The sequence below is a fragment of the Streptomyces sp. NPDC057877 genome (assembly GCF_042796855.1).
GTDB lineage: Bacteria > Actinomycetota > Actinomycetes > Streptomycetales > Streptomycetaceae > Streptomyces.
Window position 1 is genome coordinate 12,276 of sequence record NZ_JBHVMS010000001.1, and the last position, 223,408, is coordinate 235,683.

General features: G+C 72.9%; 205 protein-coding genes, 8 pseudogenes and 1 riboswitch (1 of these 214 running past the window's edge). Of the genes and pseudogenes, 107 read left to right on the forward strand and 106 right to left on the reverse strand.

The genetic code is table 11. The features are described 5' to 3' along the window. Positions 1–130: 130 nt before the first annotated feature. Positions 131–976 carry an RNA polymerase sigma factor SigF gene (locus ACFVQG_RS00055; RefSeq protein WP_383374970.1) on the reverse strand — a complete coding sequence of 282 codons (846 nt, stop codon included), beginning with the start codon at positions 974–976 and terminating at the stop codon, positions 131–133. A 202-nt stretch (positions 977–1,178) separates the two neighbouring features. Beyond that, entirely contained in the window at positions 1,179–1,616 is a 438-nt protein-coding gene (locus ACFVQG_RS00060) for an ATP-binding protein (protein WP_383374972.1), read from the reverse strand. 136 nt (positions 1,617–1,752) lie between these two features. On the opposite strand from ACFVQG_RS00060, the gene ACFVQG_RS00065 reads away from it, so the two are divergent. Further along, positions 1,753–1,971, forward strand: coding sequence for a hypothetical protein (locus ACFVQG_RS00065; protein WP_383374974.1), 219 nt, complete (start codon positions 1,753–1,755; stop codon positions 1,969–1,971). Positions 1,972–2,238: 267 nt separating this feature from the next. Next, complete coding sequence (locus ACFVQG_RS00070) at positions 2,239–2,694, forward strand: cyclic nucleotide-binding domain-containing protein (RefSeq protein WP_383374976.1); 456 nt, start codon at positions 2,239–2,241, stop codon at positions 2,692–2,694. Positions 2,695–2,698: 4 nt separating this feature from the next. Here ACFVQG_RS00070 and ACFVQG_RS00075 read toward each other — a convergent pair whose 3' ends face one another. Further along, positions 2,699–3,310 carry a LysE/ArgO family amino acid transporter gene (locus ACFVQG_RS00075; protein ID WP_383374978.1) on the reverse strand — a complete coding sequence of 204 codons (612 nt, stop codon included), beginning with the start codon at positions 3,308–3,310 and terminating at the stop codon, positions 2,699–2,701. A 98-nt stretch (positions 3,311–3,408) separates the two neighbouring features. On the opposite strand from ACFVQG_RS00075, the gene ACFVQG_RS00080 reads away from it, so the two are divergent. Together ACFVQG_RS00080 and ACFVQG_RS00085 are read left to right on the forward strand one after the other, a co-directional pair. Beyond that, positions 3,409–4,311 carry a LysR family transcriptional regulator ArgP gene (locus tag ACFVQG_RS00080; RefSeq protein WP_383374980.1) on the forward strand — a complete coding sequence of 301 codons (903 nt, stop codon included), beginning with the start codon at positions 3,409–3,411 and terminating at the stop codon, positions 4,309–4,311. A 74-nt stretch (positions 4,312–4,385) separates the two neighbouring features. Beyond that, positions 4,386–6,449, forward strand: coding sequence for a hypothetical protein (locus ACFVQG_RS00085; protein WP_383374982.1), 2,064 nt, complete (start codon positions 4,386–4,388; stop codon positions 6,447–6,449). An 8-nt stretch (positions 6,450–6,457) separates the two neighbouring features. Here ACFVQG_RS00085 and ACFVQG_RS00090 read toward each other — a convergent pair whose 3' ends face one another. Next, positions 6,458–6,907 (reverse strand): DUF6098 family protein, encoded by a 450-nt coding sequence (locus tag ACFVQG_RS00090; RefSeq protein WP_383374984.1) that lies wholly within the window; start codon positions 6,905–6,907, stop codon positions 6,458–6,460. A 68-nt stretch (positions 6,908–6,975) separates the two neighbouring features. Between ACFVQG_RS00090 and ACFVQG_RS00095 the strand changes: the two genes are divergently transcribed. Then, positions 6,976–7,326: a DUF488 domain-containing protein gene (locus tag ACFVQG_RS00095; RefSeq protein WP_383374985.1), complete on the forward strand. Its 351-nt coding sequence runs from the start codon at positions 6,976–6,978 to the stop codon at positions 7,324–7,326. Between the two features lie 11 nt (positions 7,327–7,337). Here the strand turns inward: ACFVQG_RS00095 and ACFVQG_RS00100 are convergent, their stop codons facing one another. Continuing rightward, positions 7,338–9,011 (reverse strand): FAD-binding dehydrogenase, encoded by a 1,674-nt coding sequence (locus ACFVQG_RS00100; RefSeq protein WP_383374987.1) that lies wholly within the window; start codon positions 9,009–9,011, stop codon positions 7,338–7,340. Then, the gene (locus tag ACFVQG_RS00105) at positions 8,987–9,655 is read right to left on the reverse strand and encodes a TetR/AcrR family transcriptional regulator (RefSeq protein ID WP_383374989.1); all 669 of its coding nucleotides are present in this window, start codon (positions 9,653–9,655) and stop codon (positions 8,987–8,989) included. The genes ACFVQG_RS00100 and ACFVQG_RS00105 overlap by 25 nt, the downstream gene beginning before the upstream one ends. Before the next feature lie 148 nt (positions 9,656–9,803). Here ACFVQG_RS00105 and ACFVQG_RS00110 point away from each other — a divergent pair, with 148 nt between their 5' ends. The 3 genes from ACFVQG_RS00110 to ACFVQG_RS00120 all read left to right on the forward strand — a co-directional run bounded on the left by ACFVQG_RS00110 (position 9,804) and on the right by ACFVQG_RS00120 (position 12,652). Beyond that, on the forward strand, positions 9,804–10,430 hold the full coding sequence (locus ACFVQG_RS00110) for an alpha-ketoglutarate-dependent dioxygenase AlkB (RefSeq protein WP_383374991.1): 627 nt from the start codon (positions 9,804–9,806) through the stop codon (positions 10,428–10,430). A gap of 225 nt (positions 10,431–10,655) precedes the next feature. Further along, positions 10,656–11,402 (forward strand): MBL fold metallo-hydrolase, encoded by a 747-nt coding sequence (locus ACFVQG_RS00115; protein WP_383374993.1) that lies wholly within the window; start codon positions 10,656–10,658, stop codon positions 11,400–11,402. Positions 11,403–11,431: 29 nt separating this feature from the next. Further along, positions 11,432–12,652, forward strand: coding sequence for a DUF4032 domain-containing protein (locus ACFVQG_RS00120; RefSeq protein WP_383374995.1), 1,221 nt, complete (start codon positions 11,432–11,434; stop codon positions 12,650–12,652). A gap of 1 nt (position 12,653) precedes the next feature. On the opposite strand, the gene ACFVQG_RS00125 is transcribed toward ACFVQG_RS00120, so the two are convergent. Next, complete coding sequence (locus ACFVQG_RS00125) at positions 12,654–13,529, reverse strand: universal stress protein (RefSeq protein ID WP_383374997.1); 876 nt, start codon at positions 13,527–13,529, stop codon at positions 12,654–12,656. Between the two features lie 148 nt (positions 13,530–13,677). Here ACFVQG_RS00125 and ACFVQG_RS00130 point away from each other — a divergent pair, with 148 nt between their 5' ends. From ACFVQG_RS00130 to ACFVQG_RS00170, 9 genes and pseudogenes are all read left to right on the forward strand, one after another. Further along, positions 13,678–15,354: an FAD-dependent oxidoreductase gene (locus ACFVQG_RS00130; RefSeq protein ID WP_383374999.1), complete on the forward strand. Its 1,677-nt coding sequence runs from the start codon at positions 13,678–13,680 to the stop codon at positions 15,352–15,354. Then, positions 15,351–16,853, forward strand: coding sequence for an ATP-binding protein (locus ACFVQG_RS00135; RefSeq protein WP_383375000.1), 1,503 nt, complete (start codon positions 15,351–15,353; stop codon positions 16,851–16,853). The genes ACFVQG_RS00130 and ACFVQG_RS00135 overlap by 4 nt, the downstream gene beginning before the upstream one ends. Then, positions 16,850–17,209: a UBP-type zinc finger domain-containing protein gene (locus ACFVQG_RS00140; protein WP_383375002.1), complete on the forward strand. Its 360-nt coding sequence runs from the start codon at positions 16,850–16,852 to the stop codon at positions 17,207–17,209. The genes ACFVQG_RS00135 and ACFVQG_RS00140 overlap by 4 nt, the downstream gene beginning before the upstream one ends. A gap of 100 nt (positions 17,210–17,309) precedes the next feature. Next, positions 17,310–18,770 carry a CAP domain-containing protein gene (locus ACFVQG_RS00145; protein WP_383375004.1) on the forward strand — a complete coding sequence of 487 codons (1,461 nt, stop codon included), beginning with the start codon at positions 17,310–17,312 and terminating at the stop codon, positions 18,768–18,770. A gap of 38 nt (positions 18,771–18,808) precedes the next feature. Further along, positions 18,809–19,486 (forward strand): AIM24 family protein, encoded by a 678-nt coding sequence (locus ACFVQG_RS00150; protein WP_383375006.1) that lies wholly within the window; start codon positions 18,809–18,811, stop codon positions 19,484–19,486. A gap of 18 nt (positions 19,487–19,504) precedes the next feature. Continuing rightward, positions 19,505–20,464, forward strand: a complete 960-nt coding sequence (locus ACFVQG_RS00155) for a threonine/serine dehydratase (RefSeq protein ID WP_383375008.1) — start codon at positions 19,505–19,507, stop codon at positions 20,462–20,464. A gap of 151 nt (positions 20,465–20,615) precedes the next feature. Further along, a pseudogene (locus tag ACFVQG_RS00160) lies at positions 20,616–22,273 on the forward strand (serine/threonine-protein kinase). Positions 22,274–22,313: 40 nt separating this feature from the next. Next, the gene (locus ACFVQG_RS00165; protein ID WP_383375010.1) at positions 22,314–23,300 is read left to right on the forward strand and encodes an LLM class F420-dependent oxidoreductase; all 987 of its coding nucleotides are present in this window, start codon (positions 22,314–22,316) and stop codon (positions 23,298–23,300) included. A 107-nt stretch (positions 23,301–23,407) separates the two neighbouring features. After that, complete coding sequence (locus tag ACFVQG_RS00170) at positions 23,408–23,803, forward strand: SsgA family sporulation/cell division regulator (protein ID WP_383376474.1); 396 nt, start codon at positions 23,408–23,410, stop codon at positions 23,801–23,803. A 4-nt stretch (positions 23,804–23,807) separates the two neighbouring features. Here ACFVQG_RS00170 and ACFVQG_RS00175 read toward each other — a convergent pair whose 3' ends face one another. The 5 genes from ACFVQG_RS00175 to ACFVQG_RS00195 form a co-directional block, all read right to left on the reverse strand. Then, positions 23,808–24,305 (reverse strand): DUF6328 family protein, encoded by a 498-nt coding sequence (locus tag ACFVQG_RS00175; RefSeq protein WP_383375012.1) that lies wholly within the window; start codon positions 24,303–24,305, stop codon positions 23,808–23,810. 75 nt (positions 24,306–24,380) lie between these two features. After that, positions 24,381–25,364, reverse strand: a complete 984-nt coding sequence (locus tag ACFVQG_RS00180; RefSeq protein WP_383375015.1) for an aldo/keto reductase — start codon at positions 25,362–25,364, stop codon at positions 24,381–24,383. Between the two features lie 4 nt (positions 25,365–25,368). Then, positions 25,369–26,601, reverse strand: coding sequence for an FAD-dependent monooxygenase (locus tag ACFVQG_RS00185; RefSeq protein ID WP_383375017.1), 1,233 nt, complete (start codon positions 26,599–26,601; stop codon positions 25,369–25,371). A 49-nt stretch (positions 26,602–26,650) separates the two neighbouring features. Then, positions 26,651–27,364 carry a ribonuclease H gene (locus tag ACFVQG_RS00190; protein WP_383375019.1) on the reverse strand — a complete coding sequence of 238 codons (714 nt, stop codon included), beginning with the start codon at positions 27,362–27,364 and terminating at the stop codon, positions 26,651–26,653. 48 nt (positions 27,365–27,412) lie between these two features. Continuing rightward, positions 27,413–28,213, reverse strand: coding sequence for a VOC family protein (locus ACFVQG_RS00195; RefSeq protein WP_383375021.1), 801 nt, complete (start codon positions 28,211–28,213; stop codon positions 27,413–27,415). A 587-nt stretch (positions 28,214–28,800) separates the two neighbouring features. On the opposite strand from ACFVQG_RS00195, the gene ACFVQG_RS00200 reads away from it, so the two are divergent. The 3 genes from ACFVQG_RS00200 to ACFVQG_RS00210 are packed head-to-tail and all read left to right on the forward strand — an operon-like array spanning position 28,801 to position 32,207. Next, on the forward strand, positions 28,801–30,258 hold the full coding sequence (locus ACFVQG_RS00200) for a family 2B encapsulin nanocompartment shell protein (RefSeq protein WP_383375023.1): 1,458 nt from the start codon (positions 28,801–28,803) through the stop codon (positions 30,256–30,258). Then, complete coding sequence (locus ACFVQG_RS00205; RefSeq protein ID WP_383375025.1) at positions 30,255–31,310, forward strand: family 2 encapsulin nanocompartment cargo protein terpene cyclase; 1,056 nt, start codon at positions 30,255–30,257, stop codon at positions 31,308–31,310. The genes ACFVQG_RS00200 and ACFVQG_RS00205 overlap by 4 nt, the downstream gene beginning before the upstream one ends. Before the next feature lie 21 nt (positions 31,311–31,331). After that, complete coding sequence (locus ACFVQG_RS00210; protein WP_383375028.1) at positions 31,332–32,207, forward strand: geranyl diphosphate 2-C-methyltransferase; 876 nt, start codon at positions 31,332–31,334, stop codon at positions 32,205–32,207. 124 nt (positions 32,208–32,331) lie between these two features. Here the strand turns inward: ACFVQG_RS00210 and ACFVQG_RS00215 are convergent, their stop codons facing one another. Next, a complete protein-coding gene (locus tag ACFVQG_RS00215) occupies positions 32,332–32,814 on the reverse strand; it encodes a VOC family protein (RefSeq protein ID WP_383375030.1) in 483 nt (160 codons plus the stop codon). A 208-nt stretch (positions 32,815–33,022) separates the two neighbouring features. Between ACFVQG_RS00215 and ACFVQG_RS00220 the strand changes: the two genes are divergently transcribed. Together ACFVQG_RS00220 and ACFVQG_RS00225 are read left to right on the forward strand one after the other, a co-directional pair. Then, complete coding sequence (locus ACFVQG_RS00220; RefSeq protein ID WP_383375032.1) at positions 33,023–33,676, forward strand: ATP-dependent Clp protease proteolytic subunit; 654 nt, start codon at positions 33,023–33,025, stop codon at positions 33,674–33,676. 2 nt (positions 33,677–33,678) lie between these two features. After that, positions 33,679–34,281 carry a ClpP family protease gene (locus ACFVQG_RS00225; RefSeq protein ID WP_383375034.1) on the forward strand — a complete coding sequence of 201 codons (603 nt, stop codon included), beginning with the start codon at positions 33,679–33,681 and terminating at the stop codon, positions 34,279–34,281. Between the two features lie 37 nt (positions 34,282–34,318). Here ACFVQG_RS00225 and ACFVQG_RS00230 read toward each other — a convergent pair whose 3' ends face one another. Beyond that, entirely contained in the window at positions 34,319–34,816 is a 498-nt protein-coding gene (locus ACFVQG_RS00230) for a helix-turn-helix domain-containing protein (RefSeq protein WP_383376476.1), read from the reverse strand. 328 nt (positions 34,817–35,144) lie between these two features. Here ACFVQG_RS00230 and ACFVQG_RS00235 point away from each other — a divergent pair, with 328 nt between their 5' ends. Next, positions 35,145–36,032 carry an RNA polymerase sigma factor SigF gene (locus ACFVQG_RS00235; RefSeq protein WP_383375036.1) on the forward strand — a complete coding sequence of 296 codons (888 nt, stop codon included), beginning with the start codon at positions 35,145–35,147 and terminating at the stop codon, positions 36,030–36,032. Positions 36,033–36,079: 47 nt separating this feature from the next. Here ACFVQG_RS00235 and ACFVQG_RS00240 read toward each other — a convergent pair whose 3' ends face one another. Together ACFVQG_RS00240 and ACFVQG_RS00245 are read right to left on the reverse strand one after the other, a co-directional pair. Continuing rightward, complete coding sequence (locus ACFVQG_RS00240) at positions 36,080–36,535, reverse strand: ATP-binding protein (RefSeq protein ID WP_383375038.1); 456 nt, start codon at positions 36,533–36,535, stop codon at positions 36,080–36,082. Between the two features lie 98 nt (positions 36,536–36,633). Further along, on the reverse strand, positions 36,634–37,797 hold the full coding sequence (locus ACFVQG_RS00245) for a DUF6777 domain-containing protein (RefSeq protein ID WP_383375040.1): 1,164 nt from the start codon (positions 37,795–37,797) through the stop codon (positions 36,634–36,636). 169 nt (positions 37,798–37,966) lie between these two features. Between ACFVQG_RS00245 and ACFVQG_RS00250 the strand changes: the two genes are divergently transcribed. Next, positions 37,967–39,241 carry a streptophobe family protein gene (locus tag ACFVQG_RS00250; protein WP_383375042.1) on the forward strand — a complete coding sequence of 425 codons (1,275 nt, stop codon included), beginning with the start codon at positions 37,967–37,969 and terminating at the stop codon, positions 39,239–39,241. Here the strand turns inward: ACFVQG_RS00250 and ACFVQG_RS00255 are convergent. From ACFVQG_RS00255 to mgrA, 5 genes are all read right to left on the reverse strand, one after another. Then, positions 39,235–40,233 carry a serine/threonine-protein kinase gene (locus ACFVQG_RS00255; RefSeq protein WP_383375044.1) on the reverse strand — a complete coding sequence of 333 codons (999 nt, stop codon included), beginning with the start codon at positions 40,231–40,233 and terminating at the stop codon, positions 39,235–39,237. The genes ACFVQG_RS00250 and ACFVQG_RS00255 overlap by 7 nt on opposite strands. Beyond that, entirely contained in the window at positions 40,230–40,778 is a 549-nt protein-coding gene (locus tag ACFVQG_RS00260) for a hypothetical protein (RefSeq protein ID WP_383375046.1), read from the reverse strand. The genes ACFVQG_RS00255 and ACFVQG_RS00260 overlap by 4 nt, the downstream gene beginning before the upstream one ends. Before the next feature lie 3 nt (positions 40,779–40,781). After that, positions 40,782–43,118: an FHA domain-containing protein gene (locus ACFVQG_RS00265; RefSeq protein ID WP_383375048.1), complete on the reverse strand. Its 2,337-nt coding sequence runs from the start codon at positions 43,116–43,118 to the stop codon at positions 40,782–40,784. 75 nt (positions 43,119–43,193) lie between these two features. Beyond that, entirely contained in the window at positions 43,194–43,604 is a 411-nt protein-coding gene (locus ACFVQG_RS00270; protein ID WP_383375050.1) for a hypothetical protein, read from the reverse strand. A gap of 222 nt (positions 43,605–43,826) precedes the next feature. Continuing rightward, positions 43,827–44,819: an L-glyceraldehyde 3-phosphate reductase gene (mgrA, locus tag ACFVQG_RS00275; RefSeq protein WP_383375052.1), complete on the reverse strand. Its 993-nt coding sequence runs from the start codon at positions 44,817–44,819 to the stop codon at positions 43,827–43,829. Between the two features lie 106 nt (positions 44,820–44,925). On the opposite strand from mgrA, the gene ACFVQG_RS00280 reads away from it, so the two are divergent. Then, positions 44,926–45,816, forward strand: a complete 891-nt coding sequence (locus ACFVQG_RS00280; protein WP_383375054.1) for a LysR substrate-binding domain-containing protein — start codon at positions 44,926–44,928, stop codon at positions 45,814–45,816. A gap of 27 nt (positions 45,817–45,843) precedes the next feature. Further along, positions 45,844–46,359 (forward strand): DUF664 domain-containing protein, encoded by a 516-nt coding sequence (locus ACFVQG_RS00285; RefSeq protein WP_383375056.1) that lies wholly within the window; start codon positions 45,844–45,846, stop codon positions 46,357–46,359. Here ACFVQG_RS00285 and ACFVQG_RS00290 read toward each other — a convergent pair. Then, positions 46,323–47,420, reverse strand: a complete 1,098-nt coding sequence (locus tag ACFVQG_RS00290) for an adenosine deaminase (protein WP_383375058.1) — start codon at positions 47,418–47,420, stop codon at positions 46,323–46,325. The genes ACFVQG_RS00285 and ACFVQG_RS00290 overlap by 37 nt on opposite strands. A 38-nt stretch (positions 47,421–47,458) precedes the next feature. After that, on the reverse strand, positions 47,459–47,863 hold the full coding sequence (locus ACFVQG_RS00295; RefSeq protein ID WP_383375062.1) for a VOC family protein: 405 nt from the start codon (positions 47,861–47,863) through the stop codon (positions 47,459–47,461). Positions 47,864–48,039: 176 nt separating this feature from the next. Between ACFVQG_RS00295 and ACFVQG_RS00300 the strand changes: the two genes are divergently transcribed. Next, positions 48,040–48,498: a pyridoxamine 5'-phosphate oxidase family protein gene (locus ACFVQG_RS00300; protein WP_383375065.1), complete on the forward strand. Its 459-nt coding sequence runs from the start codon at positions 48,040–48,042 to the stop codon at positions 48,496–48,498. Between the two features lie 19 nt (positions 48,499–48,517). Here ACFVQG_RS00300 and ACFVQG_RS00305 read toward each other — a convergent pair whose 3' ends face one another. Next, complete coding sequence (locus ACFVQG_RS00305; protein ID WP_383375067.1) at positions 48,518–49,402, reverse strand: glycoside hydrolase family 19 protein; 885 nt, start codon at positions 49,400–49,402, stop codon at positions 48,518–48,520. A gap of 189 nt (positions 49,403–49,591) precedes the next feature. After that, positions 49,592–50,032, reverse strand: coding sequence for a MarR family winged helix-turn-helix transcriptional regulator (locus ACFVQG_RS00310; protein WP_383375069.1), 441 nt, complete (start codon positions 50,030–50,032; stop codon positions 49,592–49,594). A 193-nt stretch (positions 50,033–50,225) separates the two neighbouring features. On the opposite strand from ACFVQG_RS00310, the gene ACFVQG_RS00315 reads away from it, so the two are divergent. The 6 genes from ACFVQG_RS00315 (at position 50,226) to urtE (ending at position 56,347) form a co-directional block, all read left to right on the forward strand. Next, positions 50,226–51,338 carry a substrate-binding domain-containing protein gene (locus ACFVQG_RS00315; RefSeq protein WP_383375071.1) on the forward strand — a complete coding sequence of 371 codons (1,113 nt, stop codon included), beginning with the start codon at positions 50,226–50,228 and terminating at the stop codon, positions 51,336–51,338. Positions 51,339–51,549: 211 nt separating this feature from the next. Next, entirely contained in the window at positions 51,550–52,809 is a 1,260-nt protein-coding gene (urtA, locus tag ACFVQG_RS00320) for an urea ABC transporter substrate-binding protein (protein ID WP_383375073.1), read from the forward strand. Positions 52,810–52,873: 64 nt separating this feature from the next. Beyond that, positions 52,874–53,770, forward strand: a complete 897-nt coding sequence (gene urtB, locus ACFVQG_RS00325) for an urea ABC transporter permease subunit UrtB (protein WP_383375075.1) — start codon at positions 52,874–52,876, stop codon at positions 53,768–53,770. Then, positions 53,767–54,858: an urea ABC transporter permease subunit UrtC gene (urtC, locus tag ACFVQG_RS00330; protein WP_383375076.1), complete on the forward strand. Its 1,092-nt coding sequence runs from the start codon at positions 53,767–53,769 to the stop codon at positions 54,856–54,858. Before urtB ends, urtC begins: the two co-directional genes overlap by 4 nt. Next, positions 54,855–55,655: an urea ABC transporter ATP-binding protein UrtD gene (gene urtD / locus ACFVQG_RS00335; RefSeq protein ID WP_383375078.1), complete on the forward strand. Its 801-nt coding sequence runs from the start codon at positions 54,855–54,857 to the stop codon at positions 55,653–55,655. The genes urtC and urtD overlap by 4 nt, the downstream gene beginning before the upstream one ends. Beyond that, a complete protein-coding gene (gene urtE, locus ACFVQG_RS00340) occupies positions 55,655–56,347 on the forward strand; it encodes an urea ABC transporter ATP-binding subunit UrtE (protein ID WP_383375080.1) in 693 nt (230 codons plus the stop codon). Before urtD ends, urtE begins: the two co-directional genes overlap by 1 nt. 252 nt (positions 56,348–56,599) lie before the next feature. On the opposite strand, the gene ACFVQG_RS00345 is transcribed toward urtE, so the two are convergent. The 3 genes from ACFVQG_RS00345 to ACFVQG_RS00355 all read right to left on the reverse strand — a co-directional run bounded on the left by ACFVQG_RS00345 (position 56,600) and on the right by ACFVQG_RS00355 (position 59,608). Beyond that, on the reverse strand, positions 56,600–56,782 hold the full coding sequence (locus ACFVQG_RS00345) for a hypothetical protein (RefSeq protein WP_383376534.1): 183 nt from the start codon (positions 56,780–56,782) through the stop codon (positions 56,600–56,602). 56 nt (positions 56,783–56,838) lie between these two features. Continuing rightward, positions 56,839–58,935, reverse strand: coding sequence for an MMPL family transporter (locus tag ACFVQG_RS00350; protein WP_383375082.1), 2,097 nt, complete (start codon positions 58,933–58,935; stop codon positions 56,839–56,841). A gap of 169 nt (positions 58,936–59,104) precedes the next feature. Continuing rightward, on the reverse strand, positions 59,105–59,608 hold the full coding sequence (locus ACFVQG_RS00355; protein ID WP_383375085.1) for a MarR family winged helix-turn-helix transcriptional regulator: 504 nt from the start codon (positions 59,606–59,608) through the stop codon (positions 59,105–59,107). Positions 59,609–59,719: 111 nt separating this feature from the next. Between ACFVQG_RS00355 and ACFVQG_RS00360 the strand changes: the two genes are divergently transcribed. Together ACFVQG_RS00360 and ACFVQG_RS00365 are read left to right on the forward strand one after the other, a co-directional pair. Next, complete coding sequence (locus tag ACFVQG_RS00360) at positions 59,720–61,249, forward strand: SDR family oxidoreductase (protein WP_383375087.1); 1,530 nt, start codon at positions 59,720–59,722, stop codon at positions 61,247–61,249. Continuing rightward, a complete protein-coding gene (locus ACFVQG_RS00365) occupies positions 61,246–62,619 on the forward strand; it encodes a cryptochrome/photolyase family protein (protein WP_383375090.1) in 1,374 nt (457 codons plus the stop codon). Before ACFVQG_RS00360 ends, ACFVQG_RS00365 begins: the two co-directional genes overlap by 4 nt. On the opposite strand, the gene ACFVQG_RS00370 is transcribed toward ACFVQG_RS00365, so the two are convergent. Next, on the reverse strand, positions 62,620–63,591 hold the full coding sequence (locus ACFVQG_RS00370; protein ID WP_383375094.1) for a MerR family transcriptional regulator: 972 nt from the start codon (positions 63,589–63,591) through the stop codon (positions 62,620–62,622). 122 nt (positions 63,592–63,713) lie between these two features. On the opposite strand from ACFVQG_RS00370, the gene ACFVQG_RS00375 reads away from it, so the two are divergent. The 3 genes from ACFVQG_RS00375 (at position 63,714) to ACFVQG_RS00385 (ending at position 65,446) form a co-directional block, all read left to right on the forward strand. Beyond that, the gene (locus ACFVQG_RS00375; protein WP_383375098.1) at positions 63,714–64,445 is read left to right on the forward strand and encodes an RNA polymerase sigma factor; all 732 of its coding nucleotides are present in this window, start codon (positions 63,714–63,716) and stop codon (positions 64,443–64,445) included. 106 nt (positions 64,446–64,551) lie between these two features. Then, complete coding sequence (locus tag ACFVQG_RS00380) at positions 64,552–64,992, forward strand: SPW repeat protein (RefSeq protein ID WP_383375100.1); 441 nt, start codon at positions 64,552–64,554, stop codon at positions 64,990–64,992. A gap of 190 nt (positions 64,993–65,182) precedes the next feature. Continuing rightward, entirely contained in the window at positions 65,183–65,446 is a 264-nt protein-coding gene (locus ACFVQG_RS00385) for a GlsB/YeaQ/YmgE family stress response membrane protein (RefSeq protein ID WP_383375102.1), read from the forward strand. Positions 65,447–65,449: 3 nt separating this feature from the next. Here the strand turns inward: ACFVQG_RS00385 and ACFVQG_RS00390 are convergent, their stop codons facing one another. Further along, positions 65,450–66,244: a GNAT family N-acetyltransferase gene (locus ACFVQG_RS00390; RefSeq protein WP_383375104.1), complete on the reverse strand. Its 795-nt coding sequence runs from the start codon at positions 66,242–66,244 to the stop codon at positions 65,450–65,452. A 169-nt stretch (positions 66,245–66,413) separates the two neighbouring features. On the opposite strand from ACFVQG_RS00390, the gene ACFVQG_RS00395 reads away from it, so the two are divergent. Next, positions 66,414–70,736: an aminotransferase class I/II-fold pyridoxal phosphate-dependent enzyme gene (locus ACFVQG_RS00395; RefSeq protein WP_383376478.1), complete on the forward strand. Its 4,323-nt coding sequence runs from the start codon at positions 66,414–66,416 to the stop codon at positions 70,734–70,736. Positions 70,737–70,755: 19 nt separating this feature from the next. Next, positions 70,756–71,505 carry a class I SAM-dependent methyltransferase gene (locus tag ACFVQG_RS00400; RefSeq protein ID WP_383375106.1) on the forward strand — a complete coding sequence of 250 codons (750 nt, stop codon included), beginning with the start codon at positions 70,756–70,758 and terminating at the stop codon, positions 71,503–71,505. Positions 71,506–71,525: 20 nt separating this feature from the next. On the opposite strand, the gene ACFVQG_RS00405 is transcribed toward ACFVQG_RS00400, so the two are convergent. Then, the gene (locus ACFVQG_RS00405; RefSeq protein WP_383375108.1) at positions 71,526–72,212 is read right to left on the reverse strand and encodes a chaplin; all 687 of its coding nucleotides are present in this window, start codon (positions 72,210–72,212) and stop codon (positions 71,526–71,528) included. Positions 72,213–72,469: 257 nt separating this feature from the next. Between ACFVQG_RS00405 and ACFVQG_RS00410 the strand changes: the two genes are divergently transcribed. From ACFVQG_RS00410 to ACFVQG_RS00425, 4 genes are all read left to right on the forward strand, one after another. Then, complete coding sequence (locus ACFVQG_RS00410; RefSeq protein ID WP_383375110.1) at positions 72,470–74,056, forward strand: alpha/beta hydrolase; 1,587 nt, start codon at positions 72,470–72,472, stop codon at positions 74,054–74,056. An 86-nt stretch (positions 74,057–74,142) separates the two neighbouring features. Further along, on the forward strand, positions 74,143–75,237 hold the full coding sequence (locus ACFVQG_RS00415) for a chemotaxis protein (RefSeq protein ID WP_383375112.1): 1,095 nt from the start codon (positions 74,143–74,145) through the stop codon (positions 75,235–75,237). Between the two features lie 61 nt (positions 75,238–75,298). Next, entirely contained in the window at positions 75,299–76,315 is a 1,017-nt protein-coding gene (locus ACFVQG_RS00420) for a Gfo/Idh/MocA family protein (protein WP_383375114.1), read from the forward strand. A gap of 265 nt (positions 76,316–76,580) precedes the next feature. Continuing rightward, positions 76,581–77,996, forward strand: a complete 1,416-nt coding sequence (locus ACFVQG_RS00425; RefSeq protein WP_383375116.1) for a PP2C family protein-serine/threonine phosphatase — start codon at positions 76,581–76,583, stop codon at positions 77,994–77,996. 87 nt (positions 77,997–78,083) lie between these two features. Here the strand turns inward: ACFVQG_RS00425 and ACFVQG_RS00430 are convergent, their stop codons facing one another. Then, positions 78,084–79,577, reverse strand: a complete 1,494-nt coding sequence (locus tag ACFVQG_RS00430; protein ID WP_383375118.1) for a hypothetical protein — start codon at positions 79,575–79,577, stop codon at positions 78,084–78,086. Positions 79,578–79,821: 244 nt separating this feature from the next. Here ACFVQG_RS00430 and ACFVQG_RS00435 point away from each other — a divergent pair, with 244 nt between their 5' ends. Next, complete coding sequence (locus tag ACFVQG_RS00435) at positions 79,822–81,000, forward strand: aminoglycoside phosphotransferase family protein (protein WP_383375121.1); 1,179 nt, start codon at positions 79,822–79,824, stop codon at positions 80,998–81,000. Positions 81,001–81,310: 310 nt separating this feature from the next. Continuing rightward, positions 81,311–83,218, forward strand: coding sequence for an N-acetylmuramoyl-L-alanine amidase (locus ACFVQG_RS00440; RefSeq protein WP_383376480.1), 1,908 nt, complete (start codon positions 81,311–81,313; stop codon positions 83,216–83,218). 11 nt (positions 83,219–83,229) lie between these two features. Here the strand turns inward: ACFVQG_RS00440 and ACFVQG_RS00445 are convergent, their stop codons facing one another. The 7 genes from ACFVQG_RS00445 to ACFVQG_RS00475 form a co-directional block, all read right to left on the reverse strand. Beyond that, positions 83,230–83,727 carry a hypothetical protein gene (locus ACFVQG_RS00445; protein ID WP_383375123.1) on the reverse strand — a complete coding sequence of 166 codons (498 nt, stop codon included), beginning with the start codon at positions 83,725–83,727 and terminating at the stop codon, positions 83,230–83,232. 83 nt (positions 83,728–83,810) lie between these two features. Then, complete coding sequence (locus ACFVQG_RS00450) at positions 83,811–84,713, reverse strand: universal stress protein (RefSeq protein WP_383375125.1); 903 nt, start codon at positions 84,711–84,713, stop codon at positions 83,811–83,813. 117 nt (positions 84,714–84,830) lie between these two features. Next, entirely contained in the window at positions 84,831–85,073 is a 243-nt protein-coding gene (locus ACFVQG_RS00455; RefSeq protein WP_383375127.1) for a DUF397 domain-containing protein, read from the reverse strand. A gap of 84 nt (positions 85,074–85,157) precedes the next feature. Continuing rightward, complete coding sequence (locus ACFVQG_RS00460) at positions 85,158–86,324, reverse strand: thiolase domain-containing protein (protein ID WP_383375129.1); 1,167 nt, start codon at positions 86,322–86,324, stop codon at positions 85,158–85,160. Beyond that, a complete protein-coding gene (locus ACFVQG_RS00465) occupies positions 86,321–87,382 on the reverse strand; it encodes a thiolase domain-containing protein (protein ID WP_383375131.1) in 1,062 nt (353 codons plus the stop codon). The genes ACFVQG_RS00460 and ACFVQG_RS00465 overlap by 4 nt, the downstream gene beginning before the upstream one ends. After that, positions 87,379–88,320, reverse strand: coding sequence for a Zn-ribbon domain-containing OB-fold protein (locus tag ACFVQG_RS00470; protein ID WP_383375133.1), 942 nt, complete (start codon positions 88,318–88,320; stop codon positions 87,379–87,381). The genes ACFVQG_RS00465 and ACFVQG_RS00470 overlap by 4 nt, the downstream gene beginning before the upstream one ends. Before the next feature lie 42 nt (positions 88,321–88,362). Next, entirely contained in the window at positions 88,363–89,166 is an 804-nt protein-coding gene (locus ACFVQG_RS00475; RefSeq protein WP_383375135.1) for a crotonase/enoyl-CoA hydratase family protein, read from the reverse strand. Positions 89,167–89,350: 184 nt separating this feature from the next. Here ACFVQG_RS00475 and ACFVQG_RS00480 point away from each other — a divergent pair, with 184 nt between their 5' ends. Beyond that, entirely contained in the window at positions 89,351–90,958 is a 1,608-nt protein-coding gene (locus tag ACFVQG_RS00480; RefSeq protein ID WP_383375137.1) for an acyl-CoA synthetase, read from the forward strand. Between the two features lie 152 nt (positions 90,959–91,110). Here ACFVQG_RS00480 and ACFVQG_RS00485 read toward each other — a convergent pair whose 3' ends face one another. Then, positions 91,111–91,944: an alpha/beta fold hydrolase gene (locus ACFVQG_RS00485; RefSeq protein WP_383375140.1), complete on the reverse strand. Its 834-nt coding sequence runs from the start codon at positions 91,942–91,944 to the stop codon at positions 91,111–91,113. Between the two features lie 191 nt (positions 91,945–92,135). On the opposite strand from ACFVQG_RS00485, the gene paaK reads away from it, so the two are divergent. After that, the gene (gene paaK, locus ACFVQG_RS00490; RefSeq protein ID WP_383375142.1) at positions 92,136–93,410 is read left to right on the forward strand and encodes a phenylacetate--CoA ligase PaaK; all 1,275 of its coding nucleotides are present in this window, start codon (positions 92,136–92,138) and stop codon (positions 93,408–93,410) included. Positions 93,411–93,421: 11 nt separating this feature from the next. Here the strand turns inward: paaK and ACFVQG_RS00495 are convergent, their stop codons facing one another. The 4 genes and pseudogenes from ACFVQG_RS00495 to ACFVQG_RS00510 all read right to left on the reverse strand — a co-directional run. After that, the gene (locus ACFVQG_RS00495) at positions 93,422–94,672 is read right to left on the reverse strand and encodes a hypothetical protein (RefSeq protein WP_383375144.1); all 1,251 of its coding nucleotides are present in this window, start codon (positions 94,670–94,672) and stop codon (positions 93,422–93,424) included. A 346-nt stretch (positions 94,673–95,018) separates the two neighbouring features. Further along, entirely contained in the window at positions 95,019–95,342 is a 324-nt protein-coding gene (locus tag ACFVQG_RS00500; protein ID WP_383375146.1) for a DUF6000 family protein, read from the reverse strand. A 15-nt stretch (positions 95,343–95,357) separates the two neighbouring features. Continuing rightward, entirely contained in the window at positions 95,358–95,942 is a 585-nt protein-coding gene (locus ACFVQG_RS00505) for a YrhB domain-containing protein (RefSeq protein WP_383375148.1), read from the reverse strand. A gap of 58 nt (positions 95,943–96,000) precedes the next feature. Then, positions 96,001–96,093, reverse strand: a pseudogene (locus tag ACFVQG_RS00510) (IS5/IS1182 family transposase); the annotation flags it as partial. A gap of 279 nt (positions 96,094–96,372) precedes the next feature. On the opposite strand from ACFVQG_RS00510, the gene ACFVQG_RS00515 reads away from it, so the two are divergent. Next, positions 96,373–97,188 carry a class II aldolase/adducin family protein gene (locus ACFVQG_RS00515; RefSeq protein WP_383375150.1) on the forward strand — a complete coding sequence of 272 codons (816 nt, stop codon included), beginning with the start codon at positions 96,373–96,375 and terminating at the stop codon, positions 97,186–97,188. Positions 97,189–97,229: 41 nt separating this feature from the next. On the opposite strand, the gene ACFVQG_RS00520 is transcribed toward ACFVQG_RS00515, so the two are convergent. Continuing rightward, positions 97,230–98,732 (reverse strand): acyl-CoA synthetase, encoded by a 1,503-nt coding sequence (locus ACFVQG_RS00520; protein ID WP_383375151.1) that lies wholly within the window; start codon positions 98,730–98,732, stop codon positions 97,230–97,232. A 112-nt stretch (positions 98,733–98,844) separates the two neighbouring features. Here ACFVQG_RS00520 and ACFVQG_RS00525 point away from each other — a divergent pair, with 112 nt between their 5' ends. Continuing rightward, on the forward strand, positions 98,845–101,250 hold the full coding sequence (locus ACFVQG_RS00525; RefSeq protein ID WP_383375153.1) for a penicillin acylase family protein: 2,406 nt from the start codon (positions 98,845–98,847) through the stop codon (positions 101,248–101,250). Between the two features lie 115 nt (positions 101,251–101,365). On the opposite strand, the gene ACFVQG_RS00530 is transcribed toward ACFVQG_RS00525, so the two are convergent. Both ACFVQG_RS00530 and ACFVQG_RS00535 read right to left on the reverse strand, forming a co-directional pair. Continuing rightward, positions 101,366–102,916 carry an acyl-CoA synthetase gene (locus ACFVQG_RS00530; RefSeq protein WP_383375155.1) on the reverse strand — a complete coding sequence of 517 codons (1,551 nt, stop codon included), beginning with the start codon at positions 102,914–102,916 and terminating at the stop codon, positions 101,366–101,368. Continuing rightward, positions 102,913–104,025 (reverse strand): NAD(P)H-dependent flavin oxidoreductase, encoded by a 1,113-nt coding sequence (locus tag ACFVQG_RS00535; protein ID WP_383375157.1) that lies wholly within the window; start codon positions 104,023–104,025, stop codon positions 102,913–102,915. Before ACFVQG_RS00535 ends, ACFVQG_RS00530 begins: the two co-directional genes overlap by 4 nt. 169 nt (positions 104,026–104,194) lie before the next feature. On the opposite strand from ACFVQG_RS00535, the gene ACFVQG_RS00540 reads away from it, so the two are divergent. Beyond that, the gene (locus tag ACFVQG_RS00540) at positions 104,195–105,940 is read left to right on the forward strand and encodes a serine hydrolase (protein ID WP_383375159.1); all 1,746 of its coding nucleotides are present in this window, start codon (positions 104,195–104,197) and stop codon (positions 105,938–105,940) included. 7 nt (positions 105,941–105,947) lie between these two features. On the opposite strand, the gene ACFVQG_RS00545 is transcribed toward ACFVQG_RS00540, so the two are convergent. Continuing rightward, on the reverse strand, positions 105,948–106,802 hold the full coding sequence (locus tag ACFVQG_RS00545) for a helix-turn-helix transcriptional regulator (protein WP_383375161.1): 855 nt from the start codon (positions 106,800–106,802) through the stop codon (positions 105,948–105,950). A gap of 87 nt (positions 106,803–106,889) precedes the next feature. Here ACFVQG_RS00545 and ACFVQG_RS00550 point away from each other — a divergent pair, with 87 nt between their 5' ends. Continuing rightward, a complete protein-coding gene (locus ACFVQG_RS00550) occupies positions 106,890–107,681 on the forward strand; it encodes an SDR family NAD(P)-dependent oxidoreductase (RefSeq protein ID WP_383375163.1) in 792 nt (263 codons plus the stop codon). 49 nt (positions 107,682–107,730) lie between these two features. Here the strand turns inward: ACFVQG_RS00550 and ACFVQG_RS00555 are convergent, their stop codons facing one another. The 6 genes from ACFVQG_RS00555 to ACFVQG_RS00580 all read right to left on the reverse strand — a co-directional run bounded on the left by ACFVQG_RS00555 (position 107,731) and on the right by ACFVQG_RS00580 (position 114,441). Continuing rightward, positions 107,731–107,922, reverse strand: coding sequence for a DUF2795 domain-containing protein (locus ACFVQG_RS00555; RefSeq protein WP_383375165.1), 192 nt, complete (start codon positions 107,920–107,922; stop codon positions 107,731–107,733). A gap of 87 nt (positions 107,923–108,009) precedes the next feature. Beyond that, the gene (locus ACFVQG_RS00560; protein WP_383375167.1) at positions 108,010–109,578 is read right to left on the reverse strand and encodes a phytoene desaturase family protein; all 1,569 of its coding nucleotides are present in this window, start codon (positions 109,576–109,578) and stop codon (positions 108,010–108,012) included. A 54-nt stretch (positions 109,579–109,632) separates the two neighbouring features. Continuing rightward, complete coding sequence (locus ACFVQG_RS00565; RefSeq protein WP_383375169.1) at positions 109,633–111,849, reverse strand: tetratricopeptide repeat protein; 2,217 nt, start codon at positions 111,847–111,849, stop codon at positions 109,633–109,635. Beyond that, positions 111,831–112,769: an oxygenase MpaB family protein gene (locus ACFVQG_RS00570; RefSeq protein ID WP_383375171.1), complete on the reverse strand. Its 939-nt coding sequence runs from the start codon at positions 112,767–112,769 to the stop codon at positions 111,831–111,833. Before ACFVQG_RS00570 ends, ACFVQG_RS00565 begins: the two co-directional genes overlap by 19 nt. Before the next feature lie 9 nt (positions 112,770–112,778). Further along, positions 112,779–113,957, reverse strand: a complete 1,179-nt coding sequence (locus ACFVQG_RS00575) for an acyl-CoA dehydrogenase family protein (RefSeq protein WP_383375173.1) — start codon at positions 113,955–113,957, stop codon at positions 112,779–112,781. Between the two features lie 112 nt (positions 113,958–114,069). Then, complete coding sequence (locus tag ACFVQG_RS00580; RefSeq protein ID WP_383375175.1) at positions 114,070–114,441, reverse strand: ferredoxin; 372 nt, start codon at positions 114,439–114,441, stop codon at positions 114,070–114,072. Between the two features lie 170 nt (positions 114,442–114,611). On the opposite strand from ACFVQG_RS00580, the gene ACFVQG_RS00585 reads away from it, so the two are divergent. From ACFVQG_RS00585 to ACFVQG_RS00595, 3 genes and pseudogenes are all read left to right on the forward strand, one after another. Beyond that, positions 114,612–114,959, forward strand: coding sequence for a DUF6479 family protein (locus tag ACFVQG_RS00585; protein ID WP_383375177.1), 348 nt, complete (start codon positions 114,612–114,614; stop codon positions 114,957–114,959). Between the two features lie 194 nt (positions 114,960–115,153). Beyond that, positions 115,154–115,504 carry a hypothetical protein gene (locus ACFVQG_RS00590; RefSeq protein WP_383375179.1) on the forward strand — a complete coding sequence of 117 codons (351 nt, stop codon included), beginning with the start codon at positions 115,154–115,156 and terminating at the stop codon, positions 115,502–115,504. A 56-nt stretch (positions 115,505–115,560) separates the two neighbouring features. Then, a pseudogene (locus ACFVQG_RS00595) lies at positions 115,561–115,833 on the forward strand (ubiquinol-cytochrome c reductase cytochrome b subunit); the annotation flags it as partial. Here the strand turns inward: ACFVQG_RS00595 and ACFVQG_RS00600 are convergent. From ACFVQG_RS00600 to ACFVQG_RS00625, 6 genes and pseudogenes are all read right to left on the reverse strand, one after another. Further along, positions 115,824–116,048: pseudogene (locus tag ACFVQG_RS00600) on the reverse strand (cbb3-type cytochrome c oxidase subunit I); the annotation flags it as partial. The pseudogenes ACFVQG_RS00595 and ACFVQG_RS00600 overlap by 10 nt on opposite strands. A 51-nt stretch (positions 116,049–116,099) precedes the next feature. Further along, positions 116,100–116,522, reverse strand: a complete 423-nt coding sequence (locus tag ACFVQG_RS00605; RefSeq protein ID WP_383375181.1) for a PPOX class F420-dependent oxidoreductase — start codon at positions 116,520–116,522, stop codon at positions 116,100–116,102. A 67-nt stretch (positions 116,523–116,589) separates the two neighbouring features. Further along, on the reverse strand, positions 116,590–117,486 hold the full coding sequence (locus ACFVQG_RS00610) for an NAD(P)-dependent oxidoreductase (protein WP_383375183.1): 897 nt from the start codon (positions 117,484–117,486) through the stop codon (positions 116,590–116,592). A 48-nt stretch (positions 117,487–117,534) separates the two neighbouring features. Then, entirely contained in the window at positions 117,535–119,904 is a 2,370-nt protein-coding gene (locus ACFVQG_RS00615; protein WP_383375185.1) for a glycoside hydrolase family 65 protein, read from the reverse strand. 150 nt (positions 119,905–120,054) lie between these two features. Then, positions 120,055–120,459 carry a luciferase family protein gene (locus ACFVQG_RS00620; RefSeq protein ID WP_383375187.1) on the reverse strand — a complete coding sequence of 135 codons (405 nt, stop codon included), beginning with the start codon at positions 120,457–120,459 and terminating at the stop codon, positions 120,055–120,057. Between the two features lie 10 nt (positions 120,460–120,469). Then, positions 120,470–121,489 (reverse strand): RimK family alpha-L-glutamate ligase, encoded by a 1,020-nt coding sequence (locus ACFVQG_RS00625; RefSeq protein WP_383375189.1) that lies wholly within the window; start codon positions 121,487–121,489, stop codon positions 120,470–120,472. Between the two features lie 277 nt (positions 121,490–121,766). Here ACFVQG_RS00625 and ACFVQG_RS00630 point away from each other — a divergent pair, with 277 nt between their 5' ends. From ACFVQG_RS00630 to ACFVQG_RS00650, 5 genes are all read left to right on the forward strand, one after another. Then, on the forward strand, positions 121,767–122,897 hold the full coding sequence (locus ACFVQG_RS00630) for a CapA family protein (protein ID WP_383375191.1): 1,131 nt from the start codon (positions 121,767–121,769) through the stop codon (positions 122,895–122,897). A gap of 33 nt (positions 122,898–122,930) precedes the next feature. Then, on the forward strand, positions 122,931–123,383 hold the full coding sequence (locus ACFVQG_RS00635; RefSeq protein ID WP_383375193.1) for a YbhB/YbcL family Raf kinase inhibitor-like protein: 453 nt from the start codon (positions 122,931–122,933) through the stop codon (positions 123,381–123,383). An 89-nt stretch (positions 123,384–123,472) separates the two neighbouring features. After that, complete coding sequence (locus ACFVQG_RS00640; protein ID WP_383375195.1) at positions 123,473–124,726, forward strand: polysaccharide pyruvyl transferase family protein; 1,254 nt, start codon at positions 123,473–123,475, stop codon at positions 124,724–124,726. 52 nt (positions 124,727–124,778) lie between these two features. After that, a complete protein-coding gene (locus tag ACFVQG_RS00645; RefSeq protein ID WP_383375197.1) occupies positions 124,779–126,233 on the forward strand; it encodes an FAD-dependent oxidoreductase in 1,455 nt (484 codons plus the stop codon). A gap of 48 nt (positions 126,234–126,281) precedes the next feature. Then, positions 126,282–127,988, forward strand: a complete 1,707-nt coding sequence (locus tag ACFVQG_RS00650) for a glycosyltransferase (RefSeq protein ID WP_383375199.1) — start codon at positions 126,282–126,284, stop codon at positions 127,986–127,988. Here the strand turns inward: ACFVQG_RS00650 and ACFVQG_RS00655 are convergent. Further along, positions 127,949–128,611, reverse strand: a complete 663-nt coding sequence (locus tag ACFVQG_RS00655) for a dienelactone hydrolase family protein (RefSeq protein WP_383375201.1) — start codon at positions 128,609–128,611, stop codon at positions 127,949–127,951. The genes ACFVQG_RS00650 and ACFVQG_RS00655 overlap by 40 nt on opposite strands. 29 nt (positions 128,612–128,640) lie before the next feature. Further along, on the reverse strand, positions 128,641–130,257 hold the full coding sequence (locus ACFVQG_RS00660) for a right-handed parallel beta-helix repeat-containing protein (RefSeq protein ID WP_383375203.1): 1,617 nt from the start codon (positions 130,255–130,257) through the stop codon (positions 128,641–128,643). A gap of 265 nt (positions 130,258–130,522) precedes the next feature. Here ACFVQG_RS00660 and ACFVQG_RS00665 point away from each other — a divergent pair, with 265 nt between their 5' ends. Beyond that, positions 130,523–131,722: a globin domain-containing protein gene (locus tag ACFVQG_RS00665; RefSeq protein WP_383375205.1), complete on the forward strand. Its 1,200-nt coding sequence runs from the start codon at positions 130,523–130,525 to the stop codon at positions 131,720–131,722. A 127-nt stretch (positions 131,723–131,849) separates the two neighbouring features. On the opposite strand, the gene ACFVQG_RS00670 is transcribed toward ACFVQG_RS00665, so the two are convergent. From ACFVQG_RS00670 to ACFVQG_RS00685, 4 genes are all read right to left on the reverse strand, one after another. Then, positions 131,850–132,245, reverse strand: a complete 396-nt coding sequence (locus ACFVQG_RS00670; RefSeq protein ID WP_383375207.1) for a putative zinc-binding protein — start codon at positions 132,243–132,245, stop codon at positions 131,850–131,852. Positions 132,246–132,413: 168 nt separating this feature from the next. Then, a complete protein-coding gene (locus tag ACFVQG_RS00675) occupies positions 132,414–135,080 on the reverse strand; it encodes a multicopper oxidase domain-containing protein (protein ID WP_383375209.1) in 2,667 nt (888 codons plus the stop codon). Continuing rightward, complete coding sequence (locus ACFVQG_RS00680; protein WP_383375211.1) at positions 135,077–136,264, reverse strand: hypothetical protein; 1,188 nt, start codon at positions 136,262–136,264, stop codon at positions 135,077–135,079. The genes ACFVQG_RS00675 and ACFVQG_RS00680 overlap by 4 nt, the downstream gene beginning before the upstream one ends. Beyond that, positions 136,261–136,962: a helix-turn-helix transcriptional regulator gene (locus ACFVQG_RS00685; RefSeq protein WP_383375213.1), complete on the reverse strand. Its 702-nt coding sequence runs from the start codon at positions 136,960–136,962 to the stop codon at positions 136,261–136,263. Before ACFVQG_RS00685 ends, ACFVQG_RS00680 begins: the two co-directional genes overlap by 4 nt. A gap of 71 nt (positions 136,963–137,033) precedes the next feature. On the opposite strand from ACFVQG_RS00685, the gene ACFVQG_RS00690 reads away from it, so the two are divergent. Beyond that, positions 137,034–137,825, forward strand: coding sequence for a DUF2249 domain-containing protein (locus ACFVQG_RS00690; RefSeq protein WP_383375215.1), 792 nt, complete (start codon positions 137,034–137,036; stop codon positions 137,823–137,825). Positions 137,826–138,202: 377 nt separating this feature from the next. On the opposite strand, the pseudogene cobT reads toward ACFVQG_RS00690, so the two are convergent. The 6 genes and pseudogenes from cobT to ACFVQG_RS00720 form a co-directional block, all read right to left on the reverse strand. Then, positions 138,203–139,267 (reverse strand): annotated as a pseudogene (gene cobT, locus ACFVQG_RS00695) (nicotinate-nucleotide--dimethylbenzimidazole phosphoribosyltransferase); the annotation flags it as partial. A gap of 136 nt (positions 139,268–139,403) precedes the next feature. Further along, positions 139,404–139,592, reverse strand: a riboswitch (cobalamin riboswitch). Positions 139,593–139,652: 60 nt separating this feature from the next. Then, entirely contained in the window at positions 139,653–140,204 is a 552-nt protein-coding gene (locus ACFVQG_RS00700) for a NifU family protein (protein ID WP_383375217.1), read from the reverse strand. Between the two features lie 30 nt (positions 140,205–140,234). Then, complete coding sequence (locus ACFVQG_RS00705) at positions 140,235–142,184, reverse strand: ferrous iron transporter B (protein ID WP_383375219.1); 1,950 nt, start codon at positions 142,182–142,184, stop codon at positions 140,235–140,237. Then, positions 142,181–142,486: a ferrous iron transport protein A gene (locus ACFVQG_RS00710; RefSeq protein ID WP_383375221.1), complete on the reverse strand. Its 306-nt coding sequence runs from the start codon at positions 142,484–142,486 to the stop codon at positions 142,181–142,183. Before ACFVQG_RS00710 ends, ACFVQG_RS00705 begins: the two co-directional genes overlap by 4 nt. Before the next feature lie 170 nt (positions 142,487–142,656). Next, positions 142,657–143,925, reverse strand: a complete 1,269-nt coding sequence (locus ACFVQG_RS00715; RefSeq protein WP_383375223.1) for an MFS transporter — start codon at positions 143,923–143,925, stop codon at positions 142,657–142,659. After that, a complete protein-coding gene (locus ACFVQG_RS00720; protein WP_383375225.1) occupies positions 143,922–145,334 on the reverse strand; it encodes a rhodanese-like domain-containing protein in 1,413 nt (470 codons plus the stop codon). The genes ACFVQG_RS00715 and ACFVQG_RS00720 overlap by 4 nt, the downstream gene beginning before the upstream one ends. Before the next feature lie 68 nt (positions 145,335–145,402). On the opposite strand from ACFVQG_RS00720, the gene ACFVQG_RS00725 reads away from it, so the two are divergent. Further along, positions 145,403–146,086 carry an ArsR/SmtB family transcription factor gene (locus ACFVQG_RS00725; RefSeq protein ID WP_383375227.1) on the forward strand — a complete coding sequence of 228 codons (684 nt, stop codon included), beginning with the start codon at positions 145,403–145,405 and terminating at the stop codon, positions 146,084–146,086. Here ACFVQG_RS00725 and arsM read toward each other — a convergent pair. The 3 genes from arsM to ACFVQG_RS00740 form a co-directional block, all read right to left on the reverse strand. Beyond that, entirely contained in the window at positions 146,083–146,835 is a 753-nt protein-coding gene (gene arsM / locus ACFVQG_RS00730; protein ID WP_383375229.1) for an arsenite methyltransferase, read from the reverse strand. The genes ACFVQG_RS00725 and arsM overlap by 4 nt on opposite strands. Positions 146,836–146,969: 134 nt before the next feature. Then, the gene (locus ACFVQG_RS00735) at positions 146,970–147,908 is read right to left on the reverse strand and encodes a penicillin-insensitive murein endopeptidase (protein ID WP_383375231.1); all 939 of its coding nucleotides are present in this window, start codon (positions 147,906–147,908) and stop codon (positions 146,970–146,972) included. Between the two features lie 10 nt (positions 147,909–147,918). Further along, positions 147,919–149,658 carry a glycoside hydrolase domain-containing protein gene (locus ACFVQG_RS00740; RefSeq protein ID WP_383375233.1) on the reverse strand — a complete coding sequence of 580 codons (1,740 nt, stop codon included), beginning with the start codon at positions 149,656–149,658 and terminating at the stop codon, positions 147,919–147,921. 381 nt (positions 149,659–150,039) lie between these two features. On the opposite strand from ACFVQG_RS00740, the gene ACFVQG_RS00745 reads away from it, so the two are divergent. From ACFVQG_RS00745 to ACFVQG_RS00755, 3 genes are all read left to right on the forward strand, one after another. Further along, positions 150,040–150,513 (forward strand): DUF4334 domain-containing protein, encoded by a 474-nt coding sequence (locus ACFVQG_RS00745; RefSeq protein ID WP_383375235.1) that lies wholly within the window; start codon positions 150,040–150,042, stop codon positions 150,511–150,513. Beyond that, complete coding sequence (locus ACFVQG_RS00750; protein WP_383375237.1) at positions 150,510–151,601, forward strand: NAD(P)-dependent alcohol dehydrogenase; 1,092 nt, start codon at positions 150,510–150,512, stop codon at positions 151,599–151,601. Before ACFVQG_RS00745 ends, ACFVQG_RS00750 begins: the two co-directional genes overlap by 4 nt. Positions 151,602–151,676: 75 nt before the next feature. Continuing rightward, positions 151,677–152,873, forward strand: a complete 1,197-nt coding sequence (locus ACFVQG_RS00755) for a TetR/AcrR family transcriptional regulator (protein ID WP_383375239.1) — start codon at positions 151,677–151,679, stop codon at positions 152,871–152,873. A 52-nt stretch (positions 152,874–152,925) separates the two neighbouring features. Here ACFVQG_RS00755 and ACFVQG_RS00760 read toward each other — a convergent pair whose 3' ends face one another. Next, positions 152,926–154,122: an oxygenase MpaB family protein gene (locus ACFVQG_RS00760; RefSeq protein WP_383375241.1), complete on the reverse strand. Its 1,197-nt coding sequence runs from the start codon at positions 154,120–154,122 to the stop codon at positions 152,926–152,928. Positions 154,123–154,316: 194 nt separating this feature from the next. Beyond that, positions 154,317–155,234: a LysR family transcriptional regulator gene (locus tag ACFVQG_RS00765; RefSeq protein WP_383375243.1), complete on the reverse strand. Its 918-nt coding sequence runs from the start codon at positions 155,232–155,234 to the stop codon at positions 154,317–154,319. Positions 155,235–155,371: 137 nt separating this feature from the next. Between ACFVQG_RS00765 and ACFVQG_RS00770 the strand changes: the two genes are divergently transcribed. From ACFVQG_RS00770 to ACFVQG_RS00795, 6 genes are all read left to right on the forward strand, one after another. Next, positions 155,372–156,382, forward strand: a complete 1,011-nt coding sequence (locus ACFVQG_RS00770) for a fumarylacetoacetate hydrolase family protein (protein WP_383375245.1) — start codon at positions 155,372–155,374, stop codon at positions 156,380–156,382. Between the two features lie 104 nt (positions 156,383–156,486). After that, the gene (locus tag ACFVQG_RS00775; protein WP_383376482.1) at positions 156,487–157,443 is read left to right on the forward strand and encodes a cyclase family protein; all 957 of its coding nucleotides are present in this window, start codon (positions 156,487–156,489) and stop codon (positions 157,441–157,443) included. A 23-nt stretch (positions 157,444–157,466) separates the two neighbouring features. After that, positions 157,467–158,597 (forward strand): FAD-dependent oxidoreductase, encoded by a 1,131-nt coding sequence (locus ACFVQG_RS00780; protein ID WP_383375247.1) that lies wholly within the window; start codon positions 157,467–157,469, stop codon positions 158,595–158,597. Beyond that, positions 158,594–159,589 (forward strand): amidohydrolase family protein, encoded by a 996-nt coding sequence (locus ACFVQG_RS00785; RefSeq protein WP_383375249.1) that lies wholly within the window; start codon positions 158,594–158,596, stop codon positions 159,587–159,589. The genes ACFVQG_RS00780 and ACFVQG_RS00785 overlap by 4 nt, the downstream gene beginning before the upstream one ends. Before the next feature lie 4 nt (positions 159,590–159,593). Further along, positions 159,594–160,526 (forward strand): VOC family protein, encoded by a 933-nt coding sequence (locus ACFVQG_RS00790; protein WP_383375251.1) that lies wholly within the window; start codon positions 159,594–159,596, stop codon positions 160,524–160,526. A gap of 8 nt (positions 160,527–160,534) precedes the next feature. Beyond that, positions 160,535–161,506, forward strand: a complete 972-nt coding sequence (locus ACFVQG_RS00795) for a fumarylacetoacetate hydrolase family protein (protein WP_383375253.1) — start codon at positions 160,535–160,537, stop codon at positions 161,504–161,506. 29 nt (positions 161,507–161,535) lie between these two features. Here ACFVQG_RS00795 and ACFVQG_RS00800 read toward each other — a convergent pair whose 3' ends face one another. Next, entirely contained in the window at positions 161,536–162,375 is an 840-nt protein-coding gene (locus ACFVQG_RS00800; RefSeq protein WP_383375255.1) for a helix-turn-helix transcriptional regulator, read from the reverse strand. 233 nt (positions 162,376–162,608) lie between these two features. On the opposite strand from ACFVQG_RS00800, the gene ACFVQG_RS00805 reads away from it, so the two are divergent. Then, positions 162,609–163,553, forward strand: a complete 945-nt coding sequence (locus ACFVQG_RS00805; protein ID WP_383375257.1) for an SDR family oxidoreductase — start codon at positions 162,609–162,611, stop codon at positions 163,551–163,553. Between the two features lie 73 nt (positions 163,554–163,626). On the opposite strand, the gene ACFVQG_RS00810 is transcribed toward ACFVQG_RS00805, so the two are convergent. Next, positions 163,627–164,226, reverse strand: a complete 600-nt coding sequence (locus tag ACFVQG_RS00810) for a TetR/AcrR family transcriptional regulator (protein WP_383375259.1) — start codon at positions 164,224–164,226, stop codon at positions 163,627–163,629. Between the two features lie 117 nt (positions 164,227–164,343). On the opposite strand from ACFVQG_RS00810, the gene ACFVQG_RS00815 reads away from it, so the two are divergent. The 4 genes from ACFVQG_RS00815 to ACFVQG_RS00830 all read left to right on the forward strand — a co-directional run bounded on the left by ACFVQG_RS00815 (position 164,344) and on the right by ACFVQG_RS00830 (position 168,197). Further along, the gene (locus ACFVQG_RS00815) at positions 164,344–165,081 is read left to right on the forward strand and encodes an SDR family NAD(P)-dependent oxidoreductase (protein ID WP_383375260.1); all 738 of its coding nucleotides are present in this window, start codon (positions 164,344–164,346) and stop codon (positions 165,079–165,081) included. Between the two features lie 35 nt (positions 165,082–165,116). Continuing rightward, entirely contained in the window at positions 165,117–165,866 is a 750-nt protein-coding gene (locus ACFVQG_RS00820) for an SDR family oxidoreductase (protein ID WP_383375262.1), read from the forward strand. A 172-nt stretch (positions 165,867–166,038) separates the two neighbouring features. Then, on the forward strand, positions 166,039–167,049 hold the full coding sequence (locus ACFVQG_RS00825; protein ID WP_383375264.1) for a helix-turn-helix domain-containing protein: 1,011 nt from the start codon (positions 166,039–166,041) through the stop codon (positions 167,047–167,049). Positions 167,050–167,198: 149 nt separating this feature from the next. After that, entirely contained in the window at positions 167,199–168,197 is a 999-nt protein-coding gene (locus tag ACFVQG_RS00830; RefSeq protein ID WP_383375266.1) for a hypothetical protein, read from the forward strand. A 178-nt stretch (positions 168,198–168,375) separates the two neighbouring features. On the opposite strand, the gene ACFVQG_RS00835 is transcribed toward ACFVQG_RS00830, so the two are convergent. Then, a complete protein-coding gene (locus tag ACFVQG_RS00835) occupies positions 168,376–170,022 on the reverse strand; it encodes a glycoside hydrolase family 27 protein (RefSeq protein ID WP_383375268.1) in 1,647 nt (548 codons plus the stop codon). A gap of 349 nt (positions 170,023–170,371) precedes the next feature. On the opposite strand from ACFVQG_RS00835, the gene ACFVQG_RS00840 reads away from it, so the two are divergent. Beyond that, on the forward strand, positions 170,372–171,979 hold the full coding sequence (locus ACFVQG_RS00840; protein ID WP_383375270.1) for a glycoside hydrolase 43 family protein: 1,608 nt from the start codon (positions 170,372–170,374) through the stop codon (positions 171,977–171,979). A 117-nt stretch (positions 171,980–172,096) separates the two neighbouring features. Here ACFVQG_RS00840 and ACFVQG_RS00845 read toward each other — a convergent pair whose 3' ends face one another. Next, the gene (locus ACFVQG_RS00845; protein WP_383375272.1) at positions 172,097–173,110 is read right to left on the reverse strand and encodes a LacI family DNA-binding transcriptional regulator; all 1,014 of its coding nucleotides are present in this window, start codon (positions 173,108–173,110) and stop codon (positions 172,097–172,099) included. 209 nt (positions 173,111–173,319) lie between these two features. Here ACFVQG_RS00845 and ACFVQG_RS00850 point away from each other — a divergent pair, with 209 nt between their 5' ends. The 5 genes and pseudogenes from ACFVQG_RS00850 (at position 173,320) to ACFVQG_RS00870 (ending at position 177,549) form a co-directional block, all read left to right on the forward strand. Continuing rightward, complete coding sequence (locus ACFVQG_RS00850; protein WP_383375274.1) at positions 173,320–174,285, forward strand: glycoside hydrolase family 6 protein; 966 nt, start codon at positions 173,320–173,322, stop codon at positions 174,283–174,285. Positions 174,286–174,576: 291 nt separating this feature from the next. Next, a pseudogene (locus ACFVQG_RS00855) lies at positions 174,577–175,042 on the forward strand (transposase); the annotation flags it as partial. A 456-nt stretch (positions 175,043–175,498) separates the two neighbouring features. Further along, complete coding sequence (gene dhaK, locus ACFVQG_RS00860; protein ID WP_383375277.1) at positions 175,499–176,491, forward strand: dihydroxyacetone kinase subunit DhaK; 993 nt, start codon at positions 175,499–175,501, stop codon at positions 176,489–176,491. Positions 176,492–176,537: 46 nt separating this feature from the next. Further along, complete coding sequence (dhaL, locus tag ACFVQG_RS00865) at positions 176,538–177,146, forward strand: dihydroxyacetone kinase subunit DhaL (protein WP_383375279.1); 609 nt, start codon at positions 176,538–176,540, stop codon at positions 177,144–177,146. Continuing rightward, the gene (locus ACFVQG_RS00870; protein WP_383375281.1) at positions 177,139–177,549 is read left to right on the forward strand and encodes a PTS-dependent dihydroxyacetone kinase phosphotransferase subunit DhaM; all 411 of its coding nucleotides are present in this window, start codon (positions 177,139–177,141) and stop codon (positions 177,547–177,549) included. Before dhaL ends, ACFVQG_RS00870 begins: the two co-directional genes overlap by 8 nt. Positions 177,550–177,663: 114 nt before the next feature. On the opposite strand, the gene ACFVQG_RS00875 is transcribed toward ACFVQG_RS00870, so the two are convergent. Next, positions 177,664–178,350, reverse strand: a complete 687-nt coding sequence (locus ACFVQG_RS00875; protein ID WP_383375283.1) for a glycoside hydrolase family 75 protein — start codon at positions 178,348–178,350, stop codon at positions 177,664–177,666. A gap of 380 nt (positions 178,351–178,730) precedes the next feature. On the opposite strand from ACFVQG_RS00875, the gene ACFVQG_RS00880 reads away from it, so the two are divergent. Next, positions 178,731–179,711, forward strand: a complete 981-nt coding sequence (locus ACFVQG_RS00880; protein ID WP_383375285.1) for a fibronectin type III domain-containing protein — start codon at positions 178,731–178,733, stop codon at positions 179,709–179,711. Positions 179,712–179,911: 200 nt separating this feature from the next. Further along, a complete protein-coding gene (locus tag ACFVQG_RS00885; protein ID WP_383375287.1) occupies positions 179,912–180,454 on the forward strand; it encodes a hypothetical protein in 543 nt (180 codons plus the stop codon). A gap of 13 nt (positions 180,455–180,467) precedes the next feature. Here the strand turns inward: ACFVQG_RS00885 and ACFVQG_RS00890 are convergent, their stop codons facing one another. The 4 genes from ACFVQG_RS00890 to ACFVQG_RS00905 all read right to left on the reverse strand — a co-directional run bounded on the left by ACFVQG_RS00890 (position 180,468) and on the right by ACFVQG_RS00905 (position 184,558). Next, a complete protein-coding gene (locus ACFVQG_RS00890; RefSeq protein WP_383375289.1) occupies positions 180,468–181,013 on the reverse strand; it encodes a PadR family transcriptional regulator in 546 nt (181 codons plus the stop codon). 32 nt (positions 181,014–181,045) lie between these two features. Then, entirely contained in the window at positions 181,046–183,061 is a 2,016-nt protein-coding gene (locus ACFVQG_RS00895; RefSeq protein WP_383375291.1) for an FAD-dependent oxidoreductase, read from the reverse strand. A gap of 99 nt (positions 183,062–183,160) precedes the next feature. Further along, positions 183,161–183,556 (reverse strand): hypothetical protein, encoded by a 396-nt coding sequence (locus ACFVQG_RS00900; RefSeq protein ID WP_383375293.1) that lies wholly within the window; start codon positions 183,554–183,556, stop codon positions 183,161–183,163. A gap of 138 nt (positions 183,557–183,694) precedes the next feature. Beyond that, positions 183,695–184,558, reverse strand: a complete 864-nt coding sequence (locus ACFVQG_RS00905; RefSeq protein WP_383375295.1) for a hypothetical protein — start codon at positions 184,556–184,558, stop codon at positions 183,695–183,697. A 285-nt stretch (positions 184,559–184,843) separates the two neighbouring features. Between ACFVQG_RS00905 and ACFVQG_RS00910 the strand changes: the two genes are divergently transcribed. Next, a complete protein-coding gene (locus tag ACFVQG_RS00910) occupies positions 184,844–186,946 on the forward strand; it encodes a SpoIIE family protein phosphatase (RefSeq protein WP_383375297.1) in 2,103 nt (700 codons plus the stop codon). Here the strand turns inward: ACFVQG_RS00910 and ACFVQG_RS00915 are convergent. Then, positions 186,913–187,734 (reverse strand): putative protein N(5)-glutamine methyltransferase, encoded by an 822-nt coding sequence (locus ACFVQG_RS00915; RefSeq protein ID WP_383375299.1) that lies wholly within the window; start codon positions 187,732–187,734, stop codon positions 186,913–186,915. The genes ACFVQG_RS00910 and ACFVQG_RS00915 overlap by 34 nt on opposite strands. Positions 187,735–187,967: 233 nt before the next feature. On the opposite strand from ACFVQG_RS00915, the gene ACFVQG_RS00920 reads away from it, so the two are divergent. The 7 genes from ACFVQG_RS00920 to ACFVQG_RS00950 all read left to right on the forward strand — a co-directional run bounded on the left by ACFVQG_RS00920 (position 187,968) and on the right by ACFVQG_RS00950 (position 193,684). Further along, on the forward strand, positions 187,968–188,573 hold the full coding sequence (locus tag ACFVQG_RS00920) for a sulfite oxidase-like oxidoreductase (protein ID WP_383375301.1): 606 nt from the start codon (positions 187,968–187,970) through the stop codon (positions 188,571–188,573). After that, positions 188,560–189,324, forward strand: a complete 765-nt coding sequence (locus ACFVQG_RS00925) for a ferredoxin reductase (RefSeq protein ID WP_383375304.1) — start codon at positions 188,560–188,562, stop codon at positions 189,322–189,324. The genes ACFVQG_RS00920 and ACFVQG_RS00925 overlap by 14 nt, the downstream gene beginning before the upstream one ends. Positions 189,325–189,426: 102 nt before the next feature. Then, on the forward strand, positions 189,427–190,014 hold the full coding sequence (locus ACFVQG_RS00930) for a hypothetical protein (protein ID WP_383375306.1): 588 nt from the start codon (positions 189,427–189,429) through the stop codon (positions 190,012–190,014). A gap of 139 nt (positions 190,015–190,153) precedes the next feature. Next, on the forward strand, positions 190,154–190,444 hold the full coding sequence (locus tag ACFVQG_RS00935) for a DUF6010 family protein (protein ID WP_383375308.1): 291 nt from the start codon (positions 190,154–190,156) through the stop codon (positions 190,442–190,444). Positions 190,445–190,515: 71 nt separating this feature from the next. Further along, entirely contained in the window at positions 190,516–191,484 is a 969-nt protein-coding gene (locus tag ACFVQG_RS00940; RefSeq protein WP_383375310.1) for an acetylxylan esterase, read from the forward strand. Between the two features lie 110 nt (positions 191,485–191,594). Continuing rightward, positions 191,595–192,779, forward strand: a complete 1,185-nt coding sequence (locus tag ACFVQG_RS00945; RefSeq protein ID WP_383375312.1) for a serine hydrolase domain-containing protein — start codon at positions 191,595–191,597, stop codon at positions 192,777–192,779. Positions 192,780–192,928: 149 nt separating this feature from the next. Further along, positions 192,929–193,684 (forward strand): GntR family transcriptional regulator, encoded by a 756-nt coding sequence (locus ACFVQG_RS00950; RefSeq protein ID WP_383375314.1) that lies wholly within the window; start codon positions 192,929–192,931, stop codon positions 193,682–193,684. Here ACFVQG_RS00950 and ACFVQG_RS00955 read toward each other — a convergent pair. Together ACFVQG_RS00955 and ACFVQG_RS00960 are read right to left on the reverse strand one after the other, a co-directional pair. Continuing rightward, the gene (locus ACFVQG_RS00955) at positions 193,662–194,414 is read right to left on the reverse strand and encodes a class I SAM-dependent methyltransferase (RefSeq protein ID WP_383375316.1); all 753 of its coding nucleotides are present in this window, start codon (positions 194,412–194,414) and stop codon (positions 193,662–193,664) included. The genes ACFVQG_RS00950 and ACFVQG_RS00955 overlap by 23 nt on opposite strands. A 30-nt stretch (positions 194,415–194,444) precedes the next feature. Then, positions 194,445–194,978 (reverse strand): GNAT family N-acetyltransferase, encoded by a 534-nt coding sequence (locus tag ACFVQG_RS00960; RefSeq protein ID WP_383375318.1) that lies wholly within the window; start codon positions 194,976–194,978, stop codon positions 194,445–194,447. A 182-nt stretch (positions 194,979–195,160) separates the two neighbouring features. Between ACFVQG_RS00960 and ACFVQG_RS00965 the strand changes: the two genes are divergently transcribed. From ACFVQG_RS00965 to ACFVQG_RS00975, 3 genes and pseudogenes are all read left to right on the forward strand, one after another. Next, on the forward strand, positions 195,161–196,000 hold the full coding sequence (locus ACFVQG_RS00965) for a class I SAM-dependent methyltransferase (RefSeq protein WP_383375320.1): 840 nt from the start codon (positions 195,161–195,163) through the stop codon (positions 195,998–196,000). A 315-nt stretch (positions 196,001–196,315) separates the two neighbouring features. Further along, positions 196,316–197,458, forward strand: coding sequence for a transcription termination factor Rho (rho, locus tag ACFVQG_RS00970; RefSeq protein ID WP_383375322.1), 1,143 nt, complete (start codon positions 196,316–196,318; stop codon positions 197,456–197,458). Positions 197,459–197,563: 105 nt separating this feature from the next. Next, a pseudogene (locus ACFVQG_RS00975) lies at positions 197,564–198,445 on the forward strand (D-alanyl-D-alanine carboxypeptidase family protein); the annotation flags it as partial. Between the two features lie 35 nt (positions 198,446–198,480). On the opposite strand, the gene ACFVQG_RS00980 reads toward ACFVQG_RS00975, so the two are convergent. The 12 genes and pseudogenes from ACFVQG_RS00980 to ACFVQG_RS01035 all read right to left on the reverse strand — a co-directional run bounded on the left by ACFVQG_RS00980 (position 198,481) and on the right by ACFVQG_RS01035 (position 210,715). Further along, on the reverse strand, positions 198,481–199,854 hold the full coding sequence (locus ACFVQG_RS00980; RefSeq protein WP_383376484.1) for a glycosyltransferase 87 family protein: 1,374 nt from the start codon (positions 199,852–199,854) through the stop codon (positions 198,481–198,483). An 8-nt stretch (positions 199,855–199,862) separates the two neighbouring features. Continuing rightward, positions 199,863–201,350: pseudogene (gene mptB, locus ACFVQG_RS00985) on the reverse strand (polyprenol phosphomannose-dependent alpha 1,6 mannosyltransferase MptB); the annotation flags it as partial. A gap of 22 nt (positions 201,351–201,372) precedes the next feature. Then, positions 201,373–202,314, reverse strand: coding sequence for a glutaminase (locus tag ACFVQG_RS00990; RefSeq protein WP_383375324.1), 942 nt, complete (start codon positions 202,312–202,314; stop codon positions 201,373–201,375). 42 nt (positions 202,315–202,356) lie between these two features. Further along, positions 202,357–203,376 (reverse strand): asparaginase, encoded by a 1,020-nt coding sequence (locus ACFVQG_RS00995; RefSeq protein ID WP_383375326.1) that lies wholly within the window; start codon positions 203,374–203,376, stop codon positions 202,357–202,359. Between the two features lie 25 nt (positions 203,377–203,401). After that, complete coding sequence (locus ACFVQG_RS01000; RefSeq protein ID WP_383375328.1) at positions 203,402–204,109, reverse strand: FadR/GntR family transcriptional regulator; 708 nt, start codon at positions 204,107–204,109, stop codon at positions 203,402–203,404. Positions 204,110–204,178: 69 nt separating this feature from the next. After that, positions 204,179–204,553 (reverse strand): fluoride efflux transporter CrcB, encoded by a 375-nt coding sequence (gene crcB, locus ACFVQG_RS01005; protein ID WP_383375330.1) that lies wholly within the window; start codon positions 204,551–204,553, stop codon positions 204,179–204,181. After that, the gene (locus tag ACFVQG_RS01010; protein WP_383375332.1) at positions 204,550–204,933 is read right to left on the reverse strand and encodes a DUF190 domain-containing protein; all 384 of its coding nucleotides are present in this window, start codon (positions 204,931–204,933) and stop codon (positions 204,550–204,552) included. The genes crcB (ACFVQG_RS01005) and ACFVQG_RS01010 overlap by 4 nt, the downstream gene beginning before the upstream one ends. Continuing rightward, positions 204,930–205,391, reverse strand: coding sequence for a fluoride efflux transporter CrcB (crcB, locus tag ACFVQG_RS01015; RefSeq protein ID WP_383375334.1), 462 nt, complete (start codon positions 205,389–205,391; stop codon positions 204,930–204,932). The genes ACFVQG_RS01010 and crcB (ACFVQG_RS01015) overlap by 4 nt, the downstream gene beginning before the upstream one ends. Before the next feature lie 162 nt (positions 205,392–205,553). Beyond that, the gene (locus ACFVQG_RS01020; RefSeq protein WP_383375336.1) at positions 205,554–206,564 is read right to left on the reverse strand and encodes an SMP-30/gluconolactonase/LRE family protein; all 1,011 of its coding nucleotides are present in this window, start codon (positions 206,562–206,564) and stop codon (positions 205,554–205,556) included. Positions 206,565–206,581: 17 nt separating this feature from the next. Then, complete coding sequence (locus tag ACFVQG_RS01025; protein ID WP_383375338.1) at positions 206,582–206,869, reverse strand: ArsR family transcriptional regulator; 288 nt, start codon at positions 206,867–206,869, stop codon at positions 206,582–206,584. 152 nt (positions 206,870–207,021) lie between these two features. Further along, entirely contained in the window at positions 207,022–208,581 is a 1,560-nt protein-coding gene (locus ACFVQG_RS01030; protein WP_383375340.1) for an arabinogalactan endo-beta-1,4-galactanase, read from the reverse strand. Positions 208,582–208,693: 112 nt separating this feature from the next. Next, complete coding sequence (locus tag ACFVQG_RS01035) at positions 208,694–210,715, reverse strand: beta-galactosidase (RefSeq protein WP_383375342.1); 2,022 nt, start codon at positions 210,713–210,715, stop codon at positions 208,694–208,696. Between the two features lie 184 nt (positions 210,716–210,899). Between ACFVQG_RS01035 and ACFVQG_RS01040 the strand changes: the two genes are divergently transcribed. The 6 genes from ACFVQG_RS01040 (at position 210,900) to ACFVQG_RS01065 (ending at position 216,035) form a co-directional block, all read left to right on the forward strand. Further along, positions 210,900–212,231 (forward strand): ABC transporter substrate-binding protein, encoded by a 1,332-nt coding sequence (locus tag ACFVQG_RS01040; RefSeq protein ID WP_383375344.1) that lies wholly within the window; start codon positions 210,900–210,902, stop codon positions 212,229–212,231. Continuing rightward, positions 212,228–213,166, forward strand: a complete 939-nt coding sequence (locus ACFVQG_RS01045) for a carbohydrate ABC transporter permease (protein ID WP_383375346.1) — start codon at positions 212,228–212,230, stop codon at positions 213,164–213,166. Before ACFVQG_RS01040 ends, ACFVQG_RS01045 begins: the two co-directional genes overlap by 4 nt. Beyond that, positions 213,163–214,068, forward strand: a complete 906-nt coding sequence (locus ACFVQG_RS01050) for a carbohydrate ABC transporter permease (protein WP_383375348.1) — start codon at positions 213,163–213,165, stop codon at positions 214,066–214,068. Before ACFVQG_RS01045 ends, ACFVQG_RS01050 begins: the two co-directional genes overlap by 4 nt. Next, positions 214,065–215,099: a LacI family DNA-binding transcriptional regulator gene (locus tag ACFVQG_RS01055; protein WP_383375350.1), complete on the forward strand. Its 1,035-nt coding sequence runs from the start codon at positions 214,065–214,067 to the stop codon at positions 215,097–215,099. Before ACFVQG_RS01050 ends, ACFVQG_RS01055 begins: the two co-directional genes overlap by 4 nt. A 128-nt stretch (positions 215,100–215,227) precedes the next feature. After that, complete coding sequence (locus tag ACFVQG_RS01060; RefSeq protein WP_383375352.1) at positions 215,228–215,578, forward strand: VOC family protein; 351 nt, start codon at positions 215,228–215,230, stop codon at positions 215,576–215,578. A gap of 67 nt (positions 215,579–215,645) precedes the next feature. Beyond that, complete coding sequence (locus tag ACFVQG_RS01065; RefSeq protein WP_383375354.1) at positions 215,646–216,035, forward strand: MarR family winged helix-turn-helix transcriptional regulator; 390 nt, start codon at positions 215,646–215,648, stop codon at positions 216,033–216,035. A gap of 19 nt (positions 216,036–216,054) precedes the next feature. Here ACFVQG_RS01065 and ACFVQG_RS01070 read toward each other — a convergent pair whose 3' ends face one another. Beyond that, positions 216,055–216,456, reverse strand: coding sequence for an SseB family protein (locus tag ACFVQG_RS01070; protein WP_383375356.1), 402 nt, complete (start codon positions 216,454–216,456; stop codon positions 216,055–216,057). A gap of 545 nt (positions 216,457–217,001) precedes the next feature. Here ACFVQG_RS01070 and ACFVQG_RS01075 point away from each other — a divergent pair. Next, the gene (locus ACFVQG_RS01075) at positions 217,002–217,697 is read left to right on the forward strand and encodes a type 1 glutamine amidotransferase domain-containing protein (RefSeq protein ID WP_383375358.1); all 696 of its coding nucleotides are present in this window, start codon (positions 217,002–217,004) and stop codon (positions 217,695–217,697) included. Here the strand turns inward: ACFVQG_RS01075 and ACFVQG_RS01080 are convergent. From ACFVQG_RS01080 to ACFVQG_RS01095, 4 genes are all read right to left on the reverse strand, one after another. Further along, positions 217,633–218,772: a serine/threonine-protein kinase gene (locus ACFVQG_RS01080; protein ID WP_383375360.1), complete on the reverse strand. Its 1,140-nt coding sequence runs from the start codon at positions 218,770–218,772 to the stop codon at positions 217,633–217,635. The genes ACFVQG_RS01075 and ACFVQG_RS01080 overlap by 65 nt on opposite strands. Positions 218,773–219,044: 272 nt before the next feature. Beyond that, positions 219,045–219,917: a trypsin-like serine protease gene (locus ACFVQG_RS01085; protein ID WP_383375362.1), complete on the reverse strand. Its 873-nt coding sequence runs from the start codon at positions 219,915–219,917 to the stop codon at positions 219,045–219,047. Between the two features lie 191 nt (positions 219,918–220,108). Then, on the reverse strand, positions 220,109–220,891 hold the full coding sequence (locus ACFVQG_RS01090; RefSeq protein ID WP_383375364.1) for an aquaporin: 783 nt from the start codon (positions 220,889–220,891) through the stop codon (positions 220,109–220,111). Between the two features lie 37 nt (positions 220,892–220,928). Beyond that, entirely contained in the window at positions 220,929–221,237 is a 309-nt protein-coding gene (locus tag ACFVQG_RS01095; protein ID WP_383375366.1) for an ArsR/SmtB family transcription factor, read from the reverse strand. 88 nt (positions 221,238–221,325) lie between these two features. On the opposite strand from ACFVQG_RS01095, the gene ACFVQG_RS01100 reads away from it, so the two are divergent. The 4 genes in view from ACFVQG_RS01100 to ACFVQG_RS01115 are tightly spaced (at most 60 nt apart) and all read left to right on the forward strand, a layout consistent with a single transcriptional unit that may run on beyond the window. Beyond that, positions 221,326–221,733, forward strand: coding sequence for an arsenate reductase ArsC (locus tag ACFVQG_RS01100; RefSeq protein ID WP_383375368.1), 408 nt, complete (start codon positions 221,326–221,328; stop codon positions 221,731–221,733). 60 nt (positions 221,734–221,793) lie between these two features. After that, on the forward strand, positions 221,794–222,144 hold the full coding sequence (locus ACFVQG_RS01105) for an NADH-quinone oxidoreductase subunit A (protein WP_383375370.1): 351 nt from the start codon (positions 221,794–221,796) through the stop codon (positions 222,142–222,144). After that, a complete protein-coding gene (locus ACFVQG_RS01110) occupies positions 222,135–223,205 on the forward strand; it encodes a hypothetical protein (RefSeq protein ID WP_383375372.1) in 1,071 nt (356 codons plus the stop codon). Before ACFVQG_RS01105 ends, ACFVQG_RS01110 begins: the two co-directional genes overlap by 10 nt. Next, positions 223,198–223,408, forward strand: the 5' portion of a protein-coding gene (locus tag ACFVQG_RS01115) for an NADH-quinone oxidoreductase subunit H (protein WP_383375374.1). It continues 725 nt past the right edge of the window; 211 of the gene's 936 nt are visible here — the first part of the coding sequence; it begins with the start codon at positions 223,198–223,200; its stop codon lies beyond the right edge, outside the window. Before ACFVQG_RS01110 ends, ACFVQG_RS01115 begins: the two co-directional genes overlap by 8 nt.

The window sequence follows — 223,408 nt, forward strand, 5'->3', positions numbered from 1 at the left end:
CGTTCACACCGCGGCCTACTTGCCGCCGTACTATGGGGGGGCGCCGGTGGGGCGTCGGGCGGGGGGGGAGCCGTGCGGGGGCGGGGCGCCCCGCGGCCCGGGGGGCGCCGCGCCGGATGGCCCGGACGGCTCAGGCGACTGCCCGGGGACCAGGCCGGTTGCCCAAAGCCTCGGCGCGCACGCGGGCGCAGCTGCGGCTGATGAGCCGGGACACGTGCATCTGGGAGATGCCGAGTTGGTCGGCGATGCGGCTCTGCGTCATGTCCTCGAAGAACCGCATGTAGAGGATGGCCCGCTCCCGCTCGGGCAGTCGGCGCAGCCCTTCCTTGGCCGACTCGCGGTCCACGACGGTGTCGTAGGAGGAGTCGGGGCCGCCGAGGGTGTCGGCGAGGCTGTAGCCGTCGTCGTCGGTGGACAGCTCGGCGTCCAGGGACAGGGTGCTGAAGCTGTCCAGGGCCTCGAGACCGGCGGTGACCTCCTCTTCGGTCAGTCCGGTGTGCTCCGCGAGATCGGCCACGGTCGGCTCGGGGCTGCCGGGGTTCTGGGTGAGGTCGCGACGAGCGACGCGCACCTTGTTGCGCAGTTCCTGGATGCGGCGCGGCACCCTGAGGGCCCACATACGGTCCCTGAAGTGCCGCTTGACCTCGCCGGTGATGGTGGGCACGGCGTAGCTCTCGAAGGCGCCGCGGGAGGGGTCGTAGCGGTCGATCGCCTTCACCAGACCGAGCGCCGCCACCTGGCGCAGGTCCTCGACGGACTCGCCGCGGTCGCGGAAGCGCCCGGCGATGCGGTGGGCCATGGGCAGCCAGGCCTCCACGAGTTCGTCACGGAGCGCGTCCCGCTCCGGTCCGTCGGCCAGCGTGGCCAGCCTGCTGAACCGGGCCGCGGTGTCGGGGGCGTCGTCGTGCTGCCGTCGGGGGGCCGAAGCGGTCCGCCCGGGGGTGCCGGGTCGGCTTGTCGACATGTCGGTGAGCATGCGGTATCGCTCCTGAACGGTGGTTTCGTCTCAGGGAATGACCGCGGGGAGGGGGAACACCGTCCGGATCACCCGGAGGGCCGGAGCGGTCATACCGCTCCCCGCCGTCGCGCCTCCGGTCCGAAGCACGAAACTGCGTCTGCCCCTCCCCCGCCGGACCAAACACCGCGACCGGGCAAAGCCCAAGAAAACGGGTGCCGGATCAGAAGACGGGGACGACGGCGGTGATGCGCTTGCCGCCCGACGGCAGTTCCGAGACGCTCACGGCGCGCGCCAGGCGGCACACGATCGGCCAGCCGCGTCCGCCGGTGCGGCGCCGTCCGTGGGTGTCGAGGGCGGGCGTGAGTTCCGGGAGCCGGTCGCTGCGGTCGCTGACCGAGACCCGGACGTCGTGTTCGTCCACGTCGACGTCGACATCGGTGACGCCACCGCCGTGCAGGATGGCGTTGGTGGTCAGCTCCGAGGCCACGAGGAGCGCGTCGGAGAGGGCGTCCTCGTCACAGGGGGTGCCCGTGTCCCGGCACCGGCAGGCGACCGCGCACCGTACGGCGGTGCGGACGTCGGCCGGGCGGCATGAGTCCTGGGCGCCGGGCATCGGGTCCGGCTCGGCTCGGGACTCGGTCCAGTGCTGCGCTGACATCCTTTCGCTCCCTGACTCGCCCGGTGGGGGACCACGTCTCTCCTTGTTCGGCTGACCCTCCGCGGGCATGCCAAACATGTCCCGTCGACCGCGGGATGACCGCCATCGAAGCGCCCCTGAGGGGTACGCGGACGGCATGACCGATGTCGTGGACTCAGACGAACTGCTGCGGCGGCTCCAGCGCGCCCGGGCGTATGCCCGGGACGAGGAGCGGACCTGGCGGGACCGGCGCGACGCGCTGCGGCCGACCGATCCGGGCGAGTCCCGGGAGGCCGCGGTGCGGGTGCTGGCCTATGAGGCGGTGGTGCGGGTGCTGGACGAGATCCTGACGCCCGGGAAGCGGGCCGGGAAGTGAAACGGGTCACCTGGCCCGCTCCTGATTACATACAAGCGCGGATGATGGTTTACTGTTCACTCATAGCTGGTGACGGAGTCGATGGAACCCCTCCTCCGCGCCCTCTGTACTGCCCTGGCTGGCTTCCCCCGTCCAGCCAGGGCTTTTCCTTGCCCCGAGTCCCCCGGCCCGCGCCTGGTCCGCGGCCGGATGCGCGACGGGCCGCCGGGGGCTCCAATGGGGCGTAGGCAGAGCACGGAACCCGTCCCCGGTGAGGAGCCCCGCGCCATGACCAGAGCGACGAAACTGCTCACCGCCCTTCCCCCGCCGCAGCGTCAGCACCTGATGGCCCTGGGCCGTGAGGTCTCCTTCGCCGAGGACGCCCGCATCTTCGAGGCGGACGGCACGGCCGACCGCTTCTGGGTGGTCCGCTCGGGCGCGGTCTCGCTCGACCAGCGGCTGTCCCCGACCCAGCGGGTGACCGTCGCGAGCCTCGGTGCGGGCGATCTGCTCGGCTGGTCCTGGCTGTTCCCGCCGTACCGCTGGGACTTCGGCGCGGAGGCATTCAGCCCCGTACGCGCCTACGAGTTCGACGCGCAGGCGGTGCTGGAGCTGTGCGAGGAGGACCCCCGGCTGGGGTTCACGCTGGTGCGCACGGTCGCCGAGATCCTCGCCCACCGGCTGGAGATGACGCGCGGCCAGCTGATGGAGCAGTACGCGCTGCACCGGCGCGGCGTGCGATAGCGCCTCAGGCGCCCGCGATCAGCGTCCCGCCGAGGACGATCATCGTGACGGCGACCAGGCCGTCCAGCACCCGCCAGGCGGACGGCCGGGCCAGCCACCGTCCGAGCGCCCGGCCGCCGAAGCCCAGCGCGGCGAACCAGCACAGGCTGGCCAGCGCCGCCCCCATGCCGAAGGTCCAGCGCAGCGGGCCGCGGTCGGCGGCGACCGAGCCGAGCAGGAACACCGTGTCGAGGTAGACGTGCGGGTTGAGCCAGGTCAGCGCCAGACAGGTGAGCACCGCCCGGCGGGTGGAGAGGGCGGCGGCGCCGTCCGCCCGCAGCGCGCCGGGCCGGAACACCCGGCGGGCGGCCAGGGCGCCGTAGCAGAGCAGGAAGACGCCGCCGACCCAGGCGACCACCGTCAGCGCCGCGGGCCAGGCCACGACCACCGCGCCGACCCCGGCCACCCCGAGGGCGATGAGCAGCGCGTCGGACAGGGCGCAGATCGCGACGACCGGCAGGACGGCCTGGCGGCGTATCCCCTGCCGCAGGACGAAGGCGTTCTGCGCCCCGATGGCGACGATGAGGGAGAGTCCGGTACCGAACCCGGCGGTGGCGGCGGTCAGGGCGTTGGGCATGCCGTCGACGCTAAGGAAGCGGCGAGGGGAAGTACAGCTAAGGATTCTTACCTATCCTTAGCCCTTCTGAAGGGTGAGACCGGGAGGGCGGCGGACGCATGACCGAGGAGCTACCCCTGGACCAGGTGCGCACCCTGCTCGCGGTGGTCGACGAGGGCACCTTCGAGGCGGCCGCCGCGGCGTTGCACGTGACGCCCTCCGCGGTCAGCCAGCGGGTGAAGGCCCTGGAGCAGCGCGCCGGACGGGTGCTGCTGCTGCGCACCAAGCCGGTGCGCCCCACCGAGTCCGGCGAGGTACTGGTGCGGCTCGCCCGGCAGGTGGCCCGGCTGGAGCGCGACGCCCATGCCGAGCTGGGGCTGAGCGGCGCCGGGGAGCCCACCCGGCTGACGGTGGCGGTGAACGCCGACTCGCTGGCGACCTGGTTCCTCGCCGCCCTGCGCCGCGTTCCCGAGGAGCCGCCGCTCGGGTTCGAGCTGCGCCGCGAGGACGAGGACCACACGGCGGCCCTGCTGCGCGAGGGCGTGGTGATGGCGGCGGTGACCTCCTCGCCGCATCCGGTGCCGGGCTGCTCGGTGCGGTCGCTGGGCCGGATGCGCTACCTTCCCGTGGCCCACCCGGACTTCGCCGCCCGCCGTCTGGACGGCTCCCTCTCCGAGGTGCTCCCGGTCGCGCCCGTGGTCGTCTTCGACCGGCGGGACGACTTCCAGGACGGCTTCGTCCGCCGCCTGACCCACGGGCGGACCACCGCGAGCGCGCGACGGCACTACGTGCCGACGTCGGAGGGGTTCGTCGAAGCCGTGGCCACCGGCATGGGCTGGGGCATGGTCCCGGAGGCCCAGGCGGAACCGCTGCTGCGCGCCGGGCGGCTGGTGACCTTCGCGCCGGACCGGGCGGTCGACGTCCCGCTGTACTGGCAGCAGTGGCGACTGCACTCGCCCGCGCTGGCGCTGCTGGCCGAGGCGGTCACGGCGCAGGCGGCCGAGTCCCTGCGGACGCCGTGAAGGGCACGGAACGGACCGGTCGCATTATCTCCCAACACCCACCGATGTAGGGGCCGTTGGTGTATCCATGGCGGATGGCGACCGTCGACGAGGTCCGCGAGGACCTGCTGCTGCTCCTTGACCGCTCCCTGGGATGGCTGAACAGTCTGCCGGGGATAAGCGGGCTCCCGGTGGACGAGGCCGAGATAGGCGAGCAGGTGCGCGATCTGCGCGGCAAACGCGGTCGTGCCCGCTCGTCCCTGCTCAACGTCGGGCTGCTGGGCCGTCAGTCGTCCGGCAAGAGCTTCCTCATCAGCGGTCTTCAGAAGGGCCTGCGGTACGAGCGCTTCGAGCAGCCGGACGGCGGCTTCACCCAGCAGTACATCGGGATCCTCCCGTCCTCCCCCACCCCCACCACGGCGTGCCCGTCGACGGTGACACCGGTCCACCCGGATGCCGAGGTGCGCGCACCGGGGCGGGGGCTGCTGCGGGTGAAGTTCGCCGGTCACCCCGCGGACTGGGTGGAGATCGGGACCGATCTGGCGCCCGGGGTGGTCGCTGCCTACGGCGCCACCGACGGCGACCGGGCCAACCGCTTCCCGGACCACTACCACCTCGACGTCGTCCACCTCGAACTGCTCATCGAGAACGCGTCGCTGCCCGCCAAGTTCTTCGACCTGCCGGGCGCCGAGTCCCCGGACCCGGCGTACGAGGACATCATGTACGAGGCGTGGAAGGACGCGGACTGCTTCCTCTACGTCACCCAGGGCACCGCCACCCTCACCGCGAACGAGCTGGGGCTCATCACCGACCTGTACAACCACCACCTCCAGACCGGCAAGCCGGTGCTGTGGGTGCTGACCGGCATCGACCGCGCCGATCAGCTCGGCAACGACAACCGGCCCGCCTGGCAGTCGGCGCAGGAGACCAACAACTCCTATCTGCGCGAGCGGTTCCGGGATCCGGGCGGCGCGGGGGCCTCGTTCGTCGGCGAGGGATTCATCGGGGTGTCACCGGCGTGGGAGGCCCAGGCCGACCTCGACGAGGCCGAGGGCAACGCCCGCGCGGCGCAGCGGGGCCGCGTGAGCAGCCGTATGCAGGGGTTGCGCCGACGGCTCACCGAGATGATCGAGAGCGGGACGGGCCAGTTCCATCTCGGGAAGATCGCCGACGAGGCGCACCGGCTGGTCGACCGGAGGCACCGCATGGTCGCCGACGTGCTGGCCGCCCACCAGGTGTCCGTGGAACAGCTGACGGGGGAACGGGACGACCTGCGGCGCAGGCTGGCCGAGACGGAGGAGTCCGCGGAGCGTGTCCGCGGCGAACTGGCGGCCGAGCTGGACCGCCGGGTCCGGGACACCGAGCGGCGGTTCGGTGAACTCGCGGAGGTCTTCCACCGGGAGCTGGACGCGGTGATCGACGCCGGTGACCTGGGTCTGGAGCACCGGGCCGACATCAGACTGCGCCAGACGCGGCTGTTCACCGAGTGGATGACGGCGGAGCAGGGGCCCGCCGTGCTGTGGGCGGGGCACGTCGAGTCCCTCGACGCCCGGGCCCGTGCGCTGCTGTGCTCCGAACTGAGCGGTGAGGAGCACACCTCCCAGTTGGTCCAGGCGGCCCCGCTGAACCCCGGGGAGCTGTTCCCCGTCCTGGACGACCGCCGAAGACTCGACGTCTACGGCATGGTCCAGGCCGCCGGGGCCGCCGTCACCGTCGCCAGCGCCCTGGGCGGCGTGGTGACCTCGGTGCTGGCCAGCCTGTCGCTCACCGCGCTCACCGTCACCACCGGGGGGCTCGCGGCGGCGGGGGTGGCCGCCGTGGCGGGCGCCCAGGTGCTGAAGGCCCGTAGGTCGGTGCTCGAACAGGCCCGGGACGACCGCAGGAACCGGCTGACCGAGGAGGCGCAGAGGGCCCGCGGGGACTTCGCGACGGTCGCCCGGCACCAGGGCCAGCAACTCGCCGACGCCGTCGCCGACCACGTCACCGAGTACCGGGACCGCCTGCGCGCGGCCCTACGGCAGATCGAGGAGCGGATCGACGCCCCCGACATGGCCACCAGCCGCGACCTGGTCGCGGAACTGGAACCCGTGCACCGGGAAGGCCAGGCCGTCCTCGACGGCCTGGCGGGCCTGGCCCGCCTCGCCTCCGCCCCGAGGTGAGCGGCGCCTCACCGCCCGCCCCGCCGCAGTGGCCCCCAGTCGTGCTCCTGGCGGGTCACCTGGTCCCGGGCCTCGTCGATCACCCGGGGCTCCAGGCGGCACAGGGGGCGTACCTCCGCGACCAGGGGTTCGTTGTCGGGGCCGCGGCCGGTCTCGCGGCCCTGGAGGATCCAGGGGCGGACGTCGGGGCCCTTGTCCCGCGGCAGGTGGGAGTAGTCGTGCAGGCGGCGGGCCACCCACAGCTCCACGGGGCGGCCCCGCCACCACTCCTCGACGTCGAGGGGGTTGGCGGACAGGCCGGGCATGGGGACACCGGTCAGGTCGTCGGTGCTGGAGGCGGCGGACAGGTCGGCCTCGGGGCCGCGCGACCAGCGGACGTACAGGCGCCGGTGGCGCTCCACGAGCCGGGTCAGCTCGGCGAGCGTGCCGATGACCGGCAGATCCTCCCAGGCGCTCATGGGCATCGGGGTACCCATGAGGCGGGAAGGGAAGCCGGAGGAAACAGACCGCGACAGGAGGACCGACCGTGAGTGTCCGTGTACGCCGGATCTACGAACCGCCGGATCCCGACGACGGGACGCGCGTCCTGGTCGACCGGCTCTGGCCGCGCGGCCTGGCGAAGGACGCGGCCCGGGTGGACGAGTGGCCCAAGGCCGTCACCCCGTCCACCGGGCTGCGCCGCTGGTACCACGCGGGCGAGGGGTCGTACGAGGAGTTCAGCGGCCGTTACGAGGCGGAACTGGCCGATCCCGGGGCGGCCGAGGAGCTGGAGCGGCTGCGCGCCTCCGCCCGCGCGGGGACGGTCACCCTGCTGACCGCGTCGACGTCCCCGGAGCGCAGCCACGCCGCCGTGCTGGCGCGGCTGCTGCACGACTGAGCCCGCTCCCGTCAGCCGACCTGCTCCGCCGCCGCCCTCCCCGCCGCGCGGCCCGAGAAGAGGCAGCCGCCGAGGAAGGTGCCCTCCAGGGCGTTGTAGCCGTGCACTCCGCCGCCGCCGAACCCGGCGACCTCGCCCGCCGCGTACAGCCCGTCGACGGGGTTGCCGTCGGTGCCGAGCGCGCGGGAGTCCAGGTCGGTCTGGATGCCGCCGAGGGTCTTGCGGGTGAGGACGTGCAGCCGCACGCCGATCAGGGGTCCGGCCTCGGGGTCGAGGATCCGGTGCGGGGTGGCGACGCGGCCGAGGCGGTCGCCGATGTAGCGGCGGGCGTTGCGGATGCCCTGGACCTGGGAGTCCTTGGTGTAGGCGTTGGCCATCTGGAGGTCGCGGGCGGTCACCTGGCGGCGGATCTCGGTGGCGTCGAGGAGGGCCTTGTCGGTCAGCCCGTTCATCTTCTCGACCAGTTCCTCCAGGGTGTCGGCCACCACGAAGTCGGCGCCGTGCCGCACGAAGGCCTGCACGGGGGCGGGCGCGCCCTTGCCGAGCAGCCGGTCGCGCAGGACGGCCTTGCGGTCCTTGGAGGTGATGTCGGGGTTCTGCTCGGAGCCCGACAGCGCGAACTCCTTCTCGATCATCTTCCGGGTGAGGATGAACCAGGAGTGGTCGTACCCGGCGATGTCCTCGGTGGTGCGCAGGTACTTCAGCGTGCTGAGCGTGTCGTAGCCGGGCAGGCAGGGGTCGGGCAGCCGACGGCCGAGTGCGTCGAACCACAGCGGGGACGGGCCGGACAGGATGCGGATGCCGTGGCCGGGCCAGACCGGATCCCAGTTCTGCAGGCCCTCGGTGTAGTGCCACATGCGGTCGCGGTTGACCAGCCGCACGCCCGCCTCCGCGCTGATGTCGAGCATCCGCCCGTCGACATAGGCGGGGACGCCGGTGACCATCTCGGCGGGCGGGGTGCCGAGGCGTTCGGGCCAGTAGCGGCGGACGATGTCGTGGTTGGCGCCGATGCCGCCGGAGGTGACGATCACCGCCTGGGCGGTCAGTTCGAAGTCGCCGACCGGGTCGCGGTGGGACGCGACACCGCGCGGTGAGTCGTCCGGGGCCAGCAGGGTGCCGCGTACGCCGCGTGCCGCGCCGTCCGTGATCAGGAGTGCGTCGACGCGGTGCCGGTGGTGGAAGGTCAGCAGTCCGTCGCGGGCCGCCTGCTCGGCGTAGGCGGTGAACGGCTCGACCACCCCGGTGCCGGTGCCCCAGGCGATGTGGAAGCGCGGCACCGAGTTGCCGTGGCCGCCCGCGCGCAGGTCGCCGCGCTCGGCCCAGCCGACCTGAGGCAGCAGCTTGATGCCGTGCCCGTCGAGCCAGGACCGCTTCTCCCCGGCCGCGAACTCGACATAGGCCCGCGCCCAGCGCACCGCCCAGGAGTCCTCGTCGTCGACCCGGTCGAACCCGGCGCTGCCCTGCCAGTCGTTCCAGGCGAGGTCGAGGGAGTCCTTGATGCCGAGGCGCCGTTGTTCCGGCGAGTCGACGAGGAACAGCCCGCCGAAGGACCAGAAGGCCTGGCCGCCGAGGTTGGCGGCGTTCTCCTGGTCCACCAGGGCGACCTTCTTGCCGCGGCTGGTGAGTTCATGCGCCGCGACCAGCCCGGCGAGGCCCGCTCCTACGACGATGACGTCGGCGTCCATGGCGACCGTTCCCTTCCTTGTACGGAGGCGCCGCTGCCGTCGGTCAGCAGGGCGGTGAGCAGTTGCTTGAGCCAGGCACGGGCGTGCTCGACGTCCTTGTCCAGCAGCAGTTGGGTGGTGACTCCGTCGTAGGCGGCGACGACCGCCCAGGCCGCGCCGTCCGTGCCGCCGAGGACGGTGGGCAGCGCGCGGAACGCGGCGGCCCGCGCGAGCCGGTCGGCGACCGTCCGCCGCAGCCGCTCGCGGTGCTCCAGCAGGGTCCGGGCGACGGCCGGGTCACGGGCGGCGTGCACCAGGAAGTCCGTCTTGACCAGCAGCCAGTCCACGTCGAGCAGCAGCACCTCGGTGACCCGGTCGACGGAGGCCGTCACGTCCAGGTCGGGGCCGTCGAGCGCGAGCGCCCCGGAGACCTGCTCGGCGATCAGGTCGGCCCGCTGCTGGTAGAGCGCGAAGAACAGCTCGTCGAGGCTGGCGAAGTTGGAGTAGAAGGCGCCCCTGCTGTAGCCCGCCGCCTCGCAGACCTCCTCGATGGAGACGCGTCCGAACCCCTTGGCCGCGAAGACCGCGAACGCGGCGTCCAGGAGGTTGGCGCGCGTGCGGACCCGCCGCCTGGTCACCCGCCCGGTCGTGCGCTGCGCCGTCACGATGCCTCCGCTCCCCTGACTCGATACGTGAATGTATCCGATACATCAATGTATCCAAAGGGTCCGGACGCGAGCGTCGAAAGGCCAGCTATCCAGGACCAGCCCTCGCATGCGAACGCATTTTCGATTCAGGAGTTACGCTGGTCCCATGACCGTGCACCTCCAGGCCTCCCTCTTCGACCAGACCGACCAGCCCCGCCTCGGCCCCCTCCACGGGGTCCACCGGACCGAGCTGGACGCGGGCGCCTGGATCGACGTGCTGCCCGGCTGGCTGGGCGGCGCGGACGCCCTGTTCGGGCAGCTGGTGGCCGAGGTGCCCTGGCGTGCCGAGCGGCGCAAGATGTACGACCAGGTCGTCGACGTACCCAGGCTGCTGGCCTTCTACGGCGCGGGCGAGCCCCTGCCGCACCCGGTGCTGGCCGAGGCGCGCGACGCGCTGACGGCGTACTACGGGGAGGAGCTGGGCGAGCCGTTCACGACCGCGGGCCTGTGCTACTACCGCGACGGCCGGGACAGCGTCGCCTGGCACGGCGACCGCATCGGCCGGGGCGCCCGCGAGGACACCATGGTCGCCATCCTGTCCGTGGGCGCACCCCGCGATCTGCTGCTGCGTCCGCTGCGCGGCGGCGACACCGTCCGCCGCCCCCTGGGCCACGGCGACCTGATCGTGATGGGCGGCTCCTGCCAGCGGACCTGGGAGCACTGCGTCCCCAAGACGGCCCGGGCGGCGGGCGGACGCGTCAGCGTGCAGTTCCGCCCGCACGGCGTGCGCTGAGCGGAACCACACCGCACGGCGTGCGCTGAACGGAACCACACCGCACGGCGTGCGCTGAACGGAACCACACCGCACGGCGTGCGCTGAGCGGAAGCGCGCTGTCCGCGCCCGGCCCGGGACGGCGCGGTTCCCGCGCGGAACGCGGCCGGAGCCGGTCGTCACGGCGCGGCCCCGATCTGCTTTGCTGTCCACCGTCGGACGCGGAACTCACCGGGCGGGACCATCATGCGGGCAGCAGTACGGCAAGTCGCCGACGGCATCTACCTGGTGCACGGCTCCCACACCAACTGGGTCATCCTCACCGAGGGGGACGCGGTCACGCTGGTCGACACCGGGTATCCCGGGGACCGTGCGCTGCTACTCGACTCGCTGGCCCAGGTGGGCGGTTCGCCGGAGGCGGTCGCGGCGGTACTGATCACGCACGCCCACAACGACCACCTCGGGTCGGCGGAGTATCTGCACTCCGCGCACGGCACGCCGGTCTATCTGCACGAGGCCGAAGTGCCGCACGCCCGCCGGGAGTTCCTGCACCAGGTGTCCGTCGGGCGGGTGCTGCGCAACGGCTGGCGGCCGGGCGTGCTGCCGTGGGCCGTGCACGCGCTGCGGTCCGGCGGCACCCGGCATGTGCCGGTCACCGCTCCCGAGCCGTTCCCGGCCCCCGGCCCGCTCGACCTGCCCGGCCGCCCGGTGCCCGTACCGACGCCAGGGCACACGCTCGGACACTGCGCCTTCCAGGTGCCGGACGCCGGAGTGGTGATCTCCGGGGACGCCCTGGTCAGCGGGCACGCCACCGCCCGGATCAAGGGGCCGCAGCTGCTGCCGGACATGTTCCACCACGAGCGGACGCGGGCCGTGGCCTCCCTCGCGGCGCTCGAGGACCTGGACGGTGAGGTGCTGCTGCCGGGGCACGGACCCGTGCACCGGGGCCCGGTCCGCGAGGCCGCGCGCGCAGCACGGGAGCGGGCGGCCTGAAGTTCAGGAGATCGGCTTAAGGTCAGGCCATGGCTTTGCAGATCAGTGCCACCAACCCGGAGCACCCCGCGCTCCTGCTCGCCCTGCCCTGGCAGACGCCGCTCGAGGAGTGGCCCGAGGACTACCTCGTGCCGCTGCCGCGCGGCATCTCCCGGCACGTCGTGCGGTACGCCCGTGCCGGGGACGAGGTGATCGCCGTCAAGGAACTCGCCGAGCGCCCGGCGCTGCGCGAGTACGAGTTGCTGCGCGACCTGGACCGGCTCGGCATCCCCGCGGTGGACCCGCTCGCCGTGGTCACCGGGCGCTCCGACGCCGCCGGTGAGCCGCTGGAGCCGGTGCTGATCACCCGGCACCTGGGCGGTTCGATGCCGTACCGGTCGATGTTCGAGACGACGATGCGGCCCGCGACCATGCACCGGCTGATGGACGCCCTGGCGGTGCTGCTGGTCCGGCTGCACCTGACCGGGTTCGCCTGGGGCGACTGCTCGCTGTCCAACACGCTGTTCCGGCGGGACGCGGGCGCGTACGCCGCCTATCTCGTGGACGCCGAGACCGGCGAGCTGCACCCTCGCCTCAGCGACGGCCAGCGCGACTACGACCTGGACCTGGCCCGCGTCAACATCAGCGGTGAGCTGCTGGACCTGGAGGCGTCCGGCGCGCTGCACCCGTCGGTGGACCCGATCGAGTTCGGCCAGGAGATCTGCGCGCGCTACCACGGGCTGTGGCGGGAGCTGACCCGCACCTCCGTCTATCCGGCGGGCAAGTACCACTACATCGAACGCCGGATACGCAGGCTCAACGACCTCGGTTTCGACGTGGCCGAGATGCAGATCGAGCGCTCCTCCAACGGCGACACGGTCACCTTCGTGCCGAAGGTCGTCGACGCCGGGCACCACCAGCGGCAGTTGCTGCGGCTCACCGGCCTGGACACCGAGGAGAACCAGGCCCGGCGGCTGCTCAGCGACCTCGAGAGCTGGATGGCCACCCAGGAGGACTTCGCCGACGCCCGGCCGGAGGTCCTGGCGCACCGCTGGGTGCGCCAGGTGTTCCGGCCGACCGTGCGCGCCGTGCCCGTCGAGCTGCGCGGCGCCATGGACCAGGCCGAGATCTACCACCAGCTCCTCGAACACCGCTGGTACCTGTCGGAGCGCGCGCAGCACGACATCGGCCTCGACACGGCGGTGAAGGACTACATCGACAACATCCTGCCGCGCGCCCGCCAGACCATGGAGACCACCACCCCCGAGTGACTCACACCCGGTGCGGGACCACCGCCACCGGGCACTCCGCGTGGTGCAGCACGCCGTGCGCGACCGAGCCGATCCGGGCGCCCACGGCGGTGCGGTGGGCGCGGCGCCCGACCACCATCAGCTGGGCGCGGCCGGCGAGCGACAGCAGCACCTGCCCCGCGCTGCCCATCTCCACGTGCTCCCTCACGTGCACATCGGGGAAGCGCCCGCGCCATGGCTCCAGTGCCGCCGCGAGGGCCTTCCTCTCGTACGGCTCCGGGCCCCCGGCCTCGTCGAGGAGCTTGAGCGAGGCGGGGCTGTACGCGAACACCGGCGGCAGCGTCCAGGCCCGTACGGCGAGGACGGGGGCCTGGCGCGCGGCGGCCGTCTCGAAGGCGAACCGCAGCGCGTCGGCGCTGTCCTCGGGGCTGCCCTCCTGGCCGACGACGATCTCCCGCCCGGCCACCTCGCCGCTCGCCCGGTCCCCGGACCGCACCAGGACCACGGGCCGGGCCGCCTCGGCGATCACCTGCTGGCCGACGGAGCCGACCAGGAAGCCGACCAGCCGTCCGTGCCCGCGCGAGCCGAGGACCAGCATCTCGGCGTCGGCCGCCGCGGCGACCAGGGTGTCGACGGAGGCCCCTTCCTGTACGTCCGCGGAGACCTCCAGGCCGGGGTGCCGCTCACGGACCTCCCGCACGGCCTCGCCCACCGCGTCCCGCACCCACCCCTCCTGGGCGTCCCGGCCCCCGGCGTCGAGTCCCTCGCGCGGCTCGTACCGCCAGGAGTGCAGCACGCGCAGCGCCGTACCCCGGCGCACGGCCTCGCGCGCCGCCCAGGCGAGTGCCGCGTGGCTCTCCTCCGATCCGTCCACGCCTGCCGTGATCGGGCGCGTCATGCGGGTGCCTCCTCGTGTTCCGGTGCCGTACGCGGCCCAGTCTTCCCTACTCAGGGGCGCGGCGGCCCCCGGGACTTTTCCTGAGCGCGCGGGGGCGATCGAACATACGATGAGCGGGAGCATTCCGATCGCCCGGGGTGGGAGACGTATGGCACAGGCCGCCGACGCAGCGCGGACCGTCATCATGACCGTGGACGACGACCCGGGGGTCTCCCGCGCCGTCGCCCGGGACCTTCGGCGCCGCTACGGCGAGTCGTACCGCGTCGTCCGCGCGGAGTCCGGCGAGTCGGCGCTCGACGCGCTGCGCGAACTGAAGCTGCGCGGGGACCTGGTGGCGGTGATCCTGGCCGACTACCGCATGCCGCAGATGAACGGCATCGAGTTCCTGGAGCAGGCGCTGGACGTCTACCCGGGCGCCCGGCGGGTGCTGCTGACCGCGTACGCGGACACCAACGCCGCGATCGACGCGATCAACGTCGTCGATCTGGACCACTACCTGCTCAAGCCGTGGGACCCGCCCGAGGAGAAGCTCTACCCGGTCCTGGACGACCTGCTCCAGGCCTGGCGCAGCAGCGACTACCGGCCGGTTCCGGCCACCAAGGTGGTCGGGCACCGCTGGTCCGCGCGGTCCTCGGAGGTACGGGAGTTCCTGGCCCGCAACCAGGTGCCGTACCGCTGGTACTCCTCCGACGAGCCGGAGGGGCGGCGGCTGTTGGCCGCGGCGGGCGCGGACGGGCAGCGGCTGCCGCTGGTGATCACCCCCGAGGGGACGCCGCTGGTCGAGCCGGAGGCGCCCGAACTGGCCGCCCAGGTCGGCCTGGCGACCACCCCTACGGCCGACTTCTACGACCTGGTCGTCATCGGCGGCGGCCCGGCCGGGCTCGGCGCGGCGGTGTACGGCGCCTCGGAGGGGCTGCGCACGGTCCTGGTGGAGCGGTCGGCGACCGGCGGGCAGGCGGGCCAGAGTTCCCGTATCGAGAACTACCTCGGCTTCCCCGACGGTGTGTCCGGCGCGCAGCTCACCGACCGGGCGCGGCGGCAGGCGGCGAAGTTCGGCGCGGAGATCCTCACCGCGCGCGAGGTGACCGGGCTGGAGGTGAGCGGCTCCGCGCGGATCGTGCACTTCAGCGACGGCTCGGCGGTCGCCGCGCACAGCGTGATCCTCGCCACCGGCGTGTCCTACCGGCAGCTCGACGCCCCCGGCGCCACCGAACTCACCGGCTGCGGCGTCTACTACGGCTCCTCGCTGACCGAGGCACCCGCCTGCCAGGGCCAGGACGTGTACATCGTCGGCGGCGCCAACTCCGCGGGCCAGGCCGCGATGTACCTGTCCCGGGGCGCCAAGTCGGTGACCCTGCTGGTGCGCGGGGAGTCGCTCGCGGCGTCGATGTCGCACTACCTGATCCAGCAGATCGGCGAGGCACCGAACATCTCCGTGCGCTGCTCCACCGTCGTGGAGGCGGCGCACGGCTCGGACCACCTGGAGCAGCTGACCCTGCGCGACGCCGGGAGCGGGCACACCGAACTGGTCGACGCGCAGTGGTGCTTCATCTTCATCGGGGCGGCCCCGCTGACGGACTGGCTGGACGGCACGGTCCTGCGCGACGAGCGGGGTTTCATCCTGTCCGGGCCCGACCTGACCCCCGACGGACGGCCGCCCGCGGGCTGGGAGCTGGACCGGCCGCCCTACCACCTGGAGACCAACATTCCCGGCGTGTTCGTGGCGGGCGACGCGCGTGCCGAGTCCGCCAAGCGCGTCGCGTCCGCCGTCGGAGAGGGAGCCATGGCCGTGATGCTCGTCCACCGCTATCTGGAGCAGTCGTGAGCGGGCAGCCGCTGCCGTGCAGCCCGCAGGACATCGGCTCGCTGTTCCTGTTCGAGAAGCTCGACCCCGACCAGTTGGGACGGCTGTGCAGCGAGGGCCGCGTGGAGCGGTTCGAGCCGGGCCCGGTCTATGTCGAGGGCGACCCCGCGACCTGCTTCTACGTCATGCTCGAGGGCACCGTCGTGCTGTACCGCAAGGTCGGCGGCGACGACGTCGAGGTGAGCCGGACCTCGCAGCGCGGGGTCTACGGGGGCGCCATGCAGGCGTACATCGGCGACCGGGTGCGGCAGGTCTACAACGGCTCCATGCATGTCACGGAGCCGACGCGGTTCTTCGTGCTGCCCGCCGACACCTTCGCGGCGATCATGCAGGAGTGGTTCCCGATGGCGGTGCATCTGCTGGAGGGACTGTTCTTCGGCTCCAAGAGCACCCAGCGCGTCATCGGGCAGCGCGAGCGGCTGCTCGCGCTCGGCTCGCTGTCCGCGGGGCTCACCCATGAGCTGAACAACCCCGCCGCGGCGGCCGTACGCGCCACCGCGACGCTGCGGGAACGGGTCGCGAAGATGCGGCACAAGCTCAGTGTGATCTCCTCGGGCCCGTATCCGCCCGAGGCGCTGGCGACCCTGATCGAGATCCAGGAGCGCACCGCCGAACGCGTCGCCAAGGCGCCGGTGCTGAGTCCGCTGGAGGCCTCGGACCGGGAGGACGCCGTCAGCGACTGGCTGGAGGACCACGGCATCCCGGACGGCTGGCGGCTCGCGCCCACCTTCGTGCAGGCCGGGCTGGACCTCGACTGGCTGGACCAGGTGGCGGCGGCGGTGGACGCGGCGGTGCTGCCGGGGGCGATCGGCTGGCTCAACTACACGGTCGAGACCGAGCTGCTGATGGACGAGATCGCCGACTCCACCACCCGCATCTCCCAGCTCGTGGACGCCGCCAAGCAGTACTCCCAGCTCGACCGGGCGCCCTACCGGATGGCCGACGTCCATGAACTCCTCGACAGCACCCTGGTGATGCTGTCGGGCAAGATCGGCCCGCGCATCAAGGTCGTGAAGGAGTACGACCGTACGCTGCCGAAGGTGCCCGCGTACCCGGCGGAGCTGAACCAGGTGTGGACGAACCTGATCGACAACGCCGTCTCCGCCATCGAGAGCGTCGGCGGCGACGGCACGCTGACCGTGCGCACGGCGCTCGACCACGACCGGCTGCTGGTGGAGTTCCGGGACACCGGCTGCGGGGTGGCGCCGGAGATCCGCGGCCGTATCTTCGACCCGTTCTTCACCACCAAGCCGGTGGGGCAGGGCACGGGGCTCGGCCTGGACATCTCCTGGCGGATCGTGGTGAACAAGCACCACGGCACCCTCCAGGTGGAGTCCGAACCCGGCGACACGCGCTTCCAGGTGCTGCTTCCGCTCACCGCGGCGGAGGGCGACACGCCGGACGCGGGAGAAGACAGCGATGCCGAAGTGACCGATGACGAAAGGCGCGAGCCGGTATGACGACTGACCGTGGGACCGACGGGATCGACCCCAGCGTGCCGCCGAGCGGCAGCGGATGCGTCGAGTGCGACGCCGACGGCGGCTGGTGGTTCCACCTGCGCCGCTGCGCGGCCTGCGGCCACATCGGCTGCTGCGACTCCTCCCCCGCCCAGCACGCCACCGCCCACTTCCGGGCCACCGGCCATCCGCTGGTGCGCAGTTACGAGCCCGGCGAGGAATGGTTCTGGGACTACGCCAAGAACGAGCTGTACGAGTCCGGCCCCGAGCTGGCCCCGCCCGCGAACCACCCCGAGGACCAGCCCACGCCGGGCCCGGCCGACCGGGTGCCCGCCGACTGGGCGGAAACGCTGCGCTGAACGCCCCGGCGTGCCCCTGAGCGCCGGGAACCCTTGGGCCCTGATGGACGTTGTCCGGGCGAAACCCTGTGAAACCGGACGACGACACCAGGGCGGCGCGATGAGCGAGTTGGTTCCCGGCGGCAATCTGCCCCTGCCCGGTGGCGCCCTCACCGTGCGGGTGCCCGGCCCGTTCGACGTGTCCGCGCTGATCACGGACGACGACGGCAAGGTCCGCGGCGACGCCGACTTCGTGTTCTACAACCAGCCGACCGCGCCCGGCGCCCGGCTGGACGGCGGCACGCTCACCGTCGAGCCGTCCCGGCTGCGCCCCGGAGCCGCCCGGGTCACGGTCGCCGTCACCCCCGCCGACCCCGGCACTCCCCTGGGCACCCTGCCCGTCCCCGTCCTGCGGGTCACCGACGCGGGCGGCCGGGCCGTCGCCCACTTCACCCCGCCACGCCCGGAGCGGGAGACGGTCCTGCTCCTCGCGGAGATCTACCGACGCGCCGACCAGTGGAAACTGCGCGCCCTCGGCCAGGGGTACGCGGACGGACTGGCGGGGCTGGCGCGGGACTTCGGGGTGGATGTGGTGGACGACGGGGCCGCGGACGGCTCGGGGGAGGGTCCCCCCGGCACCTCCCGCCCTGGTGGCGGCCCCGCTACGCCCTCGATACCCGCGCCCCGTCGCGGCGGCGGGCCGGGCGCCACGTCCGCACCCACCGCCGGGCCCGGCTCCCGCCCCGGCCGCAGCCCCGCCACTCCCCCGGCACCCGCGCCCCACCGCGGCAGCGGGCCGGGCGCCGACCCCGACGGCTTCCTCCGTCTCGTCAACTCCGCCCGCGCACGCGCCGGTTCCCCGCCCGTCGTGCTCGACGCCCGGCTGGCCGCGGCGGCGCGGGAGCACGCCTCGGCCATGGCGGCGGCCGGACGGCTCGGCGTCGAGGGGCATGACGGTGTCTCCGTCTACCGGCGGGTGACCGCCGCCGGGTTCCTCTACCTCACCGTGGGCGAGCACCTGGTCTCCGGCCCGCGCACCCCCGCCGACCTCGTCGAGTACTGCCTGGGCACCGACCACCCCCGCCGCACGCTGCACGACCCGTCCTTCACCCACGCCGGTCTCGGCCGAGCCGCCGCGGGCCGCTCCGGCGACCTGTACTGGACCGCCCTGTGGGCACGCCCCCTGACCCCGGCCGACCTGGACCGTACGGCGGCCCGGGTCGTGGAGCTGACCAACGGCGAGCGTGTCCGGGCGGGGCTGCCACCGCTCACCGTGGATCCGCGGCTCACCGCCGCCGCGCAGGCGCACAGCGCGGACATGGTCGCCCGGGACTTCTACTCCCACACCTCCCCCGACGGCGGCCAGCCCTGGGACCGGGCCGCCGCCGCGGGCTCCACCCGGCGCACGATCGGCGAGAACATCGCGTGCGGCCAGCGCTCCCCGGGTGAGGTGGTGACGGGCTGGATGAACAGCCCCGGACACCGCGCCAACATCCTCAAGCCCGCCTTCACCCACATCGGCATAGGTTTCGCGGGCGGTGGCCGCGCGGGCACGTACTGGACACAACTGTTCGGTGCGTGATCTTGGCGGAAGGGAACCCTCCGCGACAGGATGCAGTCATGAAGGGTGACCTCTTTTCCAGTGAGCACATGGCCCAGTTCGCCACGGCGCCGGGCATGTCGGTCGAGAACTCCAAGTGCCTCAAGTACGCGGTGAACGGGGAGATGCTCGCCCGCCAGGGCGCCATGATCGCCTTCCGCGGCAATCTCCAGTTCGAGCGCAAGGGCCAGGGCGTGGGCGGCATGCTCAAGCGCGCGGTCACCGGTGAGGGTCTGCCGCTGATGGCGGTGCGCGGACAGGGCGAGGCCTGGTTCGCGCAGGAGGCCCAGAACGTGTTCGTCGTCGAGGTGGAACCGGGTGACGAGTTCACCGTGAACGGCCGCAACGTGCTGTGCTTCGACGCCTCGCTGTCGTACCGGATCACCACCGTGAAGGGCGCCGGGATCACCGGCGGGGGGCTGTTCAACAGCGTGTTCTCGGGACAGGGCAGACTGGGTCTGGTGTGCGACGGCAGCCCCCTGGTCATCCCGGTCTCGCCGCAGTACCCAGTGTACGTCGACACGGACGCCGTCGTCGGGTGGACCGCGGGGCTGCAGACCTCCCTGCACCGCTCGCAGTCCATCGGCTCGATGCTGCGCGGCGGCTCCGGGGAAGCCGTCCAGCTGATGCTCCAGGGCGAGGGCTATGTGGTCGTCCGGCCGAGCGAAGCCGCCCCGCACACCCCACAGCAGCGCTGAACGGAAAGTGAGCACGCCTTGATAGGCATCCCGGAGATCGAAGCCGCCGCCGAGCGGATCGCCGGACACGTCGTCCGTACTCCCACCCTGCCGAGCCCCGGTCTGTCCGGGCTGCTCGGTGTCCCGGTCACCACCAAGCTGGAGCTGCTCCAGCGCACCGGCTCCTTCAAGTCGCGCGGCGCGACGGCCAAGCTGCTGTCGCTGAGCGAGGCCGAGCGGGCCGCCGGGGTGGTGGCGGTCAGCGGCGGCAACCACGGCATCGCGCTGGCGGTCATGTCAGCCGCGCTGGATGTGAAGGCGACGGTGGTCATGCCGCGCTCCGCGCCCGCCCGGTCCGTGGAGATCGCCCGGGACGCGGGCGCGTCGGTGCGGCTGACGGACGGGATGGACGAGGCGTTCGCGCTGGTGGGACGGTTGCGCGACGAGGGGCTCACGCTCGTCCACCCCTTCGACGACCCGGTGGTGGTCGCCGGGCAGGGCACGGTGGGCCTGGAGTTCGCCGACGACGCCGACGAGGTGACCGACGTCCTGGTCAGCGTCGGGGGCGGCGGGCTGATCGCCGGGGTGGCGGCGGCGCTGCGGGCCCGGCGTCCGGGGGTGCGGGTCTGGGGCGTGGAGACCGAGGGCGCCGAGGCGATGTCCCGGGCGCTGGCGGCGGGCGGCCCGGTGCCGGTTCAGCTGTCGTCGGTCGTCACCACGCTCAGCGCCCCGACCGTCTCCCAGCTGACGTACGACCATGTGTCCGAGCTGGTCACCGAGGTGCTCGTGGTCCCGGACCGGGAAGCCGTGCGGGGCTGTCTCGACCTGGCCGAGCACGCCAAGGTGTGGGCGGAACCGGCCGCCGGGTGTCTGCTGCCCGCGGCGCGGCGGGTGCTGGAGCGGGTCGGTCCCGAGGCCCGGCTGGGTCTGGTGGTGTGCGGGGGCAATGTGACGACCGGCGATGTCAGGGGCTGGTCGGAGCGGTTCGGGCTGCGCTGAGCGGCCCGCCACGAGCGCGCCGCCGCCGTTGACGTTTCGTCAAGAGGGCGGTTTCTGAGGAAAGTTGAGCCCGAAAGGGCCGCCGCGTTGAACACCCGGCCGCACCGCCCCCGTACCACTGGGAAAGGGTGAGGCCGGCGTTCAGCGAGGGATGACCATGGGCGAGGCGCACGTCACCGCGGACGAGTCGGTCGCCGGGCGGTACCGGCTGCTGGAGGTCGTCCACGGCGAGACCAACCGCGTGTGCTGGTACGGCGAGGACACCCGGACCGGGCGCCCCTGTCAGGTGACCCGGATCGGGCTGCCGCCGGACACCGGCGGGGAGGTGGCGCGCCGGGCCGTCGGCCGGGTGATGCGCACCGCCGAGGCCATGGCGCTGAGCTGTCCCGGCCGGATCGCCAACGTCCTGGACGCCGTCGCGGAGCCGGAGGCGGAGGCGCTGTGGATCGTCACCGAGTGGGTCACCGGCGTCCCGCTCGGGGAACTCCTCGCGGAACAGGGCACCTTCCACTATGTGCGGGCGGCGCGGATCGGGCTCGAACTGCTCGACGTGCTGGAGGCCGCGCATGTCGCGGGCATCACCCACGGGGAACTCAGCCCCGGCCAGGTGCTGGTGCCCGAGCGGGGCCCGGTGGTCGTCGCCGGGTTCGGGCTGGCGGGCGCGACCCTCGCGCCCCGGCTCACGGCACCGTCGTACGCCTCCCCCGAGCAGGCCCGTGACGAGCGCGTCGGCCCCGCCGCCGATCTGTGGGCGCTGGGCGCGATCCTCTACACCATGGTCGAGGGACGGCCGCCGTTCCGGGAGCGGGGCCGGTTCGAGACCACGCTCAAGGGTGTGGACCGGCTGCCGCTGCGCACCCCGCTGCGGGCCGGGCCGGTCCGCTCACCCGGGCCGTGCAGGGGCTGCTGCGCAAGGACGGCCGGGAGCGGCTGACCCGGCCGGTGGTCCGCGAAGCGCTGACCCGGGCGCTGCGCGAGGACGCCGACGCCGCGCTGCCCGCCGCGCCCGTGCCCCGGCTGCGCCGCGCCTACACCGCCGCCCGGCACGCCGGGCGGGGCTGGAGCAGACGGTCCATGGTCGCCGGGACGACGCTGGCGGTGGTCACCGTCGCGGTCGCCGTCCTGGTCACCACCCACCAGCTGACCCGCACCGACAGTACCGCCGCCGGTACCCGGCCCCGGCCGTCCGCCACCCCGACCGACACCCCGTCGCGCCCGTCCCCCTCCCCCTCCCCCACCCCTTCGCCCACCGCCACCGCGTCCCGCCCGCCCGCGCCCGCCGCCCCGCCGACGCCGACGCCGTCCGCGCCCCCGCCGTCCGTCTCCCCGTCGCCGACCGCCCTGCCGCTCGGGTTCCGCCGCTACGACGCCCCCGAGGGGTTCTCCGTCGCCCTTCCCGAGGACTGGGAGCCGCTGCGCACCACCCGCGTGTCGGATGTCGCGTACCGCGTCGTGCTCGGCGCGCCGGACGATCCGCGCACCCTGACCGTGACCTACAGCGAGCGCCTGGGCCCGGACCCGGTGGCCGTCTGGCGCGACGACGTGCAGCCGGACCTCGCGCGGACCGGCGGCTTCCGGCGGATCGGCGACATCCGGGCGACCACGTACCAGGGCCGCCGGGCCGCCGACTTCGAGTGGCTCGCCCAGGCTCGCGGCACCGAGCTGCGCACCTTCGGCCGGGGCTTCCTGGTCGGGGAGGGCCGTGGTTTCTCGCTGCGCTGGACGACGCCCGCCGACGACTTCGGCGACACCGCGAACCGCCAGGCCCTGGAGGTCTTCCTGCGCACCTTCCGGGGTGTCTCGAGCTGATCCCGTTTCCCCTTCCGAACCCCTGGGGACTCGCGGACGTATGGTGCGAATCGGATACACGATGATGACCGAGCAGACCGGCCCCCGTGAGCTGGTCAACCATGTCGTGAAGGCCGAGGAGGCGGGTTTCGACTTCTCCGTGACCTCGGACCACTACTTTCCGTGGCTGCGCTCGCAGGGGCACTCGCCGTACGCGTGGAGCGTGCTCGGCGCCGCCGCGCAGGCGACCCGGGACATCCCGCTGATGACCTATGTGACCTGCCCGACCTTCCGCTACCACCCGGCGGTGGTGGCGCAGAAGGCGGCGACCATGCAGCTGTTGTCACAGGGCCGCTTCCGGCTCGGTCTCGGCTCCGGGGAGAACCTCAACGAGCACGTGATCGGCGGCGGCTGGCCGTCGGTCGACATCCGGCACGAGATGATGGAGGAGGCGGTCGGGATCATCCGGGACCTCTTCCAGGGCGGCCATGTGAACCACCGGGGCCCGCACTTCGACGTCGAGTCGGCCCGGCTGTGGGACCTGCCCGACGAGCCGCCGCCGATCGGCATCGCCGTCTCCGGGGAGAACTCCTGCGAACTCGCGGGCAGGCTGGCGGACCTGGTCATCGCCACCGAACCGAAGCCCGGCCTGCTCAGCTCCTTCGACCGGTACGGCGGCGCGGGCAAGCCGCGGGTGGGGCAGCTGCCGGTCTCCTACGACCCCGACCGCGACACGGCCGTCAAGCGGGCGCACGCCCAGTTCCGCTGGTTCGGCAACGGCTGGAAGGTGAACTCGGAGCTGCCGCACCCGGACTCCTTCGAGTCGGCCACCCAGTTCGTCACCACCGACGACGTCGCCGGTTCCATCCCGTGCGGCGACGACCCGGACGACTTCGTCGAGGCCGTACGGCCCTACGCCGAGGCCGGGTTCACCGAGATCGCCCTGGTGCAGATCGGTGGCGAGGTCCAGGAGCCGTTCCTGGACTGGTCGAAGAAGACGCTGCTGCCCGCGCTGCGGGAAGCCTTCGGCCATCACCCGGGCGGCTGAGCATCTTGTGCCTGAGGCGGGTTACCCGGAGTGCAGAGTCCCGCGCTTTCGCGTCCGCACTCAGAAAGGGCCCTGTCGTGAAACCCCTCGTGCACCAGACCCTGGTCATGCAGCTTCAGGCGGGCGACACCGATCGCTTCCCGGTGCTGACCCACCTCAGCTACGACGCCGACGATCCGTTCGCCGTCACCGCGGTGTTCAGTCACGACGGCCGGGTGCTCGCCCGCTGGCGGCTGGACCGGCAGATGCTCGCCGACGGGCTGCGCGGTCCCGTCGGAGTGGGCGACGTCCGGTTCAGCCCCACGGGCAGCAGCCGGTGGGAGGAGCTGCGGATGGAGTTCTTCGGGGACGCCCATCCGGACGGCGCCCGCCACCACGCGGTGGTGTACGCGTGGGCTCCGGCCGTGTCCGCCTTCCTGCGCAAGACGTACGACGTCGTCGCGCCGGGCGGCGAGGAGGTCCATGTCGACGACTTCCTCGCCGAGGTCATCACCGACGGCTGAGCGGTCAGCGGCTGGTGTGCCGGTGCCGGGTCCAGAACGGCAGCGCGTACCAGCACAGCAGGTACCAGAGCAGTATCCCGGTGACCAGCCACGGCACGTACGGGTCGTGGGTCGCCACCCGCAGGATGAGCAGCAGTGAGCAGGTCATGGTGGCGAGCAGCAGCACCAGGCCGACATGGGTGAGCCGGGACGCGAGCTGCACCGCCTGCGGCTTCACCCGGCGGCCGGAGACGATGCGGTGCAGCGACACGGGGCCTATCAGCGCCCCGGTCGCGGCGGCGCCCAGCACCACGGTGACGATGTAGATCGCCTGGTCGGAGTCGGCGAGCTGGCGGTAGATCGGTGTGAAGACGACGGTGAGGAGAAAGCCGAACAGGATCTGCACTCCCATCTGAGCGACCCGGACCTCCTGGATCAGCTCCTGCCACATCCGGTCCGCTCTCTCCTCCTCCGTCTCGTTGCGCCCCCTCGTCCTTGTGACGCTGTGGTCCGAGTCGGCCACGGTTTCCTCCCGGTGCGAGCGACCTCAGTTCCGTGTCACAACGGGTTCCCCGTGGGGGCGCTTTGTGTCAGCCCATCACCAGCGGTGTTCGACCTGCTCGCGGATGCGCCGGTCGTACAGGTCCCGGATCGCCTCCAACGTCTCCGGCGGCAGCGCGGGAACGGCCGCCGCGGCGGCGTTGGCGCGGGCCTGCTCGGGCGAGCGGGCACCGGGGATGACGGTGGTGACGCCGGGCTGCTGGATGATCCAGCGCAGCGCGAGCTGGGCCGGGGTGCAGCCCTCGGGGGCGAGGGCCGCGAACTCGGCGGCGGCCTCCACACCGGTGGCGAAGTCGACGCCGGAGAAGGTCTCGCCCTGGTCGAAGGCCTCGCCGTGCCGGTTGTAGGTGCGGTGGTCGTTGGCCGCGAAGACGGTGTCCCTGGTGTACTTGCCGGACAGCAGGCCGGAGGCGAGCGGCACCCGGGCGATGATCCCGACGCCCGCCTCGGCGGCGGCCGGGAGCACCTGGCGCAGCGGCTTCATACGGAACGGGTTGAGGATGATCTGCACGCTGGCCACGTGCGGCCGGGCGATCGCGGTCAGCGCCTCCTCGCAGGTCTCCACGCTGACGCCGTAGGCGGCGATGCGCTCCTCCGCGACCAGGGTGTCCAGGGCGTCGTACACCTCGTCGGAGGAGTAGACGGGGGTGGGCGGGCAGTGCAGCTGCACCAGGTCGACGCGGTCCACGCCGAGGTTGCGGCGGGAGCGGTCGTTCCAGGCGCGGAAGTTGTCGAGGACGTAGTTCTCGGGGATCTGGTCGACGCGGCGGCCCATCTTGGTGGCGACCAGCACGTCGAGGTCCGGCCTGCCGCGCAGGAACGTGGCGATGGTCTGTTCGCTGCGTCCGTCGCCGTAGACGTCGGCGGTGTCGAAGAAGGTGACTCCCGCCTCGGCCGCCGCGTCCAGCACCGCGAGGGCGTCCTTCTCGTCGACGTCGCCCCAGTCGGCGCCCAGCTGCCAGGTGCCGAGGCCGATGACGGACGCCTGCTGGCCCAGCCTTTTCATTGAACGTTCTTCCATGGCGTCAGTCTGTCATCCGCTGCTGGGAGCGTTCACGGGAGGAGAGCGTTCGGGTGTGGACGGTGCGGGCGAGCGCCGGGCCGAGGCGGCGCTTGAGGCGGCGCACGGCGGTGAGGCGTCCGGCGGCACGGTCCAGGCGGTGGTAGAGGCGGGGCGGGACGTGCGGCAGCAGGGGTGAGTGGCGCTGGCCGAGGAGCGCGAACATCTGGTCGGGCGGCAGGTCGACGTAGCGGGACAGGTTCTCGTACCACTGGGCGCTGTAGCGGGCGGCGCTCTGCGCGGGCAGGATGGCCGCCTTGCGCCGCCGCTCGTAGTGGGCGAGGGCGTCCGGGAGGGCGCGGTGCTCGCGCAGGGCGGCGGCCAGGGCCAGGGCGTCCTCCAGGGCGAGGGTGGTGCCCGCGCCGATGGAGTAGTGGGTGGTGTGGGCGGCGTCGCCGATCAGGACGAGGTTGTCGCGGTGCCAGGTGCGGTTGGTGAGGGTGCGGAAGGTCAGCCACCGGGTGGCGGGGCGGGCGATGAGGCGGTGGCCGTCGAGGGCGTCGGCGAAGAGGTCCTCCAGCAGGGCGAGTCCGTCGGCCTCATCGGCCCGGTCCAGGCCGAGGCCGGTGAGGGTCTCGGGGGCGCACTCGACGACGCACGTGCTGCGGTCGGGGCCGTAGCCGTAGCCGTAGCACCAGATCCAGCCGTGCGCGGTCTCGGTGAAGGCGAAGGTGAAGGCGTCGAAGACCTTGGTGGTGCCGAGCCAGATGTAGCGGTTGCGGCCCGCGGTGAGCCGGGTGCCGAAGTGGTCGGCGTGGCGGGTGCGCAGGGCGCTGCGGACGCCGTCGCCCGCCACCACCAGGTCGGCCCAGGCCGGTGGGTCGTCGGCGGTGATCTCGTGGCCGTGTTCGAGGCGTACGCCGAGGGAGCGGGCGCGGGCCGCGAGGATCTCCAGGAGCCGGTGGCGTCCGATGCCGAAGCCCTGGTCGCCGGGGTGCCGGGTGGTGGTGCCCCGGAGGTGCGCGACGCCCTCGGACCAGGTCAGCGAGGCGGCGGCGACGGCGCGCGCCGACTCGGGGTCATGGGCCTCGAGCCGGTCGAGGAGTCCGCGCCAGTAGGTGACGCCCCAGCCGTAGGTGGAGCCCTCCGGGTCGCGTTCGTGGACGGTGATGTCGTGGGACGGGTCCTGGAGCTTCAGCAGGATCGACAGATACAGTCCGGCGGGCCCGCCGCCGACGCAGGCGACCTTCACGCGCACCTCTCACCCGTCACTCGGTGAAGTCATCTCGCGACGGAAGGTAGCACTATTATCCGGCTGCGGCGGTACGGCACTCCGGGTGGCCCCAGCCCTGCGCGTTCTTGGCGATCTGCTCGCCCGCCGCATAGGAACGGCCGCAGACACAGCGGCCGGGGAACTTCGCCTTGATGGTGCGCGAGGAGCCCCCGCCCTTGGCCTTGGAACCGGCGGACCCACCTCCGGCGGGCTTGCGGCGCGGGCCCTTGGCGGGCGGGGTGTCCGGCGAGGGCGGCGGCTCCGGCGAGCCGAGGTCGCTGCCCGCGGCCTCCTGGGCGAGGGCGGCCTGGCTGGCGGCGCGGTCGGCGAAGTCGTTCAGCGGGTCACCGTCGACCTGGTGGGCGGGGACGTAGCGGAACTCGACGTCACGCCCGCCGAGCAGTTCGTCGATCCGGACGACGAGTTCCTGGTTGGCGACCGGCTTTCCGGCGGCGGTGCGCCAGCCGTTGCGCTTCCAGTTCGGCAGCCAGGTGGTGACCGCCTTCATCGCGTACTGGGAGTCCATCCGGACCTCCAGCGGTACGCCGGGGTCGGTGGCCACCAGCAGGCGTTCCAGGGCGGTCAGTTCCGCGATGTTGTTGGTGGACCTGCCGAGCGCGCCGGACTCCCAGCGCACCGGGGTCTCCTTCTCGTCCGCGACGACCCAGGCCCAGCCCGCCGGTCCGGGGTTTCCCTTCGCGGCCCCGTCGCACGCGGCCACCACACGTTCACGCATGCGTCCGATCATGCCACGGCGGGCGGGGCCGGTGGTCGCCGAGGGCCTGGGCCGGTCCGTTCAGGACACGTCGGTGGTCTGCGGGAACTCGCCCGCGGTGGTGGAGGTGTCGATCACCGAGAAGTTGGCGCCCTGCGGGTCGCTGAGCGCGGCGAACCGCCCGAAGGGGGTGTCCATCGGCCCGAACCGGAGGGTGCCGCCGAGCTGGGTGGCCTTCGAGACGGCGTCGTCGCAGTCGCTGACGCCGAAGTACACGTTGATGTACGGCGGCACCGTGGGCGGGAAGTCCTCGGTCATCTTCATCCGGCCCAGCACGCTCTGGTCCCCGAGGTCGAAGATCCGGAAGTCGACCGCGTCGTCCTGCATCTGCTTGGCGCGGTAGCCGAAGACGGCCGGGAAGAACGCGTCCGATTTCTCCGGTTCGCGGGTGAAGACCTCGGCCCAGGTGTACGCGCCGTGCTGGCCCATCGACGTGTCGAAGCCCTCGTGGGTGCCGGACTGCCAGACGCCGAAGACGACGCCGCCGGGGTCGCGGGCCAGGCACATGGTGCCGAACTCGGCGACCTGCATCGGCTCCATCAGCACCTCGCCGCCGTTGTCGCGGATCTTCCGCGCGATGGCGGCGGCGTCCTGGGCGGCGAAGTAGAGACACCACTGCGACTGGCCCTCCTGGCCGGGCATCGGCGGTACGACAGCGGCGGCGGCCTTCCCGTTCGCGTAGGCCTCGGTGTAGTTGCCGAACTCCGTCGACGCCTCGCCGAAGGTCCAGCCGAGGACCTCACCGTAGAAGGTCTTCGCCCCCTCCACGTCGGTGAACATCGCGTCGGCCCAGCAGGGGGTGCCCTCAGGTTGCACGGCCATGGCTGCGGTCCTCTTCCGTTCGGTGGTCTGTCCGCATCCTCACGCTAGCCACCCGCCGACCGGGCCGCGCGGCGAAACCGCGGGGCGCTCGTGCGCCCTGTGCGCCGGTGCCCCGGGGAGGGCCGACCGGCGCGCGGGCACGTCAGGGGGCGGGGTCCGCTCCACCCAGCGGCTTCGCACCTCCACGCGGCGAACCCGCCCCCTTCACGCGGTACCCGCCCAGCGCACCGCCTGTTTCCCTGGAACCTGCGCCCCATGCCCTCCGCATGCGTGGACGCCCCGCCGCCACCGCTGGCCCGAGCGCCCGTTGCCACGGCCCAGGTCAGGGCAGGCCAACCCCCCACCGCCGCTACGACCCACCCGCACACTCCCCCCACCGACGCCCACCGGGCGACCCCGCACGTCGTCTCGGCGGCCTCAGCCGTGACCGGTGACCGCGGGGGCCGCCGTAGGCACCGGCAACCGTGTCACGGCGCGGACCACCACATCACCCGCCCCGGCCGCCCACAGGCCTGCGCGGCCTCACCCCCTACCCCCCGACCGTTCCGTCACCCCGTACGCACCCCGTACCGCTCCCGGGAGGGAATGTGTCCGCACCCGATGGCGCCACCGGTCCGGCGACCGGCGACCCCGCGCCCGAGCCCGTCACCGAGACGACCACCGAGGCTCCGCCGCTGACCAGTCTCAGTACGCAGGCAGCCCGACAGCTCACGACGACCACCAAGTCCGTCCCCCAGATGCAGGCGATCAGCTCGCGGTGGCTGCTGAAGATGCTGCCGTGGGTGGACGTCAAGGGCGGCACCTACCGCGTCAACCGGCGGCTGCAACTGCGCGTCGGCCGCGGCCGGGTGCAGTTCGAGCAGAACGGGGCCGACGACATCCGTGTCATCCCCGAGACGCTGACCGAACTGCCGGTCCTGCGCGGCTACGCCGACCTCGACGTCCTCAAGGAGATCGCCACGCACTTCCAGATCCGGGAGGTGCGGTCCGGTGAGGTCCTCTTCGAGGCCGGGCAGCCCGTCACCGAGACGTATCTGGTGGCGCACGGCCGCTTCACCCGCTACGCCACCGGCAAGTACGGCGAGGAGGAGGTCGTCGGGGTCGTCAGCGACGGGGACCAGATGGGCGACGAGGCCATCGGCCAGGCCGACCCGCTGTGGCTGACGTCCGTGCGGGCGGAGACCGCGGGCGTGGTCCTGGCGCTGCCCTGGGAGGTCGTCACCGAGTTCACCGACCGGGTGCCGTCCTTCGCCGCGCACCTGGAGGCGTTCGTCGAACGGCACCGCAAGCCCATGAACCGCAAGGGCGAGGCCGATGTCCCGGTGCAGGCCGGGCATGTGGGCGAGCCGGTGCTGCCGGGCGGCTTCGTCGACTACGAACTCGCCCCGCGTGAGTACGAACTGTCCATCACCCAGGGCGTGCTGCGGGTGCACAGCCGGGTCGCCGACCTCTACAACCACCCGATGAACCAGACCGAGCAGCAACTGCGCCTCACCGTTGAGGAGATCCGCGAACGCCAGGAGTGGGAGCTGGTCAACAACCGGGAGTTCGGGCTGCTGCACAACGCCGACTACGGGCAGCGCATCAGCACCTTCACCGGACCGCCCACCCCGGACGACCTCGACGAGCTGCTGTCCATGCGCCGCAAGACCCGGCTCCTGCTCGCGCACCCGAAGGCGATCGCGGCCTTCTTCCGGCAGTGCAACCGGCGCGGCCTGGTGCCCGGCACGGTGAACGTCGACGGCCACGAGGTCCCGGCCTGGCGGGGCGTGCCGATGTTCCCCTGCAACAAGATCCCCGTCAGCGACCAGCACACCAGCAGCATCATCGCGCTGCGCACCGGGGAGGCCGACCAGGGCGTGGTGGGCCTGTACCAGACGGGCCTGCCCGAGGAGTTCCAGCCGGGGCTGAACGTGCGGTTCATGGGCATCGACACCACCGCGATCATCAGCTACCTCGTCACCGCCTACTACTCGATCGCCGTCCTGGTGCCGGACGCGGCCGGAATCCTGGAGAACGTCCAGATCGGGCGGATGCCGGAATGAGCGCGCCGCCGCCCGCGACCGGTCCGTCACCGTTCCGGCCGCCCGGCCCGCCGAGCCTGGTGGGGACCGTGCACGCCCGGCGGAGCGGGGCGGTCCCCGGGTTGCGGTACCGGCCCGCCGTACCCCCCGACCCCGTCAAGGTGGCGGAGGTCGACCGCAGGCTGGAGGCCTGGGCCCGCGATCTCGAACTGTTCCCCGAGGAGTGGTACGGGGACTTCGCGGGGTTCCAGTTCGGGCGCGCCGTGGTGCTCCAGCACCCCGGGGCGCTGGACCTGGACCGCCTCACCGTCGCCGGTGAGCTGCTGCTCGCCGAGAACATCGTCGACGACTGCTACTGCGAGGACCGCGGCGGTTCCCCGCGCGGCCTGGGCGGACGGCTGGTGCTGGCCCAGTCGGCGCTGGACCCGTTCCACGCCACGCCGGAGCTGGAGGAGCTGTGGCGGTCCGGAACGCGGGCGGACGGGCCCCTGAGGTCGTACCACTCGGCCCTGGAGGACTACGCGGGGTTCGCCACGCCCAGCCAGGTGGCGCGGTTCGTGCACGACGCCGCCCGGCTGCACCTCGGCTATCTCGGCGAGGCCGCGTGGGCGGAGGTCCGGTATGTGCCGCGGGTCTGGGAGTACCTGGTGATGCGGCAGTTCAACAACTTCCGCCCCTGTCTGTCGCTGGTGGACGCGGTGGACGGCTACGAACTGCCCGAGGCCCTCTACGCCCGGCCGGAGATCCAGCGGGTCACCGCGCTCGCCTGCAACGCCACCACCCTCGTCAACGACCTGTACTCCTTCACCAAGGAACTGGCCAACGACCCCGACCATCTGAACCTGCCGCAGGTGATCGCCGCCAACGAGCACTGCGGGCTGAAGTCCGCCTATCTGAAGGCCGTCGACATCCACAACGAGATCATGGACGCCTTCGAGGAGGAGTCCGCGGCGCTGTCCGCCACCTCGCCCCTGGTCGCCCGCTATCTCACGGGCCTGGCGGCCTGGGTGTCCGGCAACCACGAGTGGCACGCCACCAACTCCCACCGGTACCACCTGCCGAACTACTGGTAACACCAAGCACAAGGAGCGCCGTTGACCACCGCCGACCCAGGCACCGCGGCCGTACCGGTGCCGACCCAGTCGACGTACCAGACCCGTGTCGCGGACTACTGGAACGCCGAGGAGAACCCGGTCAACCTAGAACTCGGAAAGCTCGACGACCTGTACCACCACCACTACGGCATCGGGAACGCCGACCGGTCGGTGCTCGACGAACCCGACCCGGACCTGCGCCGGGAGCGGATCACCGCGGAACTGCACCGCCTCGAACACGCCCAGGCCGAGCTGCTCGCCTCCTGTCTGGGCCCGCTCACCCCCGCCGACCGGGTCTTCGACGCGGGCTGCGGACGCGGCGGCGGCAGCGTGGTGGCGCATCTGCGCTACGGCTGCCAGGCCGACGGCGTCACCATCTCCGCCAAGCAGGCCGACTTCGCGGGCGCGCAGGCCCGTAAGCGCGGCATCGACGACAAGGTGCGCTACCACCACCGCAACATGCTCGACACCGGCCTGCCCTCGGGCGCGTACGCGGCGTCGTGGAACAACGAGTCCACGATGTACGTCGAACTGGACCTGCTGTTCGCCGAGCACGCCCGGCTGCTGCGCCGGGGCGGACGGTACGTGGTGATCACCGGCTGCTACAACGACACCTACGGGCAGGCCTCGCGCGAGGTGTCCCTGATCAACGCCCACTACATCTGCGACATCCATCCGCGCTCGGCGTACTTCCGGGCGCTGGCCCGCAACCGGCTGGTGCCGGTGCACGTCCAGGACCTGACCGAGGCGACGCTGCCGTACTGGGAGCTGCGCAAGGAGGCGGACCATCTGGTCACCGGAATCGAGGAAACGTTCCTGGCGGCCTATCGCAACGGCAGCTTCCAGTATCTGCTGATCGCCGCCGACCGCGTCTGAGAGGGAGGGGGCCCGGGTGACGGGCCCCGTTCCCGTGTGTGTCAGCGCAGGGCGCGCGGGTCCGCGTGCAGCCGGGACCTTCCGGGACGCGGTGGGCGGACGACGGCGAGTGGGCGCGGGCGCCTCACCCGCCCGCGTGGGCCTTCTCCAGGGCGGCGATGTCGAGCTTGCCCATCGCCAGCATCGCCTGGGTGGCACGGGCGGCCTTCACCGGGTCGGAATCGCCGATCAGGGCGGGCAGCCGCTCCGGGATGACCTGCCAGGACACCCCGAACCGGTCCTTCAGCCAGCCGCACGGGCCGGGCTCGCCACCGCCCTCGACGAGCCGGGACCAGTAGTGGTCGATCTCCTCCTGGTCGTCGCAGAAGATCTGGAAGGAGATCGCCTCGTTGAACTTGAACTGCGGTCCGCCGTTGAGCGCGACGAACCGGTGGCCGTTGGCGGTGAACTCCACGGTCATGACGCCCCCGGCGGGACCCATCGCGCCCTCGGCGTAGCGGACGACCTCTCCGATGCTGGAGTCCTTGAAGACCGAGACGTAGAACTCGGCGGCCTCCTCGGCCTGCCCGTCGAACCAGAGACAGGTGGTGAATCCATCGCGGCTCATGTGCGGTACCTCCTGGGAGACAACGGTGTGGAACGCGGTCATCTGTATCGACCCCCGCCGTCCCCGAAACTCATCGCTCCCGTCGCGACCGCTCTGCCGTCGGCGAATCTGCCACGGGCCTAGAAAGCCCCGGCGGCCCCCCGCCCCGGCCCACAGTGGACCCCGACCGGTCACGACAGCGACGGCTACGACGACGAGGAGCGACTCGATGTCTCCACTCACCACGGGCCCGGCCCGGGGCCTGCTGCCCCGGGCCGAGGAGGGCGACACCCCTCCCAACCGGCTCGACGACCAGCTCGCCGCCCAACTCCTCGGCCAGCGGATCGTGCTGCTCGGCACCCAGGTCGACGAGGTCTCCGCGAACCGGGTCTGCAGCCAGCTGCTGATCCTCTCGGCGGAGGACCCGCGCACCGACATCAGCCTGTTCATCAACAGCCCCGGCGGCTCGGTCCACGCGGGCCTGGCCATCTACGACACCATGCGGCTGATCCCCAACGACGTCTCGACGCTCGCCATGGGGTTCGCCGCCAGCATGGGGCAGTTCCTGCTCAGCGTCGGCACGCACGGCAAGCGGTACGCGCTGCCCAACGCGCGGATCATGATGCACCAGCCGTCCGCGGGCATCGGCGGCACCACCGCGGACATCGAGATCCAGGCGGACAACCTCGAGTTCACCAAGCGGACCATCGAGCGGATCACCGCCGAGCACACCGGGCAGAGCCCGGAGACCATTTCCCGCGACGGTGACCGCGACCGCTGGTTCACCGCCGAGGAGGCCAGGGAGTACGGCATGGTGGACCGGGTCGTCGAGTCGTTCGCCGACGTCCGCCCGGCCGCCGCACGGCGACGGATGGGGCTGTAGGCATGGGGACGTACACGATTCCGAACGTGGTCGAGCGGACCCCGCAGGGCGAGCGGTCCTACGACGTGTTCTCCAGGCTCCTGTCGGAGCGGATCATCTTCCTCGGCACCGAGATCGACGACGGCGTGGCCAATGTCGTCATCGCCCAACTGCTCCATCTGGAGTCGTCGGCGCCCGAGCAGGAGATCGCGATCTACCTCAACTCACCCGGTGGATCGTTCACCTCACTGATGGCGATCTACGACACGATGACCTTCGTGCAGGCGCCGATCTCGACGTTCTGCGTCGGTCAGGCGGCCTCGACGGCGGCCGTGCTCCTGGCGGGCGGGGATGCCGGGCGGCGGTTCGTGCTGGAGCACTCGCGGGTGCTGCTGGGCCAGCCCGCGACGGGCGGGCAGCGCGGCATGATCTCCGATCTGGCGCTCCAGGCCAAGGAGATGGTGCGCATCCGCGGCCAGGTGGAGGAGGTGCTCGCCCGGCACACCCACCACGACATCGCGACCCTGCGCGCCGACATGGACCGCGACAAGGTGTTCACCGCGCACGAGGCGGTGGCGTACGGGCTGGCCGACGAGGTGCTGAGCAGGCGTCTCGCCCCGGTCTGAGACCGTCTCCGGCCGGGGCGGGACACCGCGGGTGGGTTCAGGCCACCAGGCACAGTCCGCCGTACGGCGTGCCGCCCGGGCCGCGGCCGCCGGTCGTCCGGGTCTGGCTGGTGACCCGGGTCAGCTCCTCGTGGGCCAGCGACAGCAGGTCGCCGAGGCCCAGGCCGAGGGCGTGGGCGGCGGCCGCGAGGACCTCCGAGGAGGCCTCCTTGCGGCCGCGCTCCACCTCCGACAGATACGGCATGGAGATCCGGGCGGCGTCGGCGACGTCCTTGAGCGTGCGCTCCTGCGCCAGCCTCTCCCGGCGCAGGACGTCTCCGACCAGGTCACGCCACAGGGGTTCGCGCACGGCCGGACCCCGGTGGGGCGGCGGCACGGCGTGCGGGCGTACCGGCGCTGGTCGTACCGGCTCGGGGCGTGCGGACTGCGGCCGTAGGGGCTCCGGCCGCACCGGCCGCGGGCGTGCGGACTCCGGTCGTACGGACTGCGGGCGCAGGGGAATGACGCGGGCTTCGTTCGGCGCTTGGCCGCTCACCTGGTTGCTCACCCCCTCAGCCTAGGAGTCCGTGGTGACACGGGAAGGGGGCGGCGTTCCGCCCTCGGTGGAATCCGCCGCCGCGAGGTGCCGGGCGCGACGACGGGTGCGGGTAGTTTCCGCCATCCCGGCGCACGGACCGCATGTGCCCCCGCACCCCGGGTATCCGGAGGGGGCGAACGTCGCGGCGGGCTCGGCGCGGTGTTCGCGGCACGATGCATAAGTCATCCGGTCCCGGGTACCTGGGGTCGGGCACCAGCGCCGCTGGTGCCGTATGCAATCGAGCCGAAAAGGCAGACGTCGAACCATGACTTTCCTGGGAGAGGCAATGGACACCGCCGTGATCCGGTCGGAGGCGAAGTTCACCGAGAACAGTGCCAAGGTCGGGATCGGAGAGGGACCGGTGCCGGAGGTCGTGGACGCCCGGACGATCGCGCCGCGCGACGCCCGGGAGCTGTCCCGCCAGTTCTTCAGGCGGCTGGCGGAACTGGAAGAAGGCACCCACGAGTACCAGTACGCCCGCAACACGCTGATCGAGATGAACGTGTCGCTGGTGCGCTTCGCCGCCGGGCGGTTCCGCGGCCGCGGCGACGACATGGAGGACATCGTCCAGACCGGGATGATCGGCCTGATCAAGGCGATCGACCGGTTCGAACTGGCACGCGAGGTCGAGTTCACCTCCTTCGCGCTGCCCTATATCGTCGGCGAGATCAAACGATTCTTCCGTGACACCACCTGGGCGGTGCACGTCCCGCGACGGCTCCAGGAGCTGCGGGTGGAGCTGGCCAAGGCGCGCGAGGAGCTGGCCAGCAGGCTGGACCGGGAGCCGACGGTGGCCGAGCTGGCCACCCTGATGAACATCACGGAGAACGAGGTCGTCGAGGCGCAGATCGCCTCCAACGGCTACAACTCCGCCTCCCTGGACGCGGCCCTGACCGGCGACGGGCCGGAGTCCGGCGAGGCGGTCCTCGCCGACTTCATCGGGGTCGAGGAACACGGGCTGCGGCTCGTGGAGGACTTCCAGTCACTGGCCCCGCTGATGGCGGAACTCGACGAACGGGACCGTCAGATCCTGCACATGAGGTTCGTGGAAGAGGCGACCCAGGCCGAGATCGGCGAGCGGCTGGGCTGCTCCCAGATGCATGTCTCCCGGCTGCTGAAGCGGATCATCGTCCGGCTCCGCGAGGGGATGCTCGGCGAACTGGGCTGCGCGTGAGCGGCCGTTCCTCGAGCCGATAGTCCTCGAGCCGATAGTCCTCAGACCTAGTCGCCGTCGAGCCGCAGTACCGCCCGCACCCGCTTGCCGACCGGTACGCGCTCGACGGCGACTTCCTCGGCCACCGCGTGGACGATCTCCAGGCCGTGGCGTCCGATGCGCTCGGGGTCGCGCGGGTAGCGCAGGGGTACGGCGTCGCTGCTGTCGTAGACCGAGACCGCGACCGCCCGGTCCGTGCCCTCCAGCTCCAGGATGTACGGCCCGTTGCTGTGCCGGTCGGCGTTGGTGACCAGCTCGCTCACCACCAGCAGCGCGGAGCCCTCGGAGCGCTCGCCGATGTCGGCGCACCACTCCGTCCTGAGCTGCTCGAGAAAGAGCGCGGCGAACGCGCGCGCCTCCGCGATGCTGCCGGTCTCGCCGGTGAAGTGGGCCGCGCGCCACAGTGGTTCCACCGGCACGTCGAAACCAGTCGGTACCACTGCCCCGTCCCGGTGGTCGATCATGCGTGTTCTCTCTTCGGAGCCGGCCTGGCCGGACGATGTTGCACCAGTCCTCGTACCCCGAGCCGGGCCACCCAGTCCAGGGTGGGGTGACTCGGTCGTCACACACCCGGTTCGGCCGACGTCGGCGTGCCGGGGTCGTCGGGCGTCCCGGGGCTCTCCGGGGCGGGCGCGGAGGTGGTGGTGGTGTCGGTGTCCGGCGGGGGCGGCTCCGGCGAGGTCCCGGGCGACGTCGGTTCCCCGGGGGTGGTGCCGGGGCTCTCCGGCTCGTTCGTGGTGGTCTGCGGCGCGGTGGGGGTGGTGGGGGTCGTCGACGGGGTGGGCGAGCCCTTCGGGGGCTTGGTCTCGTGGTCCTTGCCGCCGGTGTCACCGCGGTGGCGGCCGAACCAGTCGTCGCGCTCGTCGTCGTACAGCTTGAAGACCTTCACGGGCTCGGGCGCGGGCTCGACCACGACGACGTTCGAGGACCGGTACGACGGCCAGGAGTCGCCGATCGGCTTCGGTGCGGTCCGCTGCTCGACCGGATCGGTGAGCGGGTTGCCGCAGGCACAGCGCACCCGGGGCAGGCCGCGGTCGTTGACGAGGACGGCGGTACCGGCCTGGAGGACGGCCTGGTAGCTGGTGGCCTTGCCGTCGCGGTAGCCGTGGTTGGTGACACGGGTGTCCATCCGCAGTTGCACCGGGGTGAGCGAGCGCAGGTAGGCGGGGACCTCGGAGGGTTCGACCCCGGCGACGGAGGCGAAGGCCCGGTTCTTCTCCGGGTCGTCCTGGAGGTACCGCACCTGTTTCTCGACGTCGCAGCTGGCCGTGTCCCGGGTGCCGCCGTAGAGGCCGGGGGCGCCGCCGTTCACGCCGCGCACGGTGTTGGCGGGGGTGGACTCGGTGGTCTTCGGGGAGGGGGTGGCGGGCGGGGCGGAGCTGTCCTCGGCGGTGGACTCGGTGAACGGGTCGGGGCCGGACTTGCCCGCGGCCGTGAGGAAGACCTCGCCGTCGTCGGAGGCGCTGTCGGAGCCGCCGCCCCCGCCCGGGCGGGTGACGACGACGGCGATGATCACGGCGGCGACCACCGCGGCGGTGATGGCGGCGACCCGGGGCACGGAGCGCCACCAGGGCCGCTGGGGGCCGGGTTCGGGCCCGGGTCCGGGGCCGGGCGGGCCGCCGCCGGGAGGCGGTGAGGGCGGGCCGGAGGGCGGCTGCGAGGAGCCGGACAGCGGGCCGGAGGGGGGACCTGTGGGGCGGCCGGACGACGGCGGTTCGACGCTCACTCAGCTCTCTTCTTCCCGACGTGGGGCCGACGGGCCCCGGTTCAACCCCCCACCTGGACTGGTGTCCGCCTTGAGTCCATTGTCTGCCCGGGTCCCGTGCCCCTCGCAAGCCGACGCGGACGGACCTCCCGGCGGGCGCGCCGGATCAAGGCTGCTTAGCGTGGCAACCGTGAGCGTGCGAACCCCTTCCGACCAGGCCGTCGCCCGGCACGGCTGGGCCGAGGCCCTTCTCACCACGCTGGCGGGGCTGATCGCCATGGGGGTGGTGGCCGCCCTCGGGCTGTGGGCGGCGGGCGCGACGGATCTGCCGGACGGCGCGTTCCCCCGGGTCGTCGCGGCGACGGTCGTCACGGCCGTCGGCGGAAGTGTGCGGCTGTCCGGGGACGCCGGGGGGCTCGCGGAGACGGACGCGGGGCTGACCGTGCTGCCGCTGTCCGTCACCCTGACCGGCGCGCTGGTGATCGCCGCCGGTTTCCTGCGTCCGCTGCGGCACCGGGCGGTGGTGGGTACCGGGGAACTGGCCGGGTGGGCGGGCCGGATCGCGGTGCTGTGGCTGCTCGGGGTGCTGGGTCTGGCCCTCGGCGCGCGGCAGACCTTCGTGATCGACCTCGGCGACGACACGCTCGGCGACATCGGTGACCTGTTCGGCGTCCGTCCCGAGGTGGGGTTCACCACGAACGTGCCGCTGACGCTGCTGTTCGGGCTGCTGTGGCTGGCGGGGGTGCTGATCCTGGCGCTGCTGGTGTCGCGCGCCCCGCTGCCCGCGCGGCTGCTGCGGTTCCAGGAGTCGGTGCGCCCGGCCGCGTACGCCATGGTCGCCCTGCTGCTCGCCTACGTCGTGCTGGGCGTCGTCATCGGTCTGGTGGTCGCGGCGACGCGCGGCCATGCCACGGAGACGTTCGCGGTGCTGTTGCTCGGCCTGCCGAACCTGGTGTGGCTGGCGCTGACGATCGGGCTGGGCGCCACCTGGAACGGCAGGGTGGAGGGGCCCTTCGGGCTGCCGATGCCGCGGTTGCTGGACCAGGTGCTGCGGGTGCCCGACATCGCCGAGCTGAACCTCGGCACCCTCTCCGAGCACGACGGCCGGGTGTGGTGGCTGCTGGTCGCCGACGCGGTGCTGCTGCTGGCGGCGGCGTTCCTGATGGCCGCCCGCTCCCCGGCCCGCGTCCGGCCCTGGCAGCACGCCCTGCACATGGCGGTCGCGCTCGCCCTGACGGTGCTCATGCTCTGCCTGATCTGCCGGATCTCCGCCCACTACGGCCTCTCCGTCCTCGGCATCGGCGACCTGGGCGGCGGCCTGGCCGGTGACCTGTTCCTGCGCCCGCGCGTGTGGTCGGCCCTGGGCCTCGCCCTGCTGTGGGGCCTGGTGACCGGCTTCCTGGGGGCGCTGCTGGCGGGGGCGCTGGGCCGTCGACGGGGCGCGGTGGCGGCCGGGGGTCAGTAGGCGCGGCGCTGGAACACCGGTTCCGCCCAGCGCGGCGGGGGTTTCGGGGCGTCCTCTCGTGGGGGTACGGCCGACCGGTCGACCTGCGTCGGGGGGTGGCCGCCGGGCTGGGGGGCGGAGCGGGCCGCGTCGCGCAGGGCCGTGACGAAGGCGAGGCAGGACTCGTGGCGGTCCTCGGGGCTCTTGGACATGGCCTGGGCGAAGACGGGGTCGACGGCCGGGGGGAGGTCGGGGCGTCCGGCGGTCAGGAGCGGGGGGTCGTCGTACTGGTGGGCCCAGAGCAGGGCCATGTCGTCGTCGCGGCGGAAGGGCGGGTGGCCGGTGAGGAGCTCGTGGACGACGCAGGCGAGGGCGTAGACGTCGCAGCGGCCGTCGACGGGGCGGCCGGAGATCTGCTCGGGGGCGATGTAGTCCAGGGTGCCGACGAACTGGCCGACGCGGGTGAAGCCGGTCAGCGACAGCGACTTCTTGGTCAGGCCGAAGTCGGTGAGGTAGACGTGCTCGGGGTGGTCGCTGTCGGTGCCGCGGGCGACCAGGACGTTGCCGGGTTTGACGTCCCGGTGGACCAGGCCGTGTTCATGGGCGGCGTCCAGCGCGGAGGCCACCTGGGTGGCGATGCGCAGGGCGGTGCCGGGCGGCAGCGGGCCCGCGCGGTCGAGCAGGTGGCGCAGGTCGCTGCCGGGGACGTAGCGCATGGCGATGTAGAGCACGCCGTCCGTCTCGCCCGCCTCGAAGACCGGCACGATGTGCGGATGGTCGATCGCGGCGGCAACCCGGGACTCCCGGGTGAAGCGCAGCCGGAAGGTGACGTTGCGGGCCAGTTCGGGGGCGAGCAGCTTCAGCGCGACGGTCCGCTCCAGGCGCAGGTCACGGGCGCGGTAGACGACGGCCATGCCGCCGTGGCCGATCTCCTCCTCGATGCGGTAACCGGCGATCTGGCGGCCGATCAGGTCGGAGGGCCGCCCGGAGAACGCGGTGCGCTCGTCGGTCATCGGCGTTCACCGTCGGGGCCGACGACCTGGGTCGGGGCGTAGCCGGGGTCCTCGGTGGTGTGTGGTGCCTCGTCGGGGGCGTAGGTGCTCAGCCGGGTGCCGTCGGTGTAGAGCCAGCGGCCCCGGTCGGCGTCGTAGAGCCAGAGGGAGTCGCCGTCGGCCACCACGCCCAGGCGCAGTCCGCGGGTGCGGCCGTGGAAGGCCTCGCCGTCGAGACCGCCCGCCGCGAGGTCCTCCACCGCGGCCCGGTAACCGGCCAGGGCCTCTTCGGCGCGGGCGAGCAGGGGCCGCGGATCGGCGTCGGTGGCCAGCGGGCCGCCGGTGGTGGGCGGGTCGTCGGGGACGGCGACCAGGCAGCGGCCGTCGACCCAGGCGGACCAGCCGTTGGCGCACTCGACCCGCCCCCAGTCGCCGCGCCGCTCCGCGAGGTGGACCGGCAGCAGCGGGTCGAGGGACACGGTGGGGCGGTTCGGGTCGGGCGCCTCCCAGGCGGGCATGCCGTCCCTGGGGACGACGTGCGTGGGCCGGAATCCGGGGGTGCTCATCGGCTACTTCCGCATCACGTGGGGTTCGTGGCGGCGCAGCAGCCGGGCCACCACGAAGCCGAAGACCAGCGACAGCGCGACGAGCATCCCGATGTTGAGCAGCCACACGTCGGCGGCGTGCCGGAACAGCGGATCGTCGGTGATGTCGGTGGGCACGATGCGGGCGATGTCGATGGTCCCGGCCATCGCGCCGAGCGCCCACCGCGAGGGCACCAGCCAGGCCAGCTGCTCGAGCCCCGGCACACCGTCCAGCTGGAGCAGCGCGCCGCAGAAGACCACCTGCACGATGGCGAGCAGCACCAGCAGCGGCATCGTCACCTCCTCCTTGCGCACCAGCGCGGAGATGAGCAGCCCCAGCATCATGGCCGTGAAGGCGAGCAGGGCGACCGCCACGGTGATCTCCACAAGGGGCGGCATCACCACGCCCTTGCCGCCGGGCGCGTTGAGGTCGACGCCGAGCAGCGCGACCAGGGTGAGGACGACGGCCTGGAGCACGGTGATCGTGCCGAGCACGGCCACCTTGGACATCAGATACGCCGATCTGGACAGGCCGACGGCGCGTTCGCGCTGGTAGATCACGCGTTCCTTGACGATCTCGCGGACCGCGTTGGCCGCGCCGGTGAGCACCCCGCCGACGCAGAGGATCAGCAGCGCGTTCATCGCCGTACGCCGGGTCAGTTCGCCGCCCGCCAGGGCGCGGGCCATGGCGCCCATCACGAACGGCAGCGCGATCATGATGGCGAGGAAGGTGCGGTCGGCGCTCAGGGCCGCCGCGTACCGGCGCACCAGGGTGCGCAGTTGCCCGGTCCAGCCGCGCGGCCGGGGCGGCGGGCCGACCAGGACCGGTTCCTCGCGGGGCACCTGGGGCTGGGCGGTGGCCGTGACGTACTTGCGGTGCTGCGGCGAGTCGCGGAACTGCTCCGCCCACTCCCGGTCGTGGTCGCGTTCGAAGGCCTCGAAGGCCTCCGGCCACTCGGTGAAGCCGAAGTAGGACAGGGCCTCGGCGGGCGGGCCGTAGTAGGCGACCTTGCCGCCGGGCGCCAGGACGAGCAGCCGGTCGCAGACGTCCAGGCTCAGCACGCTGTGTGTGACGACGATGACCGTCCGGCCGTCGTCGGCGAGGCCGCGCAGCATGTGCATCACCGAGCGGTCCATGCCGGGGTCGAGGCCTGAGGTCGGCTCGTCGAGAAAGAGCAGGGACGGCTTGGTCAGCAGCTCCAGGGCCACGCTGACCCGTTTGCGCTGGCCGCCGGAGAGGCTGTGCACGGGCTGCCGGGCGCGCTCCTCCAGGCCAAGTTCGCGGATCACCTCGTCGACGCGTTCGCGGCGCTCGGCCTTGGCGGTGTCCTGCGGGAAGCGCAGTTCGGCCGAGTAGGTCAGGGCGCTGCGGACGGTCAGCTGGGTGTGCAGGATGTCCTCCTGCGGGACGAGGCCGATGCGCTGCCGCAGCTCGGCGTAGTCGTGGTAGAGGTCGCGGCCGTCGTACAGGACGGTGCCGTGGTCGGCGGGGCGCTGCCCTGTGAGGGCGTTCAGCAGGGTGGACTTTCCGGCGCCGCTCGGGCCGACGACCGCGAGCAGGCACTTCTCCCCCACCGGGAACGAGACGTGGTCGAGGAGCGTCTTGCGGCCGCGGTCGACGGCGACGGTGAGGTCCTGCACGTCGAGGGAGACCTCGCCGGTGTCGACGTACTGCTGGAGCTGGTCGCCGACGAGGCAGAAGTCCGAGTGGCCGACGCCGACGATGTCGCCCTGCCGGACGACGGCGTGCTCGTCGACCGGCAGGCCGTTGAGGTAGGTGCCGTTGTGGCTGCCGAGGTCGACGATCTCGTAGGTGCCGTCGGGGTGGGTGTGCAGTTCGGCGTGGTGGCGGGAGACGATCAGGTCGTCCACGACCAGGTCGTTGTCGGGGCCGCGGCCGATGCGGATGGTGCGGGTGGGCAGCGGGCGGACGCTGGTGGGTCTGCGGAAGGTGTGGGTCAGGGCGGGCTCGTGGACCGCGGAGGGGCGGTCCGCCGAGGGGACGGCCGGGCCGAGCACCACGGCGCGCGGGCCGTCGGTGGCGTTGCCGAAGCGGATCACGCTGCCGGGGCGGACGCCGGACTCGTGGACCCGGCGACCGTCGGCGTAGGTGCCGTTCGTGCTGTGTTCGTCGGCCAGCGTCCAGTGGTCGCCCTCGGGCCGCAGCACCGCATGGTGCCAGGAGACCCGGGAGTCGTCGAGGACGATGTCGCTGAGCGGATCTCGTCCGACGTGGTAGTCGCGGGTCGGGATCATCACCGTCGCGCCCGCCTCCGTCTCCAGGACGAGTTCGGGCGCGGTCGTTCCGGCGGGCTTCGCCATGCCTGGAATTCTACCGATTCACCCACTTATGCGCTTGGCCACCGGAGGGGTCGGCGACTCGCGGGCGGTCCCGCTTCAGGCGACCGGCACGACCAGCCCCGGAATGGTGCGCTGCATCCGCAGGGCGTCCACCGACTCCGCGAGAAGCTCGTACTCGGTGGTGTCATCACAGGTGGCGATCCGCACCAGTCGTCCGGCGGCCAACTCGTCGGCGACGCGTTCCTGTTGGGTGACGTCGGTGCACCAGGCGCGCAGCAGCGCCGGTACGTCGGCGACGGTCGGGGCGACGGGGACGAGGGCGCCCGGCGGGAACACCTCCCGCTCGGGGCTGAGGTCGAGCCGCTCGGCGATCCAGATGGCGCGATCCCGCAGCCACCACAGGGCCAGGGCCAGCGTGGGCGCCCGGTAGGTGCCGAGGGGGACGCCGATACGGCGCCCGTCACAGATCCCGTACGCGGTGACGTGGCACAGGAATTCGTCGTGCACGTTCGCCTCCCCCGATGCGTCGCTCGCTGCGGGCGGTGTGTTCCCTTCGTACGGCTCCTGTGCGTGAACTGTCCCTGACGTTGAGTATCTTCACTCTTGAACCAGTGTCACCACGCCATTCCGGCCACTCTCCTGGCATATTCCCCGGCTTCGCTGGCCGGAATGCGACGGCCGGGGCCACCGCGTGACTCGCGGTGACCCCGGCACGGCGGGTGCGGCGCGTCAGCGGCCGATGACCGCGTCGATCCGCTCCAGTTCCGCAGCGTCGAAGTCCAGGTCGCGGATGGCGGCGACGCTGTCCTCCAACTGCTGGGGGCTGCTCGCGCCGACCAGGGCGGAGGTCACGCGACCGCCCCGCAGGACCCAGGACAGCGCCATCTGGGCGAGGGACTGGCCGCGGGACTTGGCGATGTCGTTCAGGGCCCGGAGCTGGGCCACCAGGTCCTCGGTCAGGGCGTCCCGGCTCAGGAACGGGCTGTCGCTCGCCGCGCGGGAGTCCTCCGGGATGCCGTCGAGGTAGCGGGCGGTGAGCACGCCCTGCTCCAGCGGGGAGTAGGCGATGGAGCCGGTGCCCAGCTCGTCGAGGGCGTCGAGCAGGCCCTCGTCCTCGGGGCGGCGGTCCAGCATCGAGTAGCGCGGCTGGTGGATGAGGAGCGGGGTGCCCAGCTCGCCGAGGATGCGGGCGGCCTCCCGGGTCTGCTCCGGGGAGTAGTTGGAGACGCCGACGTACAGCGCCTTGCCCTGCTGCACCGCCGAGTGCAGGGCGCCCATCGTCTCCTCCAGCGGAGTCTCCGGGTCGGGCCGGTGCGAGTAGAAGATGTCGACGTAGTCCAGGCCCATCCGCCGCAGGCTCTGGTCCAGCGAGGACAGCACGTACTTGCGCGAACCCCATTCGCCGTACGGGCCCGGCCACATCAGATAGCCCGCCTTGGTCGAGATGATCATCTCGTCGCGGTACGGCGTGAAGTCCGCCGCCAGCGCCTCACCGAACGCGGACTCGGCGGCGCCGGGCGGCGGGCCGTAGTTGTTGGCCAGGTCGAAGTGGGTGACGCCGAGGTCGAAGGCGCGGCGCAGGATGGCGCGCTGGGTCTCCACCGGCCGGTCGGGCCCGAAGTTGTGCCACAGCCCGAGCGACAGCGCGGGCAGCTTCAGACCGCTGCGTCCGGTGCGCCGGTAGGGCATCTCCGCGTAGCGGTCGGGGTGTGCGGTGTACAACGCGACTCCAATACTCCGGGGGAACTTCGAGGGCCACTCTGTCGCGGCCCCGGGCAGCAGTCCAACAGAAGAATCCGATGGAATTCAGCGGATAGGCTTCTCAATCATGGAACTGCGCCATCTCCAGCACTTCGTCGCGGTCGCCGAGGACCAGCATTTCACCCGGGCCGCCGAACGGCTGCTGGTCTCCCAGTCCGGACTGTCGGCCTCGATCCGCGCCCTGGAGCGTGAGCTGCAGACGCCGCTGTTCGTGCGCACCACCCGCCGGGTGACCCTGACCGAGGCCGGGCGGGCGCTGCTGGCGGAGGCGGAGCGGATCCTGGCGCAGGTGCGGGCGGCCCATGAGGCGGTGGCGGCGGTGCAGGGCGTGCTGCGCGGCACCCTCTCGCTGGGCACCGAGCAGTGCATCGCGGGCGTGGACGCGGCGCGGCTGCTGGCCGGGTTCCGGCGGCTCCACCCGGACGTGGAGATCCGGCTGCGGCAGGCGGGCTCCGGCGCGCTGGCGGAGGAGGTCGCGGCCGGGCGCCTCGACCTGGCGTTCGCCGTACGCAGCCCGGGCGACCCCGACCAGCTGTGCTCCGTACCGCTGACCAGCGAGCCGATGACCGTGCTGTGCCACCCCAGCCACCGGCTCGCCGTCGCGGGCGCGGCCGTCACCCTGGAGGATCTCGGCGGTGAGGTCTTCGTCGACTTCCACCCGGACTGGGGGCCGCGGCGGATCACCGACGCCGCGTTCGCCGCGGCGGGCGTGCGCCGGACGGTCGCCCTGGAGGTGAACGACGTGCACAGCCTGCTCGACCTGGTCGACGAGAACCTCGGCATCGCGGTCGTGCCGCGGCACTTCCGCCGCAAGCGCGCCTCACTGACCGCGCTGCCGGTGAAGGGCACCGGCGAGACGGTGTACGAGACGGCGGCACTGCTGCCGCCCCCGCGGGCCACCAGCCCGGCGGCGCGGGCGCTGATGGCGCTGCTGGAGGCGGAGTCCGAGGACGCGTGACGGGCGGCGATGCGCGAGGCTGGAGCCATGCATGCCAAGGACATCCTCATCGAGGCGTACGCCCGCATCCAGGAAGAAGTCCACGCCGCCGTCGAGGGCCTCGGCCCCGACGACCTCAACGCCCGGCCCGCCGCCGACACCAACTCGATCAGCTGGCTGATCTGGCACCTCACCCGGGTCCAGGACGACCACATCGCCGACGCCTTCGGCCTGGAGCAGGTGTGGCTGACCCGGGACTGGCAGAAGACCTTCGGGCTCGACCTGCCCCGCCACGACACCGGGTACGGGCACAGCGCGGCGAAGGTCGCCAAGGTGCGCGTCGACTCCGGCGAGCTGCTCACCGGGTACCACGACGCCGTGCACGAGCAGACCCTCGGCGCGCTGCGCGAGCTGACCGCCAAGGACCTGGAGCGCGTCGTCGACGAGCGCTGGGACCCGCCGGTCAGCCTGGGTGTGCGGCTGGTCAGCGTCCTGTCCGACGATCTCCAGCACGTCGGACAGGCCGCCTATGTGCGCGGACTGCTGCAGAGCGCGGACGCGTAGCCCGGCAGGACGACGTCCTCGATGAGCGCGTTGCGCTCGTCGAACGGGATGAACGCGCTCTTGAGGGCGTTCACGGTGACCGTGCGCAGGTCCTCGACCGTCCACCCCGCCTGCTCCACCAGCAGCGACATCTCGCGGGTCATGGTGGTGCCGGACACCAGCCGGTTGTCGGTGTTGAGGGTGACGCGGAAGCCGAGGTCCTTCAGCGCGGTGATCGGGTGCTCGGCGATCGAGGTGGCGGCGCCGGTCTGGAGGTTGGAGGTGGGGCACATCTCCAGCGCGATCCGGCGGTCCCGGACCCAGCCCGCGAGTCGGCCGAGCTTGCCCGCGGCGAGGTCGGGGATGTCGTCGGTGATGCGCACACCGTGGCCGATGCGCTGGGCGCCGCAGACCTGGAGGGCCTGGTGGATGCTGGGCAGGCCGTGCGCCTCGCCCGCGTGGATGGTGAACGGCACGTTCTCGCGGCGCAGGCGCTCGAAGGCGGGCAGGTGGTCGGCGGGCGGGAAGCCGTCCTCGGCGCCCGCTATGTCGAAGCCGACGACCCCGGCGTCCCGGAAGGCCACGGCGAGATCGGCGGCCTCCCCGACCCGGTCGAACATCCGCATCCCGCACAGCAGGGTGCCCACCCGGACCGGCGTCCCGGCCGCGGCGGCCTTGGCCATGCCCGCGGCCAGCCCCTCCTGGACCGTCTCGACGACCTCGGGCAGGGTCAGCCCGCCCCGCAGCATCAGCTCGGGTGCGTAGCGGACCTCGCCGTAGACGACCCCGTCGGCGGCGAGGTCGAGGACGTACTCCTCGGCGGTGCGCAGCAGGCCCTCGCGGGTCTGCATCACGGCGAGGGTGTGCTCGAAGGTGGCGATGTAGCGGACCAGGTCGCCGGAGTTGGCGGCGTCGTAGTACCAGGCGGCGAGGGCGTCGGGGTCGGTGGTGGGCAGGGTGTGGCCGACCGCGTCCGCGAGTTCCACGACGGTGGCGGGGCGCAGGCCGCCGTCGAGGTGGTCGTGCAGGACGGCCTTGGGGAGGCGGCGGAGGGTGTCGGCTTCTACGCGCGTAGCTTTCATGTGCGGTCGTACTCCGGCTTTCTGGGATCGCGGGTGGTTCAGGCGGTGGGGGCGGCGGGCTGGAGGAGGTCCCAGCGGTTGCCGTACAGGTCCTGGAAGACGGCGACCGTGCCGTACGGCTCGTGTCGCGGCGCCTCCAGGAAGGTCACGCCCGCGGCGAGCATCCGGGCGTGGTCGCGGGCGAAGTCGTCGGTGTACAGGAAGAAGCCGACCCGGCCGCCGGTCTGGTCGCCGACCCGGGCGCGCTGGGCGTCGCCCTTGGCGCGGGCCAGCAGCAGCGCCGTCGCCGCGTCCGCCGGGCCCGCCTCCACGACGACCCAGCGGGAGCCGTCCGGGCGCGGGGCGTCCTCGGCGAGGCGGAAGCCGAGGGCGTCGGTGTAGAAGCGGACCGCCTCGTCGTAGTCGTCGACGACGAGGGTGACCAGGGCGATGCGTCGTCTCATCACGACCACTGCACGACCTTCCGGGACGGGTGATTGACGCGAGAGGTTATACGTAAAACGCCCGGCGCGCCAGTCCGTGCCGGTGCTGGTGGGTGAGCCCTGACCCGGGTCTCGGTCCGACGACCTACGCCCACCGCCCGAGGCGCGGCGTCCGCGGGGCCGTTAGCGTGCCGGTCATGAAGATCACCGAGACTCCCCGCACCCCCGTGGAACGCAAGCGGCGGCTGCTGGAGCGGCTGGAGCGGGAGCAGGACGTGTGGGTGGCCACGGCGGACGCCGCCGGGGTGCCGTGCATGGTCGCGCTCTGGTTCGCCTGGGACGGGCGGGCGCTGTGGGTGTCCACACGGCTGACCAACCCCACGGGCCGCAACCTGCGCGACGGCGGCCGGGCACGCGTCGCCTTCGGTGACACCCGGGACGTCGCGCTCGTCGACGGGGAGGTGGACACCTTCCCGGCGGGGGAGGTCCCGCAGGCGGCGGTGGCGGCCCTGCGGGCGAAGTACGGCTGGGACCCGCGCGGTGACGGGGCCTCGTACGCCTTCTTCCGGGTGCGCCCGCGCACGGTGCAGGTCTACCGGGGTGAGGCCGAGATGCGCGGGCGGTTCCTGATGAAGGAGGGGGCGTGGACCGTCTGACGCCCCCTCCCGTCACCGGTCAGCAGTACAGGTTGCCGCCCGGCGAGACGCCCAGGATCTGGGTGAAGCGCTGGTAGTTGGAGACGCGGCTCTGGACCTGGGCCGGGTTCCTGCCGTCGCACTCCAGCGAGCCGTTGATGCTGCGGATGGTCTGGCCGAAGCCCGCGCCGTTGACCATGGCGTTGTGCGGGGTCATGGTGCCGGGGCCGGTCTGGGTGTTCCAGTACCACAGGCCCGTCTTCCAGGCCACGGAGGCGTCGTTCTGCACCAGCCACGGGTTGGTCAGCAGCGGGAGGCCGAGCGCGTCGCCCGCCGCCTTGTAGTTGAAGTTCCAGCTGAGCTGGATCGGGCCGCGCCCGTAGTAGGCGGCCTGTCCGGCCGGGCAGCCGTAGGGCTGGCTCCAGTCGCAGTAGTGCGGGTAGTTGGCGGTGTTCTGCTCGACGATGTGGACCAGTCCGCCGGTCTCGTGGCTGACGTTGGCGAGGAAGGCGGCGGCCTCCTGCTTCCTCACCGTGTCGCCGCCGGTGTTGGCGAAGCCGGGATAGGCGCTGAGCGCGGCGGTGAGGCCGCTGTAGGTGTAGAAGGAGTTCCGGTTCGGGAACATCTGGTTGAACTGCGCCTCGGTCACCACGAAGTTGCCGACCGGGGTGCCGGAGTCGCAGGGGTGGGGGTTCCAGTACCAGGTGCTGATGGTGGGGTCGTACCCGGGGTTGGCGTGCTCGGCTATGTACGCCTTGCCGTCGGTGTAGCGGACGATGTCACCGGCGTTGTACGACCGTCCGGCCACCCAGGCGGGATAGCTGGAGCACGCGGCGGCGGAGGCGCTGGAGGCGGGCAGGAGCGCCGGGGTGCTGGCCCCGAGGACGAGGGCGGCGAGGACTGCGGCGGTACGGCGTCTGGGCACGGTCGACTCCTTCGCGGAGCACGGCCGCTCCCGGGCGGGGTCGGGGCGTGGCTCGGCCCTGCGCGCACGCGCCGGACGGGAGCGGCTGCGGCGTGGGGGCGGCCGTGGTGGGGGTGGTGGTGCCACACTCAACCGCATTGGTATGTACCAGTCAAGGGTGTAGACCAGTCAACGGCCCCCGGGAGCCGCTCAGTCAGGCCCGGAGGCCCCTTCCAGCGCCGCCGCCAGCCGGGCCAGCAGGGTGCGCAGCAGTTCCTCGTCGGCCGGGTCGAGGGCGGGCCGCTGGGCGCGCACCGCGCGGTCGAGGCGGCGCCAGTAGTCCCGGCCGCGCGGGGTGAGATGGGCGAGGACGCGGCGGCGGTCGAGGGGATCGACGCGGCGGTGCACCAGGTTCTGCTCGACGAGGTGGTCCACCAGCTTGGTCAGCGTCGGTGGCGGCAGGAAGGCCGCCTCGGCGATCGCCGACATGTGGTGCCCGGCCCCGTCCGAGAGCAGCCCCAGCACCCGCCAGGCCTCCGGCGAGCAGCCCTCCGCGTCCAGCACGCCCTGCACCCGCCGCGCGGCGAGCCGTTCGGCCCGCGTCAGCAACTGCATCAGGTCGTGTGTCCGGCGTGCGGACGAGGTGGCCATCGCGCTCCTTGAGGGCCTGTCGGGCCGGTCACGGGATGCGTACATCGTAGGAGACGGACGGCAGACGGACGGCAGACGGACGGCAGACGGATCGGAGACGGACGGCAGACGGACGGCAGACGGATCGGAGACGGATCGGAGACGGACGGGAGACGGACTGGAGTTCACCTGGTGGTCCCGGAATCATGTCGGCATGTTCCGGCACGACCCCCTCTCCCCCGGCTGGTTCACGGCCGACGACTCGGTGCTCGGCGTGGCCCTGGTCTTCCCCATGCAGGGGCCCGCCGGGATCTTCGGGCCGACCTGTGAGCTGTGCGCGCGGCTGGCCGCCGACGAGGTGAACCGGGCGGGCGGGGTGCTGGGACGGGAGTTGCGGCTGCTGCCCGTCGACGGGGGCGCGCCACCGCGGCAGATCGCCGACCAGGTGACGGCGCTGGTGGACCTGGGTGCCGTACAGGGCGTCACGGGCTGGCACATCTCCTCGGTGCGGCAGGCGCTGGCGCCGAGGATCGCCCATCGGGTGCCGTACGTCTACACCGCCCTGTACGAGGGCGGCGAGCACACCGCCGGGGTGTTCCTGACCAGTGAGACCCCGCGCGACCAACTGCGGCCCGCGATGACGCTGCTGGCGCACGAGCGCCGGGTGCGGCGCTGGTTCGTGGTCGGCAACGACTACGTGTGGCCGCGGCGGACGGCCCGGGCCGCGCACGCCTACGCGCGCGAGTCGGGCGGGCGGGTCGGCGGCGAGGTCTATCTCCCGCTCGGCACCCATGACTTCGGGCCGGTGCTGCGGCGGATCGAGCGCTCGGACGCGGACGCGGTGCTGATGCTGCTGGTCGGCAGTGACGCGGTGCGCTTCAACCGGGCGTTCGCGGACAGCGGCCTGGACGCGCGCTGTCTGCGCCTCAGTACGCTGATGGACGAGAACATGCTGATGGCGAGCGGCGCCTCGGCCACCGTCGACCTCTACAGCACCGCCGGGTTCTTCGCCTCGCTGGCCAACCGGGACACCCTCGACTTCCACGGCCGGTACACCGAGCGGTACGGCGTCGAGGCGCCCGCGCTCGGCAGTCTCGGCGAATCCTGTTACGAGGGCGTGCTGTTGCTGGCCGCGCTGATCGGCCGCGCCCGCACGCTGGACGTCTCGGCGATCGGCGCGGCGGCCGACTCGGTGTCCTACGAGGGCCCGCGCGGGCTGCTGCACCTGCGCGGCGGTCATGTGCGGCAGCGGATCTATCTGGCCCGCGCGGACGGCCTCGATTTCGACGTGGTCACGGAACTGGATCCGTCCGCCGCCCGCCCTTGACAGGCTCCCGGGCCCTCAAGATACTTCCCACGGAAAGTAATGAGAATGCCTCGGCGAATTGTGAATGGCGTTGGAAAACGCGCCTCACGAACTGCCGGGGCGTTTTTTGTTGCCTCCGGGAAAGTCTCGTGAAACACCGTGGAAACAGGGCGACTTGAGGCTGTGGACCGCACTTGGGGAGGTTGCTTCCCGCACACCCGAGGGGGTTCTCTTGTCCAGCGGTTCACTCTTTCCCCGCCGTCGCTTCCTGGCGGGCGGTGCCGCGCTCGCGGCGGTCGTCGCGCTCACCGCGTGCGGCGCGAAGACCGACGACGCGGCCGGTTCCTCCGGCGGGGCCGCGAAGGCCGACGTCAGCGGAGACACGGTCAAGGTCGGTCTGCTCAACTCGCTTTCGGGCACCATGGCGATCAGCGAGGTGACCGTACGCGACTCACTGAGGCTCGCGATCGACGAGATCAACGCCTCCGGCGGGGTGCTCGGCAAGCGGATCGAGCCGATCAGCGAGGACGGCGCCTCCGACTGGCCGACGTTCGCCGAGAAGGCGCAGAAGCTGATCCGGGAGGACCGGGTCGCGGCCACCTTCGGCTGCTGGACCTCCGCCAGCCGCAAGGCGGTCAAGCCCGTGTTCGAGAAGAACAGGTCGCTGCTGTTCTACCCGGTGCAGTACGAGGGCCTGGAGCAGTCGCCGTACATCTTCTACACCGGCGCCACCACCAACCAGCAGATCGTCCCGGCGCTCGACTACCTCAAGGACCAGGGGAAGAAGCGGCTCTACCTGGTCGGCAGCGACTACGTCTTCCCGCGCACCGCCAACAAGATCATCAAGGCGTACGCCGAGGCGAACGGCATGACCGTGCTCGGCGAGGACTACGCGCCGCTGGGCTCGACCGAGTTCAGCACCATCGCCAACAAGGTGAAGGCGTCGAAGGCGGACGCCGTCTTCAACACCCTCAACGGCGATTCGAACGTGGCCTTCTTCAAGGAGTACAAGTCGGCCGGGCTGACCGCGAAGGCGATGCCGGTGGTGTCGGTGTCGATCGCCGAGGAGGAGGTCAAGTCGATCGGGTCGCAGTACCTGGCGGGCCAGTTGACGGCCTGGAACTACTACCAGACCACCGAGGGCGCGGCCAACGAGAAGTTCGTCGAGGCGTACAAGGCGAAGTACGGCCAGGACAAGCCGACCAGCGACCCGATGGAGGCCGCGTACACCTCCGTGTACCTGTGGAAGGTGATGGTCGAGAAGGCGGGGTCCTTCGACGCGGAGAAGGTGAAGGCGGCCTCCGACGGCATCACCTTCCAGGCGCCCGAGGGCGAGGTCACCGTCGACGGCGCGACCCAGCACATCGCCAAGACCGCCCGCATCGGCGAGATCGGCACCGACGGTCTGATCAAGGAGGTGTGGGACTCCGGCGAGCCCATCGAGCCCGACCCCTATCTGAAGGGCTACCCGTGGGCCTCCGGCCTGTCCTGACCGCCCGCCGTCCGGGGGCCCACGCCGCGTGGGTCCCCGGCTCCCGACGCCCCGGAGCCGCCGTATGACCGTGGTCCTCGGTCAGACCTTCACCGGCATCTCGATCGGTGCCGTCCTGCTGCTCATCGCGCTCGGCCTGTCCCTCACCTTCGGCCAGATGAACGTCATCAACATGGCCCACGGCGAGTTCATCATGGCGGGCGCCTACACCACGTATGTCCTCCAGAAATCCATTTCCAGCGCCGGAATTTCCCTGCTGGTCGCGCTGCCCGTCGCATTTCTCGTCTCGGGCGCACTGGGCGCCCTGCTGGAATGGCTGCTGATACGACGGCTGTATCTGCGGCCGCTCGACACGCTGCTGGTCACCTGGGGCGTTTCGCTGATGCTCCAGCAACTCGCCCGGGACGTCTTCGGCGCGCCGAACGTGCAGACCCGGGCGCCGGACTGGCTCACCGGCAACGTCACCGTGCTGGGCGGCGCCGATCCGCTCACCGTCGCCAACAGCCGCCTGTTCATCCTGGGCCTGGCCGTCACGGCGGTGCTCGCGCTGTCGCTGACGCTGCGGCTGACGCCGCTGGGCCGCCGGATCCGGGCGGTGGTGCAGAACCGCGACCTCGCCGAGGTGTCCGGCATCTCCACCGCACGCGTCGACCGCACCGCCTTCTTCATCGGCTCGGGGCTCGCCGGGGTCGCGGGGGTGGCTCTCACCCTGGTCGGACCGATCGGGCCCACCATGGGCACCAACATCATCATCGACGCCTTCCTGGTGATCGTGGTCGGCGGGATCGGGCAGCTCAAGGGCACGGTGATCGTCGCCTTCGTGCTGGGCGTGCTGCAGTCGGTCCTGGAGTACTCCACCACCGTCAGCGTGGCGAAGGTGCTGGTGCTGGTCGCCATCGTCGCGTTCCTCCAGTGGCGGCCCCAGGGGCTGTACACGCTGCGTACCAGGAGTCTCGTATGAACCCGCTGAGAGGTTCCGGGGCGCGGGCCGTGTCCGGTTTCGCCGGGGCCGCCGTCCTGCTGTTCGCCGTCGCGCCGCTCGCGCTGAGCGACTTCCGGCTCGGACTGCTCGCCAAGTACCTGTGCACCGCCATGGTCGCCGTGGGCATCTGCCTGGCCTGGGGCCGCGGCGGGCTGCTCACCCTCGGGCAGGGCGTCTTCTTCGGGCTCGGCGGCTACGCCATGGCCATGCACCTCAAGCTCGCCGACGCGGGCCCCGGCAATCTGCCGGACTTCATGCAGCTGTACGGCACCGCCACCGAACTGCCCTGGTGGTGGCGGCCGTTCGCCAACCCGGTGTTCGCACTGGCGGCCACCGTGCTGCTGCCGATGGCGGTCGCCGCGCTGCTCGGACTGTTCGTCTTCCGGCGCCGGGTCAAGGGCGCCTACTTCGCGATCCTCAGCCAGGCGCTCGCCGCCGCCTTCGCGATCTGGCTCATCGGCCAGCAGGCCACCACCGGCGGCACCAACGGACTCACCGACATCCAGGGCTTCTTCGGCTACGACCTCGACGACCCGGTCAATCAGCGGATGGTGTACTTCGTCATCGCCGCCGCCCTGCTGGCCCTGATCGCCCTCGCCCGCCAACTGATCCACAGCCGGTACGGCGAACTCCTGGTCGCCGTGCGCGACTCGGAGGAGCGGGTGCGGTTCCTCGGCTACGACCCGGCCAACGTCAAACTCCTCGCGTACGTCGTGGCGGCCGGGATGGCGGGCCTGGCGGGCGCGCTGTTCGTCCCGGCGGTCGGCATCATCTCGCCCGCGATGATCGGCATCGTGCCGTCCATCGAGTTCGTCATCGGCGCGGCCGTCGGCGGCCGGGCCAGCCTGGTCGGGGCGGTGCTCGGCGCGGTCGGCGTGGCGTGGGCGAAGACCGCGCTGTCGGAGGAGTTCCCGGCGGCGTGGACGTACTTCCAGGGGCTGCTGTTCATCGTGGCGCTGGCGTTCCTGCCGGGCGGCCTGGCCTCGCTGGCCGGGATCGTACGGCGGCGCAGGGCGGCACGGCGGAGCGCGAGCCCGGCGCCCGTGACGGTGGGAGAGGCGGCATGAGCGGACTCGGAACCGGACCCGGACCCGGACCCGGACCCGGACTGGAGATACGGCGGCTGCGCGTGGCCTTCGACGGGTTCACCGCGGTCGACGGGGTGGACCTGGAGGTGCGCCCGGGCGACCTCCGCTTCCTCATCGGACCGAACGGCGCCGGGAAGACGACCCTCGTCGACGCGGTGACCGGACTGGTGCGGGCGACCGGCTCGGTGCGGTTCGGCGGGGAGGAGGTGCTCGGGCGGAGCGTGCACCGGATCGCCCGGTCCGGCATCGGGCGGACCTTCCAGACGGCCACCGTCTTCGAGGAGTTGACGGTCCTGCAGAACCTGGACATCGCGGCGGGCGCGGGCCGGGGCATGTGGACCATGCTGCGGCGGCGCAGGAGCGTCCCCGAGCCGGTGGCCCGGGCGCTGGAGACGGTGGGGCTCACGGAACTCGCCGACTCACCCGCCGGGACCCTCGCCCACGGGCAGAAGCAGTGGCTGGAGATCGGCATGCTGCTGGTGCGGGACGTACGGCTGCTGCTGCTCGACGAGCCGGTCGCCGGGATGAGCCACGACGAGCGCGAGGCGACCGGGGAACTGCTCCGGCGGATCAGCGCCGAGCGCACCGTGGTCGTGATCGAGCACGACATGGACTTCATGCGCTCCTTCGCGCACAGCGTCAGCGTGCTGCACGCGGGCGCGGTGCTCAGCGAGGGCACGGTGGCCGAGGTGCAGGCCGACCCGAGGGTGCAGGAGGTGTACCTCGGGCACACGGCCACCGAGGCGACCGCCGACGTGGCCGTGCGGGAGGCGTGATGCTGCGGATCGAGGACGTACGGGTGGGCTACCACCGCAGCACCGTGCTGCACGGGGTGTCCGTCGAGGTGCCCGCGGACGGGGTGGCCGCGGTGCTCGGCCACAACGGTGCGGGCAAGAGCACGCTGCTGCGCGCCGCCATGGGGCTGCTCACCCCGGTCGGCGGCCGGGTCCTGCTCGACGGCGAGGACATCACCCGGCGGCGCCCGCACGAGCGGGTGGCGCGCGGGATGGCGTACGTGCCGCAGGGCCAGCAGTCCTTCCCGCACCTGACGACCGCGGAGAACCTCCGGCTGGTGGCGGACGGGCGGCGGCGCGGCCGGGCGGCGGTCGACGAGGCGCTGGACCTCTTCCCGGCGCTGCGCACCCTGTCCGCCCGCCGCGCCGGGCTGCTCTCCGGCGGCCAGCGTCAGCAACTGGCCATCGCCCGCGCGCTGGTGACGGAACCCCGGGTGCTGCTGCTGGACGAGCCGACCGAGGGCATCCAGCCATCGGTGGTCGCCGAGATCGAGCGGACGATCCTCGCCCTCGCCGCCCGCGGCGGCCTCTCGGTGCTCCTCGTCGAACAACACGTGGGCTTCGCGATGCGCGCCGCCCAGCGGTACTGCGTCCTGGAGGCCGGACGGGTCACCTCGTCGGGAGCGGGCGGCCGGGACGCGGAGCAGTCCGTACGGGCGGCACTCAGCGTGTGACCGGGAACGGGCCGGGTGCGGGCGGCACTTGGCCTATGGCCCTGAGCGGGCCGGAGCGGACGGCACTCGGCCTACGACCCTGAGCGGGCCGGAGCGGACGGCGGCCAGCGCATCATTAGAAACGGGCCGGTACGGACGGCGCTCAGCGCGTGACCGGCAACGGGCCGGGTGCGGACGGCGCCCAGCCCAAGGCCGGGAACGGGCGCCGCGCCGGTCGGGGACCGGGCCGGGTGCCGCCGGGGCGCCGTCCGCTCAGGTCTCGTCCCGCGTGGGGACGAGGACGAGGAAGGAGTCCGACTCCAGGTCCATCACGACGGTCGCGTCGGCGTCGCCCTCCGCGCGCCGTCGCGCCGCGTACTCCTCCGCGGGCCACGATCCGCGCGGAGACCCCGCGGGAAACCGTTCCAGCACCTTCGCGCCCATGGCGGCAGACACCTCCGGATCGTCGACTTGTCCCTTCTCTGCGCCTGCCCTGGATGACCGCGGTCATGTCAAGTGGGCGTGTTCTGCCCCGACTCGCGGCTGAGCCGCCCCGGCCACCAGGAGAACGGCCCGATGTCCCGCACCAGCGCGGGCACCAGCAGCGACCGGACGACGAGGGTGTCCAGCAGGACGCCGAAGGCGACGATGAAGGCGACCTGCACGAGGAAGGCCAGCGGGATCACCCCGAGCGCGGCGAACGTCGCGGCGAGCACCACCCCGGCGGAGGTGATCACCCCGCCGGTCGCCGTGAGGCCGCGCAGCACACCCCGGCGCACCCCGAGGCGGAGCGACTCCTCGCGGACCCGGGACATGAGGAAGATGTTGTAGTCCACGCCGAGCGCCACGAGGAAGACAAAGCCGTACAGGGGCACGGACGGATCGGTGCCGGTGAAGCCGAAGACATGCTCGAAGACGAGCGCCGAGACGCCGAGGGTGGCGAAGAAGTTCAGCGCCACGGTCGCCACCAGCAGCACCGGCATCAGCAGGGAGCGCAGCAGCAGGACCAGTACGGCGAGAATGACCGCGAGGACGACCGGCACGATGAGGGCGCGGTCCCGTTCGGCGGTGCGCAGGGTGTCGTACTGCTGCGCCGTGTAGCCGCCCACGAGGGCGTCCGCGTCCGGTATCGCGTGGACGGCGGTCCGCAGCCGGGCGACGGTGTCCTTGGCAGCGTCGCTGTCGGCGGCGTCCCCCAGGGTGACGTCGACGCGGACCCGCCCGTCGACGACCAGCGGCGCGCCGCCGGGACGGCCGCTCTCGCCGACGGCCGCCGCGGAGGCGACGCCCTCGGTGGCGCGGGCGGCGTCGACGACCTCGGTGAGCCGGTCGGCATCGGCGAGGACGACGGCGGGGTTGCCGGAGCCGCCGGGGAAGTGCCGCCCGAGGGTGTTCTGCGCGGCGACCGAAGGGGCGTCGTTGACGAAGATCTCGTCCAGGGGCACGCCCTTGGAGGTGAGGGTGGGGGCGAAGGCGGCGCAGGCCAGCAGTCCGGCCAGGGCCACCGCCCAGACCCGGCGCGGCGCCCGGTCGACCAGGTCGGCGATCCGCCGCCACACCCCGGCGCCCGCGCCCCGACCGCCGTCGTCCGGCCGCGGCTTGCCGGGCCAGTAGGCGGCGCGGTCGAGGAGGACCAGTACGGCGGGCAGGAAGGTGAGGGTGCTCAGGACCGCGCAGGCGATGCCGAGCGCGCCGACGGGTCCGAGCGCCCGGTTGTTCGTCAGGTCGCTGAGCAACAGGGCGAGCAGGCCGAGGGCGACGGTCGCGGCGCTGGCCACGATCGCGCCCCAGGACCGCCGCAGCGCCGCGCCGACCGCGGCGAACCGGTCGGCGCGGGCGGCCAGTTCCTCCCGGTGCCGGGCGGTGAGCAGCAGCGCGTAGTCGGTGGCGGCGCCGATCACCAGGATGGAGAGGATGCCCTGGACCTGTCCGTCGACGCGCACCAGGTCGTGGTCGGCGAGGACGTACGCGATCGCGCAGGCGAGGGCGAGGGCGAAGACCGCGCCCAGGATGATCACCAGCGGGAGCAGCACACTGCGGTAGACGAGCAGCAGGATGGCGAGGACGGTCACCAGGGCGACGGCGAGCAGCAGGCCGTCGATCCCGGCGAACGCCTCGGACAGGTCGGCCTGGCTGGCGGCCGGTCCGGCGAGCTGGACCGTGGTGCCGGGGACGCCCTCCGCGGCGGTGCGGATCCGGTCGAGGGCGTCGGGAAGCGCGTCGCCGAGGCCGGGACTGAGCTGGACGACGCCCTGGAGGGCCTCGCCGTCGTCGGAGGGCAGTGCCGGGGACACCCCTCCGACGACGCCCGGGGCGCCGGTGAGCTGGGCGAGCGCCTGGCTGGCGGCGGTGCGGCGGTCCTCGATGTCCGCTCCGGACCGGTCGGTCCAGACGACGATCGCGGGCAGCGTCTCGTCCTGCCGGAAGGCCTTCTGCTGGTCGATGACCTCGGTGGACTCGGCGCTGCGCGGCAGGAACGCGGCCTGGTCGTTGGTGGCGACCTCGCCGAGCCGTCCGGCGAAGGGGCCGAGGGCTCCGCCGATCCCGAGCCAGACGGCGAGCAGCAGCAAGGGGACGAGCAGGCGGGCGCGTCGGGGGCTGGGGGTCATGGTTCTCCGGTTCCGGGTCGGGCAGGGCACGTCGACGACAGATACCTCAATGGAAAAGAATCTCAATCATCGAGATATCTTTCGGCCGAGGTGATCGTAGGGCACACGGGGGGTTCCGCCCGCGACCGGTCCCCGGATGCGGCCGGAGGGGACCGGATACGCGGGTTGCTCAGCGGTCGTGCGGCCTGACCGTGGCCAGTTCCTCGTTCAGGGCGGCCAGGAAGCGCAGGACCACGGCCAGTTCGTCGCCCGTGAACCGGCCGGTGGCCGCCCGGGTCGCCGTGGCCAGCGGCCGGAAGTACGTCCGGGCGGCCGGGCGGGCGTCGGTGTCGTAGTACAGGTGGACCACCCTGCGGTCGGCGCTCTCGCGGACCCGGCGGATGTGGCCCGCGCGTTCGAGCCGGTCCACGCAGGCCGTGACCGCGCCCGAGGTCAGCCCCAGGTGCTCGCGCAACCGGCCCGGGGTCATGGGGCCGTCGGCGTCCAGGATCGCGGCGAGCGCGTGGACGTCGGTGGCGTGCAGCCCGTGGTCGCCCGCGAAGTCCTGCACCAGACGGTTGATCTCACCGTTGAGCCGCCGCAGGTGGACGGCGAAGGACTGGAGGTCGGTCGCCGGGTCCGCGCCGGGCTCCCCGCCCGGGGAGTGCCGTTCCCGGTCGTCTGCTGTGGCCACGCGATCAGCCTATAGAAGTGCGGCGGGGGAACCGTGGGCGGGCACGCATCCGGCAGCGCACCCCGCGTGGAAGTGATCCCAGAGGGACACGCACGAAAGGACCGACAGCGGATGAACGCCGACGACAGGGAAGCGGGCCCACGCTCGCTGGTGACCGGTGCCACCGGGTACATCGGCGGCAGACTGGTGCCGGAGCTGCTCGCGGCCGGGCACCGGGTGCGCTGTCTGGCGCGCTCCCCCGGCAAGCTGCGCGACCACCCCTGGGCGGGCGAGGTGGAGGTGGTGCGCGGCGACGTCACCGACGAGGCGTCCGTCGCCGCCGCCATGCGGGACGTCGACGTGGCGTACTACCTGGTGCACGCGCTGGGCACGGGCAAGGGCTTCGAGGACACCGACCGGCGGGCGGCGCGGATCTTCGCGGCGGCGGCACGGGCGGCGGGCGTCCGCCGCGTCGTCTACCTGGGCGGTCTGACCCCGGCCGGGATCCCGGAGACGGAGCTGTCTCCGCACCTGCGCTCCCGGGCCGAGGTCGGCCACATCCTGCTGGACTCCGGTGTCCCCACGACCGTGCTGCGGGCGGCGGTCATCCTCGGCTCCGGCTCCGCCTCCTTCGAGATGCTGCGCTACCTCACCGAGCGGCTGCCGGTGATGGTCACCCCGAGCTGGGTGCACACCCGCATCCAGCCGGTCGCCGTACGGGACGTGCTGCGCGCCCTCGTCGGCAGCGCGGAGATGCCCCGGGAGGTCAGCCGGGCCTTCGACCTCGGCGGTCCGGAGGTGCTGACGTACCGGGACATGATGGTCCGCTACGCGCGCATCGCCGGACTGGGGCGCCGGTTCGTCGTGCCGGTGCCGGTGCTCACGCCCGGACTGTCCAGCCACTGGGTGGGCCTGGTGACCCCGGTGCCCGCGTCCATCGCCCGGCCGCTGGCCGAGTCACTGCGGCACGAGGTGGTCTGCCGCGAACACGACATCGCACGGTACGTTCCGGACCCGCCCGGACACCCCCTCGGGTTCGACGAGGCCGTCCGGCTCGCCCTGCAACGGGTGCGCGACGCCCAGGTCACCACCCGCTGGTCCAACGCGGCCGTCCCCGGCGCCCCCAGCGACCCGCTGCCCACCGACCCGGACTGGGCGGGCGGCAGCCTCTACACCGACCGGCGCGAGATGCTCGTACCCGCCACACCGGAGGCGCTGTGGCGGGTCATCGAGGGCATCGGCGGGGAGAACGGCTGGTACTCCTTCCCGCTCGCCTGGGCGGCACGCGGCTGGCTGGACCGGCTGGTCGGCGGGGTCGGGCTGCGCCGGGGCCGCCGGGACGCGCACCGGCTGCGGGTGGGCGACTCCCTGGACTTCTGGCGGGTGGAGGAGATCGAGCCGGGCCGCCTGCTGCGGCTGCGGGCGGAGATGCGGCTGCCGGGCCTGGCCTGGCTGGAGATGTACGCCGAGCGGGACGGCGACGGCCGCACCCGGTACCGGCAGCGGGCACTGTTCCATCCGCGCGGGCTGCTCGGCCACGCCTACTGGTGGGGCGTGTCCCCCTTCCACGCCCTGGTGTTCGGCGGCATGGCCCGCAACATCGCCCGCGCGGCAGCCGCCGACCGGGCCCCGTCCGTCCCCGCCACGGAGCGCACCTCATGAACGTCGCCGTCGTCCTGTTCACCGCCGACCTGCGGCTGCACGACCATCCGCCGCTGCGGGCCGCCCTCGACGGCTCCCGCGAGGTGGTGCCGCTGTTCGTGCGCGACCGGTCGGTGGCCGGGGCCGGGTTCGCCGCGCCCAACCGGCTGGCGTTCCTCGCCGACTGCCTGGCCGATCTCGACGCGGGGCTGCGCGAGCGCGGCGGGCGCCTCGTGGTGCGCTCGGGCGACGTGGTGGAGGAGGTGTGCCGGGTGGTCGTCGAGGCGGACGCCGACGAGGTGCACCTGGCCGCCGACGTCAGCGGGTACGCGCAGTTGCGCGAGGCGCGGCTGCGGCGGGCGCTGGAGGCGGAGGGGCGGCGGCTGCTCGTCCACGACACGGTGACCACGGTGGTGCCGCCCGGGGAGCTGACCCCGGCGGCCTCCGACCACTTCGCGGTCTTCACGCCGTACTTCCGCCGCTGGGCGGAGCGGCGACCGCGCGGCACGTTCGGCGCGCCCCGCGTGGTCCGCGTTCCCGAGCACGTCCGCTCCGAGCGGCTGCCGTCCCGCGAGCAGCTCTCCGGCCTCTCCCCCGCGCTGCCCGCCGGAGGCGAGACGGAGGGGCGCAAGCGGCTGACGGCCTGGCTGCGCTCCGGTGTCCGGGACTACGAGGACCGCCACGACGACCTGTCCGGCGACGCCACCTCCCGGCTCTCCCCGCACCTGCACTTCGGCACCCTCTCCCCCGTCGAACTCGTCCACCGGGCCCGCCGGGCGGGCGGCTCGGGCGCGGAGGCGTTCGTACGGCAGCTGGCCTGGCGCGACTTCCACCGCCAGGTGCTGGCGGCCCGGCCGGACGCGGCCGGGGCCGACTACCGCACCCGGCACGACCGCTGGCGCTCCGAGCGCTCGGCGCGCGACGACATCGCGGCCTGGCGCGAGGGCCGTACCGGCTACCCGATCGTCGACGCGGCGATGCGCCAACTGGCGCACGAGGGCTGGATGCACAACCGCGGACGGCTGCTGACCGCGAGCTTCCTCACCAAGACCCTGTACGTCGACTGGCGGGTCGGCGCCCGGCACTTCCTCGACCTGCTGGTGGACGGCGACCTCTGCAACAACCAGCTCAACTGGCAGTGGACGGCCGGAACCGGCACCGACACCCGGCCCAACCGGGTCCTGAACCCGGTCACCCAGGGCAAACGGTACGACCCCGACGGCGCGTACGTGCGGCGCTGGGTGCCCGAACTCGGGGAGCTGGCGGGGGCCGCAGTGCACGAACCGTGGAAGCTGCGCGGTCTTGACCGCGCCGCGATCGACTACCCGGACCCGATCATCGACCTGTCCGAGGGGCTCGACCGCTTCCGCCGCGCCCGCGGCCGGGACTGATCAGGGCCGGTCGGCGCCGAACGCCCCGGCCAGGGTGTCGAGCGCCTCCCGCAGACTCGTCGGCCGTGGCATCCCGGGCGTGGACCGCCCGGCCCAGCCGGGCCCGGCCAGCACCACCACCGGCTGTCGGCGGGCGCCCTTGACGCCCCACTGGGCCGCGGCGATGTGCCGGGCCAGCGGAACGCTCGCGCTGGAGCGGGCCTGCGCCCAGAGCACCACGGCCGCCGGGCCCAGCCGCCGCACCGCCGCGGTGAGCGCCTCCACGGGCACCGCGGCGCCGAACATCCGGGTGGGCACGCCGAGTTGACCGAGGCCCGCGTTGAGGGCCTCCAGCGGAAGGGTGTGCTGTTCGCCGGGGACGCAGGCCAGCACCACCGGCCCGGCGACCGGGGCGGCGGAGGCCGGGGTGTGCCGCCGCAGGACGGTCGACACATGCCAGGACAGCAGGTGCTCGACCTCCACGTAACGGTCGCCGGAGGACGCCCACTTGCGTCCCACGGCGTGCAGGGTCGGCACCATCACCTCCTGCCAGGCCACGGTCAGTCCGTGCTCCGCCACCGCCGCCGCCAGCAGGTCCTCGACGGCCGGGGCGTCCAGCCGCACGGCGGCGCGGGCGAGGCCCCGGCACTCCTGACGGACGTCGCCGAGGGGCAGGGTGCCCGCCGCGTGGGAGCGCCCGGTGCCCGCCGCGCGCGCCGGTGCGGCGGTGGACGGCACGGCCTCGCCGGTGCCCTCCCTGGCCGTCCGGGCCGCCTCGGCGGGCGGCATGCCCGCGGCGGTCAGCCTGCACATCGTCTCCAGCACCGCCACGTCCCGGGGCGTCCAGCGCCGGTGCCTGCCGTCGGCGCGGACCGCGGGACCGATGCCGTACCGGCGGTCCCAGGACCGCAGCGTGGTGGGTGCGACGCCGAGGCGGCGGGCCACCGCGCCGGTGGTCAGACCGCCTGCGGACTCCTGCGTGGGCTCGGCCATGCGCCGACTATAGAGGTCGATACGACGCAGAATCGACGCGAGTTGAGGACCTGACGTCAGCGCCCGGACGATGACGGCACCGGGGATCGCCCCGGCCGCGCCCGAGGTGAGGAGCAGTCGTCATGAGCCCGCGCACGAGCACCGTCCCGCCCGGCAGCACGGCCGCCCGGCAGCCGGGGCGAGCCGTCGGCGAGGAGGCCGGGCGGGCCGCCGGGAGACCGCCGGCGCGGGGTCTGGTCGCGGGTGACGAGGACCGGCTGGCGCGGGGTCTGGTCGCGGGCGACGAGGCCTGCCTGGCCGCCCTCTACCGGCGCTGGTCACCACTGGTGCAGGCGCTCGCCCGGCGCTCCCTGGGCGACGCCGGGGAGGCGGAGGACGTCACCCAGCAGGTGTTTCTCGGTGTCTGGCGGGGACGGCACACCTACCGGCCCGAGCGCGGTCCGGTCGCCGGGTGGATCGTCGGGATCACCCGGCGCCGGATCGCCGACGCCCTGGCCGCCCGGACCCGCCGCCTCGACCTGCTCGCCTCGGCGGCCCCGGCCCTGCTGATCACCGACGCCCCGGCGCAGCGGCCCGAGGACGTCCTGGACCGCCTCGTGATCCGGCGGGAGCTGGACCGGCTGCCGACGCCGCAGCGGCGGGTGCTGCGGCTGGCCTACTTCGAGGACCTCACGCAGACCCAGATCGCGGAGCGCACGGGCTGGCCGCTGGGCACGGTCAAGAGTCACGCGCGCCGGGGACTGGTCCGGCTGCGGCAGTCCTTCGAGGCGGGCGCGGAGCGACCCCGGGGAGAGTCGGCGCTTCCCGGGGTTCCCCGCCCTCGCGACCATGTCGACCTGACCCCTACGCACTGACCTGACCTCTACACATAAGGGCGAAATAAGCGCAAAATAAACCTGCGCGGCACGCGCCGCACACCGCACCAGACGCGGTCGGCCTGCTAGTCAAAGGAGACGAGTCATGGCCAACGTCTCGCCCACCAGAGGTGACCTCACCACTCACCCCGACGCGTCCGAGATGCGGGCCCGGTACGCCCGTGTCCTCGGCGGTCGCGACGTGGCACTCGTGGACGGACCGGTGTTCCTGCTCGGTCTGTACTGCGCCGTGTCCCCGTGGATCGTCCACTTCACCACCAGCCAGCCCGCACTGGTGCCCCACAACCTGATCATGGGCATCGCGATCGGCCTGCTGGCCCTCGGGTTCACCACCACCCCGGAACGCATGTACGGCCTGAGCTGGGCGATCTGCGCCATCGGCGTCTGGATGATCGTCTCGTCGTGGATCGTCGGGGAGAGCCCGGACGCCGGTGTCGTATGGAACAACATCATCATCGGCGCGCTCGCCGTGGTCCTGGGCCTGATGTGCGCGGGTACGGCGGCGAAGAGCACCCCGAGGCGGTAGCGACGGCCCGACCGGAGCCGGAGGGAAGGGGAGTGGCCGGTCCGCGACGACCCGCACGGAGCGGCCACTTCGCACGCTCGACCGCACGCTGGCGGCGCGCGTTCACGAGCCGAGCGGTCCCCGTCCGACTGTCTCGGCGTTCAGCGGGCACACGCCTTGTCAGGGAAGGCCTTGACAAAGAGGGACGGAAATGGAGATCTCGGGAATCATCAGTGCCATTGTTATCGGCATCGTCATCGGTGTCCTGGGACGGCTCGTGGTCCCGGGACGCCAGCGCATAGGGGTCCTGTGGACCATCGCCGTCGGCATCGTCGCGGCGCTCATCGGCTCGGCGCTCGCGGGCGCCCTCGACGTGGGCGACACGGAGGGCGTCGACTGGGTCGAATGGCTCATCCAGATCGGCCTCGCCGCACTCGGCGTGGTCGCCCTGGACCGCTCGAAGGCACGCCGCTGACGGTCACCGCTCGTACACGTACGGCGTGGTCGTCGTGAGCGGCACGAAACCGAGGCGCTCCAGGATGGGGCGGCTCTGGTCGGTGGCGTCGACCTGGAGATAGGGGTAGCCGCGCTCGGCCGCGAGCCGGGCGCGGTAGCCCACCAGCGCACGGTAGAGGCCACGGCCCCGCCAGCCCTCGACCGTGCCGCCGCCCCACAGTCCGGCGAACCGGGTGCCCGGCGCGAGTTCCATCCGGGCCGAGCTGACCGGGACGTCCCCGGCGACGGCCACCACCGCGACCAGGGAGTCCGGTTCTGCGGCGAGCCGGTCGAGCAGCCGCCGCCTCAGCTGGGTGCCGTCCGTGCCGAAGGCCGCCTCGTGCACCCGCGTGAGCAGTTCGACGCCCGCCGCGTCGCGGACTTCCCGGACACGGACGCCCGCGGGCGGCTCGACGTCCAGCGGGACCTCGGCGGTCTCGGCGACCAGCAGCGTCTCCGCGGGCTCGGGCGAAAACCCCGCGGCGAGCAGCCGCCGCCCCAGACCGGCCGGAAGATCATGGCCGTAGAGCTTCCACTCGAAGCCGTGCCCGAGCGCGGCGTAGTGCTCGATCTGTCCGGCGATCACCGCGTCCACGTCCTCGTCGGTGGCCGCCGCGTCCAGGCCGGACCACAGCACGCCGTTCCAGCCGTGCGCGGGGGCCACCTGCCGGACCACCCCGCCGGACCGCTCGATCCGGGCGCCCGGGCCGTCGGGCAGGGCGCCCTCGCGCATGTCACGGTCGTAGCGGGCCAGTACGGCCGCGGTGGTGTCGTTCATGGGGTCACCCCAGCACCCGTCCCACCGCCGCGGCAACGCCTTTTCCCTCCGGCCGAGATGCAGTCGCCGACGCGGGGTGCCTACGATCGAGAGGACCCCGGACCAGGTGGACAGCCCGGTCTCCTCCCACGTGAGGAGGCACTTGCCTGTGCTGTCGGCACAGCGGTTGATGGCCTCGTACCTCGCGCTGGTCGCGGCCGCCACCGCCGTCTACATGACGGTCCCCGCGGCCCGGACCCCCGTGTGGGCGGTCATCGGGCTCGCGGGCGCCGCCGCCGTGCTCGCCGGAGCGCGGCTGCACCGCCCGGCGCACGCCTGGCCCTGGTGGGTGCTGGCCGCCGGGCTGCTGACCTTCGTCACGGGCGACACGTACTACAACGTCCTGGAGGAGTACTTCGGCGCCGCCAACCCCTTCCCCTCCCTCGCGGACGCCTGCTACCTCGCCACCTACCCGCTGTTCGCGGTCGGGCTGTACGGACTCGTGCGCTACCGCTGGTCGGGCCACGACCTGCCCGGGCTGCTGGACGCGGCGATCGTCACCGCGGGGCTGGCCCTGCCGGTGTGGCTGTACCTGGTGCAGCCGCTGTCGGTGGTCGAGGGGCTGACCTGGGAGCAGCGCGCCATCAGCATCGCCTATCCGCTCGGTGACGTCCTGGTGCTGGCGCTGCTGGCCCGGCTGCTGACGCCGAGCGGGGCGCCCGGACCGATCCGCTCGGTGCAGTTGCTGGTGGTCGGCACGGCCACGCTGCTCGGCTTCGACATCGCCTACGGGATCCTCCAGCTGAACTCCATGTGGCAGGCGGGCACCCTGCTCGACGCCGGATGGATCGTCTTCTACACGGCCTGGGGTCTGGCCGCCCTGCACCCCTCCATGGTCCGGCTGACCTCCTCCGCGCCGCAGCGGCACTCGCTGCTGCCCCGCCCGCGCAGGCTCGTGGTGCTCGCCGTGGTCACCTGCATCGCGCCCGGCATCCTGCTGTATGGAGGGCTGACCGGCACCGCCGGTCATGACGCCGCCGTGATCGCGGCGTTCTCCGGCGTGCTGTTCCTGCTGGTGATCCTGCGGCTCGCGGGCATGGTCGTGGCCCACCGCAGGGCGGTCACCCGGGAGCACGCGCTGCGGACGGCGGCCAGCCAGTTGGTCGCGGCGATCCGGCACCAGGAGGTCACCCGCGCCTGCGAGTCGACCGTGGCCCGGCTGCTCGGGCCCGTCGTGCACCACCGGACCCTGCTGCTGTCCGCGGAGCGCGCCGCCGAACTGCCCGCACTGCCCACCGGCCTGATCGACCCGGCCCGGCTCGGCCCGGACCTGGCCGCCGAACTCGGCGAACCGGAGTCCGTCGCGGTCTGCCCCATGACCCGGCCCGACCGTCCGTCCGGCCAGATCCCCGGCGTGCTCCTGGTGGCGGGTCCGGCCCGGCGCCTCGCCGAGACCCTGCCCTCGCTGGAGATCCTCGCCTCGCACGCCGGACTCGCCAGGGAACGCGTGACCCTGCGCCAGGAGGTCATCCGCCGGGAGAGCGAGGCGTACTTCCGCACCCTGGTCCGCAACACCTCCGACGTCATCCTGATCGTCGAGGACGACGACACCATCCGGTACGCCAGCCCGTCCGCGGCGTCCGTGTTCGGCACCGTCGACCTGGTCGGCGCGGAGCTGCCGGAGCTGCTCGACCACCGCGACCGGGACCGGGCCGCCCGGCAGCTCGCGGCCGTGCGGGAGCAGGGGCCGCGCTCCGGCCACGACCACTGGTGGGTGCGGCGCGGCGACGGCCGGGTGGAGGTGGAGGTGCGGTGCAGCGACTTCCGGGCCGAGCGGACCGTGTCCGGGCTGGTGGTCACCCTGCGCGACGTCACCGAGCAGCGGCGCCTCGAACACGAGCTGACCCAGCGGGCGTTCCACGACTCGCTGACCGGGCTGCCCAACCGGACCCTGCTCCTGGAGCGGATCGAGCGCGCCCTGCTGCGCGGGCGGCGCGAGTCGTCGCTGACCTGCCTGCTGTTCATCGACCTGGACGACTTCAAGCTCGTCAACGACACGATGGGCCACTCGGCCGGTGACCATCTGCTGATGGCCGTCGGCAACCGGCTGTCCCAGACGCTGCGGCGCACGGACACCGCGGCCCGCCTCGGCGGCGACGAGTTCGCCGTGCTGATGGAGGACGCCCGCGAACCCCTCGACGCCGAACTGCTGGCGGCACAGGTCGTGCAGATGCTGAGCCGCCCCTTCGCGCTGGCCGAGGAGTCGGTGACCGTCTCCGCGAGCGTCGGGGTGGCCACGGCCCGGGACAGCACCGACGCGGAGGAGCTGCTCAGCCACGCCGACCTCGCGCTGTACGCGGCGAAGACGGCGGGCAAGCGGCAGTGGCGGCGCTTCCAGCCGCTGCTGCACACCCGGATGGTCGAGCGGCACGACCTGCAGAGCAGGCTGGCCCGGGCGGTCGCCGGGAAGGAGTTCGCGCTGCGCTACCAGCCCGTCGTGGACATCACCGCGGGTGAGGTCGTCGGCTTCGAGGCGCTGGTGCGCTGGCCGCGCGCCCCGCACCATCCGGTCAGCCCGGAGCAGTTCATCTCGCTGGCCGAGGAGACCGGGCAGATCGCCCCGCTCGGTTCCTGGGTGCTCCAGCACGCCGTGCACGACATGGCCGGGCTGCAACGGCTGCGCGAGCACCGCCGACCGCCGTACGTGAGCGTGAACGTCTCCGCCCGCCAGTTCCGTGACACCGGCTTCCTCGACCAGGTCGACCTGGCCCTGCGCACCCCGGGCCTGGCGCCGGGCACCCTCCAGCTGGAGCTGACCGAGACGGTGCTGCTGCGCCACGACGCGCAGATCCAGTCGGTGCTGCACGACCTGAAGGAGCTGGGGGTGACCATCGCGGTCGACGACTTCGGCACCGGCTTCTCCTCGCTGCGCTATCTGCGGGACTTCCCCCTCGACGTACTGAAGATCGACAAGACGTTCATCGACGACCTCACGCGTGACGCCCAGCAGGTGGCGCTGGTCGAGGGCATCGTACGGATCGCCGACACGCTCGGACTCCAGGTGATCGCCGAGGGCATCGAGGACGCCGGGCAGCGGGATCTGCTGGCGGGCATGGGATGCCGGTTCGGGCAGGGCTTCCTCTTCGCGCGGCCGATGACGGTGGCGCAGAGCGAGCGCGTGCTGCGCCGCCCGTCCCGCACCCCGACGGCCACCCGCTACGACGTCCCGCGCGCCGAACGGCGGCCACCCGAGCCGGTGCGGCCCCGGGAGCGCGACCGGGACCTGGAGCGGCTGCGGCGCACCAGCCCGATGAGCGACGCGGTCCTGGACGAGGTGCGCGGACGACACATCCGCAGCGGCGACCACTGGCTGATCGACTACGCCTCCTGCAACTACCTCGGCTTCGACTGGGACCCGGAGATCATCGCCGCCGTCGAGCCCGCCGTCCGCCGCTGGGGCACCCACCCGAGCTGGTCGCGGCTGCTGGGCAGCCCGCACCTGTGCCCGGAGATAGAGGAGCGGCTCGCCGCGCTGCTCGGCGCGGAGGACACCCTGCTGCTGCCGACGATCACCCTGGTCCACAACTCGGTGATCCCGGTGCTCGCGGGCCAGGGCCAGGTCTTCCTCGAGGCCACCGCGCACAAGACGCTCTACGACGGCTGCAACGCCGCCCGCGGCCAGGGCGCCACCCTGCGCCGCTTCCACGCCGAGCGGCCCGGCGACCTGGACGCCATGCTCGCCACGGCCCCGTCCGGGGCGCCCCGGCTGGTCTGTCTGGACGGCGTCAACAGCATGAGCGGCAACATCCCCGACCTGCCCGCGCTGGCGACGGTGTGCCGACGCCGGGGCGCGACGCTGTACGTCGACGACGCGCACGGCTTCGGCGTGATCGGGCAGCGGGGCCCGGGCGAGCCCTGCCCGTACGGCTCGCGCGGCAACTGCGTGGTGCGGCACACCGGGGAGTCGTACGACGGGATCGTGCTGGTCAGCGGCTTCTCCAAGGCGTACTCGTCGCTGCTGGCGTTCCTGGCGCTGCCGACCGCGCTGAAGAACCGGCTGAAGATCTCCGCCGGGCCCTATCTGTACTCGGGGCCGTCGCCGACCGCCTCCCTGGCGACGGCGCTGGCGGGGCTCGACGTCAACGAACGGCGGGGCGACGTCCTGCGGGCCGACCTCTACCGCAAGACGGTCCGGGTGCTCGACCATCTCGACGCCCTCGGGGTGGAGACCCTCAACCGGGACCGGCTGCCGATCGTCGAGATCCCGCTGGCCGATCCGGCGGCGCTGGACGCGGTCGCCGCGTTCCTGTGGCGGGAGGGCATCTATGTGACGCTGGCGCCCTATCCCCTCGTGCCGCGTGACCGGGTGGGTTTCCGGGTGCAGATCACCGCGCTCAACTCGGACGCCGACATCGACCGGCTCAACGCCACGCTGACCGGGCTGGCGGCGCGCTTCCCGCTACGGCCGAAGGCGTCCGTCCTTCCGGCGGGCGAAGGGGTGAAAGGCGCCTGACCGAAGGGCTGAGACGGCGATGACGACGCACAACGACGACGTGGACTGGGACCGCTGGCCCCTCGCGGACTATCTCGCCGAGAACTACCGCGAGGTGCACCCCGCGGACGCCGCGGTGATCGCGCACCACTCGGCGTTCTACCGCCGTCTCCCACCCGACGGACTCGCGTGCGGTGTGGAGTTCGGCGCCGGTCCGAACCTGTACCCGCTGGTCCTCGCCTCGGCGGTGTGCCGTCGGGTCGACGCGGTCGAGGCCGGGTCCGGCAACGTCGCCTATCTGCGGCGGCAGCTCCGCGACCGTCCGGACGCCAGCTGGCTGCCGTTCCACGCGCTGGCCCGGCGGCTGGATCCACGGGTGCCCGTGACGCTGGCGCGGGCGCTGGCCCGGGTCGACGTCGTGCACGCCGATGTGCGGGACCTGCCCGCGGGCGGTTACGAGCTGGCGTCCATGCACTTCGTCGCCGAGGGTGCCACCGAGGACCGCGAGGAGTTCGCCGCGTTCTGCCGTCTGTTCGCCCGGTGTGTGGTGCCGGGCGGGTATCTGGTCGCCGCGTTCATGGAGAACATGCCCACCTACCGGATCGGGCCCGCCTCGCGCTGGCCCGGCTGTCCGGTGGACGCCGGAACCGTCAGGGCGGTGTTCGCGCCGCTCACCGGCGAACTCGACGTCACCCGCATCGACGCCGACCCGACCCTGCCGGAGTACGGGGACACCGGGATGGTGCTGCTGACCGCGCGGACGGCCGCCTCACCGGCCCGACCTCGGTGAGGCGCGGCGTCCGTCGTCGGTCAGCGGGGTGCGCGCGGGCGGGACCGCCGTACCAGCACCGCCCCGCCCAGGACCATCGCCGTGGCGCCGAGGGCGGCGGGGAGGGTGGCGTCCGCCCCGGTGTCGGCGAGGGTGGCGTCGGTGGACGGCGGGGCGACGGCGGGCCGGGCGGGGGCGGGCACCGGCCGGGTCTTCGGCGGCGCGGTCGGGGTGGGGACCGGCCGGGCGGGACGGTCGGGGCGATCGGGGCGGTCGGGGCGATCGGGTGTGCCGGGGGTGTTCACCGACTGGTTGCCGACCGCCGGGTTGCCGACGCCCACCACGCTCACGGAGTTGCCGCTGACGTTCACCGGCAGATGGACCGGCAGTTGCACGCCGTTGCCGGAGATCACCCCGGGTGAGTCCTTGCCGTGGCCGTGGGCGGCGGCCCCCGGCGGGCGGCCGGTCCCATGTGGGCCGTCCTCGCCGTCCACGTTGGCGCACTCGTTGCCCACGGCGGGGTTCAGCAACCCCACCACGTTCACCGTGTTCCCGCACACGCTGACCGGCACGTGCACCGGGAGCTGGACGGTGTTGCCGGAGATCAGCCCGGGTGAGCCGACGGCGGCTCCGTCCGCCGCGGAGTCGGCGTGCGCCGGTAGCGTCACGGCCATCGCGCCGGAGGCGGCGGCGACGGCGATCACACCGTTTCGGGTAACCCGTCTCATGGGGTCCCTGCCTTCCAGACATGGTCACGGGCGCTCGCCCGCATCGGTAAGAACGCGGGCGAACCATCCGAGTTATGGCTTATCGGCCTTTCACCCCATCGAGTGGCACGGTTATCGAACCAACGGCAAAAGCCACCGAACGGGACACGAGCGGCGCACGGTACCGCGGCCCCGGCGCTCCCGCCCGCCCGGAGGCGCGGCTTCCGGGGGCCGCTTATGGTGATCGAGGGCCACCGCCCGCGTCCCTGGAGGGATCGATGCCTGTTCATCGCTCGACGCGGGCCGCGCCGCGGCGCGGCCCGCTCATATCGGCGCTCACGCTCGCCCTGCTGGGAGCGGGGCTGCCAGCGGTGGCGGCGGACGACTCCGAGCCGGACCTGTCGCGCTTCTACCGCCAGAAGGTGAAGTGGTCCGACTGCAAGGGTCCGCAGCCGCCGAAGGACCTGCAGTGCGGCAAGGTCACGGTGCCCGTCGACTACGCCAGGCCCGGCGCCGAGACCCTCGCACTGGCCCTCGCCCGCTACCGCGCCACCGGCGACCGGCGCGGCTCGGTGGTGCTGAACTTCGGCGGCCCCGGCGGCTCGGGCGTCGCCGGGCTCGCCGCGGACGGCAAGGACTTCATGGAGCTGACCGACGGCTACGACGTGGTCGGCTTCGACCCGCGCGGCGTCGGCCGGTCCTCGCCGGTCAGCTGCGGCGACGGCTTCCTGAGCGCCGAGGCCACCGAGGACACCGACGACGTGCTGCGCGATCCGGGCGCCGCGCTGCGGGAGTTGCGCGGGATGGCGGCCGAGTGCGCCAAGAACTCGGGGCCCGTCCTGCCGCACATGGGCACGGTCAACGTCTCCCGGGACCTCGACGTCATCCGCCAGGCGCTCGGCGACGACAAGCTGAACTACCTGGGCTTCTCCTACGGAACCCGGCTCGGCGCGGTCTACGCGGCCCAGTTCCCCGACCGGGTCGGCCGGTTGGTGCTGGACGGCGTGGACACGCTCACCGAGCCGCTCGCCCGACAGGGCGTGGCGGGCGCCGAGGGGCAGCACCGGGCGCTGAAGGACTTCGTCGACTGGTGCGCGCAGGACATCGCCTGCCCGTTCGGCCAGGATCCGCGCAGGGGCCGCGAGGAGGTCGTACGGCTGATCCGCTCGCTCGACGAGGACCCGGTGCCGACGGTCTTCGGCGGGATGTTCTCCGGCCAGGACCTGGTCGGCGCCATCAGTCAGGCGCTCTACAGCAAGGACCTGTGGCCGTCGCTCCAGCGGGCCCTGGCCCAGTTGGTGGAGGACGGGGACACCCGGGGTGTGGAGGCGTTCGCCACCGGCGGCTTCGCCGTGCCGGGACCGGCGCCGCGGCCGGGGCGGGAGGACGGCGGCCTGGCCGACGAGGAGGACGTCCCCCTCGACAACCTCCCGGCCGCGCTGATGGCGGTGAACTGCGCCGACGACCCCGACCGCCCCACCGCCGGGCGGATCACCCGGGAACTGCGGCGGCTGCGCGCCGAGTACGAGCAGGCGTCACCGGTGTTCGGCCGGTACCGGCTCACCCAGGTGCTGATGTGCTACGGCCGCCCCAAGGGCACCGATTTCATCCGCGAGAAGGTCAAGGACGTGGACACGCCGAAGATGCTGCTGGTCGGCACCCGGGGCGACCCCGCGACGCCGTACCGGTGGACCGAGCAGACCGCGAAGCGGCTCGGGCCGTCGGCGGTGGTGCTCGACAACCGCGGCGAGGGCCACACCGGCTACGGCTCCTCCGCGTGCGTGCACCGCAAGGTCGACGACTTCCTCCTGTACGGCTCCCTCCCGGCCGACGGCAGCTCGTGCGGCACCGAGAGCGAAGAGTGAGCGGGGTGGGCGGCGCGGGCGGCGCGGGCGGCTGACGCCCCGTCGCCCCGCATGCCCACCGGACAAATCAGACCTATGGTGCTGTCATGGAGCACGCACTCAGTCCCGCGGCCCTCGCCGAGCTGCGCCGCCCGCGCCCTTACCCCGCGGTGTCCGTGCTGGCGCCGACGCACCGGCGGGAGCCGGACAACCAGCAGGACCGGGTCCGGCTGCGCAATGTGGTGGCCGAGGCCAAACGACAGCTGGAGCACGACCCGTCGGTCACCCGGGAGCGGCGCGCCGATGTCGAGGAGCACCTCGACCGCGCGCTCGCCGAGGTCGACCTGGCCCACACCGAGGACGGGTTGGTGATCTTCGCCGCGCCCGGTGAGCACCAGGTGTGGTCGCTGGCCCGCACGGTGCCGGAGCGTGTGGTGCTGTCCGACACCTTCCTGACCCGCAACCTGGTCTCCGCGCAGGTCTCCGAGCAGCCGTTCTGGGTACTGTCGGTCGCCCCCGACCGGGTCACCCTGTGGAACGGCGGCACGGACCGGGTGGCCGAGGAGCACACCGGCGGCTTCCCGATGGTCCGGAGCGACCCGAACTTCGACCCCGAGCGGCAGGAACGCATCGGCGACATGCCGAGCGCCTTCCGCGACGAGGGCACCCGGCGGTTCCTGCGCGACGCGGACACCGCGATGGCCGCGGTGTTGCGCCAGGACCCCCGGCCGCTGTACGTCACCGGCGAGGAGGCGGCGCTGTCGCTGCTGGAGGAGACGGGTGTCGCCGCCCGGAACGCCTCGCGGGTGCGGTACGGCGGGCTGGCGCACGGCAGCCCGGAGGCGGTGTGGAAGGCGGTGCGCCCGCTGATCGAGGCGGAGGCCCGGCTCAGCGCCGACGCGGTGGCCGAGGAACTCGTCCGGGCGCGTGGCCGCAAGGAGTTCGCGGCCGGTCTCGACGAGGTCTGGCAGAACGCCCTCCAGGCCCGGGTGCGGCTGCTCGCCGTCGAGGAGAACTACCGCGCCACCGTGCGCGACGACGGCGGCCATCTGGTCCCGGCGGCCAGCGGCGACCTCGACGCCCGCGAGGACATCGTGGACGAGATCGTCGAGCAGTGCCTGGAGACCGGCGCCGAGGTGCGCTTCGTACCGGACGGCATGCTGGTCGACGCCGACGGCATCGCCGGGGTGCTGCGCTACTGACGGGCCCCGCCCGGGTGTGCCTACGCTGTGCCGGGACGACCGGCGACAAGGGAGTGCGCACGTGGGTGATGTGTTGGGCGTGGCGGTGCTGGGTGCCGGGCACATGGGTGCCGACCACATACGGCGACTGGACCGGGTGGTGAGCGGCGCACGGGTCGCCGCCGTCGCCGACCCCGACTCGGAGCGGGCGAAGGCCGCCGTGGCCGGGATCGAGGGTGTGTCGGTGCACACCGAGAGCGCGTCCGCGCTGGACGCGCCGGGGGTCGGCGCCGTACTGATCGCCTCGCCCGGCCCGGCGCACGAGGAGGCGCTGCTCGCGGCCTTCGGGCGGGGGCTTCCGGTGCTGTGCGAGAAGCCGATGGTGCCGGACTCCGCGGGGGCGCTGCGGGTGGTGGAGGCGGAGGCGCGGCTCGGCCGCAGGCTGGCCCAGATCGGGTTCATGCGCCGCTACGACGCCGAGTACCGGCAGTTGAAGTCGCTGCTGGACAGCGGCCGTCTGGGGCGTCCGCTGATGCTGCACTGCGTGCACCGCAACGTCTCCTCGCCGCCCGGCTTCACCTCAGCGATGCTGGTGAACAGCTCGGTGTCGCACGAGATCGACGCGGCCCGCTGGCTGCTCGGCCAGGAGCTGACCGCGGTGACGGTGCTGCGGCCCCGGCCGTCCGGCGGCGCCCCGGACGGGCTGCTCGACCCGCAGTTCGTACTGTTCGAGACGGCTGGCGGCGCCCTGGTGGACGTGGAGGTCTTCGTCAACTGCGGCTTCGGCTACCAGGTGCGCTGCGAGGCGGTCGGTGAGGCGGGCAGCGCCCGGATCGGCGAGGAGCACTCCATGGTCGTCACGGCGGACGGCGGCGCCCGCGCGGACGTGCCGCAGGACTACCTCGTGCGGTTCGCGGACGCCTACGACCGCGAGGTGCAGGCCTGGGTGGACGCCACCCGGCAGGGCCGGGCCACCGGCCCGGACGCCTGGGACGGCTACGCGGCGTCCGTGGTCGCCGAGGCGGGGGTCCGCGCGCTGGAGACGGGGACCCGGGTCAGCGTGCAGATGGCCCCGCGTCCGGCCCCGTACGACCGATAGGACAAAGGGCCGTCGAACACCCGAATGAGCGCACCGCCGGGGGTTCGACGGCCCGTCAACTCCCGTACTGCGGTTACGATTTGACCCAGCGGGCGGCGCACTTCCCACCTACGCCGCGACCGCTCCGTGAAGACTGTGGCATATGCCAGAAGCACCACCGTATCGTGTGTTGCCAAATCCCTTACGGGGCGTCGCGGGCTGTGCGACAGTCATTACGGTCCCACCGTCCGCCTTGGCCGTACCGTCCCCTCCCCCGGAGTGCGTCATGCCGTCCCATCTCTCCGCGGACCGCCCAGCCGCCCCACCGCCAGGACGCGGACCGGTCGACGCCCTGATCACGCAGACCCGACGGCTCAAGGGCGAGGTGGACGCCGTACGACGGGACGCCCAGGGCGACGGTACGAACCCGCGGGAGCGCTGGCAGCGTGCCCTGTGCGAGCTGGCGCTGCACCAGCTCAACGACCTCGACGAGCATCTGGCCCAGCTCAGGGACGGCCCGCCCGCCCCGCCCCCGCCGACCGACGGGGCGACGGTCCCGGCACCGCGCGGCGGCTCCCTGCTCAGCCGGGTCGGCAGCGCGGAGTGGCACCTGTTGACGGACGAGGCGAACTGGTCCGGGGAGCTGTACGAGATCCTCGGCCGCGACCCCGCCTCCGCCCCGCTCACCCTCGACGAGCTGCCCTCACTGGTCCTGGACGAGGACCGGCCGAAGCTGACCAGCATGGTCACCGACTGCCTCGTCGACGCCCGGCGGATCGACGGGGAGTTCCGGATCGTCCGCCCCGGCGGCGAGATCCGCACCGTGCACATGATGGGCGAACCCGTGCTCGGCTCCGACGGCGGCACCATCTCCATGTGGGCGGTGCTGCGCGACGTGAGCGAACTGCGCCGCAGCCAGCGGGAGGTGAGTGAGACCCGTGACTCGCTCCAGGCCCAGCGGCAGCGCGCGCAGTCCGAGCACCGGCTCGCGGTCGAGTTGCAGGAGGCCGTGCTGCCGCCGTGGCGTGGCTCCCTGCGGCTCCCGCACCAGGGCCCCGCGGCCCTGGAACTGGCGGCCCGCCACCTGCCCTCCGCCACCAGCACCCTGATCGGCGGCGACTGGTACGACGCGCTCGAACTGCCCGACGGCGAGACCCTGCTGAGCGTCGGTGACCTCACCGGACACGGCGTCGCCGTCGCCTCCGGCGTGGCGATGCTGCTCGGCGCCGTCCGCGGCATGGCGATGGCGGGCACCGAACCGGGCCCGCTGCTCGAAAAGCTCAACCAGCTCCTCGACACCACCGTCCAGCCCGCCCTCGGCAGCGCCGTCTGCTGCCGCTACCGGCCCGGCACCCGCTCCCTGGTGTGGGCGCAGGCCGGACACCCCGCCCCGCTGCTGTTCCGCGGCGGGACGGGGCGCAGGCTGGGCGCACCGGCCGGGGTCCTGCTCGGCGCCACCTCCGGAGCCGGTTACGGCCAGGCCGAGGTGACCCTCGACGTGGGCGACCTGCTCCTGCTGCACACCGACGGGCTGGTGCCCGGGCACAGCGCGGCGACCGCGGCCGACCGCCTCCTCGACCTGGCCCCGCGGTTCGGCGCGGCCGACTCCGCACAGGACTGCGTACGGACGGTCATGGAGGAGTTCGGCGTCACCGAGCGCGAGGACGACGCCTGTGTGCTCGTCGTCAGGGTGGCCGCGTAGGGACACACGGAAGCCCACCGCCACCGTCCCCCTGTGACCGTGGCCGGGCGGGCACGCGTCGCCTCCCCGGCGACTGCCCCGCTGTCGCTACACCGGGATGCCGTCGCCGCCCTTGCCCCGCGCCTTGGGCAGCGCCAGTTTGATCTCCTCGCGCAGCTCCTGGATCCGCGGGTACTCGGCGTACTGCGCGGTGAGCCGGTACATCTGCCGGAGCCGGTCCCAGGTACGGCGGGAGGAGTTCGAGCCCATCGACATCAGGGCCAGCCGGGCGTAACGGTCCGCCTGTTCGGGGTCGTCCGCGATGAAGCAGGCGGAGGCCATGGACAGATGGTCGAAGATCTTCGACCGCTCGCGCCCGTCGTTGCGCAGGGCGAGGGCCTTGTCCGCGTAGTGCTGGGCGTGCACGGCCGCCCCGGGCTCGAACTCCGCCAGGGTGCGGTAGGACAGGGCCTGCATGCCGTACAGGTCCGCCTCGTCGAACAGCTGCATCCAGTCCGGTGGTTCGATGTCCCTGCGGTCGGAGACGAAGAGGTCCTCCGCCTGTCCCAGGGTGCGGCGCATCGCCTGCGCCTTGCCCATGGACGCCTGCGCCCAGGCCTCGATGGTGTGGAACATCGCCCGGGTGCGCGGCAGTACCGCCTCGCCGGAGCCGGACGCGGCGAGCTTCATCAGGTCCAGCGCGTCGTCGGGCCGCCCCAGGTGCACCATCTGACGGGCCGCGCGGGAGAGCGCCTCGCCCGCCCTGGGCCGGTCGCCGCCCTCCCGCGCGGCATGGGCGGCGATCACGAAGTACTTCTGGGCCGTGGGCTCCAGGCCGACGTCGTGCGACATCCAGCCCGCGAGGACGGCGAGGTTGGCGGCGACGCCCCACAGGCGCCGCTGGAGATGGTCGGGGTGACGGTAGGCGAGCATGCCGCCCACCTCGTTGAGCTGGCCTACGACCGCCTTGCGCTGGAGCCCGCCGCCGCGGGCCGCGTCCCAGGCACGGAACACCTCGACCGAGCGCTCCAGTTCCTCGATCTCCTGCGACCCGATGGGGGCGGCCTCGTAGCGGTCGAACCCAGCGGGGTCGGCGTGCAGGGGATCGTCGAGACGGGGAGCGTCGGCAGCCAGGGAGGGGTCGGTGCGCAGCCAGTCGTGCATGGCGCTGCTGAGTGCGGATCCCGCGGCGAGCGCGGCGCCCGCGCCCACCAAGCCGCGTCGATTGAGCATGAGGTCCATTCCCGTGAATTCGGTGAGGACCGCGGCGGTCCGCTCGGGCGCCCACGGCACTCCGTCGGGATGTTCCACACTCCCGTCGCCCTGCCGTTTCCCCGCACGCCCGTGCCGTACCAGACCGAGGTCCTCGATGGTCACGACACGGCCGAGACGCTCGGTGAACAGGGCCGCCAGCACCCGCGGCACGGGATCACGCGGGATCTCTCCCATGTCGATCCACCGCCGCACCCGCGAGGTGTCGGTCGCCAGCTGGGGGTGGCCCATGGCCGCCGCCTGCCGGTTGACCAGCCTCGCCAGTTCTCCCTTGGACCAGCCGGCCAGGCCGAACAGGTCCGCAAGGCGGGTGTTGGGTTGTCCGCTCACGTCAAGCCCCCAGGTTCTCGGCTGGAGTTGACAGTAGCCCCGCGGGAGTTGCCCGGCGACTATTCGCCAGGGTTCGCCAGGGTCCGCCAGATGGTGTGCCACCGGGCATCGGGTGTCAGGTAGGAACGCGCCACCCCGACCCGGTCGCCGAGGGGCACTCCCCAGGGTGGCCTCGGCGACCGGGGCGGGTGACGCCCTGACTTACGGCAGGCACAGCAGGCACACGAAGGGATCTGTATCGCCCATGTACGCAGCATCGTCCTCCGTGTCCGTACCGCCCCGGTCGCTGCGCCCGCGCCCCCCGGCCCCCGGCTCGCCGCGGACGGGGGAGGCTCCCCTGACGGGCGGCGGCCCCTATCTCGCCCCGGCGCGGTCGGCGGCCCCCGTGCTGGGTGCGGGCAGGACGCGACACGGCGCGGCGCCCGGCACACAACCGCTCAGCGGGAGACTCGACCTGTCCGGTCCCCAGGGCGCCCAACTGCGTACGGCGATCGCCTCGGTGCACCGGATCTGCCCGGAGTTCGCCCCGGTGCAGGTGCTGCGCCGCAGCGGACGCTCCGTGCTCCTGGTGGGCACCACCGGGCGCAGCACGGCGGTCGCCAAGTGCTTGCTGGACCAGTCCCCCGCCTGGGCCGAGCGGATCAGGCATGAAATAGCTGCGTACCGCTCGTTCGTCCGGCACCGCCCGCCCGTGCGGGTGCCCCGGCTGATCGCGGCGGATCCGGACAACTGCACCCTGGTGATCGAGCGGATGCCGGGCCGGGTGGCGGCGCTCCAGCGGCACCCGGCCGAGTCGCCGCCGCGCGCCGACCTGCGGGCGGCACTGGGCGCGATCTGCCGGGTGAACGCCTGGCGGCCCCCGGCGGGCACCTTCGACGCCCCGCTGGATTACCCGGCCCGCATCGCCCGCTACCACGAACTGGGCCTGCTCACCGACCGTGACCTGGGCGACCTCCAGAAGCTGCTGCACGGCATCGCGCAGGCGGCGGGGCGCCACGGCACGGGCCAGTTCTGCCACGGTGACGCCCTGCTGGCCAACGTGCTGCTCTCCCCGGCCGGTCCAGTGCTGGTGGACTGGGAGCACGCGGGCTGGTACCTCCCGGGGTACGACCTGGCCACGCTCTGGTCGGTGCTGGGCGACGCGCCGGTGGCCCGCAGGCACATCAGCCAGATCGCGCAGTCCGCGGGGCCTGCCTCCCGGGACGCTTTCCTGGTAAACCTGATGCTGGTACTGACCCGCGAGATCCGGACCTATGAGACGGCCGTGCAGCGTTCGATGCACGACGCGACCCCGGCGGCACCGGGAATGGCCCACCCAGGTGCTGCGCCGTCCGGCGAGGAACAGCGGCTGTTGCTCAGGCGGCTGCACGACGACTGCCAGTTGGCCCGTAGGGCCGTACGCGCGGCCGTCGGTACTCGCTGAAGGGGATGACAGCCCGCGGTGCGCCTGGGACAGGGGCGCGCCGCGGGCGTCGTCGTCTTCCGGGGCCTGTCCGCCCTCGGTCATTGGTGTACGCCAGTGACGCCCCGCAGGCCCCGGCGCCGCCGCCACGAAACTCCTCGCGACCCGCGCTGACGTGGGAAATCACCTGCCGGTGGGCATGATTGACGGATCGTCGCAGAGCCGGTACCACTGACACGCCCGGCCCCGCACGGCTCATCGCCCCCACCGTTGTCAGGAGACCGCGTTGCGAGGACCCGTCCCCCAGCCCCTGTCGAGAGCCGCCCGGACCATGGTCTGCGGGGCACTGCTGCTGCCCCTGCTGGCCGCCGCCCCCGCCGACGCGCAGGCGCCGCCGTCCGGGCTCCAGTCGGCGTTCGCCGAGGCCGCCGCCGAGTACCGGGTGCCGCAGAGCGTGCTGCTCGGGGTGTCCTACCTCCAGTCCCGCTGGGACGCCCACTCCGGGGCGCCCAGCGTGACCGGCGGCTACGGCCCGATGCACCTCACCGACACGCGTACCGCGCTCGCCGGTGCCCCGCACCACGGCGAGGGCACGGAGGACCCGCGCGGCGACAGCGCCCGCCCGCCGCTGCTGCCCGAGGCGGAGCCGTCGCTGGACGGGGTGGAGCTGCCCGCGCGGCTGCGCACCCTGCCGCGGGCGGCCGAGCTGACCGGGCTCGGCCCCGAGGCGCTGCGCGCCGACCCGGCGGCCAATGTGGCGGGCGGCGCGGCGCTGCTGGCCGCGGCCCAGCGGGAGCTGGGCGAGCCGCTGAGCGCTGATCCGGCGGACTGGTACGGGGCGGTGGCGCGGTTCTCCGGCGCCGAGGACGGGGCGACGGCGGCGGCGTACGCGAACGACGTGTACGACGTGATCCGGGGCGGCGCGGAACGCTCCACGGACGCGGGCGAGCGCGTCTCGCTGCCCGCGCGCCCCCGCCTCACCCCGGACACCGACCAGGTGCGGAGCCTTGGCCTGCGGGCGTCCGCCGCCGAGGGCACCGAGTGCCCCGCGTCGGTGTCCTGCGAGTGGATCCCGGCACCGTACGAGCAGTTCGGCGAGGGCGACTACGGCAACCACGACCGGGGGAACCGTCCCGCGTCCCAGGACATCGAGTTCATCGTCGTCCATGACACGGAGGGCGCCTGGGAGGGCGTCCTGAACCTGGTGCAGGACCCCACGTACGTGTCCTGGCAGTACTCGCTGCGCTCCACGGACGGCCACATCGCCCAGCACGTGAAGGCGAAGGACGTGGCCTGGCACGCGGGGAACTGGTACGTCAACGCCAAGTCGATCGGCCTGGAGCACGAGGGCTTCCTCGCGTCGCCGGACGCCTGGTACACGGAGGCGATGTACCGGTCATCGGCGCGGCTGGTGCGGTACCTGGCGAAGAAGTACGACATCCCGCTGGACCGGCAGCACATCCTCGGCCACGACACGGTGCCGGGACCGACCTCCGGGACGGTCCCCGGGATGCACACCGACCCGGGCCCGTACTGGGACTGGCGGCACTACTTCGAGCTGCTCGGCCGCCCCTTCGAGGCCACCGCGGGCCGCTCCGGCGGCCTGGTGACGATCCTGCCGGAGTACGCCGCGAACCGCCCGGAGTTCACCGGCTGCGCGAGCCGGGGCGAGCCGTGCGCGGTGCACGGTTCGAGCGCCGTACGCCTGTACTCCGGGCCCGGCACGGAGTACCCGCTGATCAAGGACATCGGCCTGCGCCCGGACGGCTCGGGCTCCACGACCGGCGTCAACGACATCGGCTCGCGGGTCTCCACCGGTCAGCAGTACGCCGTCGCGGGCCGCAGCGGTGACTGGACGGCGATCTGGTACCTCGGGCAGAAGGCCTGGTTCCACAGCCCGGCCGCGCAGCCGGTGGCGGTGCCCGCGAAGGGCCTGGTCGTGACGCCCAGGGCGGGCCGGGCGAGCGTCCCGGTGTACGGCCGTGCCTACCCCGAGGCGGGCGCGTACCCGGCGGGGGTGCCCGCGCAGGCGGTGTCCCCGCTGCCGTACGAGCTGCCCGCGGGCCAGCGGTACGTGGTCGGGGACAAGATGCCCGGCGAGTACTACTACGCGGTCACCTTCGACACCGCCGGGCACCGGGTGGTGCGGGGTACCGACCAGTACTACGAGATCCAGTACGGCCACCGGGTGGCGTTCGTGCGGGCGGCGGACGTGACGGCGGTGCCGTCGGGGTCGTAGCGGCCGGGGCCTCAGCCCTGCTGGAACAGCTCCGCGGGGAGCGGCTTCAGCAGGGCGTAGAGGTCGTCCGTGATGGGGCGGTCCCAGGCGGCGATGGTGACCTGGACGTTGTCGCTGCGGTCGAACTGGACGCAGGAGATCCGGCTCTCGGAGAGCTTGACGCGGCGCACGATCAGCAGGTTGTCCCCCTGCATCACCGGCACGTCCTCGCTGCCGACGACGGTCACCTCCTCGTCGTTCTCCAGCGCGATCAGCAGCTGGGCGACCTCGAAGGGCACCTCGTCCTCGGCGACCTCACGGGCCGGGGAGCCCTCCGGCAGATTCCCGATGATCATCGCGGGCCCACGGCCGCCGAACAGGTCGTACCGCAGGAAGACGCCCTGACAGCTGCCGTCGGGCGCGGGCAGCAGCCCGGCACCGAGATTCCCGGGCCAGTCCCCCGGGTCCATGGCCAGTACGTCGAAGTCGGGCCCGGCGGGCGTTGCGCTGCGGCGGCGGAGGAACGACATGCCGCCATGGTACGTGGCCGACGGCACATGGCGTCGTGCGGGCGGAACTTGATCGACGGCCCGCGGCGGGTCGCGCGGACCTGTCAGTCGTGCGGCGGCGACGGCGGGATCACCGCCACGGGGCACGCCGCGTGCAGGAGGGCGGCGTGGGTGACGCTGCCCATCATGCGGGTGGGAACCAGCAGGCGGCGGCGGTGGCGGCCCACGACGAGGAGTTCGGCGTTCTGGGAGGCGGAGACCAGTTGTCCGGCGGCGTCATCGGGGGCCGGGGCCGGGTCAACCCGTACGCCGGGGTGGCGTTCGCGGTGGGGGGCGAGGAAGCCCTCGGTGAGGGTGCGGGTCTCGTTCTCGAGGGCGTCCTGGTCGATGCCGGTGGGGACGAGTTCGCCGGGGGCGCCCGCCCAGATCTGGACGGGCCACGGGTAGGCGGCGACCACCTGGAGGCGGGCGTCGCGCAGCGCGGCCTCGGTGAAGGCGAAGTCGAGCAGGGCGTCGTCGGGGCTGTCGGTGTTGAGGCCGACGACGACCCGGGGGCCCGGCGCCTCTGGCGGGGCGTCGGGGACCTCGCGGCCGGGCCGGGGCACCACCACGACCGGGCACTCGGCGTCCCGGGCGACGGTCAGGCTGCTGGAGCCGAGCAGCAGGCTGGCGAAGCCACCACGGCCCCGGGAGCCGAGGACCAGCAGCCCGGCGTCGGCGCCGAGTTCCGACAGCAGCGGCCCGGGCGCGCCCTCCAGGCCGACGTACTCCACGTCCGCCGGATCGCCGCGTCCCGCCAGGTGGGTGCGGGCCTCGGCGAGGATCGGGTCGTCGGCCGGGGCGGGCAGCGCGGCGACCTCGCCCACCTGGGCCCACAGGGCGTACTGGCGGACGTGCACCACCCTCAGGGGCGCCCCGCGCCCGCGAGCCGCGTCCAGCGCCCAGTCGAGGGCGCGCAGGCTGTCGTCCGAGCCGTCGACCGCCGCGATGACCGGCAGAGCGCTCATGGTTCCTCACCTCCGGGGTGCGACCTTCCTGGGGCCAGCCTCGCTCAGGCCGGTGCTCCAGCCCGGCGTACCGGGTCGCGTGTCCGGAAATTCCGGGAAATCACGCCGTGGGCGTGGTCAGGTGAGGTCGAACTCCCCTTCCCGGGCGCCGGAGACGAAGGCGCCCCACTCCGCCGGGGTGAAGATCAGCGACGGGCTCTCCGGGCGGCCGCTGTTGCGCATGGCGATGAAGCCCTCGACAAAGGCGATCTGGACATCCCCCAGGCCTCGGCTGCTCGACTGCCACTGGGCGTTGCTCAGGTCCAGCTCCGGCTTGTCCCAGCCGGTGAGCGGCTGCTGCTGGATGGTGCTCTCGGCCACGTCCGTGCTCCTCCCGATTCCGTCGTCCGCGGGTCAGCCTAGCGATCGGTTCCCACGGCCAACAGGCCACGTGAGGGGTACCTTTCAGGAGTCCGGCGGACGGCTGCCGACGAGCCACATGGCGAAGAACTGCGAGCCGCCGCCGTAGGCGTGGCCGAGCACCCGGCGAGCCCCTTCCACCTGGTGTTCCCCGGCCCGGCCACGCACCTGGAGGGCCGCCTCGGCGAACCGGATCATGCCGGAGGCCCCGATGGGATTGGTGGACAGCACCCCGCCGGACATGTTGACGGGCAGGTCCCCGTCGAGCGCGGTGGCCCCGGACTCGGTGAGCTTCCAGCCCTCGCCCTCGACGGCGAAGCCGAGGTTCTCCAGCCACATCGGCTCGTACCAGGAGAACGGTACGTAGATCTCGGCGGCGTCGATGTCCCGGCGCGGGTCGTCGATCCCGGCCTGGCGGTAGACGTCGGCGGCGCAGTCCCGTCCGGCGCGCGGGGAGACGAAGTCCTTGCCCGCGAAGAGGGTCGGCTCGCTGCGCATGGCGCCGCCGAGCATCCAGGCGGGCGGGCTCGGCGCGCGGGCGGCCCCGGCGCGGTCGGTGAGGACCATGGCGCAGGCGCCGTCGGAGGAGGGGCAGGTCTCGGAGTAGCGGATGGGGTCCCAGAGCATGGGTGAGGTCTGGACCTTCTCCAGGGTGAGGTCGTGCTCGTGGAGGTGGGCGTAGGGGTTCTTCAGGGCGTTGCGCCGGTCCTTGAAGGCGACGAGGGAACCGATCGCGTCCGGGGCCCCGCTGCGCCGCATGTACGCGCGCACGTGCGGGGCGAAGAAGCCGCCCGCCCCGGCGAGCAGCGGCTGCTGGAAGGGGATCGGCAGGGACAGCCCCCACATGGCGTTGGACTCGGACTGCTTTTCGAAGGCGAGGGTGAGGACGGTGCCGTGGACGCGGGCCGCGACCAGGTTGGCGGCGACCAGGGCGGTGGAGCCGCCGACCGAGCCCGCGGTGTGCACCCGCAGCATCGGCTTGCCGACCGCGCCGAGGGCGTCCGCGAGGTACAGCTCCGGCATCATCACGCCCTCGAAGAAGTCGGGCGCCTTGCCGATGACGACGGCGTCGATGTCGTCCCAGGCCAGCTCGGCGTCGTCGAGGGCGCGCCGGGCGGCCTCGCGGACCAGCCCGGCGATGGACACGTCCCGGCGGGCGGCGACGTGCTTGGTCTGGCCGATCCCGACGACGGCCACGGGTTCCCTGCTCATCGCGGATCTCCTTCGAGTACGGCGACCAGGTTCTGTTGCAGACAGGGACCGGAGGTGGCGTGCGCCAGGGCCCGGTCGGAGGCGCCGCGGTGGATGCGGGAGGCCGCCTCGCCGATCCGGATCAGCCCGGCGGCCATCACGGGGTTCGCGGCGAGCGCGCCGCCGGAGGGGTTGACGGCCACCTGCTCGTCGTCGAGCCGCAGCGCCCGGCGCAGGACGACCTCCTGGGAGCTGAACGGCGCGTGCAGTTCGGCGGTGTCGACGGGCCGCTCGAAGGCTCCGGCGCGTTCGGCGGCGAGTCGGGTGGAGGGCGAGTCGGTCAGGTCGCGGACGCCCAGCCCGTGCGGTTCGACGCGGTGGTCGATGCCGCGGATCCAGGCGGGCCGCTCGCACAGTTCCCGGGCCCGCTCCCCCGCCGCGAGGACGACGGCGGCGGCGCCGTCGCCGACGGGCGCGCAGTCGCCGGTGCGCAGGGGACGTACCACGTAGTCGCCCTGGGGGACGGGCCCGCGCGGTCGGGCGTGCGGGTTGGCGGTGGTGGTCTCGCGGCTGCGGGTGCCGACGGCGGCGAGGGCGGGTTCGTCGGTGTGGCCCGCGTCGATGAGGGCCTGGGCCTGGAGCGCGGCGAGGGCGACGGAGTCGGGCCACAGGGGGGCGACGTAGTAGGGGTCGAGCTGGCGGGTGAGGACGTCACGCAGGGAGCCGGGGGACGACTTGCCGTAGGAGTAGACGAGCGCGGTGTCGGTGTCGCCGGTGAGCAGTGTGGTCCAGGCCTCGTACAGCGCCCAGGCGCCGTCCATCTCGACATGGGACTCGGAGATCGGCGGCCAGGCGCCGACGCCGTCGAGGGCGAGGGTGAAGGAGAAGGCGCGTCCGGCGAGGTAGTCGCAGGAACCGGAGCAGGTGAAGCCGATGTCGGCGGTCTTCAGGCCGGTCTGCGCGAGGACGTCGTGCAGGACCGGCATCAGCATCTCCACCTCGGACAGGTCGTCGGTGGTGCGCCGGTGGTCGGTCTGGGCGAAGGCGACGACGGCGATCTCACGCTGGTGGGCGGTCACAGCAGCTCCTTGTACGTCTCGTAGTCCGCGTCGGGCTCGCCGGTGGGCCGGTAGTGGTCGGGGAAGCGGGACCCCTCGGTCCACACCGGTTCGACGCGCAGGCCCATGCGCACCTGGTCGTAGGGGATGCCGCCGATCCGGCCGTGCAGGGCGAGGTCGGCGCCGTCGAGGGCGATGTGGGCGTAGACGTAGGGGACGTCGATGTCCAGGTTCCTGGCCTTGATGTTGACGACGCAGTACGTGGTGACGGTGCCGCGCGGGCCGACCTCGACCCGTTCCCCGGTGGCGACACCGCAGGTGGGGCAGGCGCCGCGGGGTGGGACGTACACCTTGTGGCAGGAGGGGCAGCGTTCGCCCACGACGCGGTGTTCGGTGAGGGCGGCGAGGTGGGCGGACTGGGCGCGGCCGGGGCTGTAGGTGTAGTCGAGGCGGGCGGGGGCGACGATGCCGGTGACGGGGTCCGCGAACTGGCCGGTGTGGCCCGTCGGTTGTCCGGGCGGGCCGTCGTACGGCTCGAAGCAGGCGATGTCGGTGATGGCGCCGGTGCGTTCGGCGGCCCAGCGGACGCGGACGCGCAGGCCGGTGCGCACGTGCTCGGGGCCGGGGGCGTCGAGGGCGTGCAGGAGGGCGGTGTCGGCGCCGTCGAGGCGGACCAGGGCCCAGGCGAAGGGGGTTTCGAGGGGCTGGCCGCGGCGGGGGGCGGGGTTCCAGGCCCAGGTGGTGACGGTGCCGGTGGGAGCGACCTCGACGAGGTCGCGGATCTCCTCGGCGGTCTGCGGGTCGTACTCGACGGGTGGGACGAGGGTGCGGCCGTCGCGGGTGCGGACACCGAGGACGACGCGTTCGCGCAGGCCGGTGAGGAAGGCGCTCTGGACGGGGCCGAGGGAGCGGGTGAAGGGGAACTCGACGACGAGGGGGGCCTTGAGGACTTCGGGCATCCGTGCACTCCTTGGCGGTCGGGCACGATCGCGGACGGGCGGTCAGGCGCGCTTGTAGACGGGCGGTCGTTTCTCCGCGAAGGCGCGGGCGCCCTCCTTGGCGTCGGCGGTGTCGAAGACGGGCCAGCCGCGCTTGAGTTCGGCGGCGAGGCCGTCGGTCTCGGTCATGTCCGCGGTCTCGTACACGGACGCCTTGACGGCCTCGACGGCGAGCGGCCCGCAGGCGTTGATCCGTTCGGCGGTCTCCAGGGCGGCGTCGAGCGCGCCGCCGTCGGGCACCACATGCCCGATGAGCCCGATGGCGGCGGCCTCGCGGGCGCTGTAGGGGCGGCCGGTGAGCAGCATCTCGAGGGCGTGGGTGCGCGGGATCTGGTGTTGCAGCCGGACGGTGGAGCCGCCGATCGGGAAGAGTCCGCGCCGGACCTCGAACAGCCCGAAGGTGGCGGACTCGCCCGCGACGCGCAGGTCCGTGCCCTGGAGGATCTCGGTGCCGCCCGCGACGCAGGGGCCCTCGACGGCGGCGATCACGGGCTTGCGGGGGCGGTGGTGGCGGAGCATCGCCTTCCAGTGCAGGTCGGGGTCGGCGCGGAGCCGTTCCCGGTACCGGTCGCCGTCCATGGTCCGCTGCCCGGCGAGGGTCTTGAGGTCCATGCCCGCGCAGAAGGCGCCGCCCGCGCCGGTGAGCACGACGGAGCGGACGGTGTCGTCCGCGTCGGCCGCCAGCCAGCCGTCGTAGAGGCCGACGAGCATCGGGAGTGAGAGCGCGTTCTTGTTCTCGGGCCTGTTGAGGGTGAGCACCATGGTGGCGCCTTCGCGCCGCACGGTGAGGTGTTCGGTCCCACTCATCGCCGTCCTCCGTCTCCGTGCGGCTGCGGAACGAGAACAGGTTGCAGGAGCCGGGGGACCACTTCAAGGGTTTCCTGACAGTCAGTCAGATTTCTGCCGCGCGGACCCTTCCCCCTTGCGCCGCCCTTTGCTCTGATGACCGCGAACCGGTGGTGGCCCCGGCCGTCCGACCTCAGGAGGAGCGGTGGAGTACAACCTTGCCGACCTGTTCGAGTCGGTCGTGGACGTGGTGCCGGACCGGGAGGCCCTCGTGTACGCCGACCACCCGGGCACCGGCGCGGAGCGCCGTCTGACCTACGCCGAACTGGACGCCGCGGCCAACCGGATCGGCCATCACCTACTGGACAGCGGGGTGCGCCCCGGCGAGCACGTGGGCCTGCACCTCTACAACGGCGTCGAGTACGTCCAGACGGCGCTCGGCTGCCTGAAGGCGCGGCTCGTGCCGGTGAACGTCAACTACCGCTACGTCGCCGACGAGTTGGCGTACCTCTATCGGGACGCGGATCTGGCGGCGCTGGTCTTCGACGGGGAGTTCGGGGCGCGGGTGGCGGCGGTACGGGAGCGGGCGGAGGGGCTGCGGCACCTGGTGCGGGTGGGCGAGGCGGCGGTGGCGACAGCCGTGGCCTTCGAGGAGGCGGAGACGGCGGCTTCGGCCGGACGGGGCTTCCCGGACCGCTCCGGGGACGACCAGTTCATCATCTACACCGGCGGTACGACGGGGATGCCGAAGGGGGTGATGTGGCGTCAGGAAGACCTGTTCTTCTCGGGTCTGGGCGGCGGGGCACCCACCGGGGAGCCGGTGCGGCGGCCGGAGGAACTGGCGGAACGGGTGGCGGCGGGCGGATCGGGCCTGACCTTCTTCCCCGCTCCCCCGCTGATGCACGGCACCTCCACCCTGACGGCGTTCATCGGCTTCAACTTCGGCCAACGGGTCGTGCTGCACCGCAGGTTCGTGCCGGAGGAGGTGCTGCGCACGATCGAGCGGGAGCGGGTCTCCAGCGTCTCCCTCGTCGGCGACGCGATGCTGCGCCCGCTGATCGACGCCCTCTCCGGGCCGCTGAAGGGCACCGACTGCTCGTCGCTGTTCAGCGTCTCCTCGTCCGGGGCGGTGATGTCGGAGACGGTACGACGGCAGTTCCTGGAGCTGGTGCCGCACGTCATGCTGCTCAACAACTTCGGTTCCTCCGAGTCCGGCTTCAACGGCACGGCAACGGAGGACTCCGGACCCGGCCGCGGCTTCCGCATCCGCGTCAACTCCCGGACCCGGGTGGTCGACCCGGCCACCCACGAGCCGGTCGCCGTCGGCGAGGTGGGCCGCATCGCACAGTGCGGGCACGTCCCCCTCGGCTACTACAACGACCCGGTGAAAACCGCCGAGACCTTCTTCGAGAAGGACGGCGAGCGCTGGGTGCTGCTCGGCGACATGGCCACCGTCGACGCCGACGGAGTCGTCACCGTCCTCGGACGCGGCTCGCAGTGCATCAACACCGGGGGCGAGAAGGTGTACCCCGAGGAGGTCGAGCAGGCCCTCAAGTCCCACCCCGATGTGTACGACGCGCTGGTGGCCGGGGTGCCGGACGCAAAGTGGGGCAACCATGTGGCGGCGGTCGTACAGGTCCGCGAGGGCGCGCCGGTCCCGTCCCTCCCGGAGATCCAGGACCACTGCCGCGCCCAGCTCGCGGGCTACAAGATCCCGCGCCAGCTGGTGATCACGGACGAGGTACGGCGCTCACCGAGCGGCAAGGCGGACTACCGGTGGGCGCGGGAGGTGGCGAGGGGGGCGGACGGCTAGGGACTGCCTGACCATTTCCGCCTGCTCCGCGACGCCATGCGCGCCCTCTCGCCGCACCGGGCCCTGACCCAAGTACATCCAGCACGCCGAGAGCACGCGCCTGACGCCGCCGAGCCGCCCTTCGGGCGACGACGGGAAGGGTCAGACAGGCCCTAGCCGAGAAACGCGGCGACCCGGCGCACGAACCACTCCGGGTCGTCGACCCACGGATAGTGCCCGGCCCCGGGCTGCACGGCGACCTCGGCGACCCGGAACACTCCGGCGGCGCGGCGCGCGAGGTCCGGCCGGGGACCACCGTCCACCTCACCGGCGTGGACGAGGACGGGCGAGGTCAGCGCGGCCAGGGCGGCGCGGGTGGCGGGTGGGTCGTAGGCGCCCTCGGAACCGAACAGCTCGGCGGCCTCGTCGTTGAACTGCTCGCCCTCACGGTCGGCGTGGGCGGCTGCCGTGGCGTCCCAGCGGCCGTAGAAGAAGGGGATGAACGCCGGATCGAAGTCGCCGCCGCCCTCCAGCCACTCCGCGAACGCCGGGAACGCCCCGGCGAACCACGGCTCGCCCTCCCGCAACCGCGCCGCGGCCAGCCGGTCCTCGGTCGTCGCGGGCATGCCCAGCGCCCACGGCGTGGCGGTGATCAGCGCCAGCCGCGCCACCCGCTCGGGGTACCGGGCGGCGTACAGCATCGCCAGGCTCCCGCCCGCCGAGTGCGCCAGCAGGTCCAGCCGCTCCAGCCCGAGCCGCACCCGCAGCGCCTCCACGTCGTCCACCAGCCGGTCACACCGGTACGTCCCCGGATCCACCGGCACCGCGGAGTCCCCGGTGCCGCGCAGGTCCAGCAGCACGAGCTGCCGGTGCGCGGACAGCCCGCCCAGGTCACCGAGGTAGGCACTGGCCCGCATGGGGCCACCCGGCAGGACGACCACGGGGGCGCCGGTGCCTCGCAGGTGGTAGGCGAGTTCGGTTCCGTCGGGCGCGGTGAAGGTCGGCATGCCCCCATCTTCGGTACCGGTGCGCGGCCACGGCAACGGGATTACTCCCGGGGCCGGTGGGCCGGGCTGTCCTCGAGGGCGGGGAGGGAGGAAGTCCGGTCGCGTGTCTTGCCCCGGTCCGGGGACGGCTGGATTACTGATCCGACAGGGAGGCAACCGAATGATCGGTCGACCAGGACGGGAGTGAGCTGTTGGACGCGGGAGAGCGGCTGAACGGACCGGCGCTGCGGGAGTTGCAGCTGGAGCGGTTGCGCGCAGCGCTGCGGCACGCGTACGCGCGGGTGCCGTTCTATCGGCAGGCCTTCGACAAGGCGGGGATGCGACCGGAGGACTGCCGTTCGCTGGCCGATCTGGCGCGGTTTCCGTTCACGACCAAGGCGGACCTGCGGGAGAACTACCCGTACGGGATGTTCGCCGTGCCACGGGAGCGGATCCGGCGGATCCACGCCTCCAGCGGGACCACCGGGCAACCCACCGTGGTCGGTTACACGGACGGTGACCTGTCGATGTGGGCCGACCTGGTGGCCCGCTCCATCCGGGCGGCGGGCGGGCGGCCCGGGGACATCGTGCATGTGGCGTACGGATACGGGCTGTTCACCGGCGGTCTCGGCGCGCACTACGGGGCGGAGCGGCTCGGCTGTACGGTCGTACCGGCGTCCGGGGGTGTGACGTCCCGTCAGGTGCAGCTCATCCGGGACCTGCGGCCGGACGTCATCATGGTGACGCCCTCCTACATGCTGACGCTCCTCGACGAGTTCGAGCGGCAGGGCGTCGATCCGCGCGGCACGTCCCTGCGGGTGGGGATCTTCGGTGCGGAGCCGTGGACGGAGGAGATGCGGCGGGAGATCGAGGAGCGGTTCGCGATCGACGCGGTGGACATATACGGGCTGTCGGAGGTGATCGGGCCCGGGGTCGCGCAGGAGTGCGTGGAGACCAAGGACGGGCTGCACATCCACGAGGACCACTTCTATCCGGAGGTCGTCGATCCCGTCACCGGCGAGGCGCTGCCCGACGGCGAGCGGGGCGAACTCGTCTTCACCTCGCTCACCAAGGAGGCCATGCCGGTGATCCGGTACCGGACCCGGGACCTGACCCGGCTGCTGCCGGGCACGGCCCGTACCTTCCGCCGCATGGAGAAGGTCACCGGCCGCAGCGACGACATGGTCATCCTGCGGGGTGTGAACCTGTTTCCCACCCAGATCGAGGAGATCGTGCTCCGGACGCCGGGCGTGGCACCGCACTTCCAGCTGCGGCTCAGCCGCGAGGGCCGACTCGACGCCCTCACCGTGCGGGCCGAGGCCCGGCCCGGCGCTCCGGCAGAGGTCCGGGACGCCGCCGCGCGGGCCATCGCCACGGCCGTGAAGGACGGCATCGGTGTGTCGGTCGGCGTGGAGATCGTCGAGCCGGAGTCGCTGGAGCGGTCCGTGGGCAAGATCAGGCGGATCGTGGATCTGCGCCCGGGGTGACCGTGCTGACGTCAGCCGCGTGGGCCGGATCGCAGTGAGGCCAGGACCAGACGGCCGTAGCGGGTGGTGAGCGCGGCGGCCGTGGCCGCGCAGGCGGCGCCGAGGGCGATCAGCAGGTGCCAGGGGTCCTCGTCGCCGAGGACCTGGAGCACGGACAGGGCGGTGCCGAGCGGCAGTCCCAGGATGGTCAGCACGCCCAGCGCACCGGCGATCTGCTGGCCGTCCCGGGTCTGCACGATCCGGCTGAGGTCCGCCGCCTCGGCCAGCACGTCCGCGAACAGTTCCGGCATCCTGTGCTGTTCCTGGAACGCGCGCAGCAGGCCGTTGGCGGGGCCGTGCGCGGTCTGGTGCCGTCGCCAGTACGTACTGCGGAAGAGGGCGATGTTCCGCTCCAGCGCGGACACGCGTCGCGCGAGGCCCGTCGAGTTGGCGAAGACCGTGGACAACTCGTCGGTGAGCGCGTCGAGATGGTCCCGCTGGACCATGCCCAGCAGCAGGGCGTCCAGGTGCACGGTACGCGCCTGGTGCAGCGCGAACTCGTAGAAGTCGCCGTCCCCGCCATCGGGCCGGTGCCCCACGAAGGCCGCGCCGTGGCGGCCGACCAGGGCGCTCCAGTCGGCGGACATCCGGATCGCCTGCTCCGCGACCCGCTCCAGCCGCTCGGGCGGCGACGGGTTGTCGGCCTCCGTCGCCCGCCAGGCGAGGCAGCGCAGCCAGCCGTCCGCCGAGGCGGGCAGACGGCCCTCCACCCGGAGGGCGGCGGTGTGCGTGGCGTCGGGCGTGAAGAAGGCGACGGTGTACGGCCGGGCCAGCGCGAACGGCGCGGTGGGCGGCGCCGCGTCGGCCACCCCGGCGAACAGGACGGCCGGGTCCAGCTCCCCCGTCAGCGGGTCGGGCTGCGCCCGCGGCCGACGCCCGATCGCCCTCAGCACGGCCAGCAACTCCGGCCCCACGACGTCGAAGTGCAGGACACCGAGCGCCTGCCGGGGCTCCTTGGGCGTCGCCACCCGCAGCACCTCCACCCCCACCAGGGTGAGCGCGCCCACGGTCACGTCCACCGCCCGGTGCCACCGGCCGCCGTACAGGGCGCGCGTCACCGCGGGCGCGAAGTAGCCGCCCCGCCGGGCCGCGTCCCACGGCTGACGCTCGTCACCGAACGGCAACGGCCCACGCGGCCAGTCCGGTTCCCCGTCCAGCGACAACGGCAGCACGACGGACACCGCCTGCCGCACCCCGGTCGCGTCCCCAAGTCCCTCACTCAACCGCCGTACCCGCCTTCCTCATCGACCCTCGACGCGCGGACCGCGCCTCATCGGCATCAGTAGTCTGCGTGACACGGCCCCGCGACGCGGAGGGGCGGGAGGCTCCGGCCGACATGCGCCTGGTGCTCGCCGCGACGGCGGTCGGCGCCGGGGTCGTCGTCCCGCCGCATGGCAGGCAGCCTCGTCGAGCCTTTGACGGGGCGGTCGCAGCGCCTCGGCGCGTTCGTCGACGAACACGCAGAGCCGACGAACGAGGCTCAAGCGGGAGGGGGTGGGGTCCGAGTCGCCCTGCACGTGAGGTGCGTCCTGGAGCCACCGCTGCCACAGGCGGTAGGCGGCGAGCAGATCAGCGGCGCGCCGTTCCGGAACTGGCCGGGGCCACGCTGTAGGCCAGACCAGCACAGCAGACCTCGCTGGCCAGCAGGAGTTCCCCGGGGCGCGCACGGAACCCGGTCCGGCGGGAGACAGCTACGAGCGTCACAGCCTGCCGGAGTCGAAGCCGTGTCCCGAGGACGAGAGCGATCCCGACCCCGGGTTGCGCACGTACCGCCACCTCTTCGCCGCCCGCCGACCCTGGCGACGGGGCTGTATCGACGAGTCGCCGCCAAACGGCGCCGCCGTCTTCCTCACCACACCCGACGAGCGGGACCAGATGCGCCGATCGGCACACCGACGGGCTTTCAAGTCATCCCTCGGGGCTCTGACCGCCTCGGACCGCCGCCCCGCGCAGAACGGTCTTCACCCCGAATACCGGGTTGAGAGGCTCCACGAGTTCCCTCGTGGCGACGGCCACGAGGCGAGCAGGCACATCGCCGTCCAGCAGCCCGCTCACGTACTCGATGGCCTCCGCGGGCGAGAGCACAGGCAGCCTCTGGCGCAATGTCCGCACAGCATGCATGCGTCCGCGCGTGGGCGCGATCTCGCGGAGCACGTCGTGGAGATCGTCCACCGCGGTGCGCACGGGAAGCCCACGTATCCGCGATCGGTAGTCGTCCTCCCACGCCCCGGTCACCGCGGAGACGACGCCGACCAGATGCAGTCCCCCGTCGACGCGGTCGACCAGGTACGGCCCGTTGCCCGCGAGCATGAACTCCGGATTCCGAGTGCGCACGAACTCCTCGGACGTCCAGGAGACGATCCACACCAGTTCGTGTTCCTCGACGTCCACCACAGCCATGCGCAGTGCCTCCGCACCCGCGGCCCGCCAGCTTTGGTAGTCGCGTTCCAACTGTTCCTCAACGGCCCGAACGGCGGCTTCTCGCTCGATCACGCCTGCAGCATTCCGCACGGACCCGGGTCCGGCCAGTGATTTCCCGCGGCCTGCAGGGCCGGAGGCGTGCGAGGCCGTGGAGCCAGGCGGAGGTGCGCTCGACCACCCACCGGCAGGCGCCCAGACCGCCGGTGAGGGCGGCGCCGTCCCTGGTGCCGATGGGCGGAGCGCTTGGGCCGGTGTCCATGGTCACCCAGAACGAGATGCCGCACCGCGCGCCGGGCCGTACGGACATCGCCCTCGCGGGTCGGGTGGGCTGGCGACCGTCAACCCCGCGCGCCCGCTGTCAAGTACCAGCAGTCCCTCAGCGTCGGGACGTCCGCCGACCTTCCCGCCGCTCCCCGGCCAGTAGGGTGTGAACAGGGATTGAAACGATTCAATCGACGAGGCGCCGTGACACCGCCTCTTCCCTCGCCCGAAAGGCACTGCCATGACCACGACCCCTTCGTCCGTCACCGCCCTCCTCCAGGAGATGGGCAGGGCCGGTGCCCGGCTCGACACCCTCCGCGCCTGTGAGGCGGGCGCCGGGAACGTCTCCGTCGCCCTGCCGACCCCGGCCGACCTCGCCGTCACGTTCCCGCGCTTTGAGGCGTGCGAACTGCCCGGTGCCGCCCCCGCGCTCGCCGGGTGGACGGTCCTGGTCACCGGTTCGGGCCAGCGGCTCCGCGATGTCGGTGCCGCCCCCACCGCGGCCGTCGCCGCCGTCAGCATCGACGCCGACGGCTCGGCGACCCTGCGGTACGCCGACGACCGGGCCTGGGCCCGGCCGACCAGCGAGTTCAACTCCCACCTCGCGGTGCACGACGACCAGGTGGGCCGCCGCGGCCTGACCGGACCGCACTCCGTGGTGCACGCCCAGCCGCCGTACCTGGTCGCGCTCAGCCACCACGGCCCCGCCGACTCGGCGAAGTTCTCCCGGCAGATCCTGCGCTGGGAGCCGGAGACGGTGGTCCAGCTCCCCGAGGGCGTCGGCTTCCTGGACTTCATGGTCCCCGGCTCCCAGCGACTCCAGGAGGCTTCGGTCGCCGGGCTGCGGGAGGCCCGCATCGTCATCTGGGCCAAGCACGGCCTGCTGGCCCGCTCCGACGACGGCCCCCTCAAGGCCGTCGACCTCATCGAGTACGCCGAGACCGGCGCCATGTACGAGGCCCTCAACACCCGGACCGGCTCGCTGGGCCAGGGCCTGACGGACGACGAGGTGCGCGCCGTGATCGAGGCGTTCGACGTCCGGACGACGCTGTTCTGACCCGCCGGACGTCCCCTCCGGCGGGCACCGGTGGTGCCGGGCTACCGGTTGGGGGAGAACCGGTCGCGCAGTTCCCGCTTCAGGATCTTCCCGCTGGCGTTGCGCGGCAGCTCGGTCACGAACTCCACCCGTTTCGGCGCCTTGAAGGAGGTCAGCCGTTCGCGGGCGTGGGCGATCAGCTCCGCCTCCGTGACCTCGCCGCGCGGGACGACGAACGCGGTCACCACCTCGATCCACTTGTCGTCCGGCAGGCCGACGACGGCGGCCTCGGCGACGGCGCCATGGGTGTAGAGGGCGTCCTCGACCTGGCGGGAGGCGACCAGGACGCCACCGGAGTTGATGACGTCCTTCACCCGGTCGACGATCGTGAGGTAGCCGTCCGCGTCGCGGACCGCGAGGTCGCCGGAGTGGAACCAGCCGTCCCGGAACGCCTCGGCCGTCTCCTCGGGCTTGTCCCAGTAGCCCTCGCACAACTGCGGGGAGCGGTAGACGACTTCACCGGGGGTGCCGTCGGGCACGTCCACGCCCTTGTCGTCCACCACCCGCGCGTCGACGAAGAGGACCGGGCGCCCGCAGGAATCCATGCGGCCCTCGTGCTCGTCGGGGCCGAGGACCGTGGCCAGTGGGCCGATCTCGCTCTGTCCGAAGCAGTTGTAGAAGGCGAGTTCCGGCAGCCGCTCCCGGAGCCGTTCCAGCACCGGTACCGGCATGATCGACGCGCCGTAGTACGCCTTGCGCAGGCCGCTCAGGTCCCGGGTCGCGAAGTCGGGGCGGTGGGACAGACCGATCCAGACCGTCGGCGGCGCGAAGAAGCTGTCCGCGCGGCCCGCTTCGACCAGGTCGAAGAGGCGGTCGCCGTCCGGGGCGTCCAGGATGACGTTGGTGGCCCCGATCGCCAGGTAGGGCAGCAGGAAGACGTGCATCTGCGCGGAGTGGTACAGCGGCAGCGCGTGCACCGGGCGGTCGCCCGCGCTGAAGTCCAGGGCGGTGATCGCGCTCAGGTACTCGTGCACCAGCGCGCGGTGCGTCATCATCGCGCCCTTGGGCAGGGCCGTCGTACCCGAGGTGTAGAGCAGCTGCACCAGGTCCTCGGTGCGCGGTTCGGATCCGTCGTACGGCGGTGACTGCGGGAGCCGGGCGAGCAGGGAGTCGTCCGTGTCCCGCAGGGGCAACGCGCGGGTGCCGCCCGGGAGTCGCGGCGCCAGGTCGGGGTCGGTGAGAACCAGCGCGCTGCCCGACTGGGCGACGAGGTAGGCGAGGTCGTCGCCGGTGAGGTTCTGGTTGACGGGAACGTGGACGAGGCCCGCGCGGGCGCAGGCGAGGAAGGCGATCAGGTAGGCGTCGGAGTTGTGGCCGTAGGCGGCGACCCGGTCGCCGGGGGCGAGGCCCTCGTCCAGGAGCAGGGTCGCCGCGCGGGAGACCGCCTCGTCGAGTTCGTCGTACGTCCAGGTGCGGTCGCGGTACTCGACCGCGGTGCGTGCCGGGGTGCGGCGGGCGCTGCGCCGCAGCACCCCGTCGACCGTGCTGCCGTGTCGGGGCGTCATGGGGTCCGATCCTCGGTTCGCGGCCCCGGGAAGGTCAAGGCCACGCGCCGTCACGGGACATACCCACTGGTACGCTCAACCGCTCCTTCCCCCGATGACGTTGGGAGGCACGATGCGCACCCGCCTGAGACGGTTCGCGGTCACCGCCGTCGCCGCGCTCACCGCCGCGACCACGCTGCCCGCGGCGGCGGCCGAGCGGCAGGGCCGCCAGGAACACCCCTCGCACGGCGGACTGTCCGCCGTCGTCCGCTACACCGAGTACGGCATTCCGCACATCGTCGCGCACGGCTACGCCGACCTCGGCTTCGGCACGGGGTGGGCGCAGGCCGCCGACCAGGTGTGCGTGCTCGCCGACGGGTTCGTGACCGTGCGCGGCGAACGCTCGCGGTACTTCGGGCCCGACGCCGCGCCCGACTTCTCGCTCTCCTCGGCTTCCCGGAACCTCTCCAGCGACCTGTTCTTCCGGGGGGTGAGGGACGCGCGGACCGTGGAGAAGCTGCTCACGCGGCCCGCCCCGGCCGGTCCCAGCCGGGATGCGAAGGAGCTGATGCGGGGCTTCGCCGCCGGGTACAACGCCTGGCTGCGGCAGAACCGGATCACCGACCCCGCCTGCCGGGGCGCCGACTGGGTGCGCCCGGTCACCACCCTCGACGTGGCCGTGCGCGGGTACGCGCTCGCCGTGCTCGGCGGTCAGGGCCGGGCGGTGGACGGCATCACCGCCGCGCAGCCGCCCACCTCGGCGACGACCGGTTCCGTGGACCCTGAGGACACCGCCCGCGCCGCCCGTGAGCTGTTCGCCGCCGAGGACGCCGCGATGGGGTCCAACGCGGTCGCCTTCAGCGGCGCCACCACCGCGAACGGCCGGGGTCTGCTGCTGGGTAACCCGCACTACCCCTGGCAGGGCGGACGCCGGTTCTGGCAGTCGCAGCAGACCATTCCCGGCCGACTGAACGTGGCGGGCGGCTCGCTGCTCGGCTCCGCCACCGTGTCCATCGGCCACAACGCTCACGTGGCCTGGAGCCACACCGTCGCCACGGGCGTCCCCCTCGACGTCCGTCAGCTGACCCTCGATCCGGCCAACCCCACGGCGTATCTCGTCGACGGGAAGCCGGAGCGGATGACCCGGCGCACGGTCAGCGTCCCGGTCGAGGGCGGCGACCGGGTGACCCGCACCCAGTGGTGGACGCGGTACGGGCCGGTGGTCACCTCGCTCGGGCCGTCGCTGCCGCTGCCGTGGACAAGTACGACGGCGTACGCGCTCGGCGACCCCAACGCCACCAACCTGCGCGCCTCCGACACCGCGCTCGGCTTCTCCAGGGCACGTAGTACGGCGGACGTTCTCGGTGCGCTGCGGCGGACGCAGGGGCTGCCGTGGGTGAACACCATCGCCGCCGACTCACGGGGGCACACCCTGTTCACCCAGTCCCAGGTGCTGCCCCGGATCACCGACGAACTGGCCCAGCGCTGTTCCACGCCGCTCGGCCGGGTCACCTATCCGGCGTCCGGGGTGGCGGTCCTGGACGGCTCGCGCGGCGACTGCGCGCTGGGCCGGGACCCGGACGCCGTGGAGGCGGGGATCTTCGGGCCCGCGAAGCTGCCGACGCTGACGGACGCGCCGTACGCGGAGAACTCCAACGACAGTGCCTGGCTGGCCAACGCTGACCGGCCGCTGACCGGGTACGAGCGGGTCTTCGGCACCGTCGGCACGCCGCGCGGCATGCGTACGCGTGGGGCGATCGAGGACGTGGCGGCCCTGGCCGAGCGTGGCCGGTTGACCGTACGGGACCTTCAGGAGCAGCAGTTCGCCAACCGGGTGCCCGCGGGCGATCTGGCCGCCGCGGACGTGGCGCGGGCCTGTGCCGGGCTGCCGGGCGGTACCGCGACGGGCAGTGACGGCACGGCGGTCGACGTGTCGGCGGCCTGTCCGGTGATCGCCGGGTGGGACCGCACCATGGACACCGGCAGCCGGGGCGCGCTGCTGTTCGACCGGTTCTGGCGGAAGCTGACGGCGCGTGTGCCCGGGGACCGGCTGTGGAAGGTGCCGTTCTCGGCGGCGGACCCGGTGTCCACTCCGAACACGCTCGACACGGGCGCCCCGGGGTTCGCCACGGCGCTCGCGGACGCGGTCGCCGAGCTGCGGGCGGCGGGCGTTCCGCTGGACTCCCGGCTCGGGGAGCACCAGTTCGTGGTGCGCGGCGGTGAGCGGATTCCGGTGCCCGGCGGTACGGAGTCGCTGGGCGTGTGGAACAAGATCGAGGCGGTGTGGGACCCGGCGCGCGGCGGCTACGCGGAGGTGACGACCGGCTCCAGCTATCTGCAGGCCGTGGGCTGGGACGGCAGCGGCTGCCCGGTCGCCCGCACCCTGCTGTCGTACTCCCAGTCGTCGAGCCCGGATTCGGCCCACTACCGCGACCAGACGCGGTTGTTCTCCGCGGAGAGGTGGGTGACGTCCAGGTTCTGCGAGAAGGACATCCTGTCCTCGCCCGTGCTGGAGGTCGTCCGGGTGCGCGAGCGCTGACGGCGCGGCGGGCCCGCCCCGGTCACACGGGGCGGGCCTGGTCACACAGGGCGGGCCCGGTCACACGGGCGGGCCTGGTCACACGGGCGGGCCTGGTCACACAGGGCGGGCCTGGTCACACGGGGCGGGCCCGGTCCTTCCAGTACGGGTCCCGCAGCCGCCTCTTGTAGAGCTTGCCGTTGGGGTCGCGGGGCATCTCGGTGACGAAGTCGACGCTCTTGGGCCGTTTGTAGCCCGCGAGGCGCTCGGCGCAGTGGGCGAGGATCGCGGCGGCGAGGGCGTCGCCCGGTTCCCGGCCGGGCGCGGGTTCGACGACCGCCTTGACCTCCTCGCCCCAGTCGTCGTGCGGGATGCCGAAGGCGGCGGCGTCGGCGACGGCCGGGTGGGCGAGGAGGGTGGACTCGATCTCGGCGGGGTAGATGTTCACACCACCCGAGATGATCATGTCTATCTTGCGGTCGCGCAGGAACAGGTAGCCGTCCTCGTCGAGGTGGCCGAGGTCGCCGACGGTGAAGAAGTCGCCGATGCGGTTCCCGCGGGTCTTGTCCTCGTCCTTGTGGTAGGCGAAGCCGCCGGTGTTCATCTTCAGGTAGACGGTGCCCAGTTCGCCGGGCGGGAGGCGGTTGCCGTCGTCGTCGAAGATCGCGAGTTCGCTGATCGGCCAGGCCTTTCCGACGGTGCCGGGCTTCTTCAGCCAGTCCTCGGCGGTGGCGAAGGCGCCGCCGCCCTCGCTGGCCGCGTAGTACTCCTCCACACAGGTGCCCCACCAGTCGATCATGGCTCGTTTCACATGGTCGGGGCAGGGCGCGGCGCCGTGCAGGGCGTGCCGCATCGAGGAGACGTCGTAGGCGTCCCGCACCCGCTGCGGCAGCGCGAGCAGGCGGTGGAACTGGGTCGGGACCATATGGGTGTGGGTGCACCCGCGGGTGTCGATCAGGCGGAGCATCTCCTCGGGCGTCCACTTGTCCATCAGCACCAGCCGGTGGCCGATGTGCAGGGAGGCGCCCGCGAACTGGAGGACGGCCGTGTGGTAGAGCGGTGAGCAGACGAGGTGGACGTTGTCGTCGAACGGCTGGATGCCGAAGATGCCGAGGAAGCCGCCGAGGTACGACTCCTCGGGGAGCCTGCCGGTCAGCGGGCGCCGGATGCCGCGCGGGCGGCCGGTGGTGCCGGAGGTGTAGTTCATCACCCAGCCGAGGGTGCGGTCCTCGGGCGGTGACTCCGGTTGTCCGGCGAGGAGTTCGTCGTACGGGCGGAAGCCCTCGGCCGTGCCGATCGCGTACCGGTGGGTGTGCGGGAGTTCCGCCTCGTCGGCGGCCTGGCGGGCGGGGTCGGCGAACCGTTCGTGGGTGAGCAGGACCTTGGCTCCGGAGTCGGCGACGATCCAGGCGATCTCGGGGCCCATCAGGTGGTGGTTGACGGGCACGAGGTAGAGACCGGCCTGGGTGGCGGCCAGGTAGGCGGTGACGAACTCGGGGCCGTTGGGGAGGACGGCGGCGAAGGCGTCGCCGCGGTCGAGTCCGGCGGCGCGCAGCCCGTGGACGAGCCGGTTGGCGGCGGAGTGCAGGCGCCCGGCGGTCCACTCCTCGCCGTCGGGGGCGATCAGGACGGTGCGGTCGGGGTCGGCGGTGGCCTGCGCCCAGAAGCCGGTGGGGGGCGTGCTCATACCGGTTCCTCCTTTCCGACGATCCGGCCGAGGCGGTCGACGGCGCGTTCGAAGCCGCGGGTGAGGTCGTCGAAGACGTCCCGCACGCTGCGGCTGCTGTTCATCCGGCCGACGATCTGGCCGACGGGGGTGCCGAGCAGCGGTTCGACCTCGTACTTCTGGATGCGGGACAGGGCTTCGGCCACCAGCAGCCCCTGGAGGGGCATGGGCAGGGTGCCCGGGCCGTCCGGGTCGTCCCAGGCGTCGGTCCACTCGGTGCGGAGCTGGCGTGCGGGCTTGCCGGTCAGGGCGCGGGAGCGGACGGTGTCGCCGGAGCCCGCGGCGAGGAGTTTGCGGCGCAGGGCGGGTGAGGTGAGGTCGGCCTCGGTGGTGGTGAGCCAGACCGAGCCGAGCCAGACGCCCTGGGCGCCGAGGGCGAGCGCGGCGGCGGCCTGTTCGCCGCTGCCGATGCCGCCCGCGGCCAGCACGGGCAGCGGGGCGACCGCGTCGACGACCTCGGGGGTGAGGACCATGGTGGCGATGTCGCCGGTGTGGCCGCCCGCCTCGTAGCCCTGGGCCACGACGATGTCGAGGCCCGCCTCCTGGTGCTTGCGGGCGTGCCGGGCGCTGCCCGCGAGCGCGGCGACCAGCACGCCCCGCTCATGGGCGCGGTCGACGACGTCGGCGGGCGGTGAGCCGAGGGCGTTGGCGAGCAGCCGGATCGGGTAGTCGAAGGCGACGTCGAGCTGGGTGCGGGCGACCTGCTCCATCCAGCCGGTGATGCGCCAGCCCGACGCCTCGCCCTCGCCGAGCGCGGGGACGCCGTACCGGGCGAGGGTGTCGGCCACGAACTCGCGGTGCTCGGCCGGGATCATGGCCTCCACGTCGGCCTCGGTGACGCCCTCGACCTTCTTGGCGGGCATGACGACGTCGAGGCCGTAGGGCCTGCCGTCGACATGCGCCTCGATCCAGTCCAGGTCGCGTCTGAGGTCGTCGGGGGCCGTGTAGCGGACCGCGCCGAGCACCCCGAAGCCGCCCGCCCGGCTGATGGCCGCGGCGACGGCAGGGAACGGCGTGAAGCCGAAGACGGCGTGCTCGACTCCGAGTGTCTGGCTCAGCTCCGTCTGCATGAGCGCAGGATGCCGGTTTCCTCCGGCGGAGGGAAGAGGCTTTCTGATGGGCCGTCAGATTACTGATGCCGATCGCCTGGTTGACACGACCCCCGACTGACACGAAAGTTTCACCGCGCAAGGTGATCCCGGAAAGATACCTTCAGGCGCAGCGGGAGGACGATCCTCGATGACCGACACCAGACGTGGCCTGACCCGGCGTCAACTGAGCCGGGGAGCACTGGCCCTGGGCGGAGCCCTCACCCTGGCCCCGCTCCCCGCGGGACCGGCGTCCGCCTCCTCCGGCCGCGCCACCCTGCGCCCCGGTACCCCGGAGCAGGCCGGGCTCCTCCCCGCCCACCTGCGCCAACTCGTCACCGACGCCGAGGCGTTCCTCGGCCCCTCACCCCAACACCCCTGGTACGCGGGCGCCGTACTGCTCGCCGGACGCGGCGGCACCGTCGCCCTGCACCAGCCGATCGGGATGGCGGTGCGCTACCGGGCGTACGACGAGGGAACCGACACCGGCGTGGAGTTCCCCGCCGCCGAGCAGATCCCGATGGCCGAGGACACGGTCTTCGACCTGGCCTCGGTCTCCAAGCTGTTCACCTCGATCCTCGCCGTGCAGCAGATCGAGCGCGGCGCGCTGGAACTGGAGGGCGCGGTCGCCTCGTACCTGCCGGAGTTCGGGGCGGCGGGCAAGCAGGGCATCACCGTCCGACAGTTGCTGACGCACACCTCGGGGCTGCGCTCCTGGATCCCGCTGTACAAGGCGCCCACGTACGACGAGAAGCTGGCCCTCCTGTGGAACGAGGCGCCGCTGAACCCGCCCGGCACCCGCTACCTCTACTCCGACCTGAACCTGATCACCCTGCAGCTCGTCCTGGAGCGGATCACCGGGCGCCCCCTCGACGTCCTGCTGCGCGAGGAGATCACCGCCCCGCTGGGCATGCGCCGCACCCGCTACAACCCGCCCGCCTCCTGGAAGCCGAGGATCGCCGCGACCGAGGACGCCCGCGCGCCCTGGTCGGGCCTTGACCGGGGGCTGGTGTGGGGCGAGGTGCACGACGAGAACGCCTTCAGCTTCGGCGGGGTCGCGGGCCACGCCGGGGTGTTCTCCCACGCGTGGGACCTGGCGGTGCTCGGGCGGACCCTGCTCAACGGCGGGGTGTACGGCCGGGCGCGCATCCTGCGCCCCGAGTCGGTGGAGCTGATGTTCACCGACTTCAACACCGACTTCCCCGGCGACGAGCACGGCCTCGGCTTCGAGCTGTACCAGCACTGGTACATGGGCGCGCTGGCCACCCCGCGCACCGCCGGGCACACCGGCTTCACCGGCACCTCGCTCGTCCTGGACCCGACCACCGACTCCTTCCTCGTCGTGCTCGGCAACTCCGTGCACCCCGTGCGTAGTTGGCGGTCCGGCTCGGCGCCCCGGGTGGCCACGGCCAACCAGCTGGCGCGGGCGGTCCCGGTGCGTCCGGCGTACGGCCGTACGGCCTGGTTCTCCGGAATGGCGAGCGGCACCACCGCGACGCTGGCCCTGCCCGCGCTCGACACCTCCGCGGGATCCGCCCGGCTGCGCTGCGCCCTGTGGTGGGACACCGAGCCCGGCGCCGACCCGCTCACGCTGGAGGCGTCCGCCGACGGCGGCGACTGGCTGCCGGTCCCCTTCACCGCCGCGGGGCGCGAGCACCCCTCGGGGTCGGTCAGCGGCTGGTCGGGGCGTGTGTGGCACCGGCTCACGGCTGACCTGCCGTCCGCCCGCGCGCTCACCCTGCGCTGGCGGTACACCACCGACCGGCTGTACGTCGGCCGCGGCGCCTATGTCGACGGGCTGCGGGTGGCGGCGGGCGACACCGTGCTGTTCGACGAGGCGCGCCCGGCGGACGCGGCCCGCGTCGAGGCGGCGGGCTGGACGGCGTCCCGCGACTGAGGCGGGCTCAGCCGGGCACGTCCAGGCGCTGGGTGCCGACGACCGACAGCAGCCGCAGCGCCTCCTCGGCCGGGCTGCCGGGGACGGCGGTGTAGATGACGACGCGCTGGTCCCGGTCGGCGATGTCCAGGACGTCGCAGTTGACGGGGACCGGGCCGACCAGCGGGTGCCGGAAGGTCTTGCACAGGGTGGGGGTGGCCACCACGTCGTGCGCGGCCCACAGCTCCGCGAACTCGGGGCTGCCCGCGAGGAGTTCGGCCACCAGCTCGGTCACCTCGGGATCGTCGGGGTAGCGGGCCGCGGCGGCGCGCAGGTCGAGCGCCGCCGTCCGGGCGAACTCCTCGGCGTCCGAGACGCCGTACAGCGGCTGCCCCTGCGGGTTGTACGGGTTGAGGAAGGCACGCCGGATCAGGTTGCGGTCGCGGCGGGGGAGCGCGGAGAAGTCCTCCATCAGGGCGGCGGCCAGGTCGTTCCAGGCGAGCACCTCGTGCGTCGCCGAGACCACGATGGCCGCGGCCTGCGGCAGCCGGTGCAGCAGGTCCACGATGCTCTGCCGCACCTCCCGCAAGGGTCCGGGCGGCGGTCCCGGCGGGGCCCCGGCGAGATGGTGCAGGTGGTCGCGCTCGGCGTCCGTGAGGCGCAGGGCGCGGGTCAGGCCGGAGAGCACCTCGCGGGACGGCCGCGGGGCGCGCCCCTGTTCGAGGCGGGTGTAGTACTCGGTGGAGATGAACGCCAGCTGCGCCACCTCCTCGCGGCGCAGCCCCGGGGTGCGGCGGCGCTGCCCCCTGGGCAGGCCCACGTCGCCGGGGGTGATGCGCTCGCGTCGGCTGCGCAGGAAGTCGGCCAGCTCTTGTCGGTCCACGCCCCCAGTGTGCGCGGACGCCGGACGGCTCAGCCAGGTACAGCCTGTGCCTGGTTGCGGGCGCGGGCCGGTCGCAGGCTCGACGGCATGACCAACACCATCGACACCCCACCCACCGGCACGGGACTGCTCGCCGGGAAGGTCGCCTTCGTCACCGGCGCCGGGCGCGGCATCGGCGCCGCCGCGGCCCGCCTGTTCGCCCGGGAGGGCGCCCGCGTGCTGCTCGCGGCCCGTACGGAGTCCCAGCTCAAGGCGGTCACCGAGGAGATCCGCGCGGCGGGCGGCACCGCCGACCACACCGTGTGCGACCTGGCCGACGCGGCGAGCGTCCGCGCGGCCGTCGAGAAGGCCGTCGAGCTGTACGGCCGTCTCGACCTCGCCTTCAACAACGGCGCGACGATCCAGGAACCCGGCCCCATGGACGGCATGCCGGACGCCGAGTTCGACCACGTCTACGCCGTCAACCTGCGGGGTCCCTGGCTGGCCATGAAGGCCGAGATCGACGCGATCCGCCGCACCTCGGGGCGCGGCGCGATCGTGAACAACTCCAGCGTCGGCAGCCTGCTGGCCAATCCCTGGCTGCCCGCGTACGGCGCGGCGAAGCGCGCCGTCAACAGTCTCACCGCGTCCGCCGCCGCGACGTACGGCCCGGAGGGCATCCGCGTCAACGCGATCGCGCCGGGCGCCACGCTGACCGAGATGATGCACGAGTGGGACCGGCGGACCCCGGGCGTCATCGACCGGTTCACCGAGCAGGCCCCGCTGCGCCGCGCGGCCCGGCCGGAGGAGGTCGCCGAGGCAGCGGCATGGCTGCTGAGTGACCGCGCCTCCTTCGTCACCGGGGCGGTGCTGGCGGTCGACGGGGGCATGACCGCCTGAGCGCGTACGGACCGGGCCACCACCGGCGGCCCGGCCCGTACGACGTCCCTCACTCGCTGAAGACCGCCTTCTGCACTTCGTTGGGCCCGTCGAAGCTGTTCCGCTTCAGGTGGTCGAGTTCGCTGACCACCTTGTCGTCGGCGTGGTTGCGGCGGGCGCACTCGACGAGACCCTTCTTGTCCGCCGGGTACTCCATGCCGCTGAGCGCCTTCTGGAGATCGATGGGGCTGAGGTCGGCCATGGGTCCTCCCGTACGAGTTCGGAATGGTTTGCCCTACTTTGCCCTCCCTGCCCCGGTACCCCTGATCGCCCGCCGCATTCCGGGCGATCAGCGCTTGCCGTCCTCCAGGACCGCCATCGCCGCGTTGTGCCCCGGCACCCCGCTCACCCCGCCGCCGCGCACCGCGCCCGCCCCGCACAGCAGGACGCCCGGGTGCCGGGTCTCCACTCCCCAGCGGCCGGTGCCCTCCTGGGCGTGGGGCCAGCTCAGGTCGCGGTGGAAGATGTTGCCGCCGGGCAGCCCGAGGTCGCGGTCCAGGTCCAGCGGCGTCCTGGCCTCGATGCAGGGCCGTCCCTCGGCGTCGGTCGCCAGACAGTCGGCGAGCGGCTCGGCCAGGTGGGCGTCGAGCTGGGCGAGGGTGCGCGTCAGCAGCTCGTCGCGGACGGCGTCGTGGTCGTGGGCGAAGAGGCGGGCGGGGGTGTGCAGCCCGAAGAGGGTGAGGGTCTGGTAGCCCCGCTCGACCAGGTCGGGGCCGAGGATCGAGGGGTCGGTGAGCGAGTGGCAGTAGATCTCCGAGGGCGGCACGGCGGGCGGCTCACCGGCCGTGGCCTGGGCGTGGGCGGCGGCCAGTTGGTCGTAGCCCTCGGCGATGTGGAAGGTGCCCGCGAACGCCTCGCGCGGGTCGACGGACCGGTCCCGTAGCTTCGGCAGCCGCTTGAGCAGCATGTTCACCTTCAGCTGTGCGCCCTCGGCGGGCGGCGGCGGGGTGTCGCCGGTGAGCGCCGCCAGCTCACGCGGGGAGGCGCCGACCAGGACGTGCCGGCCGACGGCGACGCCCTCGCCGTCGGCGGTGCGGTAGGTGACCTCGGCGGTGCGCGCGCCGGTGTCGATACGGACCGCCTCGTGACCGGTGGCCAGGACCGCGCCCGCCGCCCGGGCGGCGTCGGCGAGCGCGCCGGTGAGGGCGCCCATGCCGCCGACGGGGACGTCCCAGTCGCCGGTGCCGCCGCCGATCACGTGGTAGAGGAAGCAGCGGTTCTGCTTCAGGGACGGGTCGTGGGCGTCGGCGAAGGTGCCGATCAGGGCGTCGGTGAGGACCACGCCGCGGACCAGGTCGTCGGAGAAGTGGTCCTCGATCGCGACACCGATCGGCTCCTCGAAAAGCAGCCGCCAGGCGTCCTCGTCGTCGATGCGGCGGCGCAGGTCGTCGCGGGTGGGCAGCGGCTCGGTGAGGGTCGGGAAGACCCGCTCGGCGACCCGCCCGGTCATGCCGTACAGCCGCCGCCAGGCCGTGTACTCGCGGTCCGAGCCGGTCAGCCGGGCGAAGGCCTCCCGGGTGCGTGCCCCGCCGCCGCCGACCAGCAGTCCGGTGGCCCGTCCGGCCCGCTCGACGGGGGTGTACGAGGAGATGGTGCGGGTGCGCAGGGAGAAGTCCAGGCCCAGCTCCCGCACGATCTTCGGCGGGAGCAGGCTGACCAGGTAGGAGTAGCGCGACAGCCGGGCGTCGACGCCCGGGAAGGGGCGGGAGGAGACGGCGGCGCCGCCGGTGTGGCCGAGCCGCTCCAGGAGGAGCACCGAGCGTCCGGCGCGGGCCAGGTAGGCGGCGGCGACCAGACCGTTGTGGCCGCCGCCGACGATGACGGCGTCATAGCTGCCGGAGGGCTGGGGTGCGGGCATGGTCCTTGGTAACACGGGATGATCCACACCGGCCAGACGTGGGCGGGCGGCGGCTCAGCTCCCGCCCGCCGCCTGCCGCTGCCGCAGCACCGCCACCCTGCGGTACAGCTCCACCGCCTCCGCGCCCCGGCCCAGTTGCTCCAGGCAGTGCGCCTCGTCGTTGCGGCTGGCGAGGGTGTCGGGGTGACCGGTGCCCAGGACGCGTTCACGGGCGGCGGCGACCGCGCGGTACTCGGTGAGCGCGTCGCTCCAGCGCCCCAGCCAGCCCAGCGCCACGGCGATCTCCCGTCGGCTGATCAGGGTGTCCGGGTGGTCGGCGCCCAGCACGCGCTCACGGACCGCGCGCAGGTCACGGGACTCGGCCAGGGCCTCCTCCCAGCGGCCGAGCCGCCCGAGGTTGACGCCGAGGCCGTGCCGGGCGCGCAGGGTCTCGGGGTGGGTGGGGCCGTGCACGCGGGAGCGGTCGTCGACCAGTTCGCGGTAGACCTCCAGCGCCTGGGCGCCCCGGCCGAGCCTGCCCAGGCAGATGCCGGTCTCGTGGCGGGCGGCGAGGGTGTCGGGGTGGTCGGCGCCGAGCGCGCGGGCGCGGCCCTCGGCGACCTCCTCGTAGCAGCGCAGGGCCTCCGGCCAGCGGCCCAGCTGGCCGAGCGCGTAGGCGACCTCGTACCGGGTGACCAGGGTGTCGGGGTGGTCGGGGCCGAGCACCCGGGCGCGGTCGGCGGCCACCTCCGACGCCAGGCGGTACGAGTCCTCCAGGCGGCCCAGTCGGCCCAGGTTGAAGGCGAGGTTGTGGCGGCAGCGCAGGGTGTCGGGGTGGTCGGCGCCCATGGTGCGTTCCCGGGCGGCGAGCACGGCCGTGTACTCCTGGTGCGCCTCGAAGGGGCGGCCCAGCTGGCCGAGCGCGTACGCCGTCTCCTGCCGGGCGGCGAGGGTGTCGGGGTGATCGGGCCCGAGCACGCGTGCGCGGACCTGGGCGACGTGGGTGTACTCGTGCAGGGCGTCGGCGGCGCGGCCGGTGCGGCTGAGGGTGAAGGCGATCTCGTAGCGGCTGGCGAGGGTGTCGGGGTGGTCGGCGCCGAGCAGGTGCTCGCGTTCGGCGGCCACCGCGCGGTGCACCTCCCCCGCCTCCGCCCAGCGGCCGAGTCGGCCGAGGCTGAGGCCCGCGTTGTGGCGTCCGGCCAGCGTCGCGAGGGTCTCGCGGGGCGGGGTGGGCGGTGGCTCCTGGGGAGCGGGGGCGGACGTGCGGTCTGGGTCGGCCGGTGCGGTCCACTCCTCGGCGAGTCCGGCGACGCCCTGCGGCGGTGTGCCGCGCGGTCCGGTGCCCGCGGCCTTGTGGCCGGTGGTCATGCCGCGGGTCCAGGACGGCAGCCGGGGTTCGCGGGGCGCCGTGTGGACCACCGAGGGGACCGTGGGCGCGGGCGTGGTCCGGGCGGCGTTGATGCGGGCGGCCAGCTCGCGGGCGTCGCGGGGGCGCTCCTCCGGCAGTTTGGCGAGCAGGTCCAGGATGATCTGCTCCAGGTGGACGGGGAGTTCTGGCCGGTGTTCGCGGGGTGGCCGGGGCGGGGTGTCCCGGTGGCCGATCAGGATCGCCCAGGCGTCGTCGAGGTCGAAGGGCGGGGCGCCGGTGGCGAGTTCGTACAGCACGCAGCCCAGTGAGTACAGGTCGCTGCGCTGGTCGACCTCCTCCCCGCCGATCTGCTCCGGGGACATGTAGTGCGGGGTCCCCATGGCGACGCCGGTGCCGGTCAGCCGGGCGGTGAAGCCGATGTCGTGGCCGAGGCGGGCGATGCCGAAGTCGCAGATCTTCGCCGTGCCGTCGGCGAGGCGGACGATGTTCGCGGGCTTCAGGTCCCGGTGCACGATGCCCTGTTGGTGGGTGTAGGCCAGGGCGTCGGCCACCTGGTCGGCGATGTCGACGATGTCCGCCACGGGCAGCGGATGCTGCTTGTGGTCGTCCAGGAGCTGGCTGAGGTTACGGCCCTGGAGGAGTTCCATGACGAGGAACAGCACCCCGTCCGACTCACCGAAGTCGTGCACCACGGTCACCCCGCGGTGCTGGAGCGCGGCGGCCACCCGCGCCTCCCGGCGGAACCGCTCCCGCAGCACCCGGGTGAAGGACTGGTCGTGGTGCGGGCCCAGCGGTTTGAGGCACTTCACGGCGACCTGCCGCCCGAGCGACTCGTCCCGCGCCCGCCACACCTCCCCCATTCCCCCGCGTCCGATCAGATCGAGCAGCTGGTACCTGCCCTGGATCAGCCTGGAGTCCGCCATCTCCCGCCGTCGCCCCCGTTGCCTATGTGCGCGCTGCCCTCCCCTGGCCCGTCCAGTATGGCGACAGGTGCTCGTACTTTGTACGGCGCGGGGCGTGCGTCGGGTCCGAGTCGTGCCATCGCCCGCAGGACGTGCTTGGGCGGGAGCTGCCAGCGCAGCCGGTCGGGTACCGCGCGCAGCACGGCGCCGGTGCGGCGCAGCCTGCGGGTGACGGTGGCCGGATCGGGCGCGGGCCGCCCGTACAGCTCGTGCGCGTACGGCGGCAGGGTGTCGTACGCCAGCCGCGCCACGTGGCGCCACAGCAGCTCCCGGGCCGGGACGAGCAGCGGGTGCGTCGGCGGGCGGCGCAGGAAGGCGTCGACCTCGCGGGCGTCGTCCCCGGCGGCGAGTTCGGGCGCGACGCGCTCGAAGTAGGCGGCCAGGGCGGCGCGGCTGGCGGGGACGGTGTCCGGGTCGAGGCCCACCAGGCGGGCGCTGACGCGGTGTTCGGCCAGATAGCGGTCGGCGTCCTGGTCACCGAGCGGGTAGCCGGAGCGGCGCTGGACGTGCAGATAGGAGTCGACCTCGGCGCAGTGCACCCACAGCAGCAGCGCGGGCTCGTCCACCGGGTACCGTTCGCCGGTCGCCGGGTCGGTGGCGCCGAGCATCCGGTGGATCTTGCGGACCCGGGCCCCGGCGCGCTCGGCGGCGTCGGTGGTGCCGTAGGTGGTGGTGCCGACGAAGCTGGCGGTGCGCATTAGCCTGCCCCAGGCGTCGCGCCGGAAGTCGGAGTTCTGCATGACGCCGCGGACGGCACGCGGGTGCAGCGCCTGCAGGTAGAGGGCGCGGACGCCCGCGATCCACATCATCGGGTCGGCGTGGACCTGCCAGGTGACGGAGTGCGGGCCGAACAGACCGGGGTCAGCTATACGGGCCTTCATGCCCGGAGGCTAACGCCGGACCCGCGGCATCCCCAGGCCTATCCAGGAAATGATCTCCCGCTGGATCTCGTTGTTGCCGCCGCCGAAGGTGAAGATCACCGCTGAGCGGTAGCCGCGTTCCAGCTCGCCGCGCAGGACCGCGCCCGCCGAGCCCTCCTTGAGGGCGCCCGCCGCCGCGACGACCTCCATGAGCGCGGCGTAGGCGTCGCGGCGGGCCTCGGAGCCGTACACCTTGACGGCGGAGGCGTCCTGCGGGGTGAGGGTGCCCTCCTGGACTGCGCCCACCATCTGCCAGTTCAGCAGGCGCAGGGCGTCCAGGCGGGTGTGGGTGCGGGCGAGCAGTCGGCGTACCCAGGGCAGGTCGACGACGCGGCGGCCGTCGGTGAGCTTGGTCTCCATGGCCCAGCGCTGGACGTCGTGCAGGGCGCGGATCGCCATGGTGCCGTGGGCGGCGAGGGTGACGCGCTCGTGGTTGAGCTGGTTGGTGATCAGCCGCCAGCCCTGGTTCTCGGCGCCGACGCGGTGGGCGACGGGGACGCGGATGTCCTCGTAGCGGCTGGCGGTGGTGTCGTGCCCGGCGAGGGTGCGGATCACGGTGCACGAGTAGCCGGGGTCGTCGGTCGGCACCAGGAGCATGCTGATGCCGCGGTGCGCGGGGGCGTCGGGGTCGGTGCGCACGGCCAGCCACACCCAGTCGGCGGTGTCGCCGTTGGTGGTCCAGATCTTGTGGCCGTTGACGACGTAGGAGTCCCCGTCGCGCACGGCGCGGGTCTTCAGGGCCGCCAGGTCGGTACCCGCGTCGGGTTCGCTGTAGCCGATGGCGAAGTCGATCTCGCCGGAGAGGATGCGGGGCAGGAAGTGGGCCTTCTGCTCGTCGGTGCCGTACCGCATCAGGGTCGGGCCCACGGTGTTCAGCGCCATCAGGGGCAGGGGGACGCCCGCCTGGGCTGCCTCGTCGAAGAAGACGAACTGCTCCCTGGGTGTCAGCCCGCGCCCGCCGTACTCCTCGGGCCAGCCCACGCCGAGCCAGCCGTCGGCGCCGAGGCGGCGGATGGTGTCGCGGTAGAAGCGCTTGTACGCCGCCGGGTCGGTGTGCCGGGTGGTCGCGGTGTCCGGCACCAGCTCGGCGAAGTAGGCGCGCAGCTCGGCGCGCAGCCGCCGCTGTTCGGGGGTGTGGTCGAGATGCACGGCGCCTCCAGGCTCGCGGGGCCGGTCCTGACGGCGCACACCGTAGAACGTGATCCAGGAATTGGGAATGGCCGGGTGCTCCTCGACCGACGGCGCCCCTGGCGTCTCCGTCTCACTGCAGGGTGGCGAGGAAGTCCGTGCACGCCCGAGCGCACGCCCGGCAGGTTTCGGCGGTGTCCTCCGCGCCCGGATGGCGGTCGAAGACGTGCGCGGACTCCAGGCAGACGGTCCGGCACCACTCCACCTGGACGCGGATGCCGTCCTCGTCCAGGAGGTTCTGCTCGGACAGCACCCGGCAGGTGGCGTCGCACACCTCCGCGCACATGATCCCCTTGCGTCGTACGAGTTCCTGTTCCTCGGTTCCGTCCGGGTCCACCAGGCTCGCGCGCAGGGCGCACGCGCGGGCACATTCCGTGCACGCCTGCGCGCAGGCGAAGCGGTCCTCCAGGAACCGGAACAGCTCCTGCTGGGTCGGCGAAGTCACACCGGGCGGGTAGCCGGGGCCCACTGCGCCAAACCCGTCCGTGGCCCGGCCCGGCCCCCGCTTTCCGGGCCCCGCGCCCGGGCACCCGTGGCCAGCCAACCGTTCGCGGACCAGGCAGTCCCGCGAGGGATGATCCGGTTCGCGCCGAGGCAAAGGGGTACTCGCGAGCCATGAGTACCGCAGCGATGCAACTGGCGGAGCCGCACGGCGTGCTCGCCCTGGGACCGCTGCTGATCGGCGTGGTCGTGGTGGCGATGCTGATCGGCGCCTTCCTCTACGGAATCCGGGTCCGGCGCAGCGAACCCCCGCCGCCGCGCCCCGAGGAGCAGCCGCACCTGCCGGACGGCGGGCCGGTGCGCGAGGTACAGGAGATGCGGGAGCCCTCTGACATGCCCAACGGCGGCGGGGTGACCCTGCCGCACGACATGCCCGCCTCGGGCAACAACCCGACCCAGCACAGTGACAAGACGCGTCCGCGCTGGCGTGAGGGCCACAGCGGCTCGTGGGGCAACGGCTGACCGCCGCCCCCGCGCCGTCCCCCTGACCCCGGGCCGTGTCCGCCCGCGGGGACCCGAGCCTCGGGGCCGCCACCGCCCGGAGGGACCCGTGGCCCCGAGTCGTGGCCGCGTGGCGGGACGCGTGGCCCCGAGTCGTGGCCGCACGGAAGGACGCGCGGCCCAGAGCCGTGTCCGCACGGAGGGAAGTGAGACCGATGGCCGACCACGGCCGCAGCACCCTGCCCCTGCCCGACTACGACCATCTGCCCATCGGCGGTCTGGAGAGCCGCGTGCGCTCACTGACCACCGAGCAGGTGGAGGAGGTGCTCGCCTACGAGCGGACGCACGCCGACCGGCGGCCGGTGACCGAGCTGCTGAACTCGCGGCTCGACCAGCTGCGGGCGGGCGCCGAGCCGACGTCCGGCGACCCGGGCGCGCTGCGCCCCGAGACGGGCGCGCGCCGCACCGGCTCGCCGGTCTCCCCGGCGACCTCCCCGCAGCCGATGAGCCCGCCGCCGCACGGCACCCCGGACCAGCGGGGCAAGCCGAAGGGTGACCGTACGTAGGGGTTCATCCGGATTGCCCCGGTTTCCGGTGCGGTGGGTGCGGGAACGCATGCGCCGTGCTGTTGCGGAAGAGACGGGCCCGGGCCGCCGCCCGGGTCCGCCGTGCGTCCGAGCGCACCGCCGACGCGCTCGACGCGCGGCTTCCCGTGTACGAGAGCGGGCGGCTGCTGCGCAAGGCCTTCCCCGACCACTGGTCCTTCCTCCTCGGTGAGCTGGCGCTCTACAGCCTCGTCGTGCTGCCGCTGACGGGCGTGTGGCTGACGTTCTTCTTCCATCCGTCGATGGCCCCGGTGGTCTACGAGGGCTCCTACCGGCCACTGACCGGGGTGGGGGCGCGCAGCATCATGATGGTGCCGTGGATCGTGAACAGCTGGTTGTACTGGTCGGCGCCGACGATCTGCAGCCCCGGGCGGGCGAGTTCGGCCCGCATCAGCAGGGCCAGCGCCCCGCCGAAGAGGAAGAAACCGAAGGACGTCGTGAGATGGAGGTTGCCGATCACCTTGTGATCGGTCGTCGTCGCCCACCGCAGCAGCACCCGCCCCAGCGGGCCAGATGTTCCCGGCCGCGACGGGTCACGACGCGGCCGGGACCCGCGTCAGGTGGCCGCCTGGTCGCTGTCCCGCATGGCTCCCCAGCCGTGCCAGCGCTCGACCTCGACCCAGGCGCTGAACCTGGCGCGGGCCCGGTCCGGGTAGGCGTTGCCGGTGTAGTGCCGGGAGAGCCGGTCGATGTCGGCGAGGGCCTGGTCCTCGTAGATCTCCACGGCCCGGCCGATCAGGGTGACGTGGGTGTACCAGTTGTCCTCGTCGAGGACGGTCAGCGTCACGCGCGGGTCGCGGCGCAGGTGCTTCAGGCGGACCCGGCCCTCGTCCAGGTTGATCAGGGCCCGGCCGTCCTCCCACAGGTACCAGGTGGGGGTGGAGACCGGAGTGCCGTCGGAGCGCAGGGTGGCCATGACGCAGGGGTTGGGGCGGCTCAGCAGGTCGACTGCCTCGGGCGGCAGGGGCGGCTTGGACATGCGGGGTGGCTCCGTTCTCAGGGGTGGGGTGAGGTCGGGTCTCAGGGGTGCGGGGTGTGGTCGGGTCTCAGGGGTGCGGGGTGTGGTCGGGGTCGAAGCTGGCGAAGTACGCGGCGGCCATGTCCTCGTCGGCGTGCCCGCGTTCGGCGGCGCGGGCGAGGCGGGCGGCGCCCGCGGCGGCCACGTCCAGGCGCAGCCCGTGCCGCTCGCCCGCCTCGACGATCAGGCGGGCGTCCTTCGCGGCGGTGCCCACCGCGAACTGGGGCGGGGTGAGCCGGTCCTCCAGGACCAGGGCCGCCTTGGCGTGCAGATAGCCCATGTCGAGCGGGCCGCCCGCGATGACCTCGAAGAAGCCGCCCGGCTCCACACCGAGCGCCCGGGCCAGGGCGAGTGCCTCCCCGGCCGCGTTGGTGGCGGCGATGACCCAGCTGTTGGCGACCAGCTTGAGCCGGGTGGCGCTCGCGGCGGCGCCGTCCTCGCCGGTCCACACGGTCCGCGCGCCCACGGCGTCGAAGACGGGCGTGACCGTGTCCCGGCCGTCGAGCGGACCGGCGGCCAGGACCGTCAGTTGTCCGGCCTCGGCGGGCTGACGGGTGCCCAGGACGGGGGCGTCGTAGAAGCGCAGGGCGTGGTCGGCGGCGAAGGCGGCGAGGTCGGCGGTGGCGTCCAGGCCCGCGGTCGTGGACTGGATCCAGGCGGTGCCCGGGCGCAGGGCGGGCGCGGCCTGCCGCATGGTGTCGAGGGCGGCGGCGCCGTCGTACAGCATGGTCAGGACGGCGTCGGCGCCCTCGACCGCCTCGGCGGGCGTCGCGGTGACCCGCGCGCCGTCGGCGGTGAGGGGCTCGGCCTTGGCGCGGGTGCGGTTCCAGACGCGGACGGTGTGTCCGGCCTGCGCGAGGTTGCGGGCCATCGCGGCGCCCATGATGCCGGTGCCGAGGACGCTCACGGTGAGTTCGGCTGTCATGAAGTCGACCTTCTCATGCGCACGCGGGTGGGGCGCCCGGTGCCGGGCTCAGTCCGGGAGCATCAGGCGGGCCATCTCCCCCGGCTGCAGGCGGACCGTGCGGTCGGGCAGACGCACGTCGATCGGGGCGGCGTCGGAGGACGGCACGGTGATCTCCATGTGCTGGCGGTGCAGGCGCAGGCGTACGCCCCAGTTGCCCTGGTAGCGCAGGGAGAAGCCGTAGGAGGACAGCTCGGGCAGCGGCACCGGGTCGAGCCAGAGGGCGCCCTGCCGGGTCTCCAGGCCGGTCAGTCCGCGCTGCACCAGGTCGAGGGTGCCCGCCATGGCGCCGAGGTGGATGCCCTCGCCGGTGGTGCCGCCCTGGATGTCGGCGATGTCGCCGCGCAGGGCCTCCTGGCAGAACTGCCAGGCCTCGGCGCGCCGGGCGCGGGCCAGGATCCAGCCGTGCACCAGTCCGCTGAGGGTGGAGCCGTGGCTGGTGCGGTGCAGGTAGTAGTCGACGGTGCGGTGCCAGGTGTCGTCGTCCAGGCGCAGGCCCAACCGGTGGAAGAGGGTGCGCAGTTCGGCGGGTGAGAAGAGGTAGCCGAGCATCAGCACGTCGGCCTGCTTGGACGCCTGGTAGCGGTTGACGGTGTCGCCCTCGGCCTCCAGGATGCGGTCCAGGCGGCGGATGTCGCCGTACTTCTTGCGGTAGCCGTGCCAGTCGAGTTCGGCGAGGTCGCCGTAGCCCTCGAACTGGCTGATGACGCCCTCGTGGAAGGGCACGTGCAGGGTGCGGGAGATGTCCTCCCACTGCTCCAGCTCGTCGCCCTCCAGGCCGGTGCGCTCGGTGAGTTCGCGGCGGCGGGGCTCCGGGAGGGCGGCCAGCAGCTCCAGGCTGCGGGAGAGCACCCAGGCGGCGGTGACGTTGGTGTAGGCGTTGTCGTCGAGGCCCGGCCGGTCGGCGTCCGGGTAGGCGTCGTGGTACTCGTCGGGGCCGAGGACGCCCCGGATGCGGTGCCGTCCCAGCCGGTCGTCCCAGGTCGCCGCGTCCGCCCAGAAGCGGGCGATCTGGAGCAGCATCTCGGCGCCCTTGGTCTGCAGGAAATCGGCGTCGCCGCTGGCCTCGCTGTACTGCCACACGTTGTAGGCGATCGCCGAGCCGACGTGGTACTGCAGGTGCGTGTGGTCCGGCAGCCAGCGGCCCGAGCGCGGGTTGAGGTGCAGTTGCTGGGTCTCCTCGCGCCCGTCGCTGCCGCTCTGCCAGGGGTACATCGCGCCGCGGCGGCCCGCGTCCCGGGCGGCGGTGCAGGCCTTCTCCAGCCGCCGGTGCCGGTAGTGCAGCAGGGCGCGGGACACCTCGGGGAAGTGCAGGTTGAGATACGGCAGCACGAACAGCTCGTCCCAGAAGACATGGCCGCGGTAGGCCTCGCCGTGCAGTCCGCGGGCCGGCACGCCCACGTCCAGGTCGGCGCTGTTCGGGGAGAGGGTCTGCAGGACGTGGAAGAGGTGCAGGCGCAGGATGCGGCCCGCCTCGCCGGGCACGTCGATGCTGGCCCGCCGCCACAGCTGGGCCCAGGCGGTGCGGTGCGAGGCGAGCAGCGCGTCGAAGCCGGGGGCGCGGCCGACCCGGTCGACGGCCGCGTGCAGGGGGTCGCTGATCGCGGGGTCGTGGGAGGTGTGCAGGGCGACGGTCTTGTCCACGGTGGCGGTGCGGCCGGGCAGCAGGCCGAGCCGGGTCAGCTGCACGGTGCGCGGCAGGGCGTGCCGGACGGTGACGGGGGTGTCGGTGGTGAGCCGGGACGCCATGCCGATGCGGATGTCGGAGGTGCGGGTGCGGCAGCGCAGCCAGGTGGTGTCCGGGTCGGCGGTGCCGGTGTGGACGTGGGTGAGGTGGCGGCCGTCGAGGTCCCGGTAGCGGGGCACGCCCGCGTTGGTGACACCGCCGTCGAGGGCGGCCTCGACATGGAGTTCGCCGGAGCCGCCCTCGAGGGTGAACTCGGTGCGCAGGGCGGCCAGATGCGGGTCGGCCATGTGTACGATCCGCAGCTGGCGCACCGCCAGGGTGCCCTCGTCACCGAGGCCGTAGCGGGTCAGGCGTTCCAGCACGCCCGAGGAGAGGTGCAGGATCTCCCGGTGTTCGAGGACCGGTGCGGTGTCGGGGGTGAGCCAGGGGTGGCCGTGCATCCGGAACCGCAGCGGCAGCCAGTTCGGCACATTGACCAGGTCCTCGTTCTCGACCTGACGGCCCGACACATGGGAGGTGAGCCGGTTGTAGCAGCCCGCCACATAGGTTCCGGGGTAGTGGATGTCGTCCGCGACGCACTCGGGCAGCGCGCCACGGGTGGCGAAGTAGCCGTTGCCCAGGGTGCACAGCGATTCCCGCAGGCGCGCGTCGGTCGGCTCGTAGCCCTCGTACTCCCACGTCCATCCCGTCACCTCGAACGCTCCTCCCGCACACGGCTGCCCGAGTACCCGTACGGCACGGTCGGCACCGCCCGTCAAGCAGTCTCTCCCCGCACGGGGGCACGACGACGCGGTCCACGCCGGTCACTCGGGTGGATGGGGGGCGCGGTCAGGGGGCGCGGGTCAGAGGATCGCGGCCTGGTCGCGGGACAGGACGGTGACGCGGTGGAAGTTGCAGCCGAGGGGGGCCGCGCTCTCGAGGGCGTCCGGGGCGGGGCCCTGCTGGTGTGCCTTGAGGGCGACGCTGACCAGGCTCATCAGCAGATCGAGGTCGGTGTCGCAGTCGAGGTGGACGGTCACCCACCGGGAGCCGGGCACCAGGCGGATGGCCGTCGATTCCCTAAGGTCGTCGGAGAACCGCCGGATGGCCCGGCTGGTGAGGTGCAGGTCCACGTCGTGGTCCGAGTGGAAGTGGGCGATCTCGCTGCGCGGGGTACTGATCGCCCGCCCCGTGCCGCAACTGGCGGGTCCGGCCGTCAGGTCGGGCCAGGCCTGCAGTTGCTCCAGGGCGCGCTGGGCCAAAGTCATGGCTCCATCGTCACGTCATTACCCCGCCGATACCAGAGGTTGAGGACTTTGTAACCCAGGCGTGAGGTTCCTCACCGACAGTCACATCAGTTGGCCGGCGTGCGGCGAGGGCGTCGAGGTGGGCCCGCACATAGGGGACGGCGGCCTTGTCGAGTTCCCCGTCGACGAACGCGGGCTGCACGTTCACCTCGAAGACGACGCCGCCGTGCTCGGCCGCGAGGTCGACCCCGGCGTAGGGCAGTCCTACCGAGGCGGTCGCGGCGACGGCGAGTTCGGCGAGGCGCGGCGGCAGTTCGTCGGGGGCGAGGAACACCGGGACGGCGCCCTGGCAGGTGTTGCAGGGGGTGTCGGGCGCGGCTTGGAGGTGCTCGCGGGCGTGGATGACCCGGCCGCCCAGGACGAAGACGCGGAACTGGTGGCGGCGTCCGTCGGCGGTGATGTTCCCGGCGTCGCGGGAGAGCAGCCAGTCGGTGCCGTGGCGGGCGTAGTGCTCGGCGGCCCGCCGGAGCGCCTCGGGACCGGTGATGTGGAAGGTGCCGCTGCCGCCGGTGCCGACGACGGGCCGGGCCCAGACGTCCCGGCCGAGCTTGTCGAAGGCGGCCAACGCCTCCTCGGCGCCGGGACGGGACAGTACGACGGTCTCCATCTGGGCGATGCCGTCGCGGTGCAGGCGGGCGACGGTGATGTCCTTCTCCGTCGCCGTCCGCCAGGCGGCGGGACCGGTGCCGAGGGTCACCGCGTCGTGCCGCTCCAGCAGGAGCTGGAACGCGGCGAGCGCGCGGCGCCGGTGCGGGGGTATCTCGTAGAGCACGACGACGTCCGGCACCAGGTCCAGGCCCTGTTCGGGGACGAGCAGCCGTAACCTCCCGCCGTCGGGCACGCCTTGGCCGGTGCCGCCGACCGCGAAGTGCCGGGCGTCGATCCGCACCGGCGGGGCGCCGGTGAGCAGCCGTACGGCCTCGGCGAGGTAGGCGGCGCAGCCTTCCGTCGACGTGGGGTCGGTGATGAGGGCGACCAGGGGTCGGGGCACAGCAGCCTCCAACGGTTCGCGCCACACCCGTGCGCGCTGGGCTGCGCGGCCCGGGCGAGCTGTCGGACGGGGGCTCCGGCCCGGGGCGCGCGGGGCCGGGGCGCCACACTGTAAGCGCCCGCCGGGAAGCCGTACCAGGGCGCACACACCGTGGTCCGGCGGCTCCACCCCGCACCGCTCTCTGCGCCGCCGCTCCCGTCCGTGCGCCCCATGGGAGGTGCGGGCGCCGGGGCGCGGGGAACCGTGCGACCAGCCACGACCTGCCTACGCTGGACGTATGCCCGACCGCCTCGTGACCCTGTTCCTCTGTGGTGACGTGATGCTCGGCCGGGGCGTCGACCAGATCCTCCCCCACCCGGGTGACCCCGCCCTGCGGGAGGCGTACGTCGCAGACGCGCGGACCTACGTCCGGCTGGCGGAGGCGGTGAACGGCCCGGTGCCCGCCCCGGTGGCGCCGTCGTGGCCGTGGGGCGAGGCCCTGGCGGTGCTGGAGGAGGCCGCGCCGGACGTGCGGATCGTGAACCTGGAGACGGCCGTCACCCGCGGTGGCGCGTTCGCGCCCGGCAAGGCGGTCCACTACCGGATGCACCCGGCCAACCTGCCCGCCCTGACGGTGGCCCGCCCCGACGTGTGCGTGCTGGCCAACAACCACGTCCTGGACTTCGGCCGCGCGGGCCTCACGGAGACCCTGGGCGCCCTCACCGGCGCCGGGCTGCGCACGGCGGGCGCGGGCCGGGACGCCGACGAGGCGTACGCGCCCGTGGCGCTGCCCCTCGCGGGCGGTGGACGGCTGCTGGTGTTCGCGCTCGGGGCGTGGTGCAGCGGCATCCCGCCCGGCTGGGCGGCGACCGCGGAGCTGTCCGGGGTCGCCTACCTGCCCCGGTTGTCGCCGGACCGGGCGGCAGCGGCGGTGGCGCGGATCAGGAGCGTGCGGCGCCCCGGCGACCTGGTGGTGGTCTCGGTGCACTGGGGCTCGAACTGGGGCTACCGCGTCCCCCGGGAGCAGATCCGCTTCGCGCACGCCCTGGTCGACGGCGGCGCCGACGTCGTACACGGCCACTCCTCGCACCACCCCCGCCCCGTCGAGGTGTACCGCGACCGGCTGGTCCTGCACGGCTGCGGTGACTTCGTCGACGACTACGAGGGCATCGGCGGTTACGAGGAGTACCGCGACGACCTGCGCCTGGCCTACCTGGTCTCCCTGGAGGCGGCGACGGGACGGCTGGCGGGACTGCGCATGGTGCCGCTGCGGGCGAGGCGGCTGCGGCTCGAGGCCGCGGCGGCCGAGGACCGGGCCTGGCTGGGCGCGACCCTGGACCGGATCAGCGGTGACCTGCGCGTCGTGCCCGAGCAGGGCGGCGTACTGCGCTTGGCGCGACCCGCGGCTGACGGGTCCGTTCCGTCATGATTGCGCCCCCCTGCCGGGGGTACTCCGGGGCGCATGTCCGGCATCGAACTCAGGAGCAGCGCGTTCACCGACCACGCTCCCGTACCGCGCCGCTACGCCCTGGAGGGGGAGAACGTCTCCCCTCCCCTGGCCTGGTCCGGCGTACCGGAGGACACCTCCGAACTGGTCCTGCTGTGCGAGGACCCCGACGCCCCCTCGGGGACCTTCGTGCACTGGGTCGTGGTCGGCGTCGACCCGCACAGCGGGGGCACGGAGGCGGGGCACCCCCCGCCCGGCGGCACGGAACTCACCAACGGCTACGGCAGGCCCGGCTGGGGCGGCCCGCATCCGCCGCCCGGGGACGAGGCGCACCACTACTACTTCCATCTCTACGCCCTGGGGGAACCGTGCGTCCTGCCCGACAACCCCAGCGCCGATCAGGTGCACCAGGCCGTGGAGAAGGCGCGGATCGCTGACGGAACCCTCGTGGGCCTGTATCACCGCTGAGAGGAGTGTTTTCACCGGGACGGTCCCGGCAACCCGGGCTGGACGACTGCCACGCCCATCAGACAGCGACGTGACGGGAGCCCCCCAGGATGACCAGCACGACATCGCACCCGGTGCCCGGACCGTCCCGGCCCCGCATCGGGGTGCTCGGCTCGTACGGCGGTTTCAACATCGGCGACGAGGCGATCCTGACCTGTGTGCTCAACTGCCTGCGCGCGCACCGCCCGGAGGCCCACCTGGTGGTCTTCAGCCGGAACGCCGCCCACACCCGCGAGCACCAGCCGCAGGCCGACGCGGTCGTGGACTGGGAGGGCGTGCCGCAGAAGGGCCTGCTGGACGCGCTGTCCGGCCTCGATCTGCTGGTCCTGGGCGGCGGCGGCATCCTCTACGACGGTGAGGCGCGCCGCTATCTGCGGCTGGTGCGGGCCGCGCAGGAGCGGTCCGTGCCCACCTTCGCCTACGCCGTCGGCGCCGGTCCGCTGCGCGAGCCGGACGACCGGGAGGCCGTGCGCACCGTGCTGGCCCGGATGGAGGACGTGGTCGTACGCGACGAGGAGTCCCGGCTGGTCCTGGAGGAGGTCGGTCTGGAGCGCGAGGTCACCGTCACCGCCGACCCGGCGCTGCTGCTGGAGCCGGAGCCGTTCACCGACCGGATGATGCAGAACGAGGGCGTGCCCACCGGCACCCGCCTGGTGGGGATGTCGGTGCGGGAGCCGGGCCGGGCGGCGGAGAAGCTCGACGAGGGCGACTACCACGCCCTGCTCGCCGATGTGGCCGACTTCCTGGTGGGCCGCCTGGACGCGCATGTGGTGTTCATGCCGATGGAGCGGGCCGACGTACGGCACGCGCACGCGGTGCTGTCCCACATGACCGCGCCGGACCGGGGGCGGATCCTCAACGAGGCCTACAGTCCCGGGCAGGTGCTCGGCTTCATGCGCCATCTGGACCTGGCGGTCGGGATGCGGCTGCACTTCCTGATCTTCGCCGCGGTCTCCGGACTGCCGGTGCTGCCGCTGCCGTACGCCGGGAAGGTCTTCGACTTCGCCCGCCGCACCGGCGCCCCGGCGCTGGTCGGGGTGGCGCGGGAGCAGGCCGGGCTGCTGCTGGCGGAGGTGGACCGGCTGTGGGACGAGTATCCGCAGCGGCGCGCGGAACTCCAGCCGCGCGTGGAGCGGCTGCGCTCGCTGGCCCAGGTGACCTGTGTGCGCGTGGCCGCCCTGCTGGACGAGATCATCCCGGACTCCCCGGGGCTGGCGCGTGAGCCCGCCCGCTCCGATCTGGGCCTCGCGGCCGGGGCGGACCCGCTCGGGTTCGACCCGCAGGGGCGGCCCGCCGGGGCCTGACCGGCGCCGGACCACCAACAACAGAACGCGGACGCCCGCGGAAGGGAAGCCGATGCCCGTCCTGCAGAAACCGCCGGAGCCCCGCACCGTCACCCTGCCGCCGCGCAGCGCCCTGCACGGCGGCCGGACCGAGGTTCTGGTGGTCGGCGGCGGTCCGGCGGGCTGCGCGGCGGCGCTGGCCGCGGCGGACGCGGGCGCCGACGTGGTCCTCGTGGAGCGGTACGGGTTCTTCGGGGGCAACGCGACGGTGGCGCTGGTGATGCCGCTGATGTCGTTCCACAACGAGCACAAGCAGGCCGCGTTCACCTCGGACGGCGACAACACCCGGCTGCTGCCCACCGACCACGGCGAGGGCGAGCCGATGGTCGCCGGGGTGCTGTGGCGGCTCCTGGACCGGCTCACCGAGCGGGGCGGCTGCATTCCGCCGTCCCTGGAGACCGGCTACACCGTGCCGTTCGACCCGGAGCTGTTCAAGCTGACCCTGCTCGATCTGCTGGACGAGGCGGGGGTGCGCATCCTGCTGCACTCCTTCGCCTCGGCCGCGCTGCCCCTGGACGACGGCTGGCGGGTGGTGTTCGAGGGCAAGTCGGGTCCCGTCGTGCTGGACGCGGACGTCGTCGTCGACGGCACCGGGGACGGCGACATCGCGGCCTCGTGCGGGGCGCCGTACGAGGTGGGGCGGCCGGAGGACGGGCTGGTGCAGCCCATGACGCTGATGTTCCGGGTGGTGGACTTCCTGCGCCCGCGCTTCTCCGAGTACGTCCGCGCCCACCCGGACCAGTGGCGGGGCGTGCACGGGCTGTGGGACCTGGTGGAGGAGGCGACCCGGGTGGGCGAGCTGCGGCTGCCGCGCGAGGACATCCTCTTCTTCGGCACCCCCCACCCCCGGGAACTGGCCGTCAACAGCACCCGCGTCACCCGCGCGCTGGGCACCGACGTGTGGGACCTGACCCGCGCCGAGTGGACCGCACGGCGCCAGCTCGAACAGATCGACCGCTTCCTGCGCACCCGGGTGCCGGGCTTCGAGGAGTCGTACGTGGCGCAGAGCGGCACCCAGATCGGGGTGCGCGAGACCCGGCGCATCCTCGGCGACTACCAGCTGACCGGCCATGACATCCTCGCCGCCCGGCACTTCACGGACGTGGTCGCGCACGGGGCCTACCCGGTCGACATCCACAACCCGAAGGGGTCCGGCACGGTCCTGAAGCGGGTACCGACGGGGCACTGGTACGACATCCCGCTGCGCTGTCTGCTGCCGCGGGACACCAACCGGCTGCTGGTGGCGGGGCGTTGCATCTCCGGGACGCATGTGGCTCACTCGTCGTACCGCGTGATGCCGATCGCGATGGCGACCGGGCAGGCGGCGGGTGTCTGCGCCGCGCTGGCGGTCCGGGCCGGGACCACCCCGCGCGAGCTGGCGCCCGCCCTCGTCCAGGACGAACTCCGCCGTCAGGGCGCCCACCTGCGCATCGACGCCACCGAGGCCGACACGGTCAGGCAGCACTGAGGTTCGCACACACCGGCAGTCGTTCGTATCCGCCCGGGGGGGGCAGTGATGATCCAGGTGAGTGTGGTGGTGCCCGTCTACAACGCGGGCCCCTATCTGGACCGCTGTGCCCCCTCCCTGCTGCGGCAGACGCTGGGACAGCGGTCGTACGAGGTCATCTACGTCGACGACGGCTCGACCGACGACTCCGGGCGGCGTCTCGACGAGCTGGCCGCGCGCCATCCGCACGTCCGCGTCGTCCACCAGGAGAACTCCGGCTGGCCGGGCAAGCCCCGCAACGTCGGGGTGCGGGCGGCGCGCGGCGAGTACGTGCAGTTCGTGGACCAGGACGACGAACTCACCCCGGACGCCCTCGAACGCCTCCTCGCGCTCGCCTCACGGCGCGGCTCCGACATCGTCCTGGGCAAGGTGACCGGCACCATGCAGGGCCCGCACCCGCTGTTCAAGCGCACCGTCGAGCACTGCACGGCCGAGACGGCGGCGCTGTTCGAGAGCCTCACCCCGCACAAGATGTTCCGCCGGGCCTTCCTGCTGGAGCACGGCATCGAGTTCCCGGAGGGGCCGGTACGGCTGGAGGACCAGCTGTTCATGGCCCGGGCGTACGTCCGCGCCCGCAGCGTCGCCATCCTCGGCGACCGCCCCTGCTATGTGTGGAACCGCCGCGAGGACGGCGGCAACACCAGCTCCCGCCCCACCCCGCCGGAGGTGTACTACGGCCATCTGCGCGCCGTCGTCGACGCCATCAGGGAGGGTACGGAACCCGGGCCGCTGCAGGACCGGCTGCTGCGCCGCTCCTACCGCGTCGAACTGCTCCGCCCGGTGAGCGAACCGCGCGTCCTGCAGCGCACCGGCCGCTCGCTGGAGCGGTACCACGGCGTCGTACGCGCGATGGCCCTGGAGTGCTATCCGCCCGGGGTCCGCGACGGCCTCCCGGCGGTCTCCCGGCTGCGGGCGAGCCTGCTGGAGGCGGGCCGTCTGGACTCCCTCGTCGAACTCGCGCGCCGGGTGCGGGAGATCCGGCCCCAGGTCACGGTGGACGACGTCGGCTGGCACGACGGCGGGCTCCTCGTCGCCACCACGGTCGGCCTGCGGCGCCCCGACGGCGAGCCCCTGGTCCTGGTGGAACGCGAGGGGCGGTTGCTGCTGGACCCCGAGCTGCTGGCCGGAATCCCCGGCGCCGAGGGCTGGGCGGTCCCGGACCCGCTCGGGCACGCCGACGGCGAGCTGATCGTCCACGACCTGCGCCGCAAGCTGTGGTGGTTCCCGGACGCCGAACTGGCCCCGCGCGTCGAGCCGCTCGGCGGCGGCCGGTACCGCGTGGTCGTCTCGGGCAAGACGCTGGTCGACCCGGCGGCCCTGGCCGGGGGCGGTCCCCTGGAGCCGGGCCCGCACCAGCTATGGGTCCGCGCCCAACTGCTCGGCGTGGGCCGCCGCACCCCGCTCGCCGACGTCAGCCACCGCCCGCGGCTGCCCGCCGCCACGGTGGCCGAGCCGCCCCGTCTGATCGTCCCGGGCTGGTCAGGGCCGCACAGCGCCCTGCGCCTGGCGGTCGCCCGCCCCCATGCCACCGGCCCGCTGCACCGACTGCTGCTACGCGTCACCGCCGCCCCACGCCTGCGCCGCACCGCCCTCGCCCTGATCCGCCGCCTCCCCTCCGGGGCACGCCACCACGTACGCCGCCTCGCCCGCCGCGCCGACCCGTGGACGGTGTCCGCTCACCGCTCCGGCGACCGCAGCCGCTCGTCGCACCAGTGACGGACGGTGTCCGCGACCTGCTCCAGAGCCCCGGGCTCCTCGAACAGATGCGTGGCACCCGGTACGACGCTGATGCCGTGCGGGCCGGGAAGGCGCCCGGCGGCCTCCTCGTTGAGCCGCAGCACCTCGCGGTCCTGACCGCCGACGATCAGCAGCACCGGCGCCCGTACGGCGTCCAGCGCGTCGCCCGCCAGATCGGGACGGCCACCCCGGGACACCACGGCCAGCACCGCGTCCGGCCGCCGCGCGGCGCACACCAGGGCCGCCGCGGCGCCGGTGCTGGCGCCGAACACCACGACGGGCAGCTTCCGGGTCTCCGGCTGGGTGCCGAGCCAGTCGACGGCCGCGACCAGGCGGCGGCCCAGCAGCCCGATGTCGAAGCGGTGCTGCCCGGTCACCACGTCCTGGCGCTCCTCCGGCTCGCTGAGCAGGTCCATCAGCAGTGTCCCGAACCCGCCGGAGCGCAGGTGGGCGGCGACCATCCGGTTGCGCGGGCTGTGCCGTGAGCTGCCGCTGCCGTGCGCGAACAGCACCACCGCCCGCGGGGTGTCCGGCAGCACCAGGTCGCCGGGCAGGGTCACGTCGTCGGTGGGTACGGGGATCCGTACCATCTCGGAGATCATCGCCAGCCTCCTGCCTGGGTCCCGGCGCGTCAGGGGTCGTTGTCGCTCCAGCGGACGCCGTCGGGCGGGGTGTCGAAACGGGTCGCCGCCTCGGCGTTGCCGTCGAAGTCGTTGGCGGAGACCCGGCCGCCGCGCCACCTGCCGTCCGGGGTGATCCACATGCCGTAGGTCTGGGTGCGGTCCCGCTGGTCGTCCCAGATCCGGTTGCCGTGCACCTGCGCCTGGGTCACCTCGGCGGCCGTGGTGAGCCCGGCGCACGGGCCGGACGGGTCCGGCAGCCGGTAGGCGGTGCCCGGCGCGGGCACGTCGGCGGGCCAGGCGGTGCCCGCGCCGGGGCGCCAGGGTGCGAGGGCGAGTCGGGTCTCGGTGTTGAAGGTGACCATGGCCGTGCGGCCGTCGCCCAGGGTGAGGCGCTTTCCGCGGTGTCCGTCGGGGCGCCAGTGGGCGGTGTCGTCGGTCAGGGTCAGGCTGCCGTAGCGCACTCCGTCGCCGCCGCCCGCGGTCGCCGGGGCGCAGCCGCGGCCGTTGTTGCGGATGCGGTTGTCCAGGATCGCCGCGTGCCGCAGCCCGGCGTCGACGCGGATGCCGTCGAGGGCGTTGTCCCGGATGTCGTTGGAGTCGAGGACGATGTCGGTGGCGGGTTCCTGGTCGCCGCCCTTGAGGTGGTGCTCCCAGTAGCCGTACCGGCCGTTGTTGCTGACGCGGTTGCCCCGCAGCGCGTAAGGGCCGGGCGTGTTGCCGAGTCCCACGCCGTCGCGGACGTTGCCGTCGATGACGCACCCGGTGACGATGCCGCCGCGCCCGCCGACGCCCGCGGTGCCCTGGGAGGACACGTCGAACCCGGCCTCGTGGTTGGACAGCATGGTCGAGGAGGTGACCAGCAGCCCGTCGGCGCCCCAGTCGGAGATGCCGAAGCGGTTGTCCTCGGCGTGGCAGGCGGTGACGCGGATGCCGCGCGGGGGCGGCCACTCCTCCTGCTGGAGTTCGACGAAGATGCCGTTGGTGCCGTTGCCGATCGCCGTGCACGAGGTGATCGTCAGCCGCTCGACCGTGCCCCAGCCGCCGATGCCGATCCCGATCCCGGCGCCGCCCATCTCCTCGCCGGAGTCCTGCCGTCCGCAGCGGGCGGCGAGCACGCCCTCGACGACGGTGTCCTGGAGGAAGTCGCAGCCGAACCCGGTCGCGGCGGTGTCGTGGATGTGCAGGTCGGTGAAGCGGCCCCGCAGCACGTACTGGAGCCCGAGACCCTTCGCCAGCGGGTCGTACTCCTCGGTCCACACGCCCGAGCCGTCGATCTCGAAGTGGGCGAAGGTGATGTCCTCGAGGTGGTTGTCGCGGCTCGCCCCGTGGTGCTGGCTGGTGAACCAGGCCAGCGGCACCGGCTGCGTGGGGTTGTCCGGGTTGCCGAGGACGAAGCAGGTGACGCCGCGTCCCGCGCCGATCAGTGAGACGCCGCTGCGCCAGACCGTGGCCTCGTCCTCGATGACGTACCGGCCGGGTGGGACGTGGATGACCCGCGGTCGTCCGTCGGCGGCGCGGGCCTCGCCCGCCGCGTCGACCAGTTTGGCGAGCGCGGGCTGGTCGTTGGTGGTGCCGTCCCCGGTCAGCCCGTACTCACGGGCGTCGGCCGTCAACGGGAAGGACATCGGGCCGCTCCTCTCCGCACACCGTCGTGGGCACCGGGTGCCCCGCGGGGTGACCGGTGAACCACGCGCGGGTCCCTGTGCAGGGCCCTTCGGGGCACAGTCGCGGGGATCGCACCCGGGACCAGGGTCCCGACCGATGGGGCCGTTGGTCCCGACCTCGCCGTCAAGGCCGAAAACGGGGTGTTCCCGCTTGCTATACAGAGGTGGCCGCCGCTGTCCCTGGCGGCGCTTCCCTCCCTCCCACCTGCACCACACAGGAGGCTTCATGCTGTCCGCAGAGTCCGCCGACGTCGTCCGGGCCACCCTGCCCGCCGTGGGCGGAGCCCTCGACGAGATCACCGCGCGCTTCTACGGCGCGATGTTCCGCGACCGCCCGGAGCTGCTGGACGGCATGTTCAACCGTGGCAACCAGGCCAGCGGCGCCCAGCGCCGGGCCCTGGCCGGTTCGATCGCGGGCTTCGCGACCGCGCTGCTCAACGACCCGGACACGCGCCCGGACGCGCTGCTCGCGCGGATCGCCCACAAGCACATCGCGGTCGGCGTCACCGACGACCAGTACACGATCGTGCACAAGTACCTGTTCGGCGCGATCGCCGAGGTGCTGGGCGACGCGGTCACCCCGGAGGTGGCCGCGGCCTGGGACGAGGTGTACTGGCTGATGGCCGGTGCGCTGATCGCGCAGGAGGCCCGGCTCTACCAGGAGGCCGGGATCGACGCGGGCGACATATGGCAGCGCTGGACCGTGGTCGAGCGCCGCGAGGAGACCGCCGACGTGGCCTCCTTCGTGCTGCGCCCCGCGGACGGGCGGCCCGCCCCGGCCGCGCGCGCCGGACAGTACGTCAGCGTCCGGGTGCGGATGGCCGACGGCGTGCACCAGCTGCGCCAGTACAGCCTGTCCTCCGACCCCGGCGGTGAGCTGCGCCGGATCACCGTCAAGCGGGTCGCGGGCACCGACGGCGCCCCGGACGGCGAGGTGTCCGACCTGCTGCACCGCACGGTGCGCCCCGGGGACGTGCTGGACCTGTCCACGCCGTGCGGCGACATCGTCCTCGACGACGCCGACACCCCGCTGGTCCTCGCCTCCGCGGGCATCGGCTGCACGCCCATGGTCGGGATGCTCGCTCAGCTCGCCGCCACCGGCTCCACCCGCCCGGTGCTGGTCCTGCACGCGGACTCCTCCCCCGCCGAGCACGCGCTGCGCGCCGAGACCCGGGAACTCATCGAGCGCCTGCCCGACGCCACCGCCGAGTTCTGGTACGAGCGCCCCGACGCCGAGCCCGGCGCCCACACCGGCCTGATGGACCTGGCCGGGGTGTCCGTGCCCACCGACGCCACCGTCTACCTGTGCGGCCCGCTGCCCTTCATGCGCGGCGTCCGCTCCGCCCTGCTGGACCGCGGCGTCCCCGCCCGGTCGATCCAGTACGAGGTGTTCGGGCCGGACCTGTGGCTGCCTGACGCGTCCTGACGCGCCCGGACCAACCGGCGAGGGGCCCTCGGGGATCGAGGGCCCCTCGCGGCGTACGCGGCCACGGTCAGCGCGACGGCAGACGCTCGTCGATCCGGGGCGTGTGCCGTGGGGTGCTGTGCGCGGCTCAGGCGGTCCGGTGGTCGACGGCCGGGGCGGTCGCCTCGGTGATCCGGGCGATCAGCCCGTCCAGCACCTTCTCCGCCTCCTCGGGGTCGAAGTCCTCGCCCAGCCGCTTGCGCACGCCGTCGTCGCTGAGCAGGTGGTGGACCGTGGGGGTCACGCCGTGCCGGGCGAGGCAGTTGCGGGCGCACTGGAGCACGCAGCCGTCGATGGCGACGACGGGACGGTCACCGCGCGCCTTGCGGACCAGGCTCGGCACATCCCCACCGACCCCCGCTATGCACGACATCTCGGCGATGCCGCGCCGGTCGAGCTGGACGGCGATCCAGTTGGTCATCTGGGCCGCACTCGAACACCCCGAGCAGGAGTACACGAGCGGCAGGTCGCGGCGGCGTCTCACGTAAGGCCTCGCTACAGCGGTCGGGAGCGGCCCGCGCCGTCGTCCACGGGCGGGCCGAACAGTGCGTGGTACGACGGTGATGCTAGGCCGGTACGGCCACCGAGGCCTGGGCCCGACGGGTGCCCGAGCAGGGCCTTTCGGCCCTGTTCGCGGGTGGCCCCGTACCCCTCACCGCACCCGGACGACACCGTGCGCACCGCGTTCGGCGTCGGTCATGGCGTGGGTGACGAAGGGGTAGTCACCCGCCTCCGGGAAGGTGAGTTCGACGAATCCGCCCGAAGCGGGGGCCAGGTCGAGGACCTGTGCGCCACCGCGCGCTGAGCCACCGGACCGCAGGTCGTAGGCGCCCTCGCGGAAGACGGTGTCGAACTGGCCGCCGACGACATGGAAGGCGCTGGGCAGGTTCGGCCCGGCCGCCAGCACCCAGATCCGTACCCGGTCGCCGGGCCATGCCGTCAGCGGGTCGTGGTCGTACTGGCTGGCGTAGCCGTTGAAGGCGACGATGTCGGGCTCCTTGGCCCGCACCTTGTCGGCGTCGGCCGTGCCGTTCCGCGGGCCCAGGTAGAACTCCGACTGGACGAGCACGTACTCGCGGTCGACCCGGGGCAGGTCGGGCGGGTCGATGATCACCGCGCCGAACATGCCGTTGGCGATGTGCAGGGACATCGGCATGGTCGAGCAGTGGTACATCCACACGCCGCTGCGGGTGGCCGTGAACCGGTACGTCAGCGACTGGCCGGGCTGGATGGTGCGCATCGGCCCGTCCGGCGCCAGTGCCCCGGCGTGGAAGTCGATCGAGTGGCCGATCGTTCCGTCGTTGACGAGGGTGATCTCGAAGGTGTCGCCGACGCGACCGCGCAGCACGGGTCCGGGGGCCGTCCCGTCGAACGTCCACAGCGTCTGCCGTACGCCGGGGGCGACCTCCCGCTCGGCCTCCTTGACCGTGAGGGTCCTGCGGTGCACCCGGGAGCCGTCGGCGGCGGGTGGCAGCGCGGCGTCGCGTGCGGTGAAGTCCTCGGCGGGGGTGGCCATCGGGTCGTAGGCCGCGGCGGCGGACTCGCCGGTGTGGTCGTGGGCGCTCCCGCCGGGCCGCGCGTCCGTGTCGGCGTCCGTGCCGCCGTCGCCCGTGACGCGGACCTGGAAGGTCATGCCCATCTGCCGGTGTCCCGCTACCGAGCACCAGCCCGACAGGTCCCGGCCAACGACACCGGCGTCCAGCGTCGCGCGGTCGCCCGGTGCGAGCCGGTCGGTGCGGGCGCCGGTCTCCAGTACGAGGTCATGGGTGTCGGTGCCGGTGTTGCGGACGTCGATCACCAGCCGGTCCCCCGCGGGCACGTCGACGGTGGACGGGGAGAAGCGCATGCCGCGTACCGACACCCGCACCGTGGTGGTGTGGCCGGTCGGTCGCACCTCGCCCTCGCCGTCCGCCCGGGTGGCGGCCGACCGTTCCGTCATGGGCAGCGACCGGACGTCCACCGCACCGCCGCCCGCCACGGCCAGCACCACGACCGCGAGGCCGAGGGCGGCGCCGCCGAGCACGCGGTGGCGGTGGACCGGGGGCTCGGCGGGTGCCGTCCCGTGGCGGTGGCGCATACCCCGGACCACCACGCGTACGAGCAGGAAGAGGAAGGTCACCAGGACCGACAGCAGCAACAGGGAGCACGCCACGCGCACCATGGACGGCACCGGGAGCACGCACAGCAGCAGCGCGGCGTTGGTGATGGCCAGCCGTGCGGGCCAGCCGCGTTCCAGTCCCGCGGTGGCGGCGCGTACGGCGCTCGGGCCGCCGCCCAGGACCACGGGGACGAGGAAGCTGAGCGCGCCCAGCAGCACCTGGGCTATCCATCCGGCGGCGAGCGGCGCGGTCAGCGCCGCCGTGCGCTCGGTCACCGTCGTCCAGGAGGCCGTGGACAGGAGGATGCCCGTCAGGGCGGTCAGGGACGCGCCGAGCCAGAGGCAGCCCGCGGCCACCGACCAGGCGGCGAAGGACCGGGGCGCCTTCCCGCGGGCCTCGCGCCACCAGGGCCGTGCGGCGATCCCCAGGCCGACGGCGTAGGCGGCCACGCCGGGGGCGGCCAGCCGCGGCGGGGCGAGCAGGGCGGCGGCCACGGTGGCGGTGAGCCCGCCGAGCAGGACGGGGAGGGCGGTGCGCGCGGCCCGTTCCGCGCCGTCCGCCACCCGGGTGCGCAGCATCGTCGGCCACAGGGTGATCAGCGTTCCGGCGACGGTGAGACCGACCCAGCCGAGCAGGTTGATCACCTCATGGGCGATCAGCAGCCGGTCGGAGAGGTCACCGGCGAGGTTCCCGCGGGCCATGACGACGCCGAGCGCGGCGCCCACGGGGAGCAGGGCGGACGCGGCCACGTAGTAGCGGACGGTCATGGCGAACCGGCTGGGCAGGGCGCGGCGCAGCAGCCGTACGAGCCATCCTGCGTGGTCGATGACCGCGGCCCCGACCAGGCAGCCGCCGAGCAGGACGACGGCCCACCGGCCGGTGACCAGGCCGCCGATCACGGCGATCGCGCCCGCGTTGAGGGCGGCCAGGCGCAGTACCGCGGGGACACCCCGGTTGGCCTCCGGCAACCGGAGCACGGACGCGGCGAAGTGCCCCGACCAGATGACGACGGCGTTGGTGACCGCTCCGAGCAGGAGCGTGTGGACGAGCAGCCAGTAGGCGTGCGGCACGAAGTGGTGGGCCGCCGCGATCGCCGCGAACAACGCGAGCCAGGCGGCCACGATCGCGTTCGCGCCGAGGTGCCAGAGGGTGCGGGCGGAGCGGCGGCGGGGCGTCGGGGCGGGGGCGCTCGCGGGAGGCGGGGACAGGTGGGTGGTCACCGGGGGTTCCTGAGGTGGTCGGGGGTTCCTGGGCTGTCGGGGGTTCCTGGGCTGTCGGGGGTTCCTGGGCTGTCGGGGGCGGGTGCGCGCCGGGCGGCGCGACGGCGGGCGGTCACCGAGGAGGCCGCCGCCGACAGGACGAACAGCAGGACGGCGGCGATGTTGAGCGCTCCCCCGAGCCGCCACGCCCAGGTGACGTCCCGTAGGTCACCGACCAGCACCCGCAGGGCGAGGGAGAGGTGCAGCAGCCAGGCGGCGACCGCCATGGCGGGGTGGTACGGCAGCGGGCGGCGCAGCACGGCCGGGAGGATCACCGGCGCGTGCGCCATGATCATCGACATCACGAAGCCCAGGAAGACGGCGTGGACCACGGCGTCGTAGCGGGTGCCGTCGGCGACCGGGCCGAACAGCAGCCACAGGAGCCCGGCGAGCCCCAGCCACCCGTATCCGACGATCAGGCAGGCGGCGGTGAAGCGGGGCAGACCGGTGGAGCGCAGCAGACGGCGGGCGACGTCGTGGACGACCAGCCAGGCGACCAGGGCAAGCAGCGCGGCACCGAGGAGGAGGCTGCCCGTCGAGGGCCACAGCAAGGTGGTGACGACGCCAGCCATGACGGCGCCCACGACTCCCAGGAAGGTCTGTTCGGCCGTGGGCGCGAGGGCGCCCACCCGGGCGAGTTCCAGCCGCTCTCCCGCGATGGTCAGCACCAGGAACGCGGCGAGCCAGGGAAGCAGCCGGGGAACGTCCAGGCCGCCCAGCCACAACAGCGCCGCCCCGAGCGCCGACACGGCCCCCGCGCCCTGGGCGACGAGGGCGGCGCTGGGCTGCCGCTGCCAGAAGCGCGTGTACAGGGCGACGAGGACGGCGCATCCGGCGACCAGCGCCAGCCGTGCGGCGGTCAGGTCCACGGGGGTGAGCAGGGCCAGGCCCCCGGCGCCGAGGCACGCGGGGGCCAGATACGGCCAACGGCCGCCGAGGGCGACCGCGCGTTCCAGTGCGACCAGCGTCCCGACGAAGCCCAGGACCAGCAGCACGCCGTGGACCGTGGGGAGCCGGTCGCTGGTGACCGGGGCGGGGAGTTCGAGCAGCACGAGGGCGGCGTCGAGACCGGCGAGCAGACAGAGTCCGGCGGCCAGCAGCAGGGGTGCCCGTCGTGCGCCCACGCGCCGGGCGGTGGTGGTCACCGGTCCCCCTCGGTCCGGTCGTCGTGCCGCGTGTCGATGTGCAGCAGGCAGGCGTCCGGCTCGGCGAACGGCAGCAGCTCGACCTCCTGCTCCGCTTCGCCGAGGGCGGCGAGACCGGCCCGGGCCAGCCCTTCGTGGACGCCGCAGATGACGCCGGGGTACTCGCGCGCCGTCTCCACGAACGGGCAGCGCCGGAGTCTCACCCGGTGCGCCCCGGCGTCGGCCTCCGGCGCGAACCCGATGTCCGCGAGCAGCCCCACGAGCCGCGTACGGGCCTCCTCCGCGTCCCCCGTGCGCTCCACCCCGGCTGCCAGGACCCGCCCCCACCGCGCACCGGCGGCCAGCGCGTCCCCGCGCGGATCGGCGCTGGAACCGGCGATCTGGGCGGCCAGTACCGCCGCGAGGCCCGCGTACTCCCGTGCGGGCGACTCCTGCGGCAGCCGGGCCCGGTAACGCCAGGCGGGTCGGCCGCGCCCCGAGGCGGCGGACCGCTCGCGGACGGCGAGACCGTCGTCCACCAAGGCGTCCAGGTGCTCGCGGACGGTGTTGACGTGCAGCGCGCACACCTTGGCCAGCGCACCGGCCGTCACGGGAGCGGCCTGACCCCGCAGGTGTTGCAGGACGCCGCGGCGCTGTCGGGACAGCGGCACCCGTGTCGATCCGCTGCCGGGAAGAGGCCCGTTATTTTCCACGGTCATGTCCGTACTATATTCCAGGTATCGGCCCCGACCGACCGGAACGGGCCGTCGACCGCCGGAAGGACATCGTCATGAGCACGCTCACCCTCGCCTCGGATCCCCAGGACGCCGCAGCCGCCGAAGCCGTCGAGGCGCATCACACCCAGCTGGCGGGTGAACTGGCCGGGCGGGTCGCCATGCTGGTCGCCGCGGTCGAGCGCGACCCGGCCTCGGCCGACGAACTCCGGGCGGGGCTGGTCGGGTTCTGCGACCGGGACCTCGTTCCGCACGCCGCCGCCGAGGAGGACACCCTCTACCCCGCCGCCCGCGCCCTCCCCGAGGCGCGCCTCCTCGTCGAGGGCATGCTCGCCGAGCACCGCAGGCTCGTCGCCCTCGTGGACGCGCTGCGCGCCGACGGCTCCGCGGTGCGCGCGGCGGCCGACGGGCGGGCGCTCCAAGTGCTGTTCGAGGAGCACCTGGAGAAGGAGAACACCCTGATCCTCCCGCTGCTCGCGGGCGCCCCTGACATCTCCCTCGCCGGTCTCCTGGCGGGCATGCACGACATCCTGGGGCACGACCACGACGCCGCCCCGGACGAGGCGGCCGGGTCCGGCGGCGGGTGCGGCGGGAGCTGCGGCTGCGGTGGCTCGGACGACACGGACGTACCCGAACTCGACGTGCGGGGCGTCCCCCACTCGCTGCGCCACGCCACGGTGTTCGGCGCGGTCGCCGCGGTGCCGTCCGGCCAGGCCATGGTGCTCGTGGCGCCGCACGATCCGCTGCCCCTGCTGGCCCAGATCGAGGACCGGCACCCGGGCGCGTTCGCGGTGGAGTACCTGGAGCGCGGCCCCGAGGCGTGGCGGCTGCTGCTGAGCCACCGCTGAGTTCGCCGACTCGTCCGCCATGCCCCTGACGCAGCGGCGTGCCCCGTCCGCCAGCCGGTAACGGGACGCCGACGCCGGGACATGGCGGACGGACGACCATCCGGCACAACGTGTGGGACAACCGGATGGTGACCGGGCCGGGGCACGCCGCGCCCGCCGTGGCTCGTGGACCCACGAAGGCGAGTCCGAGTGGCAGGACGCGACGGTCCGTGGCGCCCCCGACCGGTCGTGGAACAGCATCGCCGCGCGCCCGCGTCGGTCGCCTGGGCCGAACGGCCCACCGGGCAGTGCCTCCCGGCCCTCACTCAGCGGGCTGAACGGGGCCGAAGGGCCTTGCGGGACAACGGCCTTGCGAGAAGGGCGCCCGGGGGTGCCGGTCAGTCCTGCTTGTTCGAGACCCCGGCGGAGTCGAAGGTGGCCATGTCGCGCAGCGCGCGCACCGCCGCCTGTACGAGCGGCAGGGCCAGCAGCGCGCCGGTGCCCTCACCGAGCCGCAGCCCCAGGTCGACCATGGGGTGCAGTCCAAGATGCCGCAGGGCGATGGTGTGCCCCGGCTCGACCGAGCGGTGTCCGGCCACGCAGGCTGCCACGGCGTCCGGCGCCAGCGCGGCGGCGACCAGCGCCGACGACGACGCGATCACCCCGTCCAGGATCACCGGCACCCGGCGGGCGGCGGCGCCCAGGACGAACCCGGCGATCGCGGCGTGCTCCAGGCCGCCGACCGCCGCCACCGCCGCGACCGGGTCGTGCGGGTCCGGCCGGTGCCGTTCCAGGGCCGTGCGGACGACGCCCGCCTTGTGGCGCCGGGTCTCGTCGTCGATGCCCGCTCCGTGCCCGGTGACGTGGTCCGGGTCCGCGCCGGTGAACGCGGCGATCAGCGCCGCCGACGCGGTGGTGTTGGCGATGCCCATGTCCCCGGTGAGCAGACAGCGGCAGCCGCCGTCGACGAGTTCCATGGCGACGTCGATGCCGACCTCGATGGCCTGGACGGCCTCCTGACGGGTCATCGCCGGTACGCGGGTCATGTCCGCGGTGCCCGCCCGGACCCGGCGCCGCAGCAGGCCGTGCGCGGTGTGGTCCGAGTCGGGTACGGGGTTGGCGACCCCCACGTCCACCACGACCACGCTGGCCCCGGCCTGGGCGGCCAGGGCGTTCACGGCGGCGCCGGAGGCCAGGAAGTTGGCGACCATCTGCGTGGTCACCTCCTGCGGCCAGACGCTGACGCCCTGGGCGTGGACACCGTGGTCGGCGGCGAAGACGGCGACGGCGGCCGGTTCCGGCATCGGCGGCGGGCAGGTGCCCGCCAGTCCCGTGAGCCGGACCGACACCTCTTCCAGCAGGCCCAGCGAGCCGGGCGGCTTGGTGAGCTGGTTCTGGCGGTCACGGGCCGCGTCGAGCGCGGCGGCGTCGGCGGGTGCGACGGCGGCCAGGGTGCGCTCCAGCCGCACACCGACGGCGGGGGTGGGATCGGAGCCGTGCGAGGGCACCATGAAGGGAGTCCTTCCGCTGTCGGCGGTTCTCCACGCCGCCGTGAACGAGCCGTGCCCGGGCGGATGTCGCCGGGCCGCGGGACGGGCGGAATATCCTGGCTCCCGGCTCTCGGTGCCCGGCTGCTGCATGTCCAGCGCGGCCACCGGCGTCGGCTCCCGGCCTTCCCAGCGGCCGGTTCACACCGGCTGCCAGTGGCCGTCAGCGGGAGACGACTCCCCGGTCACAGTGGCGGGCCCGCCCCGGACTTGGGCCACCAGGCCCGCACCGGAGTTCCTCCGCATCCGTCACCGGCATCCTGCCACACCGGCACGGACGTGCGTCACGCCCCGGCACCGCTCACCAGAGCCCCGTACCGCGCCGCCCGCCATGCGACGGCGACGGCGAGCCGACGCTCCGTACCTCCCGAAGGGCCGGATGGCGGCGCCGCAGTTGGTGTTCCAGGCGCCGGTGCAGGGTGACCCAGGCGGCGGGGCAGCCGTGGCAGGCGCCGCCCAGGCGGACGGTGACGATGTCGTCGGACACGTCGACCAGGTCGATGGAGCCGCCGTGGGAGCGCGCGAGGTCGCCCACCGGCCCGGCGAGGACCTCCCTGGCCACGGCGTACAGCACCGCGTCGTCGTGGCCGGGGCCGGTGTCGTCCGCGGGGACCCACCCGGTGGGGTCGTCCAGGGCGGCGTGCAGCGCGGTACGGACCCGGGGGCCCTCCCGGGTCCAACGGCGGTCCGGGCCGAGGACGGTGACGACCGCCGTCGGTTCCACCGTGATCCGGGTCAGCGTGCCGTCGGCCAGCAGCGCGGCCAGCGGCGCGGGTGCCTCGGCGAGCGGGCCGGTCCCGGGGAGGACGCCCGCCGGAACGATCCAGCGCAGCCGGTCGGTGCGACCGGGCACGGGCTGGGCGTGCAGGGGGACCACCGGCGCTCACCCGCCCAGCAGGACGGTGACCGAGCGGGCCAGCCAGGCCATCAGCCAGGCCAGGCCCGTGAGGTAGGCGAAGGCGGTCACCGGCCAGCGCCAGGTGCCGGTCTCCCGGCGCAGGACCGCCACGGTGGCCATGCACTGCAACGCGTAGACGAAGTAGACCAGCAGCGCGGCGATGGTGGGCGCGGTGAACACCGGCTCTCCGGCGTGCGGCCCGTCGGGGTAGGTCATCGACCGCAGCGCCTCCGCCGGGTCCTCGGGGTCCTCGGCGGCGGCGACCTGCCCCAGCGTGGCGACGAAGGTCTCCCGCGCGGCCTGCGCCGACAGCACCCCCACGTTGATGCGCCAGTCGAAGCCCAGCGGCTCGAAGACGGGCGCGACCATCCGGCCCAGGTCGGCGGCGTAGCTGTGGTCGGCGGTGTAGGCGGACACGGCCACGGAGTCGGTGGCATCGACACCCTCCGCGCGCAGGTGGGCGGCCGAGTGCAGCGGCAGGTTCAGCAGCAGCCACAGGACGAGGGTGGTGGTGACGATGACCGTGGTGCACTTGCGCAGGAAGGCCCCGGCGGCGGACCACACCGCCGTCAGCACCGCGCGCGGCGTGGGCAGGCGGTAGGGCGGCATCTCCATGAAGAACGGCACCGCGTGGCCGCGCCGGTCGCCGAGCCTCTTGAACACCCAGGCGGCCAGCATCGCCGACACCGCGCCGAGCAGGTACAGGCCGAACATCACCAGCCCCTGCGCGCCGAACGGCCCCACCGTCGCGGAGGGGTCCACCAGCAGGCCGATGAGCAGCACGTACACCGGCAGCCGCGCGGAGCAGGTCATCAGCGGGGCGGCCATCATCGTCGCGATGCGGTCCCTGGCGGAGGGCAGCGTGCGGGTGGCCATGATGCCGGGGATCGCGCAGGCGAACGCGGACAGCAGCGCCACGAACGCCCGGCCCTCCAGCCCGAAGCGCGCCATCACCCGGTCCATCAGGAACGCCGCCCGCGCCATGTAGCCCACGCCCTCCAGGAGGGCCAGCAGCAGGAACAGCAGCACGATCTGCGGGACGAAGACCAGCACGCCCCCGACGCCGCCGATGAGGGCGTCACCCAGCAGCCCGGCGACCCACGAGTTGTCCACGTGCGCGGCGACGAGCCCCGACAGCCATCCGAACAGCGACTCGACATACCCCTGGAGCGGGGCGGCGAAGGTGAAGACGGTCTGGAAGAACAGCATCATCACCGCGAAGAACACCACCGTGCCCGCCAACGGATGCAGCAGCACCGCGTCGACGCGCTGGGTGGCCCGGTGCCGCTCCGGGATCCGGTACCCGGCGAAGGCCAGCACCGACTCCGCCCAGGCGTCCCGCTCGCCGGGCTCGGTGGGCGGGGCCACGGCGGGAGTCGGCCAGGTCCTCCAGTCGGCGAGCCGGTCGCGCACCTGGTCGATGCCGTACCCGCGGTGGCCCACCACCGCCAGCACCGGCACCCCGAGCGCCTGTCCCAACGCGTCGACGTCCACCCTCCCCTGACGGCGCGCCAGCTCGTCGGTGAACGTCACCAGCACACACGTCGGCAGCCCGCGCGCCAGGACCTGCGCGACGAGGCCCATGGACCTCAACAGCGTAGTGGCGTCCACCACGACGAGCAGCGCGTCCGGCCGCTCCGCCCCCTCCAGCCGTCCGTCCAGCACATCGACCGCGATGCGCTCGTCCGGGCTGACCGGCTCCAGTCCGTAGGTGCCGGGCAGATCCTCGACGACATACGTGTGCCCGTCCGCCCGGCAGGTCCCGACGTACCGGGACACGGTCACCCCGGGGTAGTTGCCGGTCTTGGCCCGCAGTCCGGTCAGGGCGTTGAAGACACTGGTCTTGCCCGCGTTGGGGCTGCCGATCAGGGCGACCCGCGCCGTCCCGGCCGCCTCCGCCTCCGTGCCGGACGTGTCATGGCAGCTCGCGCTCACCGCTCCGCCTCGACGACGACCCGTACGGAGGCGGCCTGCGCACGCCGCAGACACACCTCGTAGCCCTTGACCCGGTAGACGACGGGGTCGCGCAGCGGCGCACGCCGTACGACCTCCACCACCGCCCCCACGGTGAACCCCAGATCGCCCAACCGGCGGGCCACCGAAGGCGGTCCACCGACGACCTCGGTCACCGTGGCCCGCGCGCCGGGCGCCAACTGGGCCAGCACGCGCCGCTCACCACCGATGACGGCGACCGCCCGGTCTCCCACCGCCTCGCTCTCCGGGTCAAGCTCTGTCATCCGTGCCTCCGCCGCAGCATGCCAACCACCGTCATCAGGGCCCTTGTTGAGGCGAGGCTAACCTTACTCATTCCGGTGGTATCAGGGCTTTCCGGACCTCACGCACGGGCCCAACGGCCCCAACGGCAGGGCCGTACGACCCCTTGCGGCCGTACGCTCCTTCGCGCCGGTCAGCCGATCACCCGCTGTTCGGTGATCCAGCGGGCGGCGAGCAGACCGGACGCGCCCGTGAGGACGGCGGCGGCGATGACGGTGGCGTTGAGGCCGAGGGCGTCGGCGAGCACACCGGCGACGAGGGCCCCGACGGCGTAGCCGATGTCACGCCAGAACCGGTACACGCCAAGGGCGTTGACCCGCCCGGCGGGATGGGCGTGATCGGAGACGGAGGCGATCAGGGCCGGGTAGACCATGGCCGTGCCGAGGCCGAGGAACACCGCGGAGAGGACCCCGGCGAGCAGCGGACGGTCGAGCAGCGCGAGGGCGAGGACGAAACCGACGGCCTGGACGAGCATGCCGTAGACGATCAGCGGCTTGCGTCCGACGCGGTCGGCGAGGTGGCCGGTGGGGATCTGGCCGAGCCCCCAGAGAATCGGATAGAGGCCCTTGATCAGACCGACGGCGGCCAGCCCCAGGCCGTGGTCAGTGAAGAGGAGCGGGAAGACGCCCCAGGTCAGGCCGTCGTTGAGGTTGTTGACGAGCCCGGCTTGGCTGGCGCCGCGCAGGGAGCGGTCGTGCCAGGACGTACGGGCGAAGGCGGCTGCCAGACCTGGACGGTCACCTGCCATCTCCCCCATGGACTCGCCGTGCTGGGCGAGTTCGAGGGCGACGTGCGCGGCGGTGTCGCGGACGACGAGGGAGAGGGCGAGTCCGGCGGCGACGAAGACGACGCCGATGAGTTCGGGGACGGGGCGCAGGCCGTGGGTGGTGGCGAGGTAGCCGGTGAGCAGGGCGGTGACGCCGACGGCGGTGTAGCCCGCGGCCTCGTTCAGGCCGGTGGCCAGGCCGCGGCGCGCGGGACCCACGAGGTCGATCTTCATGTTGACGGTCATCGACCAGGTCAGCCCCTGGTTCACCCCGAGCAGCACGTTCGCCGCGACGATCCAGCCCCACGAGGGCGCCCAGGCGAGGGCGAAGGGGACGGGGGTCCCGATCAGCCAGCCGGTGACGAGGAGTCGCTTGCGGCGGAAGCGAGCGGTCAGGGCGCCCGCCGCGAGGTTGGTCAGCGCCTTGGTGACACCGAAGGCGATGATGAAGGAGAAGACGGCCAGGTCACTGGTCAGCCCGAAGACCTCGGTGCCGATCAGCGGGACGGTGGTGCGCTCCAGACCGACCAGAGCGCCGACGCAGGCGTTGACCACGACGAGCAGGGTGAACTGGGGCCAGTTCTCCCGTAGACCGAGCCGGACGGGCCGGTTCCCGGTCTCGGTGGGAACGCTCACCGCGTACCGCCCTCGACGATCCGGCGGCCGTGCGCGGCGGCGTAGTCGGCCGGTCCGCCGTCGAGGACGGCGATGTCGGTGTGCCCCGCGCGTTCGAGGACGCTGGCGGCGGTCATAGCCCGCTCGCCGTGACCGCAGGCCACGACCGGCCCGGCGGGCGCGTCGGCGGCATGGTCGGCGAGGCCGCCGAGTTCGATGTGCACGGCGCCGGGCACGTGCCCGGAGGTGAACTCCGCCGTCTGCCGTACGTCGAGATAGGGCCGGTTCCCCGCGTGGTCGGCGGTGACGAACGCGGTGCTGGCCCGCTGGTTGCCGTCGTCCACCCAGGCGGCCATGCCGCCCGTCAGCCGCCCGGCGAGACGCTCGTAGCCGATCTTGTACGACTGCCAGACCACCTCGCTCAGGTCCTGGTCGTCGGCGGCGACGAAGGCGAGCGTGGCGGTGTCGGGCAGGAGCCAGCCCAGCCAGGTGGCGAACTGTCCGCGCAGCGGGATGGACAGCGACCCGGGGATGTGGCCCGCGGCGTAGTCGGCCACCGGACGTACGTCGATGACGTAACCGCCGTCGGCGAGCAGGGACTTGACCTGCGCGCTGTCGAGGGAGGGCAGGCTCGGGGCGGCGTCGAGGACGGACGGGCCGCGCCGGTTGGCCTCGGCCAGCCGGTCGAAGTAGTCCGGATAGGAACCGAGGCCGCTCAGCAGCCGCCGTACGAAGGTGCGCTCGTCCGGGGTGGCCAGCAAGGGGTTGCTGCGCTTCTGCGCGCCGATGGTGGAGGTCCGCTCGGCGCCGGTCGGGGCGGAGCAGAAGGAGCCCGCGCCGTGGGTGGGCCAGACCGCGACCTCGTCGGGCAGCTCGGCCAGCCGCCGCAGCGATCCGTACTGGGCGCGGGCCAGTTCCTCGGCCCGCTCGGCTCCGAGGAGGTCGGTGCGGGCGGCGGAGTCGACGATCAGCGAGCCGCCGGTGAAGACGCCGAGTTCCCGGTCGCCGTCCAGGAGCAGGAAGGACAGGTGCTCGTCCGTGTGGCCGGGGGTGGCCAGCGCCCGCAGGGTGAGGCCGCCCAGGTCGACCTCGTCGCCGTCGGCCAGCGGCCGGTGCGGGAAGGCGCGCCGTCCGGCGGCGGAGGCGAGCACGGTGGCGCCGTGGTCGTGGCCGAGCTGGACCGCGCCGGACAGGAAGTCGGCGTGCAGATGCGTGTCCGCCGCGTACGCCACCGTCAGGCCGCGCCGCTCGACGGCCGCCCCCAGCGCGCGCAGGTCCCGGCTCGCGTCGACCGCCAGGGCACGGCCGTCGCCGAGGTCGACGAGGTAGGCGCTGTTGCCCAGTCCTTCGTCGACCAGGGGTGTCAGGTGGTCGTCGACAAAGCCCATCGGGTCCTCCGGAGTCCAGCCGGGGGGGAGATGCCTGGCCACCACCCCCTCCCTCACCTACACTATTCCATGGATATATGGAGTATGCGAGTACGTGCGGACGGGAACCCATGACCAGCACGAAGACACGGCTGTACGACGCGTTCGCGACCAGCGGCAAGGCGCTCGCGAGCGGGAAGCGCCTGGAACTGCTCGATCTGCTCGCCCAGGGCGAGCGCACGGTCGACGCGCTGGCCAAGGCGGCGGGCCTGAACCTGACGACGGCCTCGGCGCACCTCCAGACCCTCAAGCGGGCCGGTTTCGTCGCCACCCGGCGCGACGGCGTGCGCATCCACTACCGGCTGGCCGGGGACGACGTGGCGCGACTGTTCGCACTCCTGCGCAAGGTCGCCGAGAGCCACCAGGCCGCCGTACCCGCCGCGCGGGACGCCTACCTCGGCGGGGACGACGCGAGGGAGGTCGGCCGCGAGGAGTTGCGCGCCCGTGCGGCGGCGGGAGACGTGGTGGTGCTGGACGTACGACCAGTCGAGGAGTACCTCGCCGGGCACATCCCCGGCGCGCGCTCCATCCCCGTCGACGAACTCCCCCACCGCATCGGCGAGTTGCCCGAGGACACGGAGGTCGTCGTGTACTGCCGCGGCGAGTACTGCGTGCTCGCCCACGACGCCGCCCGCCTCCTGACCGACCACGGACGGCGCGCGATCCGCCTCAGCGACGGGATGCTGGAATGGCGCCTGGCCGAGCTGCCGGTGGCCACCGGGGCTCGACGTGACCGACACCCACCGGCGGCCTAGACGACGGGCTTGACCGCGCGGACGACGGCGGAGTGCATGCCATCGGCGACCGCGTGGGTCGGGGTGATCTCCACGTCGGTGAAACCGGCCGCCTCCAGGCCCGCGCGGTACTCGGCGAAGGACAGTGCCCCGGCGACGCAGTCGACGTAGTCGCCGCGCTCGGCGCGCTGGGCGGGCGTGAGCGAGTCCTCGGCGACGACGTCGGAGACGCCGATCCGGCCGCCCGGCTTCAGGACGCGGAAGGTCTCGGCGAACACGGCCGACTTGTCCACGGACAGGTTGATCACGCAGTTGGAGATCACCACGTCGACGGTGGCCGCGGGCAGCGGGATCGTCTCGATGGCCCCCTTGAGGAACTCGACGTTCGCCACCCCGGACCTGGCCGCGTTGGCCACGGCCAGGGCCAGCATCTCGTCGGTCATGTCCAGCCCGTACGCCTTGCCGGTCGGCCCGACCCGGCGAGCGGAGAGCAGGACGTCGATGCCGCCGCCGGAGCCGAGGTCGAGGACGCGCTCCCCCTCCCGGAGTTCGGCCACGGCGGTGGGGTTGCCACAGCCGAGGGAGGCGGCGACGGCCTCCGCGGGCAGCCCCTCACGTTCGTCCGCCGTGTACAGCGTCGACCCGAAGCTCTCGTCGGCCTCGACCGGCGCGGGCCCACAACAGCCGCCGCCCCGCTCGGTGACCCGCACGGCCGCCGCCGCGTACCGCTGCCGCACGGACTCGCGTAGCTCAGTGGACTGCTCGCTCATGACTCACTCCCAGATGTCGGGCATCACAGGGCCTGAACGGCCTGCATTGACGTTCTTCAATTCCACACTGCACCTTGAATCGAAGAACGTCAACATAGACAGCCATCGAAGCCGAGTACTGGGCGTGAACCTCGCTAGCGGTAGCGGATATGGAGGTGGTTGTCGTGGTTCGGGTAGCTCGTGGTCAGGCCCTCCGCGATCAGCTGGGGGTCGTTGAAGAAGATCAGGTCGATGTGGCCGGGGGCCTTGGCGCAGATCTCCTGGACCAGGCGGCGGGTGGCCGCGCGGTCGTAGGTGGACGACTGCCAGGTGATGCGTCCGGCGGTGCACTGGGCCGAGTCGGTGCGGAGGGGCCATACGTCGATGTCCTGGCCGACTTCGTGGCTGGCGTGGCCGGGGATGTCCCCGCCGTGTTCGAAACTGGCGTCACCGACGGGAAGCCTGCCGTTGCCGGTGGTGGCGAAGGTCGCGGCGGCGGCTTCGAGTTGGGCGGTGGCGGCGGCCGTCGCCCAGTGGGCGCCCGCGTTGCCGTCGGGGCTCTGGGCGCACATCGTGCCGGGGGCGAAGTCGATGTTCTCGAAGTGCCAGAGCAGGTTCTTCCAGGTGGTGGGGCCGACGACACCGTCCACGCCGATTCCGGCGTGGGACTGGAAGGTGCGGACCGCGGTGTGGGTGGCCGGTCCGAAGGCTCCGTCCGTGGAGAGACCCGCTGAGCGTTTGGCGTTGAGCAGTGACTGGACGGCCTTCACCGCGGGGCCGTTGTCGCCCTGCCGTACGGTGATGGCCAGTGCGCTCCAGGTGGCGGGGCCGACGACGCCGTCCGCGGTCAGGCCCTTGGACTGCTGGAAGCCGACGGTGGCGGTGCGGGTGCCGGTGCCGAAGACGCCGTCGGCGGTGACCGGGTGGCCGTGTGCGGTCAGCAGGTGCTGCAGGGCGACGACGTCGGTGCCCCGGTTGCCGTTGCTGGTCAGGGGGAACGCGGCCTGGGGGAAGGCCTGGGCGGGCAGGCCCGCGGTGAGGAGCAGGGCGGTCACCGCGACGAGCAGGGTGAGGGTGCGGCGGAGTTGTCCCATGGTGTCTTGGTCACCTTCCTGCCTGGAGGGCGGTCCAGGTGGCGGAGCCGACGATGCCGTCGCTGGTCAGGCCGCGGGCGGCCTGGTAGTCGCGTACGGCCTGGGTGGTACCGGAGCCGAAGACGCCGTCGGTGGTCACGGTCCTGCCGAGTGCGGCGGTCAGGGCGCGCTGTACGCGGGTGACCGCCTCGCCCGTTGAGCCGTTCTGGAGGGTGGGGGTGGTGCCACGGGACAGCAGCGCCGTCCAGGTTCTGGGGCCGATCACGCCGTCCGCGGTGAGTTGCTTGCTGGACTGGAAGTTCTTGGTGGCGGTGGTGGTGGCGGTGCCGAAGACGCCGTCCGGTGCGCCCGGGTCGTGACCGGCGGCCTTCAGCAGGCACTGGGCCGCCGTGACCAGGGGGCCGGTCGAGCCGCTCTGGATGGTGCCGTAGGCGGTGAAGTTGAGGTTCGTCGTGGTGCAACCGGGCTGGGGCGGGGTGCCGGTGGCCACGTCGAGGTAGTCGCGGTCGATGTTGATCGAGTAGCCGCCGTAGGACTCGGTGACCTCGCCGACGTACTGGTGGATGCGCTGGTGACCGGACCAGTGGGTGGCGGGGACGTAGGTGCCGGTGTTGGTGTCGGCGGCGCCGTTCCACCAGGCGTAGAAGATGTGGTCGACGCGGGTGTAGGCGCTGTTGTCGTACTCCGCCGCGGCGTCCCTGATGCCGGAGGCGGCACTGGAGTAGAAGCCGGAGAGGTAGCCGCCGCTGTGCAGGCGCTCGGTCCACCCGGAGAGGTAGGACAGCACGGCGGCCTTGCAGGTAGCCGTGGAGCTGTACGCCTCGATGTCGCTGTAGAGGGCGCTGCCCGGGGGGATGCCGAGGTTGGCGGCGGCCGTGATGGCGGCGGCGGCAGCGGTGACGCCCTGGGACCTGGCTGTCGCCGGGTCGGTGGACATCTTCAGCGAGTAGCTGGTGCAGGGTGCCTGGCGGCCGACGTCGATGGGGATCAGGTGCCATCCGTTGTCGGTCTGGTTCGTCACCCAGCTCGCGGTGAGGTTCGGCTGGGCGCAGCCACGGAAGGAACCGCTGATGTAGACGCCGACCGCGCTGTAGGGCGAGCTGGTCTGCCAGGCGTTCATGGCGGCCTGCGAGGGGGCGGTGCAGGCGTCGAAGCCCTTGCCCAGGTAGGTCCCTGGCTGCGGTCCGGCGGCGGCCTGGGCGGCGCGGTCGCGGGTGGGGGGCAGTTCGGTGCGCTGGGCGCCGGGGGTGAGTTCGGCTGAGGCGAGGACGCGGCGTACGAGGTTCTCGGTGTGCGGGGTGTGGGCGGCGGTGACGAGGACTCCGGCGTCCTCGACCGCGAGCTGGATGGTCCCGTCGCTGGACGCGGCGGTCGGGGTGGTGGCCTTGCCGTGGGGTGTCCGGGCGGTGGCGGGTGTCGTCCGGGCGGCGGAGCGGGGGGTGAGGGGCTCGATGATGACGGCCGCCGTACGGCCGATGACGTGGGCGGGGCAGTCGTTCTCGTCGGAGGGCTCGCCCAGGTAGACGGTGGGGATGTCCAGGCGCGGGCAGGCGCGTGGGTTCTCCGTGAGGTCGACGACCCGCCAGTCGGCGGGGGCTTGGATGCGGTAGCCGTGGTAGCTGATGGTCCGCTGGTTGTCGGAGGGGGTGTCGGCTGCGGCGGGGCCAGGAGCGGCGAGTGCGCCGGTTCCTGCGAGCAGCGCCAGTAAGGCCGTGTGGACGCGCACGCGCCAGCGGGTGCGGGGCGGCATCGGGGGACTCCTCTTCGGTGGGGGGAGGGCGGGGCTGGTGTCACGGGTTGCGGGTCGGACACGGTGGACGCCATGGGCACGACAACCGAGGTCGGAGCCGAGTGTGGCGCCGCCGTCGTGACCTTGTCCACACCGTCACCATCTGCCACAGGACCAGACCTCCGGCACAACAGGCGGGCGTTCTGTCGCCGGAGACCTACTGAGCGCTCGCTCGAATGCTGGAGCGATGCCATGGATTGGTGAACTTCCTTTGTCATACTTGCTTTTGGGGAATCGGCACCGGGAGACTGACGAGGGATCAGCCGCCTGATGCCCGTTTTCCTGATCGGTCGCTCAGTGGGTTCACCCCGCCGATCCCGGCCCGACGAGAGGACACCCCGCATGGACGTGCTCGAGGCCCGCGCCCGGTTCAGGGAACTCCGGGGAAGCGACGGCCCGGTCGACCCCGTCGAACTCGACGAGATCTGGGCGGCGCTGGCCACCGTCCGCCCCGAGGACGTCCTCGGTGAGTGGAAGGGCGGCGAGTTCCGCACCGGTCATCCCCTCAACGGCGCCCTGGCCAAGGCCGACTGGTACGGCAAGACGTTCACCGCCGTGGACGACGCCAAGCCGCTGATCTGCCGGGACGCGACGGGCGGCCTGTACTCCAACCGTGCGCTCGGCAAAGGCGAGGCCAGTCTGTGGACGGTTGAGTTCCGCGGTGAGTCGACGGCCACCATGGTCTATGACGGGCAGCCGGTCTTCGACCACTTCAAGCGGGTGGACGACAGCACACTCATGGGGATCATGAACGGCAAGGGTGTCCCGGCCGAAGGTCCCTTCTTCTACTTCTTCCTCGAGCGCGTCGAGTCATGAGGCGTGTGCGTGCCGCCGTCGTCGAGGCGCCGGGCGCCCCGTTCACCGTCCGGGACGCGGACCTCGATGACCCACGGCCCGGTGAGGTGCTGGTGCGGATGACCGCGGTCGGCATCTGTCACACCGACCTGGGGATGCGGGACTCCTGGCCCCGGCGGCTCACCCCGATGGTCTTCGGCCACGAGGGCGTCGGCCGTGTCGAGGCGGTCGGCGCCCAGGTCACCGGCGTCGCGCCGGGGGACCATGTCTGCCTCACCTTCGCCAGTTGCGGCGCCTGCGAGCAGTGCGCGGCGGGCCACCCGGCCTACTGTCACACCTCCCGGAGCCTGAACCTCTCCGGCGGACGCGCCGACGGCACCACACCGCTCTCCGTCGACGGCACCCCGCTGCACGCCGGGTTCTTCGGCCAGTCCAGCTTCGCCACGCACGCCGTCGTCCACGAACGCGGCGTCGTCAAGGTGCCGGACGACCTGCCTGAGGTGGTCGCCGCGCCGCTGGGGTGCAGCGGACAGACGGGCGCGGGCACCGTACTCAACCGGCTGCGTCCCCGCTCGGGCTCGTCGCTGGTCGTGCTGGGCGCGGGCGGGGTCGGTCTGAGCGCGTTGATGGCCGCGGTGGCCGTGGGCTGCGATCCGGTGGTGGCCGTCGACCCGGTCGCCTCCCGCCGTGCCCTGGCCACCGAACTCGGCGCCACGGCGGCCGTGGCCCCCGGGGACACCCTGGTGGCGACGCTGCGTGACCTCACCGGGGGCGGCGCGCGGCACGTCGTCGAGACCACCGGCCGTGCGGAGATGGCCCGCCAGGCCGTCGGCGCGCTGCGCCCGCGCGGTGAACTGGCGCTGCTCGGTCTCGGGGACGAGGTGACCTTCGATGTGAGAGGGCTGCTCGCGAAGGGTGTGCGCGTGCACGGGGTGGTGGAGGGGGACTCCGATCCGGGCCGTTTCCTCCCCGAGTTGGTCGGGCTGTACCGGCGGGGCCGCTTCCCGGTCGACCGGCTGGTGCGCACGTTCTCGTTCGACGACATCGGCGCGGCTGTGGCCGCCATGGGGGACGGGAAGGTGGTCAAGCCGGTCCTGACCTTTGACTGACGGTCGTCGGGGCGGGCGCACGCCGTCAGCGGGAGCCCCGACCCGCCGCTGACGGCGTGTGATTGACTAATCCGCATGGCTCCCGCCTCCCGATCCGCCCGTTCGGCAGCGACCGCCAGTCCGGCCCCGGCCACTCGGCCCCGCAACCGCAAGCAGCTCATCGTCGACGCGGCCGGGCGGGCCTTCAGCGAGCGCGGCTACCACAAGGCGTCCATGGAGGAGGTCGCCGCCAGCGTGGGCATCACCGCGGCGGCCCTGTACCGGCACTTCCCCAACAAGTACGCGCTGTTCGCCGAGTGCGCCCACGTCATGGTGGACGGACTGGTCGCCGCGCTCGACGAGGTGCCGCCCCAGGCGGGTCTGACGGAGGTGCTGGCCGCCGTCACCCGGGTCACCGTCGCCCATCGCGCGTCGGGCGGCGTGTACCGGTGGGAGGCCCGGTATCTCGACCGTGCGGACCGCCGACGTCTCGCGGTGAAGTTCGGGCGCCTCGTCGAGCGGGTCGATGAGGCGGTTCAGCGCGAGCACCCCCTGTCCGACGGGCGGCTGCGGGCCATGGCGGCCCTCGGTGCGATCGGGTCCATCACCATGCACCACACCTCCATCGCCGGGCGCCGGGCGGAGGAACTGCTGCTGGCGTCCGCGCTGCGCGTGGCGGCGACCGATCCGGCCGCGGGTCGGCAGGGCGTGCGCCCCGTCGCGCTGCCCGCCCGGCCGGTGCCGCGTACGCGCCGCGCGGAGATCCTCGCGGCCGCCATTCCGCTGTTCGCCCGGGACGGGTTCGCCAATGTCACGAACGGTCAGATCGCCCAGGCGGTGGGGCTGACCCCGTCCGCGCTCTACCGCCACTACCCCGGCAAGATCGACATCCTGGCGGCGGCGTGCCTCCAGGCGGCGGGGCTGCTGGCGCAGGGGGTGGAGCAGAGTCTGCAGGAGGTGGCCGACCCGCATGACGCGCTCGTCGCGCTGGCGGCGACGTATGCGGCCTACAGCTTCGAGTACACCGAGCTGAACAGCGTCGCCGAGGCCGAGTTCGCGGGCCTGCCGGAGGATCTGCGGCGGCCTCTGGTCGTCGCGCAGCGCAACCATATCGCCGTATGGGAGCAGCAGTTGCGGCTGGTGCGTCCGGAGCTGGATCCGCGGCAGGCGCGGGTGCTGGCGCACGCGGCGTTCGGTGTGGTGGTCGAGGCGGGGCGCAGGCTGCGGTGGCGGGACAGTGCCGGGCATCGTGGGGCCGTGACCGCGCTGGTCGTGGGCGCGCTGGGACTGTGAACGGCCGGTGCCCGCCCCGCGGCGGGCCGGGGGCGGGCGTCGGGTCCTCGGGTCAGGTCGGCCTGTTGCCGGTGGGGATCGTGATGGGGGTGGTGGTGCCGGAGGAGCCCTTGTTGAGGAACAGCATGGCCAGGGCGCGTATGAACTGGTCGAACATGTAGAAGGTGCCGGGCATGACGGGCGAGAGGCCCTCGCGGAACAGGACGAACGCGGGCCACGCGGTGCGGACCAGGGCCGCCGCCGCGTAGTCGCGCCGCAGGCCCAGCCAGTCGCCGACCTGGTCGCTGAGGACGTAGCGCACGAACTCGTTGAGGAACCCGCGGGTGACGCCGAGGTCGATCTGCGCGGTCAGGCCGAGCAGGTCCTCGGCTAGCTCGATGCCCTCGGTGGAGGGCGTGAGGATCGGGGTGAGCACCCGCGCCGACTGTGCCTCGGCCTCCGCCCAGGTCTTGGGGATGTGCTCGTACGGCACACCGAGCAGGTGGACGGCGACCTGCCAGGAGTGCAGGAACGCCTCCTGGTCCGCGGCCGGGTACGGAATCCGCCAGTCGAGCAGCTTGCGGTGCACATAGGTGCCCAGACTGTGGAAGGTGACCAGGATGTCGGCGGCGCTGATCGGGATGGTCTCGTCGGCGACCGCCCGCCAGTGCGGTGACTGCGGCAGCAGCTGGCGTACCGCCGCGTGCACCACGCGCGTCTTGTTGGCGGTGACGACGAACTGTCCGGTCGGTGTGAAGGCGCCCAGCTCGGACAGGTCGTAGCCGAACGTGAACGTCTTGGCCGCGCGGTCCTGCATGTCGGCGCCGCCCGCGGACCAGTAGACGCTCTTGGCCTCGCGCGGGATCACGGTGCTCATGATGCCGCTGCCGAGGCCGTACAGCATGAACAGATACGTGTCCCTGCGCCGGTTGAAGTCGGCGGCGCGGGTGAGCTTGGCGGGGTCCGCCCAGGAGGGCAGCCGGTTGACCTGACGTAGGTAGGCGGCGAACTCGGGCGGCAGGCCGCTGGGCAGCGGGTCGTTGTTGTCGACCCAGGACGCCCATGCGGTGTTGATCGCCGGTACGTGGCCCTTCTGGAGCATCGAGGCCATCAGAGGGTCCGCCGCGTCGTCCCAGATCCACTCGGGTCCGGTCCCCGCGGCGGCCTTGGCCGCGGAGCCCGGCGACCCCCACGCCTGGGGGGTCGCCACGCCCACGAGGCCGAGGGCCACACCGAGCGACAGAGCCTTTCGCCTGCTGAGGTTCTCCATTCACTTACCTGCTTCCCTGATGGGCCAGATGGTTTCAGGTGCCTTGGCAGACTTGCTGATCGTGCGACGGGTGCCATGGCACGCCTTGTCGCACAGATGTGATTTTCGATTAACATAGCGAGGTGCGTCGCCGTCGGCAACGGTGGTGACCGAGAGGCTCCGCGCGGTCTTCGACCGGCCGGTCGTGTCCACCCCTACGCGTCGCGCACGCCGCCCATCCGCCTGCCGACGCGCGCGGCCGTCTCGCGCAGCCAGATGTGCGCCGCGTCATGGGTGTGGACGGGGTGCCACCACAGGGCCTCCCGCAGGGGAACGGCCTCGTACGGGGGCTCCACCACACGCACCGGGGCGAGCGGTGCGAGGAGTCCGGCGAGGCGGGCCTGGACCAGGGCGAGGCGTCGGGTACCGGCCACCAGCAGGGGCAGGAGCTGGAAGCTGTCCACGGACACCTCGACGCGGGGCTCGATGCCGAGCATGCCGAGCTGACGCACGGCGGGGGCGTCGTAGGTGCGCTGGTAGGTGACCCAGGGCAGGCGGGCCAGGTCCTGCCGGGAGAGGCGGTCGCCGACGCTCGGATGGTCCTTCGCGACGAGGAAGACCCAGCGGTCGTCGTAGAGGTCGGTGGCGGGGAAGTCGCTGATCACGCCGTGCGGCATGAGCAGTCCGTCGGTCGTGCTCAGCAGGGTGTCCGTGGAGTCCACCACCGTGGTCGGGGTCTGCGCGAACCGCAGACGGATGCCCGGCGCCTCCTCGTGCACGACACGGGCGAACTCGGTGCCGAACACGGCCACGGCGTAGTCGGAGGCGATCAGCTTGAACTCACGGCTCTCCTCGGCGGGGTCGAAGTCGGCCTGGCTGGCGAAGAGGCGTTCCAGTACGGCATGGGCGGTGGCGACCCGGTCGAGCAGGACCTGCCCCAGAGCGGTCAGTTCGTAGTGGCCGCCGACGCGGGCGAGCAGGTCGTCGTCGAAGTGGCGGCGGAGCCGGGACAGGGCGGCGCTCATGGCGGGCTGGCTGAGCCCGACGCGCTGCCCGGCGCGGGTGACGTTGCGCTCCTCCAGCAGCGCGCGCAGAGCGACGACGAGGTTGAGGTCCAGGCGGCTCAGGTTCACGGGCTTTCCCTAGCTGTACGGCAGCTGTACGGCGCCGACCAGGAGTAATCCGCACGATGGATGCCGATCATCCACAGAATCGATTTCCCTGATCACGGGTGGCGAGTCCAGATTAGTCACACCGCAATCAGGAGGACATGTCCGTGAAACCGGTGAACCCCCAAGCCGTGTCCGCGCTCTTCGCAGGACCCTTCGCCCTCGCCTCCCTCTCGCTCCCCGACGGGCCGGTCTTCCCCGCCCTGGTCACTCCCGACGGCCGGGCGCTCGACCTCCGGGTCCCGTTCGGGCGAGAGGAGTTGACCGTCCGGGGCCTGCTGGACGCCTGGGAGACCGCCGCCCCACGACTCGCGGCGCTCGCCGCCGACCGCGACACGACGACGAGGCCGCTGGCCGACTTCCGGGTGCACGCGCCCGTCGAGCCGCGCCAGGTCTTCCAGTCCGGGGCGAACTACCGGCAGCACGTCATCGACCTGCACGTGGCGCACCGCGCGCCCGGTGACGACCGGCCCAAGGAGGAGCGGCGCGCGGAGGCCGCGGAGATCATGGACCGGCGGGCGGCCGAGGACCTGCCGTACGTCTTCACCGGTCTGCCGAGCGCGATCACCGGCCCCTACGACGACGTCGTGCTCCCCGACTGGGCCGCCCAGCCCGACTGGGAGCTGGAGCTGGCCGCCGTGATCGGCCGCACTGCCCACCGGGTCCCCGTCGAGCAGGCCCTCGGCCATGTCGCCGGGTACACCATCGCCAACGACCTGACCGACCGCGCCACCGTCTTCCGCCGGGACATGCCGCAGATCGGCACCGACTGGCTGCGCAGCAAGAACGCCCCCGGCTTCACCCCGCTCGGCCCCTGGATCGTGCCCGCCGCGTCGATCGCGAACCCGGAGGACCTGCGTCTCACGCTGAAGTTGAACGGCGAGACCATGCAGGACGAGTCCACCAAGGACATGATCTTCACCGTGGCGCGGCTGGTGGCGTACGCCTCGCGGACCGCCCGGCTGCTCCCCGGCGACCTCGTGCTCACCGGCTCCCCGGCCGGAAACGGCATGCACTGGGGACGGCTGCTGCGTGACGGCGATGTCATGGAGGGCTCGGTCACCGGGCTCGGGGTGCAGCGCACGCGCTGTGTCGCCGAGGCGGCGTCGTGAACCGGCATGATCCCGAGGGGGCGATCAACCGGCACGATCCCGAGGGCGCGATCAACCGGCACGATCCCGAGGGCGCGATCAACCGGCACGACCCCAAGGACGCCATCAACCGGCACGACCCCGAGGGCGCGATCGCCGAGGCCGCCACGGCGTACTCCAACTGGGGGCGTTGGGGCGCGGACGACCGGCTCGGCACCCTCAACTTCCTGGACGAGGGCAAGCGCCGTGCGGGCGCGGCCCTGGTGCGGCGCGGTGTCAGCTTCTCGCTGGCGCAGTCCTTCGACATGAACGGGCCGCAGAAGGGCTGGCGGCGCCGCACCAACCCGGTGCACACCATGCTGGACACCGGCACCGACGCCGCGCTCGGCAACCAGGGCTTCCCGCACGGCATCGGCGGTGCCGACGACGTGATCTCCATGCCGCTGCAGTGCTCGACGCAGTGGGACGGGCTCGGCCACATCTTCGACCACGGCAGGGCGTGGAACGGCCGGGCCGCCGAGAAGGTCGTCACCTCCGACGGCGACCTCGTCACCGGCATCGAGCACATGGCGCCGTACGTCGCCGGTCGGGGCGTGCTGCTCGACGTCGGCCGGGTGATCGGCACCGACGGGGAGCTGCCCGACGGGTTCGCGATCACCGAGGAGCATCTGCGCGCGACCGCCGAGGCCCACGGGGTGGCCGTCGGCCGGGGTGACATCGTCCTGGTGCGCACCGGACAGCTCTCGCGTGCCCGCCGCGACGGCTGGGGCGACTACGCGGGCGGCCCGGCGCCCGGCCTGTCCTTCACCACGGCAGGCTGGCTGCACGCGACCGAGATCGCCGCGCTCGCCACCGACACCTGGGGCTTCGAGGTCCGCCCCAACGAGTTCGAGCACGCCTTCCAGCCGCTGCACCAGGTCGCCATCCCCCACCTCGGCCTGCTCATCGGCGAGATGTGGGACCTGGACGCCCTCGCCGAGGACTGCGCCGCCGACGGCCGGTACGCCTTCTGGCTCACCGCCGCGCCCCTGCCCATCACCGGCGCGGTCGGCTCCCCCGTCAACCCGGTCGCCGTCAAATGACGTACGGAACAAGGGAGTTTCCTATGAGCACACCCCGCACGGTGCTGGTGATCGGCGGTGGCGCGGCAGGCAACGCCACGACGGTCCTGCTGCGCCGGGCCGGACTGGCCGTGGACCTGGTCGAGGCCAAGGACGACTGGAACGCCACCGCGGGCTCCGGCATCACCCTCCAGGGCAACGCCCTGCGCGTCCTGCGCGAACTCGGCGTCTGGGAGCAGGTGCAGGCGTCCGGCTTCGCCTTCGGCTCCGTCGGCATCACCACCCCCGACGGCACCGTCCTGCACACCCAGGACGACCCGGGCACCGGGGGCGACGACCTGCCCGCCACGGTCGGCATGCAGCGTCCGAGGCTCCAGCGGATCCTCATCGAGGCCGTACGGGCCAGCGGCGCCACCGTGCGCCTCGGCACCACCGCCGACCTCCTGGGCCAGGACGCCGACGGTGTCTCCGTCCGCCTCAGCGACGGCACCGAGCGCCGCTACGACCTCGTCGTAGCCGCCGACGGCCTCGGTTCCGCCACCCGCGCCGCGATCGGCATCACCGACAGGCCCGAGCCGACCGGCATGGCCATCTGGCGCGTCGCCGCCCCGCGCCCGGCGGGCGTGGTCCGCACCGACCTGGCCTACGGCGGCCCCGCCTACATCGCCGGGTACTGCCCCACCAGCGAGACCACCCTGTACGCGTACGTCGTCGAGGCCAACCGCGACCGCGCCGCCCTGCCGCCCGAGTCGTACGCCGACGAGATGCGGCGCCTGGCCTCCGCCTACGGCGGCTTCTGGCCGGAGATCACCGGGCACATCACCGACCCGGCGAAGGTCAACTACACCTGGTTCGACCGCATGCTGGTCGAGGGCTCCTGGCACCGCGGCCGGGTCGTCCTCGTCGGCGACGCCGCGCACTGCTGCCCGCCCACCCTCGCCCAGGGCGCCGCGATGTCCCTGGAGGACGCGTCCGTGCTCGCCGAGTTGCTGACCGCGTCCGACGCCTGGGACGACGCACTCTTCCAGGCGTACTACGAGCGGCGGATCGCCCGCGTCCGGCCGGTCGTCGAAGCGTCCGTGCGGCTCGGGCAGTGGCAGCTCGACGGCGTCCGTGACGCGGACGTACCCGGGCTCATGGCCCGCACCGTGACCATGCTGCGGGAGCTGCCGTGACCACGCCCACCGTCGATGTCCACGCGCACGTCCTGCTGCCCGAGGTGGAGGCCCTGGTGGACGGGGTGTCCGGTCTCGCGGAGGCGAGGGCGCTGGACGCCCTGCGCAACGGTCCGGAAGCCCTCGCCGTCAGCGGACCCATGGTGCGCGAGCGGATACCGCGGCTGACGGACGCCGCGGTGCGGCTGGCCGCGATGACCGCGCAGGGCGTGGACGTACAGCTGGTCAGCCCCTCCCCCTCGCACTACCACTACTGGGCCGACGAGGACACGGCGGAGAAGCTGTACCGGCTCGCCAACGAGGCGACGGCGGCGCACTGTTCGGCCGCACCCGACCGGTTGCGCGGGCTCGGTCTCGTGCCGCTCCAGCACCCCGGCCTCGCGGTCCGCGCCCTCGACCACGCCCTGGCGTGCGGCCTGGCCGGGGTGGAGGTCTCCAGCCACGCCCCCGGCCGGGACCTGTCCGACCCGGCCTACGCGCCCTTCTGGAGCCGGGCCGAGCGAACGGGCGCTCTGGTCTTCCTGCACCCCTTCGGCTGCACGCTCGACGAACGGCTGGACCGCTGGTACCTGTCCAACACCGTGGGCCAGCCGACGGAGAACGCCGTCGCCCTCTCCCACCTGATCTTCTCCGGTGTGCTCGACCGGCACCCGGGACTGCGGCTGATCGCCGCGCACGGCGGGGGTTATCTGCCCACCCACCTCGGCCGCTCCGACCACGCCTGGCGGGCCCGGCCCGACGCACGGGGCTGCGCGCACCCGCCCAGCGGCTACCTGAAGCGCCTGTACTTCGACTCCCTCGTCCACGACCCGCACGTGCTGCGGGAGCTGGTGCGCGTCGCGGGCGCCGACCGGGTGCTGCTCGGCTCGGACTTCCCGTTCGACATGGGCACCGAGGACCCCGTCGGCGCGCTGCGCGCCGCCCGGCTGCCCGACGCCGACTTCCACGCCGTACGCGGCGGCAACGCCGCCGCCCTCCTCTCCCTGGAGTGATCTCATGCGTCTGCTCACCCATCTGCGGCACGTCGACCTCGCCGTGCCCGACTACGACAAGCAGTTCGACTTCTACGCCGGTGTGTGGGGCCTGACCAAGGTCGCCGAGGACTCCGGCATCTCCTTCCTGGCCGCCGAGGGCTCCCCGGAGCAGTACGTCGTCCGGCTGCGCAGGGCCGACGAGAAGCGCCTCGACCTGGTCTCCTACGGGACCGCCTCCCGCGCGGACGTCGACACCCTCGCCGAGGAACTCCTGGCGGGGGGAGTCCAGTTGATATCCCGGCCGGGCACGGTCGACACCCCCGGCGGCGGCTACGGCTTCCGCTTCTTCGACGTCGACGGCCGCACCCTCGAGGTCTCCGCAGACGTCGAGGTCAGGCAGCACCGCAAGATCGAGGAGAAGGAGTCGATCCCGGTCAAGCTGAGCCACGTCGTCCTCAACTCCCCCGACCTGGACCGCACGCGTCAGTGGTACGAGCGCCACCTCGGCTTCGCGCTCTCCGACACCCTCAGCTCCCCGCACCTGGGCGAGGTCATGCACTTCATGCGGATCAGCAACCAGCACCACTCCATGGCGCTGGCGAAGGGCCCGCACACCTCCCTGCACCACGTCTCCTTCGAGATGCGCGGCCTGGACGAGTACATGCGCGGTTCCGGACGTGTCATGCGGGCGGGCTTCCGCAAGATCTGGGGCCCCGGGCGGCACATGGCCGGGGACAACACCTTCACCTACTTCCTCGACCCGCACGGCAACACCGTCGAGTACACCACCGAGCTGGAGTGCCTCGACGAGGACACCTGGCACCCGCACGTCTACGACTTCTCGCGGCCCGAGGTCACCGACCAGTGGGGCACCGCCAACCCCATGAACGAACTGGTCGCCAAGGAGTCCTTCAACGACCCCGACCGCGGCGTCTTCGTCGCCCCGCCGGTCTGAGCCGCGCCATGAGATTCGCCACCTACGCACACCGGCACCGCCGCCACGTCGCCGTGGTGGACGGGGACGGCACCCTCCTCCCCCTGCCCGGCGTCACGTCACTCACCGACCTGCTGCGGGAGACCGGCGGCCTGCCCGGCCTGCTCACCGCCGGGGCGGCGGCCCGGGACGTCTCCCCCGGCCCACATGTCTCGCAGGTACGGCTCCTGCCCCCGCTCCGGCCCGCCTCGGTGCGGGACTTCGTGACCTTCGAGGAACATGTCGAAGGGATGCGCCGCGCGGTGGACGGTGCCGACGGTGTCCCCGAGCAGTGGTACGCGGCCCCGACCTTCTACTTCACCAACCCGCACGCGATCTACGGCCCGTACGACGACATACCCGTGCCACCCGGCTCGACCGTCCTCGACTTCGAACTCGAAGTAGGCGCCGTCATCGGCCGCGAGGGCCGCGACCTCACCCCCGAGCAGGCCCGCGACCACATCGTCGGGTACACCGTCCTCAACGACTGGTCCGCCCGCGACCTCCAGTCCGCGGAGATGCGCGTCGGTCTCGGCCCCTGCAAGGGCAAGGACACCGCCACCACCCTCGGCCCGTACCTCGTCACCGCCGACGAACTGGAGCCCTACCGCGACGCCGACGGCTTCCCGCGCCTCGCCCTGACCGCCGAGATCAACGGCGAGACCGTGGGCGAGGACCTGCTGTCCCACATGAGCTGGACCTTCGAGGAGATGACCGCCTACGCCTCCCGAGGCACCCGCGTCGTCCCCGGCGACGTCCTCGGCTCGGGCACCTGCGGCAACGGCGGCTGCCTCGCCGAACTGTGGGGCCGCCGCGGCGACCGGTCCCCACCGCCGCTGAGGCCCGGCGACACCGTCACCCTCACCGTCGAGGGCATCGGCACCCTCACCAACACCGTCGTCCCCGGCGCGGACCCCGTCCCCCTCCCAGCCGCCCGCCGCCGCGTCCGGGAGCGGCCGTGAGCGAGGCTCTGGCGGAGCGCGAGGGGGGTTCAGCGCAACGCCTGCGCTCCGATGACGGACAGCAACCGCAACTTCTCGTAGCTCTCGCTGCCGGGTACGGCGGTGTAGACGAGCAGGAAGTGCGACTGGTCGGGATCGAGGAGCGTCTGACACGTCAGCTCCAGGGCTCCGACCTCGGGATGGACGAAGTGCTTCACCTCACGGGGCCGGATACCGACCTCGTGGGCGTCCCACACCCGCCGGAACTCCTCACTCCGCGCCAGCAGCAGATCGGCGTAGTGAGCCGCCCGCGACCCGGGTCCCCGCAGCGTGGCCACCCCGCGCAGACCCGAGACGAACATGCGCGTGAGGAACTCATGCTCCTCGGGGGCGTAGAGCCGCCGGGCCGCGGGGTCGGTGAACCACCGGTAGCCGAGGCTGCGGGCCGGGCCGCTGTAGCCGGTCAGGTCACCGGTGAGCGCGACGCCGAGCGGGGTCTGCCGCAGCGTCTCACCCAGCTCGGTGACGATCTCCGCGGGAGTGTCGTACAAGCGGTCGAGGATCCGCAGCAGGCCGGGGCCGATGTAGTCACTGTCGGCGCCCCTCGGGGGCGGGGTGTGTCCGGCGAGCCGGAACAGGTGGTCGCGCTCGTCGAGGGAGAGGTGGAGCCCCTGCGCGATGGAGGCGATCATCTGCTCGGACGGCTGGGGCCCGCGCTCCCGCTCCAGCCGGGCGTAGTAGTCGGTGGACATGTGACACAGCACGGCCACTTCCTCCCGCCGCAGCCCGCTGGTCCTGCGGCGCCGCCCCCGCGGAAGGCCGACGTCCTCGGGCTGCATCGCCTCCCGACGGCGCCGCAGGAACTCCGCCAGCCCTGTCCGATCGATCACCGTGCGCACCTCCTCCGACACCCCTTTCTACCGTCGCCGCATCCCGGCAGCCACGGATCGTCAGTCCCCCCTTCACGCGTTGCGCCCGCACCCCGCGCCGCCCGAGGCTGGATGACGTACCCAGGGCGGGGCGATCCACCACCCATCGGCCAGGCGCGCGCCCGCACCACCCACCGCCGCGGAGCCTGCTTCCAGTACGGCGGAGACGACGACACAACCCAGGAGTGGGCCCCATGCCACGCACCCCCATCGACATCAGCGTCCCCGACCTGTCCGGCAAGCGTGCCGTCGTCACCGGCGCGAGCGACGGCATCGGGCTGGGCCTCGCCACACGGCTGGCGGCGGCCGGGGCGGAAGTACTCCTGCCGGTACGCAACCCACGCAAGGGCGAGGCCGCGCTCACCGCGATCCGCCGGACCGCCCCGCACGCGGACGTGTCGCTCCGCGACCTCGACCTCTCCTCCCTCGCCTCCGTCGAGGCCCTCGGCAAGACCCTGCGCGAGGAGGGTCGGCCGATCCACATCCTCATCAACAACGCGGGCGTCATGACCCCACCCGACCGGCAGACGACGGCCGACGGCTTCGAACTCCAGTGGGGCACCAACCACCTGGGCCACTTCGCCCTGCTGGCCCACCTCCTGCCGCTCCTGCGCGCCGGACACGCCCGCGTCACCTCCCAGATCAGCGTCGCCGCCAGGCAGGGCGCCATCAACTGGGACGACCTCAACTGGGAACGCTCCTACGACGGCATGAAGGCCTACAGCCAGTCGAAGATCGCCTTCGGACTCCTCGCCCTCGAACTCGACCGGCGCAGCCGGGCCGACGGCTGGGACATCACCAGCAACCTCTCCCACCCCGGCGTCGCCCCGACCAGCCTCCTCGCCGCCCGCCCCGAGGTCGGCCGCGCCAAGGACACGCTGGGGGTACGCCTGATCCGGGCCCTGTCCGCCCGCGGCATCGTCGTCGGCACGGTCGAGACCGCGAAACTGCCCGCCCTGTACGCCGCCACGTCCGCGGACGCCGAGCGGGGCCGCTTCTACGGCCCGCGCGGTCTGGGGCACTTGGGCGGACCCCCTGGGGAACAGCAGCTCTACTCGCGCCTGCGCGGCACCGAGGAGGCCCAGCGCGTCTGGCAGGTCTCGGAACAGCTCACGAGGGTCTCCTTCCCCAGCAGTTGAGAAGGGCAAGGCGTCCTGAAGCGACCCGGGACGTCGAGAGCGGCCCCGGCATCGCACCGGGTGCCGGAGGGCGTCACGCGCGCAGCGCGTCGACCGCCGTGTCGATCGCGGCCAGGGCCGCCGTCCTGTCGAGGCCCGCCCGGGAGACGAGTGAGAGGCCCTGGACGATGTAGAGCAGGAGCTGGGCCTGGGCCTCGGGGGTTGCGGTGTCGGTGACTTCGCCGGTGGCCTGGGCACGGCGCAGGGCGTCGGTGACGATGTCGGTGAAGCGGCGGTAGGAGCTGGCGACGATCTCCGTCGCCTCGCTGTCGTGGGGAACGAGTTCCGCGGTGGTGTTGCCGACCAGGCAGCCCTGCGGGGTGCCCAGGTCGGAGATCAGCTCGTCCAGACGGGCCGGGTGGGTCAGGATCTCGCGCAGGCCGGGCAGGAGGGGAGAGGTGTCGAGGGTGGCGGTCAGGTGCCGCTCGTACACCTCCCAGTAGAGCTTGACGGCATCGAGGTAGAAGCGGCGCTTGTCCCCGAACGTGCCGTAGAGGCTGCCGCGCTCCACGGACAGCGCGTCGACCAGGTTCTGGATCGAGGTCGCGCCGTACCCCCGGGACCAGAACAGCTCCAGCGCGCGTACCAGCGTCTGGTCCTTGTCGAACTCTCGGGGGCGTCCTGTTCTTGCCACGTGTCCGAGACTACTACTTCTTGACAGGGCGTTCAAGAAGTCATAGCTTCCGGCACATCACTTCTTGAACGGCTGCACAGAAGTCGGTCGCTCATGTGTCGCACGAAGGGCGAGGCAATGGAACTGGCAGGAAAGACGGCGCTCATCACCGGGTCCGGGGCAGTCGGCGGACTCGGGCACGCGACGGCCCGCGCGCTGTCCGCGGAGGGGGCCGACGTGGTCCTCACCGGCGTCGATCCGGCGCGGGGTGCCCAGGTCGTGGACGACCTGCGTGCGGGCGGCGGCGTGGTGCGCTTCGTCGCGGCGGACCTGTCCGACCCGGCGGCCGTACAGCGGCTGGCCGAGGACGCCGGGGCCGTGGACATACTGATCAACAACGCGAGCGTCATGATGTTCGGCCCGACCACCGAGCAGGACATCGCGAGCCATGACGCCGCCTTCGCCGTCAATGTGCGCGCCCCGTTCCTGCTCACCGCGCTGCTCGCGCCGAAGATGGCCGCGGGCGGTGGCGGCAGCATCGTCAACGTCAGCTCCACCGCGGCCGGTCTCGGCCTGCCGGGCATGGCCCTCTACGGCGCCACCAAGGCAGCCCTCGAATCGCTGACCCGCACCTGGGCGGCCGAGTTCGCCGAGTCGAACGTACGCGTGAACGCCGTCGCCCCGGGTCCGATGCGCACCTCGAAGGTGGTCGCGGCGATGGGCCCGGACCTGGGCGGCATGGGTCTGACCACCGCCCTCAAGCGCACCTCCGACCCGGCCGAGGTGGCCCAGGTGATCGCCTTCCTCGCCAGTGACCGGGCCAGCTACGTGACCGGGGCGGTCGTGGCCGCCGACGGTGGCCGGACCGCGGTCTGAACGCGGGCCGGGACCGAACGAGCAGGAGGAAGACCATGGGTCGTCTCGAAGGCAAGCACGCACTGATCACCGGAGGGACGAGCGGCATCGGGCTGGAGACCGCCCGCGAGTTCCTCGCCGAGGGAGCGTCCGTCGCGATCACCGGCCGCTCGCGGGAGAGGCTGGCGGCAGCCGCCCGGGAGCTGGAGGCACCGCTGCTGACCCTCGTCAGCGACGCGGGCGACGTACCCGGCCAGGCGTCGCTCGCGGCGCGACTGCAAGCGGAGTGGCCCAAGCTCGACATCCTGATGAGCAACGCCGCCGACGTCACGCATCTCCCGGTCGAGGCATGGACGGAGGAGGCGTTCGACAGGATCCTCGCGACCAATCTCAAAGCGCCGTTCTTCTTGGTCAAGTCACTGTTGCCCCTCTTCTCGAAGCAGTCCTCGATCATCCTCGTCGGCTCGGTGTCCGCCTACGTCGGGCACGAGAACGCGACGGTCTACGGCGCGTCCAAGGCGGGCCTGCTGTCCTACGCCCGCGGCCTGACGTACGAGCTGAAGGATCACGGGATCCGTGTCAACGGACTGAGCCCGGGGCCGACGGTCACCAACGCGCTCAGCCCCCTCGGCCCCGAGCGTCAGGCGGCCGTCTACGAGGAACTCCGGCGGACCGTGCCCCTGCACCGCCTCGGAAGCGCCACCGAGCTGGCGAAGGCGGCCGTCTACCTCGCCTCGGACGAGTCCGCCTACACCGCCGGAACCGTGCTGCGCGTCGACGGCGGCATCGGGGAACTGGCGTACTGAGTCCCGTCCAACGGGCCAGCGGAGCGGCCCTGTCCGGCTCCTGAAGCGTGGCGCCACGGGGTGCCACGGGGTCCGGTCCCGGACCAGCCCGTACGGGTTGGTCCGGGACCCCATGGCCAGATGACCCTGCACCTACTACTCAGCCAACTCCTGTGCCGGGCAGTATCGTTGTATGTCCAGTCTCAGCAAGATGGCAGGGAAGGACGCCACGGCGGCGAGTCCGGTGGTGGCGGTGGACACCGACGACATTCCGGTGCCGGACCGCTTCGGCTGGTGGAACGACATGGTCGGCCACGAGGTCATGCCCGTGTCGACCCGGAGTCCGCACGCGAACCGTTTCCGGGGCTGGGTAGAGGCAGTGGGGCTCCCGCACAGCCAGGTCGCGGCCTTCGACTTCTCTCCCATGACCGCACAGCGTTCCCCTGCCCACATCCGCCGTGCAGACCCCGAGGCCTACTTCCTGTTCCTGGTCCGGGAGAGCACGGTCCGTCTGGAACAGGCCCGCGGCGTCGTGTGCCTCGGTCCCGGAGACATGACCCTGTTCTCCAGCTCAAGGCCGCTGACCTGCGATTTCAAGGACAACGGGGGCCCCGTCCGGCTGACCCTCCTGCGCCTCCCCCGCGCTCTCCTCCCCCTGGCCGACGGCCGCGCCGACCGCCTGCTGGCCGAGCCGCTGCCCGGCAAGTCCGGCTCCGGTGCCCTGCTGGGCTCGTATCTGACCTCCCTGCCGGAGGCCGCCCGCACCACGGGCCCCGCCGAGCTCGCCCGGCTCGGCGCCATCGGGGTGGACCTGGCCGCGTCCCTTCTCGCGGCGCGGATCGGCGACCAGCACTCGCTCCCCGCCGAAACGCGCAGGACGGCACTCCTCGCCCGGATCAGCGCCTTTATCGATCACCACCTCACCGACCCGTCGCTGGACCCGGCGGCCATCGCCGCCCACCACCACATCTCCGTACGCACCCTCCACCACCTCTTCCAGAGCGAGCCGGAGTCCGTCGCCGCAGCCATCCGGCGCCGCCGCCTGGAGCGTTGCCACGCCGATCTCACCGAGCCCCGCCTGCACCACCGCACGATCGGCGAGACCGCCCTGCGCTGGGGCTTCCGCCACCCCGCGGACTTCAGCCGGGCCTTCCGCAGGACGTACGGGGTCTCGCCGAGCGAGGTCCGGGCCACCGTGCGCTGAATGCACAGGACGTCTGCGCGCTCGGCCAAAGACCAGGCCGCCCGGCGCAGGTGACATTAGGCGTGCCACGCCGAATGTCGCGTGCATGGCCATGACGAAATCCGTACTCGGGGCCTCGACGGCGCCGCGCATCGGAACCGGGGGAGCGCATGGAGACATCTGAACTGGCCGCCATGGCCGTCGCGATGATGACCGCGACGGCGACCGGAGCAGCGGGCGGAGTCGGCCAGAGCGCCGGAACCGCGGTCGCTGAGGCCCTACGCACCCGGCTGGTCTCAACGGAGCGGGGACGGGCGGCCCTGGACACGTTGCACCAGGCCCCGGAGGACCCTGCTGCACAGGAGACGGCACGGTCCGTGGTCCAGGAGGAGATCGAGGCGGATCCGGAACTGCGGCATCAGTTGCGGTTGCGGCTGACCGCACCGAGCACCCACACCACGGGCAGCCTGCTGATCACCAGCAGCCAGGTGTCGCGCAGCCACATCGCCCTCGGCCCGCTGACCGTCAACAACACCCGGGGCGGGCGGGCCGTCATCGCCTTGGGGGCCGTTCTGCTCCTGGCCCTGGTCGTGCTGGCCGTGTACGGGGGCACCAGCCTGATCGTGGTCGACGACTCCCCCGAGTCGGCGCAGGACGACAGCGCCCGCCATGCCGTGCGAGCCCTGAACGTCAGCGAGGTCAAGCGGGTGGTTCCGGACCTGACGAGCATGCCCTCCGGCTGGGAGAGATCCGGCTCCCTCAGGACCGGCGAGGACGAGGACAACGGGTGCTCAGGGGCCCAGGCGAGATTCGCCACCGCCTACGGACGCGACAGTACGGGGACGGTGGTTCACGCACTGTTCACGGTGTGGTCCTGCCCTCGCGTGGAGGTGAGCGCGAGCGGCTTCGAGGTAACCCGGTCGGGCATCGCCAACAACAACAGGGCGACGGAGATCCCCCTCCCGGAACTCGGCGACCAGCGCGCCGCGCTCACCCACTACAACGCCGACCTCGACGAGACGACAGCCCATGCCGTGCTCCGCGTCGGCACGGTCCTCGTCAAGCTGGAATACGATCCGGTGCTGCCCGATGACCCAGAATGGAGCACGGAGTTCGAGCAACTGGCCTCGATGATCGCCACCCGCGCCCAGCAGGTCCAAAACGCCTGACCCGCCGAAGCCTGCGCGGAAACCCGCCGAAGCCTGCGCGGAAACCCGCCGAAGCCTGCGCGGAAACCCGCCGGGTACTGCGGTGCCCGACCACGGCCCGTGTCCGCCCGGGAGATCTCCCGGGCGGACACTGCGCTCAGCCGTTGTCACTCTGGCCCTGGGCCCAGTGCCGTGTCGCTCACGCGCGGGTCCACTTCTGGTTGGCCTGGCCGTTGCAGGTCCACAGCACCAGCGGGGTCCCGTTGGCGGTGGCGGCCCCGCTGGCGTCGAGGCACAGTCCGGAGTGGACGTTGCGGAGCGAGCCGTCGGAGCCGACGGTCCACTTCTGGTTGTTCTGGCCGTTGCAGGGCCAGGTGATGACACGGGTGCCGTTGGTGGTGCCCTGGTTGTAGGCGTCCAGGCACTTGTCGCCGTAGACGCGGATCTCGCCGCCCGCCCAGGTGGTCCACAGCTGGTTGGCGGCCGTGTGGCAGTCCCACAGCAGAGTCGCGGCGCCAGCGGCGGTGGAGGCGTTGTCCACGTCCACGCAGCGGCCGGAGGCGTTGCCCCGCAGGCGTGAGGTGGTGGCGGCCAGCGGGCTGCCGCCGCTCACCCGGTACACGGCGACACCGTGCGCGGGGACGCTCGCCGAGATCTGCCCGGACGTGCTCGACGTGCCGCCGGTCCACAGGTCGGTGAGGGTGAACGACCCTCCGCCCAGGCCGATCTGGGCGGCCGTCGTGGTGACCGTCGCCGCGTTCCCGCCCCGGTTGAACAGCCCCACCGCCACCGAACCGTCCGCCAGGGGCTTGGCGAACACCTCGGTGTTGCCGTCGTCGCGCACCCGGCGTCCGCCCGCGCCCAGGGAGTCCTGGTTCACCGCCAGCAGGCGCGGGTTGCGCAGGATCGCGCTGACGTCGGCGGACATCGTGCGGATGTCGTTGCCCGCCATCAGCGGGGCACTCATCAGCGCCCACAGGGCGAAGTGGGAGCGGGACTCGGTCAGCGACAGGCCGGGGCGGCCGACGACCAGCATGTCGGGGTCGTTCCAGTGCCCCGGGCCGGACTGTGCGGCCAGCGGCGCGTTGACGTCCACGACGTTGCCGACGCCCATCGGGTAGCTGTTGGTGTTGCCGTTCTGCCAGATGTCGAGCAGGTCCTCGGTCGTCCGCCACAGGTCGGCGACCTCGCCCCAGTCGTACGTGGACCCCGTGATGGCGTGGAAGCTGTTGGGGTTGATGCTGTAGACGATCGGCCGACCGGTGGCGCGCAGGGCATCGCGCATCAGCGAGAACCGCGCGACCTGCTCGTCACGCGTACCGCTCGAGGAACACCAGTCGTACTTGAGGTAGTCGACCCCCCATGAGGCGAACGTGTTGGCGTCCTGGACCTCGTGGCCCCTGCTGCCCGTGGAACCCGGGTAGGTGCCCACGGTCTGTGCGCAGGTGCGCTCGCCCGGCACCTGGTAGATGCCGAACTTCAGGCCCTTGCTGTGGATGTAGTCCCCGAGGGCCTTCATCCCGCTCGGGAACTTCGTCGGGTTGGCCCGCAGGTTGCCCTGCGCGTCACGCTGCGGGTCGAACCAGCAGTCGTCGACCACCACGTACTGGTAGCCGGCGTCCCGCATGCCCGAGGACACCATCGCGTCGGCGGCCTGGCGGACCTGGGCCTCGGTGATTCCGCACCCGAAGCTGTTCCAGCTGTTCCACCCCAGCGGTGGGGTGAGCGCCGGACTGCCCGGCGCGGCCGTGGCGGTGGACTGCGCTGAGGCCGTCACGGACGCGGCCACCGTCAGCGCGGCGGCCGTGAGGAGGCGGAACAGTCGTCCGCCTGATCGTCTGGGCACCGGGACTCCTTCTGCAGGAGAGAGAGGAGAAGACAGGGAAGTTCGAAATTTCGATCGACGTTCGGAAACTTCAGACGCCCCACGGATACTAGGGAGGCGCCCGGTGATGTCAACACCTCCCCCAGGAACAGGATCTGTCGCGCGATCAGGAGGGTGGAGCAAGGCCGAGCCATCCCCGAACCCACACCCGGCCCCTCGAACATTTCGAAGCGGCACACGACTTACGCGAGAGAGGTTGACGGGCCACACCAGCCTCCTATCATCCGTGATGCTCGACACGTCGCACCATGTTCGCCATTTCGAACACGACAGAGCCCCTCCCACCGATGAACTCGAGGCGAATACCTCCATGGATCTGTCATGGTCACACCAACCTCTCACTCGTCGCCGCACACTCGCGGCCGCCACCGGCCTGGCCGCCGGCGCCCTCCTTCCTGCCGCGCCCGCCCTCGCGACCGCGGCGCAGTACACGAACCCGGTGATCTGGCAGGACTTCGCGGACATCGACATCATTCGCGTCGGCGACACCTACTACGCCTCGGCCTCGACGATGCACTACTCGCCGGGCGCGCCCGTGCTGCGGTCGTACGACCTGGTGAACTGGGAGATCGCCGGCCACTCGGTACCCGTCCTCGACTTCGGCGCCAAGTACGACCTGAACGGCGCCCGCGGCTACGTCAGGGGAATCTGGGCCTCGTCACTGGCCTACCGGCCCAGCAACCGGACCTTCTACTGGCTCGGCCAGATCGACTTCGCCCGGACGTACCTCTACACCGCCACCGCGGTGGAGGGGCCGTGGAGCAGACTGACGACGATCAGCACCCCCTACTACGACGCCGGGCTGCTCGTCGACACCGACGACACCCTCTACGTGGCATACGGCAACACCACCATCAGCGTGGCCCAGCTCTCGCCCGACGGCCGCAACCAGGTCCGTACGCAGGAGGTGTTCAGGACACCGTCCAGCGTCGGCACCCTGGAGGGCGCCCGGTTCTACAAGATCAACGGGCAGTACTACATCTTCCTGACCCGCCCCGCGAACGGCCAGTACATCCTCAAGTCCTCGAGTCCCTTCGGCCCGTACACCATGCGGCAGGTCCTGCTCGACCTGCGCGGACCGATCCCCGGCGGCGGCGTCCCCCACCAGGGCGGGCTGGTGCGGACGCAGAGCGGCGCCTGGTACTACATGGCCTTCGTCGACGCCTACCCCGGCGGCCGTATGCCCGCCCTGGCACCGATCACCTGGACCGCGGACGGCTGGCCCGTCGTACAGCTCGTCAACGGCGCGTGGGGCACCACCTATCCCAGTCCGGCCGTACCCACTCCGCCCCGCCAGGTCACCCCGATGACCGGCGTCGACACCTTCGACGGTACGACCCTCAAACCGAGATGGGAGTGGAACCACAACCCCGACAACACCAAGTGGTCGGTCGGCGGCGGCCTGACGCTGCGGACCGCGACCGTCACCCACGACCTCTACTGGGCCCGCAACACCCTCACGCACCGCATCCAGGGCCCCACCTCCACCGCCACGGCCCATCTCGACCACTCCGCGATGCGGGACGGCGACCGGGCCGGGCTCGCGCTGCTGCGTGACTCCTCCGCCTGGATCGGCCTCAAACGCGACGGCGGTGCGACACGGGTGGTGATGGTGACCGGGCTGACCATGGACAGCAACTGGAACACCACCGGCACCGGCACCGAGATCGCGAGCGCGCCCGTCTCCGGCGGCCAGGTCTGGCTGCGCGCGAACGCGGACATCCGCCCTGGCGCACCGCGCCCCGGGACCTTCTCCTACAGCACCGACGGCATCACGTTCACCCGTCTCGGACCCGCCTTCTCCATGGGCAACGACTGGCGGTTCTTCATGGGCTACCGGTTCGCCCTCTTCAACCACGCCACCCAGGCCCTCGGCGGCGCGGTCCGCGTCACACGGTTCGAGGTGTCCACACCCTGAACCCAGCCATCGACCGCACCGCCCGGCCGCGCCCCGCACCGGCCCGCCCCCATCGGGAGAACCACGAGCCCGCTGCGTCAGCCCGGTCTTCGCCGGGCGTCCGTCGTGAGCGTGCGGTCAGGCGCTGGCCCGGACGGCCAGGCGGGTGGGGAGGATGAGCGGGGTGGGGTCCTGCCCGTTGACGAGCGCGACGAGCATGCGCGCCATCTCCCGTCCGAGAGCTTCTATGGGCTGATGGACGGTGGTGAGCGGCGGATCGGCGATCTGGGCGGCCGTCAGGTCGTCGAAGCCGACCACGGCGATGTCGGCGGGGACCCGTCGGCCAGCCTCCCGCACGGTGCGCAGCGCTCCCGCCGCCATGTTGTCGTTGGCGGCGAACACTCCGTCCACGTCGGGGTGTTCCGCCAGCAGCGCGGCCATGGCGGCGGCTCCGCTGCGCTCCGTGAAGTCCCCCTCCAGCGGCGGGAACGGATCGAGACCGACGCCCAGCATGGCGTCCCGGTAGCCGCGGTACCGGGCGCGCCCGGCCTCGGTGTCCAGACGCCCGCAGATCACGGCCACGCGCCTGCGGCCGAGTGAGACCAGATGCTCGGTCGCCTCGCGCGCTCCGCCGACGTTGTCCACGTCCACGTACCACCGGGGAGCCGAACCGACCGGGCGCCCGCCGAACACGACGGGCATCTGCGCCTCGTCGGCCATCCGGGTCAGCGGATCGTCCTCGCGCAGCGCCATCAGCATCACACCGTCCGCGCCCCTGGACCGCAAAAGCTCCTCGACCCGCTTGCGGCCCCGGTCGGAAGCGGCCAGGCACAGCATCAGATGCAGGTCCGCCTCGTCCAGGGCGGCCGACGCCCCCACGATCACCCGGGCGAAGAACGGATCGGCGAAGATCGACGGGTCCTCTCCCGAGATGACCAGGGCAGCCGCTCCCGTCTGACGGGTGGCCAGCGCGCGGGCGGTCGGATTGGGTACGTAGCCGAGTTGCCGCACGGCCCGTTCGACGGCCTCGCGCTTGGCGCGGCTGACGTGCGGGGCGTTGTTGAGGGCGCGGGAGGCCACGGAACGGGAAACACCGGCGCGTTCGGCCACCTCGTCGAGCGTCGGATGCCGACGCGGCGCTGCTTCTGCCATGGCCCGTGAGTCTTTCACAGGCGGGGAGCACTCAGGGACGCACGATATGGGACCGCTTCCAGTCCAGCAGGTCTACAGGACCTCCGTTCCTCTGTGAAATTCGCATGCCGCGCCGACCATTGACAGCTCAACCACCCACCCAGACGATTGGGACCGCTTCCAGTGGGAGCGCTCCCAATGCACACCTCCTATGAAACCGAGGTACTGCCTTGAGCCGCAGACTCCGCACTCTGATGGCAGCACTCTGTGCTCTGCCGCTGGCGTTCGCCGCCGCCCCCTCCGCCCACGCGGCCGACCCCACCACCATGACCAGCGGGTTCTACGTGGACCCCGACTCGAGCGCGAAGCGGTGGGCGACCGCCAACCCCGGCGACGGCCGGGCCGCCGCGATCAACGCCTCCATCGCCAACACACCGATGGCCCGCTGGTTCGGCTCCTGGAGCGGCACCATCGGCACCGCGACAGGCGCCTACGCCGGAGCGGCGGACTACCGCGACAAGCTGCCCATCCTCGTCGCCTACAACATCTACCACCGCGACTACTGCGGCGGGCACTCCGCCGGGGGAGCCGCCTCGCCGTCCGCCTACGCCAGTTGGATCGCTCAGTTCGCCGGAGGCATCGCGGCCCGTCCGGCCGTCGTCATCCTCGAACCGGACTCCCTCGGCGACTACGGCTGCATGAACCAGGCCCAGATCGACGAACGTGAGGCCATGCTCACCGGTGCCCTCGCCGAGTTCAGCCGCCAAGCCCCCAACACCTGGGTCTACATGGACGCCGGGAACCCGCGCTGGGCCGACGCGGCGACCATGGCCCGGCGCCTCCACGAAGCCGGTCTCCGCCAGGCCCACGGCTTCTCGCTCAACGTCTCCAACTACATCACCACCGCCGAGAACACCGCCTACGGCAACGCCGTCAACAACGAACTGGCCGCCCGCTACGGCTACACCAAGCCGTTCGTCGTGGACACCAGCCGCAACGGCAACGGCTCCAACGGCCAGTGGTGCAACCCCTCCGGCCGCCGCATCGGCACGCCCACCCAGACGGGCGGGGGCGCCGAGATGCTCCTGTGGATCAAGACCCCGGGCGAGTCCGACGGCAACTGCGGTGTCGGCACCGGCTCCACGGCTGGCCAGTTCCTCCCCGAGGTCGCCTACAAGATGATCTACGGCTACTGATCCAGGACGCCCGCCGCCCGCACCGGCGACCGGCAGTCCGCCGGGGCGGCGGGCGCTCCCCCGACCCTCTCACCGGAGAGGGGCCAGCGTGATCCCCCCTGCCCAGCACCGGCGAGGAATGGGACGCCGTCTGCAACGTCGACGCAGAGGTGCAGTAGGCAGCGGACGGCTCCCGGTGGAGCACGAGACGCTCGGCCTGTTGTCTCGTAGGTCTGGTCACAGGAAACCGTCAGTCGCGGCCGTGGACCGTGTCGGACGAACTGTGGTCGCTGATCGCGCCGTTGCTGCCGATCGCACGTGCGCGCCGCCCGACGGGGCCCAGAAGCGGTCCCAGCCCAGCCGACCGAGCGCGTCCGGGCAGCAAGCATCCCCTCATCGTCAACAGCCTGGGCATCCCGCTCGCGGTGTCGCTGACTGGCGGAAACCGCAACGACATCACCCAGATTGAGCCGCCGCTCGACAAGATTCCCGCCGTCGCGGGGCAGGTCGGCAGACCCCGCCGACGCCCCGACGCGCTGCTGGCCGACCGCGACTACGACCACGACAAGTACCGCCGCCTCTCCGGCGACGAGGGATCCGCCCGGTGATCGCGAAGAGAGGCGAGCCACACGGCACTGGCCTGGGCCTCTTCCGCTGCGTCGTCGAGTGCACGATCGCCTGGCTCCACGGCTTCCGCCGCCCGCGCCTCCGCTGGGAACGACGCGCGGACATCCACGAAGCCTTCCTCGGCCTCGCCGTCTGCCTGATCACCCCCCGCCCTGGAGGCACTACGGGGACGCGACTGAGCGTCGGCGACTGCTCCAGCCGGGGATCACTCCGCGGATCAGCCGGGGCGCCGCGCACGGCTCCAGTCCGGGCCAGAGCAACCGTCAGCCCGGCGACAGGCACGGCAGCCGCCACCCGTGCGCGGCGGCGCCTCGCAGAGGCAGCGTCCTGGTCTCCGTTCCCCCCGCCGTCGCCCCTAGAGCACCGACGGCGTGACCTTCGCTGCCGCAAGACCGATACTGCCATGGGCAGGCACCACATGGCCCGACACATGTTCACCCGCGGGACCTGACGGGCCGTCGCTGAAGTCGGCGTCAGAGCGGCGTCAGGACCGCCAGGCCCCGCGTCGGAGCGTCATAACCGCCGAGATCGAAATCCGACCCTACATACTTTGACCTCGTGCAACGCAGGTCGAGAGCCCGCTTGCCAGTCTCTACAGGAGGTACCCATGAAGATGCTCATCAACGTCCCCGAAACCGTGGTCGCGGACGCCCTGCGGGGCATGGCGGCGGCCCATCCCGAGTTGACCGTCGACGTGGAGAACCGGGTGATCGTACGGCGGGACGCGCCCGTCGCGGGGAAGGTCGGGCTGGTGTCCGGCGGTGGGTCGGGGCATGAGCCGTTGCACGGGGGGTTCGTGGGGCCGGGGATGCTGTCGGCGGCGTGTCCTGGTGAGGTGTTCACCTCGCCGGTGCCGGACCAGATGGTGCGGGCGGCCGCGGCGGTGGACAGTGGGGCCGGGGTGCTGTTCATCGTGAAGAACTACACCGGGGACGTGCTCAACTTCGACATGGCCGCTGAACTCGCCGAGGACGAGGGCGTCCAGATCGCCAAGGTCCTCATCAATGACGACGTGGCGGTCACCGACAGCCTCTACACCGCCGGGCGGCGCGGCACCGGCGCGACGCTGTTCGTGGAGAAGATCGCGGGCGCGGCGGCCGAGGAGGGGCAGCCGCTGGAGCGGGTGGAGGCGATCGCCCGGCAGGTGAACGACAGTTCCCGCAGCTTCGGGGTGGCGCTCAGTGCCTGTACGACGCCCGCCAAGGGTTCTCCCACCTTCGATCTGCCCGCCGGTGAGCTGGAGTTGGGCATCGGTATCCACGGGGAGCCGGGGCGGGAGCGGCGGCCGATGATGACCTCGGGTGAGATCGCCGACTTCGCGGTCAACGCGGTGCTGGAGGATCTCAACCCGCGCAATCCCGTCCTGGTGCTCGTCAACGGCATGGGCGCCACCCCGCTGCTGGAACTGTACGGCTTCAACGCCGAGGTGCAGCGGGTGCTCGCCGAGCGCGGCGTCGCCGTCGCCCGCACCCTCGTCGGCAACTACGTCACCTCGCTCGACATGGCGGGCGCCTCCGTCACCCTCTGCCAGATCGACGAGGACCTGCTGCGCCTGTGGGACGCGCCGGTGCGCACGCCGGGTCTGCGCTGGGGCATGTGACGCGGCGGCCGGAGCGGGCAACGTACCTACCACGCAAGGAGATCCAGTGCTCGACGCCCAGTTCTTCCGCCGTTGGATGACGGCGACCGCCGCCTCCGTCGACCGCGAGGCGGAACGGCTCACCGCCCTTGACTCCCCCATCGGCGACGCCGACCACGGCAGCAATCTCCAGCGCGGGTTCACCGCCGTCGCGGCCACGCTGGAGAAGGAGGCCCCGGACACACCGGGCGCCGTCCTCATCCTCGCCGGGCGGCAGTTGATCTCCACCGTCGGCGGGGCGTCCGGGCCGCTCTACGGCACCCTGCTGCGCCGCACCGGCAAGGCGCTCGGCGACGCCGCCGAGGTCGACGCGGCCCAGCTCACCGAGGCGTTGCGCACGGGGGTGGATGCCGTGATGCAGCTCGGCGGGGCCGCGCCCGGCGACAAGACGATGATCGACGCGCTCGTCCCGGCGGTGGACGCCCTCGGTGACTCGTTCGCCGCCGCCCGGTCCGCCGCCGAGCAGGGCGCCGAGGCCACGACCCCGTTGCAGGCCCGCAAGGGCCGGGCCAGTTACCTCGGTGAGCGGAGCATCGGGCACCAGGACCCGGGCGCCACCTCGTCGGCCCTGCTGATCGCCGCGCTGGCGGAGACCGCGGACGGCGTCGATGAGTGACGACAAGCTGGTCGGGATCGTGCTCGTCTCGCACAGCGCCGAAGTCGCGTCGTCCGTGGCCGAGTTGGCGCGCGGGCTCGCGGGGGGCGGTACCGCGGTGCCGGTGGCCCCCGCGGGCGGCACCGAGGGCGGCGGGCTCGGCACCAGCGCCGAACTGATCGCCGCAGCCGCCGCCTCCGTGGACCGCGGCGCGGGAGTCGCCGTCCTGACCGACCTGGGCAGTGCCGTCCTCACCGTGAAGGCCCTGCTAGCCGAGGGTGACGAACTCCCCGACGGCACCCGGCTGATCGACGCCCCGTTCGTCGAGGGCGCGGTCGCCGCTGTCGTCACGGCGGCCACCGGCGCCGACCTGGACGCCGTGGCCGGGGCCGCGGCGGATGCGTACACCTATCGGAAGGTCTGACCCCGCGAGACGGAGGACCAGCCGGTCCAGCCGCCGCCCGCCGAGGCCGAGCACGTCGTCGCCGACAGCTCGGCCTCGGCGGGCGGTGTCCGTCCCGCACACCGGCCACACCGCTCAGTCGTCCTGCCCGCCATCCTCCACGAACTCCCGCGCCAGCCTCTCCCCCTCCTTCACCGCCAGCGCGGGGTCCTCGATGGGCGACACCCGCGAGCCCTTGAACACGATGTAGGTGACGCCGGAGTCCGTGCCGCCGCCCCACGGGTCGGCCCGGATGCCGAGGGCCCGGGCGGTGGCGTACGACGCCTCGCCGATGATGTCCCGCGGCCCGGTGTCGCCGACGACGGCGTACCGCACCCGGTCGCGGTACACGACGGCCACCACCGAGCCGCCGCGCACGCCGTGGGCGCGGTAGTCCCAGGTGGGGCTCGGCACGGGCACGACGACGTACGGCAGGCGTTCGGCGTCCAGGTAGCGGCCGTCGGACTGGGGGAAGGCGGTGGTGGCGGAGAAGTACGGGTCGGTACGGCTGTTGCAGCGGGCGCCGGGGCGGCCGTCGCAGTCGATGTCCATGTCCGCCTCCCAGTGGACGGTGGCCGGGGTGCCGCAGACGGGGACCGTCGCGGGTGTCCCGACGTCGGTGCGGTAGCGGCCCCGGGAGATCTGGTCGCACTCGGCGACCCGGGCCAGCAGATCGGCGGCGCGCACCTCGCCCGGCGGGGCGGGGTCGGCGGCGATGGGCAGCGCCGCCGGGGCGAGGAGGGCGGCGCTCGCCGCGGCCAGCATCAGCGACAGGAACCGCACGATGAGGGACCCTTCCGTCGGGGACAGTGACGGTCACTCGGCCAAATCTGTCGTTGATTCGATCGGGCAGCCACCGATGGACGGACGGTCGGCGCGCGGTTCGGGTGCGTCCGGGAACTCGGGGCAGGGGCCGGGCGCCTGAGCCCTGGTCAGGGTTCGGCCGCCCGGCCGCCCACGTCGGCGCGGGATCAGCGACGACAGCGGTCCGCGCCTTCGGGCGTGAACTCCCCGGTCCTCGGGGTCAGTTCGCGCCGCGAGAGGTCTCAGCATACGTAACGCCCCGGGATGCTCGGTAACGCCGCCCCCTTGATGTGATCGCGTCATTAGCGCACGCTATTGGTCCGGACCATTGCCGTCAGCGCGCCCCGGGAGGCAGAGTCGTGCGACACGCTGGAGTTCCTCCGTTCGTGGTCTGCGGCACCCTGCTGCTGGTCGCCTCCTGCGCGTGGGGCGGGGGTTCCGGCGACGCGGGCGAACGGCCGCCGGGCGCGCCCACCGGCGTGACGGCCGAGGCGGGCAGCGCGACCAGCGTCCATGTCATGTGGAACGCCGTCGCCGCGGAGCCGGGCATCTCCGCGTACGAGGTGTACCGCGGCGGCACGAAGGTCCAGGACGTGCCCGCCTCCGAGCACATGGCCGACGTCACCCGGCTGACCCCCGGCACCGCCTACGTCTTCACCGTGCGGGCCCGCGACACCGAGGGGCGGCTCGGGCCGCGCAGCCGGGAGGTCAGGGCGACCACGCCCGCGGCGGTCGCGGCGGACGGCTCCGCGCCCTCCCGGCCGGGCTCGGCACACGGCCGGGCGGCGGGCAGCCGGGCCGCCCAGCTGTCCTGGACGGCGTCGAAGGACGACCGGGGAGTGGTCTCGTACGACGTCTTCCAGGGGGACACCAAGATCCACAGTGTGGGCGGGAGCCAGACCGCGACGGTGGTGACGGGGCTGCGGCCCGGCACGCGGTACGCCTTCACCGTCCGGGCCCGGGACGCGGCGGACAACGTCTCGCCCGCCAGTGCCGTCGTCCGGCTCACCACCGCGCCCGGCTCCGACGACGGCCGCGGCACCGCGCCCACCGCCTTCCGGGCGACGACCCGGCAGGCGGACGGCGCCTGGCACATCGACCTGTCCTGGGTGCCACCCCGGGCGGACGGGGTGATCACCGAGTACGAGGTCCAGCTCGACGGGCGCGCGGCCACCTCGCTCGTCTTCGGCGGGACCGCGCCGCGCGACCGGGCCACGTACAGCTTCTACGCCGGGCAGGAGGCCGGGGTGAGCCATCGGGTGCGGATCCGGGCCAAGCTGCCGGACGGCACCTGGGGCGGCTACTCCGCGGAGCGCACGGTGACCACCGGCCGCCCCTGACGCGGGCCGGGGGCGACCACCGTCCGGCCGGTTCTGCAACCGCCGTGCGCCGGACGAAGGAATCCGTCACCTGCCCGGTGGCCGTCCGGATGCGGGACGGGTCGCGGGCGCTTTGGCTGCCACTGAGGCAGCACGGGCGTTCCCCGACCCAGGCGGCGCAAGGGATGTACCGCCAACCGTGCCGCCGGAGGGACACTCCCATGCGAACCATCAAGGCACTCACCCGCTCCGGCCTGACCGTGGCAGCCGCCGCCGCGCTGCCGCTCGCCCTGGCCGCCGGGCCGACCGCGGCCGTCTCGGGCATCTCGGTCAGCACCAGCGGCTCCACGGTGTCGGTGACGACCAGCGCCTGCACCCAGGTCAACGGCAACTGGGGTACCGCCTCCCTGCTCAACAGCAGCCAGGCGAACTTCTCCCAGGGCCGCCAGGTGCCCCTGTCGGGCACCAGCGCGCTCCAGTCGGCCGCCTGGTCGAACGTCAGCCCGGGCACGTACACGGTCATCGTGATGTGCTCCGACAACACCACCGCGGGCACCCAGTCCGTGATCGTCTCCTCGCCACCGACCACTCCGACCCCGACCGCGACCGCCTCGCCGTCGCGCGGTGTGATGGGCGGGTTCGGCAGCACCACCAAGGACTACGGCACCATCACCCTGGTGGCGGGCGGCGTCCTGGTCGCCACCGGAGGCGTCGCGGCGGCCTGGTTCCTGCGCCGCCGCGCCTCCAAGCCGTACCGCCTCTGACGCCCGGCGGCCCTCAGCGGCCCGGCGGCACCTCGGCGAACTCGTCGAGGGCGTGGGTGAGCCAGCTCGTCCAGAAGGTCTCCAGGTCGATGCCCGCGCGCAGCACCAGGTGCCGCAGCCGGTCCTCGGGGCTGTCCCGGCCGGGCGGGAAGTCGCGGCGCTCGATCTCCTCGTACTCGGCCAACTGCTGCTGGTGCAGGTCGAGATGGCGGCGCAGATCGGCCTCGATGCCCGCCGTGCCGACGACGGCCGCCGCCCGCAGCCGCAGCAGCAGGGCGTCGCGCTGCGGCTTGGGGTCCTGGGAGGCGGCGGTCCAGCGGGCCAGTTCGGCGCGGCCCGCGGGCAGGACCTCGTAGTTCTTCTTCTGGCCACGGGCGGGCTGTTCGGCGGGCAGGGCCCGGATCAGCCCGTCGGTCTCCAGCTTTCCCAGCTCGCGATAGATCTGCTGGTGCGTCGCCGACCAGAAGTAGCCGATCGACCGGTCGAAGCGGCGGGTCAGCTCCAGCCCCGACGACGGCTTCTCGAGCAGGGCGGTGAGGATCGCGTGCGGGAGTGACATGGGCTCATCCTAGGGACGCCCCGGTACGCCCCTCACAGCGCCGCCGCCAGCTCCGTGCCCTGCTTGACGGCCCGCTTGGCGTCCAGTTCGGCGGCCACGTCGGCGCCGCCGATGAGGTGCGCGGAGCGTCCGGCGGCGAGCAGTTCCTCGTACAGGTCGCGGCGCGGTTCCTGTCCGGTGCACAGCACGACGGTGTCGACCTCGAGGACCGTGCTCTCCTCGCCGACGGTAATGTGCAGCCCGGCGTCGTCGATACGGTCGTAGCGCACGCCCGGGACCATGGTGACGCCGCGGTGCTTGAGTTCGGCGCGGTGGATCCAGCCGGTGGTCTTGCCGAGGCCCGCGCCGACCTTGCTGGTCTTGCGCTGCAGGAGGTGGACGGTGCGCGGCGGGGCGGGGCGCTCGGGGGCGGCGAGGCCGCCGGGTGCCGTGTAGTCCATGTCGACGCCCCAGTGCCGGAAGTACGTCGCCGGGTCCTCGTGCGCCTTGTCGCCGCCGTCGGTGAGGTACTCGGCGACGTCGAAGCCGATGCCGCCCGCGCCGAGGACGGCGACGCGTTCGCCCACGGGGGCGCCGTCGCGCAGGACGTCGAGGTAGCCGAGGACGCTGGGGTGGTCGACGCCGGGGATGTCGGGGGTGCGCGGGGTGACGCCGGTGGCGACCACCACCTCGTCGTAGCCGGTGAGGTCGGCGGTGGTGACCCAGGTGTTCAGGCGTACGGCCACACCCTCCTCGGCGAGGCGGTGGCGGAAGTAGCGCAGCGTCTCGTCGAACTCCTGCTTGCCGGGGACCTTGCGGGCGACGTTGAGCTGGCCGCCGATCTCGGGCGCGGCGTCGAAGAGGGTCACCTCGTGGCCGCGTTCGGCGGCGCTCACGGCGCACGCCAGCCCGGCCGGGCCCGCGCCGACGACGGCGACCGTCCTGCGGCGCCGGGTCGGGGCGAGCACCAGCTCGGTCTCGTGGCAGGCGCGCGGGTTGACCAGGCAGGAGGTGATCTGCCCGCTGAAGGTGTGGTCGAGGCAGGCCTGGTTGCAGCCGATGCAGGTGTTGATGGCCTCGGGGCGCCCGGCGGCGGCCTTGGCGACGAAGTCGGGGTCGGCGAGCATCGGGCGGGCCATCGAGACCATGTCCGCGCAGCCGTCCGCCAGCAACTCCTCGGCGAGTTCGGGGGTGTTGATGCGGTTGGTGGTCACCAGCGGCACCGACACCTCGCCCATCAGCCGCTTGGTGACCCAGGTGTAGGCGCCGCGCGGCACGGAGGTGGCGATGGTGGGGATACGGGCCTCGTGCCAGCCGATGCCGGTGTTGATGATCGTCGCCCCGGCCGCCTCGACGGCCTTGGCGAGGGTGATCACCTCGTCGAGCGTCGAGCCGCCCGGGACCAGGTCCAGCATCGACAGGCGGTAGACGACGATGAAGTCCTCGCCGACCGCCTCGCGCACCCGGCGGACGATCTCGACGGGGAAGCGCGTCCGGTTCTCGTACGAGCCGCCCCAGCGGTCGGTGCGGTGGTTGGTCCGCGCGGCGGTGAACTCGTTGATGAGGTAGCCCTCGGAGCCCATGATCTCCACACCGTCGTACCCGGCCCGGCGGGCCAGCCGGGCGGCGCGGACGTAGTCGTCGATGGTCCGCTCGATGTCGGCGTCCGTGAGTTCGCGGGGCGCGAAGGGGCTGATCGGTGCCTGGAGGGGACTCGGGGCGACCAGGTCGCGGTGGTAGGCGTACCGCCCGAAGTGCAGGATCTGCAGGGCTATCCGGCCGCCCGCGGCGTGCACGGCGTCGGTGACGGTGCGGTGCTGGTCGGCCTCCGCCTCGGTGGTGAGCTTGGCGCCGCCCTCGTAGGGGCGCCCCTCGTCGTTGGGCGCGATGCCGCCGGTGACGATCAGGCCCACTCCGCCGCGCGCCCGGGCGGCGTAGAACTCCGCCATCCGCTCAAAGCCGCGCTCGGCCTCCTCCAGGCCCACGTGCATGGAGCCCATGAGCACGCGGTTGGGAAGGGTGGTGAAGCCCAGGTCGAGCGGGCTCAGCAGATGCGGGTAACGGCTCATGGGGCCCCTCCGTGCGCGGTGTCGTACCTCCGTAGTTGTAGAGGACCGCGCACGGTTTATGCAACTAGTTGCATAACATGAGCCCCGTCACGCCGGGGATCAGCGGCTCTCCAGCCGCACGTGCAGTTCGCGCTCCTGGTCTCCCGAGGCCGTGCTGAGGTCGTGCACCCGGAACAGGTCGTCGAGGGTGGTGCGGAAGCGGTCGATGGCCCAGTAGCCACCGTGCGCGTCGGCCTCCACGGAGGCCTGCAGCCGGGCGGGGCGGGCGCCCTCGTGCGGGTCGGAGACGTCGAACGTGCCCAGCCACACGGTGGGCCGGGTCTCGGACCACTCACGGGGGACGTCGTCGCCGCACCGGTCCGAGGAGAAGCAGGCGCACAGGGTGTCGAACACGATCCGGGCGTCTTCCTTGCTGCATCCGCTGATCTCGACCGAGACGGACTCGGGGTGCCGTGGTCGCCCGCCGCCTGTGTCACGCGTACCCATCATGTCCATCGTGAACGCTCCTCTCGTGCCGTGCCGCGGTACCGCGCGGGTTCCCGGCGGCACCGTGCGCACTCCCCGCCGTGCCGCATGCGTCGTGTGCCGCACTCTTAGAAAACCACCACATACCGGGATGTACAGCTCCGCGTGTCAGCCGCGCGAGAACCGGTACGTCTTGCTGTCGGTCAGCAGACAGAAGCCCGGCGACAGGACGATCACCCGCAGGGTGCCGGTACGGCGGTCGTAGTCGACGCCCTCCGTCTCGAAGCCGCCGGAGCAGCCGCTGCGCAGCGGGAGCTGCCGCAGGGCGGTGACGCGTCCGGTGACGTCGGTGGTGCCGGGCGCGGCGGACAGGTCGATCTGGAGCAGCGGCTTGGTGATGCCGAAGAGGTCGCCCGCCGGGTCGTCGGAGGAGCACAGCAGGGTGGTGGGGCCGGAGAAGTCGCAGCCCTGGACGTCGCGCACGGGACGGTCGAGGCGGACGGAGGAGACCTGCGGCAGGTCGGCGGCGGGTGAGGTGGCGGGGTTGACGCCGGGGGTGGGGAAGACCTGGAGCCGGTTCATGGTGCCCCACTCCCCCGCCAGCATCCACTGACCCGCGGGCGCGATGGCGACCCAGGAGTTGTTCAGGGCCTCGCCGGAGCCGAGCGTGTGCACGTACTCCGACCAGCCGCCGCCGGGCGCCTGCACCCGGAACATCTTGGTGGTGCCGGAGTCGCGCTGGTAGGGCTCGACATAGTGGCCGTCGTAGGAGGCGTCGGGGTCGCCCACGTGGTTCCAGCCCCGGGTGAGCACGCCGAACGGGATGGTGCCGACGGCGGTGTAGCGGTTGGGGCTCCCGGCCGGGACCTCGACGGAGGTCAGGCCCTGGCTCTCGGTGAGCGGATCGGCGCGGTCGGAGCCGACCTCGGTCCAGGTGTCGGCGGCCGAGGCGGGCGGGGCGGTGGCCAGGACGGCGACGACGGCGGCGGCCAGGGCGACGAGGCCGGTCAGTTTCCGGGCGCGCAGGGGCATGGCGGGTCGGCTCCTCGGTGGGGGGTGGGGAGGCGGTCGGCGGACAGTCTGGCCCGACTCGATAGTCATGTACAGACCAATCGGCGAACGCGAGCGGTCCGTACGGTGACGCCCCGGCACCCCCGACGCCGCGCACCGGCCACATCTCCCGGCGGACACGGCCGTGTTGAGGGATGGTGGAAGTGGGCGGAAGTGACTAAGAGAGTTCGTTGAGCGCGATACAACTGGCAGAAAACGACACGGCGGACGGCGTACCGTGGCGAACGGACGAGGGCGGTGCATGGCATGGGTTCAGCCGGTCCACCAGTGACCGAGGGCGACGGGACGGTCCGTGGTCCCGCGCGGCCCAGCGGGCTGCTCGACGTGCTCGGAATGGCTTCGGTGGTACTGGACGCCAAGGGCCGCATCGTGCTGTGGAGCCCGCAGGCCGAGGAACTCTTCGGCTACACCGCGCCGGAGGCGCTCGGCCGCTACGCCGCCCGGCTGATGGTCCACGAACAGCACCTGGATCTGGTCGCCAAGCTGTTCGCCGACGTGATGTCCACCGGCCAGGGCTGGGCCGGGGCCTTCCCGATCCGGCACAAGGACGGCTCCACCCGGCTGGTGGAGTTCCGCAACATGCGGCTGCTGGACGACCGGGGCGAGGTCTACGCCCTGGGCCTCGCCGCCGACCAGGAGACCGTGCAGCGGCTGGAGCGGGACGTGGCGCTGTCCACCCGGATGGTGTCGCAGTCGCCGATCGGGCTGGCCGTGCTCGACACCAAGCTGCGGTACGTGTCGGTCAACCCGGCGCTGGAGCGCATCAACGGCATCCCCGCCGAGCGGCACATCGGGCGCCGCGTCCACGAAGTGCTGCCGATGCTGGACGTGGGCCCGCTGGAGGAGGCGGTCCGCGAGGTGCTGGACACCGGCCGCCCCCTCGTCGACCAGCCGGTCGCCGGACGCACCCCGGCCGACCCCGACCGGGACCACGCCTGGACGGTCTCGCTGTACCGGCTGGAGGACGCCTACGGCACCGTGCTGGGCGTGGCGGCGTCGGTGGAGGACGTCACCGAGCAGTACCGGGCGGGCATCGAGGCGGAGGCGGCGCGGCGGCGGCTCGCCCTCATCGCCGACGCCTCGGCCCGTATCGGCACCGCCCTGGACCTGGACCGCACCGCGGACGAGCTGGCCGACGTCGCCGTGCCGGAGCTGGCGGACGTGGCCGCCGTGGATCTGCTGGAGGCGGTGGTGGCGGGCCGCCGCAGCAGCCTCGGCCCGGCCCAACCGGCGGTGATCCGCGCCCTGGCGGTCCGCGCCGACCAGGCCCCCGACGCGCTGCGGGCGGCCGACCCGCCCGGGCAGGTCGCCCGGTACGGCCCCGACCGGCTGGTCACCGAGTGCGTGCGCACCGGGCAGCCGGTGCTGGTGACGCAGGTGAAGGACGAGGACCTGCCGCGCATCGCCCGCTCACCGGAGGCCGCGGTGCTGCTCGGCCGGGCGGGCGTGCACTCGTATCTGGCCGTCCCGCTGATCGCGCGCGGCGAGGTGCTCGGCGCCCTCGACCTCAAGCGCACCCGCAATCCGCTGCCGTTCAGCCGCGACGATCTGCTGCTCGCCCGGGAGCTGGCGGCGCGCGCGGCCGTGCAGATCGACAACGCCCGCTGGTACCAGAACGCCCGCGACACCGCCCTCACCCTCCAGCGCAGCCTGCTGCCCAGCCATCCGCCGGTCACCGGCGGCCTGGAGGTCGCCTCGCGCTACCAGCCCGCCGGGGCCACCACCGAGGTCGGCGGCGACTGGTTCGACGTCATTCCGCTGGACGGCGGCAAGACCGCGCTGGTCGTCGGCGATGTGATGGGCAGCGGCATCAGCGCCGCCGCGACGATGGGGCGGCTGCGCACCGCCACCAACACCCTCGCCTCCCTCGACCTCGACCCGGCCCGGCTCCTGGAGCACCTCGACCGGATCACCGCCGGGCTCGACCACTCCATCGCCACCTGCCTGTACGCCGTCCACGACCCGGCGCTGGGCCAGTGCCGGATCGCCAACGCCGGGCATCTGCCGCCCGCCCTGACCCGCCCCGGACACGACCCCGAACTCCTCGACCTGCCCACCGGCGCACCCCTCGGCGTCGGCGGCGTCGCCTTCTCCACCACGGTGTTCGACTTCGCCCCCGGCGACCAGCTCGCCCTCTACACGGACGGCCTGGTGGAGACCCGCCGCCACTCCCTCGACGAGCGCCTGGCCACCCTCCTCGGCCTCCTCACCGACCCCACCCAGGCGCTGGAGGACATCTGCGACCTCCTCCTGGACACACTGCACCACCCTGACAACCACGACGACGTGGCGGTCCTCATCGCCCGAGCACGGCCCTACGGGCAAGCCCTGCGGGAGGCCCACGGCTGACCACCACGCCCGTCCAGCGTGCCGATCACCACATGCGCGCTCCACTCCTCGGAGACCGCCACCTGGGCCTTCAGCCCCGCCCCACCGAAGATCCCGACGGCCTCCGGGGCCTGGCGCCCGCTCGTCTCGACCAGGACGCAGCCGCCGGGCGCGAGCCACCGCACCGCGCCCGAGGCGACCCGGCGCAGTACGTCGAGACCGTCCGCGCCGCCGTCCAGGGCCGTCAGCGGCTCGTGGTCGCGGGCCTCGGCGGGCAGTCGGGCGACCTCGCCGGTGGGGACGTAGGGCACGTTCGCCGCGAGCAGGTCGACACGGCCACGCAGCTCGCCCGGGAGGGCGTCGAACAGGTCGCCCTGGTGGACCTGGCCGCCGTACCCGGCGATGTTGGTCCGGGCGCAGCGCACGGCGGCCGGGTCGATGTCGGCGGCGTGCAGTTCCACCCGGCCGAGGGCGTCGGCGAGCGCGGCGCCCAGCGCGCCGGAGCCGCAGCACAGGTCGACGACGACGGACGCGCCCGGGGCTCGCGCGAGGGCCTGCTCGATCAGGAACTCGGTGCGCCGCCGGGGCACGAACACGCCGGGCTCGACGGTCACGCGCAGACCGCGGAACTCCGCCCAGCCCAGGACGTGTTCGAGCGGCAGGCCACGGGCGCGGCGGTCCACCAGGACCGCCAGTTCGTCCGGGGTGCGGGCGGCGGCGAGGAGCAGTTCCGCCTCGTCCTCGGCGAAGACACAGCCCGCGGCACGCAGCGCGGCGGCGACGGAGGAACGGCAGGGAGCAGAAGGCATGAGAGCCGGAGACCTTTCGGAAGCCGAAGGGCGCTCTCGGATCCGGCTACCGCCGGGGAAGAGGTGAGAGGGCCCGAGCCGATGCAGCGTTGATGGGTCTCACCTCCAAGGGCCGTGGCCGGGTCCGTCCTCGGCCGGGCGTCACTGTACCCCACCGGTTTCGCGGGACGGCCCGCTGGCCACGTACGGTTGAAGCCGCACGTACCGACGACTTCGAAGGCACCACCACCCGCATGAACGTCACCCGAGGCTTCACCGGGCGCCCGCGCGTCCCCAACCCCGGACTCCCGCCCGGACAGTACGACGCGGGCGACGACTGGCCCGTCCTGTCCGCCGAGGTCACCCCCGAGCTGACGCCCGAGGAGTGGACCTTCCGGATCGACGGACTGGCCGGGGCACCCCGCACCTGGGACTGGGCGCAGGCCCACGCGCTGCCCGGGTCGGTGTACGAGGGTGACATCCACTGCGTGACGAGCTGGTCCAAGTTCGGCGTGCGCTTCGGGGGTGTGTCGCTGGACGCCTTCCTGGCCGAGGCGCGCCCGCTGCCGTCCGCCACCCACGCGGTCGCCTGGTCGCACACCGGCTACACCACCAACCTCCCGCTCGCCGACCTGACGGGCGGGCGCGCGTGGATCGTCTGGGAGTACGACGGTCGGCCGCTGGCGCCGGAGCACGGCGGCCCGGCGCGGCTGCTGGTGCCGCACCTGTACTTCTGGAAGAGCGCCAAGTGGATCGCGGGGCTGCGCCTGCTCGACCACGACGAGCCGGGTTTCTGGGAGCGCAACGGCTACCACGACCGCGGCAACCCCTGGGAGGAGCAGCGCTATGCGGGCGACTGAGGCCGCCTTCACCCCGCCCGCCCGGTTCGCGGTGCCCGGCCGTATCGAGGTGACCGCCCCCGCCGCGGCCCGCTGGCAGACGGCGACGCTCACCGAGATCCGCCGTGAGACGGCCCGGGTCGCCACCTTCCGGTTCGCGGTACCCGAGTGGCCGGGGCATGTGCCCGGCCAGCACCTGATGCTGCGGCTGACCGCCGAGGACGGCTACACCGCCCAGCGGCACTATTCGATCGCCTCCGCCGACGACGGCTCCGGGCACATCGAGCTGACCCTGGACCATGTCGAGGGCGGTGAGGTCTCCGGCTGGTTCCACACGGAGGCCCGGCCCGGGGACCGGGTCCAGGTGCGCGGCCCGGTGAGCGGCTTCTTCGCCTGGCCCGGCGACCGGCCCGCGCTGCTCCTCGGCGGCGGGTCCGGCGTCGTACCGCTGATGTCGATGGTGCGGCACCACCGCGCGCGCGGGCTGTCGGTGCCGCTGCGGCTGCTGGTGTCGGCGCGCGGCCCCGAGGAGCTGATCTACGCGGCCGAGTACGGCGCGGAGACGACGCCCGTGTTCACCCGCAGCGCCCCGGCGGGCGTGCCCGTGGGCCGCCTTTCCGCCGCCCATCTGGCACCGCCGCTGGCCGAGCGGCCGGAGGGCGGCTGGGAGGCGTACGTCTGTGGCTCCGACGGGTTCGCCGAGCACGCCTCGCGGCTGCTCGTCGCGGCGGGGCAGCCGGTGCACCGGATCAGGATCGAGCGCTTCGGCTGACTCCGCCCCCCTTCCCGGGCCGCCGCCGTGAACGATGTCCGCCACATGGGGTACGCGGCCTCGGTGAGGAGATCCACGCGTACACACCGCGCGGAGGCGGACATGCGCACCCGGGTGCGCGGCTGGCGCTGGCGGCGCAATCCGCTGCGCCGCCGGTCGGACGTCGTCGAGGCGTGGACCGTGCTGGTGATCGCCGTACTGCTGCTGGTGGGCGCGCCGCTGGCCGGGGTGACGGCGGCCCGGTGGGCGCATGACGAGGCGCGGTCCGCGGCGGCGGCGCTGCGCGCCGAGCGGCGGCAGGTGCAGGCCGAGGTGGTCGGCCGGGCCAGCAGCACGCTGCCGACCTCGCAGGGCGGCCAGGAGAGCACCTTCCGGGCGACCGTGCGCTGGGCTGAGCGGCCCGGCGCCGAGCCGCACACCACCACGGCACGGGTTTCTGGCGGCACGCGCGCGGGTGACACGGTTCCCGTCTGGATCGACTCCCGCGGCCGTACCGTGCCCCCGCCGCCGGACGGCACCGCGGTGCGGGAGCACGCTCTCGCCGTGGGGGTGTGCGCCGCCGGGGGCGCCGCCGCCTTCGTCCTGCTCGGGCGTGCGGCGGTGCGCCGGGTGACCACGCGGCGGCGGCTGGCGGAGTGGGAGCGGGAGTGGGCGCGCACGGAACCGGAGTGGACCCGCCGCTGGGCGTGAGCGGTTGGCGGTGCGGTGGCCACAACCCGTTGGAAGGTGTCGTCAATGCCACTGGGGCGTGCGGGGCGTCCGGCCTAGCGTGGTGATCACTTCCGGCGCGCGCGGCCGACTTCCGTCACCTCCAGGAAAAAACACTTCCATGCAGTACTCCATGCCGGTCGTCGTCGGCGTCGTCTACGTCCTGTTGATGTCCCTCGTCCGCGAGCCGCACCGGCGGCCCCTCAACGCCCTCCTGATCGGCGGCGCGGGCGGCACCTACCTGAGCGCCGACGGTCTCGGCGCCTGGGAGCTGGTCTTCAGCGCGCTCATGGTCTACGTCGCCTACCGGGGGCTGCGGTCCTGGGCGTGGATCCGCACCCGCACCCGCACCCGCACCGGCACCGGCACCGGCACCGGCACCGGGCATAATGACAGCGCTTTCTACCCCTGACCCTGGCGGTCGGTGAGTGCGGCCACGTACGGTGTGATCACCTACCGGCACCAGCACAAAGGTGGTCATACATGGCCCTGTTCGACCTGCCGATCGACGAACTCCGCGACTACCGGAGCGACTCCACCGAGCCCGACGATTTCGACGCCTTCTGGGCCAAATCCCTGGCTGAGGCGCGCGAGTTCGAGCTGGACGCCCGGTTCGAGCCGGTCGACACGGGGCTGTCCACCGTCCAGGTGTACGACGTGACGTTCGCCGGGTTCGGCGGCCACCCGGTGAAGGGCTGGCTGACCCTGCCCGCCGGTGCCGGGGAACCGCTTCCCCTGCTGGTGGAGTACGTCGGCTACGGCGGCGGGCGCGGGCTGCCGCACGAGCATCTGCTGTGGGCGTCCTCGGGCCGGGCGCACTTCGTGATGGACACCCGCGGCCAGGGCAGCGCCTGGGGCGCGGGCGGCGACACCCCCGACCCGGTGGGCGGCGGGCCCGCCTACCCCGGGTTCATGACCCGGGGGATCGACGCGCCGGAGAACTACTACTACCGGCGGGTGTTCACGGACGCCGTGCGCGCGGTGGAGGCGGCCCGCTCCCATCCGCTGACGGACGCGTCCCGGACCGCGGTGATGGGCGCCAGCCAGGGCGGCGGCATCACCATCGCGGTCGCCGGTCTGGTCCCGGACCTGGTCGCCGCCGCCCCGGACGTGCCGTTCCTGTGCGACTTCCCGCGCGCGACGACACTCACCGACCGCAACCCGTACCGCGAGATCGCCCTCTACCTCAAGACGCACCGGGGCCGCGCCGACGAGGTCCGGCGCACCCTGTCCTACTTCGACGGCGTGCACTTCGCCGCCCGCGCCCGCGTCCCCGCCCTCTTCTCGGCGGCCCTGGAGGACCAGACCTGCCCGCCCTCCACCGTGTACGCGGCGTTCAACGCCTGGGCGCACGAGGACCGGTCGGTCGAGGTGTACGAGTTCAACGACCACGAGGGCGGCGGCCCGTTCCACGACGCGGCGAAGCTGCGCTGGCTGGGCTCGCACCTCTGAGCGGACGTCCCCCGCGACCACCCCTTCCCTCCAGTCCGACCAGTCGGTACGTTCATGGCGCCCGGGCCGGGGTGCCGCGGCCCGGGCTTCCGCCGACCCTGGAGGGGCCCATGCCCGAGTCCGCGCCCGAAGCCGCCCACAAGTCCGCGCACACGGCCGTGCACGGCCACTGCGACCCCCGCTTCGCGGCCGTGCGCACGGCGTTCGAGGAGAACTTCCGGGACCGGGGCGAGCTGGGCGCCGCCGTCGCCGTCACGGTCGGCGGGGAGACCGTGGTGGACCTGTGGGGCGGCTGGGCGGACGCGGCGGGCACCCGGCCGTGGGCGCGGGACACGCTGGTCAACGTGTGGTCGACGACCAAGGGCCCGGTGGCGCTGTGCGCGCACGTCCTCGCCGACCGGGGCCTGCTGGACTTCGACGCCCCGGTGGCCGCGTATTGGCCGGAGTTCGCCGCGGCGGGCAAGGAGAAGGTGCTCGTCCGGCATCTGCTGTCGCACCGGGCGGGCCTCGCGGGGCTGCGGGAGCCGCACTCCCTCGCCCAGTTGTGCGACTGGGAGACGACGACCGCCCGGCTCGCGGCGTCGGAGCCCTGGTGGGAGCCGGGCACCCGGTCCGGCTATCACGCGCTGACCTACGGCCATCTCGTCGGGGAGGTCGTCCGCCGGGTCTCCGGGCTGCTGCCCGGCGCCTTCCTGGAGCGGGAGGTGACCGGCCCCCTCAGCATCGACTTCACCGTGGGGCTGCCCGAGCGCGAGTGGGCTCGCGCGGCCGAGCTGGTGCACGCGGCGCCCGGCCAACGGGCGGTGGCTCCGGCGCAGTTGCCGCCGGTCGTGCTGGCCGCGATCGCCAATCCGCCGGTGGGCGCGGCCGAGGCCGTCACCCCCGGGTGGCGGTCCGCCGAGATACCGGCGGCGAACGGACACGGCACCGCGCGGGCCGTGGCGGCGCTGTACGGCGTCTTCGCCGGGCGGGGGTCGTACCGCGGCCACCGGATCCTGTCCCCGGAGGCGGCCGAGCGGGTGCGCGAGGGACAGGGCGCCTGCCGCGACCTGGTGCTGGGAGCGGGACTCGACGCCGAGACGGAGATCGGTCTCGGCCTGTGGCTGAGCGGGCCGCGCGGCAGCTACGGACCCAACCCGCGGGCGTTCGGCCATGACGGCTTCGGTGGTTCCTGCGGCCTCGCGGACCCCGAGGCGGGGCTGTCGCTGGGCTACGCGATGAACCGCATGGGCCCGCACATCGCCGACGACCCGCGGAAGATGGCGCTGGTGGAGGCCGTGTACAGCGCCCTGTGACGGCCCGGGGCCGTATACGACGCCGTGCCGCGCCGTCCGTTTCCGGCCGAACCACCGGAAAACCCTTCCCTGGTGGTTTAGACCAATGCTAGATGTGGTGGCGCAATGAGCCCGCACGGCTACGGCACGTCACCAACAGGAGGCGCGGCATGGCCCGCACCACCCCGCACGACCACCCTCTCGACGAGGAACCTCCCCTGGACCGGCCCCTGTACCGCAGGGTCGCGTCACGGCTGCTCGGCGAGCTGCGCGACGGCGGTGTCCCGCCCGGCGAGCGGCTGCCGGGCGAGCGCCGACTGGCCGAGCACTTCGGCGTCAGCCGGGAGACCGTACGACAGGCGCTGGAGCTGCTGCGCCGGGACGGCCTGGTCGCCACCGACCGGCGCGGCAGCCACACCACGCTGCCCGGACCGCCCGCCCGGCACCTGTCCCCGCTCACCTTCCCGGTGGGCGCCCGCACCGCCGACCCGGCCGCCGTCGACCGGGCGACCGTCACCTGGGAGGCACCCCCGGCCCAGCACGCCGCCGCGCTGGGGCTCGCCCCGCACCGGCCGACGCTGATGCACCGCTACGAGTCCTTCGGGGCCGACGGCACGGGGCTGCGCACCGCCGTGACGTCCTTCTCGGCGGTGGCGCTGGCCGAGGTCGACGAGCTGGGCCGCTACCGCGACCGCGCCGACGGCACCGCGGCGGCGCAGCTGGGACGCGCCTACGACTGGATGCGCCGGGCGGGCCTGACCCTGCACCACCGCGACACCATCACCCGGTGCGCGGACCGGCCCTCGGTCTCGGTGACCCGGCTGGTGCACGACCAGTACGCCCGTCCCCTGGAGATCACCGAACTGGTCGTGGACGCCGGGCGCGACACGCTGGTCTACGAGTTCACGCAGCCCGCGGCGGGCTGATCCCGGGGAGCCTGCGGGCGGCGACCAGCCGGACCCGTGGGCTCCCGTCGCGGCGCCGCCCGAACTCGCGCAGCTCGTGCAGCCCGGTGCGGAAACCGGCGGCCTCAAGCTCCCGCAGCATGTCCCCGAAGCGGACGGCCCGGTAGTACATGACGAACGGTGGCCGCCACACGGCGTTGCGCACCCGCATCGCCGCGTCGAAGCCCAGCAGCATCCAGTTCACGGGCGACCAGAAGGGGGGCGGTGAGACCACCGGGAAGGCGAAGGTGCCGCCCGGCCGCAGCACGGAGTGGACCTGGGCGAACAGCCTGGGCAGCTCGCGTGGCAGGAAGTGCCCGAACGCGCCGAAGCTGACCACCAGGTCGAAGGCGGGCCCGAACGGCAGCGTCCGCGCGTCCGCGCGCACCCAGGAGACCGCCGGACCGGCGGTGGACGGCGCGTGCCGCCGGGCCACGTCGAGCATGCCCGCGCTGAAGTCGACGCCGACGACCCGCTCCCGGCACACCGGCGTGAGCACCCGCAGCCCGGCGCCCGTCCCACAGCACAGGTCGAGCCCGGTACCGAAGGGACCAAGCCGCCCGAGGGCCGCCGTGGTGGCCTCCAGCACGGAGTCCGGCGTCCGGAAGGGGGTGTGGTCGAACTTCGGCGCGAGCAGGTCGTAGCCGCGCTCGACGGACGACAGCGCCTGGACGGCGAGTTCGCGAAGACGGGGACCCTCGGGGCTGAACATCGCCGTCACCCTACGTCATGCCGACCCGGTTTACGGGGCAAGGTCGGCGGGGCGCACGCGGTAGACCTGAAGGCGCAGGTCGTAGTACTTGGCGGTCTCGCCGACCCACTGCATGCCGAGCCGTTTCGCGGTGGCGATGGCGCGCTGGTTGGCGGGCCGGGCGACGGCGAACAGTTCGTCGGTGTCCTGGGTGAACGCCCACTCGGTCAGCGCGCGGGCGCCCTCGACGGCGTAGCCCTGGCCCCAGGCGCTCGGGGCGAGCTGCCAGCTCAGTTCGAGGTCGTCCTCGAAGGGCGGCAGCAGCCGGATGCCGAGCCCGCCGACCACCGCGCCGTCCGCCCGCCGCTCGATCGCCCAGCGGCCCCGGGGCGGCGTCAGGTTCGGCTGGCACTCCCCCCAGGCCTGGAGCACCGCGCGCATGGCGGCGGCGTCCTGGACCCGTTCCATCGCCGGGGTGAGCCAGTGCGCCACGTCCGGGGAGCCGTAGATCTCCAGGGCGGCCTCGGCGTCGTCGACGCTCCAGTCGCGGATCAGGAGCCGGTCGGTGGTCAAGGGCATGTCCATGCCGCGTCTCTCCTGCGTGGGGCGAGGGGTTCCTACGGTGTCGTACCGTGCCCCGCCCCGGTACGACGGCCGATGAGGTCGAGGGGACCGGGCTGCGTGCAGTCGGTGTCCGGTTGGTGCAACACCGGCCGGATCCGATCTCTTCCGGGCGGGGCCGGGCGCGGGTGCGCTTGGATGTGCCCATGAGCAGCGACCCGACCGGCGACGAGACCGACCGGCTGATGCGGGCCAACCAGGCGAACTGGGACGCCCGCACCCCCGTCCACCTGGCCAGCCGCTTCTACGGGCTCGACGACGGCCCGGATCCGTCCCGGTGGTTCGCTCCCTGGGAGTGGGAGGACATGGGCGATCCGGCCGGGCGTGACGTGCTCCACCTGCAGTGCCATCTGGGCACGGAGACCATCGCCTTCGCCCAGCGCGGCGCGCGCGCCGTCGGCCTGGACTTCTCGGCGGCCTCCGTGTCCGCCGCCGCGGACATCGCCGAGCGGGCGGGCGTCGCGGTCGACTACATACGGGCCAATGTCTACGACGCCGTGGAGGCGCTCGGCGGACGGCGCTTCGACGTCGTCTACACCGGCAAGGGCGCCCTGTGCTACCTGCCCGACCTGGACCGCTGGGCCGACGTGGTCGCCCGGCTGCTGCGGCCCGGGGGCCTGCTGTACCTCGTCGAGTTCCATCCGCTGCTGAACTCGCTGGGCCCCAAGCCCGCCCCCGGCGAGGGTCCCGAGCTGCTGCTGCGCCACGACTACCTCGGCGGCGCAGGACCGGTGCACCGGGACGGGACCCACACCTACACCGACGGCCCGGGCGTCCGGGGCGCCACCGACAGCTACGAGTGGATGCACGGAATAGGAGAGGTCCTCGGCGCGTTGACGGGGGCGGGACTGACCGTGCGCCGACTGCGGGAGAGCGACGAGCTGCCGTGGCCGCGCTGGCCGCGGATGGTGCCTACGACGTCCGGCTGGTGGCGGCTTCCGGAGCCGCGGATTCCGCTGCTGTACGGGCTCCTTGCCGAACGCTGAGCGGGATTTCATCCGACTCGCTCCGGCCCTGCGTGGTACCGTTCCCTCAGCACTTGTCTGGCGCCCCGTTTCGGCGCCGGTGCCGTTCCACCTCTTCCGTTCAGCCACAGCGCCGCCGTCCGGTCGGCCAGGCGCACCGGCTTCCCCCGCACCACCTCGCTCCACGGGCATTTGTGCCCTCGGCGTGCATGACGCCGTACCCGAGGTGCTGTTCCCGCCGCCCGGAGGCGCGCCCGCAGGGCCCTCCGTTCGATCGCGGCTTCCCCTTCCCTTCCGCACACCTCCTGTCTTCCGTCCGTGAAAGGACCGGCCACCATGACCACCACAGTCCAACCCCCTGTCGGGCACCAGCAGTCCACCCGGATCGTCACCGGCGTCCTCGACGTCGACGCGGGCGGGAAGGGCGGCCGACTGCGGCCCGAGGACCTGCACCCTTCGGCCAACGACCCGCAGGTCCCCCCCACGCTGATCCGCCGTCACGCGCTGCGCAAGGGCGACCTCGTCGAGGCCGTCCGCGGCGACCGCGGCGAGCTGACCGGCATCGCCCGCGTGAACGGCCGCACCCCGGACACGCCGGGCGGCAGGCGCCACTTCCACGACCTCACCCCGCTGCACCCGCGCGACCGGCTGCGTCTGGAGCACCCGGCCTCCGGGCTCGCCGGGCGCGTCACCGACCTGATCGCCCCCGTCGGCAAGGGCCAGCGCGGGCTGATCGTCGCACCGCCCAAGACCGGCAAGACCGTGCTGCTCCAGCAGCTCGCGGCGGCCGTCAGCGGCAACCATCCCGACGCCCGTCTGATGGTGGTGCTGCTCGACGAACGCCCCGAGGAAGTCACCGAGATGCGGCGCTCGGTGCGCGGCGAGCTGTACGCCTCGACCTTCGACCGGACGCCGAAGCAGCACATCGCGCTCGCCGACCTGGTCATCGAGCGGGCCAAGCGGCTCGTCGAGGCCGGTGAGGACGTGGTGATCCTGCTCGACTCCCTCACCCGGCTGTGCCGCGCCCACAACAACGCCGCCTCCTCCGGGGGCCGCACCCTCAGCGGTGGTGTCGACGCCGCCGCGCTCCAGGGGCCCAAGCGGTGGTTCGGTGCCGCCCGGCTGGCCGAGGAGGGCGGTTCGCTGACCATCCTCGCCACCGCCCTGGTCGAAACCGGCTCCCGCGCCGACGAGTTCTTCTTCGAGGAGCTGAAGGGCACCGGCAACATGGAGCTGCGCCTGAGCCGTGAACTCGCCACCCGCCGGGTGTTCCCGGCCGTCGACATCGCCGCCTCGGGCACCCGCCGCGAGGAACTCCTGCTCTCCCCCGCCGAGTCCACCGCCGTACGCGGTCTGCGCCGCGCCCTGGCGCCCCGGGACGGGGAGGGCCACCTGGAGACCCTGCTGAAGCGCATGCGCGAGACGCCGGACAACGCCACGTTCCTGCGGCGCGTCCAGCCGACGCTGCCCACGGGCTGAACCACCGGCCCACGCCGGACAGGGCGGCCATCCGGGTGCTCACGGCGGGTGTCCGGCGCGGGCAGCGCGGCGCGGGACGGGGCGCATTCCTACGTTGCTCGTATGATGATCACATTCCCTTCCCGGGCGGTCGCGGCGGCCTGCGCCCTCTGCGCGGCGGGCGTGCTGGGGCTCGCGCCGAACACGGCGGGCACCCAGGACGGCGCCGCTTCCGGTACGCCGGGAGGTCCCGGTGCGGTGACACCGCCGCCGGATCCGCTGTCCCGGTCCGGCACCCAGGTCCTGGCCCCGGCCGGAGTGCGTGCCGTGCCCTCGGTCTCGGCGCTGTCCTGGGTGGTGGCCGACGCCGGGAGCGGCGCGGTGCTCGCGGGGCACGACGCCCACCGGAAGCTGCCGCCCGCCAGCACCCTGAAGACCCTGTTCGCGCTCACCGTGCTGCCGGTGCTGCCCGGCGGCATCCGGCACACGGTGCGCCCTAGGGACCTGAAGGGCATCGGGGCGGGCAGCAGTCTGGTCGGGGTCGCGGCGGGGCGCACCTACCGGGTCGCCGACCTGTGGCGCGGGGTCTTCCTCAGCTCCGGCAACGACGCCGTGCACGTGCTGGCCGAGATGACCGGCGGCTGGCGGGGCACGGCCGCGCGGATGCAGGCCAGGGCCCGGGTGCTGGGGGCGCGCGACACGCGCGTGCTGTCGCCCGACGGGTATGACGCGCCGGGCCAGGTGTCATCGGCGTACGACCTGGCGGTGTTCGGGCTGGCGGGGCTGCGCAACGCCGACTTCGCGCGGTACTGCGCCACCGTGACGGCCGACTTCCCGGGCCGCGACGGACGGCCGTACGGCATCCGGAACACCAACCGGCTGCTGACCGGGGCCGACGGTGTGGCCCGCTACCCGGGGCTGATCGGCGTCAAGAACGGCTACACCAGCAAGGCGGGCCACACCCTGGTCGCCGCGGCGCGGCGCGGTGGCCGCACGCTGGTCGTCACCGTGATGAACCCGCAGTCGGGCGGCCCGCACGCCGTCTACGAGGAGGCCCGCGCGCTGCTCGACTGGGGGTTCGACGCCGCCGGGCGGGTGGCGCCGGTGGGCTCGCTGACGGTGGCGCCCCGGGCCACCGCGCTGCCCGGCCCGGAAGCGGTGCCCGCGGCCGTGGCGGCTGTCGACCCGCCCGACCCGGATGCCGGGCCCGGTTGGCGGGAGACGGCCGCGATCGTGGGCGCGGCGACGGCGGGCGGCCTGGCCATGGCACTGGCACTGCGGCTCAAGGAGCGGCGGTCCGGGTACGCCTGACGCACCGGCAGCGACAGCAGCAGGCCCAGGGTGATCCAGGTGTACGCGTTGGCGCCGAGGAACCCGTCGATGCCGGAGGCGTCGTCGAACCACAGCCACACCACGCTCGTGCACAGCACGGCGTACAGCGCGCCCGCCACGCGCGCGTGCCCGGTGCGCAGCAGCACCGCGAACGACGGCAGCAGCCACACGAGATGGTGCACCCAGGTGATCGGGCTGACGAGACAGGCCGTCAGCCCGGTCAGCGCGAACGCCGCCTGCCAGTCACCGGCCGCCACCGCCCGGCGGGCCCGCCACACCCACACGCACAGCACCCCGAGGACGGCCAGCGCCCACAGCGCGCGGCTCGGCTCGCCCTGCGCGAGCCTGGCGAGAACGCCCTGCACCGACTGGTTCGAGACATAGTCCAGGCGGCCGATCCGGGAGGTGTCCCACAGGGCGTGTGTCCAGTAGAAGCGCGACGCCCCGGGCGCGACCACCACCGCCAGCGCGGTCGCCGCGACGGCGACTCCCGTCGCGGTCGCCGCCGCCCGCCACCTGCGGCCGAGCAGCAGCAGGGCGACAAAGATCACGGGCGTGAGCTTGATGGCCGCCGCGAGGCCGATCCCGACGCCCGCCCAGCGGGTCCGTCCGGTGGCCAGCAGCCGGGCATCGGTCAGGACGAGGGCCAGGAGCAGCAGGTTGACCTGGCCGAAGCTGAAGGTGTCGCGCAGCGGTTCGTACAGCGCGAGCAGACCGGCGCCCAGGGCACAGCCGTACCAGCCGTAGCGCCGCCACGCGCCGTCGGTGAGCACGTGCAGCGCCACGGCGAGGGCGGCCAGGTTGAGCAGCAGGGTGAGCGCGATGGCGGTGTGCAGGCCGACGAAGACCATGGGCGACATGGCGACGGCGGCGAACGGCGGGTAGGTGAAGCCGTACGCCGTGCCCGGCACCTGGTAGTCGTAGAGGTGTCCGCCCCGGTGCAGCCAGTGGTCGACGCTGCCGTGGTAGACGCGCAGGTCGAACCAGTCCCGCAGCAGCGGCACGGTCGCGGTGAACGCGGTCACCGCGACGGCGAGGGCGAGGACGAGGAGCAGTCGGCCGCGGTCGGTGCGCGGCGGTCTGATGGCGGCGGTCATGCCGTACCGCCCAGCGCCGAGGTCGGCCGGGCCGCCTGATGGGCCTGCCAGAGGACCACCACCGCGAGCACTCCGCCGGAGACCGCGAGGACGAGCTGACCGAGGTCGGCCGGGCCACCGCTGGGCAGCGAGGCCAGCGCGAGGACGCCCGGGACGGCCGCCAGCCGGTGGCGCAGCGAGGAACTGGGCGCGGCGGCGGCGATGAGGAACAGGCCCCATATCGCGTACCAGGGACGGATCGCCGGGCCGAAGGCGGCCACCGCGGCCAGGCTCAGGCCGAGCGCGTAGACCGGGCGGGGCCGCAGCCGCCACCAGATGGCGACGATCAGCGCGGCGGTCAGGGCGAGGCCGAGGGCGTGCCAGGCCGGGACGGCGAGCGGTGCCAGGTCGCTGCCGAGACGTTCCAGCAGGGCGCGGGTGGCGCGGCCGAGGAGGCTGGTGAGGGCCCAGTTGTGCGGGGAGACGGGGGTGTCGAGGGCGGCGATCCAGCCGTAGCCGGTGCCCGCGGCGGCCGTCGCGGCGACCGTGGTGACGGCGGCGGCGCCCCCGGTCGACAGCACCGCCCGCGCCGGACGGCGGCCCGCGCGCAGTTGCAGCACGACCACCGCCGCCAGCCCCAGCGCGGCGGGCGCCTTCACCAGCGCGGCGAGCGTGACCAGTACGGCGCCCAGGACCGGCCACCGGCCCAGCGCCGCCACCAGCCCCACCCCGAGCAGGCCCAGCATCAGCGCGTCGTTGTGCGCACCGGCGACCAGGTGCAGCAGCACCAGCGGGTTCAGGGCGCCCAGCCAGAGCGCGGCGGCCGGGTCGGCGCCGCTGTGCCGGGCGAGGCGGGGCAGCGCGGCGGCCATCAGCGCCACGCCGAGCAGCGCGAGCAGCCGCATGCCCAGCAGCCCGGCGGGGAGTTCGCCCTGGGTCAGCGCGGACAGCGCGGCGGCGACGGCGAGGAAGACCGGGCCGTACGGGGCCGCCGTGTGCTGCCACAGCGGGGCGACCTCGTCGGCGAGGGGGCCGCCGAGGTGGGAGGGGCCGTAGGTGTAGACGTCGAGCCGGGCGTCCACCATGGCGCCCTGCGCGAGATAGCTGTAGACGTCCCGGCTGAACAGCGGTGGCGCGAGCAGCAGCGGGGCCGCCCACAGGGCGAGGACCAGCAGCAGGGCGCGCGGGGAGGGCGGGTGGGGGCCGCGCAGCAGACGGCCGAGGAGCACCCAGGCCGCGATCAGCAGGACGACGCCGAAGTACGAGCCGACCAGGCCCAGGGCGGCACCGGCGGAGGACGGTGCCAGCAGTTGCCGTACGGGCAGGGCTCCGGCGGTCTCACCGCCCGCCGCGAGAAAGGCGGTACCGGCCAGGCCGAGGACCTGGCAGCGGCGGAGATCGACGGGGAAAGCCATGGCCAACACTCCGTCAGCGTGGCGACGACGGGTGGCCGGAAAGCGACGGCGGGGTCTCCGGGCGGGAGCGGGCTCGTGTCGGGTGTGTGATCGCCGGGATGGCCGGGGGAGGTCAGAAGACCGACAGCCCCGTCAGCGTGGTGAAACGGTCCAGCGCGGCCACCCCCGCCACCGAGTTGCCGCGCTCGTCCAGGCCGGGGCTCCACACGCACAGGGTGCAGCGGCCCGGCACCACGGCGATGATGCCGCCGCCGACGCCGCTCTTGCCGGGCAGTCCGACGCGATAGGCGAAGTCCCCGGCCGCGTCGTAGGTGCCGCAGGTCAGCATGACGGCGTTGACCTGCTTGGCCTGGCTGCGGGTGAGCAGCCGGGAGCCGTCGGCGCGGATGCCGTGCCGGGCGAGGAAGGCGGTGGCCAGGGCGAGGTCGGCGCAGGACGCCCTGAGGGAGCACTGGCGGAAGTACTGGTCGAGGAGGAGCGGGACCGGGTTGTCGATGTTGCCGTAGGACGCCATGAAGTGGGCGAGGGCGGCGTTCCGGTCGCCGTGCGCGGTCTCCGAGGCGGCGATCTCGTGGTCGAAGTCCAGGTCGGGGTTGCCGCTCTCGGTCCGCAGGAAGTCCCGCAGGGTGCCCGCCGCGTCGCCGGTACGGGTGTGCAGCCGGTCGGTGACGACGAGGGCGCCCGCGTTGATGAACGGGTTGCGCGGGATGCCGTTCTCGTACTCCAGCTGCACCAGGGAGTTGAAGGGGTTGCCGGAGGGCTCGCGGCCCACGTGCTCCCAGAGTTCGTCGCCCTCCCGCGCGAGGTCGAGGGCGAGCGTGAACACCTTGGTGACCGACTGCGCCGAGAACGGCTCCCGCCAGTCCCCGACGCCGTACACCGTGCCGTCCAGCTCGGCGACGGCCATCCCGAAGCGCCGGGGGTCACAGGCCGCCAGCGCCGGGATGTAGTCGGCGGGACGGCCGCGGCCGGGGGTGTGCTCGATCTCCTCGGCGATGCGGGTGAGGACGGGTTCGAAGGTCTGGGAGGTACGGGGCACGGCCATGATCGCCATTGTCACCCGGGTGCGTGCGGGCACGCGCGCGTGGGCCGACCGTCAGGCCGACGCCGCGAGCCGCGCCGCGTCGAGAGCCGGTACCGCGCGGACGTGGCCCACCGGCTCACCGCCGCCGAGTACCGCGCCGCCCGTGAAGGGGGTGAGGAGGGCGGGGTCGACCCCGGCGAGGGTGAGGGCCGCGGCGGTGACCGGGACGCGGGCCCGGGTGGCGCCGTCGGCGATCTTGACGGCGACGGCGCGGCCGTCGGGCAGGGCGGCGACCTGGACGCCCTCGTAGCCGTCCTTGGCGAGCAGCCCCGGCACGGCCCGCATCAGCGCGGCCACGTCGCGGCCGGAGCCGGAGGCCATCTCGGCGTGCTCGCGCATCGCGTCGGCGACCCGTGCCTGAGGGGTGCCCGGCGCGGCGGTGGTGATCCGGGCGGCGGCGCGGGCGAGTCCGGCCAGGGAGACGGCGAACAGCGGGGCGCCGCAGCCGTCGACGGTGACATGGGCGATGCGCTGCCCGGTCAGGTCCTCGACGGTCTCCGCGATGGCCCGCTGGAGGGGGTGGCCGGGGTCGAGGTAGTCGTCGAGGGACCAGCCGTTGAGCCGGGCGGTGCAGAGCATGGCGGTGTGCTTGCCGGAGCAGTTCTGCGCGAGCCGGGACGGGGTGCGGCCCGCGCGGATCCAGCTGTCGCGGACCACCGGGTCCAGCGGCAGGTCGGGCACGTTGCGCAGGTCGTCCTCGGTGACCCCGGCGAGTTCGAGGATGCGGCGGGCGCCCGCGAGATGGCGGTCCTCGCCGGAGTGGCTGGCCGCGGCGAGCGAGAGCAGGGCGCCGTCCAGCGGCAGTCCGGCGCGGACCATGGCGACGGCCTGCACCGGCTTGAGCGCCGAGCGCGGGTAGCAGGCGGCCTCGATGTCGCCGAGCTGGAACTCCACCCGGCCGTCGGCGCCGAGGACGACGACGGAGCCGTGGTGGACGCCCTCGACGACGCCGCCGCGTATCAGGTGGGCGACGGGGGCGTGGCGGGGTGCGCGGACGGGGGGTGCCGCGGCGAGGGAGCTGCTGTGCGTCACTGTCTCTTCGGTCCTGACTGCTCGTTCAGTCCTTGCGCGTGGCGCGCACGATGTCGGTGAGGGTGTTCTCGACGCGGTCGATGTGGTGGGCCATGGCCTCGCGCGCGTCCTGTTCGCTGCCGTCGACCAGCGCCTCCACGATGGCCCGGTGCTCGCGGTTGGACTGCTCGCGACGGCCGCCGAGTTCGTTGAGGAACGCCGACTGGCGGGCCAGCGCGTCCCGGATCTCCTCGATGACCCGGCGGAAGACGGGGTTCTGGGCCGCCTCGGCCACGGCGAGGTGGAAGAGGGTGTCCATCGCGACCCAGGCGGTGGTGTCCGTCTCCCGCTCCATGCGGTCCAGCAGGTGGGTCAGATGGTCCAGGTTCTCCGGCGTACGGCGCCTCGCGGCGTACCCCGCGACGGGGATCTCCACATGGCGGCGCACCTCCAGCAGGTCGCTGGCCGCGTAGTCCCCGAAGGTGGGGTCCTCGACCGCGCTGGCCACCACGAAGGTGCCCTTGCCGGTCCTGGACACGGTCAGCCCCATGGTCTGCAGCGCGCGCAGGGCCTCGCGCAGCACCGGCCGGGAGACCTCCAGGGTGCGGCACAGCTCCGCCTCGGAGGGCAGCTTGTCCCCGATCGCGTACTCGCCGCGCTCGATGGCGTCGCGCAGGTGCGTGAGCACCGCCTCCATGGCGCTGACGCGGCGCGGCGGTACCGGACCAGCTGTCTGGCTGTCTGACAGGTTCACGGAGTGATGGTGCGGTCGAGGTCGGCCCGGTGTCAAGGCCGGGCCCTGGCGTCCCGCTGGCCCCGACGGCTACCCCCACACCGCCCGCGCCACCGCCACCCCCGCGAACGCCGCCCCCAGCCCCACCGCCACGCTCACCACCGCGTTGGCCACGGCGTACCGGCGCGCCCCCGACTCCGCGAGCCGCAGGGTCTCGTAGGAGAAGGTCGAGTACGTCGTCAGCGCCCCGCACAGCCCGGTGCCGAGGAACAGCAGCAGGGGGGAGTCGGCGGCTCCGGCGACGGCCGCGCCGGTGAGGAGGCCGAGCAGCAGGCTGCCGGTGACGTTGACCGTGAAGGTGCCCCAGGGGAAGACCGAGTCGTGCCGGGACTGCACCGCGCGGTCGGTCAGATAGCGCAGCGGGGCGCCGATCATGCCGCCCGCGATGACCAGGAACCAGTTCATTCGGCGCCTTCACGTCCCACGGTGGGGGTCCCCCCGGTCGAGCGAGGCCGGGACTGGGGGAGGATGACCTCGCAGTCGTCGAGGATCACCAGGCCCGCGGTGACGAGTTCGTCGAGCTGCGGCAGGAAGTCCCGGACCCGCTCCTCGGTGTCGACGATCACCACGGCCACCGGCAGGTCCTCGCTCAGGGAGAGCAGCCGGGAGGTGTGGATCAGGGAGGACGCGCCGAAGCCCTCGATGCCGCGGAAGACGCTGGCGCCCGCGAGCCCGGCCCGCTGGGCCCGGTGGACGATCTCCGAGTAGAGGGGCCTGCGGTGCCAGGTGTCGTTCTCCCCGACGAGGACGGTGACGCGCAGCGCGCGCCCGGTCAGTCCGGTCATCGCTGCCTCCCGAGCAGAACGCGGCGGGCCGCCGTCGTCGCGAGCCACACCGCCGTGAGCGCCGCGAGCAGGGTGGCGGCGAGATAGGCCAGCGCGGTGCCGGGGTGGCCCGCGTCGATCAGGTCGTGGATGTCGACGGCGTACGTCGAGAAGGTGGTGAAGCCGCCGAGGACGCCGGTGCCGAAGAACGGGCGGACCAGCGGGTGCGCGGTCCTGGCCTCGGTGACGGCCACCAGGAACACGCCGATCACCGCGCAGCCGATGACGTTGGCCCCGAAGACGGCCCAGGGGAAGCCGCCCGCCCCGGTGGGCCACCACAGGGCCACCGCGTACCGGGCCGCCGCGCCCGCGCCGCCGCCGAGGGCGACCACCGCGACCACGGGGAGCTGCGCGCGCCACGCCGACCGCCGTGCGGGGCGGGTGTCCAGGGGGAGGCTGTCGGTCTCGGGAATCGTCATCGCCGTACGTCTCCTACTCGCCAGGCCCGGGCAGGACGCCTGTCGTCGCGAGGAGGGACCGTTGGCGGCACCGGTGCCGCGGTTCGGGTACGGCGGGCCCCACCGCCGCGCCGCGCGGGTGATCGCGGCCGGTCAACAGGGTAACCCGGGGGCCGTGCCCGGTCACTTCGGGGGCGGCGCCGCGCAGACCGCGACACCGTGCTCCCACAGGCTGCCGAGGACCAGGTGCCCGTCGGTCTCGCAGACGCTGGTGACCATGCGGAAGCGGGAGTGGCGCCGGGTGAGGTGGTGGAGGACCGTGCCGGTGTCGTCGAGGGCGAGGAGGCCGACCATGCCGGTGGGGCGGAAGGGGACGCGCCGGGCGGCCCGGGCGGCGCCACGGCGTACGGCGGCGGGTGCGGCGTGGTGCAGGAGGTCCAGGGCGGGGACGCGGGGACCGGCCAGCGCGGCCCAGACGGGGCCGCCCGAGCCGCGGCGCCACAGGTTGTCGGGAAGGCCGGGCAGGTCGGCGGCGAAGGGCTCGGCGCGACCCGCGCCGGGTCCGGTGAGCCGGTAGCGGGTGAGGCGGTGGGCCCCGGTCTCGGCCACGACGAGGAAGGAGCCGTCGGCGCTCGCGGCGAGGCCGTTGGCGAACTGGAGCCCCTCCAGGAGCACTTCGGGTTCCCGGGCGCCGGGCGCGAGGCGCAGCAGGCGGCCGGTGCCGGTGTGTTCGACCAGGTCGCCGATCCAGTGCTCCAGGGGGTGGCGACGGCTGGAGACGGTGAAGTGGACGCTGCCGTCGGGGAGGGCGACGGCATTGCTGGCGAACCGCAGCCGCTCCCCGGCCACCGAGTCGGCGAGCACCCGCACCCGGCCGTCGGTGAGGTCCACGTTCAGCAGCCCGCGTACGGCGTCGCACACCAGCAGCGTGCCGTCCGGGAGCGGTTCCAGGCCGAGCGGGCGACCGCCGGTGTCGGCGAGCAGCTCGACGCGGGGGCCGCGGGGGCCGGGGTCGGTGAGGCCGTCGAGGCGCAGGATGCGGCCGTCCTCGACGCCGGTCAGGACCCGGCCGCGGGCGTCGGTGACGACGTCCTCCGGGCCCCGGCCGCCGATGTCGACGTAGCGCACCGGGACCAAGGGCTCGGGAGGGGGCGTCACCAGGGCCTTCGGCGCGTGAACGGTGCTCACAGGCATCCTCCTCGTGGCCTCGGTCACCAGCCCTTTTCAAACATCCGGGCGACTTCGGCGATCCGGAACTCGTCGCGGCGGTAGTGGACGCGGCGCCGGATCCGCTTCGTGCGCAGCAGGCCGATCGCCGTGAGGAGGACGAGATGGCGCTCGGCCACCGGGCGGCGGACGCCCAGGCGGGTGGCGACGGCGTCGGCGGTGACGCCGTCCGCGACGGGATCCGTGTGCCGCTCGGGCGGGAAGTGGGCGGCCGGGTCCTTCAGCCACTCCAGAATCTCCAGGCGCACACCGGTGACGGGAGTCCTCAGCATCTGGTCGTCCCTCTCGCTCTGCCCCGACAAGACGATTCCCCACTGTGACGCCCGGCGCACCTCCGCGTCCCGGACTCGGCGGTCCTTGTCCGGGACCGTACGGCGTCTTGACAGGGGTCCGGCCGTCCCCGGCCGGACCCCTCGGGCGGTGCTCAGCGGTGGCGGAACCACGCCATCGCCGGAAGCGCCCGGTCGTCGTACCCGAACAGGGCCTGGTTCTCCCAGCCGTTGCCGGAGGCGGGGTCGGTCGGGTCCCAGCCGTTGCCGTCCACCGCGGTCCAGGTGGCCTCCCAGTAGAAGACGCCGAGGCCACGGCCGTTGGGGACGGCCTCCACGATGCTGGCGATGTCGTTCATCCACCGGGTCTGCCCGGTCGTGCTGGCGGGGTAGCCGGGGACCAGTTCACCGCTGACGTCGATGATGTTCTCGTGCGCGTCCTTGCTGTCCAGCCGGAACGGGTAGGCCGTCTCGGCGACGTAGACGGGCTTGCCGTAGCGGGTGGCCGCGTCGTCCAGGGTGGTCTGGAAGTCGTACAGGGTGCCGTGCCAGTAGCCGTAGTACGACAGCCCGATGACGTCGAACTTCACGCCCTTCGCCACCGCGTTGTCGAACCACCAGCGGGTTCCCTCGAGGTCGCCGCCCTCGGCGAGGTGCAGGGCCACGGTGGTGGAGGAGCTGACCGCCTTGACGGCGTCATAGCCGGAGTTGAGCAGACCGGCGAGCTGGGTCCAGTTGTCGGTGGAACCCTCGCTCCACAGCATGCCGCCGTTGATCTCGTTGCCCACCTGGACCATGTCGGCGGTGGTGCCCTGCGCCTTCAGCGCGTTCAGCACGTCGTACGTGTGGTGGTAGACGTCCGTCCTGAGCTGACCGTACGAATGGCCCGCCCAGGCGGCTGGCTTGGTCTGGTGGCCCGGGTCGGCCCAGGTGTCCGAGTAGTGGAAGTCGACCAGGAGCTTCATGCCCTGGGCCTTGACGCGCTTGGCCGTCGCCAGCACGCGCGCCTTGTTGTTGTAGCCGTCGGCCGGGTTCACCCAGACCTTCAGGCGCGCGTAGTTCATCCCGGCGGACTTCAGGACGGAGAGGGCGTCGCCCGTGGTGCCGGAGGCGGTGCGGTAGACGCCGCCCTTGGCCTCGCTCTTGGCGAGGGAGGAGATGTCGGCACCCTTGATCGCTGTACTGGATGTCCCGGACGTCAATGTCAGGTCGTCAACATTGATCCAGTTGCCCGCGTTCGCGTCACTGTTGATGCTGATGGTGCACTGGTTGCCGGTCACATTGACCGGCACGACGATACGGATCCACCCTGACGCGGAGACCGGCAGATCCGTGCGCTGTTCCGTGCCGCCGCAGTTCCTCACGGCTATGTAGGCGGAGTTCTGGCCGCCTCCGGAGCGGACCCAGGCGGTGAGCTTGTAGCTGCCGTTCGCCAGCCCGGACAGGTACTGGTAGGTCTCCACCTTGTAGGCGGACGACGACCAGTGGCTCAGCCGGTAACCGCCGCTGCGGCCCCCGGCCTCGGAGTAGGACGCCGCGGCCGTGCCGTACTCGGACCAGCCGCTGGGTACGGCGGCGCCCGCCCCGTCGGCCTCGAAGCCTCCGTTGGTGAGGGTGCTCGCGGCCTGGGCGGTCTGGGCGGGCAGGGCGGTGAGGGCGAGCCCGGCCGTGAGCGGCAGGAGCAGGGCCTTGAGTGTGCGTCTGGGATGGAACATCGACGTTCGTCGTCCCTTCGACGTGGTGGGGAGGTCGACCTCCGCTCCGGTGGCGGAGGCGGCCCCTCCGCCCGCGGCTCACATCGGCTCGCGCGGGCGGAGGGGAGTCGGCTCAGCCGTCGAGTCGGACGACCCGCACGGCTCCCGCCGGGACCGCGAGGCGGCCCGCGGCGCGGTCTCCGGTCAGCAGCTCGGTGCCGGATCCGTCCAGCGGCACCTTGGCGTCGGTGGCGGTGTGGTTGAGGGCGAAGAGGTAGGTACCGGACTCACCGGTGCGGCGGACCACCTCCACGTCCCGCGGCAGGTCCGCGCGCGGCGCGATGCGCGCGTCCTCGGCCGCCGGGGCCAGCACGGCGTCGAGGGCCTCGGCGCCCAGCCGGGTGGAGATGTACCAGGCGGTGCCCTCGCCGAGGCGGTGGCGGGTGACGGCGGGACGACCCGCGGTCAGTCCGTCGGCGTACGTCCACACGGTCTCGGCGCCGCGCGGCACCACGAACTCCGTCCACACGTCGGCGTCGAGTTCGGAGCCCTCCGGCCCGGTCAGCCGCACCCGCTCGCCCGCGAGCAGCGGCGAGAACTCCTCGACGCTGAGCCCGAGGACGTCCCGCAGCGCACCCGGGTAGCCGCCCTCGTGCACGGCGTCGTGCTCGTCGACGATGCCGGAGAAGTACGAGACCACGAGGGTGCCGCCGCCTTCGACGTACGCCTTCAGGTTGGCCCCGGCCGCCTCCGTCATCAGGTACAGGGCGGGTACGACGACAAGGGGATAGGCCGACAAGTCGGCTTCCGGGTGGGCGAAGTCGACGGTGAGGTGGCGGTCGTAGAGGGCCTCGTAGAAGGTGTCGGCGCGTTCGCGGGCGTCGTGGTCCTCGCTGGGGCGCCAGTCGAGGTTCTGCGCCCACCAGGAGTGCCAGTCCCACAGGACGGCGGCGTCGGCGACGGTGCGGGTGGAGCGGATCTCGTGCAACGACTCCAGGGCGGCGCCCAGTTGGACGACCTCGCGCCACACGCGCGTGTCGGTGCCGCCGTGCGGGACCATCGCCGAGTGGAACTTCTCGGCGCCGCGCCGGGACTGCCGCCACTGGAAGAACATGGCGCCCTCGGAGCCGCGCGCCACATGGGCGAGGGAGTTGCGGGCCATCTGGCCGGGGGCCTTGGCCGGGTTGCGGGGCTGCCAGTTCACACCGGACGTGGAGTGCTCCAGGAGCAGCCAGGGGGCGCCGCCCGCGACGGAGCGGGTGAGGTCGGCGGCCATGGCGAGGTTGACGTGGGTGCGGCGGCCGTCGGTGATCAGGTAGTGGTCGTTGGTGACGAGGTCGACCTCGCGGCCCCAGGCCCAGTAGTCGAGGGAGTCGCACTGGCTGAGGGCGGTCATGAAGTTGGTGGTGACCGGGATGCCCGGGGACAGCCGGTGCAGGATGTCCCGCTCGGTGCGGAAGTTCTCACGAATGGTGGCGTCGGCGAAGCGCCGGTAGTCCAGCGCCTGGGCGGGGTTGCCGACGGTCGGGGCCAGCCGCGGCGGGTTGATCTGGTCAACAGTTGAGTAGCGCTGTCCCCAGAAGGCGGTTCCCCATGCGTCGTTGACCGCGTCAACGGTGCCGTAGGTGGTGGTCAGCCACCGGCGGAAGTGGGCGGCGCAGGAGTCGCAGTAGCAGGCCGAGACGGGGACGCCGTACTCGTTGTGGACGTGCCACATCGCCAGCGCCGGGTGGTCGCCGTAGCGCTCGGCGAGCCGGGTGGTGATGTTCGCGGCGGCGGCGCGGTAGTCGGCGTTGCTGTGGCAGATGGCGCCGCGGGAGCCGAACTCGTAGCGGGTGCCGTCAGCGGTGACGGGCAGGGCGTCGGGGTGGGCGCGGTAGAACCACGCGGGCGGTACGACGGTGGGGGTGCCGAGGTCGACGCGGATGCCGTTCTCGTGCAACAGGTCCAGGACCCGGTCCAGCCAGCCGAAGTCGTAACGGCCGGGGTCGGGCTCCAGGAGCGCCCAGGAGAAGATCCCGACGCTCACCAGGGAGACCCCGGCCTCCCGCATCAGCCGGACGTCCTCCTGCCAGACGCTTTCCGGCCATTGCTCGGGGTTGTAGTCCCCACCGAAGGCGAGCCTCGTGAGGCCCTGGGGCGTGGTCTCCGGCATGGATCTCTCCCGGTTAATCGATCATTTGGGAACGTGCACAGACATTATTGGCGGTGCGATGCCAACATAACCGCACAGCAACAACCATTGACAAGTGTCCGGGATGTTTCTCTACTGTGAACGCTCACAGACAGCATGGCAGGCCCCCGCAGCAGGCGAGGGCCCCAGGCCAGGGGAGAAATCCATGCCCAACACCAAGCGTCGTCGGCTCTTTGTGAGAAGTGCGGCCACGTCCCTCGCGGTCACCCTCGGCGCCACCGCGCTCGCCGCCTGCGGCTCGTCCGACGACGACGGCGACGCCCAGTCCGGCCCGGTCTCGCTGACGTACTGGACCTGGACCCCCGGGATGGACAAGGTCGTCGACCTGTGGAACAAGGGGCCGGGCAAGGAGCAGCAGATCACCGTCACGGTGAAGAAGCAGGCCTCCGGCGACACCCTCGTCACCAAGATCCTCACCGCGCACAAGGCGGGCAAGGCGCCCGACCTGGTCCAGGCCGAGTACCAGGCGCTGCCGACCCTGGTCAGCAATGACGCCCTCGCCGACATAGGCGACAAGGTCGGCGACGCCCAGGGCAAGTTCGCCGAGGGGGTCTGGCAGCAGACGACGCTGGGCACGGACGCGGTCTACGCGGTGCCGCAGGACATCGGGCCGATGATGTTCTACTACCGCGAGGACCTGTTCAAGGAGTACGGCCTGAAGGTCCCGCACACCTGGGACGAGTTCGCCGAGACCGCCCGCGCGCTGAAGAAGAAGGCCCCCGACAAGGACCTGACCACGTTCTCCGCCAATGACTCCGGCCTCTTCGCGGGCCTCGCCCAGCAGGCGGGCGCCAAGTGGTGGACCACCGAGGGCGAGCGGTGGAAGGTCGGCATCAACGACGCGGCGACGAAGAAGGTCGCCGAGTTCTGGGGCGGCCTGGTGCAGGAGGGCGCCATCGACAACCAGCCGATGTACACCCCGGCCTGGAACAAGGCGCTCAACACCGGTCAGCAGATCGCCTGGGTGAGCGCCGTGTGGGCGCCGGGCACGCTGACCACCGCCGCGCCGGACACCAAGGGCAAGTGGGCCATGGCCCCGCTCCCCCAGTGGTCCGACAGCGAGAACGTCACCGGCAGCTGGGGCGGCTCCTCCACCGCCGTGACCACCGACTCGAAGAACCAGGACGCCGCGGCCAGGTTCGCCGCCTGGCTGAACACCGACGGGGACGCCCTCAACGCGCTGGCCAAGGAGAGCGGCATCTACCCGGCCTCCACCGCCGCCCAGCTCAGCGGCGCCTTCACCACGCCGCCGGACTACTTCTCCCACCAGGCCGACTTCTACACCGAGGCCGCCGAGATCGCCAAGAGCACCGCGCCCTCGGCCTGGGGCCCGAACGTGAACGTCGCCTACACCACCTTCAAGGACGCGTTCGGCGCCGCCGCCAAGAACAAGTCGGACTTCACCGCCGCCCTGGACGCCATGCAGGAGGACACGGTCGCCGACATGAAGAAGCAGGGCTTCGAGGTCGCCGAGTGACCAGCACGGCACGCGGGAGGTCGTACGGGGTCAAGGGGGCCCCGTATGCCTTCCTGCTCCCCGCGACGCTCCTCTTCCTCCTCTTCTTCGCGCTCCCCATCGGCTACGCGGTCTGGCTCAGCTTCCGCAAGGTGAAGGTGTCCGGCCTGGGCCTTGGCTCCGGGGCGCGGCGCGAAGTGTGGGCGGGGTTCCAGAACTACACCGACGCCTTCGGCGACAGCGAACTCCTCGACGGGGCGCTGCGCGTGGTCGGCTACGGCTGCATCGTCGTCCCCGTCATGCTCGGTCTGGCGCTGCTGTTCGCGCTGATGCTGGACTCCGACCGGGTCCGCCTCACCCCCTTCACCCGGCTCGCGATCTTCCTGCCGTACGCCATCCCCGGGGTGGTGGCGGCGCTGCTGTGGGGCTTCCTCTATCTGCCGGACGTCAGCCCCTTCTACTTCGTGCTCGACAGGCTGGGGCTGCCGCAGCCGGATCTGCTGGACGGCGGTCCGCTGTATCTCGCCCTGTCGAACATCGCGGTGTGGGGCGGCACCGGCTTCAACATGATCGTCATCTACACCTCGCTCCAGTCGATCCCGGCCGAGGTGTACGAGGCGGCCAAGCTGGACGGGGCCACGCCCACGCAGATCGCGCTGCGGATCAAGATCCCGATGGTGGCGCCCTCGCTGGTGCTGACCTTCTTCTTCTCGATCATCGCGACGCTCCAGGTGTTCAGCGAGCCGACCACCCTCAAACCGCTCACCAACTCCGTGTCCACCACCTGGAGTCCGCTGATGAAGGTGTACCAGGACGCCTTCGGCAAGGGCGACATCCACGCGGCCGCCGCCCAGGCGACGCTGATCGCGCTGGTGACCCTGGTGCTGTCGTTCGGCTTCCTGCGGGCCGCGAACCGCCGCAACAGGCGGGACATCAGTCAAGGAGCCGCACGATGAGTTCCGTTGCCGTCCGCAAGGCCGCCCCGGCGGCCGGGACCACCCCGGGCACCGCGCAGGGACCGCCGCTGCGCCGCCGTGTCGCGCTCATCCCGACGCTCACCCTGCTGCTGGGCGCGCTGTACTGTCTGCTGCCCGTGGCCTGGGTGGTGATCGCGTCCACCAAGTCGGGCAGCGAGCTGTTCTCCACGTTCACCTTCCTGCCGGGCAGCGGCTTCACGGAGAACCTCTCCGACCTGAACGCCTACCGCGACGGCGTGTACTGGCAGTGGATGGGCAACTCCGCCCTCTACGCCGTCCTCGGCGCGCTGCTGTCGACGGTCGTCTCCTCCTTCAGCGGCTACGCGCTGGCGACCTACCGCTTCCGCGGCCGGGAGACGATGTTCAACGTGCTGCTGGCGGGCGTGCTGATGCCGCCGGTGATCCTCGCCATCCCGCAGTACCTGCTGCTGGCGAAGGCGGACCTCACGGACTCCTACCTGTCCGTGCTGCTGCCGCAGATCCTCTCCCCGTACGGCGTCTACCTCTCGCGGATCTACGCCGCCGCCGCCGTGCCCGCCGATGTGGTGGAGGCCGGGCGGATGGACGGGGCGGGCGAGTGGCGGATCTTCACCCGGATCGCGCTGCCGATGATGGTCCCGGGTCTGGTGACGGTGTTCCTGTTCCAGTTCGTGGCCATCTGGAACAACTTCCTGCTGCCGTACATCATGCTCAGCGACGACGAGAAGTTCCCCATCACACTCGGTCTGCACACCTTGCTCGAACAGGGTTCCAACACTCCGGCGCTGTACACCCTGGTGATCACCGGCGCGTTCCTCGCGGTGCTGCCGCTGGTCGCGCTGTTCCTGGTCATCCAACGGTTCTGGAGCCTGGATCTGCTGTCCGGGGCCGTAAAGTCATGACCATGAGCAACACCACGGGGGGCAGGCGCAGACCGCCGACGATCCATGACGTGGCGCGCGAGGCGGGCGTCTCGCGCGGCACCGTCTCACGGGTCCTCAACGGCGGTCACTACGTCAGCCCGGCCGCGCAGGAAGCCGTCAACGCGGCCATCCGCAAGACGGGTTACGTCGTCAACCGGCACGCCCGGTCGCTGATCACCGGGCGCTCCGACTCGGTCGGCTTCCTGCTCACCGAGCCGCAGGAGCGGTTCTTCGAGGACCCCAACTTCAATGTGCTGCTGCGCGGTTGCACCCAGGCGCTGGCGGCGCACGACGTCGCGCTGCTGCTGATGCTGGCGGGCACGGAGGACGAGCGGCGGCGCATCACCCGGTACATCACCGCCGGGCATGTCGACGGGGTGCTGCTGGTCTCCAGCCACTCCGGCGATCCGGTGGCGCAGGAGCTGCGCGAGGCGGGGGTGCCGCTGGTGGCCTGCGGCAAGCCGATCGGGCTCGGTTCCAAGGTCAGCTATGTGGCCGCCGACGACCGGGACGGCGCCCGGGACATGGTGCGGCATCTGCTGTCGCTGGGGCGGCGGCGGATCGGCGTGGTCACCGGTCCGCTGGACACGCCCGGGGGTGTGGAGCGCCTCGCCGGTTACAAGGAGGTGCTCACCGAAGCGGGCATCGCGGTCGACGAGCGGCTCGTCGTCTCCGGCGACTACAGCCGGGCCAGCGGTGAGGCGGGCGCCGAGCGCCTCCTTGAGCGGGCGCCGGACATGGACGCGGTGTTCGTCGCCTCCGACCTGATGGCGCAGGGCGTGCTCGCCGCGCTCCAGCGGGCGGGGCGCCGGGTGCCGCGGGACATCGCGGTCGGCGGCTTCGACGACTCCCCCGCCGCGGTCTCCGTCAGCCCCGAGCTGACGACCATACGGCAGCCCTGGGACCGGATCAGCGCCGAGATGGTCCGGGTGCTGCTCGCCCAGATGGGCGGGGAGGCGCAGGCGGCGGTCATCCTGCCGACGGAGCTGGTGGTGCGGGAGTCGACCTGACGGGTCGGCGCGGGGTCCGGGCAACCGGTCAGGATTCGAGAAGCGGCCCGCCGCTCGCCCGGCCTAGCGTGAGATCACCGGCGCGAACGGGCGCCGGGCAGCTCTCACCTCGTACCAAGGAGTACGTCATGACCGAGGCAGCGGACACGATCATCTACCCCGTCAAGGACCTGGACCGGGCGAAGGCGCTGTTCAGCGCGTTGCTGGGGGTCGAGCCGTACGCGGACGAGTCCTACTACGTCGGGTTCCGGGTCGGCGGGCAGGACGTCGGGCTCGACCCCAACGGGCACGCCAAGGGCATGACCGGTCCGGTCCCCTACTGGCCCGTGGCCGACATCCGGGAGAGCCTCGCGGCGCTGGTGGCCGCCGGGGCGGAGCCCGTGCTCGACGTACAGGACGTGGGCGGCGGCAAGCTGATCGCCTTCGTGAAGGACGCCGACGGAAACCTCGTGGGGCTGACCCAGAACCCGCCCGCCTAGGCCGACGGCTGCCCCGCACACTAGTTGCACACTCAACGACCGGTGGAATCGGTGTTACCGTGCGGGTATGGCAGCGAAAACGGCCGACGCGGGCCTTGCGCAACGGTGGCGGGAGATCCTCGGCGTGCACGCGCGCACCGTGGCCGAGATCGACCGGGCCCTGCATCCGCACGGCATCGGCGCCAGCGACTTCGAGGTGCTCGACGTGCTCACCACGGAGGCCCTCGACGAGGACGCCCAGTGCCGGGTGCAGAACCTGGTCGGACGGGTGCACCTGAGCCAGAGCGCCCTGTCCCGGCTCATCGGCCGCCTGGAGAAGGACGGTCTGGTCGAGCGTTCCATGTGCACCGACGACCGGCGCGGGGTGTGGGTGCGCCCGACCGACAAGGGCCGGGCGCTGCACGCCGAGGTGCTGCCGGTGCAGCGGGCGGTGCTGGCGCGGATGCTGGGCGACTAGTCACCCGGGCAGCCGTCGCCTACGGCCTCGCCAGCAGATTGCGCACCCCCTCCGAGGTGAGGGTCAGGCCGTGGTCGGAGCTGGCGTCGATGGTCAGGGACAGGTCGTCCGAGGGCCACTGCGAGGCGAGCGCGCCCAGCGGGATCATGCGGTAGCGGGAGACGAACGGCAGCAGCTCGGCCATCTCCGGCTCCGAGGTGAACACCGGCACCACGGGTTCGCCGCCCGGCTGCTCGAGGACGGGCAGCGCTACGGCGGCGGGGTTGGTGGCGTCCTCGTCGCCTACGTCGTCGGGCACCGGCACCAGCACGTCGCTGCTCGCGAGCGTGTCCAGCGCCGCCTGGTCCTCGGTGTTGACGACCAGTGCGTCCAGCGCCTGCCGGGCCGGAGTGGCGTGCGGGTCGTTCGCGGGTGTGTCCATGGTGGATTCCCTGGTCGTGGCGGTCGTGCGGCCCCGCCCGGGCCAAGATCGCCGCCCGGTGCGGTGACCGACGCGTACCCGATCGGGCGCGGTGCAATCCTGTCCTGCCGCGGTGAGTGGCGGGGCGCTCGTGGTTACCCGCCAGGCAGTGACCCGAGCGGCAGCAGGTGGCACTCATGAACCGCACGACGAGTCCCGGGACGTGGTGAGGGCCGTCAAGGACGTCGACTTCCCCGCGGGCGAGGACGACCTGATCGACGCGGCCAAGCGGTCCGGGGCCCCTCGGAGGTCGTCGCGGCGCCGCGCGGCAGTCCGCGGGAGTCGTACGCCCACCGGGACGAGGTCCCCCGGTCGGGCGCCGGGTCCGTCGACAGGACCCACGACCGACCCATTGGAATGCCGATGTCTGACATTGGCTTTCGCATTGGATACCGATGGGTCCTCGGCCTACCGTCGAGGGCGTCACCGCGTCGGCGGTCCGGCTTCCGGAGCGTCGGCGACCGCAGCCCCGGCCCACCGGCCGGGCACGCTCCCGGAGTAGCCCGATGTCCAAGATCCTTTTCGTGATGACCGGCGCCGACCACTGGACCCTCGCCGACGGCACCGCGCACCCCACCGGCTTCTGGGCCGAGGAGGCCGTCGCCCCGTACGAGGCGTTCCGGGCCGCCGGTCATGAGGTCGTCGTCGCCACGCCGGGCGGCGTCGTCCCCACCGTCGACCGGGGCAGCCTGGCCGCCGACGTCAACGGCGGGCAGGAGGGCGCCGACCGGATCGTGGCCGCCCTCGCGGCGATGACGGAGCTGGAGCACCCGGTCAAGCTGGAGGAGGTCGACCTCGGCGACTACGCCGCCGTGTTCTACCCCGGCGGCCACGGCCCGATGGAGGACCTCGCCGTGGACCCGGTGTCGGGCCGTCTGCTGACCGACGCGCTGGACGCGGGCACGCCGCTGGGCGTGGTCTGCCACGGTCCGGCCGCGCTGCTGGCCGCCGAGCGCGCGGACGGCACCAACGCCTTCGCGGGGTACCGGGTGGCCGCCTTCACCAACGCCGAGGAGACCCTGGGCGGCCTCGCCGACCGGGCGAAGTGGCTGCTGGAGACCCGGCTGCGGGAGGCGGGCGTCGAGGTCGCGGCCGGTGAGCCGTGGGTGCCGAACGTGGTCGTCGACCGCGATCTGGTCACCGGCCAGAACCCGGCGTCCTCCGCGCCGCTCGCCGCGGAGCTGCTGAAGAAGCTGGGCTGAGCCCGGTCCCCTTGGGCTCCTCGCCCCCTTCGCGGGGTGCGGTCGGCTCGGAGGTCGGGCGCGGGTCGGGGGCCTTCGGGTCGCCGCCGGACGTGACGGACGCGCCCAGGCCGAGGGCCGCGCTGAGCAGGGCGGCACCGGCCAGACCCGCGACGCCCTTCAGCGGCCGGGCGGGACGGTCCGCCGCCACCGGCAGGACGGCGGTCGGGGCGAGGGGCCGCCCCCGGGGCAGGACGACCGTCTCCTCCGCCGGGTCGGCATGCCGCGCGGCGGCCAGCCACAGCGCCGCGTGCTCGGCCGTCGGGCGCCGCTCGGGGTCCTTGGCCAGCAGGCGCAGCACGTAGTCGGCCAGCGCGGGGCCGATCGCGGGGCGCAGTTCGCCGGGCGGCGCGGGCACGGCGTCGACGTGCTGCTGGACCACGGTGAGGGACGTACCGACGAACGGCGGGCGGCCGGTGAGCAGTTCGTACAGCACACAGCCGAGCGCGTACACGTCGGAGGCGGGCCTGCCCGGACGGCCGACAGCGCGCTCGGGGGCCAGATAGGCGGCGGAGCCGATGACCTTGCCGGTGGCGGTCAGGGTGCGGGCGGCGGTGTCGGTGAAGCGGGCGATCCCGAAGTCCGTGATCTTCACGGTGCGGTCGGCCGTGAGCATCACGTTGCCGGGCTTGATGTCACGGTGCACGACCTGACGGCGGTGGGCGGCGGCCAGGCCCGCGGCCATCTGCGCGGCGATGTCCGTGGCCTCCTCGGGGCCGAGCACGGTGCGCCGGTCGCGTTCCTCGGCGAGGCTGTGGCCGTCGACGAGTTCCATGACCAGATACGGCCGCCCGTCCTGGGAGCCGAAGTCGTAGACGCGCACCAGGTTGGGGTGGCTGACGCGGGCGGCGGTCTGTGCCTCCAGCCGGAAGCGTTCGGCGTCCTCGGCGCCGTCCGGGCCGGTGCCCTCGGGGGGCAGCAGCTTCACGGCGACGGGGCGGCCGAGGATCTCGTCGGTGGCGCGCCAGACCTCGCCCATCGCGCCGCGTCCCATCGGTTCGTCCAACCGGTACCGCTCCGCCACGAGCACGCCCACACCCACCTCGTTTCTGAAGCCACCGCGCCAAGGCGCCCTGGGTGCGGGACGGGCAGGCGGACGGGGGGAGTGTGTCGCCTGCCCGCCCCGTGCGCGAGGACCCGCCGGGAGGGAGGTCGCGGGTCCCGCGGGGCCGCGGTCACGGGCCCAACCGGTACAGCGCACCCGCTCCTACGGGTGTCACACCCGGCGCCCCGCAAACCCGGCCGTGGCCCGGAAGCCTTCGGACCTGACGGCCCCGGACCACGGCGGCTTCGGAAACGACGGTCCGGCTACGGCAATTGCACGAACGGCGCCAGGAACGCGCGGGCGCCGGGGGTGTCCAGCCGGTACGTCACATTCGTGGCGTAGCACGGGGAGTCGCCGGTGATCGTGGTGGCGGCCAGGACGGCGCGGCCGTCGATGACCGCGAAGTTGGGGCCGCCCGAATCGCCGTAGCAGGCACCGCCGTTGCCCTGCGGGGCGGTCATCGCCAGGCGTGCCCAGGCGTTGTTGAGGGCGTCGAAGGTGACGGGCGCCTTCATGCGGACGCCGCCGCCGGGGTGGGTATGGCCACCGGGGCCACGGGCGGCCTCCTGGGTGCCGTAGCCCGCCACGAACCAGTCGGTGGAGTTGAGGCCGCGCGCCCCGAGCATGCCCAGTTGGTTCGCGGTCGGCAGGGTCGCCGGGGTGAAGCTCCAGCGGTCCCTGACCTTGGCGGCGGACAGTTCGACGACCGAGATGTCCCGGGTGTCGGAGGCGGGACCGGGGTAGCCGGGGTGGTTGTGGGCGGTGCCCTCCACGGCGACGGCCCGGGCCTGGGCGGCCGGGTCGCCCGGGTACCGCTGGGCGGCGGCGTCGAGTCCGGACTGCACGTCCTGGTCGAGGGACACGTGGAACTTCACGTTGTCCGGCCAGTCGGTGGTGCAGTGGGCGGCGGTGAGGAAGGTGTCGGCGTCGATCATGGTGCCGGAGCAGACCCAGTCGACCCGGTCCGGGGTGGTGGGGTCGGCGTCGTTGTCCCAGGTGGCGACGAGCGCGCCGACCTCGGTGCGTTCGGGGGCGGGCGTCGCGTTGTAGGAGTTGATGGCCGAGGACGGCAGTGCCGCGGTGAGCACGGCCGCACAGGCCGCCGCGGTGACGGCGGTGGCGCGTATGGCTGACAAAAGAACTGACCCTTCTGCTGGTGGAGCGGGGTTGTTCTCCTGTGGGAGGTGGGCCAAGTGAAGCGCCTGAGTCGATCTACGGCAAGAGGGAACCGCCGGTCTTGAGTTCAGGGGGCCCGGCGGCCGACGACTCACCCGCTGGAGGCCGACGCGGTCTTCGTGGTCTATGCGGTCTACGCGGCCTACGCGGCCTACGCGGTCTTCGCGGTCTTCGCGGTCTTCGCGGTCATGAAGACCACCGAGACCAGCGCGAGCCCGGCCGCCGCCCCCACCAGCTGCATGCCGATGAACCCCGGCACGGATCCCGGCGCGATCCCCGCGAAGGTGTCGGTGAAGGCGCGCCCGACGGTCACCGCCGGATTGGCGAAGGAGGTGGAGGAGGTGAACCAGTACGCGGCGCCGATGTACGAGGCGACCGCGGCCGGGGCGAAGCGCAGCCGGTCGGTGCGGGCCAGCCCGAAGATCAGCAGGATCAGGCCCGCCGTGGCGACCACCTCGCCCAGCAGCAGCTGCCCCGCCGAGCGGTCGTGTGCGGACCAGGCGACCAGCGGCTCACCGAACATCGCGTTCGCCAGCACCGCGCCCGCGATCGCGCCCACGGTCTGCGCCGGGACGTAGACGGCCACCTCCCGCGCACCGACCCCGGGGCCGCCGCGGCGGGCGGTCCACCACTCGGCCAGGGTGACGGCGGGGTTGAAGTGCGCCCCGGAGACCGGGCCGAGCAGGGTGATCAGCACGCCGAGCCCGAAGACCGTGGCCAGGGAGTTGGCCAGCAGTTGCACACCCACGTCCCGGGTCAGCTCGGTGGCCTGGATGCCGGAGCCGACCACCACCGCCACCAGCGCGGCCGTACCCACCAGCTCGGCGGCGGCCCGGGCGAGCAGGGGCGCGCTCGGCGGGGTGGCGCCGGGGGCGGGCCGGGGCTCGGCGGCAGGGGCCGCGGGCTGCCCGGCGGTCTCCTCGGTGACGCTCAACGATGACTCCTCGGTCGTGGTCGCCGTACGCGGCGGATCAGGGACAGGACCGCTTGTTGTCCGCGGCCGTACGGGCGGACTCGGCCAGCTCGGCGAACTCGCCCGCGAGCTGGGCGATGACGTCCGGGCGCAGCTTGTAGTACGTGAACCGGCCGCAGGGCTCCGTCTCGACGACTCCCGCCTCGCGCAGGACTCTCAGATGGTTGGAGAGGTTGGTCTGCTTGGCGCCGGTCTCCTCCACGAGGTGGCTGGTGCACAGCGTCTCCTGGGCGAGCAGGGTCACGATCCGGAGCCTGAGCGGGTCCGCCAGAACCCGGATCAGGTCAGTGTCGACTGACGTCATCATGCACTGATACTGTCACATCAGTGGTAGCTGACACCACTGAGTGCTGATGCCATCTACCCCGCTTCCCTCCGAGACAGGTGAGACCCCGATGTCCGACAAGCCCTCCGTGCTGTTCGTCTGCGTGCACAACGCGGGCCGTTCCCAGATGGCCGCCGCCTGGCTCACCCATCTCGCCGGAGACCGCGTCGAGGTCCGCTCCGCGGGCTCCCACCCGGGCGCCGAGGTCAACCCCGCGGCCGTCGAGGCGATGCGCGAGGTCGGCATCGACATCTCGGCGGAGGTCCCCAAGACGCTCACGGTGGACGCCGTCAAGGAGTCCGACGTCTGCATCACCATGGGCTGCGGCGACACCTGCCCCGTCTTCCCCGGCAAGCGCTACCTGGACTGGCAGCTCGACGACCCGGCCGGACAGGGCGTCGAAGCCGTACGACCCATCCGCGACGAGATCAGGAAGCTCGTCGAAGGCCTGATCGAGGAGATCGCCCCCAAGAGCTGATCACCCCGGCCCCGGGCGCGTCTGCCCGCCCGTCCCACCGCGCGGCGGCACCATGGGCGCATGAGCGGATGGCAGCCGGTGACGGCCCTCCTCGGCGTGGTGGTCGGGGGCGTGGCGGTCCTCTACGCCTGGGGCGCCTGGCTCTCGACGGCGGAGCAGCCCATGCGGAGCGGACCGTTCAGCGGCGGCCCGGCACCGCGCGAGCACGCGTTCTCCCGTTTCCATGTGCGCTGGTACCCGGTCACCATGATCTTCCTGGCCTTCGACATGGAGATGCTGTTCATGTACCCCTGGGTCAGGGTGGTGTCCGAGGTCGGCAGCAGTGCCGTCGTGGAGATGTTCCTGTTCCTCGGGATCCTGTTCGCGGGTGTGCTCTACGCCTGGCGCGAGGGTGCGTTCCGATGGACGTGAGAGCCGCCCTGCGGCGTACGGCCCTGGCCCGCCCGGCCGTCCTGCTGGTGCCGCTCCCCGGGGCGACCGCCGTCCGCCTGGCGGCCGAGGCGGAACTGCGGCGGCGCGGCTGGCCCCGGGCGCTGTCCCCCGCCGCCGCCAACCTGCTGGTCGTCGCGGGCGGTACCGACGACGCCCTGCTCGACGCCGTGTGGCGGCAGGTGCCCGCGCCCCGGCAGCGGGTCGCCCTGCCCGGCACGGCGGACCTCGCCGACCGGCTGGACACGGCCGCCGCCCGCCTCGCCTCCCATCCGGCGCCGGAACCCTCCGTGCCACCGCACGCCGACCCGCCCATGGCCGACCGCGCCGACGACCGCGACGGACTGCGCCTCGACCGGCTCCACGTACCGCTCGGCCCGGCCCTCGCCGACTGGCCGTGCGGTCTGATCGTGCGTACGGCCCTCCAGGGCGATGTCATCCAGGAGGCGGAGGTCGGCCACCTCCCGGTGCCCGCCGGGTCCACGTCGTACTGGAACGGCCCCTGGCTGCGGGCGGCCCGCGGCGCGCACGTGACCCGCGGGGAGGCCGCCCGGCGCCGGTGCGCGGCGCATCTGGACAGCCTCGGCCGGTTCCTCGGCGTCGCCGGGTGGCGCGAGGCCGCCGCCCGCGCGGGGCGGCTGCGGGACACGGTCCTGGCCGGTAGGACGTCCGACGCGGACCGCGCCGAAGTGCTGCGGCTGGTACGCCGGGTGGCGCGCTCGCGCACCCTGCGCTGGCTCACCGCGGGGCTCGGCCCCGAGGGTCTGACGGGCGACGTGCACGACCGGGTACGGGTGTGGCTCGGCGAAGTGGCGCGGGCCGTGGGCGAGTTCGAGGACCCGGTGCCGCTCACGCCCGGCGACACCGAGGGGCCGCGGGGCCTGGTCGACGGGGACCGGCCGCCGTCCGCCGCTCTCCTGGACGTGCTGCCGGGGCTGCTGCGGGGCGCGGAGTTCGCGGCGGCGCGGCTGATCGTCGCCAGTCTCGATCCCGACGTGGACGAGCTGGGCGACGTACCCGCGCGGGAGGCGTCGTATGGCTGACAGCGCACCCGCGTGGGCGGTGCTCGTGCTGCCGCCGCTGCTGGTGGGCGGGGCCCTGCTGGCCGCCGGACTCGACGCCGTGCTGTACGCGTCGGCGCGGGACGGACGGACCGTCCTGGCGCAGGCCGCGGCGCCGCCGCGGGAGGCCCTGCGGCTGCTGGTGCAGCAGCCCCGCCGTACGACCGCCGCGGACACCGTGCTCG

Bases quoted from the DNA above. Each gene is read 5' to 3' on its own strand.
- ACFVQG_RS00055 (WP_383374970.1), bottom strand. From the start codon at position 976: ATGCTCACCGACATGTCGACAAGCCGACCCGGCACCCCCGGGCGGACC.
- ACFVQG_RS00060 (WP_383374972.1), bottom strand. From the start codon at position 1,616: ATGTCAGCGCAGCACTGGACCGAGTCCCGAGCCGAGCCGGACCCGATG.
- ACFVQG_RS00065 (WP_383374974.1), top strand. From the start codon at position 1,753: ATGACCGATGTCGTGGACTCAGACGAACTGCTGCGGCGGCTCCAGCGC.
- ACFVQG_RS00070 (WP_383374976.1), top strand. From the start codon at position 2,239: ATGACCAGAGCGACGAAACTGCTCACCGCCCTTCCCCCGCCGCAGCGT.
- ACFVQG_RS00075 (WP_383374978.1), bottom strand. From the start codon at position 3,310: ATGCCCAACGCCCTGACCGCCGCCACCGCCGGGTTCGGTACCGGACTC.
- ACFVQG_RS00080 (WP_383374980.1), top strand. From the start codon at position 3,409: ATGACCGAGGAGCTACCCCTGGACCAGGTGCGCACCCTGCTCGCGGTG.
- ACFVQG_RS00085 (WP_383374982.1), top strand. From the start codon at position 4,386: ATGGCGACCGTCGACGAGGTCCGCGAGGACCTGCTGCTGCTCCTTGAC.
- ACFVQG_RS00090 (WP_383374984.1), bottom strand. From the start codon at position 6,907: ATGAGCGCCTGGGAGGATCTGCCGGTCATCGGCACGCTCGCCGAGCTG.
- ACFVQG_RS00100 (WP_383374987.1), bottom strand. From the start codon at position 9,011: ATGGACGCCGACGTCATCGTCGTAGGAGCGGGCCTCGCCGGGCTGGTC.
- ACFVQG_RS00110 (WP_383374991.1), top strand. From the start codon at position 9,804: ATGACCGTGCACCTCCAGGCCTCCCTCTTCGACCAGACCGACCAGCCC.
- ACFVQG_RS00115 (WP_383374993.1), top strand. From the start codon at position 10,656: ATGCGGGCAGCAGTACGGCAAGTCGCCGACGGCATCTACCTGGTGCAC.
- ACFVQG_RS00120 (WP_383374995.1), top strand. From the start codon at position 11,432: ATGGCTTTGCAGATCAGTGCCACCAACCCGGAGCACCCCGCGCTCCTG.
- ACFVQG_RS00125 (WP_383374997.1), bottom strand. From the start codon at position 13,529: ATGACGCGCCCGATCACGGCAGGCGTGGACGGATCGGAGGAGAGCCAC.
- ACFVQG_RS00130 (WP_383374999.1), top strand. From the start codon at position 13,678: ATGGCACAGGCCGCCGACGCAGCGCGGACCGTCATCATGACCGTGGAC.
- ACFVQG_RS00140 (WP_383375002.1), top strand. From the start codon at position 16,850: ATGACGACTGACCGTGGGACCGACGGGATCGACCCCAGCGTGCCGCCG.
- ACFVQG_RS00145 (WP_383375004.1), top strand. From the start codon at position 17,310: ATGAGCGAGTTGGTTCCCGGCGGCAATCTGCCCCTGCCCGGTGGCGCC.
- ACFVQG_RS00150 (WP_383375006.1), top strand. From the start codon at position 18,809: ATGAAGGGTGACCTCTTTTCCAGTGAGCACATGGCCCAGTTCGCCACG.
- ACFVQG_RS00165 (WP_383375010.1), top strand. From the start codon at position 22,314: ATGGTGCGAATCGGATACACGATGATGACCGAGCAGACCGGCCCCCGT.
- ACFVQG_RS00170 (WP_383376474.1), top strand. From the start codon at position 23,408: ATGCAGCTTCAGGCGGGCGACACCGATCGCTTCCCGGTGCTGACCCAC.
- ACFVQG_RS00180 (WP_383375015.1), bottom strand. From the start codon at position 25,364: ATGGAAGAACGTTCAATGAAAAGGCTGGGCCAGCAGGCGTCCGTCATC.
- ACFVQG_RS00190 (WP_383375019.1), bottom strand. From the start codon at position 27,364: ATGATCGGACGCATGCGTGAACGTGTGGTGGCCGCGTGCGACGGGGCC.
- ACFVQG_RS00195 (WP_383375021.1), bottom strand. From the start codon at position 28,213: ATGGCCGTGCAACCTGAGGGCACCCCCTGCTGGGCCGACGCGATGTTC.
- ACFVQG_RS00205 (WP_383375025.1), top strand. From the start codon at position 30,255: ATGAGCGCGCCGCCGCCCGCGACCGGTCCGTCACCGTTCCGGCCGCCC.
- ACFVQG_RS00215 (WP_383375030.1), bottom strand. From the start codon at position 32,814: ATGAGCCGCGATGGATTCACCACCTGTCTCTGGTTCGACGGGCAGGCC.
- ACFVQG_RS00220 (WP_383375032.1), top strand. From the start codon at position 33,023: ATGTCTCCACTCACCACGGGCCCGGCCCGGGGCCTGCTGCCCCGGGCC.
- ACFVQG_RS00225 (WP_383375034.1), top strand. From the start codon at position 33,679: ATGGGGACGTACACGATTCCGAACGTGGTCGAGCGGACCCCGCAGGGC.
- ACFVQG_RS00235 (WP_383375036.1), top strand. From the start codon at position 35,145: ATGGACACCGCCGTGATCCGGTCGGAGGCGAAGTTCACCGAGAACAGT.
- ACFVQG_RS00240 (WP_383375038.1), bottom strand. From the start codon at position 36,535: ATGATCGACCACCGGGACGGGGCAGTGGTACCGACTGGTTTCGACGTG.
- ACFVQG_RS00255 (WP_383375044.1), bottom strand. From the start codon at position 40,233: ATGACCGACGAGCGCACCGCGTTCTCCGGGCGGCCCTCCGACCTGATC.
- ACFVQG_RS00260 (WP_383375046.1), bottom strand. From the start codon at position 40,778: ATGAGCACCCCCGGATTCCGGCCCACGCACGTCGTCCCCAGGGACGGC.
- ACFVQG_RS00265 (WP_383375048.1), bottom strand. From the start codon at position 43,118: ATGGCGAAGCCCGCCGGAACGACCGCGCCCGAACTCGTCCTGGAGACG.
- ACFVQG_RS00280 (WP_383375054.1), top strand. From the start codon at position 44,926: ATGGAACTGCGCCATCTCCAGCACTTCGTCGCGGTCGCCGAGGACCAG.
- ACFVQG_RS00285 (WP_383375056.1), top strand. From the start codon at position 45,844: ATGCATGCCAAGGACATCCTCATCGAGGCGTACGCCCGCATCCAGGAA.
- ACFVQG_RS00290 (WP_383375058.1), bottom strand. From the start codon at position 47,420: ATGAAAGCTACGCGCGTAGAAGCCGACACCCTCCGCCGCCTCCCCAAG.
- ACFVQG_RS00295 (WP_383375062.1), bottom strand. From the start codon at position 47,863: ATGAGACGACGCATCGCCCTGGTCACCCTCGTCGTCGACGACTACGAC.
- ACFVQG_RS00300 (WP_383375065.1), top strand. From the start codon at position 48,040: ATGAAGATCACCGAGACTCCCCGCACCCCCGTGGAACGCAAGCGGCGG.
- ACFVQG_RS00310 (WP_383375069.1), bottom strand. From the start codon at position 50,032: ATGGCCACCTCGTCCGCACGCCGGACACACGACCTGATGCAGTTGCTG.
- ACFVQG_RS00315 (WP_383375071.1), top strand. From the start codon at position 50,226: ATGTTCCGGCACGACCCCCTCTCCCCCGGCTGGTTCACGGCCGACGAC.
- urtB (WP_383375075.1), top strand. From the start codon at position 52,874: ATGACCGTGGTCCTCGGTCAGACCTTCACCGGCATCTCGATCGGTGCC.
- urtC (WP_383375076.1), top strand. From the start codon at position 53,767: ATGAACCCGCTGAGAGGTTCCGGGGCGCGGGCCGTGTCCGGTTTCGCC.
- urtD (WP_383375078.1), top strand. From the start codon at position 54,855: ATGAGCGGACTCGGAACCGGACCCGGACCCGGACCCGGACCCGGACTG.
- urtE (WP_383375080.1), top strand. From the start codon at position 55,655: ATGCTGCGGATCGAGGACGTACGGGTGGGCTACCACCGCAGCACCGTG.
- ACFVQG_RS00350 (WP_383375082.1), bottom strand. From the start codon at position 58,935: ATGACCCCCAGCCCCCGACGCGCCCGCCTGCTCGTCCCCTTGCTGCTG.
- ACFVQG_RS00360 (WP_383375087.1), top strand. From the start codon at position 59,720: ATGAACGCCGACGACAGGGAAGCGGGCCCACGCTCGCTGGTGACCGGT.
- ACFVQG_RS00365 (WP_383375090.1), top strand. From the start codon at position 61,246: ATGAACGTCGCCGTCGTCCTGTTCACCGCCGACCTGCGGCTGCACGAC.
- ACFVQG_RS00370 (WP_383375094.1), bottom strand. From the start codon at position 63,591: ATGGCCGAGCCCACGCAGGAGTCCGCAGGCGGTCTGACCACCGGCGCG.
- ACFVQG_RS00375 (WP_383375098.1), top strand. From the start codon at position 63,714: ATGAGCCCGCGCACGAGCACCGTCCCGCCCGGCAGCACGGCCGCCCGG.
- ACFVQG_RS00380 (WP_383375100.1), top strand. From the start codon at position 64,552: ATGGCCAACGTCTCGCCCACCAGAGGTGACCTCACCACTCACCCCGAC.
- ACFVQG_RS00385 (WP_383375102.1), top strand. From the start codon at position 65,183: ATGGAGATCTCGGGAATCATCAGTGCCATTGTTATCGGCATCGTCATC.
- ACFVQG_RS00390 (WP_383375104.1), bottom strand. From the start codon at position 66,244: ATGAACGACACCACCGCGGCCGTACTGGCCCGCTACGACCGTGACATG.
- ACFVQG_RS00395 (WP_383376478.1), top strand. From the start codon at position 66,414: ATGGCCTCGTACCTCGCGCTGGTCGCGGCCGCCACCGCCGTCTACATG.
- ACFVQG_RS00400 (WP_383375106.1), top strand. From the start codon at position 70,756: ATGACGACGCACAACGACGACGTGGACTGGGACCGCTGGCCCCTCGCG.
- ACFVQG_RS00405 (WP_383375108.1), bottom strand. From the start codon at position 72,212: ATGAGACGGGTTACCCGAAACGGTGTGATCGCCGTCGCCGCCGCCTCC.
- ACFVQG_RS00410 (WP_383375110.1), top strand. From the start codon at position 72,470: ATGCCTGTTCATCGCTCGACGCGGGCCGCGCCGCGGCGCGGCCCGCTC.
- ACFVQG_RS00415 (WP_383375112.1), top strand. From the start codon at position 74,143: ATGGAGCACGCACTCAGTCCCGCGGCCCTCGCCGAGCTGCGCCGCCCG.
- ACFVQG_RS00425 (WP_383375116.1), top strand. From the start codon at position 76,581: ATGCCGTCCCATCTCTCCGCGGACCGCCCAGCCGCCCCACCGCCAGGA.
- ACFVQG_RS00435 (WP_383375121.1), top strand. From the start codon at position 79,822: ATGTACGCAGCATCGTCCTCCGTGTCCGTACCGCCCCGGTCGCTGCGC.
- ACFVQG_RS00440 (WP_383376480.1), top strand. From the start codon at position 81,311: ATGGTCTGCGGGGCACTGCTGCTGCCCCTGCTGGCCGCCGCCCCCGCC.
- ACFVQG_RS00445 (WP_383375123.1), bottom strand. From the start codon at position 83,727: ATGTCGTTCCTCCGCCGCCGCAGCGCAACGCCCGCCGGGCCCGACTTC.
- ACFVQG_RS00450 (WP_383375125.1), bottom strand. From the start codon at position 84,713: ATGAGCGCTCTGCCGGTCATCGCGGCGGTCGACGGCTCGGACGACAGC.
- ACFVQG_RS00460 (WP_383375129.1), bottom strand. From the start codon at position 86,324: ATGAGCAGGGAACCCGTGGCCGTCGTCGGGATCGGCCAGACCAAGCAC.
- ACFVQG_RS00470 (WP_383375133.1), bottom strand. From the start codon at position 88,320: ATGCCCGAAGTCCTCAAGGCCCCCCTCGTCGTCGAGTTCCCCTTCACC.
- ACFVQG_RS00475 (WP_383375135.1), bottom strand. From the start codon at position 89,166: ATGAGTGGGACCGAACACCTCACCGTGCGGCGCGAAGGCGCCACCATG.
- ACFVQG_RS00485 (WP_383375140.1), bottom strand. From the start codon at position 91,944: ATGCCGACCTTCACCGCGCCCGACGGAACCGAACTCGCCTACCACCTG.
- ACFVQG_RS00515 (WP_383375150.1), top strand. From the start codon at position 96,373: ATGACCACGACCCCTTCGTCCGTCACCGCCCTCCTCCAGGAGATGGGC.
- ACFVQG_RS00520 (WP_383375151.1), bottom strand. From the start codon at position 98,732: ATGACGCCCCGACACGGCAGCACGGTCGACGGGGTGCTGCGGCGCAGC.
- ACFVQG_RS00525 (WP_383375153.1), top strand. From the start codon at position 98,845: ATGCGCACCCGCCTGAGACGGTTCGCGGTCACCGCCGTCGCCGCGCTC.
- ACFVQG_RS00530 (WP_383375155.1), bottom strand. From the start codon at position 102,916: ATGAGCACGCCCCCCACCGGCTTCTGGGCGCAGGCCACCGCCGACCCC.
- ACFVQG_RS00535 (WP_383375157.1), bottom strand. From the start codon at position 104,025: ATGCAGACGGAGCTGAGCCAGACACTCGGAGTCGAGCACGCCGTCTTC.
- ACFVQG_RS00540 (WP_383375159.1), top strand. From the start codon at position 104,195: ATGACCGACACCAGACGTGGCCTGACCCGGCGTCAACTGAGCCGGGGA.
- ACFVQG_RS00550 (WP_383375163.1), top strand. From the start codon at position 106,890: ATGACCAACACCATCGACACCCCACCCACCGGCACGGGACTGCTCGCC.
- ACFVQG_RS00555 (WP_383375165.1), bottom strand. From the start codon at position 107,922: ATGGCCGACCTCAGCCCCATCGATCTCCAGAAGGCGCTCAGCGGCATG.
- ACFVQG_RS00560 (WP_383375167.1), bottom strand. From the start codon at position 109,578: ATGCCCGCACCCCAGCCCTCCGGCAGCTATGACGCCGTCATCGTCGGC.
- ACFVQG_RS00565 (WP_383375169.1), bottom strand. From the start codon at position 111,849: ATGGCGGACTCCAGGCTGATCCAGGGCAGGTACCAGCTGCTCGATCTG.
- ACFVQG_RS00570 (WP_383375171.1), bottom strand. From the start codon at position 112,769: ATGAAGGCCCGTATAGCTGACCCCGGTCTGTTCGGCCCGCACTCCGTC.
- ACFVQG_RS00585 (WP_383375177.1), top strand. From the start codon at position 114,612: ATGAGTACCGCAGCGATGCAACTGGCGGAGCCGCACGGCGTGCTCGCC.
- ACFVQG_RS00590 (WP_383375179.1), top strand. From the start codon at position 115,154: ATGGCCGACCACGGCCGCAGCACCCTGCCCCTGCCCGACTACGACCAT.
- ACFVQG_RS00605 (WP_383375181.1), bottom strand. From the start codon at position 116,522: ATGTCCAAGCCGCCCCTGCCGCCCGAGGCAGTCGACCTGCTGAGCCGC.
- ACFVQG_RS00610 (WP_383375183.1), bottom strand. From the start codon at position 117,486: ATGACAGCCGAACTCACCGTGAGCGTCCTCGGCACCGGCATCATGGGC.
- ACFVQG_RS00620 (WP_383375187.1), bottom strand. From the start codon at position 120,459: ATGACTTTGGCCCAGCGCGCCCTGGAGCAACTGCAGGCCTGGCCCGAC.
- ACFVQG_RS00630 (WP_383375191.1), top strand. From the start codon at position 121,767: ATGCCCGACCGCCTCGTGACCCTGTTCCTCTGTGGTGACGTGATGCTC.
- ACFVQG_RS00635 (WP_383375193.1), top strand. From the start codon at position 122,931: ATGTCCGGCATCGAACTCAGGAGCAGCGCGTTCACCGACCACGCTCCC.
- ACFVQG_RS00640 (WP_383375195.1), top strand. From the start codon at position 123,473: ATGACCAGCACGACATCGCACCCGGTGCCCGGACCGTCCCGGCCCCGC.
- ACFVQG_RS00645 (WP_383375197.1), top strand. From the start codon at position 124,779: ATGCCCGTCCTGCAGAAACCGCCGGAGCCCCGCACCGTCACCCTGCCG.
- ACFVQG_RS00650 (WP_383375199.1), top strand. From the start codon at position 126,282: ATGATCCAGGTGAGTGTGGTGGTGCCCGTCTACAACGCGGGCCCCTAT.
- ACFVQG_RS00655 (WP_383375201.1), bottom strand. From the start codon at position 128,611: ATGATCTCCGAGATGGTACGGATCCCCGTACCCACCGACGACGTGACC.
- ACFVQG_RS00660 (WP_383375203.1), bottom strand. From the start codon at position 130,257: ATGTCCTTCCCGTTGACGGCCGACGCCCGTGAGTACGGGCTGACCGGG.
- ACFVQG_RS00665 (WP_383375205.1), top strand. From the start codon at position 130,523: ATGCTGTCCGCAGAGTCCGCCGACGTCGTCCGGGCCACCCTGCCCGCC.
- ACFVQG_RS00685 (WP_383375213.1), bottom strand. From the start codon at position 136,962: ATGACCGTGGAAAATAACGGGCCTCTTCCCGGCAGCGGATCGACACGG.
- ACFVQG_RS00690 (WP_383375215.1), top strand. From the start codon at position 137,034: ATGAGCACGCTCACCCTCGCCTCGGATCCCCAGGACGCCGCAGCCGCC.
- ACFVQG_RS00710 (WP_383375221.1), bottom strand. From the start codon at position 142,486: ATGACAGAGCTTGACCCGGAGAGCGAGGCGGTGGGAGACCGGGCGGTC.
- ACFVQG_RS00725 (WP_383375227.1), top strand. From the start codon at position 145,403: ATGACCAGCACGAAGACACGGCTGTACGACGCGTTCGCGACCAGCGGC.
- arsM (WP_383375229.1), bottom strand. From the start codon at position 146,835: ATGAGCGAGCAGTCCACTGAGCTACGCGAGTCCGTGCGGCAGCGGTAC.
- ACFVQG_RS00735 (WP_383375231.1), bottom strand. From the start codon at position 147,908: ATGGGACAACTCCGCCGCACCCTCACCCTGCTCGTCGCGGTGACCGCC.
- ACFVQG_RS00740 (WP_383375233.1), bottom strand. From the start codon at position 149,658: ATGCCGCCCCGCACCCGCTGGCGCGTGCGCGTCCACACGGCCTTACTG.
- ACFVQG_RS00745 (WP_383375235.1), top strand. From the start codon at position 150,040: ATGGACGTGCTCGAGGCCCGCGCCCGGTTCAGGGAACTCCGGGGAAGC.
- ACFVQG_RS00750 (WP_383375237.1), top strand. From the start codon at position 150,510: ATGAGGCGTGTGCGTGCCGCCGTCGTCGAGGCGCCGGGCGCCCCGTTC.
- ACFVQG_RS00755 (WP_383375239.1), top strand. From the start codon at position 151,677: ATGGCTCCCGCCTCCCGATCCGCCCGTTCGGCAGCGACCGCCAGTCCG.
- ACFVQG_RS00760 (WP_383375241.1), bottom strand. From the start codon at position 154,122: ATGGAGAACCTCAGCAGGCGAAAGGCTCTGTCGCTCGGTGTGGCCCTC.
- ACFVQG_RS00770 (WP_383375245.1), top strand. From the start codon at position 155,372: ATGTCCGTGAAACCGGTGAACCCCCAAGCCGTGTCCGCGCTCTTCGCA.
- ACFVQG_RS00780 (WP_383375247.1), top strand. From the start codon at position 157,467: ATGAGCACACCCCGCACGGTGCTGGTGATCGGCGGTGGCGCGGCAGGC.
- ACFVQG_RS00790 (WP_383375251.1), top strand. From the start codon at position 159,594: ATGCGTCTGCTCACCCATCTGCGGCACGTCGACCTCGCCGTGCCCGAC.
- ACFVQG_RS00795 (WP_383375253.1), top strand. From the start codon at position 160,535: ATGAGATTCGCCACCTACGCACACCGGCACCGCCGCCACGTCGCCGTG.
- ACFVQG_RS00805 (WP_383375257.1), top strand. From the start codon at position 162,609: ATGCCACGCACCCCCATCGACATCAGCGTCCCCGACCTGTCCGGCAAG.
- ACFVQG_RS00815 (WP_383375260.1), top strand. From the start codon at position 164,344: ATGGAACTGGCAGGAAAGACGGCGCTCATCACCGGGTCCGGGGCAGTC.
- ACFVQG_RS00820 (WP_383375262.1), top strand. From the start codon at position 165,117: ATGGGTCGTCTCGAAGGCAAGCACGCACTGATCACCGGAGGGACGAGC.
- ACFVQG_RS00825 (WP_383375264.1), top strand. From the start codon at position 166,039: ATGTCCAGTCTCAGCAAGATGGCAGGGAAGGACGCCACGGCGGCGAGT.
- ACFVQG_RS00830 (WP_383375266.1), top strand. From the start codon at position 167,199: ATGGAGACATCTGAACTGGCCGCCATGGCCGTCGCGATGATGACCGCG.
- ACFVQG_RS00840 (WP_383375270.1), top strand. From the start codon at position 170,372: ATGGATCTGTCATGGTCACACCAACCTCTCACTCGTCGCCGCACACTC.
- ACFVQG_RS00845 (WP_383375272.1), bottom strand. From the start codon at position 173,110: ATGGCAGAAGCAGCGCCGCGTCGGCATCCGACGCTCGACGAGGTGGCC.
- dhaK (WP_383375277.1), top strand. From the start codon at position 175,499: ATGAAGATGCTCATCAACGTCCCCGAAACCGTGGTCGCGGACGCCCTG.
- ACFVQG_RS00870 (WP_383375281.1), top strand. From the start codon at position 177,139: ATGAGTGACGACAAGCTGGTCGGGATCGTGCTCGTCTCGCACAGCGCC.
- ACFVQG_RS00885 (WP_383375287.1), top strand. From the start codon at position 179,912: ATGCGAACCATCAAGGCACTCACCCGCTCCGGCCTGACCGTGGCAGCC.
- ACFVQG_RS00890 (WP_383375289.1), bottom strand. From the start codon at position 181,013: ATGTCACTCCCGCACGCGATCCTCACCGCCCTGCTCGAGAAGCCGTCG.
- ACFVQG_RS00895 (WP_383375291.1), bottom strand. From the start codon at position 183,061: ATGAGCCGTTACCCGCATCTGCTGAGCCCGCTCGACCTGGGCTTCACC.
- ACFVQG_RS00900 (WP_383375293.1), bottom strand. From the start codon at position 183,556: ATGGACATGATGGGTACGCGTGACACAGGCGGCGGGCGACCACGGCAC.
- ACFVQG_RS00905 (WP_383375295.1), bottom strand. From the start codon at position 184,558: ATGCCCCTGCGCGCCCGGAAACTGACCGGCCTCGTCGCCCTGGCCGCC.
- ACFVQG_RS00910 (WP_383375297.1), top strand. From the start codon at position 184,844: ATGGGTTCAGCCGGTCCACCAGTGACCGAGGGCGACGGGACGGTCCGT.
- ACFVQG_RS00915 (WP_383375299.1), bottom strand. From the start codon at position 187,734: ATGCCTTCTGCTCCCTGCCGTTCCTCCGTCGCCGCCGCGCTGCGTGCC.
- ACFVQG_RS00920 (WP_383375301.1), top strand. From the start codon at position 187,968: ATGAACGTCACCCGAGGCTTCACCGGGCGCCCGCGCGTCCCCAACCCC.
- ACFVQG_RS00925 (WP_383375304.1), top strand. From the start codon at position 188,560: ATGCGGGCGACTGAGGCCGCCTTCACCCCGCCCGCCCGGTTCGCGGTG.
- ACFVQG_RS00930 (WP_383375306.1), top strand. From the start codon at position 189,427: ATGCGCACCCGGGTGCGCGGCTGGCGCTGGCGGCGCAATCCGCTGCGC.
- ACFVQG_RS00935 (WP_383375308.1), top strand. From the start codon at position 190,154: ATGCAGTACTCCATGCCGGTCGTCGTCGGCGTCGTCTACGTCCTGTTG.
- ACFVQG_RS00940 (WP_383375310.1), top strand. From the start codon at position 190,516: ATGGCCCTGTTCGACCTGCCGATCGACGAACTCCGCGACTACCGGAGC.
- ACFVQG_RS00945 (WP_383375312.1), top strand. From the start codon at position 191,595: ATGCCCGAGTCCGCGCCCGAAGCCGCCCACAAGTCCGCGCACACGGCC.
- ACFVQG_RS00950 (WP_383375314.1), top strand. From the start codon at position 192,929: ATGGCCCGCACCACCCCGCACGACCACCCTCTCGACGAGGAACCTCCC.
- ACFVQG_RS00955 (WP_383375316.1), bottom strand. From the start codon at position 194,414: ATGTTCAGCCCCGAGGGTCCCCGTCTTCGCGAACTCGCCGTCCAGGCG.
- ACFVQG_RS00960 (WP_383375318.1), bottom strand. From the start codon at position 194,978: ATGGACATGCCCTTGACCACCGACCGGCTCCTGATCCGCGACTGGAGC.
- ACFVQG_RS00965 (WP_383375320.1), top strand. From the start codon at position 195,161: ATGAGCAGCGACCCGACCGGCGACGAGACCGACCGGCTGATGCGGGCC.
- rho (WP_383375322.1), top strand. From the start codon at position 196,316: ATGACCACCACAGTCCAACCCCCTGTCGGGCACCAGCAGTCCACCCGG.
- ACFVQG_RS00990 (WP_383375324.1), bottom strand. From the start codon at position 202,314: ATGGCGATCATGGCCGTGCCCCGTACCTCCCAGACCTTCGAACCCGTC.
- crcB (WP_383375330.1), bottom strand. From the start codon at position 204,553: ATGAACTGGTTCCTGGTCATCGCGGGCGGCATGATCGGCGCCCCGCTG.
- ACFVQG_RS01010 (WP_383375332.1), bottom strand. From the start codon at position 204,933: ATGACCGGACTGACCGGGCGCGCGCTGCGCGTCACCGTCCTCGTCGGG.
- crcB (WP_383375334.1), bottom strand. From the start codon at position 205,391: ATGACGATTCCCGAGACCGACAGCCTCCCCCTGGACACCCGCCCCGCA.
- ACFVQG_RS01020 (WP_383375336.1), bottom strand. From the start codon at position 206,564: ATGCCTGTGAGCACCGTTCACGCGCCGAAGGCCCTGGTGACGCCCCCT.
- ACFVQG_RS01025 (WP_383375338.1), bottom strand. From the start codon at position 206,869: ATGCTGAGGACTCCCGTCACCGGTGTGCGCCTGGAGATTCTGGAGTGG.
- ACFVQG_RS01030 (WP_383375340.1), bottom strand. From the start codon at position 208,581: ATGTTCCATCCCAGACGCACACTCAAGGCCCTGCTCCTGCCGCTCACG.
- ACFVQG_RS01035 (WP_383375342.1), bottom strand. From the start codon at position 210,715: ATGCCGGAGACCACGCCCCAGGGCCTCACGAGGCTCGCCTTCGGTGGG.
- ACFVQG_RS01040 (WP_383375344.1), top strand. From the start codon at position 210,900: ATGCCCAACACCAAGCGTCGTCGGCTCTTTGTGAGAAGTGCGGCCACG.
- ACFVQG_RS01050 (WP_383375348.1), top strand. From the start codon at position 213,163: ATGAGTTCCGTTGCCGTCCGCAAGGCCGCCCCGGCGGCCGGGACCACC.
- ACFVQG_RS01055 (WP_383375350.1), top strand. From the start codon at position 214,065: ATGACCATGAGCAACACCACGGGGGGCAGGCGCAGACCGCCGACGATC.
- ACFVQG_RS01060 (WP_383375352.1), top strand. From the start codon at position 215,228: ATGACCGAGGCAGCGGACACGATCATCTACCCCGTCAAGGACCTGGAC.
- ACFVQG_RS01065 (WP_383375354.1), top strand. From the start codon at position 215,646: ATGGCAGCGAAAACGGCCGACGCGGGCCTTGCGCAACGGTGGCGGGAG.
- ACFVQG_RS01070 (WP_383375356.1), bottom strand. From the start codon at position 216,456: ATGGACACACCCGCGAACGACCCGCACGCCACTCCGGCCCGGCAGGCG.
- ACFVQG_RS01075 (WP_383375358.1), top strand. From the start codon at position 217,002: ATGTCCAAGATCCTTTTCGTGATGACCGGCGCCGACCACTGGACCCTC.
- ACFVQG_RS01095 (WP_383375366.1), bottom strand. From the start codon at position 221,237: ATGATGACGTCAGTCGACACTGACCTGATCCGGGTTCTGGCGGACCCG.
- ACFVQG_RS01100 (WP_383375368.1), top strand. From the start codon at position 221,326: ATGTCCGACAAGCCCTCCGTGCTGTTCGTCTGCGTGCACAACGCGGGC.
- ACFVQG_RS01105 (WP_383375370.1), top strand. From the start codon at position 221,794: ATGAGCGGATGGCAGCCGGTGACGGCCCTCCTCGGCGTGGTGGTCGGG.
- ACFVQG_RS01110 (WP_383375372.1), top strand. From the start codon at position 222,135: ATGGACGTGAGAGCCGCCCTGCGGCGTACGGCCCTGGCCCGCCCGGCC.